Annotated in this window: 193 protein-coding genes, 1 tRNA gene and 3 pseudogenes (2 of these 197 running past the window's edge); 96 read left to right on the top strand and 101 right to left on the bottom strand. The window is 63.6% G+C overall.

The window, feature by feature from the left end:
* A protein-coding gene (locus tag IPL79_01950) for a hypothetical protein (GenBank protein ID MBK9069764.1) crosses the window boundary here: on the bottom strand, window positions 1–438 show its 5' portion. It extends 315 nt beyond the left edge of the window; only the first 438 of its 753 coding nucleotides appear in the window; the start codon lies at window positions 436–438; its stop codon lies beyond the left edge, outside the window.
* Window positions 439–706: 268 nt separating this feature from the next.
* On the opposite strand from IPL79_01950, the gene IPL79_01945 reads away from it, so the two are divergent.
* From IPL79_01945 to IPL79_01910, 8 genes are read left to right on the top strand one after another with little or no spacing between them, the layout of a single operon-like run.
* The gene (locus tag IPL79_01945) at window positions 707–1,423 is read left to right on the top strand and encodes a hypothetical protein (GenBank protein ID MBK9069763.1); all 717 of its coding nucleotides are present in this window, start codon (window positions 707–709) and stop codon (window positions 1,421–1,423) included.
* Window positions 1,420–2,472: a flippase-like domain-containing protein gene (locus IPL79_01940; GenBank protein ID MBK9069762.1), complete on the top strand. Its 1,053-nt coding sequence runs from the start codon at window positions 1,420–1,422 to the stop codon at window positions 2,470–2,472. Before IPL79_01945 ends, IPL79_01940 begins: the two co-directional genes overlap by 4 nt.
* A gap of 7 nt (window positions 2,473–2,479) precedes the next feature.
* Window positions 2,480–3,511 carry a DegT/DnrJ/EryC1/StrS family aminotransferase gene (locus IPL79_01935; protein ID MBK9069761.1) on the top strand — a complete coding sequence of 344 codons (1,032 nt, stop codon included), beginning with the start codon at window positions 2,480–2,482 and terminating at the stop codon, window positions 3,509–3,511.
* A complete protein-coding gene (locus IPL79_01930; GenBank protein ID MBK9069760.1) occupies window positions 3,501–4,592 on the top strand; it encodes a tetratricopeptide repeat protein in 1,092 nt (363 codons plus the stop codon). The genes IPL79_01935 and IPL79_01930 overlap by 11 nt, the downstream gene beginning before the upstream one ends.
* On the top strand, window positions 4,589–5,341 hold the full coding sequence (locus tag IPL79_01925) for an ATP-binding cassette domain-containing protein (protein MBK9069759.1): 753 nt from the start codon (window positions 4,589–4,591) through the stop codon (window positions 5,339–5,341). Before IPL79_01930 ends, IPL79_01925 begins: the two co-directional genes overlap by 4 nt.
* Window positions 5,338–6,108, top strand: a complete 771-nt coding sequence (locus IPL79_01920) for an ABC transporter permease (protein MBK9069758.1) — start codon at window positions 5,338–5,340, stop codon at window positions 6,106–6,108. Before IPL79_01925 ends, IPL79_01920 begins: the two co-directional genes overlap by 4 nt.
* Window positions 6,108–6,923: an ABC transporter permease gene (locus IPL79_01915; GenBank protein MBK9069757.1), complete on the top strand. Its 816-nt coding sequence runs from the start codon at window positions 6,108–6,110 to the stop codon at window positions 6,921–6,923. The genes IPL79_01920 and IPL79_01915 overlap by 1 nt, the downstream gene beginning before the upstream one ends.
* Window positions 6,920–7,711, top strand: a complete 792-nt coding sequence (locus tag IPL79_01910; protein MBK9069756.1) for an ATP-binding cassette domain-containing protein — start codon at window positions 6,920–6,922, stop codon at window positions 7,709–7,711. Before IPL79_01915 ends, IPL79_01910 begins: the two co-directional genes overlap by 4 nt.
* Before the next feature lie 12 nt (window positions 7,712–7,723).
* On the opposite strand, the gene IPL79_01905 is transcribed toward IPL79_01910, so the two are convergent.
* The 7 genes from IPL79_01905 to IPL79_01875 all read right to left on the bottom strand — a co-directional run bounded on the left by IPL79_01905 (window position 7,724) and on the right by IPL79_01875 (window position 16,257).
* Window positions 7,724–8,767, bottom strand: a complete 1,044-nt coding sequence (locus IPL79_01905; GenBank protein MBK9069755.1) for an MCE family protein — start codon at window positions 8,765–8,767, stop codon at window positions 7,724–7,726.
* 13 nt (window positions 8,768–8,780) lie between these two features.
* Window positions 8,781–9,779: an MCE family protein gene (locus tag IPL79_01900; protein ID MBK9069754.1), complete on the bottom strand. Its 999-nt coding sequence runs from the start codon at window positions 9,777–9,779 to the stop codon at window positions 8,781–8,783.
* A gap of 16 nt (window positions 9,780–9,795) precedes the next feature.
* On the bottom strand, window positions 9,796–11,151 hold the full coding sequence (locus IPL79_01895) for a putative metal-binding motif-containing protein (protein MBK9069753.1): 1,356 nt from the start codon (window positions 11,149–11,151) through the stop codon (window positions 9,796–9,798).
* A 135-nt stretch (window positions 11,152–11,286) separates the two neighbouring features.
* Window positions 11,287–12,897, bottom strand: a complete 1,611-nt coding sequence (locus IPL79_01890) for a zinc-ribbon domain-containing protein (GenBank protein ID MBK9069752.1) — start codon at window positions 12,895–12,897, stop codon at window positions 11,287–11,289.
* A gap of 200 nt (window positions 12,898–13,097) precedes the next feature.
* Window positions 13,098–14,390 (bottom strand): adenylosuccinate synthase, encoded by a 1,293-nt coding sequence (locus IPL79_01885; GenBank protein ID MBK9069751.1) that lies wholly within the window; start codon window positions 14,388–14,390, stop codon window positions 13,098–13,100.
* Window positions 14,391–14,392: 2 nt separating this feature from the next.
* Complete coding sequence (locus tag IPL79_01880) at window positions 14,393–15,448, bottom strand: ATP phosphoribosyltransferase regulatory subunit (GenBank protein ID MBK9069750.1); 1,056 nt, start codon at window positions 15,446–15,448, stop codon at window positions 14,393–14,395.
* A gap of 32 nt (window positions 15,449–15,480) precedes the next feature.
* Complete coding sequence (locus IPL79_01875) at window positions 15,481–16,257, bottom strand: Nif3-like dinuclear metal center hexameric protein (protein ID MBK9069749.1); 777 nt, start codon at window positions 16,255–16,257, stop codon at window positions 15,481–15,483.
* 35 nt (window positions 16,258–16,292) lie between these two features.
* On the opposite strand from IPL79_01875, the gene IPL79_01870 reads away from it, so the two are divergent.
* The 3 genes from IPL79_01870 (at window position 16,293) to IPL79_01860 (ending at window position 20,556) form a co-directional block, all read left to right on the top strand.
* A complete protein-coding gene (locus IPL79_01870) occupies window positions 16,293–17,924 on the top strand; it encodes a methylmalonyl-CoA mutase (GenBank protein ID MBK9069748.1) in 1,632 nt (543 codons plus the stop codon).
* A 485-nt stretch (window positions 17,925–18,409) separates the two neighbouring features.
* Window positions 18,410–19,444 (top strand): phosphate acyltransferase PlsX, encoded by a 1,035-nt coding sequence (plsX, locus tag IPL79_01865; GenBank protein ID MBK9069747.1) that lies wholly within the window; start codon window positions 18,410–18,412, stop codon window positions 19,442–19,444.
* Window positions 19,441–20,556 (top strand): hypothetical protein, encoded by a 1,116-nt coding sequence (locus tag IPL79_01860; protein MBK9069746.1) that lies wholly within the window; start codon window positions 19,441–19,443, stop codon window positions 20,554–20,556. The genes plsX and IPL79_01860 overlap by 4 nt, the downstream gene beginning before the upstream one ends.
* Window positions 20,557–20,938: 382 nt before the next feature.
* On the opposite strand, the gene IPL79_01855 is transcribed toward IPL79_01860, so the two are convergent.
* From IPL79_01855 to IPL79_01830, 6 genes are all read right to left on the bottom strand, one after another.
* Window positions 20,939–23,575, bottom strand: a complete 2,637-nt coding sequence (locus IPL79_01855) for a VacB/RNase II family 3'-5' exoribonuclease (GenBank protein MBK9069745.1) — start codon at window positions 23,573–23,575, stop codon at window positions 20,939–20,941.
* Between the two features lie 140 nt (window positions 23,576–23,715).
* A complete protein-coding gene (locus tag IPL79_01850; protein MBK9069744.1) occupies window positions 23,716–24,822 on the bottom strand; it encodes a PQQ-like beta-propeller repeat protein in 1,107 nt (368 codons plus the stop codon).
* A 184-nt stretch (window positions 24,823–25,006) separates the two neighbouring features.
* Window positions 25,007–25,282 carry a hypothetical protein gene (locus IPL79_01845; GenBank protein ID MBK9069743.1) on the bottom strand — a complete coding sequence of 92 codons (276 nt, stop codon included), beginning with the start codon at window positions 25,280–25,282 and terminating at the stop codon, window positions 25,007–25,009.
* Between the two features lie 121 nt (window positions 25,283–25,403).
* The gene (locus IPL79_01840; GenBank protein MBK9069742.1) at window positions 25,404–26,402 is read right to left on the bottom strand and encodes a hypothetical protein; all 999 of its coding nucleotides are present in this window, start codon (window positions 26,400–26,402) and stop codon (window positions 25,404–25,406) included.
* Window positions 26,403–26,566: 164 nt separating this feature from the next.
* Window positions 26,567–26,938 (bottom strand): hypothetical protein, encoded by a 372-nt coding sequence (locus tag IPL79_01835; GenBank protein MBK9069741.1) that lies wholly within the window; start codon window positions 26,936–26,938, stop codon window positions 26,567–26,569.
* 64 nt (window positions 26,939–27,002) lie between these two features.
* Entirely contained in the window at window positions 27,003–27,506 is a 504-nt protein-coding gene (locus IPL79_01830) for a GNAT family N-acetyltransferase (GenBank protein ID MBK9069740.1), read from the bottom strand.
* 131 nt (window positions 27,507–27,637) lie between these two features.
* Between IPL79_01830 and IPL79_01825 the strand changes: the two genes are divergently transcribed.
* Window positions 27,638–28,471 (top strand): hypothetical protein, encoded by an 834-nt coding sequence (locus IPL79_01825; protein MBK9069739.1) that lies wholly within the window; start codon window positions 27,638–27,640, stop codon window positions 28,469–28,471.
* Here IPL79_01825 and purD read toward each other — a convergent pair.
* The 7 genes from purD to IPL79_01790 all read right to left on the bottom strand — a co-directional run bounded on the left by purD (window position 28,433) and on the right by IPL79_01790 (window position 41,835).
* Window positions 28,433–29,728, bottom strand: coding sequence for a phosphoribosylamine--glycine ligase (gene purD / locus IPL79_01820; protein MBK9069738.1), 1,296 nt, complete (start codon window positions 29,726–29,728; stop codon window positions 28,433–28,435). The two genes, IPL79_01825 and purD, sit on opposite strands and share 39 nt — an antisense overlap.
* Before the next feature lie 50 nt (window positions 29,729–29,778).
* Window positions 29,779–31,623 (bottom strand): hypothetical protein, encoded by a 1,845-nt coding sequence (locus IPL79_01815; GenBank protein ID MBK9069737.1) that lies wholly within the window; start codon window positions 31,621–31,623, stop codon window positions 29,779–29,781.
* Window positions 31,624–31,884: 261 nt separating this feature from the next.
* The gene (locus tag IPL79_01810) at window positions 31,885–35,541 is read right to left on the bottom strand and encodes a hypothetical protein (GenBank protein ID MBK9069736.1); all 3,657 of its coding nucleotides are present in this window, start codon (window positions 35,539–35,541) and stop codon (window positions 31,885–31,887) included.
* Between the two features lie 66 nt (window positions 35,542–35,607).
* On the bottom strand, window positions 35,608–38,520 hold the full coding sequence (locus IPL79_01805; protein MBK9069735.1) for a hypothetical protein: 2,913 nt from the start codon (window positions 38,518–38,520) through the stop codon (window positions 35,608–35,610).
* A gap of 152 nt (window positions 38,521–38,672) precedes the next feature.
* Window positions 38,673–40,283 (bottom strand): bifunctional phosphoribosylaminoimidazolecarboxamide formyltransferase/IMP cyclohydrolase, encoded by a 1,611-nt coding sequence (purH, locus tag IPL79_01800; protein MBK9069734.1) that lies wholly within the window; start codon window positions 40,281–40,283, stop codon window positions 38,673–38,675.
* 59 nt (window positions 40,284–40,342) lie between these two features.
* The gene (locus IPL79_01795) at window positions 40,343–40,843 is read right to left on the bottom strand and encodes a DNA-binding protein (protein ID MBK9069733.1); all 501 of its coding nucleotides are present in this window, start codon (window positions 40,841–40,843) and stop codon (window positions 40,343–40,345) included.
* Window positions 40,844–41,205: 362 nt separating this feature from the next.
* Window positions 41,206–41,835, bottom strand: coding sequence for a MerR family transcriptional regulator (locus tag IPL79_01790; GenBank protein ID MBK9069732.1), 630 nt, complete (start codon window positions 41,833–41,835; stop codon window positions 41,206–41,208).
* A gap of 450 nt (window positions 41,836–42,285) precedes the next feature.
* On the opposite strand from IPL79_01790, the gene IPL79_01785 reads away from it, so the two are divergent.
* Window positions 42,286–42,960, top strand: a complete 675-nt coding sequence (locus tag IPL79_01785) for a hypothetical protein (protein ID MBK9069731.1) — start codon at window positions 42,286–42,288, stop codon at window positions 42,958–42,960.
* 71 nt (window positions 42,961–43,031) lie between these two features.
* Here the strand turns inward: IPL79_01785 and dnaK are convergent, their stop codons facing one another.
* The 3 genes from dnaK to IPL79_01770 form a co-directional block, all read right to left on the bottom strand.
* Complete coding sequence (gene dnaK, locus IPL79_01780) at window positions 43,032–44,936, bottom strand: molecular chaperone DnaK (GenBank protein MBK9069730.1); 1,905 nt, start codon at window positions 44,934–44,936, stop codon at window positions 43,032–43,034.
* Window positions 44,937–45,431: 495 nt separating this feature from the next.
* Window positions 45,432–47,837 carry an endopeptidase La gene (lon, locus tag IPL79_01775; protein ID MBK9069729.1) on the bottom strand — a complete coding sequence of 802 codons (2,406 nt, stop codon included), beginning with the start codon at window positions 47,835–47,837 and terminating at the stop codon, window positions 45,432–45,434.
* A 224-nt stretch (window positions 47,838–48,061) separates the two neighbouring features.
* Complete coding sequence (locus tag IPL79_01770; GenBank protein ID MBK9069728.1) at window positions 48,062–48,253, bottom strand: hypothetical protein; 192 nt, start codon at window positions 48,251–48,253, stop codon at window positions 48,062–48,064.
* 234 nt (window positions 48,254–48,487) lie between these two features.
* Between IPL79_01770 and IPL79_01765 the strand changes: the two genes are divergently transcribed.
* Complete coding sequence (locus IPL79_01765) at window positions 48,488–49,276, top strand: ParA family protein (protein MBK9069727.1); 789 nt, start codon at window positions 48,488–48,490, stop codon at window positions 49,274–49,276.
* Window positions 49,277–49,294: 18 nt separating this feature from the next.
* A complete protein-coding gene (locus IPL79_01760) occupies window positions 49,295–50,176 on the top strand; it encodes a ParB/RepB/Spo0J family partition protein (protein ID MBK9069726.1) in 882 nt (293 codons plus the stop codon).
* A 23-nt stretch (window positions 50,177–50,199) separates the two neighbouring features.
* On the opposite strand, the gene IPL79_01755 is transcribed toward IPL79_01760, so the two are convergent.
* Genes IPL79_01755 through IPL79_01745 form a run of 3 tightly spaced genes read right to left on the bottom strand, consistent with a single transcriptional unit; the run spans window position 50,200 to window position 52,521 of the window.
* Window positions 50,200–51,051 carry a bifunctional 5,10-methylenetetrahydrofolate dehydrogenase/5,10-methenyltetrahydrofolate cyclohydrolase gene (locus IPL79_01755; GenBank protein ID MBK9069725.1) on the bottom strand — a complete coding sequence of 284 codons (852 nt, stop codon included), beginning with the start codon at window positions 51,049–51,051 and terminating at the stop codon, window positions 50,200–50,202.
* The gene (locus IPL79_01750) at window positions 51,048–51,389 is read right to left on the bottom strand and encodes a zinc ribbon domain-containing protein (GenBank protein MBK9069724.1); all 342 of its coding nucleotides are present in this window, start codon (window positions 51,387–51,389) and stop codon (window positions 51,048–51,050) included. Before IPL79_01750 ends, IPL79_01755 begins: the two co-directional genes overlap by 4 nt.
* 43 nt (window positions 51,390–51,432) lie before the next feature.
* Window positions 51,433–52,521 carry a FliM/FliN family flagellar motor switch protein gene (locus IPL79_01745; protein MBK9069723.1) on the bottom strand — a complete coding sequence of 363 codons (1,089 nt, stop codon included), beginning with the start codon at window positions 52,519–52,521 and terminating at the stop codon, window positions 51,433–51,435.
* A gap of 226 nt (window positions 52,522–52,747) precedes the next feature.
* Between IPL79_01745 and IPL79_01740 the strand changes: the two genes are divergently transcribed.
* The 4 genes from IPL79_01740 to IPL79_01725 all read left to right on the top strand — a co-directional run bounded on the left by IPL79_01740 (window position 52,748) and on the right by IPL79_01725 (window position 59,065).
* Window positions 52,748–53,797 (top strand): hypothetical protein, encoded by a 1,050-nt coding sequence (locus tag IPL79_01740; protein MBK9069722.1) that lies wholly within the window; start codon window positions 52,748–52,750, stop codon window positions 53,795–53,797.
* Complete coding sequence (locus IPL79_01735) at window positions 53,689–56,724, top strand: tetratricopeptide repeat protein (GenBank protein ID MBK9069721.1); 3,036 nt, start codon at window positions 53,689–53,691, stop codon at window positions 56,722–56,724. Before IPL79_01740 ends, IPL79_01735 begins: the two co-directional genes overlap by 109 nt.
* Window positions 56,725–56,856: 132 nt before the next feature.
* The gene (locus tag IPL79_01730) at window positions 56,857–58,050 is read left to right on the top strand and encodes an FHA domain-containing protein (GenBank protein MBK9069720.1); all 1,194 of its coding nucleotides are present in this window, start codon (window positions 56,857–56,859) and stop codon (window positions 58,048–58,050) included.
* 10 nt (window positions 58,051–58,060) lie between these two features.
* Window positions 58,061–59,065, top strand: coding sequence for an FHA domain-containing protein (locus tag IPL79_01725; protein ID MBK9069719.1), 1,005 nt, complete (start codon window positions 58,061–58,063; stop codon window positions 59,063–59,065).
* A gap of 12 nt (window positions 59,066–59,077) precedes the next feature.
* Here IPL79_01725 and IPL79_01720 read toward each other — a convergent pair whose 3' ends face one another.
* The 5 genes from IPL79_01720 to IPL79_01700 all read right to left on the bottom strand — a co-directional run bounded on the left by IPL79_01720 (window position 59,078) and on the right by IPL79_01700 (window position 63,921).
* The gene (locus IPL79_01720) at window positions 59,078–60,166 is read right to left on the bottom strand and encodes a sigma-70 family RNA polymerase sigma factor (GenBank protein ID MBK9069718.1); all 1,089 of its coding nucleotides are present in this window, start codon (window positions 60,164–60,166) and stop codon (window positions 59,078–59,080) included.
* Window positions 60,167–60,310: 144 nt separating this feature from the next.
* Window positions 60,311–61,831 carry a methyltransferase domain-containing protein gene (locus IPL79_01715; protein MBK9069717.1) on the bottom strand — a complete coding sequence of 507 codons (1,521 nt, stop codon included), beginning with the start codon at window positions 61,829–61,831 and terminating at the stop codon, window positions 60,311–60,313.
* Window positions 61,818–62,696 (bottom strand): phosphatidylserine decarboxylase, encoded by an 879-nt coding sequence (psd, locus tag IPL79_01710; GenBank protein ID MBK9069716.1) that lies wholly within the window; start codon window positions 62,694–62,696, stop codon window positions 61,818–61,820. The genes IPL79_01715 and psd overlap by 14 nt, the downstream gene beginning before the upstream one ends.
* Before the next feature lie 145 nt (window positions 62,697–62,841).
* A complete protein-coding gene (locus IPL79_01705; protein ID MBK9069715.1) occupies window positions 62,842–63,321 on the bottom strand; it encodes a GNAT family N-acetyltransferase in 480 nt (159 codons plus the stop codon).
* A gap of 3 nt (window positions 63,322–63,324) precedes the next feature.
* Window positions 63,325–63,921, bottom strand: a complete 597-nt coding sequence (locus IPL79_01700) for a YihA family ribosome biogenesis GTP-binding protein (GenBank protein ID MBK9069714.1) — start codon at window positions 63,919–63,921, stop codon at window positions 63,325–63,327.
* Window positions 63,922–64,024: 103 nt separating this feature from the next.
* Between IPL79_01700 and IPL79_01695 the strand changes: the two genes are divergently transcribed.
* A complete protein-coding gene (locus IPL79_01695; GenBank protein ID MBK9069713.1) occupies window positions 64,025–65,743 on the top strand; it encodes a dephospho-CoA kinase in 1,719 nt (572 codons plus the stop codon).
* 17 nt (window positions 65,744–65,760) lie between these two features.
* On the opposite strand, the gene IPL79_01690 is transcribed toward IPL79_01695, so the two are convergent.
* From IPL79_01690 to IPL79_01680, 3 genes are read right to left on the bottom strand one after another with little or no spacing between them, the layout of a single operon-like run.
* Window positions 65,761–67,431, bottom strand: a complete 1,671-nt coding sequence (locus IPL79_01690) for a hypothetical protein (GenBank protein MBK9069712.1) — start codon at window positions 67,429–67,431, stop codon at window positions 65,761–65,763.
* A gap of 27 nt (window positions 67,432–67,458) precedes the next feature.
* On the bottom strand, window positions 67,459–68,649 hold the full coding sequence (locus IPL79_01685; GenBank protein MBK9069711.1) for a carbohydrate-binding family 9-like protein: 1,191 nt from the start codon (window positions 68,647–68,649) through the stop codon (window positions 67,459–67,461).
* A gap of 22 nt (window positions 68,650–68,671) precedes the next feature.
* A complete protein-coding gene (locus IPL79_01680) occupies window positions 68,672–70,606 on the bottom strand; it encodes a serine/threonine protein kinase (protein MBK9069710.1) in 1,935 nt (644 codons plus the stop codon).
* Between the two features lie 149 nt (window positions 70,607–70,755).
* Here IPL79_01680 and IPL79_01675 point away from each other — a divergent pair, with 149 nt between their 5' ends.
* Entirely contained in the window at window positions 70,756–71,400 is a 645-nt protein-coding gene (locus IPL79_01675) for a hypothetical protein (protein MBK9069709.1), read from the top strand.
* Here IPL79_01675 and IPL79_01670 read toward each other — a convergent pair.
* A complete protein-coding gene (locus IPL79_01670) occupies window positions 71,392–72,021 on the bottom strand; it encodes a LysE family transporter (GenBank protein MBK9069708.1) in 630 nt (209 codons plus the stop codon). The two genes, IPL79_01675 and IPL79_01670, sit on opposite strands and share 9 nt — an antisense overlap.
* A 26-nt stretch (window positions 72,022–72,047) precedes the next feature.
* Between IPL79_01670 and IPL79_01665 the strand changes: the two genes are divergently transcribed.
* Window positions 72,048–72,806 (top strand): MBL fold metallo-hydrolase, encoded by a 759-nt coding sequence (locus IPL79_01665; GenBank protein ID MBK9069707.1) that lies wholly within the window; start codon window positions 72,048–72,050, stop codon window positions 72,804–72,806.
* A 17-nt stretch (window positions 72,807–72,823) separates the two neighbouring features.
* On the opposite strand, the gene IPL79_01660 is transcribed toward IPL79_01665, so the two are convergent.
* From IPL79_01660 to IPL79_01635, 6 genes are all read right to left on the bottom strand, one after another.
* A complete protein-coding gene (locus IPL79_01660; protein MBK9069706.1) occupies window positions 72,824–73,033 on the bottom strand; it encodes a hypothetical protein in 210 nt (69 codons plus the stop codon).
* Entirely contained in the window at window positions 73,030–73,605 is a 576-nt protein-coding gene (locus IPL79_01655) for a CDP-alcohol phosphatidyltransferase family protein (protein ID MBK9069705.1), read from the bottom strand. Before IPL79_01655 ends, IPL79_01660 begins: the two co-directional genes overlap by 4 nt.
* A gap of 3 nt (window positions 73,606–73,608) precedes the next feature.
* Window positions 73,609–74,346: a CDP-alcohol phosphatidyltransferase family protein gene (locus IPL79_01650; GenBank protein ID MBK9069704.1), complete on the bottom strand. Its 738-nt coding sequence runs from the start codon at window positions 74,344–74,346 to the stop codon at window positions 73,609–73,611.
* Window positions 74,343–75,761, bottom strand: coding sequence for an aspartate aminotransferase family protein (locus IPL79_01645; GenBank protein MBK9069703.1), 1,419 nt, complete (start codon window positions 75,759–75,761; stop codon window positions 74,343–74,345). The genes IPL79_01650 and IPL79_01645 overlap by 4 nt, the downstream gene beginning before the upstream one ends.
* Before the next feature lie 177 nt (window positions 75,762–75,938).
* Window positions 75,939–76,871, bottom strand: coding sequence for a metallophosphoesterase (locus IPL79_01640; protein ID MBK9069702.1), 933 nt, complete (start codon window positions 76,869–76,871; stop codon window positions 75,939–75,941).
* 62 nt (window positions 76,872–76,933) lie between these two features.
* A complete protein-coding gene (locus IPL79_01635; GenBank protein MBK9069701.1) occupies window positions 76,934–77,389 on the bottom strand; it encodes a DUF3052 family protein in 456 nt (151 codons plus the stop codon).
* A 217-nt stretch (window positions 77,390–77,606) separates the two neighbouring features.
* Between IPL79_01635 and IPL79_01630 the strand changes: the two genes are divergently transcribed.
* The 18 genes and pseudogenes from IPL79_01630 (at window position 77,607) to IPL79_01545 (ending at window position 94,720) form a co-directional block, all read left to right on the top strand.
* Window positions 77,607–78,032: a hypothetical protein gene (locus tag IPL79_01630; GenBank protein ID MBK9069700.1), complete on the top strand. Its 426-nt coding sequence runs from the start codon at window positions 77,607–77,609 to the stop codon at window positions 78,030–78,032.
* Window positions 78,023–79,189 (top strand): hypothetical protein, encoded by a 1,167-nt coding sequence (locus IPL79_01625; GenBank protein MBK9069699.1) that lies wholly within the window; start codon window positions 78,023–78,025, stop codon window positions 79,187–79,189. Before IPL79_01630 ends, IPL79_01625 begins: the two co-directional genes overlap by 10 nt.
* 25 nt (window positions 79,190–79,214) lie before the next feature.
* Window positions 79,215–80,249 carry a ferrochelatase gene (hemH, locus tag IPL79_01620; GenBank protein MBK9069698.1) on the top strand — a complete coding sequence of 345 codons (1,035 nt, stop codon included), beginning with the start codon at window positions 79,215–79,217 and terminating at the stop codon, window positions 80,247–80,249.
* Complete coding sequence (locus IPL79_01615) at window positions 80,246–81,394, top strand: hypothetical protein (protein MBK9069697.1); 1,149 nt, start codon at window positions 80,246–80,248, stop codon at window positions 81,392–81,394. Before hemH ends, IPL79_01615 begins: the two co-directional genes overlap by 4 nt.
* A gap of 156 nt (window positions 81,395–81,550) precedes the next feature.
* Window positions 81,551–83,053 carry an OmpA family protein gene (locus IPL79_01610; GenBank protein MBK9069696.1) on the top strand — a complete coding sequence of 501 codons (1,503 nt, stop codon included), beginning with the start codon at window positions 81,551–81,553 and terminating at the stop codon, window positions 83,051–83,053.
* Between the two features lie 122 nt (window positions 83,054–83,175).
* A pseudogene (locus IPL79_01605) lies at window positions 83,176–84,124 on the top strand (ribose-phosphate pyrophosphokinase).
* A gap of 29 nt (window positions 84,125–84,153) precedes the next feature.
* Window positions 84,154–84,891, top strand: coding sequence for a 50S ribosomal protein L25 (locus tag IPL79_01600; protein MBK9069695.1), 738 nt, complete (start codon window positions 84,154–84,156; stop codon window positions 84,889–84,891).
* Between the two features lie 12 nt (window positions 84,892–84,903).
* The gene (locus IPL79_01595) at window positions 84,904–85,485 is read left to right on the top strand and encodes an aminoacyl-tRNA hydrolase (GenBank protein ID MBK9069694.1); all 582 of its coding nucleotides are present in this window, start codon (window positions 84,904–84,906) and stop codon (window positions 85,483–85,485) included.
* 115 nt (window positions 85,486–85,600) lie between these two features.
* Window positions 85,601–86,131 carry a 30S ribosomal protein S6 gene (rpsF, locus tag IPL79_01590; GenBank protein ID MBK9069693.1) on the top strand — a complete coding sequence of 177 codons (531 nt, stop codon included), beginning with the start codon at window positions 85,601–85,603 and terminating at the stop codon, window positions 86,129–86,131.
* 51 nt (window positions 86,132–86,182) lie between these two features.
* Entirely contained in the window at window positions 86,183–86,410 is a 228-nt protein-coding gene (locus IPL79_01585; protein ID MBK9069692.1) for a 30S ribosomal protein S18, read from the top strand.
* Window positions 86,411–86,425: 15 nt separating this feature from the next.
* On the top strand, window positions 86,426–86,881 hold the full coding sequence (locus IPL79_01580; GenBank protein MBK9069691.1) for a 50S ribosomal protein L9: 456 nt from the start codon (window positions 86,426–86,428) through the stop codon (window positions 86,879–86,881).
* 18 nt (window positions 86,882–86,899) lie between these two features.
* The gene (dnaB, locus tag IPL79_01575; GenBank protein MBK9069690.1) at window positions 86,900–88,258 is read left to right on the top strand and encodes a replicative DNA helicase; all 1,359 of its coding nucleotides are present in this window, start codon (window positions 86,900–86,902) and stop codon (window positions 88,256–88,258) included.
* Window positions 88,259–88,326: 68 nt separating this feature from the next.
* Window positions 88,327–89,811 carry a serine/threonine protein kinase gene (locus IPL79_01570; protein MBK9069689.1) on the top strand — a complete coding sequence of 495 codons (1,485 nt, stop codon included), beginning with the start codon at window positions 88,327–88,329 and terminating at the stop codon, window positions 89,809–89,811.
* A gap of 11 nt (window positions 89,812–89,822) precedes the next feature.
* A complete protein-coding gene (locus tag IPL79_01565; protein ID MBK9069688.1) occupies window positions 89,823–91,130 on the top strand; it encodes a thymidine phosphorylase in 1,308 nt (435 codons plus the stop codon).
* A complete protein-coding gene (locus IPL79_01560; GenBank protein ID MBK9069687.1) occupies window positions 91,127–91,984 on the top strand; it encodes a purine-nucleoside phosphorylase in 858 nt (285 codons plus the stop codon). The genes IPL79_01565 and IPL79_01560 overlap by 4 nt, the downstream gene beginning before the upstream one ends.
* Window positions 91,981–92,412, top strand: coding sequence for a cytidine deaminase (cdd, locus tag IPL79_01555; protein MBK9069686.1), 432 nt, complete (start codon window positions 91,981–91,983; stop codon window positions 92,410–92,412). Before IPL79_01560 ends, cdd begins: the two co-directional genes overlap by 4 nt.
* 2 nt (window positions 92,413–92,414) lie before the next feature.
* The gene (locus IPL79_01550) at window positions 92,415–93,761 is read left to right on the top strand and encodes a 5'-deoxyadenosine deaminase (GenBank protein MBK9069685.1); all 1,347 of its coding nucleotides are present in this window, start codon (window positions 92,415–92,417) and stop codon (window positions 93,759–93,761) included.
* 62 nt (window positions 93,762–93,823) lie between these two features.
* On the top strand, window positions 93,824–94,720 hold the full coding sequence (locus IPL79_01545) for a ferritin-like domain-containing protein (GenBank protein ID MBK9069684.1): 897 nt from the start codon (window positions 93,824–93,826) through the stop codon (window positions 94,718–94,720).
* A gap of 146 nt (window positions 94,721–94,866) precedes the next feature.
* On the opposite strand, the gene IPL79_01540 is transcribed toward IPL79_01545, so the two are convergent.
* Window positions 94,867–95,961, bottom strand: a complete 1,095-nt coding sequence (locus IPL79_01540; protein ID MBK9069683.1) for a hypothetical protein — start codon at window positions 95,959–95,961, stop codon at window positions 94,867–94,869.
* The gene (locus IPL79_01535) at window positions 95,958–96,164 is read right to left on the bottom strand and encodes a hypothetical protein (GenBank protein MBK9069682.1); all 207 of its coding nucleotides are present in this window, start codon (window positions 96,162–96,164) and stop codon (window positions 95,958–95,960) included. The genes IPL79_01540 and IPL79_01535 overlap by 4 nt, the downstream gene beginning before the upstream one ends.
* A gap of 249 nt (window positions 96,165–96,413) precedes the next feature.
* On the opposite strand from IPL79_01535, the gene IPL79_01530 reads away from it, so the two are divergent.
* Window positions 96,414–98,246 (top strand): hypothetical protein, encoded by a 1,833-nt coding sequence (locus IPL79_01530; GenBank protein MBK9069681.1) that lies wholly within the window; start codon window positions 96,414–96,416, stop codon window positions 98,244–98,246.
* Window positions 98,247–98,300: 54 nt separating this feature from the next.
* The gene (locus IPL79_01525) at window positions 98,301–100,445 is read left to right on the top strand and encodes a hypothetical protein (protein MBK9069680.1); all 2,145 of its coding nucleotides are present in this window, start codon (window positions 98,301–98,303) and stop codon (window positions 100,443–100,445) included.
* Between the two features lie 183 nt (window positions 100,446–100,628).
* Here IPL79_01525 and IPL79_01520 read toward each other — a convergent pair whose 3' ends face one another.
* The 4 genes from IPL79_01520 to IPL79_01505 are packed head-to-tail and all read right to left on the bottom strand — an operon-like array spanning window position 100,629 to window position 104,129.
* Complete coding sequence (locus tag IPL79_01520) at window positions 100,629–101,120, bottom strand: hypothetical protein (GenBank protein MBK9069679.1); 492 nt, start codon at window positions 101,118–101,120, stop codon at window positions 100,629–100,631.
* Between the two features lie 34 nt (window positions 101,121–101,154).
* Window positions 101,155–102,198, bottom strand: a complete 1,044-nt coding sequence (locus tag IPL79_01515; protein MBK9069678.1) for a hypothetical protein — start codon at window positions 102,196–102,198, stop codon at window positions 101,155–101,157.
* A 9-nt stretch (window positions 102,199–102,207) separates the two neighbouring features.
* Window positions 102,208–103,197: a hypothetical protein gene (locus IPL79_01510; GenBank protein MBK9069677.1), complete on the bottom strand. Its 990-nt coding sequence runs from the start codon at window positions 103,195–103,197 to the stop codon at window positions 102,208–102,210.
* A gap of 56 nt (window positions 103,198–103,253) precedes the next feature.
* Entirely contained in the window at window positions 103,254–104,129 is an 876-nt protein-coding gene (locus IPL79_01505) for a hypothetical protein (GenBank protein MBK9069676.1), read from the bottom strand.
* Window positions 104,130–104,185: 56 nt separating this feature from the next.
* Here IPL79_01505 and IPL79_01500 point away from each other — a divergent pair, with 56 nt between their 5' ends.
* Window positions 104,186–104,866, top strand: coding sequence for a ribonuclease HI (locus IPL79_01500; GenBank protein ID MBK9069675.1), 681 nt, complete (start codon window positions 104,186–104,188; stop codon window positions 104,864–104,866).
* On the opposite strand, the gene IPL79_01495 is transcribed toward IPL79_01500, so the two are convergent.
* From IPL79_01495 to IPL79_01485, 3 genes are all read right to left on the bottom strand, one after another.
* Window positions 104,814–105,821 (bottom strand): polysaccharide deacetylase family protein, encoded by a 1,008-nt coding sequence (locus IPL79_01495; GenBank protein MBK9069674.1) that lies wholly within the window; start codon window positions 105,819–105,821, stop codon window positions 104,814–104,816. The genes IPL79_01500 and IPL79_01495 overlap by 53 nt on opposite strands.
* Entirely contained in the window at window positions 105,818–106,567 is a 750-nt protein-coding gene (locus IPL79_01490) for a glycosyltransferase (GenBank protein ID MBK9069673.1), read from the bottom strand. The genes IPL79_01495 and IPL79_01490 overlap by 4 nt, the downstream gene beginning before the upstream one ends.
* Before the next feature lie 82 nt (window positions 106,568–106,649).
* On the bottom strand, window positions 106,650–107,648 hold the full coding sequence (locus IPL79_01485) for an MBL fold metallo-hydrolase (GenBank protein MBK9069672.1): 999 nt from the start codon (window positions 107,646–107,648) through the stop codon (window positions 106,650–106,652).
* Window positions 107,649–107,741: 93 nt separating this feature from the next.
* Between IPL79_01485 and IPL79_01480 the strand changes: the two genes are divergently transcribed.
* Together IPL79_01480 and IPL79_01475 are read left to right on the top strand one after the other, a co-directional pair.
* Complete coding sequence (locus IPL79_01480) at window positions 107,742–110,189, top strand: hypothetical protein (protein MBK9069671.1); 2,448 nt, start codon at window positions 107,742–107,744, stop codon at window positions 110,187–110,189.
* Window positions 110,190–110,265: 76 nt separating this feature from the next.
* On the top strand, window positions 110,266–110,670 hold the full coding sequence (locus IPL79_01475; GenBank protein MBK9069670.1) for a TIGR02266 family protein: 405 nt from the start codon (window positions 110,266–110,268) through the stop codon (window positions 110,668–110,670).
* 35 nt (window positions 110,671–110,705) lie between these two features.
* Here IPL79_01475 and yacG read toward each other — a convergent pair whose 3' ends face one another.
* Together yacG and IPL79_01465 are read right to left on the bottom strand one after the other, a co-directional pair.
* Entirely contained in the window at window positions 110,706–110,885 is a 180-nt protein-coding gene (gene yacG / locus IPL79_01470) for a DNA gyrase inhibitor YacG (GenBank protein ID MBK9069669.1), read from the bottom strand.
* Window positions 110,886–110,901: 16 nt separating this feature from the next.
* On the bottom strand, window positions 110,902–111,771 hold the full coding sequence (locus tag IPL79_01465) for an MBL fold metallo-hydrolase (protein MBK9069668.1): 870 nt from the start codon (window positions 111,769–111,771) through the stop codon (window positions 110,902–110,904).
* A gap of 110 nt (window positions 111,772–111,881) precedes the next feature.
* Between IPL79_01465 and IPL79_01460 the strand changes: the two genes are divergently transcribed.
* A complete protein-coding gene (locus tag IPL79_01460; GenBank protein MBK9069667.1) occupies window positions 111,882–112,295 on the top strand; it encodes a hypothetical protein in 414 nt (137 codons plus the stop codon).
* Between the two features lie 35 nt (window positions 112,296–112,330).
* Window positions 112,331–113,233 (top strand): ArsA family ATPase, encoded by a 903-nt coding sequence (locus tag IPL79_01455; GenBank protein MBK9069666.1) that lies wholly within the window; start codon window positions 112,331–112,333, stop codon window positions 113,231–113,233.
* A gap of 8 nt (window positions 113,234–113,241) precedes the next feature.
* Here IPL79_01455 and IPL79_01450 read toward each other — a convergent pair whose 3' ends face one another.
* The 3 genes from IPL79_01450 to IPL79_01440 form a co-directional block, all read right to left on the bottom strand.
* Entirely contained in the window at window positions 113,242–115,887 is a 2,646-nt protein-coding gene (locus tag IPL79_01450) for a protein kinase (GenBank protein ID MBK9069665.1), read from the bottom strand.
* A 153-nt stretch (window positions 115,888–116,040) separates the two neighbouring features.
* Window positions 116,041–117,447 (bottom strand): ABC transporter permease, encoded by a 1,407-nt coding sequence (locus tag IPL79_01445; GenBank protein MBK9069664.1) that lies wholly within the window; start codon window positions 117,445–117,447, stop codon window positions 116,041–116,043.
* Complete coding sequence (locus IPL79_01440; GenBank protein ID MBK9069663.1) at window positions 117,447–118,151, bottom strand: ABC transporter ATP-binding protein; 705 nt, start codon at window positions 118,149–118,151, stop codon at window positions 117,447–117,449. The genes IPL79_01445 and IPL79_01440 overlap by 1 nt, the downstream gene beginning before the upstream one ends.
* 192 nt (window positions 118,152–118,343) lie before the next feature.
* On the opposite strand from IPL79_01440, the gene IPL79_01435 reads away from it, so the two are divergent.
* Window positions 118,344–118,718, top strand: coding sequence for a hypothetical protein (locus tag IPL79_01435; GenBank protein ID MBK9069662.1), 375 nt, complete (start codon window positions 118,344–118,346; stop codon window positions 118,716–118,718).
* A 61-nt stretch (window positions 118,719–118,779) separates the two neighbouring features.
* Here the strand turns inward: IPL79_01435 and IPL79_01430 are convergent, their stop codons facing one another.
* The 8 genes from IPL79_01430 to eno form a co-directional block, all read right to left on the bottom strand.
* Window positions 118,780–119,475: a hypothetical protein gene (locus IPL79_01430; protein MBK9069661.1), complete on the bottom strand. Its 696-nt coding sequence runs from the start codon at window positions 119,473–119,475 to the stop codon at window positions 118,780–118,782.
* Complete coding sequence (locus IPL79_01425) at window positions 119,453–119,734, bottom strand: hypothetical protein (GenBank protein ID MBK9069660.1); 282 nt, start codon at window positions 119,732–119,734, stop codon at window positions 119,453–119,455. Before IPL79_01425 ends, IPL79_01430 begins: the two co-directional genes overlap by 23 nt.
* A gap of 83 nt (window positions 119,735–119,817) precedes the next feature.
* Window positions 119,818–121,386 (bottom strand): PAS domain S-box protein, encoded by a 1,569-nt coding sequence (locus IPL79_01420; protein MBK9069659.1) that lies wholly within the window; start codon window positions 121,384–121,386, stop codon window positions 119,818–119,820.
* Window positions 121,383–123,533, bottom strand: a complete 2,151-nt coding sequence (locus IPL79_01415; protein ID MBK9069658.1) for a PAS domain S-box protein — start codon at window positions 123,531–123,533, stop codon at window positions 121,383–121,385. The genes IPL79_01420 and IPL79_01415 overlap by 4 nt, the downstream gene beginning before the upstream one ends.
* Window positions 123,534–123,585: 52 nt before the next feature.
* Window positions 123,586–124,887: a nickel pincer cofactor biosynthesis protein LarC gene (larC, locus tag IPL79_01410; GenBank protein ID MBK9069657.1), complete on the bottom strand. Its 1,302-nt coding sequence runs from the start codon at window positions 124,885–124,887 to the stop codon at window positions 123,586–123,588.
* A complete protein-coding gene (gene larB, locus IPL79_01405) occupies window positions 124,884–125,630 on the bottom strand; it encodes a nickel pincer cofactor biosynthesis protein LarB (protein ID MBK9069656.1) in 747 nt (248 codons plus the stop codon). The genes larC and larB overlap by 4 nt, the downstream gene beginning before the upstream one ends.
* A gap of 121 nt (window positions 125,631–125,751) precedes the next feature.
* The gene (locus IPL79_01400) at window positions 125,752–126,972 is read right to left on the bottom strand and encodes a hypothetical protein (GenBank protein MBK9069655.1); all 1,221 of its coding nucleotides are present in this window, start codon (window positions 126,970–126,972) and stop codon (window positions 125,752–125,754) included.
* Between the two features lie 182 nt (window positions 126,973–127,154).
* Complete coding sequence (eno, locus tag IPL79_01395) at window positions 127,155–128,450, bottom strand: phosphopyruvate hydratase (protein MBK9069654.1); 1,296 nt, start codon at window positions 128,448–128,450, stop codon at window positions 127,155–127,157.
* A 71-nt stretch (window positions 128,451–128,521) separates the two neighbouring features.
* Here eno and IPL79_01390 point away from each other — a divergent pair, with 71 nt between their 5' ends.
* On the top strand, window positions 128,522–128,929 hold the full coding sequence (locus IPL79_01390; protein ID MBK9069653.1) for an acyl-CoA thioesterase: 408 nt from the start codon (window positions 128,522–128,524) through the stop codon (window positions 128,927–128,929).
* Between the two features lie 7 nt (window positions 128,930–128,936).
* A complete protein-coding gene (gene glpX / locus IPL79_01385) occupies window positions 128,937–129,941 on the top strand; it encodes a class II fructose-bisphosphatase (GenBank protein ID MBK9069652.1) in 1,005 nt (334 codons plus the stop codon).
* A gap of 120 nt (window positions 129,942–130,061) precedes the next feature.
* On the opposite strand, the gene IPL79_01380 is transcribed toward glpX, so the two are convergent.
* Together IPL79_01380 and IPL79_01375 are read right to left on the bottom strand one after the other, a co-directional pair.
* Window positions 130,062–132,029, bottom strand: coding sequence for a hypothetical protein (locus IPL79_01380; protein MBK9069651.1), 1,968 nt, complete (start codon window positions 132,027–132,029; stop codon window positions 130,062–130,064).
* A 592-nt stretch (window positions 132,030–132,621) separates the two neighbouring features.
* Window positions 132,622–133,761 (bottom strand): acyl-CoA dehydrogenase family protein, encoded by a 1,140-nt coding sequence (locus IPL79_01375; GenBank protein ID MBK9069650.1) that lies wholly within the window; start codon window positions 133,759–133,761, stop codon window positions 132,622–132,624.
* On the opposite strand from IPL79_01375, the gene IPL79_01370 reads away from it, so the two are divergent.
* Together IPL79_01370 and IPL79_01365 are read left to right on the top strand one after the other, a co-directional pair.
* A complete protein-coding gene (locus IPL79_01370; GenBank protein MBK9069649.1) occupies window positions 133,760–134,398 on the top strand; it encodes a serine/threonine protein kinase in 639 nt (212 codons plus the stop codon). The two genes, IPL79_01375 and IPL79_01370, sit on opposite strands and share 2 nt — an antisense overlap.
* Entirely contained in the window at window positions 134,395–134,607 is a 213-nt protein-coding gene (locus tag IPL79_01365) for a hypothetical protein (GenBank protein ID MBK9069648.1), read from the top strand. Before IPL79_01370 ends, IPL79_01365 begins: the two co-directional genes overlap by 4 nt.
* Window positions 134,608–134,609: 2 nt before the next feature.
* Here IPL79_01365 and IPL79_01360 read toward each other — a convergent pair whose 3' ends face one another.
* The 10 genes from IPL79_01360 to moaA form a co-directional block, all read right to left on the bottom strand.
* Window positions 134,610–134,780, bottom strand: a complete 171-nt coding sequence (locus IPL79_01360; protein ID MBK9069647.1) for a hypothetical protein — start codon at window positions 134,778–134,780, stop codon at window positions 134,610–134,612.
* Window positions 134,777–135,214, bottom strand: coding sequence for a hypothetical protein (locus IPL79_01355; protein MBK9069646.1), 438 nt, complete (start codon window positions 135,212–135,214; stop codon window positions 134,777–134,779). The genes IPL79_01360 and IPL79_01355 overlap by 4 nt, the downstream gene beginning before the upstream one ends.
* Window positions 135,215–135,883 (bottom strand): cytochrome c biogenesis protein CcsA, encoded by a 669-nt coding sequence (gene ccsA, locus IPL79_01350; protein ID MBK9069645.1) that lies wholly within the window; start codon window positions 135,881–135,883, stop codon window positions 135,215–135,217. It lies immediately after the preceding gene.
* On the bottom strand, window positions 135,880–136,551 hold the full coding sequence (locus tag IPL79_01345) for a heme exporter protein CcmB (protein ID MBK9069644.1): 672 nt from the start codon (window positions 136,549–136,551) through the stop codon (window positions 135,880–135,882). The genes ccsA (IPL79_01350) and IPL79_01345 overlap by 4 nt, the downstream gene beginning before the upstream one ends.
* Window positions 136,548–137,279: an ABC transporter ATP-binding protein gene (locus IPL79_01340; protein ID MBK9069643.1), complete on the bottom strand. Its 732-nt coding sequence runs from the start codon at window positions 137,277–137,279 to the stop codon at window positions 136,548–136,550. The genes IPL79_01345 and IPL79_01340 overlap by 4 nt, the downstream gene beginning before the upstream one ends.
* Window positions 137,276–139,144, bottom strand: a complete 1,869-nt coding sequence (locus IPL79_01335; protein MBK9069642.1) for a carboxypeptidase regulatory-like domain-containing protein — start codon at window positions 139,142–139,144, stop codon at window positions 137,276–137,278. Before IPL79_01335 ends, IPL79_01340 begins: the two co-directional genes overlap by 4 nt.
* Complete coding sequence (locus IPL79_01330; protein ID MBK9069641.1) at window positions 139,141–139,632, bottom strand: hypothetical protein; 492 nt, start codon at window positions 139,630–139,632, stop codon at window positions 139,141–139,143. Before IPL79_01330 ends, IPL79_01335 begins: the two co-directional genes overlap by 4 nt.
* Entirely contained in the window at window positions 139,625–142,387 is a 2,763-nt protein-coding gene (gene ccsA / locus IPL79_01325) for a cytochrome c biogenesis protein CcsA (GenBank protein ID MBK9069640.1), read from the bottom strand. Before ccsA (IPL79_01325) ends, IPL79_01330 begins: the two co-directional genes overlap by 8 nt.
* Before the next feature lie 20 nt (window positions 142,388–142,407).
* Complete coding sequence (locus tag IPL79_01320) at window positions 142,408–142,917, bottom strand: cytochrome c maturation protein CcmE (GenBank protein MBK9069639.1); 510 nt, start codon at window positions 142,915–142,917, stop codon at window positions 142,408–142,410.
* Between the two features lie 69 nt (window positions 142,918–142,986).
* Window positions 142,987–144,072: a GTP 3',8-cyclase MoaA gene (gene moaA / locus IPL79_01315; GenBank protein ID MBK9069638.1), complete on the bottom strand. Its 1,086-nt coding sequence runs from the start codon at window positions 144,070–144,072 to the stop codon at window positions 142,987–142,989.
* A 155-nt stretch (window positions 144,073–144,227) separates the two neighbouring features.
* Between moaA and IPL79_01310 the strand changes: the two genes are divergently transcribed.
* Window positions 144,228–144,614 (top strand): hypothetical protein, encoded by a 387-nt coding sequence (locus IPL79_01310; GenBank protein MBK9069637.1) that lies wholly within the window; start codon window positions 144,228–144,230, stop codon window positions 144,612–144,614.
* A gap of 2 nt (window positions 144,615–144,616) precedes the next feature.
* On the opposite strand, the gene IPL79_01305 is transcribed toward IPL79_01310, so the two are convergent.
* Window positions 144,617–145,450 (bottom strand): DNA adenine methylase, encoded by an 834-nt coding sequence (locus IPL79_01305; protein MBK9069636.1) that lies wholly within the window; start codon window positions 145,448–145,450, stop codon window positions 144,617–144,619.
* A gap of 184 nt (window positions 145,451–145,634) precedes the next feature.
* The gene (gene fusA / locus IPL79_01300; GenBank protein ID MBK9069635.1) at window positions 145,635–147,665 is read right to left on the bottom strand and encodes an elongation factor G; all 2,031 of its coding nucleotides are present in this window, start codon (window positions 147,663–147,665) and stop codon (window positions 145,635–145,637) included.
* Window positions 147,666–147,817: 152 nt separating this feature from the next.
* Here fusA and IPL79_01295 point away from each other — a divergent pair, with 152 nt between their 5' ends.
* Window positions 147,818–148,543: a hypothetical protein gene (locus tag IPL79_01295; protein MBK9069634.1), complete on the top strand. Its 726-nt coding sequence runs from the start codon at window positions 147,818–147,820 to the stop codon at window positions 148,541–148,543.
* Here the strand turns inward: IPL79_01295 and moaC are convergent.
* Together moaC and glmS are read right to left on the bottom strand one after the other, a co-directional pair.
* Window positions 148,509–148,991: a cyclic pyranopterin monophosphate synthase MoaC gene (gene moaC, locus IPL79_01290; protein MBK9069633.1), complete on the bottom strand. Its 483-nt coding sequence runs from the start codon at window positions 148,989–148,991 to the stop codon at window positions 148,509–148,511. The two genes, IPL79_01295 and moaC, sit on opposite strands and share 35 nt — an antisense overlap.
* A gap of 73 nt (window positions 148,992–149,064) precedes the next feature.
* On the bottom strand, window positions 149,065–150,888 hold the full coding sequence (gene glmS / locus IPL79_01285) for a glutamine--fructose-6-phosphate transaminase (isomerizing) (GenBank protein MBK9069632.1): 1,824 nt from the start codon (window positions 150,886–150,888) through the stop codon (window positions 149,065–149,067).
* A gap of 129 nt (window positions 150,889–151,017) precedes the next feature.
* On the opposite strand from glmS, the gene IPL79_01280 reads away from it, so the two are divergent.
* Together IPL79_01280 and IPL79_01275 are read left to right on the top strand one after the other, a co-directional pair.
* Window positions 151,018–151,089 (top strand) — tRNA-Gly (locus IPL79_01280).
* A 1,370-nt stretch (window positions 151,090–152,459) separates the two neighbouring features.
* On the top strand, window positions 152,460–153,527 hold the full coding sequence (locus tag IPL79_01275; protein ID MBK9069631.1) for a hypothetical protein: 1,068 nt from the start codon (window positions 152,460–152,462) through the stop codon (window positions 153,525–153,527).
* Between the two features lie 715 nt (window positions 153,528–154,242).
* Here the strand turns inward: IPL79_01275 and IPL79_01270 are convergent.
* A complete protein-coding gene (locus tag IPL79_01270) occupies window positions 154,243–155,109 on the bottom strand; it encodes a LysR family transcriptional regulator (GenBank protein MBK9069630.1) in 867 nt (288 codons plus the stop codon).
* A 109-nt stretch (window positions 155,110–155,218) separates the two neighbouring features.
* On the opposite strand from IPL79_01270, the gene IPL79_01265 reads away from it, so the two are divergent.
* Together IPL79_01265 and IPL79_01260 are read left to right on the top strand one after the other, a co-directional pair.
* Entirely contained in the window at window positions 155,219–156,427 is a 1,209-nt protein-coding gene (locus IPL79_01265; protein MBK9069629.1) for a metallophosphoesterase, read from the top strand.
* A gap of 12 nt (window positions 156,428–156,439) precedes the next feature.
* Entirely contained in the window at window positions 156,440–157,216 is a 777-nt protein-coding gene (locus tag IPL79_01260) for an alpha/beta hydrolase (protein MBK9069628.1), read from the top strand.
* A 3-nt stretch (window positions 157,217–157,219) separates the two neighbouring features.
* Here the strand turns inward: IPL79_01260 and IPL79_01255 are convergent, their stop codons facing one another.
* Together IPL79_01255 and IPL79_01250 are read right to left on the bottom strand one after the other, a co-directional pair.
* Window positions 157,220–157,519, bottom strand: coding sequence for a CBS domain-containing protein (locus tag IPL79_01255; GenBank protein MBK9069627.1), 300 nt, complete (start codon window positions 157,517–157,519; stop codon window positions 157,220–157,222).
* A gap of 105 nt (window positions 157,520–157,624) precedes the next feature.
* Window positions 157,625–158,588: pseudogene (locus tag IPL79_01250) on the bottom strand (cystathionine beta-synthase).
* Between the two features lie 139 nt (window positions 158,589–158,727).
* Here IPL79_01250 and IPL79_01245 point away from each other — a divergent pair.
* Genes IPL79_01245 through IPL79_01235 form a run of 3 tightly spaced genes read left to right on the top strand, consistent with a single transcriptional unit; the run spans window position 158,728 to window position 161,685 of the window.
* Window positions 158,728–160,062 (top strand): lanthionine synthetase C family protein, encoded by a 1,335-nt coding sequence (locus tag IPL79_01245; protein ID MBK9069626.1) that lies wholly within the window; start codon window positions 158,728–158,730, stop codon window positions 160,060–160,062.
* A 13-nt stretch (window positions 160,063–160,075) separates the two neighbouring features.
* The gene (locus tag IPL79_01240) at window positions 160,076–160,849 is read left to right on the top strand and encodes a class I SAM-dependent methyltransferase (GenBank protein ID MBK9069625.1); all 774 of its coding nucleotides are present in this window, start codon (window positions 160,076–160,078) and stop codon (window positions 160,847–160,849) included.
* Window positions 160,850–160,887: 38 nt separating this feature from the next.
* The gene (locus tag IPL79_01235; GenBank protein MBK9069624.1) at window positions 160,888–161,685 is read left to right on the top strand and encodes a DUF481 domain-containing protein; all 798 of its coding nucleotides are present in this window, start codon (window positions 160,888–160,890) and stop codon (window positions 161,683–161,685) included.
* A gap of 13 nt (window positions 161,686–161,698) precedes the next feature.
* Here the strand turns inward: IPL79_01235 and IPL79_01230 are convergent, their stop codons facing one another.
* Window positions 161,699–162,919 carry a hypothetical protein gene (locus IPL79_01230; GenBank protein ID MBK9069623.1) on the bottom strand — a complete coding sequence of 407 codons (1,221 nt, stop codon included), beginning with the start codon at window positions 162,917–162,919 and terminating at the stop codon, window positions 161,699–161,701.
* 202 nt (window positions 162,920–163,121) lie between these two features.
* On the opposite strand from IPL79_01230, the pseudogene metH reads away from it, so the two are divergent.
* The 4 genes and pseudogenes from metH to IPL79_01210 all read left to right on the top strand — a co-directional run bounded on the left by metH (window position 163,122) and on the right by IPL79_01210 (window position 169,876).
* Window positions 163,122–166,768: pseudogene (metH, locus tag IPL79_01225) on the top strand (methionine synthase).
* A 15-nt stretch (window positions 166,769–166,783) separates the two neighbouring features.
* The gene (ygiD, locus tag IPL79_01220; GenBank protein MBK9069622.1) at window positions 166,784–167,608 is read left to right on the top strand and encodes a 4,5-DOPA dioxygenase extradiol; all 825 of its coding nucleotides are present in this window, start codon (window positions 166,784–166,786) and stop codon (window positions 167,606–167,608) included.
* Window positions 167,609–167,698: 90 nt separating this feature from the next.
* Entirely contained in the window at window positions 167,699–168,982 is a 1,284-nt protein-coding gene (locus IPL79_01215) for a hypothetical protein (protein MBK9069621.1), read from the top strand.
* Window positions 168,983–169,279: 297 nt separating this feature from the next.
* Window positions 169,280–169,876, top strand: a complete 597-nt coding sequence (locus IPL79_01210; GenBank protein MBK9069620.1) for a hypothetical protein — start codon at window positions 169,280–169,282, stop codon at window positions 169,874–169,876.
* Between the two features lie 29 nt (window positions 169,877–169,905).
* Here IPL79_01210 and IPL79_01205 read toward each other — a convergent pair whose 3' ends face one another.
* From IPL79_01205 to IPL79_01195, 3 genes are read right to left on the bottom strand one after another with little or no spacing between them, the layout of a single operon-like run.
* Window positions 169,906–171,177, bottom strand: coding sequence for an Hsp70 family protein (locus IPL79_01205; GenBank protein ID MBK9069619.1), 1,272 nt, complete (start codon window positions 171,175–171,177; stop codon window positions 169,906–169,908).
* A 45-nt stretch (window positions 171,178–171,222) separates the two neighbouring features.
* The gene (gene clpA, locus IPL79_01200) at window positions 171,223–173,496 is read right to left on the bottom strand and encodes an ATP-dependent Clp protease ATP-binding subunit ClpA (GenBank protein ID MBK9069618.1); all 2,274 of its coding nucleotides are present in this window, start codon (window positions 173,494–173,496) and stop codon (window positions 171,223–171,225) included.
* 2 nt (window positions 173,497–173,498) lie between these two features.
* Window positions 173,499–173,834 carry an ATP-dependent Clp protease adaptor ClpS gene (locus tag IPL79_01195; GenBank protein MBK9069617.1) on the bottom strand — a complete coding sequence of 112 codons (336 nt, stop codon included), beginning with the start codon at window positions 173,832–173,834 and terminating at the stop codon, window positions 173,499–173,501.
* Window positions 173,835–173,923: 89 nt separating this feature from the next.
* On the opposite strand from IPL79_01195, the gene IPL79_01190 reads away from it, so the two are divergent.
* From IPL79_01190 to IPL79_01170, 5 genes are all read left to right on the top strand, one after another.
* Window positions 173,924–175,345 carry a M20 family metallopeptidase gene (locus IPL79_01190; protein ID MBK9069616.1) on the top strand — a complete coding sequence of 474 codons (1,422 nt, stop codon included), beginning with the start codon at window positions 173,924–173,926 and terminating at the stop codon, window positions 175,343–175,345.
* Between the two features lie 216 nt (window positions 175,346–175,561).
* The gene (locus IPL79_01185) at window positions 175,562–175,915 is read left to right on the top strand and encodes a hypothetical protein (GenBank protein ID MBK9069615.1); all 354 of its coding nucleotides are present in this window, start codon (window positions 175,562–175,564) and stop codon (window positions 175,913–175,915) included.
* Between the two features lie 93 nt (window positions 175,916–176,008).
* Window positions 176,009–177,151 carry a hypothetical protein gene (locus IPL79_01180; protein ID MBK9069614.1) on the top strand — a complete coding sequence of 381 codons (1,143 nt, stop codon included), beginning with the start codon at window positions 176,009–176,011 and terminating at the stop codon, window positions 177,149–177,151.
* A gap of 5 nt (window positions 177,152–177,156) precedes the next feature.
* Entirely contained in the window at window positions 177,157–184,254 is a 7,098-nt protein-coding gene (locus IPL79_01175; GenBank protein ID MBK9069613.1) for a hypothetical protein, read from the top strand.
* Between the two features lie 4 nt (window positions 184,255–184,258).
* Window positions 184,259–185,527 (top strand): hypothetical protein, encoded by a 1,269-nt coding sequence (locus IPL79_01170; protein ID MBK9069612.1) that lies wholly within the window; start codon window positions 184,259–184,261, stop codon window positions 185,525–185,527.
* On the opposite strand, the gene IPL79_01165 is transcribed toward IPL79_01170, so the two are convergent.
* Window positions 185,510–187,000 carry a M23 family metallopeptidase gene (locus IPL79_01165; protein MBK9069611.1) on the bottom strand — a complete coding sequence of 497 codons (1,491 nt, stop codon included), beginning with the start codon at window positions 186,998–187,000 and terminating at the stop codon, window positions 185,510–185,512. The two genes, IPL79_01170 and IPL79_01165, sit on opposite strands and share 18 nt — an antisense overlap.
* A 77-nt stretch (window positions 187,001–187,077) precedes the next feature.
* On the opposite strand from IPL79_01165, the gene IPL79_01160 reads away from it, so the two are divergent.
* Both IPL79_01160 and IPL79_01155 read left to right on the top strand, forming a co-directional pair.
* A complete protein-coding gene (locus IPL79_01160; protein MBK9069610.1) occupies window positions 187,078–189,525 on the top strand; it encodes a DNA topoisomerase IV subunit A in 2,448 nt (815 codons plus the stop codon).
* A 7-nt stretch (window positions 189,526–189,532) separates the two neighbouring features.
* On the top strand, window positions 189,533–191,473 hold the full coding sequence (locus IPL79_01155; GenBank protein MBK9069609.1) for a type IIA DNA topoisomerase subunit B: 1,941 nt from the start codon (window positions 189,533–189,535) through the stop codon (window positions 191,471–191,473).
* Between the two features lie 222 nt (window positions 191,474–191,695).
* On the opposite strand, the gene IPL79_01150 is transcribed toward IPL79_01155, so the two are convergent.
* Complete coding sequence (locus IPL79_01150) at window positions 191,696–192,484, bottom strand: hypothetical protein (protein MBK9069608.1); 789 nt, start codon at window positions 192,482–192,484, stop codon at window positions 191,696–191,698.
* A 402-nt stretch (window positions 192,485–192,886) separates the two neighbouring features.
* Between IPL79_01150 and IPL79_01145 the strand changes: the two genes are divergently transcribed.
* Complete coding sequence (locus IPL79_01145) at window positions 192,887–193,459, top strand: hypothetical protein (GenBank protein MBK9069607.1); 573 nt, start codon at window positions 192,887–192,889, stop codon at window positions 193,457–193,459.
* A gap of 439 nt (window positions 193,460–193,898) precedes the next feature.
* Window positions 193,899–195,488 carry an FAD-dependent oxidoreductase gene (locus IPL79_01140; GenBank protein MBK9069606.1) on the top strand — a complete coding sequence of 530 codons (1,590 nt, stop codon included), beginning with the start codon at window positions 193,899–193,901 and terminating at the stop codon, window positions 195,486–195,488.
* Here IPL79_01140 and IPL79_01135 read toward each other — a convergent pair.
* Entirely contained in the window at window positions 195,478–195,795 is a 318-nt protein-coding gene (locus IPL79_01135) for an AgmX/PglI C-terminal domain-containing protein (GenBank protein ID MBK9069605.1), read from the bottom strand. The genes IPL79_01140 and IPL79_01135 overlap by 11 nt on opposite strands.
* Before the next feature lie 316 nt (window positions 195,796–196,111).
* On the opposite strand from IPL79_01135, the gene IPL79_01130 reads away from it, so the two are divergent.
* From IPL79_01130 to IPL79_01110, 5 genes are all read left to right on the top strand, one after another.
* The gene (locus IPL79_01130; protein ID MBK9069604.1) at window positions 196,112–196,942 is read left to right on the top strand and encodes a hypothetical protein; all 831 of its coding nucleotides are present in this window, start codon (window positions 196,112–196,114) and stop codon (window positions 196,940–196,942) included.
* 45 nt (window positions 196,943–196,987) lie between these two features.
* Window positions 196,988–197,872 carry a hypothetical protein gene (locus IPL79_01125; GenBank protein ID MBK9069603.1) on the top strand — a complete coding sequence of 295 codons (885 nt, stop codon included), beginning with the start codon at window positions 196,988–196,990 and terminating at the stop codon, window positions 197,870–197,872.
* A gap of 77 nt (window positions 197,873–197,949) precedes the next feature.
* Complete coding sequence (locus tag IPL79_01120; GenBank protein ID MBK9069602.1) at window positions 197,950–198,282, top strand: hypothetical protein; 333 nt, start codon at window positions 197,950–197,952, stop codon at window positions 198,280–198,282.
* Window positions 198,283–198,291: 9 nt separating this feature from the next.
* Window positions 198,292–199,164 (top strand): 3-methyl-2-oxobutanoate hydroxymethyltransferase, encoded by an 873-nt coding sequence (gene panB, locus IPL79_01115; protein ID MBK9069601.1) that lies wholly within the window; start codon window positions 198,292–198,294, stop codon window positions 199,162–199,164.
* A 5-nt stretch (window positions 199,165–199,169) separates the two neighbouring features.
* Window positions 199,170–200,024: a pantoate--beta-alanine ligase gene (locus tag IPL79_01110; protein MBK9069600.1), complete on the top strand. Its 855-nt coding sequence runs from the start codon at window positions 199,170–199,172 to the stop codon at window positions 200,022–200,024.
* Between the two features lie 9 nt (window positions 200,025–200,033).
* On the opposite strand, the gene IPL79_01105 is transcribed toward IPL79_01110, so the two are convergent.
* Window positions 200,034–200,681, bottom strand: coding sequence for a hypothetical protein (locus IPL79_01105; GenBank protein ID MBK9069599.1), 648 nt, complete (start codon window positions 200,679–200,681; stop codon window positions 200,034–200,036).
* Window positions 200,678–201,253 (bottom strand): hypothetical protein, encoded by a 576-nt coding sequence (locus IPL79_01100; protein MBK9069598.1) that lies wholly within the window; start codon window positions 201,251–201,253, stop codon window positions 200,678–200,680. The genes IPL79_01105 and IPL79_01100 overlap by 4 nt, the downstream gene beginning before the upstream one ends.
* A 115-nt stretch (window positions 201,254–201,368) precedes the next feature.
* Here IPL79_01100 and IPL79_01095 point away from each other — a divergent pair, with 115 nt between their 5' ends.
* From IPL79_01095 to IPL79_01085, 3 genes are read left to right on the top strand one after another with little or no spacing between them, the layout of a single operon-like run.
* Entirely contained in the window at window positions 201,369–202,880 is a 1,512-nt protein-coding gene (locus tag IPL79_01095; GenBank protein ID MBK9069597.1) for a PD40 domain-containing protein, read from the top strand.
* Window positions 202,855–203,781, top strand: a complete 927-nt coding sequence (locus IPL79_01090) for a M20/M25/M40 family metallo-hydrolase (protein ID MBK9069596.1) — start codon at window positions 202,855–202,857, stop codon at window positions 203,779–203,781. Before IPL79_01095 ends, IPL79_01090 begins: the two co-directional genes overlap by 26 nt.
* 34 nt (window positions 203,782–203,815) lie before the next feature.
* Window positions 203,816–204,337, top strand: coding sequence for a PDZ domain-containing protein (locus IPL79_01085; protein ID MBK9069595.1), 522 nt, complete (start codon window positions 203,816–203,818; stop codon window positions 204,335–204,337).
* Between the two features lie 46 nt (window positions 204,338–204,383).
* Here the strand turns inward: IPL79_01085 and IPL79_01080 are convergent, their stop codons facing one another.
* Window positions 204,384–205,397: a hypothetical protein gene (locus IPL79_01080; protein ID MBK9069594.1), complete on the bottom strand. Its 1,014-nt coding sequence runs from the start codon at window positions 205,395–205,397 to the stop codon at window positions 204,384–204,386.
* 276 nt (window positions 205,398–205,673) lie between these two features.
* Here IPL79_01080 and IPL79_01075 point away from each other — a divergent pair, with 276 nt between their 5' ends.
* The 7 genes from IPL79_01075 to IPL79_01045 all read left to right on the top strand — a co-directional run bounded on the left by IPL79_01075 (window position 205,674) and on the right by IPL79_01045 (window position 215,074).
* Window positions 205,674–206,861 carry an efflux RND transporter periplasmic adaptor subunit gene (locus tag IPL79_01075; GenBank protein MBK9069593.1) on the top strand — a complete coding sequence of 396 codons (1,188 nt, stop codon included), beginning with the start codon at window positions 205,674–205,676 and terminating at the stop codon, window positions 206,859–206,861.
* Window positions 206,862–206,866: 5 nt separating this feature from the next.
* The gene (locus IPL79_01070; protein MBK9069592.1) at window positions 206,867–208,093 is read left to right on the top strand and encodes an ABC transporter permease; all 1,227 of its coding nucleotides are present in this window, start codon (window positions 206,867–206,869) and stop codon (window positions 208,091–208,093) included.
* Complete coding sequence (locus IPL79_01065) at window positions 208,086–208,835, top strand: ABC transporter ATP-binding protein (GenBank protein ID MBK9069591.1); 750 nt, start codon at window positions 208,086–208,088, stop codon at window positions 208,833–208,835. The genes IPL79_01070 and IPL79_01065 overlap by 8 nt, the downstream gene beginning before the upstream one ends.
* 140 nt (window positions 208,836–208,975) lie before the next feature.
* A complete protein-coding gene (locus tag IPL79_01060; protein MBK9069590.1) occupies window positions 208,976–209,731 on the top strand; it encodes a hypothetical protein in 756 nt (251 codons plus the stop codon).
* Between the two features lie 205 nt (window positions 209,732–209,936).
* Window positions 209,937–210,533 carry a recombinase A gene (locus tag IPL79_01055; protein ID MBK9069589.1) on the top strand — a complete coding sequence of 199 codons (597 nt, stop codon included), beginning with the start codon at window positions 209,937–209,939 and terminating at the stop codon, window positions 210,531–210,533.
* Between the two features lie 3 nt (window positions 210,534–210,536).
* Entirely contained in the window at window positions 210,537–211,877 is a 1,341-nt protein-coding gene (locus IPL79_01050) for a hypothetical protein (protein ID MBK9069588.1), read from the top strand.
* The gene (locus IPL79_01045) at window positions 211,820–215,074 is read left to right on the top strand and encodes an error-prone DNA polymerase (protein ID MBK9069587.1); all 3,255 of its coding nucleotides are present in this window, start codon (window positions 211,820–211,822) and stop codon (window positions 215,072–215,074) included. Before IPL79_01050 ends, IPL79_01045 begins: the two co-directional genes overlap by 58 nt.
* 28 nt (window positions 215,075–215,102) lie before the next feature.
* Here IPL79_01045 and nhaR read toward each other — a convergent pair whose 3' ends face one another.
* On the bottom strand, window positions 215,103–216,005 hold the full coding sequence (nhaR, locus tag IPL79_01040; protein ID MBK9069586.1) for a transcriptional activator NhaR: 903 nt from the start codon (window positions 216,003–216,005) through the stop codon (window positions 215,103–215,105).
* 87 nt (window positions 216,006–216,092) lie between these two features.
* On the opposite strand from nhaR, the gene IPL79_01035 reads away from it, so the two are divergent.
* Genes IPL79_01035 through IPL79_01015 form a run of 5 tightly spaced genes read left to right on the top strand, consistent with a single transcriptional unit; the run spans window position 216,093 to window position 219,875 of the window.
* A complete protein-coding gene (locus IPL79_01035; protein MBK9069585.1) occupies window positions 216,093–216,461 on the top strand; it encodes an HPF/RaiA family ribosome-associated protein in 369 nt (122 codons plus the stop codon).
* Complete coding sequence (locus IPL79_01030) at window positions 216,458–216,820, top strand: zf-TFIIB domain-containing protein (GenBank protein MBK9069584.1); 363 nt, start codon at window positions 216,458–216,460, stop codon at window positions 216,818–216,820. The genes IPL79_01035 and IPL79_01030 overlap by 4 nt, the downstream gene beginning before the upstream one ends.
* Window positions 216,821–216,852: 32 nt before the next feature.
* Complete coding sequence (locus IPL79_01025; GenBank protein ID MBK9069583.1) at window positions 216,853–217,782, top strand: TerC family protein; 930 nt, start codon at window positions 216,853–216,855, stop codon at window positions 217,780–217,782.
* A 52-nt stretch (window positions 217,783–217,834) separates the two neighbouring features.
* Window positions 217,835–219,625, top strand: coding sequence for an OPT/YSL family transporter (locus IPL79_01020; protein MBK9069582.1), 1,791 nt, complete (start codon window positions 217,835–217,837; stop codon window positions 219,623–219,625).
* Between the two features lie 43 nt (window positions 219,626–219,668).
* Window positions 219,669–219,875 carry a hypothetical protein gene (locus tag IPL79_01015; protein ID MBK9069581.1) on the top strand — a complete coding sequence of 69 codons (207 nt, stop codon included), beginning with the start codon at window positions 219,669–219,671 and terminating at the stop codon, window positions 219,873–219,875.
* A gap of 53 nt (window positions 219,876–219,928) precedes the next feature.
* Here IPL79_01015 and IPL79_01010 read toward each other — a convergent pair whose 3' ends face one another.
* The 3 genes from IPL79_01010 to IPL79_01000 form a co-directional block, all read right to left on the bottom strand.
* Window positions 219,929–221,581: a hypothetical protein gene (locus IPL79_01010; protein ID MBK9069580.1), complete on the bottom strand. Its 1,653-nt coding sequence runs from the start codon at window positions 221,579–221,581 to the stop codon at window positions 219,929–219,931.
* An 85-nt stretch (window positions 221,582–221,666) separates the two neighbouring features.
* Entirely contained in the window at window positions 221,667–223,640 is a 1,974-nt protein-coding gene (locus tag IPL79_01005; GenBank protein ID MBK9069579.1) for a hypothetical protein, read from the bottom strand.
* A gap of 219 nt (window positions 223,641–223,859) precedes the next feature.
* Window positions 223,860–225,374, bottom strand: a complete 1,515-nt coding sequence (locus tag IPL79_01000; GenBank protein MBK9069578.1) for a hypothetical protein — start codon at window positions 225,372–225,374, stop codon at window positions 223,860–223,862.
* 328 nt (window positions 225,375–225,702) lie between these two features.
* On the opposite strand from IPL79_01000, the gene IPL79_00995 reads away from it, so the two are divergent.
* Window positions 225,703–226,239, top strand: coding sequence for a hypothetical protein (locus IPL79_00995; GenBank protein ID MBK9069577.1), 537 nt, complete (start codon window positions 225,703–225,705; stop codon window positions 226,237–226,239).
* Window positions 226,240–226,535: 296 nt separating this feature from the next.
* Here the strand turns inward: IPL79_00995 and IPL79_00990 are convergent, their stop codons facing one another.
* The 3 genes from IPL79_00990 to IPL79_00980 form a co-directional block, all read right to left on the bottom strand.
* A complete protein-coding gene (locus IPL79_00990) occupies window positions 226,536–227,084 on the bottom strand; it encodes a hypothetical protein (GenBank protein ID MBK9069576.1) in 549 nt (182 codons plus the stop codon).
* A 220-nt stretch (window positions 227,085–227,304) separates the two neighbouring features.
* A complete protein-coding gene (locus tag IPL79_00985; protein ID MBK9069575.1) occupies window positions 227,305–227,751 on the bottom strand; it encodes a hypothetical protein in 447 nt (148 codons plus the stop codon).
* A 37-nt stretch (window positions 227,752–227,788) separates the two neighbouring features.
* Window positions 227,789–228,418, bottom strand: a complete 630-nt coding sequence (locus IPL79_00980) for a hypothetical protein (protein MBK9069574.1) — start codon at window positions 228,416–228,418, stop codon at window positions 227,789–227,791.
* 192 nt (window positions 228,419–228,610) lie between these two features.
* Between IPL79_00980 and IPL79_00975 the strand changes: the two genes are divergently transcribed.
* Window positions 228,611–229,393: a hypothetical protein gene (locus IPL79_00975; GenBank protein ID MBK9069573.1), complete on the top strand. Its 783-nt coding sequence runs from the start codon at window positions 228,611–228,613 to the stop codon at window positions 229,391–229,393.
* Between the two features lie 481 nt (window positions 229,394–229,874).
* Here IPL79_00975 and IPL79_00970 read toward each other — a convergent pair whose 3' ends face one another.
* A protein-coding gene (locus IPL79_00970) for a TIM44-like domain-containing protein (GenBank protein MBK9069572.1) crosses the window boundary here: on the bottom strand, window positions 229,875–230,686 show its 3' portion. Its footprint extends 757 nt past the window's final position; only the last 812 of its 1,569 coding nucleotides appear in the window; its start codon lies beyond the right edge, outside the window; its stop codon occupies window positions 229,875–229,877.

Raw genomic sequence — 230,686 nt, 5'->3', positions numbered from 1 at the left:
TTGGTGACGCTGGTAAAAAATATACCCGGTCGCGCCGCCGGCAATCACCAACACGGCGACGGTGGCGATCAGCCACGTCGGGCGCGAGTTGGCCGCTTGCTGCTTGCGGATTTCCATCTCTTGTTGCAGCCGCTGCGCGTCGAGCTTGGCCTGCGCTTCGATGCGCGCGCGTTGCTCAGATGCCTGCAGCTGCAGTTGCTCTTCGCGCTGCCTGCGCTCGGCATCGTCGCGCGTGCGGCGCTCGGCCTCGGCCGCGGCGCGCACGGCGGCCTCTTGCTCCTCTTTGGCACGCCGCTCTGCATTTTGTGCGGCCAAGAGACGCTCGGCTTCCGCGTTGCGGGCCGTGGTCTCTTCGTCGAGGACGCGCTTTTCCTCGATTTCTCGCAGCTCTCGCAGCGAGAATAGTACCGAGTTTTCGCGTTTTTCAGGTTGTGCCATGGAGTTGCCTTTCACCATTATCTCCTACGGTTGAGGTAGAAATCTACGTCTGTGTTTTGTATCACGCACATGTAGGCCCCGCAACGGAGACTTTTGACCTCATTTTGCGGATCATTCGCAAAAATGGCGCAGCCACAGGCCGGGCTGGCGCGCTCCCTGCCGCGGCCGCGTGGCGGACGCACCAAATCCACCCGTCTTGTGAGCGGGGGCCGCTGTTTAGTGCCGTAACGCCTCGCATTTTGCGGTAATGCTTAGCCGAGCGCTTGCCATGACCTGGGTCGACCTGCATAGCCATATTGTCTTTGACGTCGACGATGGGGTTACGGATCTAACCCAATCGTTGGCGGTGTTGGCACGGCTGCAATCCCTTGGCTTTGCCGAGGTCTGCGCGACCCCACACCAAAAGGCTGGGCAGTACTTGCCTGACTGGGACACGGTCACCACGCGGTTTGCCCTCGTCCAGTCGGAATCGGCGCCGGGCGGCGGCCCCATCCTGCACCTGGGCGCGGAAAACATGTGGGATGCCGTGTTTCACCAGCGCTATGAGACACAGACCATCCCCTCCTACAATGGTGGCGCCGCGTTTCTCTTTGAGCTCTCGCCGTCGATCTGGCCGCCGTCGCTGCTCGATACCGTCTTTGCCGCGCGCTTGCAGGGCATGCTGCCGGTGCTCGCCCACCCCGAGCGCTATCAATTCCTCGCTGGCAACGCCGCGCTCGCCAAGCAGGCGGCGGCGCAGTGCGCGATGGTGCTCGATGCGGCCGCCCTCGCCGGCCACCACGGCGCCGCCGCGATGGAGTCGTCGCGCTGGCTGCTCAAGATCGGCTGCGCGCACGCGCTGGCGTCGGACGCCCATCGCACCGTCGATGTCGATTACGCGCAAGACGGCATCGAATGGGTCATCAAGAAGTACGGCGCGGCCATGGCAAACCGCTTGCTCGACGACGCGCCGCGAGCCATCTTGGCCGGGGAACACCCGGCGTGAGAACGTGGGTCAACGTCGCGCTGTCGCTGCTCACGCTAGCAATCTGCACGTATTTTGTGTGGCCCGACGCGGCCTCGCGGGCCGAGCTGGGCAAGGTCTTTGGCGACTTGCGCCTGGCGGAGTTTGCGCCCTATCTCGCTGCCAGCTTTGGCCTTATGGCCGCGACGCACATCGCGCGCACCTACCGTTGGCATAGCCTGCTGGCGCCGCTTGGGGTGCGGATGAGCAATGCCGAGCTGTTTGCGATCTCCTCGGTGGGCTATATGGCCATCCTCGCGCTGCCGGCGCGGCTCGGCGAATTTGTCCGGCCCGCGCTCATGCGTCAGCGCGCGCATCTCTCGGGTTCTGCCGCGCTGGGCGCCGTCGCGGTCGAGCGCATCATCGATGGCCTCGGGATCTCGCTGATCGTATTCGCCGCGTTTTTCTCCCTGCGCGGGCCCAATGAGCCGGCGTGGATGATGAGCGTGGCGTACCTCGCGCTGGCGGTATTTTCGGCGGCGACGATTTTCTTGTTGATGGCGCTGCGACGACCGCAGCCCACGGTACGCCTGTGGCTCGCGCTGAGCCTGTTGCCGCGGCTCGCACCCAATTTTGCCAAACGCCTCGAGATGTGGCTCTTAGAGATGATCCGCGGCTTTTCGGTGGTGCGCAGCGGGCGCCACATGCTGGTTTTTCTCGCGTGGAGCGCGGTGTATTGGACCACCAATGCGCTTTCGGTGTGGGTCTTGGCGCGTGGGTTTGGCCTGCCGCTCTCGGTGGTCGGTGGCTTTGCGGAGATGGGGCTGGTCGCCGTTGGGATCACGCTGCCCAATGCGCCAGGGCTGGTGGGCCAATTTCAATGGTTCACCGTCCTTGGTCTAAGCCTCTACCTTGGGCCCGGCGTCACCACCTCCGGCACGCATCTCCACGGCCAGGCGCTCGCCTTTGCCATCGTCAATCACTTGGTGCAGGTGGTGTGGTACGTCGGCATGGGCGCGCTCGCGATTGCGACCCCGTACGTCGCGTTTGCCGACCTGCGCGCCCACCGTTCGATCGATGCTGCCGTATAGTCGCGGCATGCCCGCCGTGGTCGACCTTCGCAGCGACACCGTCACCAAGCCGACCGCCGCCATGCGTTTGGCCATGTCGGCCGCCGAGGTCGGCGACGACGTCTACGACGAAGACCCAACGGTCAACGCGTTGCAGGCGCGCGTCGCGGCCTTGCTTGGCAAAGAGGCCGCGCTGTTTATGCCGAGCGGCACCATGGCCAATCAAGTCGCCCTGCGCAGCCTGACGGTGCCCGGCGACGAGGTAATGATTGGGCAAAATGCGCACGTGTGGCTCTATGAATCAGGCGCGCTCGCGGCGCTCGCCGGCGTGCAGACGTGTCCCTTGCCCGGCGGTGGGCTGTTTGGCGCCAGCGAGGTCCGTGCGGCGCATAAGCCCGATACGTTTTACCTGTCGCCCACAACGGTGCTCGCGGTCGAGAATACGCACAATGCCGCAGGCGGCGCGGCGTGGTCGCTCGCGGCCCTGCGCGAGGTGACGGCGACGGCGCGCACGCTTGGCATGCGTACGCATCTCGACGGCGCTCGCCTATGGAACGCCGCCGTGGCGACGGGCCATAGCGAGGCCGAGCTGTGCGAAGGCTTTGACACCGTCACCGTCGCGCTGTCCAAGGGCCTCGGCGCGCCGATTGGCTCGGTGCTCGCCAGCACGCGCGAGCGCATCACGCGCTGTCGACGGCTGCGCAAGATGTACGGCGGCGGCATGCGGCAGGTTGGCATCCTCGCCGCCGCGGGACTCTATGCGCTCGAGCATCATCGCGCGCGGCTGGCCGACGACCATCGCCGTGCCTCCGCCATCGCCAGCGCGCTGGCGGAGGCCGCGGTTGGCAAGCAGATCCGCGTGAGCACCCCGCAAACCAATATCGTGCTGATTCGCGGCGCGCTCGATATCGTTGGCGTCGTCGCCGCGGCCAGAGCCCAGGGCGTACTTATTGGCGCGCCCACTGCCGACGCGCTACGGCTGATTACCCATCTCGATGTCGACGACGCGGGGTTGGCCCACGCCATCGCCGTGTTAAAACCGCTGCTGCATGCGTCGTAGGAGCCTCACCACCGCCAGCGCCGTGCTGTCCTCGGCGCTTGCGTGCGCGCTGGCCGCCTGCCGCGCACCGCAACTGCTGCCCGCGCTGCACTACGCCGAGACCGCAAGCCGCCTTGGCATGTACGACGAAGCGCTGGCAGAGTACGCGCTCGCACAAGCTCAATGCCAACAACTCGAGCCGCTGCGCGTACGCATTGAAACCTGTCGCCCGGCGTTTCTCGGCGAGGCCTACGTCTACGTCAAGCGCGGGCTCCCCGATGTCGGCGAAGCGGCCTTTGCCAAGCTCACAACCCTTGAACTTATCGGCGACCTGGGCATGAGCGAGGCGGCCTTTCGCGCCGGCTGGCTCGCCAAGGAACGTAAGGCGTTTGACACGGCGGCCGACTTTTTTTGGTACGCCATTCGCACCCACCCTTCGGCGCCGTTTTCCGGCGAGGCCTTGCGCGTCGTTGTCGCCGTCACGCGGCGGACCCAGCCACGCCAGCTCATCGACCAGCTCGTGACCGACCAACGCGGCACGCCCGGCTCATCGCTGGCCGATGACATGCTGTGGTGGGCGGGCGACGTTGCGCGCGAGCAAGGTGCCATTGCGGAGACGCTCATCTACTGGGATGCCTTGGCGGCGACATATGAGGACTCGCCTTGGAAAAACGATGCAATGTGGTTTGCCGCCAAGCTGGTCGCCGAACAGACCGAGCCTGCCGTACGGACGGCTGGCGACCACGACGACCTCGTCGCGCGGCTGCGCGCCATCGGCGAGACCCGCCGCGTGGCGCACCTTACCGGTTCTTTTTTTACGCAATACTTAGACGACGCCCAGCTCTTGCTCGGACGGGCGCTCCGCGACGCCTCGCGGGGTGCCGAGGCGATCGACGCGTTTGCCTCGCTGCCGAGGCTCTATCCCGATTCGCTGCTGCGCGACGACGCGCTCTACGAGCTGGCGATGACCTATGCGCAGGCCGCGCGCCTGACCGAGGCTTGCGCGGCCATGACCTCGCTGGCGACGGCATTTCCGCGTAGCAAATACCTAAGCGCGCCGCGGCGCCTCGCGGCCTGCCCAACGCGGAGCGAGCAGCCATGATGTCGCCGCCGCGCCTTACGCTTCGAAATGTTGCCAAGTCCTTCGCCGCACACGAGGTATTTTCCGACGTCTCGCTCGTGCTTGAGCCTGGCAGTCGCGTTGGCATCATCGGCCCGCCGGCCGCCGGCAAGACGCTGCTCATGAGGCTGCTATGTGGCCTCACCGAGCCCGATCGTGGCGAGGTCTTGGTAGGCGACACCGCGCTGGGAGGCCTGCACGAAGTGGCGCGCGCGACGCTCCGCCGCGATTTTGGCGTGTTGTTTCAAAACTACGCGCTGTTTGACACCTTGAGCGTGGCCGACAATGTCGCCTTTCCGTTGCATCGCCGGGGCATGCCGATCGCGGAGGTTGGCGCGCGCGTCGAAGCGTGCCTGCGCGCCGTTGGGCTCTGGGGCCACGGCGACAAGCTGCCGCACGAGCTTTCGGGCGGCATGAAAAAGCGCCTCGGCATCGCGCGCGCCATCGCCGCCTCGCCGGGCATCCTCATCCTCGACGAACCAACCGCGGGGCTCGATCCGGTCACCACCGCCAAGATGTTTGCCTTTCTGCGCGATAAGATTCCCGCCCACAGCACCGTGCTCGCCATCTCTAGCGACGTCGTCGGGCTGTGCGAGTTCGTCGATGAGATCGTCTATCTCGCGGAGGGGCGCGTGCAATGGCGTGGCCCATCGTCCGATATTCGGACATCTTCCCATGCCGCCATGAATGCGTTCGTGCGCGCCGCCTACCTCCCCGAGGCGTCCGCGTGAGGCGCGTGTCCTCGGCCGCCGGCGCCACCTTGCTGCGCATCTGCGACGAGCTAGGTGCGATCACGGTTTTTTTCGCGCGCATCGTGCGCAGCCTCATCCCGCCGCGCCTTGATGGCCGCGAGCTACTCACCCACCTTCACTTTATGGGCATCGGCTCGCTGCCGATCATGCTGGTCACGGCGCCCTTTACCGGGGCCTTGATGATGCTGCAATCGGCGCCGACGATCGAGCGCCTCGGCGCCACCGCGTTGGCCGGTTGGGGCGCGGGCTATGCCATCCTGCGCGAGGTGGGGCCGATCCTGATTGCCCTGCTCTTCTCGGGCCGCGTCGGCGCCAACAACACGGCCACGCTCGGCACCATGGCCGTCACCGAACAAATCGACGGCCTGCGCATCGTCGCGATCGACCCCATGCAATACCTCGTGCTACCGCGCGTCGTCGCCATGACGATCTCGCTGGTGGCGCTGACAATAATCGGCAATGCCATCGCGCTGCTGGGCGCGGCGCTGACCTCGAAGTTCGCGCTCGGCATTGAGATCTCCACCGTCGTCGGCAGCTTCCGCGAGTACCTCGACGTCGCTGATGCCACCCACGGCATGCTTAAGTCCTTGGTCTTTGGCCTCATCATCGCGGTCACGAGCTGCTTCTTTGGCATGACCGCCACCGGCGGCGCGCCCGGCGTGGGCCGCGCCGTCCATCGCGCCGTCGTCGTCTCGGCGTGTTTCATTCTGCTCTTTGATTTTATCGTGACCAGGCTGGTGAAATAATGCACGCCATCGCGCGCGCCATCGAAGCGCTCGGGGCCGCCGCGCTCGGCCTGTGGCGCATGGGCCTAGGCATATGGGGCATGCTGCTGGGCACCCTCGCCGGCACCTGGCGCCTTGCGCATAGAGATAGCCTCAGCCGTGCGCCCGGCGAGCTGCGGCGCCAGCTTTTTGGCATGGGCAATCGCTCGGTCGCCTTCATCGCGATGACGCTGGGACTCATCGGCATGGTCATGGTCTATCAGGGCTGCCAACAAATTGATCGCGTCACGGGCGACCTGTCCCAGGTCGGGCCGCAATTTTTGCGCCTCGCCATTGCCGACTTCGCGCCGACGCTGACGGCGCTCATGCTCGCCACCCGCATTGGCGCGTCGATGGCGGCCGAGCTTGGCACCATGACGGTCACCGATCAGGTCGATGCGATTCGCCTATGCGGCGTGCTCCCCATCGACTATTTGGTGGTGCCGCGTTTTTGGGCGTGCGCCATCGCGACCATCGCGCTGAGCGTGTACGGCGGCGTGGTCATGTTCGTGGCTGGCGGCGTCATCGCGTATTTTAGCTTCGACCTAAATCCCGCGCTCTATGTCGACTTTTCGCTGGTCACCGGCGCGCACCTGGGCATGTTTCTATGCAAGGCCGCAAGCTACGGCATGGCCCTGCCCATCGTCGCGGCCTATATGGGGCTTGACGCCCAGCCTGGCCAAGATGGCGTCGGCAAGGCCACGACCCGCGCGGTGCTCGGCGGCTCGCTAGCGGTCATTGGGCTCGACCTGGTGTGGACGGTGTTTGGCTTTTTTGTCTTGGGGGCCCGTTTATGAGCGCGCCGACGCCGCCCGCGGCGCCACCGCCTGGCTTTATCGAATGGCGCGGCGTCGCCAAGCGCTTTGGCGACAAGGACGTGTTGCGCGATTTTTCGCTGCGCGTCGCGCAAGGCGAAATTCTTTATCTCATGGGCACCTCCGGCGCCGGCAAGTCGGTGGCCATCCGCATGCTGGTCGGGCTGCTTCGCCCCGATGCCGGCGAGCTGTGGTTTGACGGCCAACCGCTTGTTGGGGCGACCGAGGCGACCTTTCTCGGCGTGCGCAAGAGGTTGGCCATGGTGCTGCAAGCCTCCGGCCTCTTGTTCTCGCTGACGCTGCGGCAGAATATCGCCCTGCCTTTGGCGCGCCATCACGCGATGACGATGGAGGCCGCCCTCGCCTTCGCCGGCGAAAGGCTTGCCGAGGTCGAGCTCGCGTCGTTTGCCGACCGCCTGCCCAGCGAGGTCTCTGACGGCATTCGCAAGCGCGCCGCCATCGTGCGTGCCTTCGCGCTGAGGCCCATCGCGGTCTTGCTTGACGAGCCCACCACGTCGCTCGATCCGCTCAGCGCGCGCGGCGTCGATGCGCTGCTACGCCACCTCGCCAAGAAGACGGGGCTGACCGCGGTCGTGGTGTCACACGATCTCGTCTCGGCCGCCACCGTCGCCGATCGCATTGCCCTGCTCTACGACAAGCGCGTCTACGCGACGTTTAACGCCGCCGAGCTGGCCACCCATGCAGATCCGCTGGTCCGTCAGTTTTTTGACGGCAACGTCGACGGCCCGATGGCAACGCCCGGCTTTTAGCGGCGCGCCGCGCTACTTGGCGATATCGAACTGCTTGCGCCACGCCTCGCGATCAAACGCTTGGTCGTCCGGATGACCAATTAGCCGCCACGGCGCGTTGGTGTTCTGCTCGGCAAAGAGCTTAAACAGGTCGTAGAGCTCCGGATCATTTAACAAGCGCAAGAGCGTCCCATGCTCGGCATCGGCCAAAAGCCCCCTCCCGTTGGCGATGAGCCACCGCGCATGGTCCACGGCATCACCGACGTTACCGAGCATCGCCGCGAGGCGCGCCCTCGCCAGCCGATCGCCATCGCGCAGCCGCGACGTGCCAAGCGCCAGCTCGGCGCGCAAGCCCGTCAGCTGCGGACTTCGCGCCGCCATGGCGCGTTCCCAGGCCGCCCGCGCCAAATGCCAGGAGGCCTGCGTGTCGGCCAAGGGCTCAGCCAGCGCGGCCGCATACGCGCGCGCCCGCCGCATCGTCGCCCATGCGAGCGCGGCATCTTCGCGCGCCGGCGGTGCGGTCTGCGCCACCTCATCTTCAATCGCCTCCAGCGCGACGCGCAGGCGCATGGCGTCGGGCCGCAGCTCGTCTCGCACCGCCAACATCAGGCCGCTGTGGTTGTACAAGCGTTCCAGCGTGCGATCGAGTGACGCCGGATCGACGCCTTGCAGGGTCGGCGGGCGCATCGCCGCCAAATTACTTACAGGCGCCTCACGCGGTGGCGCCAGCTCGAGCATGGGCTTGCCGAGCACGCCCTGCGGCGTGATGATCGCCAAGGAGTTTTGTGCAACCAGCGCAAGGACGTCGGCGTCGACCGACATCGTGACGCGCCACCTTCGCGTCGCGGGCGGCGGCGCGGCACCAATCTCGGTCACCGTGCCGATGTTTTTCCCTCCCAGGCGTACGTTCGCGCCCGGCAGCAGCGCGCCAATTTGATCGAAGCTCGCATAGACGTAAGCGCGGTCCTGCCACGGCGACCCATGCGGGCCCACCACCATCCATAGCACGAGCAAGCCGGATGCGACGAGCGCCACCGCGCCAACGCGTCGGTGGGTGCGAAGCTGCGCGTCCTCCATGCCTGCTAGCCGCCTATTCTTTCCAGAAAAACTTCCACGGGTTGCGCTTTAAGTCTTCGACCATCTCGCGCACGTCGGCATAGATCTCATCGTTCACCAGCAGCGCACCAACCGTGCCCTTGCCCTTACGCGCATCGGCCAGCAAGCTGCGAGCCTCACCGAGCAAGCCACTGGCCGCGTCCGCCGCCGTCGCGGCCTTGTCGGCAACCACGAGCGCGCGATCGACGCGCTCGGGGGTAATCGTCTGCAGCCCCGAAGTCGCCGCTTCGAGCGCACGCCCCACCTTGGGCGAATTCTCGTCGAGGGCGCGCTTGCCTGCCTGCAGCGTGGCGTCGGCGCTGCGTAGCAGCTGCGCCACCTCCGCCTCGGGTACGCGGTCTAAAAATCGCGCGCCCGAGCCCGCGAGCGCCCCGGCATTTTTCAAGAGCGCCGGAATCTGTTCGCGATTGGCCACGAGCAAGGCGTGCAGCTCCTCCACCGTGGCGGCGCCATTGCGCAAGAGCGAAGACACCTGCGAGCGCTCGGTCGCGAGCACCGACGCCAACCCATCGACGACGTCAAACAGGCGCGACACCACGAGGTCGACGCGCGGCGGATCCATGCCGCGCACGATGCTGCCCGGCGCTAGCAGCGCCACGTCGGCACCCGGCACGATCTCGATATACTGCTCGCCCAGCACCCCGGCGGTGTTGATGAAAAACGCCGCGTCCTTGCCGACCGCGGGCAGCGCCTTTTTTTCGACCCAGATGGTGGTGCGCACGTACACTCGACGGCCGACGGTGGCATCCAGCTCGCCCGCCATAAACGCGACGTCCGTCACCTTGCCGACGCGCACGCCCGCGAGCTTGACCGCGGCGCCTTCCTGCAGGCTGCCGATGTAGTCGTAGTCGACGCGAAATTTTTTACCGGGCCCCAGCGAAAAATTGCCCAGCGCGATGACGAGCGCGAGCCCTACCCCGACGGCGCCGAGCAGAAAGGCGCCGACGCGGAACTCCAGCGAGCGATTGGCCATGGGCCAAGTGTATCGCTTAATCGGCCGCGAACAACACCGGCACCGCGCCGAACTTCAGGGCTACCGAGATGCCGTCGACAAAGCGCGGCTTGCCGTCGCCATCCAGCGCCTCGGTGCAATGCTTGGTAACGACGCCGTCGCCATCCACCTCATCCATGATTTCCGTGCCGTCGCCGTCGATGCAGAGGTCGACCGTGTTCTCGAATTCTGAATCGGTCGAGCCGCAGAACGTCTCGAGGCCATCGCCGTCGATGTCGATGTCGGGCGTCTTGCAGCCGGGCTTGGCGGTGCTGTTGGGCAGCGCGAGCAGTTGGCCCAGCGAGTTGGCGTAGATCACATCGAGCAGCGAGTCCTCGGGCCGCAGGCCGATGGTTTCTTCCTCAAAGCCACGCACCGTATCCGCGGTCACCGAGTCGATGACGCCGCCAAGGCGCGCATTGGTGAGCACATAGCCGCCATCGACCTCGGCGATGTCGGCCGCGATGCGTGCGCCGCTGAGCGTTAGCTGCAGCGTGATGTCGTTGATAGGCAGCGACAACGAAAACACCGAGGGGCCAGCGGAGAGGCGAAAGCCATCACCGGCCGCGGTGATTTCCCCGGCCTCAAACGACAGCACCGGATCGCCATTGGCGTCAAAAGACAACGCATCAAGCGCGATGGTCTCCGGCGTCTCGTCAAACGGATTACACGTTTCATTCGGGCCGCCGTCGGCGACGCCATCGCAGTCGTTGTCGAGGCCGTCGCCGCAAATTTCAGCGGCGCCGTGCTTCACCGTTGCGTTGGTATCGTCGCAGTCGCCCTCGGCGACCGTTTGGCTGTCGGCGTCGGTATCGGTGGTGGAAAGCGTACCGCCTTCGTCGGCTTGACCATCGCAGTTATCGTCTTTGCCATTGTCCGCGATTTCTGCGGTGCCAGGGAAGATGAGGTTGTCGTTATCATTGCAATCACCGCCGCCGACACCCGCGACCTTGTCGTCGCCGTCATCGTCGCGTCGGAGGCGCGCCAGGGAGACGCCAAACTTGACGCAGGTATCTGCGGCGAGGCTCGGCATGTCAAAGTATTCAAACGCGATGCCGATTTCGCGGCGTTCAAAGGCCGTGATGATGGCTGGATTGGCCAGCCCTCCCAGCGGCGCCAACTTATTGTCGGGCGTGCCATCGTCGTTATAGTCAAAGCCGTCCCCGAGCGCCCCGATCGAAAGCTCCGAGAGCAGCACCGCCGCATCGCCTGTGCGCGGTTCGATCGTTTCGCCTTCACAGCTGGTCGGGGCGGGCAGATTGTCGGTCCCTCCACCGCCATCGCAACTTAGCGTCAGTGCGCCCACCAGCAATAGCGCGGCAAGACGTACGTAGTTATCAATAATAGCTCTCATAGCGTCAGACGCTTACACGCCAACCGAACATCGTCAATGTTCACTGTCACCAGTCACGGCGAACGCAACGCGTCAAAACGATCCTCTGTGCACAATCGCACGCACTCGACGCGGCGCGCGGTCGGCTCGTCTTGGCTAAAATGTCATCGGAAACGTAAAGGTGGCGCCGTTTTGCGTTTTCTTGAAGCTGGCCTTCTGCAGCGCCGCGGCAACGCATGAACCCAGCGCGTCGTCGGGGGACTCAAGCACGCTGGTGCTCGACACCGAGCCATCGCCGCCTACCCGCACGCGGACCTTAACCTTGCCTTTGGCGCTCGATTTCGTGCTGCAGGATTTGGCGCGCGCTTGCACCTTGGCAACCCCGCTCTGAATCGCCGCCTTGTCTAAGTCTTCGTCAAGCCCGCTGCTGCTGGACTCGGTTTTGACGGGCTTGCCGCCGTATTTGGCGCAGCACGCCGGCTTTTTTTCCGCCAAGAGGCAATCGACTTCAGAGCACCCTTTGGCGTCGGCTTTTGGCGTAGGCGCAACCTCGGGCGTTCGCGACGAAGCCGCTGTGGACGAAGAAGATGAGCTCGACGACGACCGATCGGGCTTGCGCGAGTCGCGCGAGGAACTCGATGGTTTGGGATCGCTTGCAGGCTTGGTACTCGGCTCGGGCTTAGTGTCGGTTGCCGCCGCAACCGGCGTTGGCGGCGTCCCCGTCGCGGGTGCGCCGGTGTCGGTGCCAGCAGGCGCGGCCGCGTCGTCGGCTGGGTCGGCTGGAATTGTGCCGGCGGCGCCGGTCGGTGGCACCTTGAGCGAAGGATCGAGCGGCGGCGCCACCGCAACGGTACTCGCCTTGTCTTTATTAAACACGAACAACACCAAAACGATGGCGGCAACGGCGAGCAGGCCGACCGCGCCGATCAGCCCGTAGAGGACCTTATTGTTGGATGACGAACGCGAGGTTGGCGGCAAAATCACCGCGGGCTCGGCAAACGCGGCGCCAGAGAACACCGGGATGTCGTCCATCGAGCCAACCCGCCCGGTGTTGCGCGCCGGGGCTCGCTCACCCATGTAGGCGCTTGCCATCGAGCGAATATCTATGAGCCCCGAGCCCTCGCTGCCACCGGCCTGAGCGCGGCCGGCCGATGAGCTCGACCCGGAAGCCGCAGACGAACGCGGCGCATCCGACGTCAACGAGGCGAGATTGCTCAGCGAAAACAACACTGAGTTTTCATTGCGCTCGCCGCGCATGCGACCGTCGCCCGCGGGTGCGGGCTGAGCCGCGGCCGGCGCGGCAGCGCGTGCGCCAAATAAATCTGATGCGACGTCATCCGCGGCACGCGAAACCGCGGGCAGTGCGCCGAGATCGCTGCGCATGGTTTGACCCGCCGAGGCAACGCCCGCAAATTCGGCGACGCCACTAACGGGTTGCCAATCGTCAAAGCCTTCGCGCCACACGTACGAGTCGGCGTCGACCTGGCCATCGGCAATCCGTTGCTTGAGGTCGCTGGCGGTGATTGGCCCGACCTGCTCGGAATCGATCACAACGTGCCAAACCGGCTCTTCGCCGGCGGGCGCATCATTGTATCCAAACACGCGCGTATCGTGGGCTTCTTCCGCACCTGCTGGCGCCGCAACCTCTTCGCCCTTGACGAAGATGACGTTGTTGCACTTCTTGCATTTAATCTTTACCGATTTGCCTCTGACCTTGTCGTCCGCAATGGAGTACTTGGCAGAACAGGCGTCGCATACAATCTTCATGGGTCTATCCTTCGCTCCACCATGAGACTCGCGAGCTGCGCCCGGCCTTGGTGAAAATATTGCATCGGCGATTAAATTGTAGCATTACCGCGCAAGCTGGCGAAAGTCTTAGGGTCTTTGAATGCCAAGGGGTGACTTATTTACACACCTCCATAAGCCTGAACCGCTATGGCGGGTCGGCCTACGCTCGGCCCCCACTGCTAGCTGGCGAAGGGGTCGGAAATCGCAATCGTCTCGGCCCGGTCAGGCCCCAGCGACACCATGGCCATTTTCACCCCAGCCACCCGCTCGATCGCTGCAACATAGGCGCCCACGGTGGGCGGCAAGGCCGCCACCGAGGCGGCGCGCTTAGGCAATTCGGGCCAGCCGGCGAAGGTTTCGTAGATTGGCGTGCAGCGCGCCAAATCGTCCAAATCTTGTGGAGGCTCGAGCAGGCGCGTGCCATCTAGATCGTAGGCGACGCACATTTTGACCTCTGGCAGGCCGGCGAGCACGTCGAGCTTGGTCAGCGCCACCCCCGTGATGCCTGACAACCGAACCGCAAGCCGCAAGGCGGCGGCGTCGAGCCAGCCGCAGCGCCGCGGCCGTCCCGTGGTGGAGCCAAATTCAAAACCTTTTTGGCGAATTGACTCGCCCAAGGCGTCGTTTAGCTCGGTCGGAAACGGTCCGCTGCCGACGCGCGTTGCGTAGGCCTTGCTGATGCCGACCACGGTATCAACCAGCGTGGGGCCAATGCCAACGCTTTGGCAGGCGCCCGCCGCCAGCGTCGACGACGACGTGACAAAGGGATACGTGCCGTGGTCGAGGTCGAGCAGCGTGCCCTGGGCGCCTTCGAACAGCACGTGCTCGCCCCGCGCAATGGCGGCGGCGACAAACGCGCCCGCATCGCCGACAAATGACCGCAAGGCCTCGCCCGCGGCCAGGGCCGCGGCGATCCATTGATTGATCATCGCGGCGTCGGGCACGGGCGCGCCAAAATGCGCGAGGATTGGACTCATCTCTTCGACGTTGCGTTCGACCAGTTCGCGCAGCCTTGCTGGCTTGTAGAGATCGCGCATGCGCACGCCTCGCCGCGCCGCCTTGGCCTCATACGCCGGGCCGATGCCTCGCCGCGTGGTACCTATCGCGCCGCGACGTTCTTCCCGCACCGCCTCCAGCAGCTTGTGATAGGGCAGAATCACGTGCGCGCCAAGGCCGACCAAGAGTTCGCCGTGGGCGAGCAGGCCCTTACCTTTGCACTCGGCAATTTCTTCGAGCAGCGTATGCGGATCGATGACCATGCCATCGCCGAGCACGCAGCGCTTATGCGGATGCAAAACCCCCGACGGGATGAGATGCGTCAGCAGCTTGGTATCGCCAATCACCAACGTGTGGCCGGCATTGGCGCCGCCGCCATAGCGAACGACGACGTTGGCTCGCTCGGTCCAGATGTCGACGACCTTGCCCTTGCCCTCATCACCCCATTGCGCACCAACCACTACGACGACTGCCATGCTTATGCTCCTTGCTCAAGACACTGATGAACGCCCTCGATATCGACCGCAAAGCCGACCGCAGGGACGTCGCGGCCATAGCGCGCGACGAGCCCATCGTATCTGCCGCCCGCCAAAATCGCGTCGCCAAAACCGCGCGCATAACCGGCGAACCGCAGGCCGGTGTAATAATCAAAGCCGCGAATTTCGCACAAATCGATCAACACCTTGAGGCCGCGGGCCTTAGGCAACACGAGCGCAACGGTGGCGGCTAGCCCATCAAGCGACGTCCGGACCTGGCTCGGCCACGGCAATGCCAAGGCCGCAGCGAGCATGTCGGTCGCGCCACCGCGGCTGCCATCCGTCAGCTCAAACAGCGCCGTCATGAGGCGCCTCGCCTGCGCCGGCAACCCCTGCGCGGCGTTGACGGCCTGCGGCCAATTCTTGGTGCGCAACGCCGCGACCAGCGGGCCATTTGACGCGGCGTCGGCCTGCGACAACAACCACTGCGTGGGCGCGACGTGGCCGATTTCGATGGTGGCATGTTGCAGCGTGCCTCGCGTCCGCAAGGCGGCGGGTGCCATCACCGCGCACGCCAAGCCAAGGACCTCAGCGTCGGCGGCCGCCTGACCGTGGCCAAAGCGTTCAACGCCGGCCTGGGCGATTTCGCGCGGGCCGTGCCCTGCTTGTACGCGATACACCGCGCCCTCGTAGCAGAGGCGCAAATCGTCGGCATGGTCGCGATAGCGCTGCGCCACTAAGCGAGCGAGTTGCGGCGTAAAGTCGGGCCGCACGGCGAGGAAGTCGCCCGAGCCGGGCTCGACAAAGCGCAGCGCAAGGTCGACGCCGGCGCCCAGGCCCTTGCCAAGCACGTCGGCGTATTCAAACATTGGGGTCGCGACATATGAAAAGCCCGCGCGCGAAAACACGCCAAGCAGCGCGTCGCCGAGGCCTTTGCGCGCCAGGGCCTCAGCGGGTAACAAATCGCGCACGCCGCGCGGCAAGTTCGACGGCCCGCTGGGCGCCGCGACGACGGGTGGCGCGCTGCCCTGTATGCGTTGCCCGTGTGGCCGTCCCATGCGCAAGCAGGTTACCCCAAGAAGCCGAGCGACTATAGCGCGCCGGGCACATTCACAAATTCTGATCGCACGGTGGGAAACGCGCGCGCCAGCTCTTTTGCGAGGCGCGCGGCGCCAAACGTTTCGGTCGCATGATGGCCCGCGGCGATCAGCGTGATGCCGAGCTCTGCCGCTACCTCTTGCGCGCGCTCCGCGAGCTCACCGGTGACAAAGGCATCACACCCCGCCGCGCTTGCGGCCTCGAGCAGGTCCGACGCCGCACCCGTGCAAAGGCCTACCTTGCGCACCTGTGCGGGGCCGTGGTTAAACACGAACGGCGGCGAGTCGGTGCCGCCACGCAGCCGCGCGGCACGCTGCACCAACTCATCGCGAGGCATGGGCGCAGCCAAGGTAACGGCGACGCCAAGCGGGTAGCCACGTACATCGCCGAAGGCCTCGTCGGCACCGACCAGCCCCATCGCCTCGACAAGGCCAGCATTGTTACCAAGCGTTGCATGAGCATCGAGCGGCAAATGATACGCCGCGAGCGAGATGCGCCCCGTCAAGAGGTGCCGCAGCCGCTCGGCGACCAGCCCCTCAACGCGCGCAATGCCGCCACCCCAAATGAGGCCGTGGTGGACGACGATGAGTTCGGCCCCCAGAGCCTCAGCGCGCGCAAACAACGCGGCATTTGCCGACACGCCGGTGACGATGCGCGTGACCTCGGGGGCCCCTTGCACCTGCAAGCCGTTTGGCGCGTAGTCGCGAAAGGCGGCGATTGCCAGGGTTTTATCGAGATGCGCCACGATGTCCCTCAGTTGCGCCGCCATGGTTTCATGGTGGACCAGCTGTGGTACAAAGCGCCATGGCCACGCATCAAAAAAGTCAGGGAGCCGCGGCGGACACCGAGGTGCGCACGCTGTCGGGCTTGCCGTTGCAAACCGTTTACGGACCTGACGACCTAACGGCCCGTGGCTTTACCCGCGAAACCCATCTCGGCGACGCTGGCGCGTATCCATATACCCGCGGCCCGCACGCCACCATGTATCGCGGCAAGCCGTGGACGATGCGCATGTTCGCCGGCTTTGGCACGCCGGAAGACACGAACCAACGCTTTAAGTTTTTGCTCAGCCAAGGGCAGACCGGCCTGTCGACCGCCTTCGACATGCCAACGTTGATGGGCTACGATCCGGACCACGCGCGCAGCCTGGGCGAGGTTGGCCGCGAAGGCGTCAGCGTCGCCACGCTGGACGACATGATGCGACTGTTTGGCGACATTCCGCTCGACAAGGTCTCGACGTCGATGACGATCAATGCGCCGGCGGCGATCTTGCTGGCGCTTTATGTCGCGGTCGCCGAAAAACAAGGCGTCTCGCCGGCGGCGCTGCGCGGCACGTTGCAAAACGACATGCTCAAGGAATTCATCGCGCAAAAGGAGTGGATCTCGCCGATCCGCGCCCACATGCGCATCACGCGCGACATGCTGGCGTGGTGCACCGAGCACATGCCGCAATGGAATACGATCTCGATCAGCGGCTATCACATTCGCGAGGCCGGCGCGACGGCGGTGCAGGAGCTGGCGTTTACGCTCGCCGACGGCATTGGCTATGTTGAGGCCGGCATTGCCGCGGGCATCGACGTCGACGAGTTTGCGCCGCGGCTGTCGTTCTTTTTTGACGTCCACAACGACTTCTTCGAAGAAATCGCCAAGTTTCGCGCCGCGCGCCGGATGTGGGCGAAGATCATGAAAGAGCGCTTCGGCGCCAAGAACCCGCGTTCATGGCTGCTGCGCACCCACGCGCAAACCGCCGGTGTGTCGCTGATGGCGCCGCAGCCGCTAAACAACGTCGTGCGCACCACCATGCAGGCGCTCGCGGCGGTGCTCGGCGGCACGCAGTCGCTGCATACCAACAGCTTCGATGAGACGTACGCCTTACCGACCGAGGATGCCGCTACGCTGGCGCTGCGCACCCAACAAATCATCGCCGAAGAAACCGGCGTCACCGCGGTGGTCGATCCGCTTGGCGGCAGCTACTTTATCGAGGCGTTGACGTGTGACATGGAAACCGCCGCGTTTGACTACATCCGCCGCATCGATGAGATGGGCGGCATCGTCAAGGCGATCGAGGAAGGCTATCCGCAACGCGAAATCGCCAAGAGCGCCTATGACTTCCAACGCGCCGTCGACGCCAAGGCGCGCACCGTGGTGGGCGTCAACAAATACGTCACCGAAGATCCGCATGGCGAAATTCCCACGCTCAAGATCGAAGCCGAAGTTGAACAGGCGCAGCGCGAGCGCATTGCCCGCGTGCGCACGTTGCGCGACGAGGCGGCATCCGCTAGCGCGCTCGCCGCCGTGCGCGCCGCCTGCCGCGACGAGGCGCAAAACCTCATGCCCGTCATCTTAGCCGCGGTCAAACAACACGTCACCCTCGGCGAAATCTGCGATGTCTTCCGCCAGGAGCTCGGCGAACACCGCGACCCGGCGTACTTGTAGCCACGGCGCCGGCGCGTCTGCCGCGACGTCGCGAGCCGTCCTTGGCCTTACGATCCGGCGTGCCAACAGCCAGCGCAAGTTGACTGCGCGACTTTACGGCTTTGCGAGGTCTAACGCCTCTCATTGATTCGGCGATAGTATTCCAGTCGCCCCGGCAAGGCAACAGGAAGCAATAAAATTTCAACCACCGCCACGCCCCCGGCCCGGGTAATTAAAAACCCAGGGCCGGGGGGTTGCGACACCAAGTTGGTTTGACCCAAGTCTGGGAAGTATTGTGGTTGCGATATTTTTTCGATGGCGCGCCGGGGCGCTGGCCCCAATTCAAAAATAGACAAGCCGCGCCCGGCGCCTAGCTGAAGTCGTCTAGTGGTGTACTCGTTCGGTGGGGTCGATACGCAGCGGCCTTTTCCGTTCGCAGCGACTCAGAGCAGTTAAGCGCGCACCCCGCCCTCCCCGTTACGCCGCGACTGTGGCAAGATAACCTCATGTTTCGAATCGTGGTCGATGCGATGGGGGGCGACCACGCGCCCGACGAAGTGGTCAAGGGCGCGGCCGAGGCGTCGATGACGCTCGATGCGGAAATTATCTTGGTGGGCGACGGCGCGCGCATCTCGGCCTTGTTGCCATCGCTGCGCTACGACGCCGCCAAGCTGCGCATCTACCACGCCGCTGATTCTATCACCATGGAGGAGCGCGCGAGCAACGCGTTTGCGCTCAAGCCCGACGCCTCGATTGCGGTTGCGGCCAAACTGGTGCGCAGTGGTCAAGGCGACGCGCTGGTGTCGGCGGGCAACACCGGTGCCTCCGTCCTGGCCTGCGCGCGCAATTGGCCACTCATCCCCGGCGTCCGCCGCGCCGCGCTGGCGGCGGTCTATCCAACGGAGCTTAAGCACGGCGATAAGAAGGACCCGTTTGCGCTGATCTTAGACGTCGGCGCGACCATCGAGGCGACCGCGGATGACCTCGTGGCGTTTGCGGTAATGGGCGCCGCTTACGCGCGCATTATTTCAAAAAATCGCGATCCGCGCGTCGCCCTGCTGTCCAATGGCAGTGAGGCCGGCAAGGGCCCGCGCAGCGTGGTGGAGGCGCATGCGCGGCTGTCGCGCGCCGAACTCAATTTCATTGGCAACCTCGAGGGCCTCGATATCCCGCGCGGCGTCGCGGACGTGGTGGTGTGCTCGGGCTTTGTCGGCAACGTCGTGCTTAAGATGCTCGAAGGCGTCTCTGAAACCGTCGTCCGGCTGGCGCGCTATGCCCACAAGGAGCGCCTCACCTGGCGCCTCGAACTCATGGCGCTGTCGAGCGCAATTGAGCAACTCAAAGAAGTCACCGATTGGCGGCAATACGGCGGCGCGCCGCTGCTCGGGTTTACCCACCCGTTCATCAAGGCACACGGCCGGTCAAACGCCCAAGCCATCCACAACGCGATTCGCGTCGCCCATAAATCACTGGCCGGCAACCTGACGCAGCTTATCGCGGCTGAGCTCGCGCAGACGAGCCTTTCGGATGCACGGCCATGAAGCTGCCACCGTGGGTTGGCCCGCTCGCAGACCGCATGCTTGGGCCGCGTTACATGGTGGGCGGCGCGCCCGCCACTGTCGCGCCCGACCATGTCTTTCGTTGGGACCTCGACAAGACCTACCTGCGCACCGAATTTGACAGCGCGCGCGATTTGTTCAAGAGCGCGTTTGAGACCGCCGCGGACAAACAGGCCTATCCGGGCGCCACGGCGGTGCTGCGGGCCTTGCATAGCGAACGCCACCGCATCTGCATCGTCTCGGGCAGCCCGCGGCAAATGAAGGCGGTGCTCGAGGCCAAGCTCGTGCTCGACGGCGTCACCTACGACGAGTTTGTGCTCAAGAACAATTTGCGCAATATCGTTGCGGGGCGGTTTCGCGCGCTGCGCTCGCAGATTCCGTACAAATTGCCGGCGCTGCTGGCGAGCCGCGTCTCCTCGCCACCCGCGCCACGTGAGACCTTATTTGGCGACGATGCCGAGGCCGACGCGATCATCTATTGCCTCTATGCCGATATCGTAAGCGGCCAGGTCTCGCCGGCGACGTTGGCCAAGGTGCTCGAAGCCTCGCGCGCCTACCCCGACGAAATCGAGCTCGTGCTCCGGCTGGCCGCGCAGGTCACCCACGGCGACGTCGTGCGCCGCGTCTTTATCCACCTCGATCGCCGGTCGCCGCCGCAAGGCTTTGACACCCTCGGTGGCCGCGTCGTACCGGTTTATAACTACTTTCAAACCGCGCTCGTGCTTTACGCCGATGGCGTGCTTTCGGCGCGGCAAGTGTTGTTTGTGGCGACCGAGATGTTAGCGACGACGATGTTTGCGCCAACCACGCTCGCCAATTCGCAGCAAGACCTCATGCGCCGCGGCCACTTGCCAGCGGCTACGCTGACCGCCCTCGTCGATGAATGGCTGCTCGTGAGCGACGGCGAGCCCAGCGCCGTGGAAGCCGCGGCGGCGCTGGCGCGGCTCTTTGTCGAGCGCCGGCGCACGTCGCGAGTGAGCGCATCGCTGGCGGCGGCCGAGCTTCCGCACAATGACGAGCCACTCGACTACGTCCGCCTCGTCGACCACGAACACGAGCGCCGCCGCGACCGCCGCAAGCATGGTTTTCGTTAGGCGCGGGCGCGCCAACGGCTCATCAGCTAGCCACCGCTGGAGGCAATCGGCCCCATCGCGATGCGGCCCAGCGGCGCGGCGAGGGCTGCCGGGCCCCGCGTGGGGCTGGCATGAGCATTGCTCAAGTACGATCCGATGAGGTTTAATCTGGCCCTGGCCATCGCCATGCTGATTATGGGGCCCGCGTTTGCGCCCGACGAGCCGATAGCATCGCCGCGAGGTGCATCGCACCTTGCAAACCCGCTAACCAGGGCAAAGGCCCAGCGTTCACCGTCGCGCCATCAAAAAACCAAGGCGATAAGGCAACGAGATTCCGACGCAACGGGCCGCAATCTACGCTGAAGTCGCGGGCGCAGGCGATGTGGAACGAGGCGACGGGCCGCTAGCGCTTTTTCTTCGCGCCGGCCATGCGCCCGCGATGCGAAACTTTTAGCGACAACTTAGCGCCAGGCTGCGCGGCGGCGCGGCTCGGCTTGCCTTTGCCCGGGACCGCGCGCTTGCCCTTATCCTTGGCGCTCGGGCCGGCGGCACTGCGACCCGGTGAGGCATCCCATAGCGACTTTAGCTTGCGGTGCGTCTCCATCTCCTTTTTCAAGGTGGGTCGTCGCGCGCGCGCGCCATCGGCGGCGCCGCCCTTGCGGCCACGCTCAACTCGGGCGGCATCGCTGGCGGCGTCGTCATCCGCTGGCGGATGCACGGTCAGCACCTCGAGCAAATCGAACTCGATGCGGCGTTTGGCTACCGAGACGTCGCTGATTTGGATCTTTACGCGATCGCCCAGGCGGAGCTCCTTGCCCGAGAAACGGCTTTTTAGGCGGAGGCGAATCGGATCAAAGCCGGTGCCGTCACCGAGTTTTTCCGAACGCACCAGGCCTTCGACGAACGGCGTCTCGATTTCGATAAACGCGCCAAAGCTGGTGACCGCCGACACTACGCCCTCGAACTGCTCGCCGAGGCGATCGCGCACCAAAAAGGCGCGATACATCGCGACGGTGTCGCGCTCGGCGTCCATGGCGCGGCGTTCGTGGCGGCTGCTGGCATGCGCCAGCTCTTGCACCACGTCGTTGGGCGGCGTCTTGCCCTCATAGCCGCCGCCGCTTGGCTTGCCTTCGGCGTGGAGTGCGTGCTTGAGCAGCCGATGCGCTAGCAGATCGGGATAACGGCGAATCGGCGACGTGAAATGCACATACTCCGCCGATGCCAAGCCAAAGTGGCCAATCGGCACGATGTCCCACTGCGCCTGCGTCAGCGACCGCAATAGCAATTGCGTCAGCGCGCGCGCCGCCGGCATGGTCGAGACCTGATCGAGCACCGCCTTCATGCCCTTAGGCGTCTGCGCGTTTTCGATGTCGACCTTGATGCCGTAGGTGCCGAGCAGGTCGGCAAACTCGCCGAGCTTTTCCTCGCCAGGTGGCGCGTGGATGCGCCACACCGAGGTCAGCTTGCGTTGATTAAAATAGCGCCCGACGGCCTCATTGGCGCACAGCATGAATTCCTCGACCAGCGAATAGGCGAGCTTGACCGCCGGCGACGCCTTGGCGCGGACAACATCGCGCACCAGCTTAGGGTTGTCGGCGTCGAGCACCACCTTGGGCTCGGGCAGCTCAAGATCGAGCGAGCCGCGCTCCATGCGGATTTCCCGCAGCTTGCGCGACAGCGCAAACAGCGCCTCAAGCTCGGGACGCCACGGCTCGTAGCCCTCGCGTACCGGGCCCGCGCTTGGCTCAAGCACGCACGACACGCCGCCATAATCAAAGCGCGCCTTGGATTGAATCAGCGCCGCCATCGGCTCGCTGCTGGTGATTTTGCCCTTGGCGTCAAACTCGAGCTTGACCACCATGGCACAGCGATCGAGGTGAGGGTTGAGCGAACAAATCCCCGCCGAGAGCTGGATCGGGATCATCGAGATGACGCGATCCGGTAGATACACCGACACCCCGCGCTCCTTGGCCGAGGTGTCAATTGGGTCGTTCCAGCGCACATAGTGCGCGACGTCGGCCACGGCAACCCATACGCGCGTCGCCCCTTTGGCCATTTGCTCGATGCAACGCGCATCGTCGAAATCGCGCGCGGTTTCCGGATCGATGGTGCAAAAACGCAAATGACGCAAATCGGTGCGATCGCGATGATCGGCCTCGATGACCGTGGTCGGCGTCGCCGCTGCCTGCGCCTTGGCGTCCTCGGGAAATTCGACGGGAAAGCCGCCGAGCGCCACGATCTTTTCGGTTTCAGTGATTGGGTCATCCGAGGTGCCGAGCAGCGCGATGACGCTGGCGTCGACGGCGAGCTCGGCGCGCCGCGAGCGCGTGGTGGCCTTGCCAATATCGACGATGCAGGTGCCCTCGCCACCCGGATTTTTTTTGAGAAAGATGCGCGGCAAGTCGATGGCAACCCGCGGGTCGTCCGGCTCGATCCACACCCGCGTGCCATCGCGCTTTAGGAGGCCCGCCACGCGGTGCTTGGTACGCGCCAAGACGCGCACGACCTCGCCTTCGAAGCCGCGGTCGCCGCGCCAAAAACGCAGCTCGACGTCGTCGCCGTCGATGCTTTCGCCGCGGCGCACCTGCGAGACATAGACATCCTTGCCATCGCTCACCCGCACAAAGCCAAAGCCGCCCGGGTTGACCACGATGATGCCGTGCGGCGCCTCGGCGGTGCGATCGCGATCGCCACGCAGCCCTTTGGCCATGCCGCGCTCCGGTGCGGACGTCGGTGCCTGCGTGGGCGTAGACGGTGGCGCTGCGGCCGTCGTCGCCGCGGAAGCCACACCGTGCGGCGGTGTGCCACCCGCGCCGCCGCGCCCCTGCCAAGGCAGCTTGCCTGAGGCAGCGGTTGGTGTGGCCGACGGCTGGCTGTGCGCCGGTTGAGCGTGCTTGTTCGGCGAGGCCGCGTGCTTATCACCGGGACGTCCTTGTGGTGGCAACGCAAACGCGCCCCCCGAAATAACGTCCAGGGCGCCGTCCGACACCATGTCCAGCAGCAGCGTGCGCAGCTGCGCGTGGTCTTGTTTTTGCGCCAAGCTCGTCGGCAAGTGCCAAAAAAGCGCATGCCGCGGCTGACAGAGCGCGTCAGTGCGTCGAGCACGTCATCGCGCGAATAAGTTGATTCCATAAGTTCCTTGTATTCTCGCCTATTCTAAGGCGTTTGGGGTACGTGCTGTTAGGGCTGCGGCGAGCCAAACGCCGAGACGATCCCGTCGTCGCCGGCGACGAAAAGCGTGCCATCGTCGGCCACCCAGGGCGTGCTGTCGACGTCCGCCGCAAACGGCAGGGCAAATACCTGCTCGCCGGTGAGACGCACGCCGTAGACGTGATTGTCCTGGCTGCCAATGACCACGACGTCGCCCGCAATGGTCGGCGAGGCGTGAATTTTGCCGGCGGTCGCGAAACGCCACCGCACCTCTCCGGTGGGCGCGATAGCGTGGAGATAGCCATCGTAGCTGCCGACGAAGATGGTGCCATCAGCGCCAAGCGCCGGCGTGCCGCGAATTTCACCGCCCGTCAGGGTCTTCCATTTTACCTCGCCGCTGCGCGAAATCGCGTACAACGCGCCATCATCGCTGCCGACATACAGCGTGCCGTCGTCCGCGATGGCCACGCCACCGTCGACGTCGCCCTTGGTCCGCACGGTCCAGCGTAGCGCGCCGTCTGGTCCAAGCGCGTACACGTTGTCGTCCTGACAACCGACATAGATCGCGCCGTCATCCGCAAGCGCGGGTGGCGAGGCGACATGCTGAGGCGTCGCAAATTTCCACCGCAATTCACCATTTGGCGCTACCGCGTGCACGCCGTCTCCACCCACATAAATCGTGCCGTCGGGGCCCAGCGTCGGCCCACCGTCGGCGTCGCATTTGGTGCCCGCGGGACCAAATCCCTTAGGGTCGCATTCACCGAGCCGCAGCGACCACCGCGTCTCACCGCTGGGCGCAAACGCGTAGAGATGGTCGTCATCGCTGCCTATATAAATGGTGCCATCGCCCGCAATCGCCGGCGTACTCCACGAGCGCTCGCCGGTCGCGGCGCGCATGGCAATGGCGCCGTCCCGCGACAGGGCATACAAGGCGCCATCGTGCGCCGCGACATAAATGCGCGCGTCGGGCCCCATCACGATGCCTCCGGTCACCGCTGCCCCGATAGACGTTTGCCACCGTGGCGTCAGCTTGGCGACCGGAGCTACGAGTCGTCGGCCCTGATGCCTGGCATCTACGCCAAACATCACAAAAGGGGGCGACCCGTGGGGAATCTCGAGATCCGTCAACGCTACCACCGCCCCAAGCCCTGACGGCGCGCCCTGCGTCTCGTCGCACGCACCTGCCTCGCAAACGCGCGGGGCGCCACACTCCTCACCGCCCTGGCAACGAGGCTGCGCATGGCGCGCTCGGCACCCAGGCAGCAACGCGACCAGCGCGAGCACTAAGCACCCAGGCACCGCCGCGGCGGCGTGCGCCTCGTTATGCCTTGGGGATTTCGTTAGAAAAGCGTTCTGCCAGTTTCTCAAAGTAGCGCCGTGTTTCTTCTAAAACCGATTCGTCTTGATCCGGATACATGCGGATGCCGTGCTCACCTACAGGATCGGTGGTGACCGGGCCAACCGGCAGGCCGCCGACGATCCCCGTTTGCTCGTGATACAAGAGCGCCAGCACTTCGGCGTGGCTTTCCGGAACCAGAAATGTTCGCCGACCGAGTTCGGGGCGCCCATCTTTGAAACCCTCTATGAGTTTCGCCATACTCGCCCAGTGTATCGGAGACGGTCGACGAAACAAACCGAAGTGTCCAGATAAGCCCGCGCCGGCGTTGGCATGCCGCAGTTTTGCGGCAGCGGCATGCGCCAATATCCCACCTCCCTGACTAAAGCGTAACCAGGCTCGCGAGATACGTGATGCCTAGCTGGCGCACGACTGGTCGCTCGGCGCTATCGAGCCCGCCGCCCTTGACCACGCGCAAGTAGACGCTTTGCGGCGTACCCGCCGCGCGGCACCACTCGCCACCAACAACGACGCCATCCTTGCTTTCCAAGATGTAGCTAAGCTGCAGCTCGACCTGCGTGCCCGTGTAGCGCGCCAATTTCAGCGTGGTGCGCGCCTTGAACAGGCTCGATGCGCCAAGTGCGGCGCCATAGCCCGGGATGCCTTCGACGCCGCCAATGCACTGGTTGGCATCCTCGCCGGTGATCGGTTCGAGAGAAGTCTCGTACCCCATGACGACTTGCCGCTCATAATCTCCGGCATACGCATAGTTGATCACAAACGGAGTTTTTTCGGCAGCCATGCCGAGGCCATTAACCAGCGCGATGTACATCGCGGCCGGATGGGTTTTGCCGTCGCGCCCGCCGTCAATATCAAGGGTCGGGTCCACCATGGACGTCATGGCAATCTGTTGTAGATCGCTAATGCCGAAGACGCGCCCTGTGGTCGCATCAAATACCTCGTGCTGTGGCTGGGGCCAAATCACGGCCGCAAGCGCCCAGTTGCTCTTGAGCAGCGAGGCCCACTCCTTTTTCGAACGGTCGCGACTTGGCGCATTAGGATTGGCAAGCCAGTAATAGCTGTCCTGAGTCGCGCCCGTGACGGCCGCCGCGACGTCGTCGGTATAGGACACCGCATAGCCACCATGCCACACCGGCTGCGATGGGTCTAACGCCACCTGGCTATAAGCCTGCAGCACCGTGAGGCGCCGCTCTGCCGTCGGAAAATACTTAGACATAAAGTCCTCGTTGAGCGCGCGCTTGTCGGCCTGGGCATCGGCGTCGTCGACCGGGGAACCTTCATCGAGGCAGCCAGATCCGGCGGTAACCGCGACCATGAGAGCAGCAACCGCTAATTTTTTGATGTTGAGTTGAATTTGCATGGCTAGCCTCAGTTGCAGGTGGCGTGCCACATCTACCAGGGCGTCGCGCACTGCAGGCTAAGTCTGATTTAAGCTACTTATGCCGTACTAGATGCGGATGAAGCGCCCAGTGGGGTCAGCTGCCATGGCCACTCGTTCTGCCGCCAACAGGTGGTGGCTGTATTCTAGGGGACGATAAACACCACGTTGCGCGGGGTATCTTGGCCACCGCCCACGACGACGTCAGGAATGTTGACGGTGTTAAGCTCGCTGTTGCTCGGGGTAATGAGCGCGGCGACCACATCAAATGTGGCGGCATCGAGGTCGATGGTGCCCGACTCAGCGCTGCAAGGCAGCGTCTCGACGATGCCTGCGCCCTGCCCCTGCGCCAACACCTCAATACGCACCCAGCCGCCATTCACATCGCCGCAGCTCACCGCCAGGCCGTCGCTTTCAATTGTCCACGCCACCGTCAATGTGCCGACGTCAGGCGGCGGTGGAGGCGCGTCTTCAAGCGTGCCGCCGCCGCCGCAGCTAGCGGCGCTGGCGAGGACCAAAGCCCAAGCCAGGCGGCAAGATGTCGCTAGAACGACGGTTCGACGTGACGAGGCCATTGGCCTACTATGACACAGTTGCGAGCGTCTTGGCCAATTGAGTTCCGTAGTCGACATAGCCAAGGCGCTGATACCAACGCCGCAGCTCCTGTGACGTGCCTCGCAAGTCAACTACCACCTGCGCGCACCCCAAGGCACTGGCAAATGACTCGGCGATATCGAGCAGCCGCCGGCCGATGCCGCGGCGATGCGAGGTAGGCGACACCGCCAGCATCTGGACCCGCATCTGTCCGTTTTCACAAATCATATGAAAGGCGCCCAAAAACTCGCTGCCACACGTGCTGTCGAGTACGACGAACTTGCCCTGTTTAGCCAGCGCGCTGACGTCCTCTATGTTGGCGGTGCGATCTTCACGCCAGCCGTCGCCGACTTCTGACAGCGTGCTGGAGAAAAACGAAGACAAGCGAACCACCTCATTGGCGTTCGCCGCACGCACGCTGGGTGCGGCGTCAACGAGCGCGTCGCCATTGGTGGTGGGCCGCCGGCCTATGTGGCCAACGGCGCCGTCCATCTCAGTGGTGTGTGCGGGTGTCTGTGGTGCCCTAGCTTCCGTGTAACTCATATGTGATGCCCCCACATCTGACTGTAGCCGAACTATCTGACACCCACGCGTGCGCGCCTGACCCGTGATATAGTTTTTCTATGGCGTCGGGTGTGGGGGATCTCTCCTTCGACATGCAGGAAATGATCGAGCTGCTCGAAAGCGTCGAGCAACTCGCGTCAGACGCCGTCGGCACACTCACGCTCACGCAGGCTGGCGGGAGCAGCGGTGTCATCTTAGTTGAGCACAATCAAATCGCATGGGTCGCCGCCAAAGGCATGGGGGCACGGCTATCAGCGCTGCTGTCGGCCCAGGCGGGGCGCAACTTGCCGCCTGAGGCGCTCGGCGAAATCATGGCGCACTGCAAGACCTCGGGCGAACAGCTCGGCGATGTCTTGGTAGCGCGAGGGTTTCTAAGCGAAGACGGCCTGGCGCGTGCGATGCGTCGCCACACCGCGGAGTCGCTGATCGCGCTTAGCCACGGCGCGCCGGATACGACCTGGACCGCGCGCCAACACAGCTTTGCCGCGCGTCACCTATTTGCCCCGGCGGCCTTGTTGACCGAAATCGGCGCCATTTCCCGCTGGGCCGGCCACGCCCCTAGCCTGGCGTGGCTGAAAGAATGCGGCGCGCGCGGCGCCGCTTACAGCCGCAACGCCACCACCGGCAACACCGGGACCAAGGTCCAGCCGGTCGCCGAGTTTGAGATGGCCAAGCTCGGCTGTCGGTCGCTCTATGAACTCGGATGCACCGCGGCCGCCTCGGTGGAAGCGGTGCGCGCCACGGATCCGCGCTTGCCGTGTGCGCTGTTTATCGATGAATCGGGCTACCGCTGCGTCGGCTGGGCGCGCGGCGTCTTCTTATTGGTGGCGGTGTGTGAAGATGACATTTCATTTTCACGCGTCGTCGGCCGCGTTTACGGCGCCGGCGAATAAGGCCGCGCTCGGGCGCAGGCCGATGTCGCGTCGCAGCTGCTTGCCGGCGAACTCGATTTGGTCGGCGGCGCCATACGCGGCCGCGCGCGCCGCATGCACGTCGGCGCCAAGCGCGGTCACCGCGAACACGCGGCCTCCGGATGTTACGAGCCGCGCGCCCTCGGCGCGGGTGCCGGCGTGAAAGATTTGCACGCGCGCGTCAGAGGCGAGCCTGCCCCCAATCGCCTCGCCCAAGCGCGGCGAAGCAGGATAGCCCGGCGCCGCCACGATGACGCATACGGCCGTCTCGGCCCGCCACGTCACCGCCCCGCTCGCGAGTGTTTTCGCGGCGGCGGCGGCGAGCAGCTCGCCCGCGTTGCCAACCCACCGCATCATAATGGGTTGCGTCTCGGGATCGCCAAAGCGACAGTTGTATTCGAGCAACCACGGCGTGCCATCGGGCGTCACCATGAGGCCCGCATACAGCACGCCGCGATAATCTATGCCTTCGGCAGCTAGCCCCGCGAGCGTGGGGCGCAAGACGTCCGCGATCGCACGCGCGACGAGCGCCTCGCTCACCCAGGCCGGCGAGACTGTGCCCATCCCACCCGTGTTAGGCCCGCGATCGCCATCGTAGATCGACTTATGATCTTCGGTGGCGGGTAGCACGCAGAGGTCCTTGCCATCGGTGATGGCGAGCAGCGATACCTCGCGGCCCTGCAGCCGCGCCTCAATGACCAGGCGCAACCCCGCGTCGCCAAATCGCCCGTCCAACATCTCGCGCGCGGCCTCGTGCGCCGAAGCGGCATCGTCACACACCACGACGCCCTTGCCAGCCGCGAGCCCATCGGCCTTCACCACGACGCGGCCGCCAAGCGACGCAATCGCCGCCGCCGCCTCGTCGAAGGTCGCGCAAACAAAAAACGGCGCGGTGGCGATGCCGTGGCGCGCGAAGAACTGTTTTGAAAAGGCCTTCGAGGCTTCTAGCTGGGCGCCGTCGGCACCTGGACCGAACACGGCAAAGCCTGCGGCGCGCAGCGCATCAGCGACGCCGGCGACGAGTGGAGCCTCGGGGCCAACCACCACTAACTCGGCGTGGCAGGTGCGCGCGCAGGCGATGACCGCCGTGGCGTCTACAATGTCGAGCGGCACGCACGCAGCGCCGCTTGCCGCGATGCCAGGATTCCCCGGCGCACAAGTCACCTCATGCCCCTCGCCGAGAAACTTCCATGCTAGCGCATGCTCACGCCCGCCGCCGCCAAGTAGCAAGATTCTCATTGGTAACTTATTACCTTTCTTTCTCACAAAAGTAGAGCGCGATACCGACGTCACGCCCAACGAATGGGCGGCTGGCCTGCCCGGGTGAACATCGGAAACAGCACGTCGCTGAGATTAGGCACCGAGAGCAGCGGTAGCTTGCCGCCGGCGGCGTGCAAGGGCAGCTCGGCAACGCGCGTGGCGCGGACCGCAAGCCCAAGCGCCCGCGAGAGCTTGGCCACGGGCAGCCGAGCGTTGGGGCCCCCGATGTATTGCAGTTCAAGCCCCGCCTCATCTCGCACCACGCGCAGGAACGCCACATCCGTCGTCGCCTGCAGCTGCCCGTCGAGCGCACGCATGGTGACATAGCGACCGCGGCCGTCCGCAAACACGTGGGCAAGGCGGCCCTCCAGGACCACGGTTCGCCCAGGCGTTCCACACGCGCATGGCACCTTGGCCCAAGCCACCACGTCCCCTAGCGGATAGCGAAATAGCGGTCTGACGTGCGTGTCGGTCGTTGAGATCAACAACAACCCTGGCTCGCCCGCCGCCGCCGGACGTCCTCGATTGAAGATTTCGTAGTAGACATTGGTTTCAATGAGGTGCCACGCCCCCCGTGCGCAGCTGATGGCGATCGCGCCCACCTCGCCGCAGTGGTAGAGCGCGCGGCCCCGCCGCCCGATGCGGCGCTGAAGCTCACGCCGCTGAAAGCTCCAAGACGCATTGGTCGCGTAAATCAGCTCGCGCAATGTCGACGGCACCGCAAAGCCCTCGCTGCAGGCCCAGCCCATCAGATATTGCGCATCGGCCGCGAGCGCGGTGGTGCCAAACGAGGCCAAGGCCTTGCTAACGCGCCGCCACGCCGGAGCAGACGCGGTGGTGGGGTTTTCGCCGGGGCTTATGATCCGCTTCCTGGGGCCTTCCATCGCGGTACGAAACCGGTTGGGATCAGGCAGCCAGCCAAACAAATTGGCGGGCCGATTGAGCGCGACGAAGCGGGGACGCTCCGGCCTGGCCCAATACGCCTCTTCGGAGGCGACGCGATGGGCCTTGACCGGCGCCTCATAGACCACCAACGAGGACTCGCCCGTGGTCCCGCTTGAGCCACCGACATAGTAGGCACGGTCGTGGAGCGCCGCCGCTAGTGGCACCGCCATCGACGCCTCAAGCCCGGCTTGCCAAGCCGCCTTGGGCAGAACAGGCAGCCGACCAAACGGACCGGCCTCGCGCCAAAAGGGAATAGTGTGCTTGGCGACCTCTAGGCTGCGGGCGACACGCCGCCGCAAATAGGTTGGCGCATCTCCGTGGATCAACCCACACTGCCGCGCGACGGCATGCAGGATTTCGTTGCCCGAAGCGCCGGTTGGCCAGGGGACCGCAAACTTCTTGTCATCGCAGTGATGCAGCAGCTCTAGCTGGCCCACATGGCGGCGCCAGACGAGATCGCGACAGATCCTTGCAGGTAAGGTCGCACCACACGCGCGCAATGTCGCCTCCAATAGGTGTGTCAGGGCTGCGCTTGGGCGAACGCGGTTGGGCTCATAGGCAATTAACACGGCTGCGTGTTTTTGCTGCCACAAGGCGCGTCGCAGCGCAGGCATCAGCTGCACCATGCGCGCAACCGAGCAGCGCACCTCAAACAAGACGGGCTCAGGCCGGCGGCCGACGCTGCGCGCAAGCGATCGCTGTCGCGCCGTTGGCGCCAACGTCGCGCGCGCGCCGTGCCGGCAAAACCACGCTGCCAGGTATTGAACGGCATAGTGACTGCCTGGCGCCACGGCAGGTTGCGAGATGGCCAGCCCGCCGCGCTCAACGCGCCACAGGATGCCGATGGTGTGCGGTTGGCGCAGCCGCGACACCCAAGCCGCATTGGCGGATGGAGGGCTCCAGCCTGCGACTTCAAGGACGTTACCCATCGTCCCCAACCTATCACGCGGGCGATCTGCGCCAACTCGCGACTGGGCGACTTGGCCTTAGTGAAACGAACTGTAGATCGGGCGAATTCGCTTCAATTCAGGCCCCCTCGACGGTGCCGGGACGCCCAGATCCAAAGCTCACTAGCTGTCCAGTTCTGGGGGAACGACGCCCGCAGTTGTCACTCCGTAAGTAGATGACACATCAGGCTTAGCCAGGCAGTGCGCTGGCGATGTCTAAGCGGCAGCGGGACGAGAGGGCTGCTAGTGGTCGCTAAGTGGCCTAACGAAGCCGACATTGAACACCGCCGCTGCGCCGTTGGACTTCTCGACCGACAAGAACACTTGCAACAAGCTGCTTTGAAGCTGCTCGTACAAAGAGTTTGACGCATTGCCCGTCGCGACGGCTAGCGGATTGAGGAGACTCACGGTTAGCGTCATCTTGTGAGACTCGCCATTGGTGCCGCCAGCCAAGGATAGGGCCGCAAAGGCGGAGAACTTGCGAGAAATCTCGGCCTCGATAAATCGTCGCAGGCCGTCGCTGTCGCGTTCAATGCTGGCGGTGAGTGCTAGCCCGAGGTCTTGCGCGATATTATTGCTTGACGTCGCACCGAAACGCCAACTGCTCGTCTTGGTCAGGTGGTCGCGGACAGCAACGCCCTCGAAGTGAAAATGTGGAAGGCCCTTGGGATTGTAGGCGATCGAAGCGTTGAAGGCCCGCGCTTGCTCAGAGAGATCGAGCCTGAAGCGTTGGGTTAGAGTTGGTAGCGCAAGTGATTGTTCTAGCTTCGCCGACCAGGTAGGCCCGCGCAGGCGCGCGTCGCCCGCCAAGCCTAACGCTCCGGTTCTAAACGCGCCGGTCATGCCCACTTCGCCTGGCGCACGAAACACGCCGAAGCGACCATAGGCTGTGGTGGTTGTCCATTGATGACGGTCTGGCGCAAGATTAATCCCGATGCCGTTGCCTGAACTACGACCACCGAGGTGCACCGTTAGGCCATTTTCGCCAATGGTCCACCCCCCGAGCCCATCGTCCACGAGCGTACAGGATGCAATTGGCGACCACGTGATCGGAACATCTGGTGGTGCCTCGAAGGACCCCAGGTCCTCATCATGGGCCGAGGAACCGTAATTAGGGTAGGCCTCGCGTCTGACGCGATCGGCTTCGATTGCATCTGCTTCCGCCAGTTCCGGCATCAGCGCGGCGTTTTCGGCCCTCGCCTCTTTGGCTTGCTGGGCGTCAAGTTGGGCCGCCAAGGCCATCAATTCGGCATCCGGATCGGGCGGCGGCGCAGAGATAGCCGCTGGCGATTCACCCACAGGCAACAACATTTCGGTTAGCTCGGCGGATGCGGCAAATAGCGTGGTATTGCCTTGCAGCTCAAGGTGCCACGATCGCGCCGCGGTGGCGCCGCCGCTCCGAGTCAACACCGCCCTGAATCGTCTCGACTCAAGCACCAACTCGTTCGCCATGGATTCGTCAAGTGCGCGCCGGCTAAAGCATACCCGCGCGCCATTTGGTAGCTGCAAAGAAACTTCGCCACGAAGGCTACCCGCCTCGTCGCGCGACATCGCCAGCGCCAGGCCGTCGCGCGTGGCCAGGATTTCCTTGGTTTGCAATTCCCCATTGGCATCGGGTGCCAAGACAAAGCGAAAATTTGCCTCAAGCCCATCAAGCTCTGCCGGACTTATTTGAACGATCGCTTCTTCGTCATTGCCTACGGAGACCGACAGCCCCAACATCGCGTCGGCTTCGGCTTGCGCCTCATCGATGGTCTTTGGGAGTTGGCGGCGCGGGCGTGAGGGCGCAACCCCCGCATGGAGATACACGTTAACGCTCCACGTCGGTCCCATTGGCGACGCTTCGATTGAAGGGGCGGAAGCTTCGCGCTGCAGGACAATGGCATGGCCTGCGGTGGCGAACGCGACGCGCACCTGCTTGCGATCTGGCAACTTCGCCACGTCGAGCCGCATGTGGGCGTTTCCACCAAGCGGCACGCGAATATATTTTTGGCGTGCTTCGCCGTCGCGGTCGAGTCCCAATTCGAGGTGGCCAACGGTCAAGCTCGCGTTGGTCACGCGCAGCACGCCTAAGGCATCGGGCGTAAGCACGCAGCGGGCGATTGGAGTTTGGTCCGCCTTGAGGGCAGCAAGCACGGCACTCGCGTCTACTTCATAGGCGCTGTCGTACGCTTCCTCGTCGCCGTCGCTCGCACCAGCCAGCGTTGTGCCAAGCTCATCCCAGCTATCAACCCCACCCGCAAAAACTTCAATCGACCACGATGGGATGCTGGCGGGCGCGCCCATTCCTTCGCCGTCAGCCAGAGCTAATGCCAGCTTACGCGACAGCCTGGTCATCACGATCGTATGCGTCGGGGAGGCAAACGCGAGGCGGTGTTCGCGGCGTTCGGCGAGGCGGCCGAGTTCGAGCCGAAGCATGGCACCTTGGCCGCCGATGGGAACTTCAACGTAGTTGAGGCGGGCATTATTTTTGCCTTGCTCGCCGCCTATATTCACCGCACCCTTGGTGATGTGCCAATTGACAACCTTCAAGGCGCCGGTTTTGGGGTCGCGCTTTAGGCGGCATCGCGCGAACGGTCGCTCTTCCGCGTGCAGCGCGGCCAGCACCGGCGCCGCGGGAATTTCCGAGGCTTCGCCCATGTCGTCGCTAGACTCGTCCTCGCCCGTCTGCTCTACGACGTCGATGCCTCCTACCGCCCAACGATCCGCGCCGCCTTCAAACACCTCGAGCTGCCAGCCCTTGCTGGCGACGTCGCCAACGTCTTCCTTGTTGCCAAATTCGGCGGTGAGCAAGATCGTATGGGTCAGGGAGGCAAATGCAAAGCGGTGTTCGCGACGCTCGGCGACGCGGCCGAGGTCCAGCCGGAGTTTGGCGCCGCCGCGGCCCACCGGCAATTCAACGTATCCGAGATACGCCTGTTCGCCCTGGCGGACCCCACTCGCGGTGATGCCACCTCGGTGCAAACTCATCGCAACAACGCGATAGGCTCCAGTCTCGTCGCGATGCAGCGTTACTTCGGAGACCAGGCTCAAGGCAGGAGAGACGGTCGCACTTTCATCGCTGGGCTCGAGCAACTCCGGCTCAGTGTCAGTTGATGCCTCTGCAAGCTCGGTTGCTTCTTCCGCGCCCGCCTGTGCGACTTCTGCATCGGCATCACTGGCTGCTACCTCTTCCGGAACCGACGAAGCGGCGGCGGCTTGCGGTGGTGGGGCAAATGTTTGGAGAACTAGTTCACTGGTGCTTGCTTGTCTTGATACCACCAGCAACATGTTTGCCGTCTTATACGTAAGACTCGTGATGCGCTTGTCGTCAAGCTGGGATAAGTTTAGGCGTAGCTCTTTGCCCGCACCCAAGCTAAGGGCTGCAAAATTAGTTTTTCCCAGTTCGTCGCTGTTGACCTGACCGAGGGTAAGCGGCCCCATTGAGGCGACTTGATGCAGCAGCTCGCCGTCTGGCGAAAACTCAAGTAGGTAGCCAACACGAAACGACGTGCTGGAGCTTGCCGCGGTATTGGTGGAGGCATCGTCCAGTAACCACGTAACCGCAGGCGACTCGCCTGCGCTCGATCCAGGGACAACGGCGGCTGGCCCCTTGAAAATAAATATGTCGGCGTGAATCTTAGCGCCGCCACCCGCTTTGTGGTCAACGACCAGTTCGAGCGAAATATTGCCACGCGAGAGCCTAAGGCGAGGTCGCTCGAAGGCGAGGATCTGTTTGACGTCGAGGACAACGGGTTTGGTGCCTTCTAGGGGCAACGAGGCGGTCCATTTAGGATCAAGCGCCAAGAACTGAAGTGTACTTGCGGCAATGTTTGAGCTACTGGAAATCTCCGTGCTGACCAAGGCGTTGGTCGACTCCTGGGCATGCGACTCAACGCCGGGGGCGAAATCGCTAGACACCGCGTATAGCGTTCGACATCCCCGAGGCACATTCAATTGCCAAGTTACGCCAATGGCCCCCTTAGGCTAATTGGGGCGCTCTGCCCGTATGGAACCTGGTCCTGCGACGCGACCCTCGCCGTCGAGTTGGATCTGGAATGTAAAGGGCCGCCGCGGTTGTGTCAGGTCACCGACCACAAGTTTTTGCAGGACCCAGCTGCTCCCAACCGCTAGTTCGAACAGCAGCTCCGGCGGGAGTTCGGATGACAGCGTAAACTCCCGACCGGATGGCTCGATCGTCACGCTAAACGCGCGATTGGCGCCGCCATCGAAGGCAAGGCTCTGCCACGAAGTTGCGATGTCGCGCGACAGCTGGGCCACCAACTCATCGTATTTCACCTGCGGGCCGATGCCGAACATGCCCAATCGCTGTGCCGAACGTGGTTGCTTAAAGGGTAGGCGGCGGGTCACATGCATCAGCCTCATAGAACCGTCCAATTTCAACTGCCCGTTCTTATCGACGTCAATTTCAATGCGCACCTTCCCGGGGAGAGGCGCTCGCTTCTGGACGTTGTCAAGAACTTCCCATTCGCCGCCCACGAGCGCGGAAATGTGGTCTGCCCAGGTATAGCTTATCCAGTATAGCGATCCAACCGGAAGGTCGCTCTCGACTCTCAATTGAGAGTCATTGCCCTCCCGCGTCTTGCTCACTTCGATCACAACGGGACCGGCCGCAGCATCGATACGAGTCTGGTACAAATTATTCTTAAGCAGGCGATGCAGGGTGGCAAGCCCCACTTCTTTAGAAACGGTTGTGTGGCCGCTGTAGCGCATCGTGCCGTGTGGCACGACCTTTTTTTCGCGCTTCACCTCGCGAGGTGGAAACGTTATTTCAATTCCATCCTCACCCACGAGCTTACCGTCGGCGCCAAATTTGATCGCAATATCGACATCCAGGGGTGAACTAACGTCTTCTCCGTCAGACATCGCTTCGATGTTGAACTGCAGGCTCCTGCCCTTGATCAGCCGCTCTAGGCTTGGGGGTAAGGCGACTTGCATTACATTATCGCGTCCGAATCCACTCCGAGCTGGCCGGAGTTTTATATGCCCGGTGATTGGCTTGCCGCCACCTACCACCACGTTTCCAAGGACCGATGCCAGACGCTCCTTGAACTCGGTGATCGCCTTCGCACGAGGCATGCGAGTGAATTGGCCGCGGTGATAGGTGATGGCTCGTGGCCTGCGAGGAAATTCCTTTGGCGATACTTCCACATCTTTGCGCGTAATGACGACGGCGTCTCGCGCTGAGACGCGACCATCCTTGTCGAGCGTTACTTCGATGTCCAACCCACTGGGCAGGCCATGCGCCGAGCCGCCCATTAAGGCTGCAAATGGCGCAAGCGCCTGCGGGACGTTCAGGGGAGCGATCCATATCGCAGGGACGTTGGCTGATACGGCAATCGCTTGCTGGCTGACTACTTGATTCTCCGGTGGCGTCATTGAAAGCCGCAGCTTGGCACCCGGCTCGGCGTTCCACGCAACAGGCGCCAGCACGGCGAGGATGGCATCTTGCGCCTCGGCCATGGTGCCAGGCTTTACGGAGTGGATGTCAAATCTAATTGGGACAGGGGCGCCGGAAGGGATCGTCCGCTTACGTAGTTTTGTATTTTCCATCCTCCGCGATATCACAATTGAATTGGCGTCTATGGCGGCGCCGCCGGCCTTTAGTTTGGCTCGAATATCAAGGTCCCACGCGGGCGCGCCTGGCTTGTCGTAGACTAGGTGCACTAAGTGGCGCGCAATCACGGGCTTAAGAGTTGCGAGATTTGACTCCACGATCGTGCGCCCACCCTCGGCGTCGTACCGCACGACAATCCGCAGTTCCTCGCCTGCGTGCTTAGGTTGCACACTCGCCGACGCTATTTCCGCAGCCAACGCCGTCTTGAATTTCGCAAAATCGACATCAGTGCTTGTGTCGTTATAGGCGCGTTTTTCGATGACGCCGATGCGGCTCAAAGAAGGGCTCAGCCTAGCAACGCGGCGATACCCGTCTTCGATGAAGCTATCGAGGACGTCGTCTCGCATCATGCGCTGCGCCAGCGCGCTGCGAAAATCGGCGTGCTTGGGGTTACGCTTGGCGGGCAATTGCTCCAAGGTGTTGCGGCCAATCTGGTGCTCGCCGATGTAGGGGGCAATATCGTCTTTCCCGGCGCTTAGAAAACCTGTGCTTTTAACGACGTGGGTGATGCCATCGGCGGTGCCACCGAGGCCGAGCAGTGAAATGGTCGCAGGCTTGCCATATTTTTTAAGGCTATAGGCGGCAAGGCGGTCGCGCATGGCGCGCAGCGAGCCGCCGCCGGAGACCGTGTCCATCAGGACAATTGTTTTTCCGCTGGTGAACGCTTCGGGCGGAATGAGCGCTTCGATGTGGCGGTCGAATTCGGCGATGTCCTGTGGCGCGATGCCACCTCGAAGCCCACTTGATGGAAACGATACCGCGTTATCGGGTGCCACCAGGCTGAGGAAGGTAACCAGCGCGGTCGGCGAGCGGCCGACGCCAATATAATAGTGTGTCTTAGGCGGCAGCTGGGTCATGACGGCTTCGGCATCGCCGCGCAATTGGGTGTAGACGTCTTTTGCCAAGTAGCTTTGGCCATTGACGAAGATGGGGCCATCTGGCAAGGGCTCGGCGTCGACGCGGTAGAGGCGCGCGGGGCGCTCTGCACCAGCCAAGCGGGCCGAGGCCGCTAGCCCGGCGCGCTTGGCGGGCGAGGTTGCAGCCTTGAGGCGCTTGGGGCCTTTTATGGCAGGCGCAGGATGCGCGGCATGCGCGGCGGCGGCAACCCGCTGGCGGATCGCGGTGTTCTTTGCACTCGGTGCCGCAAAGGCCAGCGAATCGCCGCGGTTGGCCCCCGGCGAAAACACGGCAACCCACGCTATGACGAGGGCTGCGGCAAGGCAGGCCATCCGGTGGGTAAGAGGCACTAAGACGCGAGACATCTACACCAGTTAGTGCAAACGATATGCCATGGCCAGGCCCTCGGCGCCGCGCCGACCGCCTCCCGCCCTCCCCCTTCCCCAGCCGGGTTCAGAAGACCTGGATGGGGCCGGGATACCCACAAGGCGGGTGCAATCACCCGTGTAATCAGAGGCTAGTGGCGAAAATGCCGCATGCCGGTGAACATCATGGCGAGGCCGTGTTCGTTGGCCGCGGCGATGACTTCTTCGTCGCGTACCGAGCCGCCGGGTTGCACGATGGAGGCCGCGCCCGCGCCGGCGAGCACGTCGACGCCGTCGCGAAACGGAAAAAAGGCGTCCGAGGCCACGGCGGCACCAGCCAGCTTGCCCGCGCCCTTGCGCTCGCAGATGCGCACCGCATCGACGCGGCTCATTTGCCCGGCGCCGATCGCCAACGTGACGCCGCCGGCGGCAAACACGATGGCATTGGATTTGACATGTTTGGCGACTTTCCACGCAAACTGCAAGTCGGCGCGTTGCGCCTCCGATGGCACAGCCTTGGTCACGACGCGCGCCTCGGCCAAGTTCACCATGGCGGCGTCGAGCTCTTGCAACAAGACGCCGCCGCGGATCGAACGCACCTGCCACTGCCTGCCGCCGGGATGGCTCGCCTGCGCCAGCCAGTCGCCGCCTGCCTCCAGCAACCGTAAATTCTTCTTGCTCGCGAGCAGCGCGCGCGCGCCCTCCGAGAAGCCTGGCGCGATGACGCATTCGAGAAACGTCTCGCCGAGCAGCGCCGCGGTTTCGTCATCGACGACGCGGTTAAGCGCCACGATGCCGCCAAAGGCCGACGTCGCGTCCGCCTCGCGTGCCGCAAGGTACGCCGCCGACAGCGTCGGCAAAGTCGCCGCGCCGCATGGATTGTTGTGCTTGACGACCACCGCCGCCGGCGCCGCGAATTCGAGTACCAGCCCCAGCGCGGCGTCGAGGTCGAGCACATTGTTGTATGAAATTTGCTTGCCACCGAGCACCTGCGCCCCGGTCACAGTTGGCAGCACCTCGCGCTCGGCGGGCACGGGGAACGAGGTCCACTTATAAAGCGCGGCCGCTTGATGCGCGTTTTCACCGTAACGCAGCGGATAGAGTTGATGTCCTTGCAGCGAAAGCACGCCGGGCGTTGCCGACCGCACCACGGGCTCGCTGGCCGGGGCCTCGCCGTCCGCGACCGACGTCAAAAATGACGCGATGGCGCCGTCGTAAGCCGCCGTGTGCGCGAATGCCTTGGCCGCCAGCTCGCGGCGTGTGGCGGGCGTCAACCACGGCGTCGCCGCCGAAACCTCCGCGATGAGGCGTGGATAATCCGCCGGATCCACCACGACGACGACGCGCTCGCAATTTTTCGCGGCGGCGCGAATCATCGCGGGGCCGCCAATATCGATCTGCTCGATGGCGTCGGCCAACAAAAGTTGCGGCGCCGCGACGGTTTCCACGAAGGGATACAAATTGACGATAACGACGTCAAAATAGGCAATGCCGTGTTCCTCGCACGTGGCCCGATGCGCCGTGGTATCGCGCGCCAAAATGCCGCCGTGGATCTTGGGATGTAGCGTCTTTACCCGGCCATCGAGGATCTCTGGGGCGCCGGTGACGCTCGCCACTGACGTGACCGGCAAGCCGGCGGCCTTTAGCGCCGCCGCGGTGCCACCCGTGGACACCAGCTCGATGCCGGCCGCGGCCAAGGCCTGACACAGCGGCACGAGGCCTTCTTTATTGGAGACACTTACCAAGGCGCGTCGGGTTTGCACGCCCTAATTGGTAGCAAAGGCGGTGGGGTGCCGTCGCGGCTTTGCGGTTGCGATCGCCCTTACGATTGCTCTTCGTCGGGCGACGGCGGTGGTGGATTGAGCAGCCACGCGCCCAGTTCATCCGGCGAGGGCGAGCCGTTCTTGAGCTTGAGCAGCCCGCGCACCTCGACCTGGCGGATGCGCTCGCGCGTGAGATTCATGATCTCGCCGACCTCTTCAAGGGTGATGCCGCCGCGCTCGGCGACATTGAGCGCGCACGTCTCTTTGAGGTCCCACGGCTCAAGGTCGGGAAAGTTGAGCTTGATCGACCCGGTTTCTGGGTTGATATCCAGATACAGGTGGTGCTTACACGACACCCACGGGCACGGGCCCTCTTCGGCTTGGCATTGCGCCCGCATCACGGGCCGCGGCTCTTCGACCGGCGGGAACATGAGCGCGCCGACCCGCAACTCCTCGCGCGTCAGCCGCTTGAGCGCGATGGTCTTGGAGCGCGGCCGCGAGCGACGCTGTCGGCGCCGAATCTTCTTGGACGTACTTGGGACCTCGCCGTCTAGCACCAGCGCGACGGGCGCATCGTCATCGCCATCGCTTTCGTCGTTCGCTAGGGTTTCGGCGCCATCCTCATCGAGAAAATCGTCATCGTCGGCGAGCACGGAGGCCCCTCCGGCGGCATACCCGGGCAGCAACGCATCAACCGCGGCAAAGACGCCGGTGCCGCTCGCGAGGACGCCAGGCGCTTCTTCCTCAAGCGCCATTGGCGGCGACGCGGTGCCGCTGGCGACGCGCGTGGGCCGTCCCACCTGCGCCTCCGAGGCCATCGCCTCTGCCTGTTGTTCTGCCAAGCTCCCCTTGCCTGTTAGATCTAGATTGCTGCTCATGGTTTCTCCTTGAAGTAGGCGTCCCGTGCCCATTTCGACGTCGCTCACAACAGTTCCTCGCTGCCAAACACACCCGTGCGCCGCAGCGTTGTCTTTTGCCCTTGCGCGCCCAAACGGGCGGTTAGGGCCTCGACGCCGCTGACTAGCTGCGTCGACAATTCTTGAACACTTAGAAGCTGGCGCTTCAGGTCGCGTCCCGCCCCGCCGCCGACCGCCGCAACTTGCGCGGTCAGCGATTCCACCACGCCATCGACGGCCTCTTGAAGGGCCTCGAGCGAGTCCGTCGATTGCGCGAACTTGGCGCCAATCTCTTCGATCGTTAGGCCATCGCTCATCAGTTGCTTGACGGCGTTGATGCGCCGCACCGTCTTAGCGGGATACACGCCCAGCGAGCCGCGATGTTTACCCTTGCGGCCAACGCGGCGGCTGCGCGGCAAGAGGCCCTGCTGGACGTATTTGCGAAAGGTCGCCTCCGAGAAGCGCAGGCCGCGCTCGGCAAACACGTCAATGATTTGCACGGCGGTCAGGCCCGCCGCAAAGCGCTGCTCGATATCGATGAGATCAGCCTCAGCGAGCGGGCCATCAACGGACCGCCCGGCATTTCGGCCTGGCTTGCTGGGCCTCGTCGAACTCGCGACCGGCGGCCTTGCGGCTGACGCCTTGGCCTCGCCAATGCCCGCCCCGCGCGCTGAGCGCTTTGGCAATTTCTGCGCTGGCAATAACCGAATCCGTGAATTCACTAATCCCCCCAAAAACAGCAACCACGCTGCAGCCTCGATCCACTGCCACCCACCGCATCACGCGCGCCCCCATAGCGCGCGTGCATGAACCGTCCCCGTTCATCCGAACCACTCGATGCGTCCCCAACCGACCACCTAATTTTGCAATCTCGTCTTGTCTACCGATGCGTGCAACGCAGCGTTTCGTTACCACTCTCTCTTCGTCACGTTATCTGCACCGTATTGTCACTGTATTCGCTTGAATATAATCAGTCAACGCGACACATATAAAAATAAACATCTATTTGCCTGCTAACGTGTTCAGGGAAAGTTCTCCCTTCGCCTGACGCACCCGCTCGCAAGCGGATTTGAGTCGCGCCCTAAAGCGCGGTACGTTTGCGGACCATGCGCGCGCGCTCCGCCCCGTTGACTCGGCTTGCCATCGCGGCGCTGTGCGGCCTTGCGGCGATCGGCGCGCCAAGCCTCCCGCTGGCCGCCGATGAGCTAGTAGACGGCACGCTGGTCTCGGCGACGCACAACATTCGCTTCACCCCGCCGCGGAAAGACTGGCGGCTCACCACCCGCGCGCCCTATCCCGGCATCTTGATGTGGATGCAGCATGTGCCATCCACCGCCATTATGCTTTTTACCGCGCAGACCGTCACCGAGGCCCAGACGTGTGCTTTTCCCGTGGCTTGTCAGCAGGGCACCCTCGCGCAGGCGTTCGCGTGCGCGCTGGCGGATGATCTCAAGCGCCGCGGCTACCAGCCCACCGGCATCAACGTGGCCGGGGTGGCGTGGTTTGACTTCAACACCAAGCAGCGTTTTGCGCGTCAGGCCGTGGTGGCCTACGACGATGCGGTCTTCACGCTCGTGCTGGCAGCCGAGTCGGCAGATCAACGGCTCATGCTATCGCGCGTCTTTGACCGCGCCATCAAAACCATTATTCCAAACGACAATCTGACGCATGCCGACCTTATCGTCGACCCGTTGCGCTGCAGCGCGCCCGTCCCGCCGGCGGCGCAGGCACAGCCCACCAAGCCCGCGACCTCCGAGCCGGCACCACCGCCCCCGCAATAGTTGACGGGTTTCATTAGGCGTCGCAGGCCGGGTTTGTTCAGGCAGCGCTAGCGTCGCGCTCGCCGCGCGAATTATTTCTCTTCGAACTCGGCGTCGATGACATCGCCCTTGTCACCACCGGCCGCTGCGCCCGCGGGCTCGCCGCCTTGCGCGGCGTCGCCGCCAGCCTTGTAAAGCGACTCCGCCAGCTTGTGCGCGACCGCTTGCAGCGCGTCGTGCGCCGCCTTGATCGGCGCTGGATCGCTGGTGTCCTTGTTGGCCTCGACCGCTTTCTTGGCGTCCTTGAGCGCTTCTTCAGCCTCGAGTTTCTCGGCGTCTGACAGCTTGCCTTCGTTGTCCTTCACCAGCTTTTCAGTGGCGTAGATGAGCTGATCAAGCCCGTTGCGCGCCTCGATGGCCTCGCGACGATTCTTGTCTTCCTCTTCATGGGCCTTGGCGTCTTCGACCGCGCGCTTGATATCGGACTCCGACAGGCCCGATGAGGCCTCGATACGAATGGCCTTCTCGACCCCGGTCGCTTTGTCTTTCGCCGTGACGTTGAGGATGCCGTTGGCATCGATGTCAAACGCGACCTCAATTTGTGGCACGCCGCGCGGTGCCGCCGGCAGACCTTGCAGCAAGAACTGGCCCAGCGACTTGTTGTCGCGCGCCATCGGCCGCTCGCCTTGGACTACGTGCACCTCGACCTGCGTTTGGTTATCGCTGGCCGTCGAGTAGGTCTCGGACTTCTTGGTTGGGATGGTGGTGTTGCGTGGAATCAGCACGCTCGCCACGCCACCCAAGGTTTCAATCGCGAGCGACAGCGGGGTCACGTCGAGCAGCAAAATGTCTTTGACATCGCCTGCAAGCACGCCGCCCTGCACCGCGGCGCCGAGCGCCACGACTTCGTCTGGGTTGACACTCTTGTTGGGCTCGCGGCCAAAAAACTCCTTGACCTTTTGCTGCACCATAGGAATCCGCGTCGAGCCACCGACGAGAATCACCTCGTGGATGTCGGCGGGCTTCTTCTGGGCATCGGCGAGCGCGCGCTTGCACGGCTCCATGGCCCGCGCGACGATGTCTTCGATCATCTGCTCGAACTTGGCGCGCGAGATTTTCTTGAGCAAGTGCTTGGGTCCGGTGGCATCGGCCGTCAGGTACGGCAGATTGATTTCGGTTTCTTGCACATTAGACAGCTCGATTTTGGCCTTTTCGGCGGCCTCCTTGAGGCGCTGCAGCACCATCTTGTCCTTGGAGACGTCGATGCCGGAGTCGGTCTTGAACTCGGCGATGAGCCAGTCCATCAGCCGGTTGTCGATGTCGTCGCCGCCCAGGTGCGTATCGCCGTTGGTGGCAACCACTTCAACGACCTTGTCGCCGACTTCCAAGATGGAAACGTCAAACGTACCGCCGCCCATGTCGAACACGGCAATGAGTTGCTCTTTGGTTTTGTCCAGGCCATACGCCAGCGCGGCCGCCGTCGGCTCATTAATGATGCGCTTGACGTCGAGGCCCGCGATGCGCCCGGCGTCCTTGGTCGCTTGGCGCTGCGAGTCGTTAAAATAAGCCGGGACGGTAATCACCGCCTCGGTCACTGGCTCACCGAGATACTCCTCGGCCGCTCGCTTAAGCTTCATGAGCACGCGCGCGGACACTTCGGGCGGCGAGTACTTCTTGCCGCGCGCTTCGATCACGCAATCGCCATTGCTGGCGGCCGATACTTTGTATGGCACGCGCTTAATTTCTTCTTGCGTCGCGGGGTCGGTGAACTTGCGACCCATCATCCGCTTGGCTGAAAACACGGTGTTTTCGGGGTTGGTGATGGCTTGGCGTCGCGCCACCTGACCGACTAGGACCTCGCCTTTTTCGTCAAAGCCCACCACGGACGGGGTGAGGCGATGCCCCTCCTCGTTGGTGATGATCTTGGGCTCCTTGCCCTCCATGATGGCCACCGCGGAGTTGGTGGTGCCTAAGTCGATGCCTATGATTTTTCCCATATTGTCCTCAGAGCAGAACCTAATCACCGAGCGCTCTGTGTCAACCCACAAACCCTACATGGACCCCCTTTGAGCCTCCCTCACGCCTCTTTCCAGCCGATCCGCCGTGGATCGGCATCCTGGTAGACCACTTAAGAGCGGGCTGCCTCGGGTTCGGTGCACGCCCTGGCGCTCGGGATTTTGCGTCCAGTTCGGCGCACGCCTGCGCCGCTGCCGTGCGTAGCCTGCGCTCAGCGAGGCGCACGCCCTGCGCGCTGCAACTCACACAACTTGAGCCCGTCTGCGGGACCTGGCTGCGAATCCCGGCGTTGCTCGTCAGTCGTTTGGAACCACCGAACTCCACTCCTCGCGCCCCCGGGCTTCACACTCAGTCCTCCGCATCCAGACTCAAAACGTATGAGTTACAGCACGCGCGATGCTGAGGAGCAGCCGTCTGGCTGTAACGAAGCTCGCGAGGACGTACGCGTCGATCAGCGCAGGCTACGCACGGCAGCCCTAGTCGGCGAGTTTGGCGGCGGCTTCCGACAGATTAAGAATACTCTGAGGCGGATCCTGCAGCGCCAGCGCCAAGACCTCATCCATGCGCTTGACCGCAAAGATCTCAATCTCCTTGCGGACTTCCTCAGGCACGTCGATCAGGTCTTTGAGGTTGCGCTCAGGAATGATCGCGCGCTTGATGCCGGCGCGATGGGCGGCCAAAAGCTTCTCTTTGACGCCACCAATTTGCAGCACGTTGCCGCGCAGGGTGATCTCACCCGTCATCGCGACGTCCGCGCGCACTGGCACGCCGGTTAGCAGCGACACCAACGCGGTGTACATCGTGATGCCTGCGCTCGGGCCGTCCTTAGGCGTCGCGCCGGCCGGCACGTGAATGTGCAGGTCGACGTTTTCAAGAAACTTGCCGTCTTCAAGGCCAAGCTCGGTTGCCCGGCTGCGCACAAATGACAACGCCGCCGCCACTGACTCTTTCATCACTTCGCCAAGCTGCCCCGTAAGGGTAAGCTTGCCCTTGCCGGGCATCTTGGTCGCTTCAATAAAGAGAATATCGCCACCGACCGAGGTCCACGCCAAGCCCGTCGCGACGCCAGGTTCGCTGGTTCGCTCCGCGACTTCGCTGACGTACTTGATCGGACCGAGGTATTCCTGCACCTCTTGCGACGCAATGACCTCCTTGGGCTTGGAGTTGCCTTCGGCAATCTTAACCGCGACGCCGCGCGCCACGGATCCGACTTCGCGCTCGAGGCTGCGAACGCCGGCCTCACGCGTATAGCCGTCGATGATCTGAAACAAACCCTCATCGGTGATGTCGCATTGCTCCGGTTTGATGCCGTGCTCGTCGAGCTGCTTGGGCACGAGGTAGGTGCGCGCGATGTTGCGCTTGTCTTGCCGCGTGTAACCCGACAATTCGATGATCTCGAGGCGATCGCGCAGGGCCCACGGAATGGGATCGAGCTGATTGGCGGTCGCGATGAACATCACCTTGGAAAGGTCGAAGGTAACTTCCAGGTAATGATCGGAGAACGTCGAGTTTTGCTCCGGATCGAGCACTTCAAGCAAGGCCGAGGCCGGATCGCCGCGAAAGTCGTGCCCGAGCTTGTCGATTTCATCGAGCACAAACACCGGATTATTGGTGCCGGCCTTTTTGATGCTCTGGATGATGCGCCCTGGCAACGATCCGACATAGGTGCGCCTGTGGCCGCGAATTTCCGCTTCATCGCGCACGCCGCCGAGCGAGATGCGACCGAACTTGCGGCCAATCGCGCGCGCAATCGAGCGACCGAGCGAGGTCTTACCAACGCCCGGTGGGCCCGCCAGACATAGGATTGGTCCCTTTTTGTCATCCTTGAGCTTCCGTACCGCCATGTATTCGACGATGCGTTTTTTGACCTTGTCGAGGTCGTAATGGTCTTCATCTAAGCAGCGCCGCACCTCGGCGAGATCGATCTTGTCCTCGGTCGAAACAGACCACGGCAATTCGACCAACCACTCGAGGTACGTTCGCGTCACGGTGTATTCGGCGCTGGAGGGCTGCATGCCTTTGAGGCGATCGAGCTGCTTGCGCGCCGCCTTTTCGGCCTCCTCGGTCATTTTGGCCTTGGTGATTTTCTCGGCAAATTCGTCGACATCGCCGCCGGCGTCGTCGAGCTCGCCAAGTTCTTCCTTGATGGCCTTGAGCTGCTGGCGCAGCACGTATTCGCGTTGGTTGCGGCCCATCTCTTCCTGAACCTGGGTATTGATGCGCTCGCGCACCTTGAGCACTTCGAGTTGCCGCGACAACAGGCCCAGCACCTTGCGAATGCGCGCCTTGAGATCGAAGGTTTCGAGGACGTCTTGTTTTTCGGTGACGTCGAGCTCGAGATGAGACGTAAACGTGTCGGCGATATAGCCGGCCTCACCCACCGAATCGACCAGCGCGCCGGCCTCTTTTGGCAGCTCGGTCTGCATGAGCTTGACCACGCGCTTGGCGACGTCGCGCAAATGCATGACCAGCGCGTCGAGCTCGACATCGGTGGTTTCAGGGTCAGGGATGGGGCGAATTTTCGCCGTCAGGAACGGGTCGTTGCCTTCGAACTCGGTGACCTCAAAGCGCGAGACGCCCTGCAAAATCACGGAGAAGTTATCTTTGGCGAGCTTGATGACTTTGAGGATGCGGGCCGCGCACCCGACCATGTAGAGGTCGCCGCTGCCCGGGTCTTCAGTGCGCGCGTCTTTTTGCGTAAGAATGCCGATGACGGGGCGTTCTTTATTGATGGCATCTTCGATGAGCTTGACCGACTTGCGCCGGCCGACATCGATGGGAATGATGGAGTGCGGAAACAGCACCGAATTGCGCAATGGCAATATTGGCAGCGTGTCCGGGATTTCGATCGCCGTCTCGCTGCTTGCCTTGGTTTTACTCATACCGGGTAAGCGTAAGGTTGCGCCCTATACCCGTCAAGCCGCGCTGACCTGTCTTAATTGCGCGCTACCTGTTTGTCTTGGCCCGATCTTTTTTTGGCGCGCCGCGCTTATCGAACCCGCGCGGCGCGAATCGACATGGCGCGCGTTATTTTTGCGACGATCGCTCGACTTGTGCCGCGCGTGGGCGTTTTTTTTCATCCAGCGCCGCACGTAAGTCGTGCGCGCTATGGCGTAACTGGGTGCTTGCGAGGCCGGCCCCGCTTGCGCGGCGCCTCGCCGCTGCCCATGTCGAGCTCCTCGGAAAACCGCTCCTCGACGAGGTCATCGACCGAGGTGTGGAGAGAGTCCAGCCGGCGGAGCTCTTCGCGTTCAAATTCAGCAAACGATCTGTAAATACGTGGAAATTCTATCGACATCGCAGTCCCCCTTGAGGCCAAACGGCCTACATGTCCTACATCTCTACACAAGGTAATGAAAAGGGAGATAGTGGGCGAATTTTTTGCTATGGATATACATAATGGCATGTAATTACTGCGCTTTTACAAGGAGCCGCCGAGCCGCACGCCAACGTAATTTCAAGGCACGATTGCCAGACAACGCAGCATTCCGATGCTTCGCATCGGTGTCAGATCCCCGTGTTACCAACGCCCATGGCCAGGATCATTGCAATCGCGAACCAAAAGGGTGGTGTCGGCAAGACCACGACGGCCATTAATGTAGCCGCGTCGGTCGCCAGCCGCGGCCATCGCGTGCTGTTGGTCGATTTCGATCCCCAGGGAAATGCCTCCTCTGGCGTCGGGTATCCCGCGTCCCGCGTCGAGCTGTCCATTTACGATGCCCTGCTTGGCGAGGTGGCCTTTAGCGACGTTATTCGGCCTACCGAAATTCCGACGCTCTCGATTGCGCCAGCCACAACCGATCTTGTGGGCGCTGAAATTGAATTAATCGGGGTGCAGCAGCGCGAGCGCTACCTTGCCAACGTGCTGGCACCTGTCGATGGAAATTACGACTACATTATTATCGATTGTCCGCCGTCGCTGGGCATGCTGACGCTCAACGCGCTGGTCGCCGCGCACGCGGTCATCGTCCCCATGCAGGCCGAATACTTCGCCCTAGAGGGCATTTCGGCCCTCGTCGCGACGATCGAAAAGGTTCGCGCCGCCTACAACCCCGAGTTAACCATCGACGGCGTGCTGTTCACGATGTACGACGGGCGCACCAACCTCGCGAGTCAGGTGCGCGCCGAGGTCGCGGCGCACTTCGGCGAAAAAGTCTTCAGCAACGTGGTGCCGCGCAACGTTCGGCTTTCTGAGGCGCCATCGCATGGCAAGCCTGCCCTGCTCTATGATGCCAAATGCGTTGGCTCTCAGAGCTATCTCGCGGTCGCCGATGAATTATTGGTGAGGCACCCACCCGCACCGAGCCGCCGCGCGGCCTAGGTGGCGCTCGGAGACGTTATGATGGCAGACGACAAAAAACGAGGACTCGGACGTGGCCTGGGCGCTTTACTTCCAAACGCGCCTAGCCCCGCAGGCAAGGCCGCGGCCCCTGCCGAGGCGGCGGGCAACAAGACCTTTTTTCACGTCGATGTCGCGGACATCTACCCAGGCCCGGAGCAGCCGCGCCGCCGCTTTGCCGAGCCTCAACTCGCCGAACTCGCGGCGTCGATCGCCGTGCACGGCATCATCATGCCGCTCATCGTGCGGCCAAGGCCCGCTGGCGGCTACTTTCTCATCGCGGGCGAGCGCCGGTGGCGGGCATCGCAGCGCGCGGGGCTGGCCAAGGTGCCGGTGGTCGTGCAATCGGTCGATTCGCAAGAGGCCTTTGAGCGCGCGCTGGTCGAAAACTTACAGCGCAGCGATCTCAACGCCATCGAGGAGGCGGCCGCTTATCAACGGCTCGCCGATGAATTTGGCCTGACGCAAGAACAAATTGCCGAGCGCGTCGGCAAGGATCGCAGCACCGTCGCCAATAGCCTGCGCCTGCTACGCCTGCCACAAGTGGTGCGCGAGATGGTGGAAGAAGAGTTGCTTTCAATGGGCCACGCGCGCGCGTTGCTCGGGCTGCCAGATGCGGCCGCCATCGAGCGCGCCGCGCGCATGGTCATCGCCAAGGGCCTGTCCGTGCGAGCCACTGAGGCGTTGACCAAGGCCAAGCCATCCGCCCGCGCCGACGTCGCCAAAAAAAGCGCGAGCATTCGAGATCTAGAGGAGCGCCTAGGCAAGGCCCTCGGCGGCCCCGTGGCCATTCACGAAGACAAGCCCGGTGGCGCTGGTCGGCTCGAGATTCGTTATATGGGCCTTGACCATCTCGACCAGTTGCTCGAGAAATTGCTGTAAGGCGCTTTGACGGTCCGCACGCGCTACGCCGCAAGCCACGTCGCGGCTTGCACGGTGTTTTCCATCAGGCACGCGATGGTCATGGGACCAACGCCGCCAGGCACGGGCGTGATAAAGGCCGCGCGGGCCGAGGCTGCGGCGAACGCTACGTCACCGACGAGGACCTTGCTGGGCAGGCGATTGACCCCGACGTCGATCACGATGGCGCCGGGCTTGATCCATTCGCCTTGCACGAATTCCGGACGACCGATGGCCGCCACTAAGATATCCGCGCGCGCGATTTCGCCAGGCAAGTCGACGGTCTTGGAGTGGCACAAGGTCACGGTGAGGTCGGCGGAAGTCAGCAGCATGCTCATCGGCTTGCCCACGAGCACGCTGCGGCCAAGCACCACAGCGCGCTTGCCAACCAAGGGCACGCCGGTCTCGGCGAGCAAGGCCATACAGCCCTTGGGTGTGCACGGCACGAAGCCACGCTGCCCCGACAGCAAGGCGCCCTGGCTCACGGGCCCAAGGCCATCGACGTCCTTACTTGGCGCGATCGCGGCGATAACCGCATGCGAATCGATCTGCGCCGGCAGCGGCAATTGCACCAAGATGCCGTGCACCGCCGGGTCGTTATTGAGGGTCGTGATGAGCGCCAGCAGCGCCGCCTGCGAGGTGTCTTGTGGCAAGCGGATGTCGTTGGCGCCCACGCCACACTCGGCGGCGGTGCGCGTTTTTTTGGCAACGTAAACGTGCGATGCCGGATCGTCACCGACCAAGACGACCGCGAGCGTCGGCGTGACGCCGCGCGCCCGCAAGGCCGCCGCGTCGCCTGCAACGCGCGCCAACACCTTGGCCGCGACGCCGGCGCCGGCAAGCCGCGTCGCCGTCACCGCTGGCTCGCTTGCGCGCCGTTGCCGCCAGTTGAACCACCGCCGCTTGGCGTGGTCGCCGGCGCGGTTGGCGCTGGACTCGTCGACGCGCCGCTTGGTGCCGTTTCGGTCTTCGCCGGCGCGGTGGTGTCAGCGCCACCCCCCGTGGCAGCTGGCTTGGTGCTGGCGTACAAATCCTTGTACCAACCACCACCCTTAAATTGAAAGGCCGAGCGCGAGATGAGCTTCTCGAGCGCACCGCCACATGCCTCGCAAATCGACTTGGGTTCGTCGGCTAGCCGCTGCTGATATTCGAAGATCTGGTTGCACTGCTTGCATTGAAATTCGTAGACCGGCATGCGCGGCAGTTACCATAATCAGCAGGTTCCGACAAGCAAGACCTCACCCGCCGGGGGATGGCGCGACGGGCTGTGGAGGCCCACTTCGCAGACAAAGCACGCGCGCAGCGAGCTGGCCATCTACCTCAACCAGCTCGACGTCCGCCAGATGGCTTGCGCCAAGGTACAGAGCCGCATGCGGCGAAGGCGCTCGGGCCAGCTCAATGAGGCTGCCTGGTTGCAACCGCGCGAGCTCCGCAAACGAGAGCTCGGCGTGCGCCATGACGACGCTGACGGGGCAGCGCCCGTGAGCGAGCAGCGCGGTGGTGGTAGACGGGTCTGGGTTCATGGTTGATACCTCCGAAATGATGCGCACGGATGACGTGGATGGCTGTGGTTGGCTGACCCGCCAGGCCACACCGCCTGCGACGATCATGGCGTGATGGCGCTGGGCGCCAACGAGATACGCGCCGGTTCGCAGCCGTGAAACATCTTCTGCGGCCAGCGACGTGCTACCGACGGAAATCGGCCACGAAAGTTTCGTGTGGGCCCATACCGCGGTGACTTTAGACGAGTCGAGGTCGCTCGCACGAGGTGCCGACGCCATCGTTACGCTCGACCCGGCATGAGGTCGCACCCATGTCGTAAACGTGTGGCTCGCCTGGCGCGTCGGTTCGCCGACATGCCACGTTAGGGCGATCCCACCGCCCGCCATACGCTCACAGGCATGTGCGGCTGGACGCACGTCAGCCTGCCAGGCCAAGGCGTCGCTCATCGCTGCCAGCCACCAAATCCCGCAGGCGATATCGGCTGCGGAGGCCGGATCTGCCAGCACCACGGGCGACGCCGCGCCAAACCAGGTTTGCGAAAGTCGCTGCGCCATTGGCCGCGGCATCAAGATGTCGGCGCGGCGACCGGCTTGTTCGGCGACGGCGATGACCCAACTACCCTCGCCTACATGCGGCGCCTCGGGCACAAATGCCACTGATGCGAGCGCGACGCTTACGCCGCCGCAGGCAAATGTCGCGCCCGGCGTGCAGCGTTGCGAAGCATCCCAATGTTGCCACCAGCTGCCTTCGATGGCTTGTTCACGACCTAGGCGGCGCCAAAGGGCGCCGGGCGGTAGCGGTGATGGCGCGGCTTTCAGCGTCACCTGACGACTCTACTACAATCCCTAACATTCCTGTTTCGCCACCTAGTGCCTTGGCACAGATGTTATGAGCCAGGCTGCGCCGGGATGGCGACCCGAGGCCAAGCCGCGAGGAGGGCGTTTGGTGGTTCCAAACAACCGACGAGCAACGCTGGCAGTCGGGCGTCAGACCAAGCAGTGTGGCTCATGTTATCTGTGCCAAGGCACTAGGGCGCGCTATACTTTCCTTATGGCAATCGGGCGACTTGTACGCGGCGTCCTAGTGGGCTTGGTGCTGACCGCAGGGCTGCCCGCCCGCCATGCATCTGCACAGGGGGACTGGGACGTGCAACGCGACCCCTTTGACAAGACCATTGTCGCGCGCCTTAAAGCCACCTTGGCCAAGCAACCTCACGACGCCACCGCGCTGGCGCGCCTTACGACGTTGTATCGCAAACACCGAACGCTTGCCCAGCTCGCCTCTGAGTACGAAAAGCTGGCGCAGGCCTCCAGTGATGGCGCCGCGTTGGTTGTCCTGGGCAAGCTCGCGCGGGCCGCGGGTGACGACGAGAAGGCGTTGATCCATTTTGAGGCCGCGCAGCCAAGGCGAGCCACCGATGTCGCGCTGCTGCTTGAAATCGCTGATGCCTTGCGACGGCAGGGCAAAAGCGCCGCATCGATGGCAGCATATCAACGGGTGCTGGCGCCGAGCCTTGAGCGCAAAAGTAGCGACGCCGTGCGCGCCTATGATGGCATCGCCGCCGTCGCGCTAGCAACGGGTGATGTCGTAGAGGCGGCCGCCGCCTTGAAAGAAAAACTCGCGCTGATGCCAAGCACCGACACCATGCTTGAGTACGCCGACTTGCTGGCGCGAGGCGGCAAGCATGGCGAAGCCGCCAAGGTCTTCGGCGACGCCGAGGCGCGGCTGAAGGCAGATCCGATGAAACGCCTGGAAGTCATCGGGCGCGCCGCCGGCGCCCTGGCAACTCGCGGCGACGATCTTGCCGCCATAGCCGAGTATCAGCGCGCCATCAAGCTAGCCCCCGCCGGCTACTACCTCGCAAATGAGTATTGGCTGGCGATCGTTGAGATCTATCGACGACGTCAAGAGCTGCCACAGTTGGCGACCGAGCTCGAGGCGCGCTGGCCAAGCGCCAAGCAAACGTTTTTCAAGCCGAAACGCTGGCGCGCTTGTATGAGCAACTTGGGCAACCCGAAAAAGCACTCGCTAGCTATCGCCGTGCCGTGGCCAAGGCACCGTGGGAGCTCGAGACGCAACGCCGCTATGTCGCGTTGTTAGAGGCTAGCGGACGATCGGTGGAGGCCTTGGCGCAGCTCGAGGCGATCGGCAAGATCGCCCCTGGCGAGCCGCAGGTCGCCTTAGATCTGGCCGAGCGGCACATGAAGCGTGGTGACCTAAAGCGGGCCCTGGCGCTGGTGCTAGCCGTCGAAAAACGCTTTGCGGGCGACGCGAGTATTTTGACGTCGGTGGCCGATGCGTATCAACGTTGGGGCGATGCCAAGCGGGCGACGGCGATCTACGAACGCATCGCCGCCATCGATCCTGACCCCATGCATCTCATCGCGCTGGGCGAGGTGTACCTCAACAACGGCGAGGCGAGCCGGGCCATGGCCACATGGGAAAAAATTGCGGCCTCTGGCAGCGTGACGGCGCTGCTCGCGGCGGCCGACGTGATGGCGCAAAACGGTGGCGCCAAGCGCGCGCTGGAGTTTGTCGCGCGGGCCGAAGCGCTCGAGGGACGAAACTACGTGGTGTTTCGCACCAAGGCGATGGTGCTTGATGCGCTTAAACTGGACGTTGAGGCGCTGGCCGCCTACAAAAAATCCCTCGACCTCATCGACCCCGCCCTCGTCATGGAGCGCCGGGATTTGCGACGACGCATGATAAGCCAGCTGACCCGCCGCACCCAATCGCGCGCGCTCGAGATGCAAGCGGTGACCAGCTGGCAGGCCGCCTTTGCCGCGACGTCGCCGTCCCTGGAGGCTGGCTACCTGCTCGCCATGTACTACGAGCGACGCCCCGCCGACGATGAGCCAATCAAGACGCTGACGCGCCTGTCGGGCTTGGCGCCAGCTGACCTTTACGTGCTGGACGACCTCGCGCATGCGCAGGTCAAGGCCCGGCGTCACGACGAAGCAGTCGCGTCGCTGCTCACGCTTGCCGAGCGCGACCCCACGCGCCAACAAGAAATGTACACGCGCATCGCCGAGATCAAGTCAATGGCGCGCGATGACGAGGCGGCGCTTACGTGGGCGCTCAAGGCCGTCGAGGGCAACCCACGCCACGTCGAGGGCCATAAGCGGTTAGCCGAGCGCTACGTTGAGATGCAGCGCATCGAAGAAGCGACCAAGAGCTACGAGGCCGCGATCGCGCTCGATCCAAACGCCGCCAGCGCCTTCGACGTCTACTTCGCGCTGGCGAGCCTTTACTTGCAGACCGGCAACACCGCGCGGGCGAGCGAGCTGTATCGCGAGGTGCTTAGGCGGGCGGTTGACGAGGAGCAGATCGCGCAGGCGGGACGCGCCGCCATCGAGATCGGCGAGCTCACCAATACCTTGGGCGAACTAGAGAAGACGTTGGCGCCGCTGGCCTTTGCGATGACCCACAAGCCGACCTATCGCCAGCTGTTAGTTGGGCTCTACTTGCGCTACATCCCGGTGCTTGCGACCCAAGCCACCGCCGCCATGCCCGCGGTGGCCGCGCGCGCGCGGGCCGAATTGGCACGACTGGCGGGCTCCGCGCTCACGCCACTGCTTGATGTCTTGCACGACGAATTACAGGCCTCGGCACACGGCTCGGCGATTGCCGCGCTGGAGCAACTCGGCAACCCGGCGGCGGCGCGCGCGCTGATCGAATTTGCCAAGCGGACGGTGCCTGACGCGTCGTCGCTCGCGGGTCGCACGGCGAGCGATCTACGCGTGGCGGCGTTGCTTGCCGCGGGTCGCCTGCGTACGCCCGACGCCGTGCGCCTCGTGGGTGAGTTGCTCCGCAGCTCAGATGGCGCCATGCGCGAGGCCGCCTGGTTTACCGTCGCGACGCAAGATCCGGCGGCGCCACTTGGCGCCCTCACCCCTGCGTTGGCCGATCGCCGGACGAGCATCGCCGTGCTCGGTTGCGTCGCGATCGCAGCGAGCCGCGATCGTCGTGCGCTCGAGGTAGCGCAGCGTGTGGCGCAGGATGAGGCTGCCCACGAACTCGTGCGCGCGGCGTGCATCTATGCGATGAGCGCGCAACCCGCCATCCCGCCGACCTCCCTCGCGCTCTTGGCGACGCTTTCAGGCCGCGTCGGCGAGGTCGGACGCCTCGCAACGTGGGCGCTTAGCCGCCACCGCGCACGTGGCGCCAATCGGCTCGACCTGATCGCGCAGTATTGGGGCGAACATCACGATACAGCCGCCGCAGCGCTGATGGACGCGTTGGCCGGTGAGTCGCCGCTAGCGGCGTGGCACTTGCCTCGCCACAGCGGCCGCCTTGATGCGGCCGCCATCGTCGCATCGCTGGGCGAGGCACGCGCCAACGTCGTAGCGACGACTGCCCCCATCGGGGACCTTGCCGACGAACTCATCGCCGCCGCGGTGCTGGAGCTGCGCGCCGGCGACCACTACGCCAAGCACCTCGCGCTGCAACTGCTTGACCAAGCCGATCAACGGCTTTCATTTGGTCGGCCCAGCGCCCTTGAAGGCGCGCTGGTAACCTCGGTTGAGCGTTTAGGCGCGGCCATCTGGCCCGAGGTGTCGCGGCTTGGCCCGCCGTTTTCCGTCTCAAGCGTGTGGGCCTCCGTCGCCACCAAGACGTGTCCCGACAAAGACCTCGGCCCCCTGCTCGAAACGCTCAGCAACGCGCCCGCGGCGAGCCAAGCCGTGGCACTCGAGGTGCTGAGGCAGCGCGCGCGCATCGAGCTTAGCGATCCACTTATCAAAACCTTAACGCGCCTCGGAGCCAGCGAAGACTGGCGGGTTCGCCAGCTCGCCGCCACCGTTGGCGGTCGCCTCGTCGCACCCTCGCCGGCCCTCGTGGCGGCCTGTATGCGCGATCAATCGGCCTACGTCCGCGCTAGCTGCGTGCCGCCCAACGGGCCCAACGACGCCGCCCTGCACGACGCCATTGCGTCCGCGGCCCGCGACTCAAATCCCGCGGTGAGAGCGGCCGCCTCGACCTGGCTTTGTACGCATGCCCCGACGTCGCCAGCGTGCTCACCGCCGTGATCCGATCTCGACCAACGAACTTTCCCGGCAACCACATTGTCCCCACTGTAGGCCGGCAATGTTACGTGAGGCGTGATTTAGAGCCCGCGGTTTTGACGCCAACCTTCCGAAACCGCTACACTTATCGCAGGCATGGATTTCGCTCTGGTCTGCGACTCGTGTAGCGCAGCAAATACCGTTACGCAAAACGCGTGCAGCGCATGCGGGGCGACGCTTGCTTGGGGGCGCGTCGTGATTCCGGCGCTCGCCGAACCGGTGACGCCGATCGGCGAGAACGCGCCGATCCGAACCTTCATTTCAAACGATCGCGCCAATACCGTCTTGGTGCCACCAACCGCCGAACCTACGCGCGAGCCCTCCGCACCCGCCGTTGCGGCGACCGCTGCGGCCGCGGCGTCGCCAAACTCCGATGAGGCGTTTGCAAAGTGCAGCAGCTGCGCCGCCAACGTCCCGGAGTCGCACGCCTTCTGCTTTGAATGCGGCGCGCCCATGGGGCAACCGCTTGGCAGCGACGGCACGCAGGCCCGCGCGCGCAATCCATTCATGCAGCCAAGCGCGGCAAATCCAGCCCCCGCGACGCGTGGCAGCAACTTGCCCATCGCGCCGACGAGCGGCCCCAGCCTCGATGCGCCCGCCGGCAAGGCCGCCAGCAAGACCATGTTCTTTGGCGCCATGCAAACCGCGCGCGCCAAGCTGACCGTCATCCGTGGCGATGGCCACGATGGCGTATCGTACAGCCTCGCCGGCCAAGAGCATACATTTGGCCGCGGCGCGGATTGCGCGTTGCTATTTGCCGAGGACGCCTATCTTTCACCCATCCATGCCAACTTCTTCTATGATAGCGCGCACGGTGGGGCCCTGGTCGTTCGCGACGAAGGCTCGCAAAATGGTGTCTTCGTGCGAATTCGCGGCACGGTGCCTATCGAGCAGGGTTCGCGTTTTTTGGCGGGCGAGCAATTATTTGAAATCGCACCCGGCCATACCGGCGACCTTGAGTTCATCGCCGATGGCACCTACTATTTTGCCAGCCCCGCCCCCGCAAGCACCTTGCGCGTCGTGCAACGCCTGCGCGGTGGCAGCACCGCGGCAGCCTACGCCGTCTCGGGCGGGAGCTTCACGATTGGACGCGAGGGCAACGACGCGAATTTTCCCAATGACCCGTTCATATCAGGTCGGCACGCGCAGATCGTCACCACGCGCGGCCTCGAGCTTACCGACCTAAACTCAAAGAACGGCACGTTCGTGCAAATCCGCGGGCAACACGTGCTCGGGCACGGCGACTACGTCTTTCTTGGCCAACAACTTTTGCGGATTGAAATCGTCTAACGGAGCAACCATGATCAGCTGTCATCGATGCGGGAAAACCGACAACCAAGATCACTACAAGTTCTGCCTTGGATGTGGCGCGAGCTTGCAGGCCGCGGCCCCTGGCCACGAGCGGCTTGGGACCAGTCCCGTCGCAGGCGCGGCAGCCGGGGTCGCGATGATGCCTCCCGCCGCCGTCGCCGGCGCGGTGCCAGCCATCGTCGCGCCACCAGCGGCGGCGGCCACGCCCGGCCCACGCCCATGTCCAACCTGCGCAACCGAGGTCCCGGCGACGTTTCGCTTTTGTGGCTCCTGTGGTCACAAAATGGACATCGCGCCCGCGGTGCCGACGCTGGAGCGCACGCCCGGCGTTGCCGCAAGCCCCTCGCCCGCGGTCGCGGCCGCACCCAAGCCGACCAGCCTGCTTACGCTTATCAGGCCTGATGGCAGCGAAGGTGGCACCCACCCCCTTAGCAGCGGCGACAACCAACTCGGTCGCAACCACGGCGCGATTTTTGCGAGCGATGGCTACCTCTCACCGACACATGCCGAGTTGGCAATCGGACCGCAAGGCGCGACCATTCGCGACCTCGGCAGCCTCAACGGCGTGTTCATCAAGATGCGCGACGAAGAAGAAATCGTCCCTGGCCAAGTGATTCGTATCGGCCAGGAGTTGTTGCGGTTTGACATCGTGCCCCCTGCCGAACCCGGCCCTGACGGCACCGAAGTGATGGGCAGCCCAAACCCCGGGTATTGGGGCAAGCTCTCGGCGATTATAGGCCGCGGCGTCGACGGCGCGGCGTATCCGCTGCTTGCGGAAACGACCAACATTGGCCGCGAACGCGGTGACATTAACTTTCCGCAGGATGGCTATGTTTCGGGCCTGCATGCCAAGCTCTCGCTGCGCGCAGGCCGCGTCTTCTTGCAAGATCTCGGCAGCTCCAACGGCACGTTTCTCCGCGTCCATGGCGAGCGCCGCCTGACCAACGAAACGTTTTTGTTGCTCGGCCAGCAGCTGTTTCGCTTGTCGCTATAAGCCGACCGCGGCCTAGCTAGCCGCCGCCTCGCCGAGCAGCTTGCGCAGCTTGCGCAAAGATTGCTCTTGCAGCTGCCTGATGCGTTCACGCGAGAGTTGGTGGCGAGCGCCGAGTTCCTGCAGCGTCTGTTCGTGGTCGTTGCCCAGGCCATAGCGCGCCCGCAGGATGGCCGCCTCCACCGGCGACAGCTCACGCATCGCGGCGGTGACCGCGCGAAAGCTCGACGCCACCTCGAGCTCGCGCTGCGGTGCCGCGTCAGACTCGGGGTCACATAGTGACTCGCCAAGCGTGTGCTCGCCGTCTTGCCGGGCGGGCGCGTCGATTGACACCGCGTGTTCAGAACGCCACGTCACTAGCTCGCGCGTGCGTTCGGGCGACATGCCAAGCTGCGCCGCAAGATAGTCGACATCGGGATTTTCGCCATAGGCACGCAGATACGCCCGCTCAAGGGCGCCTAGCTTGTGGATGGCCTCTAGCATGTGCACCGGAATGCGGATGCTCCGACCTCGATCAGAGACCGCCCGGCCGATGGCATGGCGGATCCACCACGTGGCATACGTCGAGAAGCGAAACCCTCGCTCGGGCAAAAAGCGCTCGACCGCGCGGACCAGCCCAAGGTTGCCCTCGGAGATTAGATCGATCATTGCCATGCCACCATGGCGATAGCGCTTGGCGACGCTGACCACCAGCCGCAGATTGTGCTCGACAAATTGATTGCGGATCCGCTCGGCCTCGTGGGCAAGCGCGCCAAGCTCGCGCCAATATGCGGCGACCGCCGCGTCCGCCGCCGCCGACTGCGCCGACGACATGGTGGGATGCGTGCCAGCACGGCGCGCACCACGCGCGGCGGCGACAAGCGCCTGATAGGCCGCTCGGTCTTCATCTGCATCACGCATCACCCTGGCGGCCTCATCGCGCGCGCGCCCGCTGCGCGGCCGTCCAACGCGAGTCCGCACCTCATCGAGCCACGCCTGTGGCACGGCGCCCCGATGTGCCAACACGGCAAACACCGTCTCGGGCCGCCGCAGCGCGTGCCGCCATACGGCGAGGCTCGCCTCGCGATACGCCTGCGCCAACCTCAATTCCTGCGACGGAGTCATTACCTTGGAGCGTCCAAGATGTTTTAGATAATCAGTGGTTACGTCATGCTGGGCGGTATTAGTCGCGGCGTTTTGCATGGGGCCCTCACCGGCGCTAGGTGCCAAACGGCGCGCCATGCATGGGTAACCGCTACCTAAGAGGAACTATTCCCGATCCGCTTTTTTTTCGCTAGGAGCTACCGCATCGGCGTCGACGCGCTTCTCGGCAACCACGATCAGGTGGCGCGACAGCGGGCCTAAAAAGCGCCCGGGCGTAGCCAAATTTCCCGAAACATCGACGACTTTGAACCCCGCGGCGTGCAGGAGCTTGCCGAGCTCGTGCAGCGAATACGATCGAATCGACAGCTCTTGTTCGAGCTGGCGCCCGTCATCGAAGACCACCGAACGCGACGATTGCAGGCGCGAGGTGAAGTAATTAAATTCCACTTCTTCCAGCACCACGCAGCCATCGCCCTCCCACCACACACGCGTTGGCAGATCGCTGACGATATAGTCGCGATTGAGCACCTCGATGACGACGCGTGCGCCAGGCTTGAGCGCCCGGCAAATATTGGCCGCCGTCTTGCGGTTGTTGTCGTCGTCGAAATAGCCAAAGGTCGAAAACCAACAATAGGCGCCGTCAAACTGCGCGTCAAAATCAAGGTCGCGCATGTCGCCGTGGACGAATTGCACGGCGAGGCCGCGCCGCTCCGCCTCGTCCGCGCCTCGCAAGAGCAGCGGCAGCGACAGATCGAAGGCCACGACCTGCATCCCTCGCGCCGCCAGCTCGAGCGCATGGCGACCATATCCGCTGCCGACATCTAGCACGGAGGCGCCGGGCTGCAGCCCCAGCGACTGCATGATAAACACCGCCTCGGCTTGGGTCGCCTTAGGCGTCAGAAACGGCAGCGTTCGCAGGTAATCCTCTTCGAACACCTCTTCGAACCACGGCTTGGCATGTGGTTTTTTCTTCGGCCGCGGTTCTGCCGTCGCGGCGGCTGCCAAGGCCGCCGAGCGAGCCTCGGGGCGTTTTGGTGCCGGTGGCGGCCTCACCGGCGGTGCCGGCGGTGAGGGCGGCGGCGTTGCAACCGCGGAGGCCGGCCTCACCAAATCTTTGCCCTCAAAGTCACGATTGGTGACGGCGCGTGGCAAGGCCGGCGGCACTGCCGGTGAAGGTGTGGCGGTGGCGACGTTCACGGCGTGCCCGGGCGCGTCCACGGCAATTTCCTTTGAGGTCGCGCCGTCCTCTAACTCCTCATACTCGTCTTCAGCCAACGAAAATGTCGACGTGCGGGGCGGGCTAATCACCGCCACCTGCGACATTTCGATCTCCATGGTGCGTTCGTTTGAATCGCCGAAACTGGTGGGCTGGGCAATCCCATCGGGGTTCGACTGATCATAGGGCGGGTCGGCCGCGATGGGCGCGTGGGCCACGGCGGGCGCGGTGACGGCGCCGTTCATCGCGGCGGCGCCATACGCCATTGAAACCACCAGGCCTGGATCGTCGATTGCCGCCACAATCATAGGGTGCGTCACCGTGCGCGGCTTGGTCAGCTCGCTGCTGCGCGCCAGCTTGCGCCGCCGCCGTTGCGACGTATTCATGTTCTCGAGATTGGTCCCGATATCTGAAACCAAGCCGCTTGGCGCATCTGGTTTGCCTTCGGCTTTGCCCTCAGAATCGGCCATCGCGTCCCCTTGCTGCTGGTGGTGACGACACCGCAAAGGTGCCGATTGATTCTCCGACGCGGACGCTATGGCCCGGCGTGAGCGCAAGGCGCGCGGTGCCGGCTCTAAACAACAGCACGACGGTGGAGCCCAGCAAGAAGGTCCCGAGCTCATCCCCGGCGGTAATCGCCACATCGACCGCTTGTTCCCATATTTTGCCGCGCAAATGCCCTGTCTCAAAACCATGCTCGGCCGCGTCGGGGTTCATATCGGCGGCGCTTGGCCAGTGCTTGACGCGCACATGCCCGACGCCCACGGCGGACACCATGATCAGCGCGACGTCAGGCGTAAGCTCGAACACAACCCGCTCGTTGCGCGCGAACAAGCCGCGCACGTGGCGCACAAAAAACGGCGAAACTGGCCACAACGCGCCCGGCACGTAGCGATAGCCGCGCAACTGACACGTCACGGGCGCATGGACGCGGTGATAGTCCTTCGGTGACAAATAGATCACCGCAAATTGGCCGCCTGCAAATTCGCTGGTCACGCCGTCGGGCAGCGCCAACAAGTCATTCACCGCGTAATCGACGCCCTTGGCGCCAATGATGGTGCCGTCGTCTTCAATGGTCCCAAGGCTCATCACCACGCCGTCGCAGGGCGCGGCGAGCACGCCGGGGGCGACGTCCAGCTGACGGGCGCCATCGCGCAACTTGCGGCCAAAAAAATCGCCCAGCGAGCGATACGCCGCCGCCGGCTTCTCCGCTTCGGCGACATTGGCGCCAACGACCCTCGCAAACCCCGAAATAACCGTCCCGCGCGCCGCCTTGGGCAACGGTAGGTTGGCAAGGGATTGCACCGTGCGCGAATAGAGACGAGTCGGCCACATACCGAGGAGTTCTCAAATCTTACATTGACGAAACACAAGGCCACAAGCGGGGTGTCCCGATAACGCGGGCCACGGCAAGATCGGCACCAACTGATCGTTAGTTTTTGCGAGTGACGGGTGTAGGCCGAGCCCCGACATGGCGGGTTTACAGCCGCACTGACATCAAGATTGCATCATCCGCGGGGCCACCGGCAGCCGCAGGATAATAACCGCGACGTAGCCCATCTTCGGTAAACCCAAGGCTTGCGTAAAGCGCCCGCGCCGCGGCGTTCTGCGCCGCGACTTCAAGTGTCACCGACGTTGCACGGGCCGCGCTTGCCGCTTCGATTGCAGCCCCCACCAGACGCGTCGCGCACCGCTGGCGGCGAGCGTGCGCGGCGGTCGCAACGGACAGAATGTCTAGCCGGTCTGGCAGCCACATCGCTTGTAAAAAACCTGCAAGCTGCGCCGCCTGGCCGTCGGCCTTCGCACCTTCTGCTAGCCGCGCGATCCAGTGCGCATAGCGAGCGTCAGCTACCACGGCCGGCGTCACGTGTGGCGAGGCTCGGGCGAACACCTCGATCTCTAAGGCCACCATCGCCGGCACATCGAACACATTGGCAGGCGCAACCACCAACGAGGTCATGAGCTAGCCCGCACGCCTCGGCTTAGCGGCGCGAAAGATCGCGCTCCACAATTCGTCGCGCCCAAATTGATCGAGCGTCGAGAAGGCCGTCACGCCCACACCGCCGCCTAGCTGGCGCTTTAGCTGCGCGGTCACCACGCCACGCTCGGACTTGCTCAGCTTATCGGCCTTGGTGAGCACGACGTGGCTTGCCAGCTTTCGCTCGGCGAGCCACTCGAGAAAATCCTGTTCCTCTTCGCCCAGGCCCCGGCGCATATCGATGAGCACCAGCACGAGCGCAATGGGGCGGGTCCCTTCCAGCAACGCTTCAATGAGCGGTTGCCACGACGCTCGCATATCGAGCGGCACCGCCGCATAGCCATACCCCGGCAGATCGACGAATTGCAGCGGCATGGTCGGCTTGGGCGTCACCGCAAACCAATTGATGAGCCGCGTCCGCCCCGGCGTTTTGGAGGCCCTCGCTAGCCCGCCATGCCCCGTAAGGTCGTTGATCAGCGACGACTTGCCAACGTTTGACCGCCCCGCAAACACGATTTCCGGTGCGCCGGCCGCCGGAAATTGGTCAGGGGCCGCCGCGGAAATGACAAACTGGGCGCGCATCGCCGTCCCGTATACCGCAGGCGAGCCGCAAAATCGATCAGTTCCTCTGCCATGCACGCCACCAGATTGCGAGGCGACAGGGCGCGCGATATACGGTAGGGGCATGATAACCCTTGGCCTTACGGGTGGCATCGCATCGGGCAAAAGCACGGTGGCCGCACGGCTACGCCAACTCGGCGCCGCGGTCATCGATGCCGACGGCCTGACCCGCGAGCTGGTACGCCCAGGCAGCGTCGCGCTACGCGAGATCACGGCTCGCTTTGGTGCCGCCGTGCTCGGCGCTGGAGGCGCGCTTGATCGCGCGGCGCTGGCGAGCATCGTTTTTGCCGATGATGAGGCGCGTCGCGAGCTCGAAGCCATATTGCATCCCCGCATTTGGAAGGCGGCCTGTGCCGAACGCGATCGCCTGGGTGAGCTTGGTTACCATGTCGTATTTTATGAGGCCGCGTTGCTGGTTGAGACCGGCACCTACAAGCAGCTCGACGGCTTGATCGTCGTCACCGCGCCCCCCGAGGTGCAACAACGACGCGTCGTCGCCCGCGACGGGCACGCGCCCAAACAAGCCGCGGCGCGCATTGCGGCGCAACTGCCGCTGGCGGACAAGGTACGGCTGGCCAACTGGGTCATCGACAATACCGGAGACGAGCCCGAGCTCATCAGGCAGGTCGATGCGCTCGTAAAAACGCTGGAGGCCGGTTTCGGTCCGCTCACGATCACCGAGGCGAGAGGGCGCAAGGCCCCCCGCCGGCCGGCCGCCACCTCGATCGCGCGGCATGCCCCGGTGCTGGCGGATCACTACACGACGCTAATCGTGGGCGCGCCCCACCCCATCGCCTTGGCGTGTGCGACGCACCTCGCGGCGCCCGAACACGTCCGCGTCTATCTGCTTTCGACCCAGGCCGCCGCGCCGGCCATGGAGCAATGGGCCGCGGCCTCGCCTTTTGGCGCAAGGCTCACCGTGCTGGTAGGCGACGCCGCGCACATGCATCTCGGGCTTTCGGCGGACGAGTATAGCGATCTGCGGCAGCAACTAACCTCCATCGTTGTCATTGATGAGACCGACGACGACGATGCCCTCGGCCACGCCGCTTGGCAAGGCGAGTTGGTGGCGCGCCAGGTGCTGGCCCTTGCGACGCAAGCCGCCGCCATCGATCACGTGACGTATCTTTCGAGCACGTTCGTCGCGGGCAATGATCCAGGGCCGTACCTTGAATCGATGGCGCCGACGCTGGGGCCGTGGCTCTTTCGCTACGACGAGCAAAAGGCTCGCGTCGAGGCGGTGTACGCCGCGATGCGAACCCAACTTCCGATCGTGATCGCGCGCGCGAGTGCGTGCATTGATCTTGCCGAGGACGCGGTGGCACAACTCGCCGGCAATCGCTTGCTGGCGTGGATGGCGCGGCACCCACACCTGCCCCTGCCCGTGCCGCCATGGGCGCAGGTGCACGTCGTGGAGGCATCCTACGTGGCCGAGGCGTTAGCCGTGCTTTCGCGCCACCGGGCCGCGGCGGGCAAGACCTTCCATTTGATCAGCGATGCGCTGCCCGTGCCGACGTTTTCCGCGCTCATGCACCATCAAGGGCGTGCGCGTTGGGGGCATGGCGTGATGCCGCTCTTGCAACGCCTCGCGCGCCAACCGCGGCTCGCGGCGCATGCGACGCGCCTCGCGCGGCACGCCGTGCCGGCGGCGTTGCGGCCCATGCGCGACACCATTTATCATCAACAATCGGCGGCCTCGTTGCTGGGCCCGCTGGGGATCAAGCCACGCCGCGCGCAGGACCTGGTCGCGGAAGCCGTCGCGCAATTGCCCCGCGCGAGCTAACTGACGCGCGGGTCGCGTTAGCGCGATACGCCGTAGAGCAGGACCACCCAGACGGTGTTTTCGCCCAATTCGGCATGCCGCCCCTGAGCGATGCCAACGCCGACCAAGGGTCCCGCGGCGCCTTTGGCGAGCGCCGCAAGATCCAGCGTCTCTGGCGATGCCGTCGCCGCGATCGCGCTACCGACGCTGCGGAAACGCGGCGCTAAACTTGGCATCAAGGTATCGAGCAAGGCGCTAGCAGCCTGCGTTGATTTGCCTGCCGCAAGCTCGGTCGCAAGCCGCTGCGCAACGCCGGCGAGCTCGCCGTCGCGCACCAGCCGCCGCCCAGCCAGGTCGCGCTCGATGCGTGCGATCAGCGCCGCGCGATCGGCCTTGGGCGGAATGAGGATAAACACCTGCGTGACATAGACCTCGCGCAGACCTCCGATGACCTCGCCAAACTCAATGCCGATGCCGACATGCGTCGCCGTAGTCGACATGAGGTTGGCACGGTGCCCTGGGCTATTCATGAGCGCCTCGTGCGCCTCAGCAATGCCAACCGCGCGCGCCACGTTTTCAAGGATGGTTGAGGTCAGCACGCCCGCGCGCTTGACGCGGTCGCTGGCATCGCCGGTTGCCGCGGACTTGTGCGCGACCACGCCGCTGGCCTTCATGTCGCGACTATGCGCGCGGCCAATTTCGACTAACCTCGGATCGGATAGCAGGGGCGCAAGCGACGCGGCTTTGCGATCCGCATTGACCAGCTCAAGCATCGCCGCCTCAGCCTCGGCGAGATCGCCATAGAGCGGTTCGCCGCGCACGGCCACAGGCGCCATCGTCGTCGGCGCGCTGACGCCGCACCAAACCGGAAAATTTGCCACCACGGTAGCACCTTGCCGACCATCGGCGGTGACCTCGAGCTGCTGCTGGCCGACCCGGGTCCCACAAGGCACCGTGGCGGCAAACGTTGGCCCACGCCCGGCAGGGTAGCGCACGATGCTGCCGTCATCGTGCGTCACCACCACCTGCGGCGTGTGCAGGTGCGAGGCAAGCGCGCCCTCGAGCACGAACGCGCCACCGCGCTCTAGCGCACGTGGCACCGGCGCCAACGCGACCTCGCGCGGCATGATGCCGATGATGATCGCCGCGACGTCGCCTTTGGCGGCCAGGCCGACGCCGGACGCCAGCGCGTCACCCGCCTTTACCATTTCCGCTAAGCTGCTTTCGAGCTGCTGACCTAGTCCCTCGACGTCGTGCGGCGGCCCCCACAAGATCAGCAAGGTCGGTGACGGCTCGACGATGCCGTGGCGCCGCATGGCAAATTCGACCACCGCATTGGGCAGCATCCCGCCTTCGGGCAACGCCGCGGCCAGCGACGTCAGCGCCCAATCTAGGCGGCCGTCTCGCTCGGGCGCCGTCAGCCGCTCGCGCGCGGCGAGCGCCGCCACACGCGCCGCGACCTCGCGGTGCACGGGCGAATCGAGCGGGGCTGGTCGCGTCGCGGCGTTGTAATGGGTTGCGGCCATCGGCGCTGCCACCAGCGCGGCGTAGTCAACGGCCGCGGTCCCCGTGGCGCGCGCGGGGGCCTGCCCTTCGCTTCGCCAACTCGGCACCGCACCCACCGATCGCGGCGCGGGCGGGCCCGATGGCGCCGTACAAGCTAGACAAACGCCGCCAAGCACGGCGGCCAATCGCACCCAAGAGGCCATAGCCGTTGAATGTACCATGGCGCTTCGCTACGGCGACATCAACACCACGGGCAACAGCCGATCGAGGCCGTGAAAGTCGCGATACGATATGCGGCGCCACGAGGCAGCGGCTGGCTTACCGGCCACGTGATCAACGCGCACCACGTTGAGCGCGAGCTGCGCGCCGGCCGTTGCGACAAAGGCAGGCGCGCTCGCCTTGACGTCGCGCCACGGGATGGCCACCTCGACGCGATAGCCGCGATCCTGATCGCCGCCTTGATTTAAGGTGCCATCGACCATCACCGCCGCCTGCATCGCCGAGTTCCACGCAGGCGTGCTCGTGTCGGTGCGGCCGCCGGGAAAATGGCTGTCAAACATCACGCCCGCGGGGCTAATCTGCAGCTCAACATAATCGCGTTGGTTTTGATCGGTATCGATAAAGACCTCGACGACGTCCGCTTGCCACAGCGACTCGTCTCGCTGGCGAAATGGCGTCGAGATGTCGACATCCTTGACGTCTACGAACACGTAAAGGTTGTCGTGGTCCCACAGCAACTTGGCGCTGGTCGGGCCGCTCGGCGCCGGGCTGTCTTCGGCGGTGGAAAAATTTACCGCTGGAGCGCTTGCCCACGCAGGCTCCTCGTCGCGGCCATCGATCATCGGCGCCTGCGCGACGAAGGCAAGCGGCGTCACGCCGCGCGGCACGCGGGCGGAGGCCTCGACCTGCCAGCGCGCGAGCACGAGCGAGCCACCGTGCGTTTCGCCGCCGGTCACCGACAACAGCCGCCCGCGCTCACCGGCCACGCGCGAGACTAAGCCCCACGTCAGCGTCGCCGTGCGCGAACTCCAATCGCTTGGGATCGCGATTAACAAATCATCGACGATGGCGTCTCCGGCTCGCCACTGGTGAGGCGGCACGTCGACGCGAAGTGTCGCGCTTGCAATCGGTACATAGTCCGCCGTGCCGGCGTCGCCGACAAGCGCCAGCTGCGGCACAACCTGCGGCGCCGCTACGTTTACGACAAAGCCGTAGCGCAACGCGACCACTTGCCCGGGCACGACGTCGGTGGTCGCCTCGCTGCGACCGCGCATCGCCACCACGTTGCCAACCTCGCCATGCAAGGCGGTGGGCAGCGAGGCGAGGCCATCGGCATCGTTGCGTGGCGCGCCGCTAAGGCTCGGCACCGCGCGGTCGACACAGCCGCCGGCGCAGCCGAGCAACGCGGCAACCCACGCCATCACCGCGGTTGGTGGCCGCGACCTATTCCAAATCACAACGCGAGTCGCTTGGGTTTTTTTCGCAAATCTGACGCCGTTTTTCTGCGGCGGTTAGCTCCGGCGGCGGCTTGACGCTGTTTTGCGAGTTCGGATCCACTCGCGGCGGCTTGATGACCGGACCGCCACCCGCGCGCTTTTGCTTGACGAGCTTGACAGATTTTTTCGCCATGCCTTCCCTGACAACGACGTCCGCGTCTTTATAGCCATCCGCGCGCAAGATCACCGAATAGGCCTCGGCACGCACGGGCGCGTCAAACGGCGTTTGGCCCAAGAGGGTTTCACCGTCGGCTGACATTACATCCGCGGTAACCCCAACTGGTTTTACGCTGATCAGCATCGGCGGTACGGTCGGCTTGATATCCTCGATGGGTGTCACATCTTCTACGGGCGGCGTCACCACAGGCACCGTGGGCGGTGTTACGGGCGGCGCAACGACGGGCGGCTTGTCCACGACCACCTTATCCACCGGCGCTGGCTCGATCGCGGCGACCGCGCTCGTCGATTCCGTTGCGCCTGGTCCAAACTGCGTGTACCAAACGCCCGTGCCCGCCGCGATGACGAGCAGGGCCACAACCACCCACGCGCTCGAGCGCCGGCGCGGCTTGGGCGAAAACACATCATCGTCGGCGGCGACATAATTTGCGCTGGCGGCGCTCGGCCCGGTTGGCGCTTGTTGCTGCGAGAGGGCTGGCGCGAAACCCGCGGCGCGCGGATCGCGCGCGGCCGGCGCGGCCACCGCGGCAACCGACATCGGCTGCAGACCAAGTGCGCCCGACATCGCAGCCGCCCCCGGTGCGCCTTGTAGGCTTGCGCCTGCCATGCCCTGCGCGCTCATGATGTGCGCGCTCATGCCAGGGCCGGAGACGTTGCGATAAACCGCCACCATCGCCGCGACCATGTCATTCATGGTCGCGAAGCGCTGCGCTGGCTCTTTGTGCATCGCCTTGGCAACGATATCGGCGATGCCGGGCAGCAGCATGCGGCCCGCCGAAGCCGCGCGTTGCGCAATCGGCTCGGGCATCGCCGTAATGTGTTGGGTCAGCACGCCCATGAATGACTCGCCACCAAAAGGCAACGACCCCGCAAACACCTCATACAAAATGACACCCATCGCATAGACGTCCGTGCGTCCGTCGACTTGCTGGCCGAGCGCTTGCTCGGGCGCCATGTAATATGGCGTGCCAAAGATGGTGCCGGTGCGGGTTAAATTGTTGCTGCCATCATTGCCCGACACCTTGGCGATGCCGAAATCCAGGAGCTTGGGCACGTCGCGGCCGTCGCTGAGACGGGTAACAAAGACGTTCTCCGGTTTCATGTCGCGATGGATGATGCCCTTGGCATGCGCCGCCGCGAGCCCATGCCCGGTTTGGATGAGAATTGCCAGCGCGCGCACCGGATCGGCGGCGAGGCTGGGCAACATGTCCGACAGCGGCTGACCGTCGAGCAGCTCCATCGCCAAATAAATGCGGCCGTCTGAAATCTGGCCGAAATCTTCGATCGCGATGATGTTTTCGTGGCCGATCGACGAGGCCGAGCGCGCCTCTTGGCGAAACCGATTGACCGCTTCTTGGTTTGAAACAATCTCGGGGCGCAGCAGCTTGATGGCTAGGCGCTTCTCAATGTGCACGTGTTCTGCGGCGTAGACCTCGCCCATGCCGCCTTCGCCCAGCTTGCGAATTAGGCGGTAGCGCCCATCGAGCACTTCGCCAACCAGGCTTGGCCCCTGTGGCGGCGCGGCGAGTGACTGCGACGCCCCGGGATTTGACGTCCCCGCTGAACCCACGGCGAACGGCCCAGCCGACGCGGCAACGGTTGGGCCGGTGCCGATTCGCTCGGCCGACGATGGCGGCGCGACCGCCGCCGGCGTACCCAAGCTACCGATGGCCGCCGTTTTGGAGCCGTTGTTTCGATCAGACATGGTCGTGCTCATAAGTATAACGTGGGGCGGCCCGAAAAGATTCAGGCCACTCGCCGGAATCGGCCCGGTCAACTTCCAACTGCCTGAAACCTATGGAATCCGCGCCGACCGGCGACGCCCCTGTCAGATCGGTTTAGTACCCAAGGCATGTGGGCGAGAAGATTCTGACTAAGACCGAACGTCAGCTTGCCGAACGCCAGCAGGCGGTTGCCGGCGATCCCGGCCGTGCTCGCGTCATCGCGACGGCCCGCGCCTTTAAGCAAACCTGGCTCGAACTCGCCCGCGAGCTTGCCCGGGTCCAGAGCCAGCAGCTTTGGCGCGGCTGGGGCTTTGACGATTTCGACGCGTATTGCCGCCGCGAGTTGCACCTGCGCACCGCCACCGTCGCCAAGCTCCTCGGCAGCTATCGTTTCTTAGAGACGGCGGCGCCGCGGGTGCTTTCGCGCAGTCAGCACGCCTCGCAAGCGCAGCTCGGTAACATTCCATCGCTGGCAACCGTGGCCTTCGTCGCCAAGGCCACCGAACACGGCGCGGCCGATCGCCAAACCTTGCAGCAAATGCACGTCGAGGCCTTTGATGAAGGCGTCGAGGCGCCGCTGCTTTCGCGCCGCTACAAAGAGGTCGCCTTTCCGGTAGAAGCCACGGACAAGGACGCCGCGGCGACCCGCGTGCTTGCCAACGCCGCACGCCGTTTGGCGTCGCTGCTCGCGGTCCACCCCGGCGTGCCTCACGACCTTGCGGCCCGCCTTGAGCGCTCGATCGGCGAGCTGCTCGGCGTCATCGAATCAAACTAGAAAATATTTTACGCAGCGCCACAGCGAGTACACGCCGTAGCCCATGAGCAGCCAGCCAACGACGCGCGGGATCCACGCCATTTTATCGCCGAGCACGTGGCGGCCGCGGTGAGTCAGATACGCGACCAATGTAAACCACGAAAAGCTCCCTATGAAGACGCCGAAGCTTGCCGCATACCCCTCTGCTGCGGTGATGTCCACGAGGTAGGAGCCTACGATAAAGACCCACGTCACCAAGGCCCCAGGGTTCATGAGGATGAGCGAGGCGCCCAAGATGATGCCCGACCATACTTCCTTGGCGGACGCGACGTCGCGCGCGGCGCCGGGCGGCGGATCTTGCGGCCGTGAGCGACTCGTGACAAAGCCATAGACGATCAAGACCGCGCCGGAAATGCCGAAGAGAATCGCCGGCAACACCGGGTGCTGCTTGAGCAACGGCCCAACCACCGCAATGCCCAGCAACGCGTAGGCTGCGTCGGCGAGCGCCCCACCGAAGGCCACGGCGAGGGCGAGCCGCAAGGTATGGCGATACGCGGCATCGATAACCGCGACATTGACCGGGCCAATCGGAATGCCGGTAACGGCCCCCAAGATGGCGCCTATGACAAATGCGGTCAGCAAGACAGTCGGTGTGATATAGCAGATGCATGGGCGCGCCGGCTAGCAACGATGTCGCGGTTACGTGGCTCGGACATGCTTCCGCGGCGATCAGCTCGCCTTCGACGCGGCTGCTCATCGACCCACTCGGGCGTCGCCGCGCATTGCAGGGCGGCGCGCCTAGCGCGGTCCTCATTACTCATGCGCACGTCGACCATCTCAATCGCTACACCCTTAAGGCGCTGCCTCGCGACGTGCCACTGGTCGTGCCGTATGGGGCACGCCACATTGTCACAGACCTCGGGTTTCGCGAGGTTGTCGAAGCCCAGGTCGGCGACGAGCTAGAATTTGGCGACTTTCACGTCACGGCCGTCGCGACGGCGCACGACCAAGGTCGCTGGCGCAAATCGCAGCTGCCGAGCTGTGTCGGCTACGTCGCCACCTCCGGCGACGTGCGCGTCCACCACGCCGGCGACGTCGATTTTTCCGATTTCTCCATTTTTGATGAGATTGGTAAACGGCACGCCTTGGCCGCCACGCTTCTGCCGATTGGCGGCCTGTTGCCGGTGGCCTACTATCGTTGGCGAAAGGCGTCGCTCGATCGAGGCATCCATATCGATCCAGATGCCGCCGTCGCGATTTACGAGCGGCTGGGCGCGCGCGCAATGATTCCGATCCATTGGGGCACCGTTAACTTGCGCCTCAGCCCAGCGCATATGCCCAAGGCGCGGCTTTTACAGGTCGCCGACCCCAGCCGTCACCGCGTCCACGTGTTGGCGCACCACGAATCGATCGCGCTATCAAAATAGTATGGCGCCGCTTACGGCTATGTGCGCAGGTACATGCCGAGCACGCCAACCACCGCGCATGCGATGCCGACGAGCGCGCCAAATACGCGATCAGAGACCTCTGGCGAATGCGGTGAACGCAGCGCCCTTACCAAGCGCACCGAATCGAGCACAAAAAAGAAGCCGCACGCCCCGAGCACCATGGTGACGCTGAAGGCGTGAAAGATTGATGGCGAGACCAGATTCATGGCGCCGCCTCCTGAGGCTGCGGCACCGGATCAAACAGCATACGCTTGGCATCGCGCACCACGACCACGACGTTGATGATGGCATAGGCCCAAAAGTAAAAGGCGACCGACCACTCCACCACCGCGAACGGCGTGAGAAAGGCGGCAAAGCCGACCAGCCGTTCCATCGCAAACGACCTGTAGTTGGCGGTGCGTCCGAGGCGCTTGGCGTACGCCACGCGCATTGCCAAGTTTAGCAGGCCAACCGCGATGATGATGGCGACGGCAGCCGGCGGCGCGAGGCCAAACCAGGCGACGGTCACCATGAAAAACGCATAACAAAAGCCATCGGCGAGGCCGTCAAACACCTCGCCAAACGGCGTTTGATAATGAAACACCCGCGCGACAATGCCGTCAAACACATCGAGCAGCGCGCAAACGGCGACGGTCAGAATGGCCAGCTGTTGCTCGCCGCGCCCCACGGCCCACCAAAATACGGGCAGGGTCAAAAAGCGCGAAGCGGTAATTGCGTTGGCGGGGTTGAGGTTCGAGACCACCCGCGTCGGTGCCTCAGAAGCTGCCGTTGCCGCCATGCGCTAGATTTGCTTGGCCGGCCCGCTAGATGCAAGCGAGCCGTCATCGTTTTGTGGCAAACCGGCGCGGGCAGCCTCGCGCGCGTTGTGCGCGGCCTGTGGATCGACAAATCGGTAGCGCCGCCAGGCAAAGGCGATGCGCTGAAACAGCGAGATGTGTGACATCAGGACCACCGCCCATATCCCTGCCACCATCGCGCGGGTGTCGTGCAGCAGCGCCGTAAACAACGCCCCGGCGCCGAAGAAGACGATAAACTCGGCCGAGCCAAAGACGCCCACGACGTCAATTGGATGCCCCATCTTGCCGGTAGCCCGCGACAGGTCGTGCCCTGCCTCCGCATAAATAGAGAGCTTGATGATTACATTGGTCAGCGCGCCCGTAATGCCGAAGCCGAGCAAAATCAGCACGTGGGGATAGTCGTAGCTCACGTTGAGACAGCCGCCGGCATACATCACGCCGAGCACCCAGCGGTCGCACACATCATCCATCACCGCGCCAAAGATCGAGCGCTGATTGTAATTTCGCGCCACATAGCCGTCGACGTGGTCGATAATACCGCGCACCAAGAGCAGCGCGAGGCCGGCCCACCAATAGCCGTAAAAGAACACGACGCCACCGGTAAGGCCAAGCACCGCCCCAAGCGCGGTCCACTGGTTGGCGCTCACGGGCAAGGCGCCGATCCTTGAGATAAACGGCCGCGAAATCTTATCGAACGACGAGCGCAGCGCAAACAGGTTCATGCCGACTCCAGCCGTTTGCGCGCCTCCCGTAGCGACTCCGCCAGCGCCGCGATAAAGCGGTCGAGATGCGCCGTGGTCACCGACAACGGCGGTTGCAGCCGCAAATAATTGCCGTGCATGCCAGAAACCGTGATCAACATACCGCGCTCCTGCAGCAGGTCCTTGACCATGGCAACCGCCGGCTTGCCGAGCACCGCCTTCGTGCTGCGATCCGCGACGAGCTCGATGCCGCCGAGCAGGCCGGTAAAGCGCACGTCGCCGATCCACGGATCATCGAGCCCGTAGGCCCTTTCGGTGAAATAGCGGCCCATCGCCGCCGCGTTCTCGATCATGCCGTCTTCAATGATGGTTTCGATCAGGGCCAAACCCGCGGCCGCCGAAATCGCGTTGCCGCCCGAGGTCGGCGTCGTGCCACCAAAAAATGTCGCTACCAACGCATCCGTCGCAAAGGTCGCGCCAAGCGATCCCACGCCACCCGAGATGCCCTTGCCCGCCGTTATGATGTCGGGTGTAAGGCCGTAATGCTCTAGCGCAAACATCTTACCCGTGCGTCCCATGCCGGTCTGAACCTCATCGAGAATGAGGAGCACCCCAAGCTCGCGGCGCAGACGCTCGATGCCATCCCACCAAGCCTTAGACGGCGCCATGCCGCCTACGGCCTGAATCGGCTCGGCGATAATCGCGGCGGTATCTGGCCGGCTGCGCAGCAACTGCTCGATGGCCGCCAGGCTCTCCTCCTCGGTCATGCCGCCATGTGCGCCGGCAAGCCCCGCTCGATACGGATACGGAATGGGCAAGCCGTAAGCGTGCTGGACGATGGGCTTGCCGGCGGTGGCGCGATATTTATCGTTCGCCGTCACCTCAAGCGCGCCGAGCGTCAGCCCGTGATAGCCATTTTCCAAGTAGGCGACGGTGGGCTTGCCGGTGGCCTGACGCGCAATCTTGAGCGCGAATTCGTTGGCCTCCGAGCCGCCGGTCGAGAAAAATACCTTGCCGAGGTTGCCTGGCACCAGCGACATCAAGCGCTCCGCAAGGCGCACGGCAGCCACCGAGCCGAACTTGCCGGAGGTTTGAAATACCTTGGTCATCTGCTCGGTCACAGCGGCCACAATGTTGGGGTGGCAGTGCCCGGCATTGTTGACGAAGTAGCCCGAGGTAAAATCGATATACGATTTGCCAAAGACGTCAGTGACGATGCAATCGAGCGCATGGTCGACGATAATCGTGTCGCCGGGCGCGCACGGCCACGGCCGCATGACGTGGGCGTCGTCCTTTGCGGTAACGTGGGCGCCATCGACGCTGCTGCGACGCGTACCTAGGACTTCTAAATTCGGTTCACCTACTCCGGGTTGCCGCGTAGTTGGCAAGGCAATCGGGTCGAGGGGTGGGTGTTTGGGCTTAGTTACAACACTCATATGGAGCACCTATGTCGTTGCGCTGTTGCAGCCCGGGGCCGCGCCAGCCTGGCACCGTCTAACGCAGTCGCTAAACCATTGTCAAGTTCAATAGTTAGACGCCTCGGTGGTGAAAAGCTGACACCTGACACATGGCTGTCACACAAGCTTTCGCGAAACTTCAACGAGTTACGAGGGTTACGCCGAGAAATGGTCATCGTACTCAAAACATCTGCGAGTTCGATGCCAAACACGAAGCCGATGGCGGATCTCCCCATCGGCACCAATCTCGATCAGCCGATACCTCGCGGTGCGCGTTGGGTCGGTGGCACCGTAGGTCCCCGAAGGTACGCCGAGGACTGGTACCGGGGCCCCGCTTCCTGGCAAAACCTCCCGCAGATCTCGATGCTCATGGCCGTGCAAAATAAGCGCAACCTCGTGGCGCGCAACGACCGCGGCAAAGGCGGCCGCATCGCGCAGGCCACGGATGCGATTTGCCGCTCGGCGGCCGGCCGGCGGATGATGTAACCCGACGACGACGCGTAGCCCCTGGCGCCGCAAGTTCGTCAGCACCTCATCGACGCGCAACAGTTGCGCCCGCCCGATCGTGCCATGCGCGGTGAACCAAGGCGTCGCCTGGCTCGTGCACAAGCCGACGATGGCGACATGGCCCGCGATTCTTACGAGCGGCCAGTTCGCCGCCGCCGCCTCAGCCGCAGGGCCCGCCGTTACGCCTGCAGGTGACGGGCTCGGTTGGTACCCATGAGTGCTGGTGATGAACGGCGCGAACACCTCCGCAAAGTGTGCGACCCCTTCGGGGACATAAGCATCGTGATTTCCGGGCAGCACGGTGATCGACGACGTCGGCAGCGTAAAGCCGTCAAAGCGTTGCCGCGCAAACTCAAACTCTTGACGAAAGGCAAGATTGGTCACGTCGCCCGTGCACAGCACATGATCGACGCCCTGCGCGTTGATGTCGGCGACCATGTCGACGAAGGCCTCGGTGTGATAATGGCGCGAGCGGTTGCTCAGTAGGTTCATCGCACCCAGCCAGCGCTTATTGGCAAACTGAAACCACTTCGCGCCTTGATGCGAAAGCAGATGCAGATCCGAGCAATGCGCGAGCTTCACGCGTAAGGCCTACCGTAGGTGCGGCGGCGTGTCCACGCTATTGCGTCCCCAGCGCCCGTAGCCTAGGGCGCGCGCTTGGTGCGCCGGACCGCCGGCTTGGGCTCACATCGATAGGCAATCGCGGCGCGATTTTCTTCGCGAACGACCAAGCGCATGCCATGCCACCCGCCATCGAGCACGCAATTTTTATTGTCTACTAGGCCACCGGCACGACCAATTCGACGAACCACGTCGCTCGAGATGCCCGTCGCCTTGGAACCATGTTTTTTCCACGCCACCCAAAAGGTCGTGTCAGGCGTCATCTTTGCCACCACGTCGACAAATCGGCGCTCGAGTTCGCTGAGTCGCTCGACAAATAAAACGACCACGTTGATCGATGGCGCGCGCAGAGACGTCGAGAGCAGGATGGTTTCGTTGCGCTCCAAGCGATGTTCGATGCGCAACGGCGCACGTAGCAGCGCAACGCGTTGACCATCTTTAAGTCCCAAGCGTTGGGGCAACGTGGCGGCGAGTGCCATTGCGAAAGCATGCACCCAATCGCCCACGCCGCCAATGCCGCAGATCGGCTTTCGCAAATCTGTTTTATACGTAATTTCAATAACTTACATAACACCGGTGGCAACTACGCGCCGCCACGCCAAAGCTCGAACAGGATCGCGCCTTCGCCGAATTTTCCACATAAACTGCACGCTCCCCGACCGGCCGAGCTGGCTCTCGTAGGGTAAGGTCCCCGCCATGGCCGTGTCTGCCGAGCGTTCGAACATCTCGCCATGGCGGCGCACCGCGAGCGCCATGATACCCGCCGCGGTGCTTTGGCTGATGGGGTGCGATTCTCAACTAGACCGCCCCGCCTCGTTTGGCTACGTCCACAGCGCCATCCTAGCGCCTGGATGCGCCACTGCCAGTTGCCATTCATCGAGCCAAGCGATCGAGGACATCGACCTAAGTGACCAGGCGGCCGCCTACCTGTCGCTGACCGGCGTTAGGTGCGGCGAGGAGGACCCGAGCCTTTACGTCAATCCAGGCGACCCCGAGCGCAGCGCCATCCTGAGCATCATGCGCAGCACCGGCGGCGACCGCATGCCCCCCGACATTGCGCTCCCAGACGAGGAGCTTGCCCTGGTTGAACGATGGATCACCGAAGGTGCGCTATGCAACTAACGGCGCGCGGCTGCAAGGCGCTCGGCGTTCTTGCGACGACGGCGTACCTGGCGCTTGCGTCGCCGGCGCTGGCCTATCCCCAGTTTCAATTTAGCACCGGCGCCGATACATGCGTCCAATGCCATTTTTCGCCAGGCGGCGGTGGCCTCATTAACATGTATGGCCGCGACGAGAGCGGCAGCACGATCAGCCCCGGCGGCAACGGCGCGTTTCTGCTCGGCGCCTGGACCCCACCAGCGGCCCTCTCGCTCGGCTTTGACGCGCGCTTTGCCACGGCCGTGCGCCAGCAAACGCCAAGCACCAGCGGCGGCGACGCCGACACCGAGCTGCTCATTTTTCCCATGCAAGGCGACCTCTACGTTCATGCGGCGATCGGCCGAGGCTTCGCGCTTTATGCGGCGGCGGGCCTACGAGCCAACGCGCGCGAACCCGACGATGGCGTGCTTGGCCGCCTCGGCTCGCGTGAGCACTACCTGCAGTACAGTTGGGACGAGTCCGGGCACTACGCGCGCGCTGGCCGTTTCTTTCCCGTCTTCGGGGTGCGCACGCAGGATCATACCGCGATGGTGCGCCGCTATCTCGACATGTCGCTGGCGCAGGAGCCGTACGCGATCGCGGTTGGACGCATCGCGGGCCAGCGCGAATGGCACGCGCAGCTCTTCGCGCCCTCGCCCACCAAATCTCTCGGGCTTGCATCCGCCTACGGCGCCACCGGCTACTATGAACGTCGCAACGCGGCCTCGACGTATGCATGGGCCGCGCAAGCAAGCGCTAGCGTTTATGATGACGACCGCCGGCGTGCCACGCTGGGCACGGTGCAAAAGTGGTGGCTGCCCGAGAGCCGGGTGCTTTTTCTGCATGAGCTCAATGTGGGCGTCGAGCAATTCGTCGCCGACGAGCAAACCAACGCCCAGCTCAGCATGTATCTCTCCGCGACCAAGCTGCTATTGCCGGGCTGGATGCTAAGCGCCGTGCTCCACGGCTGGGACCCCGACGTAATGTTGCGCGCCAACTCACGCGGCGCGGCCGAGTTCAATATCCAATGGTTCTTCAAGGCGCACTACGAGCTGCATTTCACCGGGCGCGCGCAGGTGGAGGGCCTGGGCGTGGACAACCCCGATTATCTTGCGCTGCTGCAGTTTCACTATTATTTGTAGACGGCGCGACAACGCAAGCAGCACCATGCGCGGCCTTCTTCTCCTTAATCTCGGTACGCCCGATGCCCCCACTACCGCTGCTGTGCGTCGCTACCTGCGCCAATTCCTCTCCGATCCACGCGTGCTCGACATCAACCCGGTGGCGCGCGCGCTGCTGCTAAACCTCATTATCCTGCCCTTCCGCTCGCCCAAGAGCGCGCACGCCTATCGCACGATCTGGGATCCGGCCCGAGGCTCGCCCCTGCTCTATCACACCCAAGATTTGGCGCGGCAGGTTCAGGCTAGGCTCGGCGAGACGTGGCGCATTGAGCTCGGCATGAGGTATGGCAAGCCATCGATTGCGCACGCGCTGGCACGCCTGGTTGACGCTGGCTGTCGCGACATTTCCGTGCTGCCGCTCTTTCCACAATATGCCTCATCATCTACGGGCACGGCCTATCAGGAGGTAATGGCGCAGGCGAGCACCATGTGGAATGTACCGCCGCTGACCCTCATCCCCGCGTTCTACGACCACCCAGATTTCCTGGCAGCCTTTGCCGACGTCGGCGCCGCGCCGCTGGCGTCGTTTCGCCCCGACCACGTGCTGTTTTCGTTTCATGGCCTGCCGGAGCGGCACATTATTAAGAGCGACCCAGGCCGAAACCATTGCCTCGCCATGGACTCGTGCTGCGACGCCATCGGCGAGGCCAATCGCGATTGTTATCGCGCGCAGAGCTTCGCGACGGCGCGTGGCATCGCCGAGCGGCTCGCGCTGACACCGGATCGCTACTCGATTTCGTTCCAATCTCGCCTTGGGCGCACGCCGTGGATTAAGCCGTACACCGATGCTAGGCTGGATGAATTAGCCGCCAGCGGCTGCAAGCGCTTGTTGGTGTTCTGCCCCGCGTTCGTCGCCGACTGCCTGGAAACTCTCGAGGAGATCGCGCTGCGCGCGCGCGAACAATTTATCGCGCGCGGCGGCGAAGAGCTGCAGCTGGTACCATCGCTCAATAGCGCCCCGGCCTGGGTCGACGCGGTCGTCAACATCGGCACCAACCGCGGCCCAGGAGCCTCGCGATGACGCGCAATCCGCTGCCCCATGTCTATGGCGAGCTGCTCGTGACGCGGCCGCCGGTGCCAGTTACTTGCAACAAGGCCGGGGCAAACTACAAGTCCGAAGTGCCGCACCTGCGGTATAGCCCGCGCGAGGCCTACCGCGAATGGCTCGCCATCTGCGACGGCATCGTTGCATGCGGCGGCGATGCGCTGTTTGCGTTTGAGCCCGCGGACGACCCCTTTCTCGATATCCCCGCGCTGCACGTAAATGGCGATGGCGAGATCTCACCGCAGGGCTCGAGCGAAATCCTCGGCAACCTGGCGGCCATCGAGACCGGCCGCGTGTTCACCGCCAACGGGCCGTGGGTGACCATCGCCGATCGGCAGCTACGCGCCGTGATGCCGCACATGCTCGCGCATCGCCGTAGCGAGCGCCCGTACTATGAGGCCATGCTCGGCGCCATCGCCGCCGCCGGCCGCTATGAGCTAACGCTGGTGCAGACGCCTTATCGCTGGGAGGGCATGGCCGACGTCGCGGTGGTCGGCGAGCACGTGGTCCTCACCTACGCCGTGCCTGGGCACTACGATGAAGGGCTGCAGGCTAAGAGTCCGCGATCGAGCCTCGAGGGCGTAACCTTTGCGGCCGACGCCGCTGGCGTGCCGACGTCCGCGCGCATTTACGCCGAGCTCGTCTATCCGCATTTTCACGGCGACACCGTGCACTTCGGCGTGCGCCCGCGCGCGGGCGCGCCGAAACTTGCGCATTACGGCGGCGGCCTCTATCGCGGCTATAGCGACATCGTCGCGCTCGCGCTGGGCAACGCCATCATCCCAATCTCCCAGCAAGATGCCCAAATTGCCTACGCCGCGAACTCGCGACAAGTGCGCAACGGCCTGCTCACGCCGCGCGGCGCCAGCGATGAGTTCATTGCGGCCATGCGCGATGAGGCAGGCCTTGCGCTTATCGAAGTAGCTTTGCACGAACTTTTTGGCAAGGCTGGCGGTGGCCCGGCCTGCGCGACGCTCTACCTCCCGGCAAATCTCGCGCTGCCCGAAGCGTTTGCAATGCGCTATCGCAAGCAACGGGGCACCGCGCATGCGCGGATCGATCGACTCGCCGAAACCCTGACGGTTGATCCGGATTATTTCGCTGGCAAGAAACGCGGCTGAATTAAACTCACTCAAACGGGATCCCGTCTCGTCGCTATTAAGTGGCCGGAAGCACTGGCCTCGGCAATTGAATGTGGCTATGACCTCAACAAATATGCCGGGGGCTCCGGCTGCTTTGGTTACCGAAGTATCTGTTTTTATGAAAGGACATCCATCGTGAAGAAACTCATCTGCCGTACCGCAACCATCGCCGCCGTTATAACGGCCATGGGCGCAGCTGGTACGACTTCGACCGCCTCGGCGAACGTCGAAGTTGGTATTACTGCTGGCCCGCACTTCTTTAGTGTCAACAACGAGCTAGGCGTCGCAGACGACGAGGATGCCACGTCGGTATCCAATTCGGCGTTTTTCGGGCTTCGCATCGGCTACTACTTCTCCGACATGCTCGGGGTTGAAGTCGAAGGCGGCGTGATTCCAACCGAATCGCTTGAGCAAGTATTTGATGTATGGGTTGCCAGCTATCGCCTCAATGTCGTCGCACAATTTGGCGCCGAAGACCCCAACAAGCGCTTTATTCCGTTCGTGCTCCTCGGTGGCGGTCTCAACCACATTGTGAAGTCGGACAACACGACCATCATTCAAGACATGGAAGGCGACAGCGCGGAAATTGACTCCACGGTTTATGCCGGCGCCGGCTTCAAGGTTCGCCTTGATCGCGGCTGGGGCCTCCGCCTTGACGCGCGCGCCATGGTGGTGCCGTCGAGCCGTCCAGCGTCCGACCCAGACAAAGACAAATGGGGCATGGACTACGAAGGCCTGGTCTCGATTTACAAAGAGTTCGGCCGCAAAGAAGGCAAATTTGCACCAGAGAAGAAAGTGCTCGACACCGACGGCGATGGCATCGCCGATGGCGACGACAAGTGCGTCGACGAAGCGGAAGACATGAATGGCTTCGAAGACGAAGATGGCTGCCCTGACGGCGCGAAAGACACGGACAGCGACGGCATTGCCGACGCCACCGACAAGTGCGTCACCGACGCGGAAGACGTCGATGGCTTCGAAGACACCGATGGCTGCCCGGATCCAGACAACGATGGCGATGGCATCCTCGACGGCGCCGACAAGTGCGCGACCGACGCGGAAGACAAGAACGGCTTTGAAGACGAAGACGGCTGTCCAGACGCAACGCGTGACACCGATGGCGATGGCGTTTACGACCTCTCCGACAAGTGCCCAGCCGAGTCGGAAACCGCCAACGGCTACCAAGACGCCGATGGCTGCCCTGACCAAATCCCAGCCGCGGTCCGCCGCTTTACGGGTGTCATCAAGGGCATTAACTTCAAGACCGGCGAGGCCGTTATCCTCAAGAGCTCGAACAAGACGCTCGACGCCGCGGCGAAGCTGCTGATTGCCAACCCCGAGCTCAAGCTGGAAGTCCAAGGCCACACCGACAACGTTGGCGATGCGGCTGCCAATCTCACGCTGTCACAAGCTCGCGCGGATGCCGTGCGGACCTACCTGATCAGCAAGGGCGTTGCGGAAACCGCGCTGGTTGCCCGCGGCTATGGCCAAGACAAGCCAATCGCCGACAACGCCAAGAAGGCTGGCAAGGCGCAAAATCGCCGCGTTGAGTTCAAGTTGCTTTCCGACCTAATCAAGGTCGAGGCAGCTCCTGAGCCAGCTCCGGCACCAGCGCCGGCTCCGACGCCAGCTCCGTAGGCACCTCGCCGCAATAGGCCTTTGGCCACGACTGCAAAAGCACACGCGCCGCGTGTGCTTTTTTTTGTGCCGTTGACGGCAGCAGGCCAAAGCGTGTACACCGCGACCAAAGCGAGGTTGCGGTGCTCAAATCTCTTTCCATTTTCACAGGCAATGCCAACAAGGCGCTGGCCGAAGAAGTGTCGCGCGCCGTGGAAATCCCCCTCGGAAGGGCCGACGTCACGCATTTTGCGGACGGCGAAATCTATGTCGAAATCGGCGAGAATGTCCGCGGCGTCAACTGCTTCGTAGTGCAGCCTACGTGCACCCCGGTGAATCAGTCGCTGATGGAACTGCTCATCATGATCGACGCCCTACGGCGCGCCTCGGCCGGCACAATCGTTGCGATCATCCCGTATTTTGGCTACGCGCGGCAAGACCGTAAGGCCAAACCGCGTACGCCCATCACCGCCAAGCTGGCAGCCAACCTTATCACCGCCGCCGGTGCCGACCGGGCACTCGCGATGGACCTGCACGCCAGGCCAAATCCAGGGCTTCTTTGACATCCCGTTTGACCACCTCTTCGCGATGCCCGTGCTCATCGAAGAACTCCGCACGTTGGGATACGGCGGTGAAAACACCGTCGTCGTGTCCCCGGATGCCGGCGGCGTCGAGCGCGCGCGCGCGTTTTCCAAGCGGCTGGGGGCTAGCCTCGCCATTATTGATAAACGCCGTTCAGCCGCCAATGTCTCCGAAGTTATGAATATTGTTGGCGACGTTAAGGGCAAAAAGACCATTATCGTCGACGACATCATCGATACGGCGGGCACCCTGACCAATGCGGCCTCGGCCATTATGGAGGCGGGGGCCTCCTCCGTCGCGGCCTGCGCCTCGCACGCCGTATTTTCCTCAAAGGCAATTGCGCGCATCACCGACTCCCCGCTGGCGCATGTCGTGGTAACCAATACAATTCCGCTCTCCGAGGCGGGCAGCCAGTGCAGCAAGGTGAAAGTCCGCTCAGTGGGGCGCTTGCTTGGCGAGGCCATTAAGCGTATCCACCACGGCGATTCCATCAGTTCGCTATTTATCTAACGTCGTATTTGCTAGTAGAAGAGGCCGTCATGGAAGTAGGAAAGCTAACAGTTCAACGTCGCCCGACCCTTGGAAAAGGATCGGCCCACAAGTTGCGTGCGCAGGGCCTGGTCCCGGGCGTGTGTTACGGCGCGACCTCAAATGGTCCGATGGAGCCGTTCCCGATCACGGTAGACGTCAAGGCGCTTAAGGCGTCGCTCGACCCTATCCGCAAGCAAAATACCGTCATCGACCTTACCGTCACGACGGAGGGTAAGCCATCGACGACGCTGTCGGCCCTGGTTAAAGATTATCAAATTCACGCCACCCGGCGCGAAATCACCCACGTCGACCTGCTTGCGATCGACCCAACCAAAGAAGTTTCGGCGGAAGTACCTATCGAGTACGTCGGCAAACCGAAAGGCGCCATCGAAGGCGGCCAGTTGCGGATCTTGATTCGCGCGCTCGACGTCAAAGCCAAGCCAGCGGACATTCCCGTCAAGTTTACCATCGACGTCACTGAGCTCGATCTGGGCGACGTGCTTCACGTTTCACACGTTCAAATGCCAAAGGGCGTGCACGCGCTGACGGGCCTTGAGCAGGCAATTGTTACCTGCGCCGCGCCAACCGCCGACAAGGCCGAAACCGTTGTCGCCGCGACCGAAGTTGCCGCCGTGGATCCGAAAGCCGCGGCTGCCGCAGCCAAACCAGGCGCTCCAGCCGCCGCCGGTGCCAAGACCGCCGCACCAGCTGCTGCGGCTCCGGCCAAAGCGCCCGCCAAGAAATAGTTGGCCCTTGCGATGTGGCTCGTCGTAGGCCTTGGCAACCCCGGGGCAAAGTACGAGCACACGCGCCACAACATTGGCTTCCGCGTTGCCGACGAGCTTGCCGCGGGCTTTGGGTTTGCGCCGTTTAAGCCCAGCAAGTTCGGTGGCGACGTTAGCCTCGGCCAAATACATGGCACCAAGGTGTGCCTGCTCAAGCCGATGGAGTTTATGAACCTCAGCGGCTTTGCGGTGCAGCGCGTCGCCAAATTCCATGGCGTGGCGCCGGACCACATCGTGATTATCCACGACGAGCTTGACCTCGAGCCCGGCACGACCCGCGTCAAGCTAGGCGGGGGGCACGGTGGCCACAACGGACTGCGCTCCCTGCTTGAGCAATTGGGCACGCCCGACTTCGCCCGCATTCGCGTTGGCATTGGCCGCCCCCCCGTCAGGGGCGGCGAGGTTGCGAGCTGGGTGCTAGGAGGCTTTGCGCCTGAGCTAACGCAGGCCGTCGGCCAGTCGGTGAAGGACGCCGCCGCCGCCGTGGCGATGACCGTCAAAAGTGGCCCCGCCGCGGCGATGAACCAATTCAATAGTGGCAAGGGTTCTAAGTAGTTAGGCAGCACCGCAATTCGCCGGAGCGCACCATTGATCAGGGCTAGGCCGTGTGATAGTCCCTCCCTTCCCTCGCTGAGTCCCCGTGGCTTGGCAATTTCCCGAGAGGTCAGACATGCCACAGCTTAAGAGTTTATTAGACGCACCCAATACATCCCGAGAATACGAAACCATTTACATCCTGCGAGGCAACGCCTCCAACGATGTCGTTGCCGACGTCAACACCCGCGTCAAGGGCGTCATCGAAGGCATGGGCGGCAAGATCCTCAAGGTCGACAACTGGGGCAAACGCCGCCTCGCCTATGAAATCAAGAAAGAGCGCAAAGGCATTTACCTGCACTGGGTCTACCTCGCGCAATCCGGCGTCGTCGAAGAAGCCGAGCGCAACCTGCGCATGCTCGACGTCGTGCTCCGCTACCAAACCATCAAGGTCGACGTCGACGTGGTGACCACCGCACGGCCAAGCGAAATTGACGACACCTCGTTCGATCGCGCCGCGCAGACCGCGGCCGATGAAGAAGACATGTTTCTGTCGCGCGGCGCTGACGCGGGCGCGGCCGATGCCGACGACGGCGACGACGAAGAAGAAGACGAAAACGAAGCAGCCGCTGGCGCGCCAAGCGACGCCTCGGAAAGCAAGGAGTAAGTCATGGCTAATCCAGAAGTTTCAGACGACCTCGACGGCGACGACAAGCGCATGGGCGGCAAAGGCGGCCGTGGCAACAAGACGCGCAAGCTGGCGAAAATCGAAGAGCCTATCGACTACAAGAACCCCGCGTTGCTCAAGCGCTACATCACCGATCGCGGCCGCATCGTGCCGCGCCGGCTTAGCGGCCTGTCGGCGAAGCAACAACGCTCCCTCGCAGTTGCCATCCGCCGCGCGCGGATGCTGGCGCTGCTTCCCTTCTCCGTCAGCGGCGAATAAGGCAAGGACTCCGTCATGGCACTACAACTAATTCTTACCCAAGACGTCTCCAAGCTCGGCAAGGCTGGCGATCTGGTCGCCGTCAAGACTGGTTTTGGCCGCAACTTTCTTATCCCGCAAGGCATGGCCGTCACGGCCACGCTGCGCAATAAGCACCAACTCGAACACAACAAGCGCGCCATCGAAAAGCGCATCGCCACCCAACGCGCCGGCGCCCAAGACTTGGCCACGCGCATCGGCGGCATGACGCTACAATTTGAGCGCGTCATCGGCGAAGGCGACAAGATGTTTGGTTCGGTCACCAGCCGCGACATTAGCGAGCAGCTCAAGAAGGCCGGCATCGACGTCGACCATCGCGCGGTGAAGCTCGACGACGCCGTGAAGGCGCTTGGCAAGTACGAGACCACCGTGCGGCTCAACGCCGGCGTCATCGCCAGCCTGAAGTTCTGGGTCGTTGGCAAAGAAAAATAAACCGCCGCTAAGCGTGGTATGGGAGACAATCGCCGCGTTCTGCCGCATAACCTCGACGCGGAAGCGTCGGTCTTGGGCGGCATCTTGCTGCGCAATGACGTCTTATTGCACCTTGAGAACCTAGCCTCCGAGGATTTTTACGACCCCCGGCATCGCGCCGTGTTCGAGGCGATGCGCGTGCTCGAGGCCACAGCCAAGCCCATCGACGTGGTCACGGTCGAGGCGGAGCTGCAAAAGGCAGGCAAGTTCGAGGCCATTGGTGGCATGGCGTTCTTGTCCGACCTGGCGATGCGCGTGCCGACGCCCGACAACGTCGCGCACTACGCCGAGATCGTTAGCGACAAGCATGCAGCGCGCCGGCTGATGCTGGCGTCGAGCGAAATCGCGGCCAAGGGCTACGATGACCTCGGTGACATTCGCGACTATCTCGATGAGGCCGAGGCCAAGATCTTTGAGGTGACGCAACGGCAAGAGAAGAGCGGCCCCGAGCCGATCAAGAGCCTGATCAAGAAGGTGTTTAGCTCGCTCGACGAGCGCTTCGCGCAGGCCGACGGCATCACCGGCGTGCCGACAGGCTTTACCGACCTCGATCAAAAAACGGCGGGCCTTCAGCCGACCGAGCTCATCATCCTCGCGGCGCGTCCGGCGATGGGTAAGACGTCGTTTGCGCTATCGATCGCGCAAAACTGCGCCGTCACGGGCGGCTGGCCGGTGTTGGTGTTTTCGCTCGAAATGTCGTCGTCGCAGCTCGCCGAACGGATGCTGTGTTCCGAGGCGCGGGTCGATTCGTCGGCGTTGCGGCGTGGCCAGTTACAGCGCCAAGACATGACAAATTTGACGTATGCGGCCAACACGCTGTCTAAGGCGCCCATTTTGATCGACGACACGCCAGCGCTGTCGCTGCGCGAGCTGCGCGCACGGGCGCGGCGTTTTCGCGCCAATCGCGAGCTCTTTGGCGACCGCAAGGCGGGCCTCATCGTCATCGACTACTTGCAGCTCATGCGCGGCTCGCCGCAAGCGGCCAAGGCCAGCCGCGAACAGGAGATTTCCGAAATCTCGCGCGGCCTCAAGCAGCTCGCCAAGGAGCTAGGGTGCCCAGTGCTGGCGCTGTCGCAGCTCAACCGCAGCCTCGAGAATCGCACCGATAAGCGGCCGCAGCTGTCTGACTTGCGCGAGTCGGGCGCGATCGAGCAGGATGCCGACGTCATCCTCTTTATCTATCGCGACGAGGTCTACAACAAGGATTCTGAGGCTCGCGGCGTCGCGGAAATCATCCTCGGCAAAAACCGTCACGGCGCCACCGGCACCGTCGAGACGCACTTCGAAGGTCGCTACACGCGCTTTGAAAATCTGTCGGCGCGCGCCGAGCATCAGTAGGCGCGACGGGCGAATTCAACGCCATCAGGGCCCACCGAGGCGTCATCCCCAGGTATGCTCCCGCCTCCATGTCGGCGCTAGAACCAGGGACCATGCTGGGTGCTTATCGCATCGAGCGATTTCTCGGATCGGGCTCCATGGGAGAAGTCTTCGAGGCCCTCGACACCGGCCTGGCGCGCGTAGTGGCGGTCAAGATGCTCAGCACGAGGCACCGCGACAACGCCGAGCTGCGCGCGCGTTTTTTGCGCGAAGGCCGCGCCGTCGCGGCGATCGCGCATCCGCACGTGGTGTCGGTGTTTGCGACCGGGATGCACGGCGATCTGCCGTACATCGCGATGGAGCTGCTAGCGGGCGTTGACCTCGGCACGCACGTAGAACGCCACGGGCCCCTATCTGCCAGCGCGGCGGCCGCGGCGACGCGCGATGCCGCGATGGGGCTGGCCGCGGCCTCGGCTGCCGGCATCATTCATCGCGACGTCAAGCCGAGCAATCTCGTGCGGCTGCACAATGGCTCGATCAAGGTGACCGACTTCGGGCTTGCCAAGCCAAAAGACCCGGGGCGCGAACCCGCGCTGACCGGCATGGGCGTCGTGGTTGGCACACCCGACTATATCGCGCCCGAGCAAGCGCGTGGCGAGCCACTTGATGAGCGTTGCGATATTTACGCGCTTGGCGGGACGCTATTTTTCTTGCTCACAGGACGACCGCCGTTTCGCACGGGCGTTGCGTCCGAGGATAAATATCTCAAGGTGGTCGCGCGCCACCTGCGCGACCCGGCGCCTGACCCTCGGCAATATCGCCCCGACGTGCCCGCCGACTTGGCAGCGCTATGCCGCCAGCTCATGGCGAAAGATCCCGCCGAACGGCCGCGCTACGATGAGTTAATCGCAACGCTAGACGCCATGGCGACGCGCTATGCTGCGGCGTCCCCGACTGCGACCCCGCCTGCGCCCGTCACCAAAGCGCCCGTGGCGATGGCGGCGTCTACGGAAAACCTTCGTCAGCCCGCGCCTGCCACCAGCGGCGACTGGTCGGAGGCGGCGGATTCGCTTTACGTCGCTGCGCCCCGTTGGCCGCGGTGGATTTGGCCGCTGACGGTATTTTCCGTCGCGGTCTTCGTATCGGGCCTATGGGCCTATGCCTCGCGGCCCGCCCACGCGCCCATCGATGAACTCGCTAGCAGCCGCACCATCATCACGGTCGGCGGCAAGCAAGTGGCCGTCGAGGTCGCACCGGTCACAACCGCGGCCTATCGCGCGGTCGTCGCGGATGCACCTGCGGCACCCGATGAGCAACCCGTGACGAACATTTCCTACACACAAGCGCGTGCGTTCGCCGAGGCCTCAGGCAAGCGCCTGGCGACACGCGACGAGCTAGCGGCCGCGGCCGACAAGATCGCGGCACCACCCGGGATGCTGTGGGAATGGGTCGCTTCCGAAGCGCCTCGTCGCACCATTATACGCGGGCTCACCAGCAAAGAAGTCCCCGACGATCCCCGCCCCGACGTAACCTTTCGCTTGGCACAAGATGTATCCGCCGCGGCGAAACCGTGAAGACGAGCCCTATGCATGTGCCCACGTTGATCAAGAAAAAGCGCGACGGCCAGCCGCTGTTGCCTGAAGAAATCAAGGCCTTTATCCACGGCGTCGCGACGGATGCCATCGCCGACTATCAAGTGGCCGCGATGCTAATGGCAATCTACTTTCAGGGCCTCGCTGACGAGGAGCTCGCGGTGTGGGCGCAGGCGATGACCCACTCCGGCGACGTGCTGACGTGGCCAACCCTTGATCGACCGGCCATCGACAAGCATTCCACCGGCGGCGTCGGCGATAAGATTTCGCTGCCACTCGCACCCGCGGTGGCCGCCTGTGGCGTTGCCGTACCCATGATCTCGGGCCGCGGCCTGGGCCATACGGGCGGCACGCTGGACAAGCTAGAGGCCATCCCCGGCTTTCGCGTCAACCTCGACATTCAGACGTTTCAGCGCCAGGTCGCGTCGCTTGGCGTCGCGCTCATCGGCCAGACCGATCGCTTGGCGCCTGCCGATCGACGCCTGTATGCGATCCGCGACGTCACGGCGACGGTCGAGTCGATCCCGCTCATCGCGTCATCGATCATGTCCAAAAAACTCGCCTCTGGCATCTCGGGCCTTGTGCTCGATTGCAAGGTGGGGCGCGGCGCCTTCATGGCTGATGTAGCGAGCGCGCGCGCGTTGGGGCTCACGATCAAGGCCATTGGCCACGCCGCGGGTTGCCGCGTCACGGTGATGTTGACCGACATGAATGAACCCATTGGCGCCACCATCGGCAACGCGCTTGAAGTTGCCGAAGCGCTCGAGGTGCTGCGCGGCAAGGGCCCCGCCGATACGCGAGAGCTGACCGTCGCGCTCGGCGCGGAGATGTTATGCCTTGCGGGCCGCGCCCGCGACACCGCGGATGGCGCGCAGCAACTCGAACGCGTGCTCGACAATGGCGCCGCGCTCGCGAGGTTCGCGCAAGTGATTGAGGCCCAAGGCGGCGATCCACGCGTCTGCGACGAGCCGGAGCGCTTGCCGCGCGCGGCGCACGTGGTCGAGGTAGTCGCGACCGCCGCTGGTTTTGTCGCCCCCATCGATTCACTGGCGCTGGCCCAACTCTCGCTGCGGCTCGGTGCAGGTCGCGTTCGCAAAGAAGACCACGTCGACCCAGCCGCCGGCCTTGAAGTGTTTGCCAAACGCGGTGAGCGCGTTAGCAAGGGCGATGTCCTGGCGCGCATCCATGCCTCACAGGCCGAGCGGGCTAGCGCGGCGCGCGGCGAGGTCGCCGCCGCGATCGCGATCGTCGACGAGCCCGTAACCGCGGCTGGCAGCCGCATCTTGGAGACCATACGATGACTATTGCAAGCAACCTCCGCGCCGCGCTTGACGAAAGCAAGGCCGCCATCGCCCGCCACACCCCAGCCAAGCCCGTGGTTGGCATTATCCTTGGCTCGGGCCTGGGCGATTTTGCCGACATTCTTGCGGGCCCGACGAAGATTCCCTTTAGTGACATCCCACATATGCCGAGCAGCACGGTGCCTGGGCACCACGGCAAGCTGGTGATCGGAGAACGCCACGGGATGACCGTGGCCGCGCTGCAAGGCCGCGTGCACATGTACGAGGGCCACTCGGCGGCGCAGGTCGCCTACCCTGCGCGCCTGCTGGTGCATCTCGGCGCGCGCGTGCTCGTGCTGACCAACGCGGCTGGGGGCATTCGCGCCGAGTGGCCACCGTGCACGCTTATGCTGATCAACGACCACATCGATATGCTGCGCGACCAGGCGCTGCGCGGGCCGAACGACGAGACCTTAGGCCCACGCTTCCCCGATATGACCTATGCGTATCATCCCACGCTGCGTGCCCTCGCCCATACCGCCGCGAGTCGCGCCGGGATAACGTTGCAAGACGGCGTCTACGCCGCCATGCCTGGGCCAGCCTACGAAACGCCGGCCGAAATCCGCATGTTGCGGGCAATCGGCGCCGATGCCGCGGGCATGTCGACGGTGCCGGAAACCGTCGTCGCAAATCATATGGGCGCCAAGGTCATTGGCATTTCGTGCATCACCAACCAAGCGGCCGGACTATCGCCCACGCCGCTCACGCACCACGAGGTGACCACCAACGCCCAGCAGGCCAAGCAGAGCTTTGGTCGGCTGTTGGACGAAATCTTGCGAGATTTGGCTAGCCCGGGGATACTGCAGGCCTTGTGAGCAAAACCGCCGCCACCTCGCCACTTATCGAGACGCTTATAGAAGCGGCTACATCGGCGCAGGAGGCCGCCTATGCGCCCTATTCCCGATTTCGCGTCGGCGCCGCGTTGGCGGCCGGCGGCGAGGTCTTTACCGGGGCGAATATAGAAAATGCGAGCTATGGCCTGGCCGTGTGCGCGGAGCGCAATGCCATTGCCGCGGCCGTGCTGCGCGGCCACCGCAACATCGATGCGATCGCGGTCATCACGGACAGCCACCCGCCCTCTTCACCGTGCGGCATGTGTCGGCAGGTCTTGGCCGAATTTTGCGCCGACCCGTCGGCAACGATTGTCGTCGCGTTCAATCCCGCGGGCGAGCGTCGCCAATGGACGGTTGCGGAATTGTTGCCAGCAGGCTTCTCCCCCGCTCAGCTCGCGTCGGGGCAGTAGCCATGGCTGAGCTTATTTTTCAGGGCGGCACCATCGTTACGCTCGATGAGCAATTTCACATCGTCCGCGGCGACCTCGCGATGGCAAATGGCATCATCGTGCACATCGCACGCGATGAGCACGATCGGTACCTGCCGCAAACCGGCGACTATGAGGTCGTCGATGCGCGCGGCATGCTGATCATGCCAGGCCTCGTCTCGGCGCATGTGCATACCTGCCAAACCTTGGCGCGTGGCCGCGCCGATACGCAAGAGCTCATGCCGTGGCTGCGCGAGGTGATCTGGCCCTATGAGGCCGCGCTCGATGCGCCCGCCATGCGCGCCGCCTCGGCGCTGGCCTGCGCCGAGATGCTGCTTTCGGGCACCACGGCGATGATGGACATGGCCTCCGTGCACCACACCGACGCCGTGTTCGAAACCGCGACCACCGCCGGCATGCGCGCCAGCATCGGCAAGGCGCTGATGGATCTACCCGACGCGCACACGCCGCAGGGGCTGCGCGAAACCACCGCCGCCTCGCTCGCCGAGGCGACCCGCCTCATCGGCGCCTGGCATGGCACGAGCGATGGGCGCATCAAGGCCGCGCTCGCCCCGCGTTTTGTCTTGTCATGCACCGACGACTTGCTGCGCGCGGTCGCCGCGCTAGCCCGTGAGCACGGCGTCGTGGTGCACACTCACGCCAGCGAAAATCCAGGCGAGGTCGAGCTCGTCCGCGCCCGCTTTGGCAGCAGCAATATTGACTGCCTCGGCGAGCTGGGCCTGCTGGGCACGCATGTCGTGCTGGCGCACTGCGTGCACGTTAGCCAAGAGGACATCGCGCGGCTCGCATCCACTGGCACCAACGTCGCGCACTGCCCCGCGTCGAACCTCAAGCTGGCGTCGGGCATCGCCAATGTGCCGGCCTTGCTTGCCGCGGGCGTCTCGGTTGGCATCGGTTGCGACGGCGCCCCCTGCAACAACACGCTCGATGGTTTTGGCGAAATGCGGCTGGCGGCGTTGCTGCACCGCGTGCACGCCGGCCATCGCGATCCGCGCGCGATTGCCCCTGAGACGGTGCTGCGCATGGCGACGCTCGGCGGCGCGCGCTGCCTGGGCATGGCCGATCAGCTCGGCACGATCGAGCTTGGCAAGCGCGGCGACGTCATCGCGGTCGCCACCGATTCGCTGACGGCCACGCCATTTGCCAATCCAACCTCGTTCTTGGCGTTTAGCGCGACCGGGCGCGACGTCACCCATGTCGCGGTCGACGGCAAGCTCGTCGTGCGCGATCGGCGCCTGCTCACCCTGGACGTGGCCCGCGTGCGCTCCGACGCCATCGCTGCCTCTCAGCGGCTTTTTGCCGCTGGCTAAGCCACCCGCCGCGGCCCTCAGATCCGCGTGCTTTTCCGCTCCGACGCAAGTACAGTTGGCCCATGCTGCTGTCTCGCCAAGAACTGACTTTTGATTTTTCCGGCGCCAAGCTAGACCCCGTGGCCGATCGCGAGGCCTTGCAGTGGATGATGAACCAGTTTCTCTACGGCGAAGTGACCGGCATCCAAATTGGCCATTGGCTGTATGACGCGCCCGACTACGACGCGGCGCGCTTTCTTGCCCGCCAGTCGCTGGAAGAGATGCAGCACGTGGAAAATTTCCTGCGCATCATGCAGATGCTGGGATGCAAGCCCGGTCCCGCCCACCCTGCGGTGCGGTTCTTGGCCACCGGCATGATGGGCGGTGGTTGGGCCGAGCACGTGGCGCTCGAAATGGCGCAAGGCGAAGGCTTTGTGCTCAACGCATTTTACGCGATCATCGATACCCTCGATCATGGCCCGTCCGTCGAGATCCTGCGCCGCGCCGTCAAACAAGAGGAGCGTCACGTCGAGTTTGGCGAACAGCAAACCATGCGCGCCATTGCCGGCAAGGCATGGCTGCGACGCCGCCTGCTCGGCCTATCCTTGGTTTCGATGTGGGGCGTCGCCCGCCTCGCGCGGTTTATGGAGGCGCGATTGCCGCAAGGTCACCCCGTGTTGTCGCAACTGCCGCGATTTTTGGCGCATGCCAATGCCTGCGCCGAAACCAGGCTTTTGCGCATGGGCGTTTTGACCGCGCCCCTGGCCGAGCTCGGCTCGTTTGCACGCACCGCGCTGGTGCTCGAAGCTTATGGCGGCAAACTGATCGGCGGCATCGCGCGTCTGGTGACGTTGCCGCTGCGGTGGATCTTCGTGAAAAAGCATCGCCTCACCGATACCTACCTCACCGATCCGCATATCGCCACGCTTGGGCAACGCGAGGCGACGGCGGGCGACGGGTCGCTAAACATAACCGCATAATCCAAAACAAAAATTGGCGAAGAACAGAACGCAGTGGGTGGAGGAAATTGTGGTGCACGCCTGCAGCGATGCCGAGGCGCAGCCGTCTGGCTGTAACGAGGCTCGCGAAGCCGTACACCGCAAGATCCCCACTCAATGCGTTCTGTTTAGTCACACACAAAATCAAGCGGCGTAAGGGAGGCAACCTGACTGCCGAACATGCGCCGAACCAGGCGTTCGTAGCCAATCGCCAACGAGACGTGCAGGTGCGCCGCGACCCACTGTTGTTTTTGCTGGGTCAGCACGACCGCGACGCGGAGGTCTAGCTCACCAACGAGCTCGGTCGGCGACGAAACCGGCGCCACCACCTGCCCCGCGAACAAACGTTGGGCGGCCGCGGCGTCGACGCGGATAACGCCCACCCAATATCCGACGGCGCCTTCATCCTTGGCGCCGCGCGCCGCCACCGCCCCCGCTTGCGCGGATCCGGCCAGCACCCGACCAGATTGGATGAGTTCGACCAGCCCCGTGGCAGCCTCGGCAGTTGGCCGCGCCGTGGCCGCTGCCATCGGGCCGATCACATCGAGCGACGCGCCGGCCTGCCCCGCCAGCGCCAACGCCATGGTGCCATCAAGCTCGGGTGGTGGGGCCTGCGCCGGAACTCGACCGCTCACCGCCGCGACGGCCGCCGCCTCATCGGTTGCGTCCGCGGCGGCGACGTCGCGCGTTGCGATGGAAACCTGCTGCATCAACGGATACCAGCGTTCGCCATCGCGACGCATGACCGCGGTGTAGCGCAGCGGGATCGACAGCACGCGCCCACACACCTCGACTCGCCAACTGACGTCATCGGTGACCCATCCCGATGAGCCGAGCGTCGAGATGTGGGCCGTAAACCGATTTGAGTAGCCGCGGCCATAGATGGCCAGAGGCATCGAGAAATCCTCCGGCGCGGACCAAAGCTCGCGCGGCCCCACCCCTATCCCTACATAATCGCCGAGCTCAGGCGCGAACGGGTCATTACCGCGCTCATAGCCTTCAAGCACCTCAGCCGTCAGCGCTTGCATGAGATCATCCGTTGGCTCTTCAGCTGCCACACGATCGTCGGCGTTGCTAATCTGCGAGTTTATCGCCGCTGGGCGGCGGCACCCGCCAAGCGCGGTGAGCGCGACGGCTGCCAGGAGCCATGGCTTAGGCCACGGCCCTGCCCCCGGCTCCTCCTCATGGCACGACGGCAGCGATACGCGCGGCGACCCTTTCACGCGGCCATAATAGCCGGGGTTTCGCAGGCGCTGGCCCGCTTCTGCTCGCCAATCCATCGCTGAAAGTCGCTTTCATCGAGACGCACGATGCCGCCCACCTTATAGACCGGCAGCGGGCGCGCGGCTTGCTTGGCCATATAGCGACACCACCGCTCCGAGCGCTGCACCATGACGGAGATCGATTTCCAAGTTTCGGCGTACATGCCACGATGCCACTGCACAACCCGTGCCGTCCCGGCGCACCCTCGCGGCGCGGCCTTCGCAAGTGGCGGTGTCAAAGCCTAAACAAGCGCTGACAAAAAAATGTCAAAAAACCCACATGTAACCGCACGCTTTGCCCATCGCACCGCGCCGCTACTGAACAGGCGCCGCCCGCTTGCGGCGCGCAAATGTGAACGGAATCACGGCGTGGCGATGGTCGCGCCTACCGGGCGGCGCTATGATTTTTCGCAATGAAGCAGCTAGTGTTTGGTTGGGCGATCGTCTGCCTGCTCGCCGCGCAATCCGTCGAGGTTGCGGCCGCGCCGCCGCCGCTGTTTCCGCTGGCACAGGTCAAGCGAGGGCAACAAGGGTATGGGCTCACCACGTTTGCGGGATCGACACCAGAGAAGTTTTCGATCGAGGTGGTTAGCGTCATGCACAACTTCTTGCCGAAAATGGACATCATCCTCCTGAAGTCGAGCGACCCCAAGTTGGCGGTGAGCGGATTTTGGCGCGGCATGTCTGGCAGCCCGATTTTCGTCGACAACAAGTTGATGTGTGCGTTCTCCTATGGATTTCAATTTAACAAGGTAGCCTTTGGCGGCTGCACCCCGATCGCCTATATGCTGGAAGAGGGCTTCGTGACGCCGCGTGGGACCGGCGTTGGCGCCGTTGATGGCCCCGGCATCAGCAGATCGCCAACGGCTGCCATGGGCCGGCTCGAATTTGGTCAGCAGATGCTCGCGACCGCGACCTCGGCGCCCATAGCCGCCGCGTCTCCGGCCGCACCAAGCCCGGCTCGCCCAACCGTTGAGGGCTACTACGCGTCGGTGCCGCTTTCGATTTCTGGGGCCAGCGACGGCGCCTTTGCGTACTTACAGGACGCGTTGGCGCCATACAACGTGACGCCCATGCGCGCCGGCGGGGGTGGGGGCACGGGCAGCGAAACAGGCCCGACCGCCTTCACCATGGGCGGCCCCATTTCGGTCATCATGATTCGCGGTGATATGTCCGCCGCGGGCACGGGCACCGTCTCGTATATCGACGGCGATCGGGTGCTCGCCTTCGGGCATCCGATGTTTCAAAGTGGTGAGGCGTATGCCCCGGTGGCGACCGCCGAAGTCCATGCGGTCGTCGCGGCAGCGAGTTTTCCGTTCGTGCTCGCCTCGCCACAACGAGAAATCGGCGCGCTCTTGCAAGATCGTCAATCGATGATCATGGCCGATACGCGCTTTCGCAGCGCGATGCTGCCGGTGGGCATCGAGATCTCGTTGCCTGCCTCGGGCGGCAAACGCCTCACCAAGACCTTCAACGTCGAGGTGATGCAAGACCCATCGATGACCGCCTCGCTTGCGGCGGCGGCCACCGTCAGCGCGCTGGAGCTCTATGTGCCCGACATCGGTGACGTCGTGCTGAAAATCGAGTCGACGCTGCAACTGCGCGGGTTGCCGCCGCTTACCTTTGTCGACTGGACCTATTCGGCTACCGGCGCCGCCGACGCGCTGATCGCATTTCGCGCGCTGCGGCTGATTTCGCCGCTTATGCGTAATCCCTTTATCAAGGTGCCCATCGCGGGGCTCAGCATCAAGGCGAGCGTCGAATTCTCCAGCGAAGCGAGCGAAATCTACGACATGCGCGTCAGCGGGGGCATGCTCATCGCCGGAGAGAAGAACTGGGTCGAGGTCCTCTCACGCGGCAAATACGACAAGCTCTACACCGACCGCGTCGCGGTCGAAATTCCCGCCCACCTCGCTGGCTCACAGATCGCGCTCGAGGTCCTGCCCGGCGGACGCGTCGCCCCAGATGTCCCCGCGCCCGCCGATGCCGCCTCGCTCTATGCCTTCTTGCGAGGCTTCGTGCCGGGTACGCAGCTCGTCGTAAATATTTCGTCGCCGACCGAGGGCGCCACGCTCGATGGCATCGTCGTGCGAGATTTACCAGCGTCGGTTGCGGACAAGCTCGCCCCCCTCACCTCAACCCGGGCGCTCGCACCCTTTCGCAGCGTCTATCGCAGCACCGCCCCATCGCCACGCCCCATGATGGGCAGCGCGGCGTTGCTCTTGCGCGTCGCGCCTCGCCGCTAACCTTCCCTACCTCGCCTCCTGACCGCTACCCAGTTTAGGCACCTCAGGCCCACCATGAAATCCAAACCTGCCCTCGCGCATCTCGTCACCACCAGCCTCGCCCTGACCTCGTTTGCGACCATGTTGCTGCCGCCGCGCGCGGTCACCGCGGCGCCAACGCAAACCTGGACGCTCGAGTCCTTTGCGCACTTTGATGCCGGCGACACCCAAGACGGCTATGTCGCCTCAACCGGTGAGGTGCGCCCCGGATGGCTCACCAAGCGGGTGACCGTGCCAGGCAACGGCATTTGGGCTGCCGTGCGCCTTGCCAGCGGCACGGTGCTCGCAGGCACCGACGACAAGGGCGCCATCTATAAGATCGATGGCGACAAGGCCACGCCGTTTGCGACCATTCCCGGCGCCATCGCGATTACCGCGCTCACCACCTGGGGTGATGCCGTGTATGCCGCGACGCTGCCGGGCAATGTCGTATGGAAGCTCGACCCGCGCACTGGCAAGGCGGCCAGCTTTTGCACCATCAAGGACGTCGAGACCGTTTGGGCCTTGGCGGCCTCAGCGGGGACGCTCTATGCCGGAACGGGGCCTACGGGCCAGCTGTGGGCTATCTCCACCAGCGGCGCGGCCAAGCTCGCGTTTGCCAGCGGCGACAAGCGCATTACCGCGATTACCTTAGCGAGCGACAAGAGCATCTGGTTTGGCACCAGCGAGCGCGCCATCGTCTATCGCCTCGAAGGCAGCGGCACGCCGCGCGCGATGGCCGACTTTGCCGGCAATGAAATCTCTGCCATCGTCGAGTCGCCGCGCGGCATCATCGTGGCGGCCAACGAGGTCGCCGAGCCTACGAGTGGCGTCACCAAGACCGCTGCGCAGATCGAGGCGCAAGAAAAACCTGGCGCCCCACGCGGTCAGGTGGCGAAAACGCCAGAGCTCGGCAGCAAACCCGGCGCCGAGAAAGACAGCAGCGGTAGCGAAACGCCGCGAAAAAACGCCCGCAAGGGCAAAGGGGCGGTGTTCGTGATTAGCGCCACCGGGGCGCTGGAGCAGCTGCACGCACTGACGCAAACCTATGTCACGTCGCTAGCGGTCGATCGCGATGGCGCGGTGTTTGTCGGCAGCGCCGACAAGGGACGCGTCTACATCGTCGAGCCCGATGGCAGCGTCGGCAGCGCCTTTGACACCGATGATCGCGCGATCTCGCATATGGGCTTTGATGGCAAGGGCCTGTGGTTTACCAGCGACGACGCCGCCGCGTTATATCGCGTGACCACGCGGGCCGGCAGCGCTCGCTTTGTGTCAGAGGTTTTTGACGCCAAAACCTCGGCGCAATTTGGCCGGCTCTATTGGCAGGCCGCGGGCGCCATCAAGGTTGAAACGCGCACGGGTAACACCGCCCAACCCGACGACGGCTGGAGCGCCTGGGCGGCGCCTGGTAAGCCTGCCGAAGCTGGCGCCGGCGTGCGCTCGGGCAAGGTAAGCAGCCCAAGCGGGCGCTACGTGCAGGTCAGAGCGACGCTGGGCGATGCCGGGACCGCGCTGCGCCGCCTTGCGCTGTACTACGCCCCGCAAAATCAACCGACACGCATCGAGTCGGTCAGCGTCGAGCCGACGAGCAAAGAAACCTTTGTCACCCTCAAAGATCACGGGGGCCGCGCGCGCAACCCGTTGCTTCGCATCAAGTGGACCATCGACAACGCCGACAGCGATGACACTCGCTACACGCTGGCCGTCCAGCGAGAAAAAGATAGCAGCTGGCGCAAGCTACACACCGGCACCGCGCCGCTGACGGCGACGCAGTGGGAATGGAACACGGAGACGTTCGCCGATGGGTGGTACCGCGTGAAGGTGACGGCATCTGACCTGGCGCATAATCCCCCGGGCGCCGCCAAGACCGCGCTTGGCGTCTCACCGTGGTTTCTCGTCGACAATACCAAGCCCGCGCTCGAGGGCATGGTCGTCAAGGGCGCCGAGGCCAGCGCGACCGCCAGCGACGGCCAGAGCGCGATCGCGGAGATGGCCTATAGCATCGACGACGGCGACTGGCAGTTTGGCGCCGCCGCCGACGGCATCTATGACGACCTGCGCGAGTCGGTCACCGCGACGCTACCGGCGGACCTGCCCCGCGGTGCCCACACGCTCACCATGCGGGTCGCTGACGCCGCAGGCAACGTCGTGACGTCGACGACGTCGTTCACGAAATAGCGTGCGCGTACCGGCAGGTGGGCGCACGTTTCTTCCGCGAGCATAGATTGCAGGGCGATGTGGCTAGCACCAAGGGCTGTGGATACCACAGCCGTCTCGCTGCGCCCCGCAGGGTCGCTATCTGCGGGCAGGAAGACACGTGCGCCCACCTGCCGGTACGCAAGCGAGCCGAAGCGGTCCGCTCTACTTGCTTGCCGCGGCGCGCCGCGTGCTGCTCTTGAGCATATCCATGAGCTGTGGCAGCGGCAGCGCTTCGAGCTTCTTGAGGTAATCCTTGTCCTTAACGCGCCCGAGCGCGCTGGCGATGGACGATGCCATCTTCGAACGGCCGCCCGCCTTCTTGGCTTCGGCGGCGATGCGCTCAAGTCGCAGCAGCTGCGCATTGGAGGCCTTGACCAAGCGCGACTTGAGCGCGCCCGCGTCTTCGCCCGTGCGCGCGATTTGATCGACGATGGTCGCGACGACTTTTTCCTTGCGCGCGTGCACCTCGGCGATGCGCGCCTTGTAGGCTGGCTTCTCTTTGCCCTTAGCCACGGTCTTGGCGGCTTCCTTGACGAGGGCCTTCATGCTGGCCAAAGGTCCCGTCGCCTTCTTGGCGGCCTTCACTTTTTTGGCCTTGGGGGCCGCGGCTACCGTGGTTTTTTTTTTGATCGTTTTCTTGATTGCCTTCGCCATAATTTCCTCGTGTGCGTGTCCAAGCGAATGACCGCTAGGTGCCGCCAGGGGGCAGCCCCGGCGTTGGGGGTGCATCCTGCTGATTTGGCCAGGAGTTGTCAATTGCTGCCAGCAGCTGTTCGATCTCGCGTTCAGAGTAGGTGCCATTGGCGACCACCGTTGTGCCAACCGCCTCAACCTCAATGGCGGCGACCAGACGACCCAGACGCCATGCTTGGGCTGCCATTGAAAGCGCGCCCACTTCATCATTTATGAGCAGTTTCAATGAATTAGCGTCAGCAGCCGACGCCATTTGGGCGATCACGGTGACGCGGAGTCCGCCGCGAACGCCAACGCGCAGGATGAGTGCGCTCGGCCCGTTGGCGAGCCGATCTTGCGACCGAACCCGCAGGCTCTCCGCGAAACCCGGGGGAACAAGTCCGACTGCCCACAGCGGGGCGTTGCCCTGCCCTGCGACGACCAGCTGAGGTGCCAAGCGGCTGTTTGAAAGCACGCTCGGGCCGCCCCTGGCAGCCACCACCGCCTGTCGCAACATATCCTGGCGATTTGCCAACAGCCACTGCGAGCCGCGCGCGGTCTGGCCGGTTTGCATCATCCAGACCCCGCCACCTGCGTTGGAAAAGAACAGCACCGGAAGGTCGTCGAGGACGGCGGCTTCGCCTGGTACGCCCGTGAGGGCCCGCATGCAGCTCACCACGCTTTCACTGGGCAACAAGGTATGGGCGGCAATAACGGTTGGGTACGCGCCCATCTCCCGACTGGCGGCCACGCCAACTACGACCTCGCCGAGCTGGGCTATTGAGCCACCGCATCCGGTCGCAAGGCGCGTCGCCAACGCGGCCACACCCGGATGCCGGGCGCGTAGTGCTTGCCCCACCGTGGCCGCCAACGGCGTCGAGGCGATCGCTTGCAGGTCTAGCCGGAGCACGACCACCGCCGTCTGCGGCATGGCCGCGATGCCGGCGCCCAGCTGCCGCAATTGGTCGGCCGTTAGTTGGCGGTCATCTGGCTGACGACACGCACTAAACGCGACCACCGCGAGCGCGGCGAAAAATGTCAGGCGTACGAGCGACGCCACGGGCAATAACTATTGTCCAAAGCTGCCGGCGAGGGCCTGCAGTTGCTTGAGCTGTTCACCGGTCACCTTGACGGCGACGGTGGTGTCATTGCCCTTGTTGCCGATCGTGATCGTCGCGAACTGCGCGATCATGGCGCCCGCGCTCTTGAGTTGCTCGTCGATGAACGCCTTGGCCTTGGCCGAGGTATCGGCATCGGCGAAGCGAATAATCGCGTTGAGGTCGAGGCCATCGCCAAAGCTCAGCGAGCCTGCGAGGTGCTGTGGCTGGCTGCCGCCGAGCGCGCCGCCCATTTCTTCGAGCGGCTTGCCGGTGACGGTAAACCAAATTGGCTTTTTGACGTCGATCGAGCCCGCGAGGCCCTTGAAGCCAGCTGAACCGGCGAGGCTATTGGCTTCAGGCTGCTTGGCGAGCGCGCGCAGCTCGTCGGCCTTGAGGGGCTTTTCGTCTTTGACCGCAAACAGCAGGGTGTTGTCGTCGAGGAACAAAAACTCACCGCTGTCTTCAGGGGTCTTGCCGGTCACGGTGAGCAAATCACCGTTGATGGCCGCCGAAACGCCTTCTTTTTCCATCTCAGGCTTGGCGGCGTCGAGGCAGCCTTGCAGACCGCTCTTGTTAACGCCGGTCGCGACGATCGAGGCCGACTTCTTCTCGGACTCGGCGCCAATGTAGAGCGAGGCGCCAGAGAGGCCGGTCATACAAGCCTTGAGGATGGCAAACTGTGCCGGGGTAATGTCGCCTTGGCCGGCGGCGACTTGGGTTTCGACTTGTTTCCAGCCCATTTCCCACAGCGGATTGCTGGTGATTTCTTTGACGTTGAGCGCAAACACGACGTCTGATTGTGCGGGCAAGAGGCCCAGCGGGCTGACCTTGCCACCGGTGGCGGCGGCAATTGCGCCGGCCGGATTGCCTGCGGCGCCGCCGCTGCTAGCTGTTTCTTTTTTGCAGGCGCCGATGCTAAGCACGCCGACCGCTGCCACTACCAAAATTAGTTTTTTCATTGTGTTGATTCCTTCGTCGTAAGTAAGAGCAAACATAAAGCTGAGTTGATAACTGGTTAGTTGTCGCCAGCCATGCCGGCGAGCGCCATCAAGCCGTCGATTTGAGCCTTGGTCATCGACACCGAGACGTTGAGCTCCTTGGCCGATTGTTGGCTTGAAACCGTGGCAAATGCGCCAATCATGCCCTTGGCGCCATCGAGCTCGCTGCCGGCCTTTTTCGCGGCTTCCTCGGTGGTGAAGTTACCTGACATGGCCATTTCGATTTTGTCCGTGACATTGGCAAAGCCAATGAACGAGACGACCTCGGGCGATTTAGTCAGCGCACCGTCGGCGATAAGCCACGCCGATGCGTCAAATTTGGCTTGGCCAAGAAGTTGCCCCACGATGCCTGCGGGCCCTTGGTGCGCGGCGACCAAGGCGGCCAGCCCGGCCTTGTCCATGCTGGCATCGCCCTTGCGGACGGTAACCATCGTGGTGGGCGTTACGTAGTAAGCGATCTGCACGTCGTCGCCTTGGCCGATGGTTACGTAGTTGCCGTCAATAACGACTTTGCCTTGTGCCTCGGGCGAGGCGGCGCAGGCCGAGATGGTCTCAAGTGACAGGCCGGTAATGACCAGGCTGACATCGGGATCAGAGGCCTCGACGCCGCTGACGCCGACGAGCACTTCTGAAATAGCGGTGGTTGGATCGATGCCGCACGGGATTGGCATCTCCGCGAGGGCCTTTTTGACCATCGGGTTTTCCTTCACGAGCGGCGAGGCCATGAGGGTAGCGGCGCGAACGCCAACGGCGATTTGGGCCTCGGGATGAAGTAAGGTGGCTCGCCCAGCCGTCGTGTCAAACGACGTCGTCGCGGCTGGCGCGCCACTCTTTTTACACGCACCCGCAACAAGCAACAGACCAACTAAGGCAACGTTAAATAATCGGCTCATTAGGCCGCCAGGTGTACCACAACCTCTGCAGACGCCAGTATAACGGCGCCCCGATTATGCCCTGGCAGCGATATTTGTTACGCGATCAAGAAGTCTTCGCCCAGGTCAGCGCGGATGGCGTCTTGGTGACAGATGGTTCCGGCCGCGTTGAAATTGTCTACAAATTGGCCCCCGGCGCGAAATCATATCGCGCAAGCGCGGGCAACCTGGCGCCCGTCGTCGGCGCGCCGGTGCAAGCCGTCGATCTGGGCACCTCCGGCGCCAGCGCGGGCGGTGCATCGGCGCGAGGTGCGGCCGCGAAATCAGCGCCCGCCAAGCTGCCCGCCAACGCCATTGCGGTGTGGACCGATGGCGCCTGCACCGGCAACCCAGGCCCCGCGGGCATCGGCGTCGTCGTCATCGATGGCGACAAGACCATCGAGGCCTCCGAATACCTCGGCGATGGCACCAACAACATAGCGGAATTGACCGCGATCGCCCGTGGCCTTCAAATCGTGCGTGATCAGCTTGGCGACGTCGCGCGGCCGATCGCGGTATATTCCGACTCGGCGTATGCGATCGGCTTGTTAAGCAAGCAGTGGAAGGCCAAGGCCAACGTCGAATTGGTCGCCGCGATCCGCGAGCTGCTCGCGGCGTTTGCCGATGTCCATTTCGTCAAGGTGGCAGGCCATGCAGGCGTGCCGCTTAACGAGCGCTGCGATGCGCTGGCGCGTCAAGCGGTGTCGCGGCGACGCTAGCAAGCGACATTGAGGCGCGGTCCGGCGTAAGGCGCGCTAGCAACTCGGAAAAGGCATGGCGCTTGTCGCTTGCGAGCCGGCGGGTGTCGGGCTGCACGCGACGCAAAAAGGCAACCTCTTCGTCGCCCTGCCCGGCCCAATCGATGCCGTGAAATTCGAGATGAATGAGGGGATCGCCTGCCACCGCCGAGAGCACGCGATCGGCAAGCCACGCGGGCGCCAACGCCAGCGATGTTCCAATGACGGGCAGCCGCGTGAAAGGCGTGACGAGCATCGGGATTTCGAGATAGCCCGCGGCCTCCTCCAAGCCACGTGCGGCGCGCCACGGCGCCGCAAGCGCCGGCAAAAACGGCATGCGCGGCGCTCGCAGGGCTCTGGGCTCGGTGATCACGGCGGCCGACGCGCGCCCGCGCGCCTTCATCGCCGCCAACACGCCAGCCTTGGCCAGCCAATACGCCGGCGCCGGCAATAAGGAGGAATCATAGGCGTAGCGACGCGCCTGCAGACAAGCCGCGAGCATTGGCGACATATCATAGCCGGGGCTGCGAAAGCCCACGACGGCGACGCCGGTGGCGTCGGCAAGATGGGCATCTGCCAAGGCCAGGTCCGCCGCGACCTCGTCGGCGGGCAAGCGCGCCAGATCATAGTGGTGCGCGAAGGAGTGACTGGCGACCTCATGCCCCGCGGCGATAATCTCGCGTAGGCGTGCGCGCGCGAGCTGGCCGGTGGCGTCAGCAAGTTCGCGGCCAACCGCAAAAAATGTGGCCTGCACCCCCGCGTCGGCTAGTTGTTGCAGCGCTCGTGGGACGCAAACGTCGAGCACAAACCGCCGTTGCGAGGCGTCGCAGGCGTGGACACCGAGGCCGTGAATGGCGGCATAGCAATCGAGTGGATCGAGATCAATCGTGACGGCCAGCGCCGGCCGTGGCGAGGCCGATGCGGACGCCGCGTTCACGGCGCGCCGCGATCTCGCTTGGCGACGCGAATCACCCACGTCAGCTTGGCCAGGCCGCGCAGCACGTGCGGCACGCGCTTGATGAGATTGACCGCGGGCGGTCGCTTTTCCGCGAGCGTTACCGGAATCTCCACCACCGCGAGGCCGCGGCGCGCGGCGCGAATCACCAGCTCGCTGGCAAACAAATCGCGATCGACGACGCAGGCGTCGACGACCGGCAGCACGGCCTGACGCGCGAACGCCTTGAGCCCGTGTGTATCGGTGCCGCGAAACTGCAGCGCGACGCGGAGCAGCCCGCTCATCACGCGCGTCGCCAGCCGGCGCATGATGGGGCGTTCATCATTGGCGCCGGCCATGGCCTTGGAGCCGATCACCACGTCGGCGCCGCCGGCGAGCAACAGCCGCAGCGCGCGCAGATGAAAATCATCGTCGCAGAGGTCGATTTCTTCGCAAATGACCCACGTGCCCGCGGCGGCGGCGATGCCCGCACGCAGCGCCTTGCCGTAGTTCGGTTCACCCGTGGAAAACGTGCGCACATCGCCATGCGCGGCGGCGAGCTCGCGCGCGATCGCAACCGTGGCGTCGGTCGAGCCATTTTCCGCAAGCACCACCTCCCACGACCAAGGCGTAAGTTGCAACCTTGCGCCAAGGGTGGCCAGATCCGCGCGCAACATCTCCACGGCGGCGCGCAAGATGCCTTCCTCGTTATAAACGGGAATCACGACCGAGAGCACCGGGGCAGCCACGTTCGATGACTAACATAGACTTCACCGCGGTGTCACTAACATGCGATTGCAGCGGCTTTGGTAGGTGCGTGCTGTGGTCAAGCTACGGGGCCAAGTGACGATCGGTGGCCTCCCACGGGCCACGCACGACCGCACCGCTCGCTGGATCTGCGGCGAGATCGGGCACCGCATCCTCGGCGCGGCCGGTATCGCCAAGGATGGTCGGCGCCGCAAACAGCTCTGCTTCGCCCGGCACGAGGACGCGCACATGGGCCAGCAGTTCGTCCTCGTCGGTTAGATCGCGCAGCCACCGCACGGGCTCGTCGAGGCGCTCATACGACAACGTAAAGGCGCCCCACCTCACCGGAATAAACAAGCGCGCCCTTAGATCGTGAAACGCCTCGAGCGCGTCGAGCGGGCTCATATGGTTGCCGCGCAACGCCAGGGGCACAAAGCCGCTGATTGGCAGCAACGCAATGTCAGGCTCAAATCGCGCGCCGATTTCGCCAAACACCTCGCCATAGGCGCCGTCGCCGCAAAACAACACGGTGGGACCATGGCCGCGCACGATATAGGCGTTGGTCGCCGGCAGCTCCGCACGCGGAATGCGCGCGGCGTGGATCAAGACGCGCCCCTCCGCGAAATCCGCGCCGTCACCAAGCTCGATCACCCGCGCAAACCCAAGCGACGTTAAAAATCGCGCGCCACCTGGCGGCACGATGACGGTGGCCGTGCGCGGCAGCAGGCGCAGCGTCGGCGGATGGAGATGAAAGGGATCGAGGCTCGAAATCAACACCACCGCGGCCGCCGCAAGCTGCTCGGCATCTAGGCCTGCCGCGCGCTGCCTTCGCACGCCGCCTTGCCACGACGCCAGCATGGGATCGCACACGATGTCGACATTATGATAACGGAGCAACACCGAGCTGTGGCCGCCAAAGGCCAGCGCCAACTGCCCGGGCAGCGGCGGCGGCACGGCGGTCCTCGCGGTCGGCGTGGGGGCGCGCCACCAACGCACAAACCAATGCCACAAGAGGCTGTGGTGCACGCGCACCGCCGAGGCGCGGTGCCGCGCGAGCAGCGCGCGCTGTTGCCCATCGGTCATGCGCCATGCTTGCGCAAATCGCCGGCGACCGCAAGAATTCGGATTTTCGCGGCGGTTATTGAACGGCCGATCGGCACCGCGTAAGGTGGGCCCGTGCAGACACCTGGTGGCAAGCAAGCGGTCGTGGCCGCCGTCTTGCCGGCGCTGTGGGTGGCGCTGCTGGCACTGGCGCTGGCTGGCCCCGCGTTGTCGGCCGGCTTCTGGGAGCCACTCGAACTGCGCGCGATGGACGACCTCGTCGACCAAGCCTCCGGCACGCCGATCGGAAATTCGCTGCGTCGTATTAACGTCGCGATCGCTAGCGCCAAACGCGGCGTGGCCGCGCCGCTGGTCGCGCGCGGACGTGCAACCACGGCGAACACGACCGCTTGGCCGGAACATGCGGGCCCGGGCCGCACGCTAACTCGTGAGCTGATCAAACCGTCACGCGAGCTTGCCGCCGCTGCCGATGTGCCACTGAGCGCCAGCACGACGCAAACCGCGACGCCAGGCCACGTCGGCAACATCGCGCGGCAAACTCGCCTGCCACTGGTTTGGCTTGGCGTCATCGCGGCGCTGCTGACCTACACGCTAGGACGCCTGATTGCCAGCCGCGGCGCCGCCGTGCTGGCGAGCCTCATCTTGCTGGCAACGCCTTTGTGGGCGCTGCAGACGCGGCAACTTACCAGCGAGCTTGGCGCCGTCATTGGTGGGCTGCTTTTGCTTAGTGGCGTCGTCGCCGGCTTGCGCGCCCGCGCGACGCCGCTTGGCTTGCTCGCGAGCATGGCCTGCGCCGCGCTTGGCACATGGTGCTGCCTGCGCGCTGGTGGCGCCCTAGTTGGCGTGGCGCCACCCCTGATCGCCGGCCTGGCGTATGCGTTCGTCGTCGCCCGTTCGCCTGATGCCGCTCGTCAGCGCGCGCGCGTCGCTGCGGCCTTGCTCGGCGTGACCTTGCTTACGACCCTTGCCATTACGGCGATGCAAACCCACGATGCGAGGCCGCCAACGCCAGGCACAAGGCAATGGCTGGGGACCAGCTTTGTCCCTAGTGGCGAGTTGTCGTCATGGCTAGGCGCGGTGTGGTCAACACAGCCGCAGCCACAAGCCCACGCCGCGTCCGCATTCGAGCACGTGGCGTTTGGCATGTGGCCGTGGAGCGGCATCGCCTTGATCGCCGTGCTATCGCTGGCTGCCTCGGCGTGGCGGCGCGAGGACCGCGCCAGCACCCAACCAAATGCGCTTGCCGCCGACGCAACCAAGATCCGCTTTGCCGCCGCGGCCGCCATGCTCGTGGCGTGGACCGGTGCCGCTTGGATCGCGATGGCGCTTTGGCAACTCAATGTCGGTGGCGTCGTCATTTTCGGTGGCAGCGCGGCGATGGCGCTGGCCTGCGCATTGTGGTGGCATCAACACGCTCGCGCCGCTGGGGGGCAGGCCGCGATGGCAGCCGTTTTTATTGCCACGGCGATCGCCGCGTTGGCAAAAGACGCTGCGGTATCGCATGATGCCTTCGCTAATTTCGCCTCGGCGACGCAGCTCACCGGTAAGGCCGCACAGGCGGGATACCAACTGCCGGTGCACGGGCCGCTGGGGCTCACCTATGCAACGTGGCTCATCGGCCTTGGCGTGCTCGTGGCGATCGCGACGCTGCCGCGCTTGCTAGCTTCGGGCGGGCGCCTCCGCAAGCTCGCGCCAACCGCTTGGCTGAGCGTCGCCGCCTTGGTCGTCGCGCTTGGGTACAACTGGCTCATCTACCCGACCATGGATGGCCAGCTTTCGAGTGAGGCGTTGTTTGCCGCGGCGCGCGACGAGCGCGTAGACGAAGAGGCCGCCGGGCTTTACGTGCTTAGCGAGCTGGGTCGCGCACCGCGCTATTATGACGACCGCGCGTGGACCAAGCTGACGTCGGTCACCGAGCTGTTGCCGCGCCTGCAAGCGCCAGCTCACGCGCTGGCCATTGCCGGACGCAAGCGCGATCTATGCGCGATCCACCGCGGCATGCGGTCGGCGGCGTACTACGTCCTTGACAATGGCAATGCGCAGCACGTGCTGCTTTCAAACCGGCCCGCGCGCGACGGCGTGGATCACAATCCGTTGGCGGCGGTCATGCGCCGCAGCGAACCCACCGGCATCGCGGTGCGGCCGACCTCGCCGATTGTCTTTGACCACAAGCTCGAGCTCATCGGCTGGACCTTGCCGGCATCGATCGCGCGCGGCCAGCCGTTTGAGGTGACCTTGTATTTTCGCGTCCTCGCCGCGGTGGGTGGCACGTGGAAACTTTTTGGCCACTACGACGGTCCAAGCAAGACAAGGTTTGGCAGCGACCACGCGCCCATCGGCGAACTCTGCGCCTCTAGCACCTGGGATGCGGGCGACTATATAATTGATACCTACCGCGTCACGTCGAATCACGGCAGCCTGCCAACCGGGCCCTACCAGCTGTGGGTCGGATTTTTCACCGGCACCAATCCTAATTTTCGCAACATGCCGGTTTCATCGGCGCCGCCGGGCTGGGCCGACGCGCAGCAGCGGGTGCGCATCGCAACCTTGCCGCTGCGCTGACTAGTGCCGCGGCGCGTTGCGCCTGTCGGCACGATCGTTGATTGACCCGCCCGCTGATTCTCGTTATGAAGCGTAGATGGACGACGGAGGGGAGCTGACCGATCAAGAGGCCAGCGAGGCGGCCGCCGAGCTCGCCGGTGCCGAACGCCGCCGCGCGCTGCGCGTGCTCGTCAACATCGAGGTTGACTACGCCAGCGAAGATACCTACCTGCTCGCCAACATCACGGACATCAGCGCCACCGGCATTTTTGTGCGCACCACCACGCCCGCGGCGATTGGCACACGGCTCAATGTGCGTTTCACGCCGCCCGATGCGTCGGTGCCCCTAGAGCTCGAGGGCGAGGTCATGTGGGTCAATCCCCATCGCCCCGCGGCGCCCAACAATATTCATCCCGGCATGGGTATTCGCTTTGTCGCGCTCTCGGCCACAGAGCAACAAGATCTCGAATTCTTCGTGCGCCGCATTGCCTATTTAGGCTAGTGGCCGCCTTGGTGACCGGCAGGTGGGTTTGCGTGCTAGGAGTTGGCGTCGACGGTGCGCGGGAGGAGTTCCTCGGGCACCGGCTCGTAGCTGGTGACGCGATATTCCTCGCCCAGCCATTTGCCAAGGTCAATGAGCTGACAGCGGTCGCTGCAAAACGGCGCCACCTTGTCGGTTGCGCTGGGAGCCTGACAGGTTGGACATTGTCGCGCCATGACTGTGGTTACCGCACTACGCCGCCAACATCCAGCGTGAATTGGGCAGCGCGATCGCGCGCCCTTCGGCGACAAGTTTTTTAAGATGTGACGCAAGCGATCGCTCCGCGAGCGGCCAAATCATCGTCGGCGTGTCGGCGTATACAAGAGGCATCAACGCCGCAAGATCGGCCCCGCCCGGCCCAGCCACGACGCGCAGGGCGTCCAACGCCAGCGCCTCGCGGGCGAGCCGGTGTTCGATATACGCGGTGAGCTTGGCAGGGCCGTCGTCGATCACGGGGCCGTGCGCGGGCAGCAGGCGCCGGGCACCAAGCGCATGCAGGGTGCGCAGCGAAGCGAGGTAGGCCGTCAGATCACCATCGCTTGGATCGATTAAGATCGACCCGATGCCCGCCACCATGTCGCCAACGATGGTGACCTGCTGCGCGGGCGCATCGAGGCAGACATGCCCGTCGGCGTGGCCGGGCGTATGCATAACCTGCCACGCGTCATCGACCAGCGGCAGCGGCCCCTCACCGAGCTCAAGCGCGCGCGGGCAATTGACCAGCCGCGCCAGCGTCGCGGGATGCGCGAGCACAGGCACTTGCCAGTGGGCGGCGGCCTGCCGCATGCCGCCCACATGATCGCCGTGATGATGCGTCGCGAGCACGCCGACGATGCGCGCGCCCGCGCCGCGCGCGCGCAATAATTCGGCGACCGCCCGCTCCACGTGAGACGACCACGCGCCGACATCGACTAACACCAGCTCGCGCTCGCCAATTGCATAGAGCCCGGTGTGTGCTGCCGGTGGCAAGGTAGGCGTCGGTACGCTTAGCTGCGTAAGCGTCAATCCAAGCCGCGCAACGCCCACTATTTCGTCGCGCTGCTGCGCAAAAAGATCCCGCATTTTCGCGTAGATACGTGCGACCTCGTCGTCTTCATCGCGCATGGGCATCCCAGGGCAGCTCGCGGCAAAAATGGATGACGCCGCCGAAGCGGGAGCGTACTATCAAATGAGTGAGCATGCTCAGCGTGACCGCGCGAAAGATAAGAGAGCACGGCTCTGAAAAAACCCAGGGCAGCGGCCCTCCGTCTTCGACGAGCAGCCGCGTCTACACCGGATATCTGGTAAATCTGCCCCAGGTTGGACGAGGCATGGTGATCTTTCGCGATCCGCATGGCCATCGCATGATCACAACGCCCGTCAAGCGCGTGTTGCGCGAGGCCGGCGGCACCATGCTCTACGTCGAGACCGACAACAGCGTCTATCGCCTCGAGCTCCACGGCGAGGTGGTGCCCATCGCGATCGAAATCGGTGCCGCCAGCGGCGAGGACGATCAGGCGATCGACATCACCTCAGGCGTCGATGCCCCGGTGCCTAAGCGAAGCACGAGCACGGCCGGGCAGTCGACGAAGCCCGCTGGCGAATAAGCAATCCGCGCGAAGTCTGCTATACACGTCTCGTTGTGCCGCTGCTCGACCGTCGTCTCATACTTGTGCTTGGCAAGGGCGGCGTCGGCAGAACCACCGTTGCCGCGAGCCTAGGCTTGGCCTGCGCCCGCGCCGGTCGCAAGACGCTCTTGTACCAGGCTCATGCCACCGACCGCATGGGCGCCTACTTCGATCGGCCGCCGATAGGTCCCCAGATCGCGCCGCTGCGCGACCGCCTGTTTGGCGTCAACCCAAGCCCCGCCACGGCGATTCGCGAATACGCGCTGATGACGCTGCGCTTTCAAAAAGTCTACGAACTCGTGTTTGAAAACCGCCTGTCGCAAGGTTTCTTGCGCGCCATCCCGGGCCTGGACGAATACGCCTTGCTCGGCAAGGCGTGGTTTCACACCACCGAGCAAAAAGGCGGGCGGCCGGTGTGGGACACCGTGGTGATGGATCTGCCGGCCTCGGGTCACAGCCTGTCACTTCTGGGCGTGCCCAAGGTCATCTCCACCACCGTGCCCGAAGGCCCGCTTAGGCGCGACGCACGCACCATCATGGCGCTGTTGGCCGACCCGGCCCGTTGCGCCGCGGTGATTGTCACCCTCGCCGAAGAGATGCCGTTTCGCGAGGCGACGGAACTTGCCGCGAGGCTGCGGGGTGAGCTCGGCATCGAGGTCGCGCAAATCGTTGCCAACCAAATCTACCCTAGCGTAGACGCCGGGGCCGAGGCCTTGTTGCCGGCCTTAGCAAACGTCCCCGCCACCGCGCCGCTTGCGCGCCAGGCCGAGCTGCTCACCGCGCGCCGCCACATCAACGATGAATATCTCGCCGCGATCGCCGCGGCGTTCAAGGTGCCCATCATGGAGCTACCCAAGCTTTTTCGTGGGTCGCTCGCCAGCGCGGACATCGAGCAGCTCGCCGCCTGTTTCACCTAGGCGCGGCCTTACGGCGTCAGCTTGGCTGAATAATCCTTCACCACGCGATCGGTCTTGCCGCTAACGATGGTGACGCTAAAGACATCCTTGATTTCAAACTCGTTGCTGATGAGCGTGATGCGATGGGTGCCCGGCGGCAACTTGAGCTCGGGTTGCGGCGTACGCAAGCCGGTGTTCTTGCCATTGATGTAGATATCGCACGGCGGTTTGGAGCTCAGCTTGAGAATGCCATCAGCAGCCGGCGTCGGCGGCGTGACCACAGGCGGCCTGGTGGTCGGCGGCGTCACCGCCGGCCGCGTTACGGGCGGGGTCACCGCCGGTGGCGTCACGGCAGGCGGCGGGCGCGTGGGCACCACGGGTTGGGGCACGGGGCGCACCACCTCGGGCCGGATCGCGACGACCGGCGGCGCGGCGATCGTTTTTTGCAACTGCGCTCGCGCCGTCTGAGTGGGCTCGCTGCCAAAGGCAAGCGGCATGGTTGCCGACGCATAGCCCTCTAGCGAATAGACCACCTCAACCTGTTTTTGCGGATCCAGGGCCTTTTTCACCGGCGTCTGGCCCAGCGTCGTCTTCACGCCGTCGACGATCAGTTCGACGGTTGCACCCGGCGGGGTGCTCTCAAACGCGACCTCGACCGCCACCGGTCGCAGCACGACATCGACGCGCGCGATGGCGCCTGCGGCAATCTGCACCTCCTGGCTGTGGTGCATGTAGCCAGCCGGCGCTTCGATCGAAAGTTGGTGCGTCCCGACGCTGAGCTTGCGCACTTGCGCGCCCTGCTCGACTGGACTTTGCTCGACGCCATCGAGCTTCCATTTCACGCCCGTCGCCGGGGTGACGTAGAGGTCAAACCCCGAGGTCTCCGCGGCAAGCTGAGGCCGCGCGCGATTGAACCACAGCAGCAACACCACAACGGACAAGGAAACCGCAACCGCTAGGGCATACCACTGCCAGCGCTCGCTGCCCGACTTGCTTGCCTGCGCGGCGGGCGCCACGGCGGTGCCAATTGGGATCGCCGCTGAAATGCGTCCGGAGGTGCGCGCGGCATGGCTGCTCGCCGACAAGTCGACGTGCGCGCCGACGCCTGGCAGCGGCAACGAGCTCGCGCTGGGGCGCGGCGGCCTGGTCTCGCGGGCGCGCGCGGTCGGCAATTCGCTCGGCGTTGGGCTCGCATCTGCGAGCGCCATCAGCGTTGGCTGAGCATCTGGCGAGGCCGACGAAAGAATTGGCAAATCGCTGGTCGCGTGCGATCCGCTCGTTCGCGACGCTCGGGGCGGTGGCGAGCTCGCCGTTCCCGCACGCGTGCTCGGGCGTTCCGACGCCCTGCCGCTGCGCCTGGCAGGCATTTGCGCGTCGGGGGTATCGTAGATCTGCGTTTCGAGCTCTTCATCGTCCCACGCGAGACCTGCGCCGCGTGGCTTGCGTGCTGGCTCGGCGGCCGCCAGGGCTCCCTGTGCCAGCAATTCGGCGTCGCGATTGGTGTCATCGAGGCGGTCCGGCATGCCCGGGTTCGGGCGATCGATCGACGTCTTGCCGCCATCGTAGAGCACCGATGGCGTGGTCATGCGCCGACTCGCCGGGGGTGGTGGCGGCTTGGTGCTCGACGTTTGCGCGCGCGGCGGCAACGGCGGCGGCGACGAGGATTGCCGCGGCGCCCGCGCGCTCGGCACGTCGTCGGGGGAACGGATCTGCCGGTACTCTTCGAGGCGTGCGCTTTCTTCCGCGATCTCCTTGGAGAACGTGCGCTTCATCCACGACGCCAAATCTTTGCGCGAGTAGAACTCCCCCGACGTATAGACAAAGGCCTGCAGCTCGTCGTGCAGATCGATCGCGTTTTGATAACGGTCTTCGGGCCGCAGCGTCAGCGCCTTGAGGATGATGCGCTCGAGCTGCTCGGGTATTTTTGGATTGTAGGTCGTCGGCGGCAGAATCTCGACGTTGCGCACTTTTTCCAGCGTCGCGAAATCGGTCTCCCCGACAAACAGGCGTTCATTAGTGAGCAGCTCGTAGAGCACGATGCCGCACGAAAATACGTCCGAGCGCCGATCGACGCTCAGGCCGCGCACCTGCTCCGGCGACATGTAGCCGAATTTGCCTTTGAGGATGCCGGCCTGGGTCTTGCTGCTCTGCTGCCCGACCGCCTTGGCGATGCCAAACTCGACCAGCTTGATCTCGCCCTCAAACGACACCAGCACGTTTTGCGGGCTGACGTCGCGGTGCACCAACCCCAGCTCGCGGCCAGATTGGTCGCGCTTGTTGTGCGCGTAGTCGAGGCCCTCGCACACCTTCATCAAAATAAAGCACGCCTCGGCCACCGACATCTGCTCGCGGTCGGCGCGGTTGCGATCAAAAATCGCGCGCAGATCGCGGCCGTGCACGTGCTCGAGCGCGATGTAGTGGCTGTTATCGACCACCCCAAGATCAAAAATCTGCGCAATATTGGCGTGATTGAGCTGCACCGCGAGCTTGGCCTCGTCGATGAACATGCGGATGAACTCTTTGTCCTCGGCAATCGCCGGCAGGATGCGCTTGACCGCGACCAGCCGCTCAAAGCCCTCGACGCCAAACGCCTTGGCGCGAAAGACCTCAGCCATACCGCCAACGTTGATGCGTTCTAACAACGTGTATTTCCCGAACGGTATCGGCTTTTTCACAGAGGCCCTTTCTCACTCCCGTCCAACGTATCTACGCGATAGTGTTGGGTATAGTGACCGTACACTAGACCTTTGGCGGGCGCTACTTCTTATACGCACCACTCTGGCAGGCGGTTTAACCCAAACTTTCGTCTCCCGGGGCCTGGCGGGCGGCTACGGCTGCGACAATGCGACTGCGGGGGCGAGCTTGCTCGCCGCGCGGGCCGGCAAGAAGCCACCGACGACGCAAAAGACGACCGCGATGCCAAGGCCGAGGGCGAAGATCCACGGCTCAAATGCGAAGAACGAATCCGGCTTGTGCGGAAAATTCGGCAAAAACGAGCGGGCGGCCCAATCGCCAAGCCAGCCCAGACCACGCGCCGCCGCGACGCCGACGCCACCGCCGACGAAGCCGAGCAGCCCTGCCTCACCCAAGATCATCAGCCTAACGTCGAGGCGTTTGGCACCGAGCGCGCGATATAAGCCAAGCTCGCGCCGCCGTTCGCTGACCTGCAAGAACAAGCTGTGCGAGATGTTGATCGCCGCGATGCTGAGGATGATCACGGAAATCGCCACGAAGAGCGCGCCGATGAGAAACACCGCCGTCGCGAAATCCTTGCCCAGCGAATCGACCAGGCGCAGCCCCAGGCCATCATCGACCCATTGCGCAAAGGGCGCGACCTGCTCGCGCGATTTGAGGCTGACCATGACCGATGAATACGTGGAGCCCGCCTGTTCGTTGAGAAACTCACGATTCCACCGCTGGACGTATTGAATGGGCACCGTGGCGCCTAGCTGCATCGCCTTGGGGCTGATGCCGATCACCATGCCCTCGACATAGCGCTGCCGCGAGCCGACCTGCACGTTGTTGCCGCCGACGACCGACGTCCCCAGCCACACCACGAAGCGCGCCCGTCCAAGTTGCGAACGCAGCGCGAGGCGCTCGGCCGAGCCGATGACCGGCAGGCCGTTGGAATTGGCGATGGTGTTGTAGAGCTCGAGCACCGTCTGTGACAGCACGCCCGGCACCCGGTAGTGACACATCTGGTCGGTCGGATCGCAATATTGCCGCTCGGGATTGGGACACGGATTGCGCGACGCCGGCGCATCTGGGCCTGGCGGGACGCAGGCGGGCCCAATGTGCTCGGGGGTCTCCCAGTCGCGAAACAAATCGGCAAGATCTTTGTCATCGGCCAGAAAGCTTGGATCGATGCCATCGGCGATCATTGGAAAGCCCGGGAGCTGCGCGCTGCCAAACGAGCCGGTGACGCCTGCGGGAAACCCTACCGCCATGCGCGGCAACGCCCACGCCACCTCTGGCCTGGCGCGAATACTCGCGACCACCTCGTCGCCGATCTGCTTGCTCGTGTTCTTGCCCACAAACGTCGTCAGCGGCGCGGCGACCTCGACCTGCTCGAGCGGAAAGACCTTGACAATGACCTTGCGCACGCCGAGCGCCAGCGCGACGAACAAGACGAATGCCGCGATGCCGACGACGATGCCAAGCGACGACAGCGCAAACTCTTTGGGCGAGCGAAAGGCGCCCGCGAGGACGACGCGCGCGAGGGTACCGGCGCGCATTAGGCGGCGCCTCCGTCGAGGCCATCGTCAGATTGGTTTTCGACCAACGCACCCTTGTGCAGGGTGAGCAGCCGGGTGGCTACGCTGGAGACGCGTTTTTCGTGAGTTACGATCATAAGGGTCACGCCGTCATTGCGATTGATGTCGCGAAACAACTCGATGATTTCGCTGCCGGTTTTGGAATCGAGATTGCCGGTGGGCTCGTCGCACAAGAGCAGCTGCGGCCGGCCATAGAGGGCGCGGGCAATCGCGACGCGTTGTTTCTGTCCGCCCGAGAGCTCGCTTGGCCGCCGCTTCGCATAGTCCGTCAGGCCGACCCGCCGCAGCACTTCCATGCCGCGCTCGGTGACCTCGGCGGTGCGTTTCGCCGCGCCAAACAGCGCCCCCACCGTGACGTTTTCGAGGCAGCTTAGATGGTCGAGCAGATTAAAGGATTGAAAGACAAAGCCGATGGGGCCGTTGCGCAGCTTGGCGCACGCGGCGTCGCCACCGCGAACGAGATCGACGCCGAGCACCGTGACCTGCCCGCTATCGGGTGTATCGAGGCCACCGATAATGTTGAGCAGGGTCGATTTACCTGAGCCGGATTGCCCGACCATGGCGAGAAATTCGCCTTTGCGCACCTGCAGCGACACCGCATGCAGCACGGGCGTTTTGCCGGCGCCCGAGCCGTAACTTTTGCTAACATCCACGGCCAGGACGATGTCGTCAGCGCTACTCACCGCCGCGACCCTAACACAAGAACGGCAATTTCAAGGTCTTAGGGCCGGCGCATGGCTACGCCAATTCGCCGCGGCAGCAGATCCAACCCGGGGCGTGCGTAGAAGAAGCCCAATGCGCATCAGGACAGGTTTGCAAGGTTGCGGTATGGTCGCGCCCATGAAGGGCGGACAGCCATGACCATTGGTGGCGGCGACGGCCCGATTTCCCCGGTGGGTGGCGCCGGCGGTTCCGCCGCCGTTGAGGCCACCGCGGGCGTCGATGGTGTGGACCACGTCGCCGAGGCGACCGAGGTGTCGCCCACGGCTCAGGCCGCGGCGCTTGCGCCCGCATCGGCGACGCACGGCACCGACGTTATCGATCAAATCACGGCGGATTTTGATAATGGTCGCATCGATCGCGGCAGCGCCATCGACGCGCTGGTTGAGGCCGTGATGCCTGCGCACGTCCAGGGCGCTAGCCGCGCCGAAATGAAGGCCCTAATGCTCGAGCTCACCGAGTCCGATGCTTATTTGCAGCAGCTAGTCGCGCGCCTAGGCGACAAGCCTTAGAGAGTGCTCGACGGCGTAGTCGGCGGCGTGGGCAACGTCGGGGCCTTACGCTGGCGCTTTATCAGTAGAGAATTTCGCCGAGGTAGAGCATGCCACTGGTGGAACCGACCGGGCCGACCATGCGCACCGGCAGCGTCGCCTGCGCGCCAATCGTCATCACCAAAAACGGCCGCGTCAGCGGCGAGGCGTCGCGATCGAGATAGGCCGCAATGACGACCACGTGGGCGGGCTTGGCGATGTGGTTGACCAGGTTGGCGGCGAGCACGACGCGATCGTTATCGACGTAGGCATGCGCCTCGGTGAGGCTCATGGGCGGCGGCTCCTCGTCGACGAAGGCGCGGCGCACCGTCGCGCGCGCCGTCGTCGCGGATGGGCGTGCGGCCAGCGCATCGTCGACCAAGGCAAACACGCGCTGCCCGCGGGCGGGCACGCGCAATTCATCGGGCCTCAAGTTACCCACGACGGCGCCTCCTGCGTCGAGCAATTGGCCGTCAAGCACGACCACGAGCGGCACATCGCCCTGATTGCTAGCGGTCACCAAGGCGAACGTGGCGGCGGCGCCTTCACCGGTGACCCCGAGCGGCGCGGTGCGCACCGCGAGCTTGGTGCCCAAGACGACGGCCTCGCGCTTTTCAACCCGTAGGTCGGACGCCCTTTTGCAACCGCCACCGCCGCCCGCAAGCGAGCCGAAGGCCAACGCGAGCCCGAGGCAAGCGATGCCCAGCGGCCGGCCGCTACGACGCTTGCCGGCTGGCACGCGCACCAACGCTTCCGATGACGTCGCGCACCTCGGCGGGCAACGCCAGCTGCTCCGTACCCATTCGTGAAAGCGCCTTGGCCAAGGTGGTGACGCGTTCAGAGGTCGTCGCACGCTTATCGATGATCACGCGGTACTCGCCGCGCACGCGACAAAGGCCGCCAAACCCCGTCGCCGATTGCAGTGGCTCGTAGGTGACGGCCACCGCGAGCGAGGCTGCTGCGCGTTCTAAATGTTCCAGGACTTGATCGATCTTCATGCGTGGCGCCAAGGAGGCAATTTCTTTGTAGCAGCATCGATCTGGGAAATCTACGCCAATCTGCGGGCGGCGGGCGCCGAGATCTACGCGGGCTCGGGCTGCGGCAAGACGGCCGGCAGCCACACCACAAACGCCGCGCCCCCCAAGTCCGAATCACGGACATCAATACGACCGCGATGCGAATCGACGATATTTTTCACGATCGAAAGCCCCAGGCCCGTGCCCTGCCCGGCGCGCTTGGTCGTAAAGAAGGGTTCAAAGAGCCGCAGCACGTCGCCACCTGCAATGCCCGGCCCCGCATCCGCCACCAAGATGCCCACCTCGTCTTGCCGCTGCAACACGCGCACGTGCAGCACGCGATGCCTTGCCTCAAGCCCTGCCATGGCCGCAATTGCGTTGGACACCAGGTTGATCACCACCTGTTCGAGCTGTGGCGCGACGACCTCGGCATACGCGGGCTGGCCGCCATCATCAAAGCGCAGGCTCGTCTGCTGCTGCTCGAGCTCATGCTCGCAATATGACAAGGCCTTGCCGACGCACGCGCGCAGATCTGTAACCTCGAAATTTTTTGGTAGCGGCCGCGAAAACTCAACCAGGTCGCGGCATAGCCGCAAGATGCGCTGCGCGCTCTCCTCGACGCGCCGCAGCTTGTCGACGTCGGCCTCGCCAAGCGCCAAAAAGCGCTCCGCCTGCTTGCGCACATGCTCGGCGTACACGGTGATCGAGGTCAAAGGATTATTTAGTTCATGGACCACGCCGGCGGTGAGTTGGCCGATGGTTGCCAAGCGCTCCTGCCGCACCAGGCGCTCCTTGATGCTGGCGAGCTGCGAAATATCCTGGCCAATCGCGACCACCGAGCGGACGTCGTCGCCGATCGCGGAGATCGGCGCGTAGTTCCAAACGGTTTCGAGCTTGGCGCCATGCCGCGGCAAAAGCGTGACCGCGACGCCCGTGCTGGCGTGACCGGCAAAGGCCCCCCTCAGCAGCTCGACGAGCCGCGGCCGGTCGGCGACCGGCAAAAAGTCGCGCACGTCGCGGCCAATGAGCTCACCGCGTGACAGGCCCAGCGCGCTGAGCAAGGCCGTATTGGCGACATGCACCTGCCAGCCGCGCTCGATGCCTAGGATAAAGGCATTGGCGCTATCAATTAATTGCGCCTGGTAGTCCCGCGCGCCGGCGAGATCACGCCGCAAGCGCTCGGCGCGCAGGCCGATGGCCAACGCCGCCGCGAGCGGCGCAAGCTGCGCGCGCCTGGCGGCGAGCGTCGCCTCACCCGGATGCTGCGCAAACCCGACATCGAGCGCGCCGCACAGCTCGCCCGCGGCGCCCAGGACCACGGTTAGGCCGCTGGTGGCGCTGGCAAAGGGCGATTCCCAATGCGGCACCTCGATCACGCTTGAGGTAACGCGCCACACATCGCTGATATCCGCGTGCGCAAACGCATCCCGCTCGATCGCCATGCGGCGCGTCGGCACGTCGGCGCGCAGGGCCCCCAGCACCGCAAGCCAACGCACCTGGCGATCGTCTCGCACATCAAACAACCGTAAGGCGATCGCGTCCGCGCCGCAAAGGCTCACGCAAAGGCGCCGAATTTCGGGCGCTACGTCGGCCACCTGTTGCGCCGCGGCGAGAGCGGTGAGCAGCTCCTTCATGACGTGGGTGGCTCATCCTTTGGCGGCGAGGCCGGCGGGGGCAATTCGTCGGAGGAAAACGCCGCCCCCCGCGCCGCGAAAAATTCTTGCGTGTGCAGCTCTTCATCGAAGACGTCGGTCACCGCGCCATCATCCTGTGTCAGCCCCGCCGAAGACACCCCTACCAGCGGCGGCGGCGTTTCGGCACGGCTCGAGGCGTCGAGATCGACGATCGTCGTGTTGCCAACATAGGCCTTGGTCTCGAATTTGGTGAGACGCCCGATCTTGCGCACGATATCGGCCATGCGCTCGGCCTCGCTGATGATGGTACCAAGGGACTTCTCGCCTTGCGGCGACAGCGTCACCTGGCGGCGCAGCAGCTCGGCATAACCAAGCACGGCGGTCAGCGGTTGATTGAGCTCGTGCGCGGCGGTGCCGGCCAGCTGCGCCACCAGGGCATGCTTCTCGCTTTGCGCGAGCTGCTGCTGCGCGGCGAGCAGCTTGTGCTCGATGCGAATGCGCTCGCTCAGATCGGTCAGGATAAAAACCGTGGCGACCTCCTCGCCCTGTTCATACACCATGGCCGCGGTCATGCTGATAGGCCGCAGCTCGCCTTGCTTCGTCTTGACCTCGCGCCTGGTCGGCTCGAGCCGCCCGAGGCCGCCATGCGACGTCGAGCGCAGCATGCGCACAAGATGGGCCAGCACGTCGTCGCGATAAAACTGCGCCAGGTGCGCGTGGCCGACCACCTCGTCGGCCGCATAACCAAGCAGGCGCTCGGCGCCGCGGTTAAACAGAAACACCTTGCCCTCTACGTCGGCCACGATGATGGCGTCGACCGTGGAATTTATCAGGCGCTCGAGGAAATCCTTGGTCGATTTCAGTTCGCGCTCGAGGGCGCGCTTGACCGTGACGTCGCGAAACGTCAGGACGGCGGCACCGCTTTGCGCCAGCGCGGTCGAAGTTGTCACCGAGACCGTCACGGGATGCGCCCCGGTGGTAACGACGTCCAGATCAAAGGGCTGGACGTTTTGTTGCCGCATCACCTGTGACACGGCGCCGGCAACGCGATCGCGGTGCGCGGGCACCACCAAATCGACGAGGTGGCCGCCGAGCAAGCCGTCGCGGGCAAAGCCGGTGAGCGACTCCGCCGCGCGATTGACATAAAGGATGCGCGCCTCTTCATCGAGAATGAGCACGCCATCGGAGCCGGCCTCGAAGTGGCGTCGCAAGGAGTCGATGCCGTGCAACCGCCGCTCGGCCTCATAGTGCGCGCGCGACAGGCGATGGGTCTCGTCGCGCAGCGCGTGCACGACGGGGCCAAATTGCAAATACGTCGCGACCACGCCGGCGAGCCATTCGAGATCGGCGCGCTTTTGCGGCAAGCGCCCAAGGCCTGGCGTGCGCCCACGCAGCGCCAGCACGCCAAGCATGCGCCCGCCAAAGATGGCCGGCATCACCGCCACGCTGCGCACGCGGCCCTCGGGCAATTGCGTGAGCACGCGCTGCATCAGCGGCTCGGTGCGCACGTCGTCGATCCAAACCGGCTGCCGCTGCGCAAAGGCGCGCTCAAACTCGGGATAGTCGCGCATCGAAAGCGCAAATTTCTGCGTGCCCTCGTCGGAGGCCGCGACCACATAGGCAAACTCCGAGCCTTCGACATGAGCGACGATGGACGCGCGATCAAAGCCGGTCGCCTCGCACACGACCCGGAGCGCGTCTCGCCACGGATCGGGACCCGCGGCCTGCAGCGCGAGCAGCATGGCATCAGGTGCCGAGTTGCCCGCGAGCTCGCCTGCCGACAACGCCCGCTGCGCCGCTTGCTGCCCCAGCGCAAGAAGGTTGCGCAGGCGCGCGCCTGCCACCGCCGCGGACGCGGGCAAGAGCAGGACGTCCGTCGCGCCCCCAGCCAGCGCCTCGTCGCCGGTGCTGCTGGGAAACATCGGCACGCAGGCGAGAATCGGCACGTTGACGAGGTGGACGGTTTGCCGCGCCTCCGCCAGCACATCGAGCGCTTCGACGCCGGTGATCACGAGCACGTCGGGGACCACGCGGTCGAGGTTGAGCACAGGCGCCGGCCTGGTCTCGATGCCGGCGAGGGCAAATAGTTCGCGTAGCGCCGTTTGCTCGGGCGCCTTGCCACCGACGATTGCGATATTGCTGTTCACGACGACTAGGGTCCCGCAAGCAAGCTAACGCAATCGGCTGGGGGGCACAACCCTAGGGTCCTAGCCGTAGATACGCCGCAAGCGCGGCCTCGTAGACCTGCTTGGTTGCGACGCCCGCGGCCGCGGCAAGGCGCGCGCAATCCTCGTGCTCGGGCATCGCCTTGAGCGCGACGCCACCTTGGTAGGCAACCTTGACCCCCACCGGACCCCAGGCCGTTTGCACCTCGATCATGCGGCGATCCAAGATGGTGCGCGCGATCGGCCAGTGGCGCACGCCGAGCGTGGTTGTTTCGCGCAGCCACATGGAGGTGACCGCCGCGCGCGCGTCGTCGGGCACCAGCGCGCTGAGGACAAACGCCGGCCGCCCCTTTTTCATGGTGACCGCGCTGCTCCATGCATCGAGCGCGCCCAGCGCCAGGCTCCCCGCCACGACGTCTGGCAACCACTGGGGGTTCATGTCGTCGAGGTTGCACTCGATCTGCCAAAGTTGTGGTTCGCCGGAAGATGCTGCGGTGGTCGCGGCGGCGGCGAGCTCGGCGCGGGCGCCAACGACCACGCGCACCACGTTGGCGCGGTCCGCCAAATCGGCGTGGCCCGCGCCCCACCCCATCGCGAGTGGCCGCACGGGTGGACATGGCGTCCCCTGCGTCACGGCGTGCGCCAAGATCGCGGCCCCCGTCGGCGTGCAAAGCTCGCGCGCCACGCCGCCGTCGCTCATGATGCCGCCGCACTCGCGCAAGATTTCGAGCGCCGCCGGCGAGGGCACGGGTAGCACGCCATGCGCGCAGGTGACCTGGCCAAAGCCCATCGCGACAACCGCACACGACACCGAGGCGGGTGCAAGATAGGCGAGCGCCGTCGCGGCGCCGACGACATCCGCAATGGAATCGATCGCGCCGACCTCGTGAAACGCCACGTGGTCGATCGCCACGCCGTGCAACTTCGCCTCGGCGCGCGCGATGCGGTCAAACATGTCGAGCGCCCGCGTTTTTACCTCGGCTGTCAGCGTCGAGCCGCGTAGGCGGGCCGCAATCGCGGCATAGGCGTGATGCTCGTGGTCCGCGTTTGGCTGCTGCGCCGGGCCGCCGTGGCCGTGGCCTGCGGATGTTGGCGCGCCGACCAACGCCCAGCCCTTGCCGAGCGGCACCTCGACATCGATATCGACCTGCATCGCCGCCATGGCATGCTTGGTGATCTTCGTCGCGCGTAGCCGCTTTGAGCCGAGGCCAACGGCGGCAAACGCGGCGTCGATGAGCTCACGCGGCACGCCGAGATCGAGCATCGCCGCGAGCGTCATGTCGCCGGCGATACCGCTGGCGCAATCAAAATGCAGATGCTGCCCGACGAGTGTCATTTTCCGGCCCTCGCCGCCGCCAGCATGCGCGCCATCCGCCCGGCGGCGAGCGCCGCGCCAAACCCGTTGTCGATGTTGACCACGGTTAGCCCCGGTGCGCACGAGCTAAGCATGCCCGTCAGCGCCGCAAGCCCCTCGGCGCCAACGCCATAGCCGACGCTGGTGGGCAGCGCGATCATCGGCGCCGCGACCAACCCCGCGAGCACCGAGGGCAACGCGCCTTCCATGCCGGCGACCGCGATGATGATGTCGGCCTGCGCAAGCTGCGGCAGCGCCGCGAATAAGCGCGAAATGCCGGCGACCCCGACGTCGAAACAGCGGATCACCGAAAGCCCCATCGCGGCGGCGACGACGGCGGCCTCTTCGGCGACCGGCAGATCGCTGGTGCCGGCCGCGACCACCGCAACAACGACGCCGTCGATGGTCGGGGCAGCAAAAGATGACGGCGCCACGACGACGCGTGCGACCTCATGATACGTGCATGCCGGCCACGCCTGCGCGATGTGCGCGGCTTGCTCGGCGTTAACCCGAGTCGCCACGGCTGGGCCGCGCGTCGCCATTTCGCGCAGGATCGCGACGATGTCTTCGGGGCGCTTCCATTGCCCGAGCACCACCTCGGGAAAGCCGGTGCGCGCCGTGCGCTCGTGGTCGACGAGCGCGACCTGCAGGCCCCCCTGCGCCACATGGCCATGCGGCGCAGTCGGCCCAGTTGGCCCAGGTGGCTTGGCTGTGGGCTTGCTCACACGACCGTCTTAGCATCATCACTGCGCCCGCACGGTGGCGGCCAAACAAAAAAGCCACCCGCGAAGGTGGCTTGTGCTGTCCCGCGGTTAGTAGCGGGGCGCCGTCGAACGGACGGCGCTGCTAGCGAACCGAGGTGGCGGCAACATCCGCTTGAACAGCAGGCGCACGCGAGCCAACCCGCATGATCTTGCTGGCATCGACTTTTTCGGCAGCTGGAAACGCCATGCAACCGTAGCGCATTGCCTCTGGGTTGCTGCCTTCGACGGGCGTGTCCGTAAGGGTTTCGCAGGTCGGTACGGGCGTAACTTCGTCAGAGAGCAAGTACTTGCTCGCATCAAAGCAACCGCCGACGGTGTTTGACAGGTCGCTGAGCCCCTGATTCTCACCGCGCTCGAACAGCCACCACCCGTAACGGCACCCGGCCAGCGAATCGTTGGCGGCGCGACCGATTTCGGCTACCGCCCAAGGCAGCGGGTCGTCACATGAATTAGGCGCGATGCCGCGCGCTTGCGCCACATTACCGACAAAGGTGTCAGCCGGCGTGCACAGCGCGATACAGGTCGCGTCTTCGGTCGCTTCGCCGCGGCCAAAAATGTGCGTGCCGGGAGGGCAGCTATTGAGGAAGCGGTCTTCGGCTGGCAGAGCCGCTGGTTCGCGGTGACCATACAACGGATTGATGTTGCTCGCGCATGACGCCTGCGATGCCGGGCCGCCTTCGCGCGCCCAGCTGGTCACGCACGATTCATATGGGAGTCCGGCTTCGGGCACCGGGTCGCCTGCATTTTCATGCTCCGGCGGATAGACGTCTGGGTAAACGTCGCCACCGCAGTTTGCGATATCAAATTCGCCGGTTTCGGCATTGTAGGACTTGTTGGTCATCGGATCGCACGACGGGTTGCACTGGCCGTGCGCGGCAGGCTCGGTGCCGTTGGCGAAGTAGCCATGGTAGCGCGAGCACGCAAAGCCGGTTGGGCATGCCAGCGAGACGCCGTCGAGCGAACAAATTTCGGTGCACGTGCCTTCGGCTTGGTCGACGGCCGACGACGATGAGCAGATAAGGCCCGCGGCACAATTGTCAAACCCCGTGGTTGAACCCGCGACGCCCCAAACGCAGGCGTCGCCGGTGGCCGCGGTGCCTTCGGCAACGCAACCCTTGAGGCCCACCGGCTCTTCGCCAACGGTTTGGCGAATCCAGGTGCACTTTTCGCCTTCCGCGCAGCCGGATTGCGTGTCGAGATTGCACTCGCCCGTTGGCGGAGGCGGCGGGGGAACGACTGGGTCTTCAGACCCGCTGCAACCCATGGCGGTTGCGAGCATAAAGGCTAAGGCGATTCGTTTCATGAGTAGGCTCCTAATTAGATTTAGCAAAGGACGGTTGGCAATTGGCGGACCCTATAAGCGGTGCACACCGAGGTCAAGGTCAATTCACCGCAAGTCGCGCGCGGTGAATATGACTCGGATCACGTTTGTGGAATTTGTGCTAACAGGCTTGGCTCGCCCCACCCGCCAGTGAGGCGCGAGGTCTACAGCCGTCTGGCGGCGCCAAGGCGAAAGGCCGCGAGGCCGGCGAAACGGCCCTGCCCGCCGAGTTGGTCCGCAATGCGCAAGAGTTGGTTGTACTTGGCGATGCGGTCCGAACGCGATGCCGAGCCGGTCTTGATCTGGCCGGCATTGGTCGCCACCGCTAGATCCGCGATAAAGGCATCTTCGCTCTCGCCAGAGCGGTGCGAGATAATGGCGCGATAACCGGCGTGTTGCGCCGTGCGGACGGCATCCAGGGTTTCGCTCAGCGTGCCGACCTGGTTCACCTTAACCAAGATGGCGTTGGCAATGCCCTTGGTAATGCCTTGGCGCAGACGCTCGGTTTGAGTGACGAAGAGATCGTCGCCGACTAGTTGCACGCTGCCGCCCAGCTTGTCGGTGAGGGCCTGCCACCCTGCCCAGTCGTCTTCGGCGAGGCCGTCTTCGATGGACACCAAGGGGTATTTTTTTACCCAAGCCGCGTACATCGCAATGAGGTCGGCGGCACGGCGCGCCTTGCCCTCATACTTGTAGATTTTTTTCTTGGCGTCGTAGAATTCAGTCGCCGCGACGTCGAGCGCAAGGAAGATCTCTTTGCCGGCTTTGTAACCGGCCTTAGCGATGGCCTCCATGATGGTGGCGAGCGCCTCGTCACCGCTCTTCATGGAGGGCGCAAAGCCACCCTCGTCGCCGACGCTGGTCGACTTGCCCGCGGCGTGCAGCAGCTTTTTGAGGTGATGAAAGATTTCAGTTCCAGCGCGCAGCGCGTCTTCAAAGCGGTCAAAGCCCGCGGGCACGACCATGAACTCTTGAATGTCGAGGTTGTTGTTGGCGTGCGCGCCGCCGTTGATGATGTTCATCAGCGGCACCGGCAGCGTCACCGCGCCAACGCCTCCGAGGTAGCGATATAGCGGCAGGCCATGCAGGCTGGCGGCCGCGCGCGCCGCGGCCATCGACACGGCAAGGATGGCGTTGGCCCCGAGCTTGCTCTTGAGCTTGGTCCCGTCGAGTTCAATGAGGCGAGCGTCGAGGGCGGCCTGATCGGCGCCGTCCATGCCGATGATGGCGGGCGCGAGCTTGTCGGTGATATGGGCAACCGCCTTGGTCGTGCCCTTGCCGAGATAGCGTTTGGCATCGCCGTCGCGCAGCTCGAGCGCCTCATGTTTGCCGGTCGAGGCGCCCGACGGCACGATGGCGCGGCCGACATCGCCGCTGGCCAGCGCTACCTCGGCCTCAACCGTTGGATTGCCACGAGAATCAAGCACCTCACGCGCGTGCACCCAAGAAATTTCGCTCATGGCCTCTGGTAGCACACCGCGCGGGCTGGCTGCCACATGACCGCGCGGCACATTTGGGCTACGGTGCTGCCATGCGCTACCTGCATCGCGTAATTTTTGGCGACACCGATCAGATGGGCATCGTTTATTACGCCAATTACTACCGTTTTTTTGAGGCGGCGCGGGCCGAGTATTTGCGCGCGCTGGGCAAGAGCTATCGCGACTTGGTGGCGATGGACGTCGCGCTGCCGGTGGTGGAATCGCATTGCAATTACAAGCGGCCGGCGCACTTCGAGGACGTGCTGGCGATCGACACCCACATTTCAAAGTTGCGCGGTGCCTCGCTGACGTTCTCGTACGAAGTTCGGCGCGACGAGGTGCTGCTGGCCACGGGCCACACGACGCATGCGTGCATCGGCAGCAACGGGCGCCCCAAGGCGTTGCCGCCGGTGTTTGCCGAGCTGCTGCGGGCTTGCGTCGCCGACGTGCAAGTGATGTAGTGCCGCCATGGACGACCGCAACCTCGCCTTGGAATTTGTACGCATCACCGAGGCCGCGGCGATGGCCTGCGCGCGGGTAATGGGCCGCGGCGATCGCGATGGCGCGGACCATTTGGCGGTCGAGGCCATGCGGCGCGCGTTTGACCATATTGATATCCGCGGCACGGTAGTGATTGGCGAAGGCGAGCGCGACGAGGCGCCAATGCTTTATATCGGCGAGCAAGTTGGCAAAGGTTGGGCCGGCGGCGGCAGCGGCGACGCGCAATCGCCCCGGGTCGACATCGCCGTCGATCCCCTGGAAGGCACCAACCTATGCGCCACGGGCTCGCCGGATGCCTTGGCGGTGATTGCGATTGCCGACGACGGGCAGTTTCTTAATGCGCCGGATACCTACATGGAAAAGATTGCGGTCGGCCCCGAGGCGCGCGGCGTCATCGACTTGCGCGAATCGGCGACGTGGAATTTAACGCGGCTGGCGGCGGCGAAAAACAAAAAGATCGAAGACGTCACCGCGGTAATCTTAGATCGCGACCGCCATCGCGACCTCATCGCCGAGGTGCGGCAGGCCGGCGCGCGCATTCGCCTGATTTCTGACGGCGACGTCTCGGCGTCGTTGCTTACGTGCAAGGACGACTCGGGCGTTGATATTTTATTTGGCACCGGCGGCGCACCTGAAGGTGTTATTTCCGCGGCGGCGCTGCGCTGCCTGGGCGGCGAACTGCAAGGCCGCCTGAAATTTCGCAGCGAGGCCGAGCGCCAGCGCGCCTACGCGATGGGTGTGAAGCCAGAAGACCACATCTACACGATCGACGAGCTGGCGCAGGGCCACGTGATGTTTGCCGCCACCGGCGTCACCCAAGGCTTTTTGCTCGAAGGCGTGACGTTCTTTGGAGGCGGCGCGCGCACCGAATCGGTGGTCATGCGCTCCAAATCCGGCACCGTGCGCAACATCCGCTCGACGCACCATTTTGAAACCAAGCCCAAGTACTCGTGGATGAGCGGGCTGGAATAGGCCGCTGCCAAACGGGCCCGCTTCATTGAATCGGGCTGCCGTATTAAGGTGTGCTTTGATTCCGGCTAGCCATGTCGCGCCGTACCGCTGGCCTATTAGTGAGCCGCGGATCCGAACCGGCTACGGCGCCAGCAGCGCGGGATTGTCGAGCAATTCGAAGTACTCGATCTTGAGGGCCTCGGGTGTTTTTTTCGTGCCCGCGGCGAGCAGCTCGAGCAACACGGCTATGGCATCCTCGCGCTTGGACGCCGCGTACGTGCGCAGCACGCGCTTAAGGTCTAGCCTCGGGAAGTCTTGCTGCAGGCGCGCTAGCATCAGGGCCCCCTTGGTATAGGCGATGGGTGCGCCGGAAGGTCCCGCGTCGTCGTTTAAGAGCGAGACGTCGCCCTTGGCCGCAACGATGCCGCCGTAGCCCGCGCGCAAATGCGCGAGCATGGCGCGATAGGCCTCATCGCCACGCAACTCCCTCACCGCAAGCAGCGCCGAATAATTCGCCAACGCCTCTGCCTGAAAAAGCGCGCCAGGCAACGAGAACGGCCGCGCATTGCCCCACCAGGAGTGCGACATTTCGTGCAGCATCAAGCCGGTGGTGGTGGTATTCGAAGGATCGATTTCGCGCGCGGCGTCGAGGGCATGCGCAAACACTCCCGCTTTCTTTCCAGCGAAAATAAGATAAGGAAAGCCGCGAATGGCGGGGAAGTGCGATGACACCAAGCGAACCGGAAACGCATCTTTAGCGCCACGGGGCCGCAAGTCGCCAAACCACTTCTCAAATAGCGTATAGCCTTCGCCAAAAAGGCGCGCCAGCGCCTCGGCGTGATCGGGCGCATCATCCGGCAGCAAGTAGACGTGCACGGGCCGCTTAGAGAACGTGAAATCGAGGCGCCGGTAATTGCCAAAGGCAACCAAAGGCGCAATGGCAGCTGGGGCACCAAGTTCAATCAAAGCGCCCCGTATGACGCCTGGCGCTACGGCCTGCCAACCCGCCGGCGCGACAAGTTCTAGCGTAAGCCCAGGCGCGGAAGGATGGGCGCCGTAGACGGCATGCTTGCCAAGCTTAGGAAACCAGTCGTAGTTTAGAAAGGCCTCATCAAGCGCCGCTGCGGCAAAAAAAGACGGCTCGGGCATCCCTGCCAACTCGAGCACATAGTTAATCGTCAGGTCCGCGCGCGCCCCAACCGCCATGGGCGTGGATAGTGGCACCGTCAGCGTGCTATCGACCCATGCGGCGTCTGCCACCGCCGCGCCATCGAGTGTCACCCCGACCAGCCGCACCGGGCCAGGCAGCGCGAGCTGCAGCGAGGCCAAACTCTCCGTTGTCACATCATGGCGAAAGCTCATGCGCGCTTGTACCGTCACCTGTTTCGCGGCAGCGTCATAGGTTAGCTTGGCCGACGCCGCGGTGACCGTAACCTCGGTCGGCGGCTTGAGACTCTCATCCAGAAGAAACGTCGGCGCCTTGGCCGGCGTACGCAATTCCATCGCGCCGAGTAAGGTTCGCTCAAGCGTGCCGAGCGAAGCATGGTCGGCTGGTGCGGTAAACGTCATCACAATGAGGTTATCGCCATGGACAAAGACCTGACTGCGCCAACGTTGGCTTGCTCCATCCGCTGTGCCAGACACTTCCATATAAGTGGAGTCGATACTGCCAACAGAGCGCGTTCCTTCTTCATGCAGGATAAAGGTGCTGCCGTAGCGTTTGGTCAGGTTTGCCTTGCCGAGCACCATAAGCAAGTTGGGCGTTACGCCCAAGGAGCCAGAAATGATGCCGATATCCACCGAAACCCCAAGCTGGACCGCGTGTTTCAAAGATGTTCCTGGGGCAGGCGCCCCTGGAACCGGCGTCCACTCCGAGCTTGCGTAGCGCACGACGACGCCCGCCTCGGCCATCACGTGTTCGCGATCCGTCGGTACGTGGGCGCTCGCTTGCTCGGTCGCAGGGGACTCCGCGGGCGCGCTGGTGGTGCTAACGCGTCCCGGCGGTGTGGAGGCGCGACAGGCAAACAACCCTATCGCGACCGTTGCCGCCGTGGCTGCCCAAAGGCAGCGCAGCCGTGTCCCACGCGCGTTCATCTGTAGATCCGACATTTGCAAATGATATCAGCCCAATTGGCCTGCTAAATGGCGCGGTTCAATGTTTCTATGGGTTTGCAGATTCTCGTGTCGCGCCGGACCGCCGGCCGCCAATGGGCCGCGGCCGGCGCATGGTTAGTCGTGAGGAACGGGCGAAGAGATGGACCACCAAGCGGTGCGCGGCACATGTTCGTTTCAGAGCGTTTCGCGAAGGCACGTTGGCTTCGTTCATTTGGCCCATCAGGCCGTCCTGAGCGCAAGGCGTCGTGAGCAGCGCGAGCAGCTCGTGCGCCGCCCCAAACGTTTCGCGGTTGGATGCGAAGGGCTGGGTGCGCAGACCAAGGCGCGAGGAGGGAGGTTGGTGGTTCCAACTGACCGACGAGCAACGCCGGGATGCGCGCCCAGTACCAGCAGCCAGCCGCGAGTTGTTTGGGACGGGGCACGAAAGCGATGAAATGAAGCATGTGGTCGCGCGCCGCGTACTACCGCACCGATGAAACGAAGCTTGTGGTCGTGCGTCGGGTCTGGTGGGCGTGCAAACGGTAATTACGCAGCACGGGTACCAACTGGCTGGAATCGAATGACTTTTCGGGTAGTGGAGTGACCCCTAGCGGCCGAGAATGTTGCGGGCGATGACGATGCGTTGGATTTGCGAGGTGCCCTCGTAGATTTGCAGGAGCTTGGCGTCGCGCATGAGTTTTTCGACGGGGTATTCTTTGGTGTAGCCGTAGCCGCCGAAGATTTGCACGGCGTCGGTGGTGACGCGCATGGCGGCGTCGGCGCCGTAGGCCTTGGCGTAGGCCGAGGTGATGGCGGTGAGGTCGCCCTTGTCGACGAGCCAGGCGGCCTTGTGGGTGAGCAGGCGCGTGGTCTCATACGCAATCGCCATCTCGGCGATCATGAATTGGATGGCCTGGTGCTGCGCGATGGGCACGCCGAAGGTCTTGCGCTCCTTGGCGTACGCGGCGCTTTCGTCGAGCGCGCGGCGAATGACGCCGGCGGCGCTTGCGGCGATCCACGGCCGCGAGCGGTCAAAGGTCTTCATCGCGATCTTAAAGCCGGCCTCTTCGGCGCCAAGGAGCTGGCTCTTGTGAATCTTGACGTCTTCAAAGATCACGTCGCAGGTGTTCGACGCTCGCTGCCCCATCTTGTTTTCTTTGCGGCCGGCTTTGACGCCTGGCGCATCGGCATCGACGATGAACGCCGCGATGCCCTTGTGCTTTTGGCTCTTATCGAAGGTGGCGAGCACGGTATAAAAATTGGCGACGCCGCCATTGGTGATCCAGCGCTTCTGGCCGTTGATCACATAGTCGTCGCCATGGCGCGTCACCTTGGTCGACAGGCCCGCGACGTCGCTGCCGGCGTCGGGCTCGGAACAGCAGTACGCGGCAAAGGCGGCGTCGCTGGTCAGCCGGGATAGGTATTTTTTCTTTTGCTCATCGTTGCCGGCAATAATGACCGGCATGGCGCCAAGCATGTTGGCAGGGAGCGAGGTGTTAAGCGCGAGGCAGCCGTACGAAACCTCTTCGAGCACCAGGCAGTGATCGAGGCATGAGCCGCCAAGGCCTCCGTAGGCCTCGGGCACCTCGATATTCATCAGCCCCGTCTCCCACGCCTTCTTCAAGATCCCGCGCGGAAACTCGCCGGATTCGTCAAAGTGCCCGGCGTCGGGTGTGATATTGCGCCGGGTAAACTCGCGCGCGGTTTCGATAAGAGCGTCTTGGTCGGAGCTGAGGGCTAAATCCATGGCGGCATGGTACTATGCCAACGCCGTTATGGAAGCAAGCCGGGAGACGTTTGGCAATTGGCGCATCGGGCGCCATCTCGGCGGCGGCACGTGGACCGAGGTCGTGCTCGCGGAGTCGGCCACCGCCGCGCCGGGCGCCAGCCCACCGGTGGCGCTCAAGCGGCTGACCCGCAACGGCAAGCGCACCGCGGACTTGGTCGAGCTCTTTGCCAGCGAATGCGCGCTGCTGCAAGGCACGCCGCCCCACCCTCACCTGGTGAAATTTCTCGACACCGGCAAGGTCGGCAGCATGCCGTGGCTGACCACCGAATTTATCCCGGCACCAACGCTCGCCGTACGACTCGCCGGCGACGAGCCGCTCTCCCCGGTCGAGCTGAGCGCCATCGTGGTTGATATTGGCGCCGCCCTGGCACATCTGCACGCGCATGGCATGGTGCACTGCGACGTTAGCCCAACCAATATTATCGTTGGCCAGCAAGGCGCCGTCTTGTGCGACCTGGGCGTGGCGACGCCAATTGGTCAGCGCGCCAACGACCGCGGCACGCCGGGCTACTTGGCGCCAGAGCAAATCATAGGCGACGTCGTGTCGCCGGCGACGGATATATTTGCGCTCGGCATCGTGTGGTGGAGGCGGTGAACCGGGCGCGCTTGTTTGGCGGCCGCCCGCGCGAGCTGATTAGCCACGCGACCATGGAATTGCCGATCGAGGCGCCCAACGACCCGTTTTACGGCGACATCATCATGCAGGCGCTGGCGCGCGACGTCGCGGCTCGGCCCGCGTCGATTGCGCAATGGATGACCGCCATGTCGACGACGTCCGGTACCAACCCGGGCGTTAGCACCTAAACCTACGACGGCGATGATTCGTCGCGGCGAGCCGCGGCCCGCGCGGCGCGCTCTTGCTGGCGCTTCTCGGCGAGCGCCTGGGCGTTGCGGGCGGCCCTGGCGCCAAGGACAAAGCCGACGAACAGCCCGACCATCAGGACCATCGGGATATAAATGATGTGCGCCGCGGTCATTTGTGGCTCAGGCGCGCTTCGAGTTCACCCAGGCGCGCAACCAGCCCGCGTTGGCGATGCCAGAGAAACGCCAAGAAGCCGACGGCGAGCAGCCACATCGCGGCGTACGCCATGACCACATGCCGCTTGTTGATGGCGATGAGCGTCGCGTCGTCGTTGTGGCGTTTTTTTGTCGCGGCCTCTTGGTCGCGCCAAAACTGGTCATCAATATGGGCGCGCAGCTTAGCGGTCAGCTCGGCGCTCAGCGCAGGGTCGGCGTCGATAAAGGCGAGGCAGGCCTCTTTGCTCACGGTCGGCGGTGCCGCGGCAGCAGGCGGTGGCGCCTCGGTTGGGACGGCCGCGGGCACCTCGGCAGCGGGCTGCGCGAGGGCGTCGCGGTGGCCCATGGTTGCGACGGCGACAACGACGACGCAGGCGATAAAGAGTTGCTTCATTTAGGTAATCCCTCGGTCTTCAAGTTCTTCGGCGAGCGCGACCAGGCGCGCCTGCGCCGCCAACATCGACACGCGTTGCCACAGCATCACGCCCAAGAGCAGCAAAAAGGTCGCGACGCTGAGCCAAAACGTGGCCTTCATCGATGAATCGAGCGTCTGCACGACCTTGGCCTGAGGATGATTATCGCCCTCTTTGACGCCAAAATATATGAGTGGCACCGCGGCCACCGCAAACACGAGCACCCCAGCCGCGAGGCGTTCGGCGCCGGCGCCGGCAAACGCGCGCACCATCACCGCACCGAGCACGACCAGCCAAAGCAGCAGCGACATGGTCAGCCGCGGCTCCCACTTCCACCACGTCGACCACGCCGCCTTGGCCCAAATAGAACCGGTCAGCAGCACCACCGCGCCAAACAGCACCGCGAGCTCGGCGGCCGCCAGCGCGATGCGATCGGCGCGCGGGCTGCGGGTTGCCAAAAAGGCGATGCTGCCGCCACCTGCCACCATCACCGCGAGAAACAACATGAAGGCGTTGGCGACGTGATAGTAAAAAATCTTTTGGCTGTAGAACAGGCTCTGCTCCATGGGCGTGGTGACAAAGACGCCCCAGATGGTGCTGGCAAGGCCCAGGGCGGCCAGGACGAGCAAGAGCCACATCGTTGATTTCATTCGATCACCAATTCCTCAAACATCCACAGGGCCGCGACCAAGAATAGCGCATCATAGGCGGCGAGAAACCCGCACCAATAGCGAATCGCCGTGAGATTCTCGGCGTCGAGCACCGAGAGCGAGGTGACCTTGGACGCCGCGAGCAAGAGCGGAATGGCCAAGGGGTAAAGCACCACCGGCAGCAGCACGTCGCGCGCGGCGCTGCGCAGCAGCATGCCGGCCACCACCACGCCCACCGTTGCCAGGCCCAGCGTGCCCAGCGTCAGCGCCAGCAGCAGCGGCCACGACCACGGCAGCTGCATAAATAGCGCGCCGGCGGCGCAGACGACCACGGCCATGCCGAGCAGAAACAACCACATCGCGAGCAATTTGCCGACGAAGATGGCGGTGCGCGACACCGGCGCCAAGAGCAACGCGCGAAGCGTGTCGTTTTGCCGCTCGCGATCAAAGGCCCGCGACAGCGCGATGGTCGCCGCAAACGTCACCGCGGCCCACACCATGCCCGCCACCGCATGCGTCAGCACGCGCGGGTTTTGCGGAAAGGAGAACGAAAAAACGACCATCAGCGTGATCGCGAGAAACACCACGGTGGCGAGCAATTCCTTGCTGCGCCATTCCACGGCGAGATCTTTGCGCAGCACGAGCAGCACGACGCGGGCGGCGGTCACGAGGCCAGCTCCTGTGGCGCGCGCGTGAGATACAGCTCGTCGATTTGTGCCTGCGTGCACGGCGTCGGCCGCGACGCGACCAGGCGGCCGCGATGCAGCGCGATCAGCCGCGTCGCGACGGCGGCCAGCGGCGCGGTGTCGTGGCTGACCACGACGACGATGGCGCCCTGCGCGCGCAGCTCGCCGACGACGTCGATAAGGCGCGACGTCCCCGCCTTATCGAGGCCAGCAAATGGCTCGTCGAGCACGACGAGCGAGGGCGCGTGGGCCAAGGCACGGGCGAGCGAGGCGCGCTGGGTCATGCCGCGCGAATAGGTCGCCACCGGCCGATGCCACGCCTCGGCGTGTAGCCCCACGCGCGTTAGCAGCGCTGCGCAGGCGGCGTCGGAGGCTTGCTGGCCGTAAAGGCGCAGAAAGAAACGTACGTTTTCCATCGCCGATAGCTCGGCATATAGCAGCGACGCGTGGGCCACCAGCCCAACCGCGCCTCGCGTCTCGCGCGATGAGAGACGCGCGGTGCCCGCCCAGCAGGCTATCTCGCCGGCGTCGCTGCGCACGAGGCCCGCGAGCAGGCCGAGCAACGTCGACTTGCCGGCGCCGTTTTCGCCGACCACGCCAACCACGTCGCCAGCGTCAAACTGCGCCGTCAGTGGCATCAGCGCGCGCACGTTGCCATAGCGCTTGCACACGCCTGACAGTTCTACGCGGGTGATGGCGACGGCGCTCATGCATCACGGTGGGCAAGCAGATCCGCGAGCTCGGCGACCAGCTGCTCGCGCTGCTCAGCGGATGCGTCGTCTTCTGGCAGGGCAGCGAGCCTCGCGTACAGCGCGTCGATTTCCGCGTCCCGCGCCTGAGGCGGCGCTATCGTTGGCCCTGCCTTGACGCCGCGATAGCCCAAAAATGCCGTACCGATGAAAATAAGCAGCACCATCAGCCCCGCCATCGTCGGCAACCACGTTCGCCACACCGGCGCGATCGGCAAGCCGCGCATCTTGAGCACCATGCTTTGCCCAGGCATGATTTGAATATCGCTGACCACGCTGAGCTTCGTGCCGTCCTGCGCGGTGCGCTGATCGACGCGCGTGCCCGCGGGCACCTCGAGCGTCGCGTCACCGAGCTGCACCATCAAAAACGAGCTATCGACCGCGCCGTGCGGCAGCGGCCAGGCAAACGCCATGACGCCGTGCTCGTGCGGCAGCGAAAAGCCGCCTTGAAACGAGGTCAGCATCGGCGGCAGCGGGCGCCGCAACGCAAAGCCGTTGCCCACCGGCGTGGCGATGCCGGACATCTCTTCGCCCTCCATCAGCAAATTGCCACGCGAGCCGACCGGTGTCTGCAAGACAAAGCCATCAACGCCCATTGCCAGCGGCGCCCAGGACAAGTTGTAAAACGTAAATTCACCCTGCAGGCCGACCTGCTTGTCCTCAATGCCAGCGGCGACAATGTGAAAGCGAAAGCGCAGCGGCGGCGTCGCGAGGACTTCGATGCCGACCCCGCGGCCCGCAACGGCCAAAAACGGCGCCGAGCGATAGGGGGTGCCGTCGTTGGTGGTGGTCTGGGCGTAATAGACGACGCCATCTGCAACGCCGGCGAATTGGGCCGTCATGAGTTCGGTGCCCGACGCCTGCGTCGCCTGGGTTGCGACGACTTGCGCGGTCGCCGCGTCGATCAACGCTACCTCGCGCACCGCCTCCCCGCGCACGGTCACCGCAACTTGCCCTGGTGTTGGCGCAACGGCCGGCTTGGCAGCCAGCCACAACGTGTCGTCGATCGGCGGTTCGGTGCTTTTTCGAAATGCGCCAGACAAGATCATGCGCGCGCCAAACTCGGGTGCGAGCAGCACGGGGCCACCCGCAACGCGATCGACGATGATGTCGCCAACGCTGTCGCGCGGGAGCGCCACCATCGCGTAGTAGGCGACGCGACCGTCACGGCTAAGCCCATCAAAGCGAGCTTGTCCCTGTGCATCTGCGATTTGCCGTTTAAACGTAACTGAGCCGTCCGCGTGATATCCGACCAAGGAGACCGTGCCGCCCGCGACAGGATCGGTCAGGCTGTCGTGCAGGAGTCGTACGGTGAGCGAACCGCCAGGTTCGCCTTCCATCGTCCGCGCCTGCCCGCTCATCTCGCGCGGGTAGGGCATGGCGCCGCTAGTCGGTTGCACGGGCGCGTCCATGGAAGACCCGGGCGCTGGTGCAGCCGCCGACGCGCCGCCCATCGGCACTGGTGATAGCAAGATGCGCGTGCCGCCTTGCGCGGCGATGGCAAAGGGCTGCGACGCAACGTCGCCGCCGGCTGCGCCCGTGATGATCGCTAGCGCGCTGGTGCCGGCGCGCAGGCCGGTAAAGACGGCGCGCCCTTCCGAGTCGGTTTTGGTTTCTCGCAGTTGGCCATCATTTTGCAGCCGCACCGAAACGCCAGCGACCGCGCCCATGGCCGGGCCGTTGACCACGCGCACGGTAACCGACGACGCCGGCAGCGTGCTGTCTGGCAACGGGATGCCAACGGCGCCTGCCATTTGCGCCGTTGCTGGCGAGGCGGTGGCAAAGAGCAGCAAACACGCGCATGCGCGCAGCACCGCGCGCATCATGTTGACGCCGCCTTCTTGCCGCTCGTGCCCTTGCCCGCCGCTGCCCTCCGGCGCGCGAGCTCGGCCTTAATCTCGCCATGCACCGAGGCATCGGCCGAGGCATCCAAGGCGTCGAGCTGCCGCATGACTTCGATGGCATCTTGGCGATACGTGGCGGCCAACGATTCGGCATCCTGCGCCGAGAGCTTGCCGGTATCGCGATCAAATTCGATCTCTTTGAGGGCACGCAGCAGCGACGCCTTTTGCAGTTTAAGCTCTTGCTTGGGGGTCTTGTGCCGCCACCAACTTGCGCGATCGGTTGGCGACGCCGCGGCGTCCGCCATGGCCCAGACGGTTTGGATCGACCATACCAGGCAAAGCCAAGCCAGTCCGAGCATGACCGCCGAGGGCGTGAAGCGGAAATTATGCTGCGCCAGCACGAACACCCAACCCAACGCCAGGGCGCCTAACGTAGCGTAGCGCCGGTAGGACCAGGCCCCTTTAGCCATCGAGATCCTCTAGCTCGTCATTGAGGCGTTGCTTCATCGCCTCGTCTTTGGCTCGCTTGGCGGCTGCGGCGTCGCCGTCAGCGGCATCGGCCTGCGCGACGACTGGTGTCGACGAACGCGGCGGCGTGCGCCACTTGCGCCCCACCATGAACAGCAGGCCCAAGCCGACGACAATGGCGACATATGGGACCATCCACGGCAAGGCGCTGGTCGGCGTGACAAACACTTGCTCGCTGCCGTACTCGCGCTTAAACGCCGCGCGCACGTTGGTGATCGCCTGGCTGCGTCCCGCGGGCGTCGAGACGTCTTGCGTCGCCAAGATCGCGAGCACCTTCTTGCGCTCATCGGCGGCAAAGCTGCACTTGCAATCGTGAATATTTTCGCGCTTGCAGCCGCCGCACATGCACACCAGCTGCTTCATAACGTCGGCCGCCACGGGCCGCATGGCAGGCGGCACCTCGGGCGCATCGGGGCGGAATTTATCCGAGGCGCCTTCCATGTGCGCCGGCGCATTGGTGAGCTGCGAATCGTGCTCGCGGACCGCCGCCGGCTGGGCCAGGCCGACCTGCAGGCACGTCAGCGTCACCCCGAGAAACGTCAGCACGACCGCGACGGCATCGACGACCTTGTTGGTTCGCGTTACCGGCCGCGCCGTCGCCAAATCGACGATGCGCTGCGGAATCATGCAAACGAAGCAGCCAAACGCAAACAGTACAAAGCCGATCCACACCCAGTTGACCAGCGGATTAATGTAAACCTTGAAGCTGGCGAGCTGGCCCTTAAAGCCGGTGAGGACGAGGTAGACGTCTTCCGACATTTGCTCGTGAATCGCGACCTCGGTGGTCATTTGGCCGCCCTTAAAGAAATTCCATTGCGCGGGCTCGAGCGTTTCGAGCTTTTTGCCATCACGCCACACCGAAACCCGCGCAGTGGTCGACTTCTTGCGCGCGTCAAACTCTTCGCGCAGCGCTTCGTAGTGAAAGCGATACCCCTTCATTTCGAACCAGGCCTCGCCTTGGGCGCGGCCATCGACGGCTGGCTTGGCATCCGGCGCATTGATGCTGAAATTCTTATCGGTGTCGTAGTTCTTGCCGATAAAGCCCACGAACAGCACGACGATGCCGAGGTGCACGATGTAGCCGCCGTATTTGCGGCGCTTGCCGAGGATGAGTCCAAGCAGCGACGAGAACGGGTCTTGCCCGGTCTTCGCCGAGCGCGCCCGTGTACCGCGCCAGAACTCTTGGAAAATGCTCGCCGTCGTAAACACGATTGCCGCGATAGTTAAAAGCACTAGCGGCAGGCCGAGCACCCATTGCTGCGGCAAAAACGAGAGGCCCCGTCGATGCGCCGCGGACAAGTCAAAGGTGTACTCGGTGAGGTGGCGCGCATAGGGCACGAAGATAGCCATGGCCAACGTCGCCACGATGGTCGCTCCAACTGGCGTCGCAAACAGCGAAAACACCCGCGAGCGCGAGGTCTTGCGCCAGGCGAGCAGCGGCGCGACCCCTGCCAGTACCAGCAGCGCGATGCCGAGCGGCGCCATGCCCTTGTTGAAAAACGGAATGCCCACCGTTGTGCGCTCGCCGAAATACGCCTCGGTCAGCGTCGGCCACATGGTGGCAAAAATGACAAACGCGGCGCAGGCCAAGAGCACCCAGTTGTTGAGCAAAAAGGCGAACTCGCGCGAGGCGTAGGATTCGAGCCGATGCTTGGCGGCCAGCCGCGGGTTGCGGTAAATCACCAGGCCAAGTGACACCACCAAAATAAGCGCCATGAACAGCACAAACTGCAGCGCCATGGTGTTGTCTTCGCCAAACGCGTGCACCGATTGCACGACGCCGCTGCGGGTCCAAAACGTCCCCATAATCGTCAGGAAAAACGTCGCGATCACGAGGATGAGATTCCACCCCTTGAGCATGCCGCGCTGCTCTTGAATGATCGCGCTATGAAGAAATGCGGTCGCCGTGAACCACGGGATGAAGCCGGCATTTTCCACCGGGTCCCACGCCCAATAGCCGCCCCACCCTAGCTCCTCATAGGCCCACCGCCCGCCGAGCACCAGGCCGAGCGAGAGGAAGAAGAAGCAAACCAGCATCCACGACCGAACCGAGCGAATCCACGCGTCATCGAGCCGGCCCGAGGCCAGGGCCGCGATGGCAAAGGCAAAGGGAATGGTCGCCGCGACGTAGCCGATGTAGAGCGTCGGCGGATGGATGACCATCCAGTAGTTTTGCAGCAGCGGATTGAGCCCCTCGCCATCGATGGGCACCTGCGTCAGATAGGTGGCGAAAGGGTTTTTCGAGAACACCAGTAGCGCCATGAAAAACAGCTGCACCACCATGATGGTCGCGACGACATACCCGATCATGTCGCGGTGTTGCTGATAGTTCATGCGCACGGCGATGGCGGAAAACAGGCCCAGCACGAGCACCCAAAACAGCAGCGAGCCGTCGAGCCCGCCCCAAAACGCGGTGATCTTGTACCAAAGCGGCATCGAGGTATCGCTGGTGAGCGCGACGTAGCGAATGCTGTAGTCGTGGGTGACAAACGCATAAATGATGAGCGCGGAGGCCAACGCGGCCAGCGCGGTAAAGCCGTACAGGCCGTAGACCGAACTGATGACGAGGCGGCGATCCTTGCGGATGTTGCCGACAATGCCAGCGCCCGCGCTCCAGGCCGCGACGACAAAGGCGAGCAGCAAGACGATCGTGCCGACGACGGCGACCGGCGATGAGGCCGTTTGCGAGGGTTCCATGACGGTGGCTTTCGTGCGGGTTAGTAACCAGGAGCCGGGGGCGTCGCCGCCGCGCTAGCTGCGGGGGCAGGTGCAGCCGCCGCGGTTGGCACGGTGGCCGGCGTCGACCATTGCATTAAGGGTGATTTTTGTTTGTTGGTCGCGGCGCCCTCGTACTTGGAGGGGCATTTGGCGCTGAGTTCGACCGCGTCGAGGACAAACTTGTCGCCACGCTTAGTTAGCTTACCGAGCGCGACGACCTCGGAGCCGTCGCGAAACGTATCGGGCGCCGGCCCCACATGCGAGATGGCAATGGTCTTGCCGCCGGCGTGCAACTCGAAGGTGCGCGTCCAGTCTTGCCCGCGCACCTCTTCCTTGATGCTGCCTTCGGTGACATGACCGTGCACCCGCAGCGTCTTGCCGACAAATGGTGAAGGGTCATCCATTAGCTGGTTGACCATCTTGTAGTGCGACGCGCTGCTGCTTGACGACAGAAACAAAAACCCCACAGCGCCGATGACCGCGACAATGGAAAGGATAATTTTTGTCATAAGTACGCCTGGTTAGAATGTAGCACAATCGAGCGCCATTCCTAGGCCAGTCGCGCTGGGCGGGCGGCCTCAGCCACCCATGGCGATCATGTGTTTTTGGGGCCCGCCGGTGCCGTCGTCGCCAAATATGTGCCCAACGCGCTTCTGGGCCACTGCGGCATGAATGGCCCGCCGCACCAAGGCGGGATCACCTCCACGCAAGAGCGCGCGCAAATCGACGGCGTCGTCGTAGCCAAGACAGGTGTGCAGCGCCCCCGTTGCGGTGACGCGAACGCGATTGCACGTCGCGCAGAAATGGTCGCTAATGGCCGAAATCACGCCAAACGCGTGCGTCGGCGAGCTCGCCATCTGCCAATAACGCGCGGGGCCATCGTCGCCGAGGCGTGGGGTCTGCGGCTCTAATTTGCCAAAGGCGGCGGTAAGCTGCTGACGCAGCCCAGCCGCCGAGACAAACGGCGCCGAGGTTACGAAGGCGCCAGCCGACAGCGGCATTTTTTCGATAAACCGCGGCGAAATGCCGCGCTCCCACGCGAATTCGCAGAGGTCAGCGGCCTCCGCCAGGCGCGCCGGGCTATCGAGCACGGCGTTGAGTTTTACGGTGAGGCCCGCGGCAAGCGCGGCATCGATGCCAGCGATGACGGCCGCGACATCGCCGCCGCCGGTGACCTCGGCAAATGCTACCGGGTCGAGCGTGTCGAGCGAAACATTAACGCCACGCAAGCCCGCCGCCGCCAGCGCCGAGGCTTTTTGCGCTAGCAAGTGACCGTTGGTCGTCATGACCACGCGCGGCACCAATGGTGCCAGCATGGCGACGAGTTGCTCGATGTCAGCCCTTACCAAGGGCTCGCCGCCAGTCAGGCGAATCTTGGTGACGCCCATGGCGGCAAAGGTTGTAACCAGCGTCGCAATCTCTTCGAATTGCAGAAGGTCCGCGCGCGCCGCAAAGGCTGAAGGCGTAGCGGCATCTTTTGGCATGCAGTAACCGCATCGATAGTTGCAGCGATCGGTCACCGAGATCCGCACATAGGTGATCGAGCGCGCCTCGGCGTCGCGCAGCGCGCCCGTCGCTTCGTTGGGATCGATCGCGTCTGCATATGCCTGCCGCGCCGCCATTTGTGGCGCGGCCGTGACAACCGGCAACGAGACCCTACGCATCGTCTGCACCATGCTGCGAGCAGGGCCGCGCGTCAACCGCAATCCCGCCGTGGTTCAGCCGGATACCCGCTGCGGTTTTCGAGAAATTTGCAGCCGGAGCGAAGCTTTGTTCTTGACACCGCGCTTAAAAACGACGACTAAGCGGGCAATCCAATATGTATCCAAGTTCCCGATTTGCATCAGATCGTCGTCCCACGCAGCCTCCGCCAGCGAGCAACACGCCCGCCACGGTGGCCTTCGAAGGGCTTTGGGTTTTGCTCGCCGACAACAATGGTGAGCTGCCCGACCAAGACGCCGACGGCCGCGTGCCGCTGTTTGCCAAGACCGGCGAAAATATGACGCTCTTGCTCGGTTTCAAAAACGTCGCCAAGGCGCGCCAGTTTATGGCGGCCTCGGGCGTCGAAAACGTCGAAGCGCGCATGGTCGTGGCTGGCAACAAGCATGATCTGATTCGCATTGCGCGCGCCGCCGATGCCGCGGGCGTCTTGGTCGATTTCGACGCGACCACCAAGCACTACCTGACGACCACGTCGCTGGCGTAGCGTTACGAAATAATCACTTCAAAAATGGCCCCGCGCTTGGCGGCATTGCTGTTGACCGCGCGATTGCAAAGCACGCGCTCGATAGAAAAATCTCGGTACAGTTCGTGCACCAGCGGCGCATCGCTGTTGGAGAGAATCACCGTCGCGCCGCGGCGCTTTAGATCGCGCGCGACGTCGGCGAGCCGGGCTTGCGCCTCATAGCCAAACTCGTCCTTGGTGTAGGACGTAAAGTTGGCGCTCGGCGTCAGCGGCACGTACGGCGGATCAAAATAGACGACGTCGCCACGACCGGCTCCCTCAACGGTGGTCGCGAAATCGGCCACCAGCAGCTTGGTACCCGCGAGGCGGCGGGCGGCGCGGCGCAGCGGCTCGGCGGCGCAAATAGTTGGGTTGGCATAGCGGCCCATTGGCACGTTGTAGTGCCCGGCGCGGTTAACCCGCCATAGCCCGTTGTAGCAAGTCTTGTTGAGATAGATAAAGCCCGCCGCACGGCGAGCCAGCTCCCAGGTGTGGCGCGCCTTATTCCACGCGGCGCGAAATTCGTAGTAGTGCGCCTCGTCGTGGGCGCGGTGAAATTTGCCGAGCCACCAGATCACGCGCTCGACATCGTCGGCGACGCCTTGATACATCGCGATGAGATCGGGGTTTTGATCAGCGAGCGTCGCGCGCGCCGGAGCGAGCGAGAAAAACACCGCCGCGCCGCCGGAAAAGGGTTCGAAGTAGTGGCCAATGGTCTTAGGCAGCTTGCGCGCAATGACGTCGAGCAGTCGCGCCTTGCCGCCGACCCACTTGATGATCGGTGAGGCCGGCTCGAACGTGGCAGGTGCTGGCGCGATCGCATCGGCCTTGGCGTCAGCAGCCGCGCGCCGGGTGCGCTTGGGCGCAGCGGGCGTTGCCGCGGGGATAGATTTGGAAACGATAGCGGCGCGCGTCACCCACACATCGTCGCGGCACCTACATGCGCGCGCGAGTTTTTTGAGCCCCTCGACCGCAGTTCGCTAGGTAGTTATAGAAGGTGGACTACAGCGCATCCAGCGTGTCGTAGCCGAGGAACTTCATGACAAATTCGCCGCGACCTTCGGACATGCTGCGCAGCTTGGTCGAGTAGCCAAACATGTTGCGCAGCGCGACCTTGGCCTTGAGCTCCTGCTTGTTGCCGCGCGTGTTGACCTCTTGCACCTGGCCGCGGCGTTGCTGCAGGTCGCCGATCACGGCGCCAACGTAGGCATCGTCGCACGTGACCTCGACCGCCATGATGGGCTCAAGGCGCGTTGGCGACGCGGCCTTGACCGCCTTGCGGCAGGCCTCGCTCGCGGCAGCGCGCGCGCCAATTTCGCCATTGGCGCCTTCGCGCACGCCGACGTGGGTTAACGTCACCTCGACGTCTTCTAGCGGAAAGCCATCGGGGCCGCTGCTAGCCGCATCGCGCAAGCCTTGCATGGCGGCGTTCACCACGGCATCCGCAATCACCGGCGTCGGCGGCAGCGCCCCACGCACGCTGATGCCCGCGCCACGCGGCCGCGCCGCCACTTTGCAGCGCACCTCGCCGTAGATGGCGTCTTTGAGATCGCGCTCGAAGATGGCGTCGCCTTCGCCCTGCCCGAGCACGGTTTCGCGAAACACTACCTGCGGCTTGCCGGCGCGCGCCTGCACGCCGTACTCGCGCTTCATGCGATCGCAGATAATCTCAAGGTGTAGCTCGCCCATGCCCGAGATGAGGGTTTGGCCGGTGTCCGCGTCTTCCTTGACGCGAAAGGTTGGATCTTCGTCGACCATCTTGGCGAGCGCAAAATCGAGGCGCTCCTTGGCCGAGGCGTTTTCCGCCTCGATGGCCTGCGAAATCACCGGCTCGTAGGTATCGATGCGCTCGAGCAAGACTGGATTAGCCGGATCGCACATGGTGTCGCCGGTGGTGGCGTCTTTAAAGCCCGCGACCGCGACAATTTCACCGGCAAATGCCTTCTCCACCCGTTCGCGCTTATCCGCGTGCAGGCGAAATAGCCGCGCGACCTTTTCTTTCTTCCCGGTGCGAACATTGAGCAAGTCATCGCCTGCTTCGATGGTGCCGGAAAATAGCCGCAAGAATACGACCTTGCGCCCTTCGTCCATGGCGATCTTAAATGCTAGCGCCGCCACCGGCTCGTTGTTCTTGGGCGCGCGGACGACCTCTTTGCTGGTGTCGCGCGGATCGACGCCGTGCACCGGTGGCACGTCGGCGGGCGATGGTAGATAGGCGATGACCGCGTCGAGCAGCGGGTGGATGCCCTTGTTGCGCAGCGCCGTGCCGGTGAGCACCGGTACCGCCTTGACCGCGATGGTGGCTTTGCGCAGCGCCGCCTTTAGCTCGTCGGTCGGGATGTCGCGGCCTTCGAGATAGGCCTCGGCAATCGCGTCGTCGACGTCGGCGATGCCCGCGACCATTTGGTCACGCGCGGCGGCGGCCTCGGCGGCCATCCCCTCGGGAATCGCCCGCTCTTCTGGCGGGTCATCCAGGCTGCCGGTAAAATAGAGCGCCTTCATCGTCATGAGATCGATGATGCCTTCGAACTCATCTTCGAGGCCAATGGGTAGTTGAATTGGCACGGCGTGCGCACCCAGTCGCTCGCGCAACTGCGCCACCACGTCGACAAACGACGCGCCGATGCGATCGATCTTATTGATAAAGGCGAGGCGCGGGACGCGAAATTTGTTGGCCTGCCTCCACACCGTCTCGGTTTGCGTCTGCACGCCGGCGACCGCACAAAAGACGATGACCGCGCCGTCGAGCACGCGCAACGAGCGCTCGACTTCGATCGTGAAGTCGACGTGACCCGGCGTGTCGATGAGATGGATCTCGTGCTTCTTCCACTCGAACGTGGTCGCGGCCGCGGTGATCGTGATGCCGCGCTCGCGCTCCTGCTCCATCCAGTCCATCTGGGTGGCGCCATCGTGCACCTCGCCGGCCTTGTGGATGCGGCCCGAGAAATACAAGAACCGTTCCGACACCGTGGTCTTGCCGGCATCAATATGGGCCGCGACGCCGATGTTGCGGACCTGGTCGATCTTCGCCATGACCGGTGTTTATCACAGCGCCGCATCCGGCACGCAGCCCCGCTCGGCAAAAGGCGCCGGGCTGCCGGCGGCCCGCCGATCGGGCTGGGATCGCCGAGTTTGGCCGCTTCCAGCCACTTCTCACCGGCCCGGCGGGGGTGTAAGACAACGCCATGGTATTTGGCTTGTTCTCCAAAGAGAAATCGCTTGATCGCACGATCGAAAAAGCGATCAATAAGTTCGCGCAGCACCTCGACCGCTTTGACGCGCTTAACAAGCTCGCCACCGACGGCTCGCCCGCGGCGCTCGTCGGGCTCTGCAAGCGCCTCGGCGTCACAACTCACATGACGGCAGATGACGAAATTGAGAAGCCGTGGGTCATCGACACGCTGGTGGAAAAAGGCGAGCCCGGTCTGGATGCCATTCGCACCTATATGAAAACGTCGCTCGGGCTATCTCTGCCGCTGCGCGTGGTGCAGCGCGCGGCCACCGGCCCGCGGGTGATGGAAATTATCGATGAGGTGCTTGCCAGCGAAAAGCCTGGCTACACGCGCGATCCCCAGCGTCGGCTTGACCTGCTCGGGTGGCTCGCCGAATGGAAGGCCGACGGCGCCACGGCAGCCTGCCAACGCGTTGTGCCTTACCTACGCGATTTTGACGAAAACGTGCGCGTCGCGGCGGCGGATGCCCTCGCCGAACACGGCCTGGCACTCGGTCAAGCTCAACTCATTGATGCGCTGGTACGTCCCGAAGAAGAATCGATGCGCTTCAAGCGCCGCGTCTGCGGCCTGCTGGCCGAACACAAGGTGGCACTCGCGGAGCGGGCCGACGAAGTTGCCAAGGTGGCTGGCACAATCTCAGGTGTCACCGTGCAGGCCGGCGTGCTGGTGGTCGCTTAGTCGTTTGCGCCGCACTCGCGCTGGCGCGACGGTAGGTGCCCGAGCGCCCGCCAGCCTTATGGTCGACGGCGATGCTCGCAATCGTCATGTCCTTATCGACGCTCTTGCACATGTCGTAGATGGTTAGCGCGGCGGCGCTGACCGCGGCCAAGGCCTCCATCTCGACGCCGGTTCGATCAAAGGCGCGGACGGTCGCCGAGATCGCCACCGCGCGTGGGCGCAAGGCGAGCGCTACCTCGATGCCGGTGAGGCGGAGCGGATGGCACAACGGAATTAAATCAGCCGCGCGCTTGGCGCCGTTAATCCCCGCGATGCGTGCGACCGCCAGCGCGTCGCCTTTTTTGAGCGTGCCGGCGCGCAGCGCGGCCACGGTGGTGGCGCGCATGGTCACCACGCCGCTGGCGGTGGCGGTGCGTAGGGTTTCGGCCTTGGCATCAACCGCCACCATGTGCACCTCGGCTGCCGCATTTAGATGCGTCAGCTTGCGTGTGGTGGTAGTAGCAGCGGCGGTTGCGCGGCGCTTACTCAACGGTGACACTCTTGGCGAGGTTGCGCGGCTGGTCGACGTCGGTGCCTTTGAAATCGGCGACGTAATACGAAAGCAGCTGCAACGGCACCACCGACAAGATGGGCACCAATTCCGGATCCGTCGCCGGAATGAAGATAACGGCGTCGGTCTGCGCGGCGATTTCCGTGTCGCCCCGCGTGGCGATGGCAATCACCTTGCCTTGCCGCGCCCGCACCTCGGTGAGGTTTGACACCACCTTGTCGTAGAGCGCGTTCTTGGGCACCAGCACGACAACTGGCAGGTGCTCGTCGATGAGCGCAATCGGGCCATGCTTCATCTCGCCAGCCGCATAGCCTTCGGCGTGAATGTAGCTGATCTCCTTGAGCTTGAGCGCGCCCTCGAGCGCGATCGGATACTGCGCGCCGCGGCCAAGAAACAGGCAGCCCTTAGCATTGCCGTACTGGCGAGCCAAGGCTTGAATGCCCGAGGTGTCGGCGACGATCTCCGACATTTTGCCGGGGATTTCGATCAAGTGTTTTAGTAATTCACCAGCGCGAGCCACCGAAAGGGCCCCCGTGCGCCTGCCGAGATGCACGGCCAACAAGAACATCGCGATTAATTGGGTGGTAAAGGCCTTGGTTGAGGCGACGCCAATTTCTGGCCCGGCGTGGGTGTAAAACGCGTAGTCGGCCAAGCGTGGGATCGACGATTCGAGCACGTTGGAGACCGCGAGCACCTTGGCGCCTTTAGCCTTGGCCTCGCGCACGGCGCCCATGGTGTCGGCGGTCTCGCCGGACTGGCTGACCGCGATGACGAGGTCGCCGGGGCCAACGATTGGGTCGCGATAGCGAAACTCGGAGGCCAGCTCGACCTCGACCGGCAGGCGCGCCAAGGATTCAATCATGAACTCGCCCACCATGGAGGCGTGATACGAGGTGCCGCAGGCTACAAAGATAATGCGCTTGATGCCGGCAACGTCGAGTTCGACGCCATCGAGCGAGACGTCGGCGCGCTCAAGATCGACGCGACCAACCAGCGTGTCGGAAACGGAGTTTGGCTGCTCGTGGATCTCTTTGAGCATGAAATGCTTGTAGCCAGATTTCTCGGCCTGCATCGCGCTCCAGGTAATGGTCTTGGGTTCGCGCGTTTTAGCATTGCCGGCCAGATCGGTGATGCGCACGCTGTCGGCGCGCACCACGACGATCTCGTCCTCTTCGATGAACAAAATGCGGCGGGTTTCGCTGAGTATGGCCGTGACGTCCGAGGCGATAAAATTCTCGCCCTCGCCTAGGCCCACCACCATCGGCGAGGCGTTCTTGGCCGCGACGAGCGTGGAGGGATCTTTTTCGTTCATGACAACTAAGGCGTAGGCGCCGCGAACTTGCGCCAGCGCCCGGCGCACCGCGACCTCAAGATCGGGCGCGCCTCCCGCCAGCGCGCGATCGACTAAGTGCGCGACAATTTCCGTGTCGGTTTCCGAGGTAAAGACTGCACCAGCCGCCATGAGCTCGGCGCGCAGCGCGGTGTGGTTCTCGATGATGCCGTTGTGCACCACGCTGATCGAACCAACCCGATGCGGGTGCGCGTTCTCATCAGACGGACGGCCATGGGTGGCCCACCGGGTGTGGCCGATGCCGGTGCATCCTGGCGCGGGTTCCGTGGCGAGCCGCGCTTCGAGATTTGCCAGCTTGCCGCGGCAGCGCACCACATGGGTCTTACCGTCATGCCAGACCGCTACCCCCGCGGAGTCGTAGCCTCGGTATTCGAGCTTGCGCAAGCCATTGACTAGTAACGGCGTTGCCTGCCGTGTCCCAACGTATCCAACGATGCCACACATATATGGCTCTCACCGTAGCAAACTTCGGGCGGCGGCGATGCCCTTTCGCCAGCTCCGCGGCGCTGAAATTCGCAGGGTGCGGCTTGACACCAGGCCGTGCCGAGCGCTACAAGCCTATGCCTACAAACTGCGGGAATAACTCAGTGGTAGAGTGCAACCTTGCCAAGGTTGACGTCGAGGGTTCGAATCCCTTTTCCCGCTCTAAGTCGCTTCGCTCCTTAGGAGCGGGAACGCTGCGCTTTAGCGCAGCGGTTTGGTGCTAGCTAGCACCAAACAAAGGGATTCGAGGCCTTCGGCAACGAATCCGTCACGGTCGTCCATCACGGGGCCAATGACTAGAAGGCCGTGCGTCGACCACGGGCGGGCTGCGCTGAGGCGCAGCCGTTTTGTGCAAGCACAAAACAAAGGGATTCGAGGCCTTCGGCAACTAAGCTGGCACGACGTTCCGTGATCGGGGCGCGTCTGACTCGCTTCGCTCCTTAGGAGACGGGGCTCTGGGTTGCAAAACGAGTCGGCGACGAGGGGTCTAAAATTGGCGCCGGCGTGTCGAAAATCGTTGATGGCGCGAGGCGAAGCTGACGTATGTCAGATTTAATTTGCGGCTCTTTCGCCAATTACGCGCCAAGAGCGACTTAAGGTTTATAGAAAATCGAACTTAGTAATTAAGTATTGGAGCAAATACTCCGATTCAACTCACCAGTAATCAAACAGTTAGGTGACAATTGAATCACTATTCTTAACTGGATATCAAAAAATGGTTGAACACCTTAATTTCATGAGACAGGGTGCGACCCGAAATGAAGAAAACAAATATTCGAAAACTTAAATTCAAATCCGTCACCATCGAGATGCTTGCACCGGTCGCTGGCGCTGGCTACACCGCCGGGGGTGGTCAGTCGACTTGTTCGCCGTGTGGCCCTACCAGATGGATTTGCCCCCCCGATACCCACCGGGAATACGCTGGCTGCGATAGCCACAGCCCTTGTGGGCCGACCCACCAGCTGTGCCCGGTGTAGTTAAGCTGCTTGGCAAGGCCAATAAATGAACCGACCGCTACCGCCGCGCGGCGGCGGCGAAGTCAGCGCACAAAGCTGCGAACCCGATTGCCGCGCCCAGGTTGATCGCTTTTGTAAACTTGAACCAAGAAACCTAAATGCACGCGCGTAGAAACGTTTGCGTGACGCAACCGAGTCTAGTCGCATCAAGACAACCAGAGTGACCACTTGTTGGTTGCGACCATGCTCGGCGCACGTCGAACGCGCGCGGAGTTCATCAAGCAACGCGGTAAGGACAGTGGTTTTACTGCGTGAAGTTGTTTCTCACCCACACCGATTTCAACAATACAAAAATGCCGTCTCAGAAATCTGATGGCGCTACCACTTTTTCGAGAGATCAAAACGGCAATTGAGGCGTTCACCGAGGAAAACCACACAGCGCAGGATGGCACGCCCATTGCTTTGGAGGCCACTATGACAAATCAAAACACCAGAGCACCTTCATCCTCAATCGCACTCGCCACACGCCACCGCGTGCACTGGTGGCAAGTTTCCACCCTGCTTATCGTAACCGCCATGCTGACCACGGCATGCGGCGATCAAACACTACCTGACGATATGGACGCGGACCCTTACCCAGCCGTGCCTGATGTGCTTACGGTCGATCGAGATGCAATCATCGACCGCGCGCGCGCAGAAATCGCCGCCGCGGTCCCACAGGCCGATACGACAGGCGAGCCGACCTGGCTTATGTTTGACCAGTTTTCCGTCGCAGGCTTTTTGGGGCACGTAGATTGGAGCCAACTCTACGTCGTGTGGGAGCTGCCAGATGAAGATCATATCGCTTACACAGTCGAAGGTGCTGGTGCGCTAGCGTCAACGGCGGTTGGCGCTCGCCTGCTGCTCAACGGCGCGACCGATGTGGGAGCAAGCGTCATGAGGATGGTCGAGTTTACATACCTCGACAAATCCATCCCACCTTTGCAAACCTACGCCTTTGTTGACTCAGGCTTAGTTACATTTGCGGATGACCTCCCCACTAAATCGATGCAGGCTGTGCTGGATGGTGCCGTAGCACAGTACCCCGCGATGACGTATGAACTTCTGGAGCTCGTCGGTATCGCCTCCCTCGAGATTCCACAGGCGCAACTGTCATCCGCCCTCGCCTACTTGCGCGAACAGCCTGGCGTTATCGGCTCTGAAGTAACCTATGAGCAGTATGCTGGCGTCTTTTATGGTTCGCCAGCGAAGACGGTCGCATCGAGCCAAGCCGCCATCGATTTGCGGCCATACCTAGTATTTACCGGTGACCGACGCGAGCAATTTGTTTTTTATGAAGCGCCAACGCTTGCCGCACCGTTTGGACCAGGGCCTGTAGTAGGGATAGGCGAAGGCTTGGTCGTCGGCTACGGCGAAGGTGCCGATGCAGCCAACGGGTACGTTGCAATGGTCGCCGACGGTTATGAGCAAGCGCGCTGTTTGGCGACGATAGCGGCCCAATTCCCCGAACTAACACTGTCTACGTTTGCCGCGAGTGACCTGCGCGTCACGGGCGATTCGCAGCGCGTGGTCTATGAGTCGATCGCCACGATCACAACGTATCCATTCGTTGCGACCGTTCGGCCCGCCGGCAAGGATGAGTGAGAATTAGAATTAACAAGCCACGCCGTCACACGACGGCAGCGGCATCCGCTCGGTACCCACTGAAGCGAAACTGGCCGCCTCCGCGCGTCGTGAACCGAGGCCCGCGATGGCCGAATCTAGACTTATGTCAGATTTAAATCGCTCGTTTGTAGGTGAAGGACGAAATTAAGGAGAGAGATTAATCAGACTTAATAATTAAGTATTGGAACAATTTTATGATTACACTCACCAGCAATTAAATAGTTACGTGACAACTGAATCACAATTCTTAACTGGACATCAAAAAATGATTGAACACCTTAAATTTAAGAGACAGAGTGCGGCCCGAAATGAAGAAAAAAATTAATCGCAAACTCCAATTCAAATCCATCGCAACCGAGAGGCTTGCCCCGGCCGCCGGCGCGTATGCAGGGGGGTCGACGGCTGCACCTTGTGGCCAAACAAAGTGGCAGTGTCCGTCTGTTGGTTGTTCTGGTGGTTTTTATAATACCTGTTGGAATTGCCCCACTAGGGAAACAAACACCTGTCAACCGTAGGGACGTCAACGCACCCCTGCTCGCATACATCCAAGCAGAATTACCCAGGTTGGGATGCGAAAAGCTCCGCGCATCTGGCAGATGCACCGTGCTAACTAAGCAACGGCGTTGCATCGGTTCGGCGCGGTAGCAAGGATGCGAAAAGGCGACTTGCAAAAAAAGCGCCGAACTACTTCAAGCTAACGCCGCGCGGCGGCCGCGACGTCGCTGCATAGGGCAGCAAATACGCTGGCGCTGACGCGTTCGTCGTCGCAGACGGCGATGACATTGGTATCAAAGCTAGGGTGGCCCGCATCGGCGAGCGGCTCAAAGCGGCCAATTAGTTCTTCGCGCTGCAAATAATGTGGCAGGCACACGATGCACGAGGTGTCGCGCAGCAGGCCCTTTAGAGTCTCAAACTGCTGCACTTCAATTTGCGGCCCGGCGCCAGGTTGAAACTGCATCGGCAAGAGGCGCCGCCGCACCAGGCCTTGCCGCGACAGCAAGCTCCAAAATACGTAGCGAGGGGGCTCCTGGCTTTCAGCGTTGGTGCGGACAAACGAAAACGTCACCTGCCCCACCGACTCGCTGTGCCAGTTGGCGGGCGGCGTGACCGGCCCCAAGAAGAAACCAACATCGTAGGTGCATTGATCGGCAAACTCGCGCGCGTATTCGCTCGATATTGTAAGGACGCGCAGCCGATCGACGCCGAGCGCCCCTGGGAGCGCCGCCATGCCATGGACGATCAGCGGATCAAAGGCTACCGCGAGCTGGTGATCGGTCCGCCGATCGGCGAGCGAGAGCCCACCGGCACTTTGCACCGCGCGCTCGAGCTGGCGCTTAAACGTAACCGCGGCGGGGGTGATTTCGAGCGCCGCGCCCTTGCGCAAAAACAACTGGCCGCCGAGCGCGTCCTCGACCGCGCGCACCAGCTTACTTAACTTGGACGTGCTCACGCCGTGCTGTTCGGCGACGACGCTGAGCGAGCCGCTTTCGAGGACGGCGAGCAAAAGGCTGAGCTCCTCTAACGTAAACGCTCCGAGCTGCATCTGCCCACCGAGTTCCATTGCGCCAACCACCCTAGCCTATCGCGCGCCGAGCGGAAAGCGGTAATGGATTGGCCGGGGCGACGAACCCACCCACGGGCTCCTTGGTTATTACGTCGTTGGTGTTAGGGTGCCCGGGCAGCTCATGTTGTCGCGCGTGCTCTTTACGGTGGTCAGCCTGACAATTCAGGGCGCCTTCTACTACTTCGTTTGGCGTCGCCTGATCCGCAACACGGCGATGCCAACCGGGCAGCGCCGCCTCGCCGCGACGGTGCTGTGGAGCGGCTATGTCTTATTTCCGCTCACCATGTGGAGCAATGCCCTGGGCCTAGGCGACGTCGCCACCTGGCTAGGTTGGTTTGTCTTTCCCATGACGGCTTTTGTGGGGCTAACCGCGGCCTTTTTGCTGATAACGGATTCGGCGCGTTTGTCGCTATGGGTGGGTCGCCGACTCGCGCGCAAGCACGCTGCCCCGTCGCCTGCTGGTCCCGTCGATCCAGCGCGCCGAGAGTTTCTCGCCCGCGCAACCGGGGCCTCGGCGGTTGCGGTCGTAACCGGCGGCATGGCGTATGGGTCTGCGCATGCGCTAGGCGAGCCGGTGATCGAACGCGTAACGATAGCGCTGGATCGTTGGCCCGCGGCGCTCGCGGGGCTGACGATCGCGCACATTACCGATTTGCACGCCGGTTTTACGATCAGCCGCGACTACGTCCAGCGCGTCGTCGATCGCACCAACGCCCTGTCACCAGACTTGATTTTTGTAACCGGCGATATGGTCGACGGCCAGGTGGCCGTTATTGGCGACCGCACCGCGCCGCTGGCCGGCCTCCGCGCCCGGCTCGGCATCTTTGGCGTTACTGGCAACCACGAGTACTACTCGGGCGCTGACGAGTGGATTGCCGAATTTGAACGCCTTGGCATTCGCATGCTGCGCAACGAGCACGTCATCATGGAAGAACGAGGCGCGCGGTTCTTAGTGGTCGGCATCGACGACCACATGGCCCGCGCCTTTCCCGGCCACGGGGCCGATATCAAAAAGGCTATGCGAGGTGCGCCGCGCGATATTGCCGGGCTCCTCTTGGCGCACCAGCCCAAGCAAGTCAAGTCGGCCATTTTTCGCAACCTCGACCTACAACTGTCCGGGCATACCCATGGCGGCCAGGTGTGGCCTTGGCATTTCCTTGCGGCGGCGCAACAAGACGGCTTGCTCTCCGGCCTCTACAAGCGCGAGGGCACAACGGTGTATGTCGGCCGAGGCGCGGGGTATTGGGGACCGCCCATTCGCGTCGGCTCGACGCCTGAGATTGGCCTCTTGTCCTTGGTGCCAAGCAATTCGTAGTACGCTTGGCGCATGACGTCGGTGTTTGACACGGTGCAGTTTAATGAACGGCTGTTTTTCCCGCGCCCAGATGGCAGCTCCACGCCAGCCAACGCCACCGATTTGATGTTGCCCGTCGCCGAAGGCGTGGCGCTTCACGCCAGGTGGCATCATCCGCTCGCGCAGCCTGCGGCGACCTTCATCGTGTTTCACGGCAACGGCGAAATCGTCGCCGACTACGATCGCGTGGCCTTGCAGTATCAGGGCGCGCTAGCCTGCAACGTCGTCATCGTCGATTTTCGCGGCTATGGCCGCAGCCAGGGCAGTTCGACCTATCGCAATTGCATCACCGATGCGCCGCTCGCCGTGCGCGCGATCGCGGCGAAGCTGCAAGCCACGTCGGCGGGACGCCTCATCGCCTTGGGTCGCAGCTTGGGCGGCGCCTGCGTCGCGGAAATCGCCCGCACCACGCCGCCGCTGGTCGACGCGATCGTCATGGAAAGCGCGGGCGCTGAGCCGCTGGCGCTGATTGCGCGCCGTGGGCTGCGCGTCCCGCCAGCGCTGTCGCCTGCGGAGACGGCCGCCTTCGATGCGCGGCCTAAGCTCGCTGCCTGGCAACTGCCTGCACTCGTTTTGCATGGCGCCCAAGACGAAGTCATTTCGCCCGATGAAGCCCGCGCGAATTTTGCGGCGCTGACAACCAAGCACAAGCAGCTCACGCTCGTACCAGGCGGTGGCCACAACGACTTGTTCGGTGACGCTGCCTATTGGGAAGCCCTGCGCGCGTTTGTCGCCACGCTTTCGACGTGACGTCTACGCCATTGGCTTGGCGAGCAGCTCGATGAGATCCATCTTGGTGACAAGGCCGAGCAAATTGCGCTGCTGGTCGACCACGAGCGCGACCTCGCCGCGTTCAAACATGCGAGGCAGCTCGCTTGAGCTAGCCGTAGTCGCAACCGTTGAAACCTGACGCACCATCACCTCGCCGACAATGGTGGTGGCAGTGATGCGATTATTCACCAGGCTGTGCAGCATATCGGATTCGGTGAGAATACCGACCAGCTTGCCCTGATCGAGCACCGGCAGCTGGGAGATGCCGTACTTCTTGAACATTTCCGTCGCTGCCTTAACCTTGGTGTCGACGTCGACCGTATGCAACGTGGTGCGCCCGAGCGACGCCAGGACATCGCCGACGGTGCCGACCTCCCAATCGCTGCGCAGAAAGCCTTGCTGACGCATCCAGCGATCGTCGACGTGCTTGCTGAGATAATTGCGCACGTTGTCGGGCAGGATGACGACGAGGCGCTGGCCCGGCTTCATGTCTTTGGCGACCTGCATCGCCGCCCACACCGCCGACCCGCTGGAGCCGCCGCACAGCATGCCCTCTTGGCGAATGAGCTGGCGCGCGACGCGAAAGGAATCGCGGTCGTTGGTCTTGATCCACCGGTCGACGAGCGAGCGATCGAGCACGTCGGGAATAAAATCGTAGCCGATGCCCTCCACCTTATAGCTCTTGATTTCGCCCGGACCGGCCAAGATCGAGCCTTCGGGATCGACGCCTATGATCTGACAGCCTGGGATTTCTTTTTTTGATAACGCGCGCGACGCCGCTGATCGTGCCGCCGGTGCCCGCCGTCATCACGATGGCATCAAGCTTGCCACCGGTCTGCGCAATAATCTCGCGCGCCGTGCCCTCGGCGTGCGCGCCCGGATTGGACGGATTGCTGTATTGATCCAAGATATACGCGTTGGGAATGGCGTCGCGCAGGCGCTTGGCGACGCTAATGTGGCTTTCTGGCGCGTCCCACGCCGCTTCGGTCGGCGTGCGAATGATTTCAGCGCCCAAGGCCTCGAGCACCACTTGTTTTTCTTGGCTCATCTTCTCGGGCATGGTGATGATGACGCGATAGCCGCGCACCGCGGCCGCCATCGCAAGCCCGATGCCGGTATTTCCCGATGTCGGTTCGATAAGTGTGTCGCCAGGCTTAATCCGACCGGATGCCTCGGCGTCGAGCAACATCTTGACGCCGATGCGGTCCTTGATGGAGCCGCCGGGGCTGACGAACTCGCACTTGGCGAGCATTTCACCGGGCAGCCCCTTGCCGACCCGTGCCAAGCGCACCAGCGGCGTCTGGCCGACGGCTTCAAGAATTGAGTCAAGCACGGCGGTTTGGCGATCCATGGCGCTGCTATACCAAAGCCGCCATGGTTTTCCTAGCGCGCAGACGTGCGCGCAGCCCATACATCCGCCCCCACGGCGAATTCCGATTGCGGCCTTGGGTGTCTCGGCAAGGCCGCTATTGTTCTGTTACCATTTTCGTATGAAAGCCGCGTCGCCTTGGCGTCCACTACTGACCGGGGCGAGCGCCGAGAGGGCGCGCGCCATTATCGACGATATTGCCCTCGGGGTGCGGCAAAGCGCCGACGCGATCGACGAAGCGTCGGCAGCGACCAAGGGGACGGACCACCCGTGGCATATCTTGTTGCCTGCCTATCGCTGGGCCGAGGACAATCAGCGAGAAGACGATGCCGCATATGTCGCGGATGGCTTGGAACGTTTTGCGGCGAACATCGTGGATCGCGGTTTTTCGACGTCCTTGTTCAGCGGTGTTGGGGCGCTAACGTGGCTGCATGCACATCTTACCAACGAACTTTTTGAACCGGCCGACGAAGAGGCGGAGGCGCACACCGACGACGACGCCGCGGTCGGCGAAGATGCGGCGGCCTTGATTTTGGCGCGTCTGCGCGCGATGCCCAACGCCGACTACGATCTCATCAGCGGCCTGGTTGGGGTCGGCATCATCGGCCTTGAAATGGCAAACGCGCCCGAGCACGAGCAAATTGTCACCGAGGTGCTCGGAGCGCTGCATAAACGCAGCCTCACCGATGACCTCGGTGGACGCTACTGGCTGACCTCGCCCGAGTTGTTGCCGCAGTGGCAACGAAAAATCGCACCCGAAGGTTACTACAACCTCGGCTTGGCGCATGGCATGCCGGGCGTTGCGGCCCTCGCGGCGGAATGTCATGCGCGCGGCCTCGCAACCGATCTGAGCGCGTCGCTAGCAACCAGCGTGGTGGATTGGCTATTGCGGGCGCGCAAAAAAGACAGCACGCCGGGATTCTCGGGTTGGATCGAGGTCGGCTCGCAGAATGCCGGAGGCAGCCAGCTGGCCTGGTGCTATGGCGGCCTCGGCGTCTCGGCGACGATCCTGCGCGCGGCACAGGTGTTTAACCGCAGCGATTGGCGACAGCAAGCGATCGAAATCGCCCGGGCGTGCGCAAGCGCGGCGCAAGTCGCTCCCCCCCTGCGCGACCATGCCCTATGTCACGGCAGCGCGGGCAACGCCCACGTATTTAATCGCCTCTATCAAGCCACGGGCGACGAACCCTTGCGCGAGGCCGCCCTCGCGTATTTTGAGGCCACGCTGGCGGCGCACCGTCCAGGCGAAGGCATTGGTGGCTACCAAGCGTGGGGCACGATCGGCCAGACAGACTTTGAGTCATTAGGGCATCAGCAAGGCTTTGTCGATGATATCTCGTTGCTGACTGGCAGCAGCGGCATCGGGCTAGCCTTGCAAGCCGCTGTTTCTCAAACCGAACCCAATTGGGATCGCGCGCTTATGGTCAACACGACGCCGATGGCCCCAACCCGCTAGGCAAAGGATCCTCATGCAGCGCGCGCATTTTGACGTACAAACCTGGGGCGAAGACGAAACGTCGGATGCTTACGCCAAGCTCACCGAGGTGCACACGCATCATCGTTGGGTGAACATGTACGGCAGCCTCAAGCACCTCGGCGACGTCAACGGCAAGCGCGTGCTCGATCTCCCCAGTGGCGAGGGAAAGTACTCGTTGCATCTGCTTAGTCGCGGCGCCGCCCACGTGACGTCGGTTGACTTGGCCGCCAAGATGATCGAGCTAACTGCCAGCCGGCTCACCGGCGCTCAACGCTTGCGCTGGCACGGCGTCGTCGCGGATGCCGGCGTGAGGCAAGCCTATGCGGCCCAGCCGTTTGACGCCTCGCTGTCAAATTTCATTTTTGAATACTGCGCCGACGTCGAGGCCTTGCGGCGCGTCGCGAGCAACCTCTTTTTGAACCTCGCGGACGGTGGCCGTTGCGTGATTACCCACGCGCCTGGCGCCGAATTGCCCGAGGACCGCGCCCATGTGATCGCCACGGTGAATATCCACGCCACGGAGCTGACGCCAGCCATCGCGCCTGGCGACCTCATCAAGATTCGCTATCCAAACTGCAACCTCGAATACGAGTGGTATTATTGGCCGACCGACGCGATCGCAGAGGCGTTAGCCAGCGTCGGGTTCGCCGACATCAGCATTCACCGGGTCGAACTCGATCCCAGCTACCACGGCGACGTTGACCTTAGGCGCTTCGCCGCGCATACCGGCAATCGCCACATAACCGCTAGCAAACCCGCGCCGTAGCCAGCGCGGCCCCAACTTTGTCACCTAGGAGCCTCACCATGTCTAAGCCTTTCCGCCCGCATCTCGACCTGGTCGTGCTGGTCGCCGCGTGCGCGCTCGCCGCGTCGACAGCCCACGCGCAAATCGTCAACGTCCAATCGCAGATGAAGAATATTTCCGACGGCGTGTCCGGTACCGCCGAGGGCGGCCTGGAGCTCAAGACCGGAAGCGCCGGCATGTTTGTCATCAACGGCTCGGTGCGCGTGGCCTATAAATTTGGCGACAACTTGCTGTTTGCCATCGTGCGCGGCGACTACGGCAAGATCTATCGGACCGATCCCGATATAACGATCGAGGCCAAACACTTCGAGCACCTGCGCTATCGGCGCGCCCTCGCCAAACGCTTGACCGCAGAGGCGTTTGTTCAACACGAGGCTGACCGCTATCGGCGCCTGACCACGCGCGCGCTCGCGGGCGCGGGGCCACGCCTCAATCTCGTGGCCCACAAGCACGTCGAGGCATTCTATGGCCTGGCCTACATGTTTGAATTTGAGCGGCTGGCTGACGACGAGGAGATCGATGCCGGCGACACCCAACGCAACCATCGCTTGTCGACGTATCTCGTTGCCAGCGTGAGCGATGGCGACGCACTAAGGCTATCGGAAGCGATCTACGTGCAACCCAAGCTTGCCGACCCGGCGGACATTAGGGTGCTCTCGGAGCTTAGCCTCAAGACCAAGATCACCAAGGACGTCGCGTTTAAGACCTCCTTCGTAGTCGCGTACGACAGCGCACCACCCGCTGCGATTAATGGTCTCGATACGACGCTGGAAACTTCGATTGAGGTCGCGTTTTAGGCACCGCGGCTGATTACAAGACGAAGTTAAACAGCATAAACGCGGGCACGACGATGGCAACGAGGCCCGCCCATAGCCATTTGTTGCTGTCCCACACCTTTTTTCCGGTCATGGGTTCCACCGGCAATATGTCCGATAGGGCCATGCCCGTGCAGGCGAGGGTCGCGATCTGAAAAAACACGGTTGGATAGACCTGATTGAGCAGAAAAAATACGGTGGCTAGGCCCAGCGCAATGAAGATCATGAGCACGCTCATCTTGATCATGCGCGACTTTTCCTCGGCGGTTTTGGCGGTATTGAGCTCAAAGCCAACCGTGCTCAGCGGATTGCCCAGCACCGCGCTGCCGACGCACAAGAGGCCGCCTGAGAACCAAAAGCGGTATTCGCTTGCGATCTGATACTTGCGCTCATAGCCGTAGCGAACCCCGGCGCGCAGCAAGTAGAACATCGAGACCAGCACCTCTTGCCGGGCCAGGGCGCTGGCCTTCAAGGTAAGGCCAAACGCGGTGAAATAGACGGCGCCACCATAAACGAGCGCGCCAAGCGCAATGTGGCCGAGCTCGGCCGGTCTCACGTTGAGGCCAAAAAAGTTTACAACCTTGCGCGCGGTGTTGACCTTTTGGCCGTCCTTGGCTTTTTTCTTAAAATAGTCGGCGACGATCCCCTTAAACAGGGATTGGATGAGCGCGATCAACGTCTTCATCAAAAACGGCCAAAACCCCATGGCCGTCGCCGTGGCCGCCGCGGCAACCACGGGCACGGCGGCCGGCGGCACACCAAGATCAGCGAGCGGCGACTCCGCGGGGCCTTTGAGCTCCACGTTGGCGCCGCTGGCAAAACGCTCTTTGCGCGACTGGCGCTTGGGCAAGCGGGTTCGTGGCGTCGCGGCCTGCGGCGCCGCCGCGGCCACGTCGGGCGCCGGCGCGCCCGCGGCGTCGACCACCGCGGTTGCAGGCGCGGCATCTATAAGCGCGTCGGGCAAGGCATCGATCATGGCATCGGTCGGTGCGGCATCTGGCAGCGCCGCATCGGGCAACGCCCCAGCCGAAGTTGGCGCAAACCCACCACCTTCATCGGCGAGCAGGCTTTCGGCCTGGTCGATTAGATCTTGCGTATTCTTGCCCTTGGGGCGCTTCTTCGTGGTCGGTTGTGCCGCGGCCGTTAAATACCAAAACAGCCACGCGCCCATCAGCGCCGCCAAAAACACTTGGGTGACGAGTATGGCGCGTTTCATCGGGTGCGACGCTTCCCCACAACCACTAGGCAAATCATCGCGATATCGTAGCGAGACGCGCCAGGCTTGGGAAGCGAGCCGCGCGGCGATTCGATGGCTGCTGCTCGGCGGCCCACGACGCTGCGGTAGGGCGGCGGTGGCGCCGACCTACGGACCCTGGACCCGATGCCAAGCGCACCAAACAATGGTAAGTCCTTGGGCTATGGCAGTTTCGTACCCACCATCCGGCGAGGCGCTGGCTGAGCTCTTTGAACGCCGCATCGTGCTGCTCGATGGCGCCATGGGTTCGATGATTCAAAAGCTGGGGCTGGCCGACGAGGACTACGCCGGGGCGCGCTTTGCCAGCCACCCGATTGCCCTCAAGGGCTGCTCGGACATCTTGTGCCTGACGCAGCCTGGGGCCATCGAGGACATTCACTATCAATACTTTCGCGCCGGCGCCGACATCGTCGAGACCAACTCGTTTACCGCGACCTCGATTGCGCTCGCAGATTACGAATTAACCCACCTCGTGCGCGAGCTCAATCTCGCCGCCGCCCATGTTGCGGTTGCGGCGCGCGATCGCGCCATGGCCGAGGATGGCAAGCAGCGCTGGGTCGCCGGCGCCATTGGGCCAACTAACCGCACCGCGTCGCTGTCGCCCGACGTCAACGATCCGGGCTTTCGCGCCGTCAACTTTGCCCAACTTGTCGAGGCCTACACGGCGCAAGCCGAGGCGCTGCTCGACGGCGGCGTTGACTTGCTATTGCCCGAAACCGCCTTTGACACGCTGAACCTTAAAGCCGCGCTGTTTGCGATCGATGGGGTGTTTACCGCGCGCGGCAGGCGCGTGCCGGTGATTGCATCGACCACCATCACCGATCGCTCGGGGCGCACGCTCTCGGGGCAAACCATCGAGGCGTTTTTTCAATCGGTGTCGCACATGCCGCTGCTGAGCGTCAGCATCAACTGCGCGCTCGGCGCCGAAGAGATGCGGCCTTACGTTGCCGCGCTCGCGACCATCGCGCCGACCAACGTCGCCTGTTATCCCAACGCCGGGCTGCCCAACGAGTTTGGCGAATACGACGATACGCCGGCCTCGATGGCAAAAACGCTGGGCTCGTTTGCCGAGGCGGGCATGGTGAACTTAGTCGGTGGCTGCTGCGGCAGCACGCCAGCGCACATTGCAGCCATCGCGGCCGCCATGGCCGACGTCGCACCTCGGCGGCGCGCCACCCCGCCGCACTACCTTCGCCTCTCGGGCCTTGAGCCGCTCACCGTCACGCCGCAGACCAATTTTGTCATGATCGGCGAGCGTACGAACATTACCGGCTCCGCTGCATTTCGCCGTCTAATCCGCGAAGACAAGTACGACGACGCGGTCGCCGTCGCGCGCTCGCAAGTGGAAAACGGCGCCAACGTCTTAGACGTCTGCATGGACGAAGGCATGATCGACGGCGTTGCCGCGATGCGCCGCTTTCTCAACCTGATTGCCGCCGAGCCAGACATCGCCAAAATTCCGTGATGATCGACAGCTCCAAGTTCGAGGTCATCGAGGCCGGCTTGCAGTGCCTTCAGGGCAAAGGCATCGTCAACTCCATTTCGCTTAAGGAAGGCGAAGCCAGCTTTCTCGCCCAGGCGCGCACCATCTTGCGCTATGGCGCCGCCGTCGTGGTGATGGCGTTCGATGAAACCGGCCAAGCCACCGATGTCGAGGGCCGCCTGCGCATCGCGCGCCGCGCCTACAAGCTGCTCACCGAAACCGTCGGCTTCCCGGCCGAAGACATTATCTTCGACCCCAACGTGCTGACCATTGGCACCGGCATGGACGAGCACAACGACTATGCCAAGAGCTTTATCGACGCGGCGCGCGCGATCAAGGCCGAATTGCCGTTGATGAAGCTCTCGGGCGGCATCTCGAATCTCTCGTTCTCGTTTCGTACCAGCCCGGTGGTGCGCGAGGCGCTGCACTCGGTGTTTCTCTATCACGCCATCGCCGCCGGGCTCGACATGGGCATAGTCAACGCGGGCCAGCTCGCGCTCTACGACGAGCTGCCCCGCGACCTCAAAGAACTCGCCGAAGACCTCGTGCTAAATCGCCGCGCCGATGCCACCGAGCGCATGCTCGCCTACGCCTCGAATGCCACGGGCGCCACCGCCGAGAAAGAAAAGACCGATGCCGCGTGGCGCAGTGAGCCGCTCCCCAAGCGCCTGGCCCACGCGCTCATCAACGGCAACACCGATTTCATCGACGTCGACGTCGCAGAGGCGCTGACGGTTTATGCCAAGCCGCTCGATATTATTGAAGGCCCGCTCATGGACGGCATGAACGTCGTCGGCGAGCTCTTTGGCAGCGGCAAGATGTTCTTGCCACAAGTGGTCAAGAGCGCGCGTGTCATGAAAAAGGCCGTCGCCATCCTAGAGCCGCTGATGGAGGCCGAGCGCGCCGCAGGCCTAGGCCAGGCCAAGGGCAAGATGGTCATCGCCACCGTAAAGGGCGACGTCCACGACATCGGCAAGAACATCGTCGGCGTGGTGCTGCGCTGTAATGGCTACGAGGTGATCGACCTAGGTGTCATGGTGCCGACCCATACCATCTTGGATCGCGCGGTCGCCGAGGGCGCCACCGTCATCGGCCTCTCAGGCCTCATCACACCCTCACTCGACGAGATGATCGGCGTCGCCAAGGAAATGGAACGCCGCGGCATGAAGGCCTCGCTGCTCATCGGCGGCGCGACCACGTCGGGCAAGCATACCGCCGTGAAAATTGCGCCTGCCTATAGTGGCCCCATCATCTATGTGCCCGATGCCTCGCTCGCCGTCGGCGTCATGACCAAGGTGCTCAGCAGCGAGCGCGAGCCTTACTTTCAAGAAGTGCGCGCCAAGCAAGATGAAATGCGGGCGCAACATCACAATGCCACCAGGCGCCCGCTGCTGCCGATCGACGAAGCGCGCCGCCGTGCGCCGTCGCTGGTGTTTGACAACACGACCATCCCAACGCCAAGCGCGACCGGCATCAAGAATTTGGACTTGCCGCTGGCCGAACTCGCCGAATGGATCGATTGGACGCCGTTTTTTCACACCTGGGAGCTCAAGGGCCGCTATCCGCAAATTCTTGAGCATGCCAAGTATGGCGAGGAAGCGCGCAAATTGCTCGCCGATGGCCGCGCGCTGCTGAAGCAAATTATCGCCGAGGGCAGCCTGACCGCCAAGGCGACGTATGGGCTCCTGCCGGCGCATCGCGACGGCGATGCGGTGGTCGTCACTCACGAAGGCAAACAAACCACGCTGCCCTTCCCGCGCCAGCAGGAAGAAAAAGACCAATGCTTTTGCTTGGCCGACTTCATCGCGCCGTCCGCTGCCGCCGGCGATCACCTCGGCATCTTTGTCGTCACCGCCGGTCACGGCAGCGAGGCCCTAGCGAAGCGATATCTCGCCGACCACGACGACTATCACGCCATCATGAGCCAGGCGCTCGCCGACCGCCTCGCCGAGGCCGCCGCCGAATGGCTGCACGCGCGCGTCCGCCGCGAGTGGGGGTACGACACCGGCGCGATGCTGACTCCACAACAAATTCACGACGAGGCCTATCGCGGCATCCGCCCCGCCTTTGGCTATCCCGCCTGCCCTGATCACGCGCCTAAGGAATTGCTGTTTGCCTTGCTCGGCAACGCCGCGCACCACGGCGTGTCGCTCACCGAGAGCTTTGCGATGTCGCCCGCCGCTTCGGTTTCGGGCGTGTATTTTGCGCACCCCGCGGCAAAGTATTTTGGCGTCGGCCGCATCGGCGACGATCAGCTTGCCGCGTACAAGGCTCGCCTGCCCGAAGCCTTGCGCGGCCGCAGCACCCTCGACGGCGCATTTGCCTGAGCGCTTGGCCCAACCATGCCGCCATCCTTGAGCCCGACCCCTATCATCTTCGTCGGGCACGGCAGCCCAATGAATGCGATCACCGCCAACCCATGGCGCGCCGCGTGGGGCGAAATTGGCGCGCAATTTGGAAACTCAGCCACCGCGAGATGGCCGCGCCCCAAAGCAATTGTGGTCATTTCGGCTCATTGGCATGTGAAGGGCACACGCGTAACCCGTAACGCCGCACCGCCAACGATCCACGACTTCAGCGGCTTTCCGCCCGCGCTCTACGAGATCCAATATCCCGCCCCGGGTGCGCCCGAGCTTGCGGCGCAGATCGCCACGTTGCTTGGGCCCACGGCGCCGACGGCCGCCCTTGACGAGGCGTGGGGCCTCGATCACGGCGCGTGGTCGGTGCTCATGCACATGTTTCCACATGCGGACCTTCCGGTGGTGCAGCTGAGCATGGATACCAACCTCTCGCCGACCGAGCACGTTGGCATAGGCCGGGCGTTGCGCGCGTTACGACGTGAGCAGGTGCTCATCCTGGCGAGTGGCAACCTGACGCATAATCTTCGGCACGCAATTGGCCAAATGAATCGCGCCGACCCTGAAACGCCGGCATGGGCCGAGGCGTTTGATCGCGACGTCGCCGCCGCCATGGCGCGGCACGATCTCGACTTCCTTAGGCAGGCGATCGGCACTGAACATGGCCGCCTCGCGCACCCAAGCCCCGAACACTATCTGCCGCTCCTCTATGCCGCTGGTGCCTCCGAAGAGGCTGATACTATTGAGTTTCCTTGCCAAGGATTTGATCTTGGTTCCCTTTCCATGCGCTGCGCGCTGTGGCGACCGTGAAACACCGCACACTCGCCAGGCCGCCGCTCCACTGAAAAATCGACGCGTTGACTTCTTATAGTCAGCAGATTTGCTGATAGCTTTCCCGCCATGAATCGCAATCGCTCGTTTGTGCTGCCTTGGCTGCTTGCGCTGGCATTTGTTGCATCATGCAGCAACAAGAAGGCCGCCACTGATCCGACGCTGGCGACGCCAGAGGAATGTGAAGGCACCACCGAGAGCCCCGAGGTCGGGAAGGCCTGTGAAACCGCGGACGATTGTCCTGAGCCGCTGTTTTGTCATCTCACCGGTGGCGCCGGCAAATGCGCCGCGCCCGACGACCCCGCGCTGCTCTGCAACAGCGACGGCAGCTGCGAAGATGCCGACCAGATTTGCTCACCAACTGGCTACTGCGTGTCGGCCAACGATGCCTGCGAGACTCACGATGATTGCTCGACGGGCTTTGAGTGCTCCGGTAACGGCAACACCACGTGCACCCCAAGCGCGGCGGCCTGCCCCGACCGCGATGAGCCGCTGAATCTCCGCGGCGCGTGGAAGGTGGAGTCGCTGCTGCACCTGCGCGAGGCAATTGGCAACACTGGCGACGCCATCGGCGATGTCGCCGAAATCCTGCGCGACATTAAAGACGGCACCGTCGAGGGGTCGCAACTCGAAGGCATTGGCCTCGGGTCCGTCGAGGCCGCCACGCTCGCGGCGCTGATCAACGGCCTCGCGCCCGGCGTCATCGACCAATACGTCAGCGATGACATCCTGCTCGTCGCCGACGTGCTGGCCACGATCAACGACGTCCTCAACGACATGAACGTCACGATGACCGTCGCCATCGGCGGCAAGCACTGCGCGTATACCTACCGCGGCACGGCGACCTGGGATTCGATCAATTTTATGCTCAACGGCCAGCCCTATACGTTCTTGCCGTCCAGCACGCCGGCGGTGGGCGTGATCGAATCCGAAGAGTTCGGCGTGCTGCATGCCTGCGGCAAGACGTATTTTGACCGGCACCGCTACTACAACCTGATCGCCAAGATTCCATCGGCCTTGGTCGATTTCGCCATCGCCGCGCTGACCGACTACGACACCGCGGAAGACGCGCTCTCCGGCGTCATCAACTGCGAAGGCCTGGCAAGTAACGCGGGCGATCCGGTGCTCGAGGCGCTCGCGCTGGCCGCGTGCGAGCAGATGGTCACGAGCCTGGTCGACTACGTCAAAGACAAGCTCGACTCCATCGCCGACGACCTCTCGGTGGTCGCGCTCCGCGGCTACTCGACGCCCGAGGGCTCGACCAAGCTGGAGGACGGCCACTGGCTCGGTTCGCTGATCGTCAAGAAGGCGATCTTCCCCGGCGAATTCACCGGCGAGAAGCTGGAACAGTAGGCCTCTCCGGCCGCCCACGGCACCAGGCTGGTGCGACCTTCCATGCTCGCAATCGCGCTGTGCTGCCGGTTCGGTGGCTAGGCTAGCCAATCAGCGAGGTCACGTGACCCCAGCTCGGCCCGGCGAGCCGGCGCGCCAAGGCGTAAGTACCGAGGTGATGTGGCGCGCCGTGTCACTTTGACAACATATAGTAAATACACCAGACATATATAGATCGAGTGGAGGCGCCAAGTATCCAACCGCGGCCACGGCTAGTTGGCGAGGCGCGTTGGCATGCCAGTTGCTATCTAAGCTGACATGAACAAACTGACCGCCATTATCATGTGCTGCCTATGTCTCGCCACAACTGCGCCTTCGGCGGCTGTTGCGGCCCGGATGCTTCCGGGCAAGAGTAGTCGGCTCACCGTCAAACAGGTCCATTCAACGGCGCGCGTACCGGCGCGCGGACGTGGCGCGACGCTTCAGCTCACGTCGAAGCGATCGACGCCACCAGCGATCGAGGCTACCAAGCGCGTTGGCGTCGAACCGTCGGCGCGGCCGCGCAAGGCCGGCGTGCGCGCCGCCATGGCGTTGATAGTGAAGCGCACCCTGGTGGGCAAAGGGCTCAAGGCCATCGCCAGCGTCGCCACGTTCGCGGCCTATTGGGGCGTCGGCACGCTCGCGGGGATCGTCGCGCTCCTGCCGGCCTTCGAGATGCTGCTCGTTAAGCCACCGCTTGCCATCGGCTTATCGCTGGCCACCCAAATGGGCCAAGAACAAATCGATAGCACCAGCTCGATGATCGCGCACACCGCGGCCATTGGCATCGCGGCGGTCGGCTCGCTGGTGGCGAATTCGTATATCGCGTACAAGCACCTCACCCGCACCTCCTCCACGCCAGCCACGTTGCCCTAGCCTACGCGCTCCGCGCGCGCCTACCGAGGCTAGCGGTGAAACATGGCCTCGGCACGCCGCGCCAGGCCAAGCGCGACGGTGACGAGCTCGTTGCCGCCGATTAACTTCTCGGCGCCAAAGCGTCGCTCGAGTTCGCGCCGAACCGCGGGCACCATCGATGTCCCGCCGGTGGTGAAGACGCGGTCGATCTTATTGGGCGTAAGGCCGGCTTGCAGCACGACCTCATCGAGCACGGTGCCAATGGCCGATAGGTCGGGCGCGATCCATTGATCAAAGGCGCGGGCGTCAAGCCGCTCGTCTAGATCGATGCCAGCGCCAACCGTCAGTTGGCCGTCGCCGTGCTTTGACATCGAAATCTTTGCGCGCTCCACCGCCTGATGCAGCCACAGCCCTAGGTCGTCGCGCACCAGGCGCAAGAAGCGTTCGAATTTCTCGGGCTGTTGCGCGCCGTGTTCGATTTGCGCGATTAGCCGCAAGGTGGCTGGCTCGTTGAGCAGCGGGATGTGGTGCCACCGCCGCAGCTTGTGAAACAGCCACGCCGGAATCAGCGTATCGCTGCCAAAGCCCACGTCGTAGCTGGTGCCCTTGCCCATCAAGGGGGCAACCACCTCGTCGATCACGCGCGCGTCAAAGGCATCGCCCGAAACGCCTAATCCGCCAGTCGCCAGGACGGCCTCGGCTTTTTCCCGCTCGCTGGCGTAGTTGCCTCCGGGCGCGACGCGTACGACTGAGAAGTCTGCGGTGCCGCCACCGAAGTCGGCGACGATGATGACTTCTTCTCGCGCGACCGTCGTGGCGTAGCGCGCCGCCGCGCCGAGCGGTTCTAGTTCAAAGTGCGCGTCGGTAAAGCCCGCCAAGGCCAGGGCTCGCCCCATGCGCTCGACGGCCCGGGTATCATCTTCAGCCGACTCTGCGCCCCAATAGCGCACCGGCCGCCCCACCACGCAGCGCGTGCCAAGATCGATAGGGCTGTGCTCGCGCAGTTGACGCAGATACGCGGCGATCAGGTCTTCCAGCGCCCACCGCCGCCCATTGACATGAGTCTTGTTGAACGTCGCGCTCGCGAGATGCGACTTAAAGGATTGCAGCAGCCGGCCCTGCCCATTGGCCTCGGCATAGCGCGCAATGGCGGGCGCGCCCGCGACCACCTCGCCATCTTCGTCAAAAAACAACACCGTACGCCAGGTCTCGACGGGACCGGCGGGACTGGGCAGCGGCAAGAGCCGCTCGCCCTGCTCGTCGATCACGCCGATCGCCGAGTTGGTGGTGCCGAAGTCGATGCCGATATATCGCTGCGTCATGACGATCGCCCGGCGCCAAATATACGCGAAGCTGGCCGCGTGTTGTTAGTCCTCTGCCGGGGCCGCGGTGCACTCCACGACGATTTCGTCGTCTTTGACGTCGATGGCGGCGGTGCCACCGCCGACCAACTTGCCAAAGAGAATCTCGTTGGCGAGCGGCGCCTTGAGCGTGCTCTGGATGAGCCGCGCCATGGGCCGCGCGCCCATGGTTTTGTCGTAGCCGCGGAGGGCGAACCACGCCTTGGCGGCATCGCTGACTTCGAGCGTGACGTTTTTCTCGGCGAGCTGGCCCTCGAGTTGGTCGATGAACTTGGTGACGACCTTGGTGATCACCTCGGGCGACAGCGCGTCAAACATGACGGTGGCGTCGAGGCGATTGCGAAACTCGGGCGTAAAGACCTTTTCAAGCGCCTTCTTGCCGTCGCTGCTGACCACGCCGCTATCGCCAAAGCCAATCTTCATCGCCGCCATCTCGCGGCTGCCGGCGTTGCTGGTCATAATGAGAATGACATTGCGAAAATCTGCCTTGCGGCCGTTGTTGTCGGTCAGCGTCGCGTGGTCCATGACTTGCAGCAGCACGTTGTAGAGGTCGGGGTGAGCTTTTTCGATCTCGTCGAGCAAGATCACCGAATAGGGATGCTTGTTGACAGCATCGGTGAGCTGCCCACCTTGGTCAAATCCGACATAGCCCGGCGGCGCGCCGATGAGCCGCGACACCGTGTGCTTTTCCATGTATTCGGACATATCAAAACGAATAAACTCGACGCCCATGGAGAGCGCGAGTTGCTTGGCGAGCTCGGTCTTGCCGACGCCGGTAGGACCTGTAAACAAAAAGCAGCCGGTCGGCTTGGTGGGATTGCCCAGGCCCGCGCGCGACAGCTTGATGGCGGTGGCTAATTCGCCAACCGCGGCATCCTGGCCGTAAATAACGCGCTTGAGGTCGGCCTCGAGATTAGTCAACTTGGCCTTGTCGTCGGTCGACACCGACTTGGTCGGGATGCGCGCGATTTGCGCCACCACTTCTTCAATGAGCGCGGGCGAGACCTCGGTTGGACGCGTTTCCTTGGGCATCAGCGCGACGCGCGCGCCGGCCTCGTCGATGACGTCAATCGCCTTGTCCGGCAATTGCGACCCCGAGATATGCTTGGCCGCGAGCTCTGCCGCCGTCGCAATCGCCTGGTCGGAGTACGTGACGCCGTGATGCTTCTCGTAGTGCGGCCGCAGGCCCTTGAGGATTTCGATGGCATCTTGCACCGTCGGCTCGTTGATGTCGATGCGCTGAAAGCGCCGCGCCAGCGCGCGGTCGCGCTCGAACGACTGGCGAAATTCCTTAAACGTCGTTGAGCCAATGCAACGCAGCTCCCCCGACGAGAGATAGGGCTTGAGGATATTCGCGGCATCCATGGTGCCGCCCTGGGTCGCGCCGGCGCCAATGAGGTTGTGGATCTCGTCGATGAACAAAATGGCGTGCGGGTCGGCCGCGAGCTTCTTGGTGATGGCTTCGAGGCGCTCTTCAAAATCGCCGCGAAACCGCGTGCCCGCGAGCACCGCGGTCATGTCGAGCGAATAGACGACGCATTGCAGCAGCGGCTCGGGCACCTTGCCCTCGACGATGCGAATTGCGAGGCCTTCCGCCATCGCGGTCTTGCCAACCCCTGGCTCGCCGATGAGCAGCGGGTTGTTTTTTCGCCGTCGCGCCAGCACCTGAACCATGCGCTCAATTTCTTTGTCGCGGCCGATCAACGGATCGAGCTTGCCAGCCTTGGCCTTCTCAGAAAGGTTGATGCAGAAGTTGGCGATTGGATCGGCCTTCTTCTCCGCCTCGCGCTCTTCGCCCTCGCCCTCGGCGCCGCGGCTGCGTGGCACCACGCTGGTGCCGCCGGTCTTGGAAACGCCATGGCTAATGTAGTTAATAACGTCGAGCCGCGAGATGCCGCTCTTCTCGAGCGCAAACACCGCCGGGCAGTCGCGCTCGCGAAACAGCGACGCCAGCACGTTGCCGGTGGAGAGTTCCTGCCGCCCCGCCCCCTGCACATGCATCGCCGCGCGCTGCAGCACGCGCTGAAATGCCAGCGTCTGGTCCGGGCCGTCTTCATCCTCGGCCCCCTTAGGCAAGGGCTCGACGTTATCCTCGAGGAAGTCTTCGAGCTCGGCGCGAATCTCTTCGACGTCGCCGCCGCATTTGACAATGATGTCGCGCCCGCTGGGGTCGTCCAGAATTGACAAGAGCAAGTGTTCGAGCGTGAGATATTCGTGCCGGCGGCGGCGGACATCATCCACGCATCGCTGCAACGTCGCTTGGAGTTCAGGGCTCAGCATAGTTAGGGCTCCGTGGGTTCGATGGATAGTTGCAACGGGTACTCGCTGTGGCGGGCCAGCTGCAGCGTCTTGGCGACCTTGGTCTCCGCCACCTCAAGGGTGTAGACCCCGGCCACGCCGACGCCTTGGTTGTGCACGTGATTCATGATGGCGTTGGCCTCCGCATCGCTGCGATGAAAAATCGTCTGCAGCACCCATACGACAAACTCCTTGGTCGTGTAGTCGTCGTTGTGCAAGAGGACCTTGTAGAGCGGTGGTTTCTGGGTTTTGGTGCGTTCTTTAAGCGCGACGCCGGTCTGCTCTTTGCGCGCCGGCTTGGAAGGCGATTTCTCGGACATGCCGTGACACTATAGCGCGGGCAGCGCGCAAAACGTAAATTGCGGCCATCCCCCATGTGGATAGGATTTGGCTGCGGTACATTGCGCCCATGACGGCCACCATTAGCGACGACACGCGCGGCTGGATCGAATCGACGTTTACCTCGTCGATTGTCCCCACCCTCACCGAGTATATAAAGATCCCCAACAAATCGCCGAGCTTTGACCCGGATTGGCAGGCCGCCGGGCACATGGACCGCGCCGTCGCGCTCTTTGTCGAATGGGCGACGGCCAACCTGCCGCAAGGCGCCAAGCTGCAGGTCGTGCAGTTGCCCGAACGCACGCCGGTCATTGCGATCGATATCCCCGCCACGGGCGGCGCCAGCGGCGACACCATCTTGTTATACGGCCATCTCGACAAGCAGCCCGAAATGGTTGGCTGGCGCGACGACCTCGGGCCGTGGAAACCGGTGCTGGAAGGCGACAAGCTCTACGGCCGCGGCGGCGCCGACGATGGCTATGCGCTCTTCGCGTCGCTCACGGCGATCAATGCCTTGCGCCGCGACAAGCTCGCGCACGCGCGCTGCGTCGTGCTGATTGAGGCCAGCGAAGAGTCTGGTAGCCCCGACCTGCCGGCGTATATTGAGCATCTTCGCGACCTCATCGGCACCCCAAGCTTGGTGGTTTGCCTCGATTCGGGGTGCGGGAACTATGACCAGCTTTGGTCCACCACCTCGCTGCGCGGCAACATCGTCGGCGTCCTCGAGGTGGAATTGCTCAAGGAAGGCGTCCACTCCGGTGGTTCGGGCATTGTCGCGTCAACGTTTCGCGTCATGCGCAAGCTCCTCGATCGCCTCGAAGACGTCGATACCGGGATGCTAAAGCCCCCCGAGCTTACCGTTGCGATCCCGCGCGCGCGCATAACCCAAGCCGCGCAGGCCGCCGAGGTCCTCGGCAATTCGATCTGGAAGTCGGCGCCGCTGGTCGAAGGTGCACAGCCGATGCATACCGATCCCGCAGAGCTCATTCTAAACAAGACGTGGCGCGCCACGCTCTCGGTGACGGGCGCCGATGGCTTGCCAACCTTGGTCGCGGGCGGCAACGTACTGCGGCCGCGGACGGCGCTCAAGTTATCGCTGCGCCTGCCGCCGACACTTGACGCTGCCAAGGCGGAGGCGTTGGTCAAGTCGCTGCTCGAGCGCGATCCGCCCTATGGCGCTAAAGTTACCTTTCATTCGCGCGGCGCCGACGGCGGCTGGAACGCGCCCGAGGTCGCACCGTGGCTTGAAGGCGCGCTTAGCCGTGCCAGCGTCCGCCACTTCGGCAAGCCGAGCATGTACATCGGCGAAGGTGGCTCCATCCCGTTTATGGGCATGCTGGGCGAAAAATTTCCCGCCGCACAGTTCGTCATTACGGGCGTACTTGGTCCAAATTCAAACGCCCATGGCCCGAACGAATTTCTCCATGTGCCCACCGCGCGGCGCCTGACCATGTGCGTCGCCGATGTCATCGCGGCGCACGCGAGCCGCTGAGGTTTCGAGGACGTAAGTCTTTCACGTACTGCGCGCCCGTGCAAGTGGGACTTTCTGGGGTGACGGCGGATAGAAGTCCCGCCAGGACGCCTCGGTCTGACACGGAGAAACGTGGCCAAACGACCGCGAAGGCAGGAGGCGGCAAGCGTTTTCAATCTCTTAGAAGGGCTAGCGCACCGCGCCCAGGTTGGTACAGCGCATGCATAAGCCTAAGGCATGCAAACCCTAACCATCTCCGTCCCAAACCCAGTGCAGTTGCTGCAACGGTTGGCGTACGCGGCGGCGGCGGCCCTCATCATCATGAACCTGCTCGATGCGGTCTTCACGCTGGTGTACATCTCTTCGGGCCTGGCCACGGAATCCAATCCCATCATGAACCACTTCCTCCAGATGGGCCCGGTGGTGTTTGTGATGACCAAGATGGCGCTGGTTTCGCTCGCGGTATTTTTGCTGATTCGCCTGCTCAAAAGGCGCCAGGCGGCCTCGCTCGCCCTCATCGGCACCTCGGCTGCCTATGCCTTGCTTATCTGCTACCACATATCAGCCGTACACCTACTCGGCGTGCACTAGGCGCGCTGTCGAGCGCGGAAGTTGGGGCCCACCTCACCCATGCGGTAATTGCCCCATGGTATTTTATAGGTGTCGCGTCGTTCGCGATGACGCATGCAACCACAAGACGATACGCGACAAGATCCGTCGGCCTTTGACGCCTTAGCGGCGCAGTTCGAAAGTTGCCTTGGCAACCCGGGTGATGCGGAGTTGTTCGATGAGCTCAAGGCAAAGTTGCGCGAGCGCGGCGATGCGGTGCGGCTTGCGGCCATTTGCCAACGTCGGGCCGAGCACGTCGGTGGCGACGTGGGGGCCGCCTTGCTCGTCGAAGCCGCCAGCGCGAGCCGCATCGCGGGCCAGCTGGAGCGCGCCGAGGAGCAGCTACGTGCGGCCGTTGCGCTAGTTCCCAGCCACCGCGGCGCGGCCAACTCGCTCGTCGAGTTGTTGCTTGCGCAGGGCCGCATCGGGCATGCCGCGACGTGCCTCGAGATGACGCTGGTGGCCCTCGCCGAACAAGCCCTCGCAGGGGAACGTATCGACGCTCCCTATCAGAGCAGCCGCCATGGCATGCTCGCACGGCTCTATCTCGAATCGCTCGGGCGCCTAGACCGCGGGCTGGTTCATCTGCGCGAAGCGTGGCGGCTCGACGTTGAAAATGCCGATGCGACCCAATTGGCGCGTGCCTGGTACCCGCAGCTTGGCGAGCACCGCGCGCTAATCGAATTCATCGAGGCCGCGCTCGCCGCGCTGCACGAAAAGGAGCAGGCCAGCGCGCGAATTGCCCTGCTGGTTGAGCTCGCCCACACCTACGACCTCGCAGGTGAGCCGGTGCGCGCCGTCACCCACTTCGAACAGGCGCTTGCGCTCGGCGGTGGCATCGACGTGCGTGAGCCGCTTGCGCATCTGTACGCGTCGGCGCGCTTTGCGGCGGCCAGTGGCCAAACGCTTGAGCTCACCAATAAGCGTGCCTCGGACCTGTTCGTCGATTTAGGCAAGCGCGCCCACGTCGCGGGGCAGCTCGATCGCGCGCTGCGCTTGTTTCGCAAGGCGCTGGGCCTGTTGCCCTTTGATGGGCTGACGGCGCAGTTGCTCGCCGATGCGTTGGCCGCCAAGGGCGAGCTCGACGAACTTGATCGGTTTCTCGCGCAGCGGGTCGAAATGGCGGAGCGGCCGGCTGATCGCGCCGCCCTCATCGCACGGCGGATCACCGTCGCCGATATGGACCCGAACAAAAGGGCGCCATCATCGAGCTGCTGAGTTCCTTGATTGCCGCCGACCCCTCCGCGCACGCGCCGCGCCGGCGCCTCGCCGAGCTGCTGCGCGCCGAGAAGCGCTTTCGCGAGCTCGCCGCCCTGCTGGAGCAAGAGTGCGGGGCGCAGCCACCCGACGCCCAAGTCGCCTCGTTGCTCGCGCTAGCTGAGCTTTACAAGACCGACCTTGGCGATATCGAGCGCGCGGCCGAATGCATTCATCGCGTGCTGTCCATCGAGCCCGCGCATCCCCAGGCGCTGCAACGCTATGCCGATCATTTCCGCGAGCGACGCGATTGGCGTGGGCTGGTCGACCTCTGCGAGTTCATGCTCGAGAACGCTCGCGATCTAGGCGCGCCGCGCGACGAAATCCTGGGTCGACTCGAGGAGATTGCGCAACTCGCCGAGGTGCGCCTTGGCGATATCAATCGCGCCTTGGAGACGTGGCGCAAGTATGGCGAGCTCGCCCCCGACGCAGGCAAGGCCAAGGAGGCGCAGCGTCGCCTGACCTCGCGCGTGCAGATGTGGCAGTCCGTCGTCACCGTGCTCGAAGACGAGGCCCGCGCGGTCACGACGCCGGCGCAGCGCATCGACGTCCTGCGTCGCATCGCCCAGACGTATCGAGAGCGCCAGATTGAGCCTCGCCGCACCATCTCGATCTATGAAGAAATCGTTGGGTTGCGCCACGACGACGAGCTTGCCCTGCGCGCGCTGGCCGAGCTCTACGAGCGCGACGGCGACGACCTTGGCCTTGGCCAAACCTTGCGGCGACAGCTGGAGGCCGATCTGGCCCGCACCACCGCTGAGCTTGCCCAGGCGGGTGCCTCGGTCCTCCCCAAGCAGTGGCCAGTGGCCAAGCGCACCGAGCGAGTCGCGATGCTGCGCCGGCTCGCCGCGCTTTGTGATGCGAGGCTGCATGACACCGATGGGGTGGTCTATGCATGCACGCACTTGCTTGACCTTTTACCCGGCGATCGCGACGCGATGGAGCGCATGGAGCGCATCCTCGAAGCCGCGGGCGACGAGGACCGCCTAGAAAAAGCGCTTGAGTATCACGCCACCACGACCACCGCCGCCGCAGAAAAAACCAAGGTGCTGCGCCGGCTAGCGCATCTCGCCGCCAAGCGCCAACGCCACGACGTTGCGCTCGAACGTTGGACGCAACTACTAAAAATTAATCCGACCGACCTCGAGGCGCTTGAGGCGAGCGTCGCGCTCTACGAACGCGCGGAACGCTGGGCAGATCTGGCCACCTCGCTTGAACGCGTGGACACGCTGCGCCCCGGCGGGCAAAGCGGTGGCGGCGAACCCTTTGGTGGCGGCGCGGCTGAGGGACCGGCCGCATCGCTGCGACAACGCGATCTCGAGCGCTACGCCCGCATCGTCGACGAAAAACTCGGCGACAAGGCCCGCGCCTATCGCGCATGGCAACGCGTGCGCGAGCTTGCGCCGACGCACTTGGTCGCCCTTGAGCGACAGGCGGCGCTCGAACGCGAGCTTGGCCGTCATCGCGAGCTTGCCGCCACGCTGCAAGCTCTGGCGTCGGCCTTTGGCCGCGAGGCTCCCGTGCGCGCCGTAGAGGCGCTGCTCGAGCGCGCCACCTTGCTCAGCGAAAAATTGGCCAATGCCGCAGAGGCCGAGGCGGCGCTTGGCGATTTGCTGCGGCTGCATGACCCACGCCATCTGCCAGCCATTGCGGCCTTGCAAGCCCTGCTCGCGACGCGTGGCGATATCGATGCGACCGTCCGCCTTGGTCACCGCAGGGTGTGGCTGCTCACCGACGCCGCCGAGAAGGCGCAAGCTGCGCGCGACGTGGCGGCGCTCTGCGCCGACCCACTCGGCGATTTCGAGCGGGCCATGGCAGGGTATTTGTGGTCGCTTGAGCTCGAGCCCAGCAACGCGCTCGCGCTCGCCGCGGCGACCGAGGTCGCGCGCCGCAAGGGTGACTTCGCGGCGGCGTGCCAGTTGGTTGAGCGACGCATCGAGCATCAGCAGCACCCGCGTCGACGGCGCGAGCTCGCCATCGAGCTCGCCGCGATCCACTTTGACAAGCGCGGCGACACGACGCAGGGTTTTGCCTGGTTGCGCCGAGCCCACCAGGAAGATCCAGATCTGGGCTCACTCGAGCTGCTCCGCCATGCCGCCGATCGCTTCACGTTGTGGCGAGATTACGTCTCGGTGCTGGACGAAGAATTGCAGCGCGTACGCGAGCTGGGCGATCTCGCCTCGCAGACCCAGCGATTTACCGAGTTAGCCAACGTCTACGAACACAAGCTCGCGACGCCGCTCGCCGCGCTCGACACGTGGGCCCAGTGCCTGCAAGCGATGCCACAACACACGCAGGCCTTGCGCGAGGCCGAGCGCGTCGCCGAGGCAATCAACGACGCGGTGGCGTGGCGCAAGCTGCTCGAGCTCTACGCCGCCCACGAACCGCAATTGGGTTCGACCCAGCGCGCCGCCCTGCACGGTCGCGCCGCGGCGGTGTTCGAGACGCGCCTAGGTAGCGTGTCGCGCGCCATGGATGAATGGCTTGAGGCCTTTGCATGGAATGCCGAACAACCAGGCGTCGTCGAAGAGGTGTATCGCCTGGCGCCGCTGGCTGACCGCTGGCATGACGTCGCGATGCTCGAGCGCACGCGGGCCGACTTGGCGGCGCCCGGCCATGCGCGAGGCGAGGCGCTTGATCGCCAGGCCGACATCATCGAGACACGCCTGGCGGCGCCCGTGCGCGCCTTTCGCATCTATCTCGCCTCCGCCGAAGAAGATCCCAATTTTGCCCCGCGGCATGCCACGCTGTGGCGACTCGCGAGCCAGTTAGGCGACTTTGTCGCCGCCGATCAATTGGCAGCCGCCGAGCCGCCGGGGCTGGTCTTGCACGCCGCATCTAATGCAAGCAAGCGGCCTTCGTTGCCGCCGCTGCCGCGCGGCAGCACATCGAGCTCGCCTCCAACTGGCGCGACCAGACAATTTGCGCGCGCGGAATCCGTCGAGATGTTGTCCTCGGATGACCTTCAGGCCTTACGCGCCGATCTGCCGAGCGTGCCGCGAAGGCGTGGCCAGACCATGGAGCTCTCGCTCGACGACATGATGGACGCGACGGCGAAGGCCAAGGCGCCGCCGCCGCCAAACCCGGCCATGCGCAAGCCACCGCTACCGCGCGCGGTGGCCGCCGCGCGTCCGCAGCAACGCCAACCCTCGGTGCTGCAGAGCGACGCCCCCGCGCGCCGCTACGCCACGGCGTGGGAAGAGCTCGCCTCGACGTATGAGGCAATTGGCCGCCGCTCGGGCCAGCTCGTTGCTTGGCTAACCCGCGCCGCCGACGTTTGGGAGCGCGGCGCGCAGCATCCCGCGAGCGCGTTTGCCACGCTGGCCGCGGCGGTGACACACTTGGTGTCGCAAGGCGAACGCCAAAGCGAGACCCGCGCCAAGCTGCACGAGCTCGGCCTTAAGCACGACCTGCTCGGCGAGCTGGCGGCATTCTACGACAAAATGGCCGCCGCCGCCCAAAGCACCGAGGCCGTGATCGACTGGACGCTCGAGCTCGCGGGCATCCACGAGCGCCACCAAAAGCGAATTGACGCGGAGCGCTGCTACCGCAAGATCCTCGGCATTGATCCGACAAACACCATAGCTCGTGACGCGCTGGAGGCCATGTATCGCGGCCAGGTGCGCTGGGTAGAACTGGCGGCGTCGTTGGAAGAGCGCACCGATCCGCGGTTCGGCGTCGCGGTGCCCAGCGCCGAGCGACGGCAGGCGTTGCGCGAACTGGCGACGATCTATCTCGAAAAGCTCGCGCGTCCCCACGACGCGATTGATTCGTTTGAACGGCTGCGCGAGCTGGAACCCGCCGACACGGCCATCGTCGGCACGCTGGCCGACCTCTACACCAAGCTCGGACGATGGAGCAAGGTGGTCGAGATGCATCAACGCCTCGCCGATTTGGGCGAGGGGACGTCGGCCAGGCGGTCGCAACTCATTGTCGCCGGCGTCTTCGAGCGCGAGCTCGAGCTAAACGACCGCGCCATCGAGACGTACGAAGATATTCTCGCGTCGTGGCCCGACGATGAAACCGCCAACAACGAATTGATCCGCCTCTATGAAGACAAGGGGCTGTGGCGACGGCTGGTCGATTTATTGGCGCGCGCGTTCGCCCGCACCCCGGCCGTCGAGCGCGCCAAGCGCCGCAATCTGCTGTTGCGACGTGCCACCGTCGAGCAGGGTGAGCTGCGCGATTTTGCCGCCGCGGCGCACACGTGGCAACAACTGATCGATGAGGGCCACGACGAGATCCGGCATTTTGTAGCGCTGGCCCGCGCGCTCGAGGCGGCCGGCCGCCACGCCGAAGCCGTCGACGTGTTTGAACGGCTCATCGCGCTCCCCACCGTCGCCAGCGAGGCGGCTGAAGAACAGGTATCGCTGCTGCTCGAATTGGCGCGCTTGCACAAACAAAGCCCGACGGCAAATACGACGCGCATCGCCGAGCTGGTACACCGGGCCCGCGAGCTGGCCCCCGCCGATCCGCGTCCCGTCGCGGCGCTGGCGAGCATCACCTCTGAGGCGGACGCGCCCGAACTTTTCGCCGAGGCCAAGCTGCGCGAGGCCGAGCTGGCGCTCGGCGCCGACCGCGTGCTCGCGTTCATCGCCGCCGCCCGCACGTTTGCGCGGCTCGGTGAGCTCGAAAAGGTGCGTCGGATTTTTGCCCGCCTGTTGCCTGAATTGACGGGCGCGCAAGATCTCGCGTTGGCGCGTGGCGCGTACGCCGAACTACTATTTGGCGCCGGCGACGTCGAAGCGGCCATGCTAGCGCTGGGGCCTCTCACCGGCGACACGCGGCGCGCCGACGTCGAGCGCGCCGAGACGCATTGCCAGCTCGCCGCTATGATCGGGCCGCACGATGTCGTCCGCGCCATTGAAGAATTGCGCGCGGCGTTGGCCCTGTGCCCGACGCACGGGCCGGCGATCATGGGGCTGGCCGACGCGCTGTCGACCTCGCTCGCCTACGCGGAACCGCTCGTTGAATTTCTCGAACAGACCCTGCCGCGCGAGGCTGAGATCGATCCGGACGTCGTCGGCGAAATGTATCGCTATCTCGCCAAGGCCTATGAGGCCCTTGCACGCGACGAGGATGCCTACCAGACCTTGCTCGAGGCCGAGCGGCGCTATCGTGGGGATATCTTGGTCAAGCTGGCGCTCGGCGAAAATCGGTTTCGCGCCAAGCGTTGGCGTGAGGCCGCCATCTTTCTCTCGGCGCTGGGCGAGCATGCGGACGCGCCACTCTACGCCACCGACGTTGCGCGCGGCCTCTGCCACGCGGCCATGGCCGAAATCAAGTCGTTGCGACCCGACCGCGCCGAGCCGTTGTATTTGCGCGCCTTGCAGCTCGACCCGGCGAGCGAACTGGCCTTGGTGGCCATGGCCGAGCGGACCATGGAGCGCGGCGACGCGCCGACGTCGGTGCAGTATCTCGAGGCGCTGACGAGATCGGCGCAAACCTCCGAGGATCGCGCCGCGGCGTGCGAGAAGCTCGGCGACCTGTTGGCCGAGACCATCGGCGATGCGCACGGCGCCGCCGCGGCGTACCGCAGCGCGATTGCCGCGATTGGCGCGCTCAGCGTGCAGCACGAGCCCCTGGTGCGCAAGCTGGTTAGCATCGCGGGCGCCGCGCAAAATCATGAGTTATTGGCGGTCGGCTACGCCGAGCTCGCGCAGCTGGCGGCGTCACCCGACGAGCGGTGGTCGGCCACCGCTGATGCGGCCAAGGCCTTACTCGCCGCCGGTCAGCTTGCGCGCGCGTCGCAGCTGGCGCGTGCCGCCGCTGAAGGCGCCCCCACCACGCCCGAAATCGTCGCGATCGCCGCCGACATCGCCTTTGCCGAGGGCGACGTCGAATTCGTTGCCACGGTGCTTGGGAAGTTGTTATCGCAACGGCAGATCGCCACGGATAATAGTCCGACCTTGGCACCGCTATGGCAACGCCTCGGCGCGGCGCGCGCCGCACGAGGAGACCATCGCCAAGCGGCCGCCGCGTTTGAACGATCGCTTGAGATCAACGCGCAAGGCGCCGAGGCGACGATGGCCCGACGCGGGCTCGCGGGCATTCTCGGCGCCATCGATCGCACCCCGGCCGAAGACGCGCGCCTACGCGAGCAGTTGCGCCTGCTCGCGAGCGGCGGCGATCCGGGCGATCTCATTGCGTTTGCGAGCCACCTCGCGCGCGCCGCTTCACCAGCCGACGTGGCGCTCGTCGCGGACGTCGTCGCGGCCGCGAGCGAGCGCGGCGCAAGCCTCGAGGCCTTGGCGGCCTTTGGCAAACCCAGCGTGCCCGCCATGGCCGACGACGCCGCCTATCGCGGCACCGTAGCCAATTCCTATGGCGCCCTCATCGCCGACCCCGACGATGAACCGTTGCGTGAAATCTTGACCGCCTTAGCCGAGGTGGCGCCGCTGCTCTGGCCCGATTTTATGCAGGCGCTCGAACGCCAGCACATCACCGCGTTTCGCCTCAATGCCAACTACCGCGCACCCGCGGTGACGATGCTGCCTCATATCGTGTCCGCGCTGGGCGTGCGCCCCCTGCTCGCCTACGGCACCGACGATGCGAATATCATCATCCAGGTTTCCTGCGCCGGCACCCCGCTGGTGATCTTTGGCCCGTTGTTGCTCGAAGGCCGCGTCGATCCCGGACAGGCGCGCTTTTGGACGGCACGCGCCGTCGAATGCACGCGCAGCCACCGGATCGTCGCGCGCGGGCTGCCCAAGGCCGACGTGGTCGATCTGCTGCATTCCGCCCATCGCCTGTTTTCAAAGCATGCCCCCAAGGCGGCCACCGAGCACGAAGTGGCGCTCGATACCCTGCTCCATGGCACCTTGCCGTTGCGCCTGCGGCAGCGGCTTGAGGTGCTCCTGCGCGATCTCGCCGAGGTTGGCCCGCACCTCGAACGGCACTGGGCGGCGACCAATCGCGCCAGCGATCGGGCGGCGCTGCTGCTGTGCCCGGACGTGCGCAGCGCCTTGCGCGTCGCCTCGGCCTTGTCAGACGATACGCGCCATCTCGCGGCGCTAATCGCCCACCCGCAATGGCGATCAACACGCCGAGACTTGCTACCCTAGCGCCATGGCGTCGCGTTGGCCCAGGTGCACTCTCGTCGGCCTTGCAACCGGGAGCCTGCTCGTCGCGGCTCGCGCCACCGCCGAATCGCCACGAACGTTAGGCCGCGCCGAGGCGGCGCTGGTCGCCAGCGATGGCAGCGCCGCCGTTGCCGACAATCCCGCAGCGATTATGCGGCGCGATGCAACGCGCCTCGACCTCGCCTGGTCGCAAGCCACCGCCCGCGAGACGCAGAGCACGGGCGACGCGCGCACCGCCTCGGTTGCCGCGGCTGACACAAACATACTGCTCGGCGTCGTTTGGGGCACCACCTCGACGGCCATTGGCTTCTCGGCCGCCATGGCCACGGACCACCGCGCGCTGCCGGCACCAGATACGTCGCAGCCTACGCCTCAGATCGCGGCCCGCTACTTTTATCGCTATCAACCGTTTGTAACGCGTCACAGCCAAACCCGCATGACGGTCGGCGTGGCGCATCGCGTGGGTGACTATCTCGCGCTTGGGCTCTCGGCCGGCATGACGGCCGCCACCATGCGCCGCGAGCAATTTGCGTGGGCCGGCCGCCCCGAGCGCGATGCGCCGTTGGCGTCCGAATACGACGTGGCCTTGGCCTGGGAAGGCAAATCAGCGCTGGGCGGCCAGGTTGCGCTCGGCGTGATGGCGGCCACCGATGGGCCGTGGGAATTTGCCGCCAGCATGCGTTTGGCCACCGGGGCACGCGCGCGCGCGCCACTTAGCGCAACGCCAATTTCGCCGCTCGTGAGCGTTGCGGCCAGCGGGGCACGCGTCGACCTCCGCACCACCGCGAGCTTGCAGGCCGCGGCGGGCGCACGATGGCTTGGGTCGGCGGTCAGCATCGAGGCCAACGCGAGGTGGCATAGCGCGCAGACCACCACCCACGCGCTCAGCGGCGTCACCCTTGTCGACGAACTCGGCAGCGGCGCCATCGCCACCACCATGCGCGATCGGACGCCGATGGCTACGAGCCTTGGCCTCAGCGGCGATTGGATGGCGGTTGATGGCATGCTGTGGCTCACCGCGGGCGTTGGCGTGACGCTGGCCGACGCCCAGCCGGCGATCCCACGCGCAGGCGTTGGCCTGGAGTTTGTCTCGGCGCCCTATACCGTGACCACGGGCGCGATGATAACCGCCGCAAGCCGCGACATTCGCGACGACGTGATTGCGCCATTTGTCAGCAGCGCGGTGCCGGGGCCGGTTGCCACCGCCCACACGCTGCACGTTGCGACGGGCTTGTCGTTAGAGCGCGCTTGGTGACGCGCCCGCGACCACCTTCGAGGCGTCGTCGCCGGCCTGCAGCGGAATCTGTGCCAAGCGCGACACCAGCGCGCTGGTATCGGACGTAAACGCCGCGAGATCGGCAGCCTTGATCGCTGGGCCGCGCGTTGGCGCGAGCCGTTGCGGATCGACATACCTGCCGTTTTGTTTGACACCAAAATGTAAATGCGGGCCGCTCGATAAGCCCGTGGTGCCGACGTAGCCGATCACCGTCTTGGCCTCGACGCGTTGGCCAATACGCTGACCGTTGGCGAATTTAGAGAGATGCATGTACTGCGTGACGAGGCCCCCGGCGTGCTCGATCATCACCATGTTGCCCGCGCCGCCGCTGTAGCCGCGCGTGATGATCTTGCCGCCCGCCGCGGCCCACACCGGCGTGCCCACCGGCGCCGCATAGTCGGTGCCAAAATGCCCGCGCGTGGTGTGCAGCACGGGGTGCATGCGCTTCATGTTGAATTTAGACGACACGCGCGCAAACTTGAGCGGCGTCTTGAGAAAGCCCTTTTCGATGGACTGCCCATTGGCGGCAAAGTAGCGCCCCTTGGCCGCGCCGGGCTCTTGCCAATAAAAGGCCCGAAAGGTCCCGACCTTGCCGCTATATTCGGCGGCGAGGATGCGGCGATAGCGCAAGAATTCCTCGCCTTTCATTTCTTTCTCGACCACGACGCGGAAGACGTCACCTTCCTTGGTGTCGTTGTAGAAATCGACGTCATAGGCAAAGACGTCGACGAAAAATGCCACCAGCGCCTCGTTCTCGCCGGCGTCCAGGATGGTGGCATAGAGCGACGAACTGATCGGCGCCGCAACTTCGACCAGTTCGACGTGAGTCTCAGCTTTTTCCGCTTCGCCAACCATGCTGCCATCGGCCTTGCGCCATGACCGTACCGTCAGCTCACGCGACACTACCAACTCAAAGGCATGCGGCGTGCCGTCGGCTCGCAGCCGTAACTTATAAGGCTGGCCCTGCCGCAGCTGCGTAAAATCGAGTTGATTCGACAGCGAGCGAATCAGCGCGTCGGCGGCCTGTGGCGCGATGTTGTGGCGCTTGAGGAGACGCCCCAGGCTGTCGCCTTCGAGCAGCGTGCCCTCGATCAATTGCAGCTTGGCTAACTCGTTGGCGTGCGCTTGCGCGGCCGCCTCGGTCGCCTGCACGCCCGCCGACAGCGGATTTGCCGCCATCACCGACGCCTTGTGCATCACCTCAGGCAAGGACGTCTCGTTGCGGCAGACAAATACGTAAACATTCAAAAGCGTTAGCGTCGCCAGGATGCCTGCCAAGGATAGCGAACCCCGGCGTGCTGGGCCGCCCTTAAACAGCGATTTCGCCGCTCGGCGCGCCGCCCGGCCCTTGCTGGAGGGCGGCAATTTTAAGCGATCGCGGCGCTTGCCAGCTAGCCTGGAAAGCCCAGATAGGGATGCCGATTTCTTGCGCGCGGGCGTTGCCTTGCTCATGCTGACGTCCAAAAGCGAGCCCTAGCAGTAACACAGCCCGGGGCACGTGGCAAAACTCTTCGCTTCCAGGACCGACCATGGCTAAAAAACCCGCATCTATAAGCCCTCCCAAGAAAGCCGCGGCCCCTGCACCAAAGCGTGGGCGCGGTGGCAACAGCGGTGGCCATGGTGGTGCGGATGGCGGCGATGGCGGCGGCAGCGAACGCGATGCGTCGCTCTTAGATGAAGCGCAGCGGCGCTACCTCAACTATGCGCTCTCCGTGATCACCTCGCGCGCGCTCCCAGACGTCCGCGATGGGCTCAAGCCGGTGCAGCGTCGCATCTTGTTTGCCATGCTCAACGACGAACACCTGCGCCCGGATGCCAAGCATCGCAAGAGCGCCAAGGTGGTGGGCGTGGTGCTTGGCCGCTACCATCCACACGGCGACAGCTCGGTGTACGACGCCATGGTCCGCATGGCGCAAGACTTTTCGCTGCGCCTGCCGCTGGTCGATGGCTCGGGCAACTTTGGCTCGCTCGATGGCGACGCTCCGGCCGCGTATCGCTACACCGAATGCCGCCTCGCCCCGCCCGCGATGGAACTCTTGCGTGAATTGCAAAGCGACACCGTCGATATGCGCGCCAACTACGACGGCACCACCGACGAACCGACCGTGCTCCCAGCGCGTTATTGCAATTTGCTCGTTAACGGCTGCACCGGCATCGCGGTTGGCATGGCGACCAACATTCCGCCGCATAACCTTAAAGAAATCACCAATGCCTGCATTGCGCTGGCGGATGATCCCACGCTCAATACCACCAGCCTGCTCAAGCACATTCAAGGCCCCGATTTTCCCACCGGGGGCCAGATGCTCAACTCCAAGGTCGAGCTGCGACAAATCTACGAAACCGGCCAAGGCGCCATCCGCGTGCGAGGCGAATACAAGCTCGAGCAGAAGGGCAAGGGCAACGCCGACATCGTGATTACGTCGATTCCTTACGGGCTGACCAAGAGCACCGTGGTCGAGAAGATCGCGGAGATCATCATTGCGCGCAAGCTGCCCTACCTGCTCGACGTGCGCGACGAGTCCACCACCGACGTCCGCATTGTAATGGAGCTTAAAAAAGACGCCGACCCCGCGCTGGTCATGGCGTATCTCTACAAGCACACACCGCTGCAGGTCAATTTCAACATGAACATGACCTGCCTGGTGCCGCCTCACTACTTAGAGAGCAAGGCGAGCAAGAAGGGGCGCGACGTCGTCGCCTCGACCGTCTGCCAACCGTTGCGGGTAGGCATCAAGGAGGTGCTGCGCTACTTCCTCGAGTTTCGCTATGAGGTGACGTGCCGCCGCTTTGAGTACGACCTGGGGCAATTGCGCCGCCGCATTCACATTCTTGAGGGCTTCGTCACCATCTTCGACGCGCTGGATGAAACCATCAAGATCATTCGCGCCAGCGAAGGCAAGGAAGACGCCGCCAAAAAGATCATCAAGCGTTTTGGCATCGACGAGATCCAGACCGACGCCATCTTAGAGCTCAAGCTCTATCGCCTCGCCAAGCTCGAGATCAACGTCATCCGCGAGGAGCTCGAGCAAAAGAGCACCGAGGCGCGCCGCATCGAGGGCATTCTCAAGAGCGAAAAGAAGTTGTGGGCCGTGATCAAGGAAGAGCTTGCCGCGGTTGCCGAGGCGCTCGGAAACCCACGTCGCACCAAGACCGGCGGCGTCGCCGACGAGCCCGAGCTGGCGGCCGATGCCTTTATCGTCGACGAAGACGCCCACGTCGTGGTCACCCGTGATGGCTGGATCAAGCGCGTCCGCGAAATCAAGGACCCCAGCCAAACTCGCGTGCGCGAGGGTGACGAGGTCATGGCGGTGCTGCCCGGCTCCACCAAGGAAAAAGTGGTGTTCTTTACCTCCAAGGGCTCGGCCTACGTCATCCGCATTAATGATATCGCGGCGACGACGGGCTATGGCGACCCCGCGCAAAAGTACTTTAAGTTCGATGACGGCGAGCGCGTGGTGTATGCGATCACGCTCGATCCGCGCGCCATCGTGCCGCAGACCATGGTCGCGGTGTCGCGCCGTGGCTTTGGCATGCGCTTCTCGCTGGCCGCGCATAGTGAGGTCTCGACGCGCACCGGCCGCCGCTATGCGAAGCCGCAACCGGGCGACGAAATCATTGGCGTCGCGCCGTGCGGCGAACGCGATGTCGTGGTCACCGCGACCAAGCACGCGCACGTGCTGCTTTGCAAGGCCTCTGAAATCAACCTGCTCGAGGGCGCCGGCCGTGGCGTCACCGTCATCAAGATCGCCGATGACGACCACGCCATTGGCTTTGTCTGCAGCGGCTCCAAGGAGTCACTGGTCGTCGAAAGCAGCAAGAGCACCAAGCCGATCGCGATCGTCGCCGATCCGAAGCAAACCTCGAGCCGCGGCGGCAAGGGCCATCAAATCGCCAAGAAGGCCGAGCTCAAGCTCGTCGCGCTACCGGTCACCATCCCCGTGCTTGCGAACGGCGACGGCGGCAAAGGCATGAACTAAGGAATTTATGGCACAAGCGAAAGCAACCTATACCGGCGCCGATATCACCGTCCTCGAGGGGCTCGATCCTGTCCGCAAGCGCCCGGCGATGTATATCGGCGGCACCAGCAAGGCCGGCTATCACCACCTGCTGTGGGAAATCGTCGACAACTCGATCGACGAGGTGATCAACAAGCACGCCACGCGCGTTGCGGTAACCTTGCACAGCGACGGCAAGACGGTCACCGTCGAAGACAATGGCCGCGGCATTCCGGTGGACGTGCATCCCAAACTCAAAAAGTCGGCGCTTGAGATCGTATTTACGGTGCTGCACGCCGGCGGCAAGTTCGAGGCGGGCAAGAACTACACGGTATCCGGAGGCCTGCACGGCGTCGGCGCCAGCGTGGTCAACGCGCTCTCCAGCAAGCTCGAGGTCGAGGTGCGGCGCGGCGGCAAGCGCTACACGCATGCCTTTAGCCGCGGCATCCCGCAGGGCAAGCTCAAGGATGCCGGCGGGGCGCGCGGCACCGGCACGTGGGTGACGTTTCGCCCCGACGAAGACATCTTTGGCGCCAAGCTGGTGTTTGATCCCGAGCTGATCGCCGATCGCCTCGAGGCCAAGAGCTATCTCCACCGCGGCCTAGAAATCGTTTTTGACGACAAGACCGGCAAGGCGGGGCCGCAGACCTATCTGCACGCCAACGGCATCGCCGACTATTTGCCCAAGGTCGTCGCCGAGCGCAAGAAGGCCGCGGTGCCGCCTGGCACCAACGTCTTTTATTTTGAAAAACGCACCGACGAGGTGGGCGTCGAGGTCGCGCTGCAATGGACCGAGTCGCCCGAGGAACTGGTCAAGAGCTATGTCAACAGCGTGCCGACGCCGATGGGCGGCACGCATGACCAGGGGCTGAAGTCCGCCATCGTCAAGGCGCTGCGCAATTACATCGCGACGCACAACCTAGATCCCAAGGGCGTCACGATTACGGCGGATGACATTCGCGAAGGCATCGTCGCGATCTTGTCGACCTATGTGCAGGAGCCGCAGTTCCAAGGCCAAACCAAGGATCGGCTCAACAACCCAGATACCACCGCGCAGATCGACGCGCTGGTGCGCCCTGCCCTGGAGAACTTCTTAAACCAAAATCCCAACTGGGCCAACGCCGTGGTTGGACGCGTTATTATTTCCGCACGCGCCCGCGAGGCCTCGCGCGCCGCGGTGCAAGCCGTCACCCGCAAGACCGCGGTGTCGCACCGGCTCAACCTGCCCGGCAAGCTTGCCGACTGCGCCTCGACTGACCCAAACGAGAGCGAGCTGTTTATCGTCGAAGGCGACTCTGCCGGTGGCTCCGCCAAGCAAGGCCGCGATCGGCGCACGCAGGCCATCTTGCCGCTGCGCGGCAAGGTGCTCAACGCCGAGCAGGCCAACAACTCCAAGCTGCTGGCCAATCGCGAGCTGCAAGACATTGTCTCGGCGCTCGGCTGCGGCATGGGCGACAACATGGACCTCTCCCGCCTGCGCTACGGCAAGGTCTTCTTGCTCATGGACGCCGACGCCGACGGCCACCACATTGCCACCCTGCTGCTAACGTTTTTCTTTCGCCACATGCGGCCGCTCATTACCGCCGGCAACGTCTATCTGGCGCAGCCGCCGCTTTATCGCATCGACATTGGCCGCGCGACGCATTGGGCGCTAGACGATGCGCACCGCGATGCGATTCTAAAGACCGAGGTCAAGGGCAATGCCAAGCCGAGCATCACCCGCTTTAAGGGCCTAGGCGAAATGAATCCCGAGACGCTGAAGATGACCACGCTCGATCGCAAGACGCGTACCACCCTGCGTGTGCGCGTTGCCGATGCAGATTTTTTAAGCACCGACCGCGTGATCTCCGAGCTCATGGGCAAAGAGGTGGCGCCGCGCTTCAAGATGATTTCCGAGCATGCGCACGAAATCGAAGAGCTCGACGTTTAGGCAAACAGAAGCGCATTGCGTGGGCCGGAGACAATAATCGATGCGGTGTACGGCTTCGCGAGCCTCGTTGCTGCGTGCTTGGGTTAGCGCGGCCTTCCTCTGACGAAATACAAGCGTACGATTCCAGCATTCGGACACTAGCGTGTCGGCGTTCTGTTCTCCGCCCTTAGAGATCTTAGATTGTCCGTTTCTGGTTAGAGCCTTCGCGGCCACCACTTCGCGTTACATCGCGTTCAGCGACGCCATGATTTGCTTGCGGTCCTTGGCGGTCAGACCCTTCATCTTGGCCAACATCGGCGGCAGCTCGGCCTTGATGGTCTTGGCGCTCTCGCTGCCAGCACCAACCAATTGGTCGCCAATCGTGAGCTTGCCGGCTTGGTCGCGGACAATCGTCATGACAGGGTCGGCGCTGCGTACATAGATGTCAAAGCGCCAGTCGGCTTTGCCGCCATGCTGGTCTTCGGATTTTATATACGCGATTCGGCCGCCTGGAATTTCTTTGGTTAATTGTGATTTGATGCGCAGCACGCCATTTACGCGCAGCACGGTGCGGGAAACAGCTTGGACTTGCGGCCGAATTTCGCTGTTGCGACGTATCCCGGTCGATACCTCCGCGAGGGTGCCATCGGCCGCGTAGTCTTCTTGGATGTATCCATTAATTCTAGGTGTGCGCACTAACGAGTCGCGCAGCGAAATGTGACCGGCGACCATCACTCCCTCGGTTTTCACGCCGCGCCCGTAAGCGCTTCTGAAGTACTTGGAGTACCGGAAACCGACTTTGTCGTTGGCCGACGGCTTAAAGACACTGAGAAATAGGCGCGCCACCATTGGCCTCTGATCAAACAAACTCAAGCTCTCACCGTTTTCGAGTCCCGCAGGGGCGTCGCTTCGTTTCGTAAAGGGTTTAGCGTTCCATTTGCCTGGTTTTACGCCGGCGGGCAGGCGCGGTGCCCCTGCACCCTGTTCGATTTTCAGGTAGCGCAGCGCGGCCGGTCGCGGCTTGGGCGGCACGACCTTTTTGGGGCCACCGGCCAAGGCCACGTCGGGGGTGGCCAGGGCGGCAAGGGCCACGACGAGTGAGGTCGCAAGACCCAAGCGGCAAGCAGTTTGAAGGCGTAGTTGCAACATGCCGACACGTAGTGCAATTGGCGTGCCCGACTAAAACTGACATAAATCATTGAAGGCTGGTTTATCACCCTTCGCGCTGCTGAGGCCAAGGCACCTCATCAAGGCCTGTGGTGGCCGCTGGCGTTGTGCGTCCCTCTTCCAGTCGCGGCAGGGCCAGCGCGCTGACAAATTTCCGCGGCACCGCGCACGCCTGTCTCAGATTTTCGCGGCCACGGCGAAGCCAACGCCGCGAAACTGCATGTGCCGTGGCGCGGTGCAGGTGGCATGCGGCGTGCACTACGGCGCGTGATGCATAACCAAAAATGGCTCGGTCTTATCGCTTGCGGCATGGTGGCGACGTTGACCGCTTGTGATGACCCGAGGGCCCCGGCGCCGCTAGCTTGCCCCGACGGGATGGTGTGCGAATGCGCGGGCGACCTAGACATGACGATCGAGTTGGCACATGTGCCTGACAAGATGCGGGCGACCTTTCACGGCGAGATGGTCATAGACGACTGTTTTGGGCAGGCGTTTACCATCGTCTCGAACGACCGTACACCCCACGCGCTGATCCTCAACAACGGCGGCTTTGGCTTTACGCCGCCCAATACGATCAGCCTCGAGGTTTTTGACCAAGGCGATTGCAGCGCCACGGAGGTGCTCATCTTCGCGGTCACCGATGAGCCCGTGCCCGGCGCGCCATTCACTGAAACGTGCATGAGCGCCACCATATTCTTCCCCGCCAGCGAGGGCTGCTACAGCGACGACGCGTGCGACGATGGCCTAACCTGCTCGGCACAAACCGAATGCCTGCCGCCACCCAATTGCGGCGACGACCCCTGCCCCGAGGTTTGCTACGGCTATTGCGTCGCGCCGTAAGGCATGTCGCTACCACGGCGCGCACACTTTCCGGCAGGTGGCGCACGTTTCTTCCGCGAGCATAGATTGCACGGCCGTGGTGTTGGCACCGAGCGCGGTGGATACCACAAGCATCTCGCACGACTCCGGAGGGTCGCTATCTGCGAGCAGGAAGACACGTGCGCCCACCTGCCGGTCCTCCATCTATCTGCGAGCAGGAAGACAAGTGCGCCCACCTGCCGGGAAGCGCCACCTGCCGGTCAGCGCGAACGCAGCTTGCATATGTGCTCATGTAGGCGCGTGTGCGGCGCGCAAATGCTCGCGTCACGCTGCAATCGCGCAGCGCCAACCTAGTGCACAGACAACGCAGCGGTTAGCATGCGCGCCACCCTATGGCAAATCCATCGCATGTTCGCAGAACCCCTGTCATCAATCGCTGCGCAAGGCGCTTGGCCTCGCGATGGCCGCCGGCGAATCAAAGCTGCCGTTAAATGAGTTTCTCGACCAAGAACTCGCGGCCGCCGCGCGTGCAAATTCGCGGCGAAATTTTCTCAAGTCATCAGCGGCCATGGTCGCCGCAACCATGATCTTGCCCTCGCTAGGCTGTGGACCCAAGGCCGGGTTGCGCACCGCTGGGCGCGCGCAAACCAAACGCATTGCAATTATCGGCGGCGGCATTGCGGGCCTTAATGCCTTACATCACCTCAGCAAGGCCGGCGTGCAGGCGACGGTTTACGAGGCGTCAAAGCGCACCGGCGGCCGCATGTATACGGCGCAGGAAATCATGGGGCCTGGCACGTGGACCGAGCTGGGCGGCGAATTCATCGACACCACCCATGCGGACATGTGGGCACTCGCCAAGGAATTTAAACTTGAGCTCATGGATTACTTGCAAGCCTCCGAAGAGGCGCTAACCGGCGAAGCGTTCTTCTTCGATGGCAAACACAAAACGATCCGCGATGTCGTCGCCGAATTCATAAAGTTCGCGCCAAAGCTCAAGGCCGACATCGAAAGCCTGCCCGACGGCATCGACTGGAAGACCACCGACGCCAACGCGATCCGCCTCGACAAGACCAGCCTCGCCGACTACCTGACCTCGATCGGCGCCACGGGTTGGGCGGGGACGCTGATCGGCAACTGCTACGAATCCGAGTACGGCCTATCGCCAGGCGACCAGTCGGCGCTCAACTTGCTCCTCCTCATCTCGCCCGATGTTCACGGCGGCCACATTTCGTGGTTTGGCGAAAGCGACGAGCGTTACAAGACGCGCGGCGGCAACCAAGCCTTTCCCGACGCGCTCGCCAAACAATATGCGGCGAATATTCGTCTTGAGCATGCGCTCGCGACGATTGCGCCAACCGAGGCCGGCGGCTATCGCCTTGGCTTTGCCGGCCAGCCCGAGACCGTCGACGCAGATTTTGTCGTCATGGCGATTCCCTTCACTAAGCTGCGGCAGCTCGATCTGACGGCGCTGGCGTTGCCGGCGCAGAAACTTCAATGCATCACCGAGCTCGGCTACGGCACCAACGCGAAGCTCATGCTCGGCCAAACCAAGCACCATTGGCGCGGCAAAGGCTATCGCGGCCTGGTGTACGCGGATAACGGCGTACCCAACGGTTGGGACAATGCGCAGCTGCAGACGCCCGACGATGGCGCCGCGGGCCTGTCGATCTTGTTTGGTGGCAAGCCCGGCATGGACGTTGGCGAGGGAACGTCTGCAGAGCAGCGCGACGTATTCTTGGCGAAGTGGGAGCAAATATATCCCGGCGCCAAGGCGCACCACAACGACAAGCACGCGCGCATGCACTGGCCAACCTACCCGCATGCGCTTGGCAGCTACGTGTGCCCGCGCCCCGGCCAATACACGACGCTCTCGGGCTGGGAGCAAACGCCGGTGGGCAATTTACTTTTCGCGGGCGAACACTGCGGCGGTGAATTTGCCGGCTTTATGAATGGCGCCGCCAAGAGCGGTCGAGAGGCCGCCGAGGAGCTTATTGCCCGCCTCGACGCGGGCGCGACGACGGCCGCAGCGGTTGACGCTAAGGCTTAAATTCGATCGGATAGGCCTTGATGTGCACCGCGCCATCGGTGGCGATGGCAAATTTGATTTGCTTGATGGCCGATGCGACGCACGTCTCAAGCTCTCGCGAAACGCCTTTGGCCGCCGCCTGGGTGACCACGCCATCCGGCGCGATGTCAAAACTCGCGACCACGGTTCCGGCAAGGGTTGGCTGCCCGACGAGTAATCCCTCGTAGCATGTGCGCATGTCTGGCAGGTGCGCGCGGACGCCAGCGCGCACGATGTCAGCGGTGCCGGCATGGCGCGTGTCGCTGGCCACCAGGTCAGCACTAGTCATGGTCGAAATCTCCGCTACCGCACCTGTGGGAGGCTCGCTAGGCGGAGCCTGTGCAGGCGCCGGCGCGGGGGTCGTGCCCGATTTGGCGCACGCCGTCGTAGCAAGGAGTATTATTGATGCTAGGTGGGTTAGGCGCATTTGGCCATCAGACAACCAGCCAGGGTGCCCGGTTCCGGATTATTTGGGGGCGCGTAACTCGGGGGTGGCAGCGGTGGTACAATGGGGCGTGCGGCTGCAGTATTTTTGTGCGGTTGGATTGCTAGTGGCGGCCCTGGCCTCCCCAGTGGCCGCCGAACGGGCATCGTTTTGGCAACGCATGTTGGACCCAAAGGCGGCGGCCTTGGCAGATGCCACGCGCCTGGGCGACCAGCTGCTGGGTAGGTTGTCAGAAATTCCCCGCGCCAGCGTCGTGGCGCGCGTCTACGAACACTATCGACAAATGGCTGCCATTTGGCCGGACGAACCGATCGCGCATCTCCGCCTCGCGGGCATCATCACGCATATCATGGCAGTGTGCACGCCGACGTGCGCCACGGCGGAGGATCGAGCGTTGGCGCTCGAAGCCCTCACGCATTGGCAAGCTTATTTCGACCTCGCGCCCGGCGACGAACGCACCTTCGCGGCGACGTTTCAGCGCGCGATCCTGCGCACCAAGGTCGGTGGCGATCAGCTTGCGCTGGCGGCGCAGGACTACCGCAAGCTCATCGCCTTGGGCGATCTAGGCGCATATCTTGGCTCGCCCTCGGTATTACATCTCAACCTCGCCGAGGTGCTCATGATGGACTCGTCGCTCGACGCTTCGATCGACGAGTATCGCGTGGCGGTCAGCCTTTCGCGCGAACCAAGCAGCGCCTACGGCCTCGCGGTCGCGCTCGATCGCGCGGGCTATGTCGACGAGGCGCGCGATGTTATACGCGGCCTCGGCAAGTCGGCACTAGAAGAGTACAAGGTTAGCATCGATCGCGGCGATACCTTTTATGTGCCCGAAGGCGAGGTGTTCTATTACTATGGGGTTGCGCTCGATGCGCTAGGCCACGGTGATTTGGCGCGCATCGCCTTCACCACCTTTGTCGAATCTGGCGCCAACCCGCAGTTCGCGCCGCAAGCGCGCGCCCACATCACGCGCCTCACCCGCGCCGCCCGGTAAGGGCTCACGCTTGCGCGCATGCGCGCAACATGCCACGATGGCTAAATGCGAGCTGCGATCGTACGGTGTCTCGCCCTGCTAGGCGTCGCGCTTGGCCTTTTGGCTGCACCTTGGGAGGGATGGGGCGACGTGCCGATGTGGCAACGCAGGGACGTGACTCCAGCCTTTGTCGCCATGCAGCGCGCGCCATTTTGGGAGCCGCGCGATGGCGCCGGCGAGCAACTCGCATATACGCTGCGGGTCGCCCTAAGCAGCCAACGCCTTGTCGACGTGAGAGGCGCCGCGAAACAACTCGCGGCGATCTCCGCGCCATCACCATCGGTGCGCCTGAAATTGGGAGAAGCCTATTTTCGTACCGCTCAGTTTGCGGCCTGTCATACGATCTTGGCCACGCTGCCAAGCGCCGAAGGCGGGCGCCTCGTCGCGCGCGAGGCCGAAGGTGCCTTGATGATGCATGCCCAATGTTTGGCACGCGATGGGCAACCCGAGGCCGCGCTCGCGTTGTTGCAGCGCGCGATGCGTCGGGGGGATGAGACGGCAAATGGCTGGTTTCTTATAGGCGAGAGCCTGGCGCTGCTGGGGCGATGGCGGCAGGCGCACGAGGCCTTTGCGCGTTCGCATCAGCTGCAACGCTCAGGCAGCGCCGCGTGGGCGGTCGCCGTGTTTGCGGAGTTGGCGGCGGGTCAGATCGAGGGCGAAAAGGCCGCGCTTGCCGCGCTCAGCGTTGACTCACGGCTGACGGGATGGAGACGAGCCTATCTTGGCACCGCCCAAACCGAGGTGCCAACCATCGCGGTGCCCTACGAACACCTGGTTCAGGCCATCATGTATCGCACGATCGAAAGCTACGCTGAGTCGTTATCCATGACCCGCGTGGCGCTTCATGCGCTGGAGGCCACACCACCAGCGGCGCCGATCGCGCGGACCTAAGGCAGCGCCTAGCCGCGATTGCCGCCTTTGTTACACCGCTGGCCGCGCGGGGCGACATCCGCGCGACGGGGCTAACCGTGGCGCAAGCCGAGGCCATCGTGACGCCACATTTGTCCGCCCTTCGCAAATGCACGCTCGCCACGCCGATGGTCGTCTATGAGGTCAAGATCGCCAGCGGTGGCACCACCGCGCGAGCCGCTATTAGTTTCAATGCAAAAACGGAGCAACTTGGCGCCGGCACGGACTGTCTTGCAGCGGCGGCCAAGACGATAAGGCTACCAACCATCACGCCACCCGGGCCAACCGGCGCGACCACCACGCCCACGAGGCTCCCCGTGCACCGTTCGGGCGTGATTCTCCCGGGGGGGATTCGCCCGGTGGAGATTGTGTTCAAGGTCATCTCGCTGTAAGCCCATGGCATGAGCCGCGTCACCATCGCCTCGCTGCGCGCCCAAAAGCAGGCGGGCGAAAAAATCTCGGTCCTCACCGCCTACGACGCCACCTTTGCCAAATTGCTCGATGCCGCGGGCGTCGACGTGCTCTTAGTCGGCGACTCGCTAGGCATGGTGGTCGCCGGCGCCGAGAACACGCTCGCGGTTACCATGGATGAGATGATCTATCATTGCCGCGCGGTCGCGCGCGTTGCCAAGCGCGCCCACGTGGTTGGCGACATGCCGTTTATGTCGTATCAGGTGTCGGTGGAGCAAGGCCTGACCAATGCCGGGCGCTTGATGAAGGAAGGTGGCTGCCACGCGGTCAAGCTCGAGGGCGGCGCGGTGCATGCCGAGCTCGTCGCGCGCTTGGTTACCGCAGGCATTCCAGTGATGGGCCACATCGGCCTCACACCCCAGTCATTCCACCAAATGGGCGGCTTCAAAGTGCAAGGCCGCGAGCCGGGGGGTGCGGCGCGCTTGCTTGCGGACGCCCAAGCGCTCGAGCGCGCGGGCGCCTATAGCGTTGTGCTGGAAGGCATCCCGAGCGAAATCGCCGCGGACATTACCACCAGCCTCTCCATTCCGACGATCGGCATTGGTGCGGGCGCGGGCTGCGATGGGCAAGTCTTGGTCGTCTACGACATGCTCGGCATGGACGCCTCGTTCAAGCCAAAGTTTGTTCGCCGCTACGCCGATGTCGGCAGCACCATTACCGACGCGACCGCGCGATACATCGCCGACGTGCGGGCGGGTGCGTTTCCCGCCGAAACGGAAAGCTTCGCGGCGCGGCCGACGGGCGGCACCGACGCCGCGCCATACTCGTCGCCGGCGTCACCCGCGGGCGCCAGCAAGGCCTAGGCAGCATGGCCAGCTATCAAATCATTCGCGAGCCGGCCGCCATGCAAGCCTTTGCCGAGGCGGCGCGCGCCCGCGGCCAGCGCCTCGCCGTCGTACCCACGATGGGCTACCTCCATGAAGGCCACCTGTCGCTGTTGCGCGAGGCCAGGCGACGCGCCGACGTCGTCATCTTGACGATTTTTGTCAATCCGACGCAGTTTGGCGCCAATGAAGACCTGTCGCGCTATCCTCGCGATGAGGCGGGCGACCTGGCCAAGGCGGCGAGCTGCGGCCTCGACATTGCTTTTTGTCCCGACGCCACCGCCATGTATCCCGCAGGCAGCCAGACCTTTGTCACCGTGCGCGAGCTGCAAGTGCCGATGTGCGGTGTCACAAGGCCGGAACACTTTACCGGCGTCGCGACCGTGGTGGCGAAGCTGTTTAATCTGACGCGGCCACACGTCGCGCTGTTTGGCGAAAAAGATTTCCAGCAGCTCGCGGTGATTCGGCGCATGGCAGCCGACCTGAATTTCAACGTCGAGGTCGCCGGCATGCCAATTGTCCGAGAACCGGACGGATTAGCGATGTCATCGCGCAACGTCTATCTCACGCCGGCGCAGCGGATCGTGGCGATTTCGCTGTCGCAGGGACTGCGCGCGGCCCAGGCGCGCTATGCCGCCGGCGAGCGCGACGCCGCCGCCCTGCGCGCCGCGGCGCTTGCGCCCATGGCCGCCCATGGCGCCGCCCTCACCCTCGACTATCTCGACGTGCGCGACGCGGCAACGCTTGCCGCGGTTGACGTCGTGGCCGGCCCCACCGTGATCGCCGTCGCCGCCTTTGTCGGCGCCACGCGCCTCATCGACAACATCGTGCTGGCTTAGACGTTTCTGTTACGCGGCGCGCGCGATGTGGTCGAGTTTTTGTGGAAGGCTTGCGCGATAGAACCGTCGCAGCTCGGCGATCATCGGCTCTACCGCCCCGCGCGCGACAAAGCGGCGCTCGAGTCGCTCGCTATAGCGCGCCGCATTGTCGTTGGCGGCGAGGTACCGCGACACCTCATCGGGCGACAATGATGCCTCCAGATCGAATTGACGATAGAGGCGGTCGCGCAGCTGCGCCGAGCCACCGTGCGCCGCCACCGGCGCCGCCAAAAAACACGCGGCGTACTTGTCGACTTCGGCTTGCAGCTCAAGCTCAAGCTGCGAGGTCGCGCGGCCCTGCCTTGCACAATGCGCGGCATAGACAAAATGGCTGACGCCCTCGAGCGCGAGGAGAAACGCGGAAAAGTCGCGTGCGGGTTCGTGGCGCGAGGCCTCCAACCGGACCAACAGATCCGCATCGAGATAGAGCGCCAACGCGAGCTCATCGCCTTGCCCGTCATCGAGCACCAAAAGTTGCTCCTGCACCTCGCTTGGGCCAGTCAAATGGTCGCGCGTGTCGCGGTCAATCAGGAACGACCGCACGTCGACGCCCGCCTCGACGCGGTAAATGTCTTCAAGGCTCTGTTGCAAATCGATAAGGACGCCAAGCCCTCTCACTCAAAATCTCCACCGGTGCCGCCGCGCTTGTTACTGGTCACCAGCACGACGCCCATGTCGCGCAGCGCCTGCTCGGCACGCTCGTCGCGTTGCGCGATCCAGCGCTCATAGATCTTCACCACGTCGCCCGAGGCGATATCAACCCGGCGTCGCACCTCGGCGAGCACTTCGACAAAGCCGGGAAACTTTGATGACAGCTCGTCGTAGACCTCGGTCAGCGTGCCATCCATGCGGCCCGAAAGCTCGCGGTACGCGGTGGCCCCGATGCCGCAGTAATAGTCTTTCCCGACCAGGCTCTTGTTTAGCGAATCGCCAAAAAAACCCGCGACATACAGCGAGGTGTCGCCGACTTCCTTGAGCGCCTTGACCCGCTCCACCGGCGGCGCGTAGATCGTGCCGGCCAGGCGCAAGGCCAACGGCTCGTCGGTGATGCGCTGGGTGGCGAAGTCGCCAAGCAGCGAGACGAGATACCATTCGGCCGGGCTGGAGGTCGTGACGTCTACCGCTTGCAGCGCGTCGCACACGACCTCGTGGAAGTAACCATCCACTGATTCATGTACAGAAAGTCCCATGTTTCTATTATCAGCAACTTGGCGCCAGGTGCAAATAAATGCGTGCGGGTCGCGAGCCAAGTCGCTAGAATCACGTGTGCGCGTGTGTCGGCGGTCGTGGTATAGACGCGCCGTTATGAACGCAACTGTAACGTCTGCCACATGTCTGCTCGCCGCGATGGGCCTTGCCTGTGCTGGCAAGGCGCCCGGGCCGAAACCACGCCCCGCGCCCGCCGCATCCCCCACGGCGGCGCCGACGGATGACGACGCCCCGGGCCTCGCCGCCGCCGACGTCGACATGCTGCGCGATCCCAAAGAGGTCCATCTCGCTAATTTGAGGCAGCTAACCTTTGGCGGCGAAAATGCGGAGGCGTATTGGTCGTTTGGCGGCGAAGCCCTGAGCTTTCAGACGACGCGCGCCGGCATGGGGTGCGACCAAATCATGACGATGAACGTAACCGGCGATGTCACGCCGCAGCTAGCTTCGACCGGCACAGGGCGCACCACCTGCGCACATTATGCGGCGGGCGACGGCGAGATCATCTATGCCTCGACGCATCACCTTGCGCCCGAATGCCCTAAGCCGCCCGACATGTCCAAGGGCTATGTGTGGGCGCTTTATGACTATGAGATCTTCAAGGCCAAGCCCGGCAGCGCCACGCCGATCGCGCTGACCAACTCGCCTGGCTACGACGCCGAGGCGACCGTGTGTGGCAAAGACGGCAGCATTATTTTTACGTCGACCCGCGATGGCGACCTCGAGCTGTATCGCATGGACGGCGATGGCAAGAACGTCGCGCGGCTAACGCATGATGCCGGTTACGACGGCGGCGCCTTTTTTTCGCCAGACTGCAGCCAGATCGTGTGGCGCGCCTCGCGGCCCCAAGGCGCCGCGCTCGCCGACTACCAGGCCTTGCTGCGCGAGAACCTCGTGCGCCCGACCCAACTTGAGCTGTGGGTGGCCAACGCCGACGGCAGCGACGCGCGGCAAATTACGTATCTCGGGGTCGCGTCGTTTGCGCCATTTTTTCATCCAAACGGCCGCCGTATCTTGTTCTCGTCAAACTATCCCGATCCCAAGGGGCGCGAATTTAACTTGTTCGCGATCAACCGCAATGGCACGGGGCTCGAACAAATCACCTTTGCCGCCGGCTTTGACGGCTTTCCCATGTTCTCGCCCGACGGCAAGACGTTGGCGTTTTCGTACAATCGGCGCGACGTGCAAACCCTGGCCGATGGCAGCACGGTCTACCGCGCCACCGGCGCGCCAGCCGGCCCGAACGATACCAACGTGTTCCTCGCCGATTGGGTCGATGAAGTCGGCCCCGATAGCGGCGCGGGTGGCGTTGACGGCGCGACCGACGGCTTAGCGAAAAAAGAAATCGTCGTGCCGCATGTTGCGCACAAGATTGCCGACGCGGCGGACGCGATCGCGAGCACCGTCCGCGCCCTCGCACATCCCGCCATGGAAGGGCGTGGCGTTGGCACCGCAGGCCTCGAAAAGAGCATCGGCCTCGTCGAGCTTCACTTTTCGACGCTTAAGTTGACGCCGGCGGGGGCGCAAGGGTTTCGCCAACCCTTTGAGGTTACCGTTGCGATGGAGCGAGCGCCGACGAGCACCTTTGCTGATCGATGGCGTCGCCGTTGATAATACGCAATGGACGCCACTGCTGGCGTCGGCAAATGGCGTCGCCGCAGGCAAGCCGACGCGCGCGGGATGGGGACGCGGCCTGCCAGGCAAGGGCGTCGCCAGCGACTATGACAAGCTTAGCGTCAAGGATGGCGTCGTGCTCGTGCATCGATTTGCCCCCGCGCAGGCTGCCGGAGACGGCGCGGCCGCGAGCACGAGCGCTAGCACCTCGCATGCCGCGCCAGCGAGCGGCGACTTCGCGAGCAAGCTGCGCACGGCGCGCACGCAAGGCGCCAAGGCGATCATTATTGTCGACGATGGCGACCCGGGCGCCAAAGAAGCCGCGCTGCCCGAGCTGGTTGGTACGCGCAGCGGCGCCGACGCGGGCATCATCGCGATCGCCGCGACCCGCGCGCTCGCTCGTCAGCTCGATGCGGCTAAGACGATCGAATTGCGCGTCGAGCTCGTCGCCAAGAAGGTCACCACGCACAACCTGATTGGCAAGTTACGCGCCACGTCCGCGAGCGGTGGGCGAGGACCCGCCATCGTCATTGGTGCCCACCTCGATCACCTCGGCTATGGCGGCGCCGCATCGCTTGCCCCGGGCCGCGCGATTCACCCTGGCGCGGACGACAACGCGTCGGGCGTCGCGGTAATGCTTGAGGTCGCGAGGCGCCTTGCCGCCTCTACCGCACCTCGCGAGCGCGACATCTACTTCGTCGCGTTTTCCGCCGAGGAAATGGGCGTCCTGGGCTCGACATATTTTGTAAAGCACGCAGGGATCAAGTTCGCCGCGATGATCAATATGGACATGGTCGGGCGCATGCGCGCTAACGCGCTTACCGTGCTGGGCGCCGATTCGGCCAAAGAATGGCAGCGCCTGGTGACCACGGTGCGCGGCGGCAAACGTTACCTGTGACGTCGGCGGCACCGGCTACGGGCCGTCGGACCACATGCCTTTCTACATCGCGGGTGTGCCGGTCTTGCACTTCTTCACCGGCTCACACCTCGACTATCACCGCCCTTCCGATGTGTTTGGCACCATCAATTTCGCCGGCGCCGCGGTAGTCGCGCATGTGGTGGCGGACCTCGCGCAGCAGCTCGTCGGTGGCGCGCGTGGCAAGCTGACCTTGGTCAAATCCAAGGCGCCCCCGCCACAGGGTGGCGTGCGCGGCATTTCCGCCTCGCTGGGGACCATTCCCTCGTACAATGATGACCCCTCGGCGCCGGTGGGCATGTTGGTCTCGGATGTTATTCCCGGTGGCGCCGCCGCGAATGCCGGCGTGCGTGCGGGCGACCGCATCATCAAGCTCGATGAGGTGGCCATCCGCAACGTCGAGGACCTCATGGCCGTGCTAAGTGCCGCCAAGCCAGGGACGCAGGTGCGCATTACGGTGCGGCGCGGCGAGGCTTCGATGGTTTTGAGCGGCACGTACGGCGCGCCTCGTAACCCTGCCCCGTCGGCGTCGCGTTAGCGCAGCGTGGGCGGCAAAGACGACGGGAGGTCTTGTGCCCTAACGCTTAGAAGCAGTTGAGGTCGATGACGTCGGCGATCGCGCTCATGCCCTCGAGGCTCGCCGGCACGGCATGCCCCGCGTCGACGGTGGCCGCTTCTTTCTTGCTCGCAATCACATCGTAGTACAGGTAGCCCTGCGGCACGGCGCTCGAGCAGTCTTGGGTGCCAAATAAGAAATATACCAAGGTGGACGGATAGTCGTAGCGCCCGCTGGTTGCAACCACGCTCTCGCCGGCTAGAAGTCCCTCGCTTTGCGCGTCGTAGGATGCACATGGCGAACCCGCAAACGCCGCGTCGATGCGCGACATCGCGCTGTCATCATAGCCGCACTCGCGCGGGCCCGCAGCGCATATATCCGGGGAAAAAAGTTCATCGCAGCTCGGCTGCCATGAAGCGGGATTGCCGCAGCTAAGGTGCATCTGGCCCATCGGCGGACCTGCCGTCGGCACGGCCAAGTCGATGATCTCGTCGCGCCCAAAATGCGCCAACGCATAGGCAATTTCGCTGGCGCCGCCCGAGTTACCGGTGACGCAAAACGGCGCATCGCCTGCTGGCTCCTCCAACCAGGTGATGAGCGTTGCATAGCGGCAGGCCGCGCTGAGCATGCCATGCTCGCTGTCCAGCCAGCTCGTAACCCACCGCCGCTCGACCGTGCTAAAGCCTAGATCAGCGAGGCGATTGATGATTTCAAAACCGTACGAGCCAACGCCGCCCCCGCCGCTTCCTAACACAACTAGACCGCGATGCGTATTGGTCCGCCCTGGAACGCGCGTCAGGCGTGCGTTGAGATCGGGCACGTTTGGACATTGGACGGTCACCTCGACACAGGTCGCATCAAGCGGCGCTTCGACCTCGGGCGTGCAGGCGCCCACCAAGGTTACCGAGCCGAGTGGCCGGACGACCTCTTCGTTTGGCGCATCGGGCGCATCGGCATCGGTGGCCACCGCCGGGCTGCGATAACAGGCGATTACCGCGCACAGGCCAGTTCCACTAACCAAGCGCAAGAGCCAGCCACGCACGTACCTAGTCTATCAGAGTTTCTCGTGCCGCGTTCGAACTTTGGGCCCCGGTGAGAACGGCGCTAGAGCGCATCTCATAACCCCGGACCGAGCGAGCGAGAGGCAGGTTGGTTAGCTGGCAAGGCGCGAAAGAGGCTCATACTGGTTGTATGGGCCGACCACGCAACGCCGCCAGCTACCAAGCTGGCCCCGCTCGTGATGGGAGGGGTTTTGAGATGCGCTCTAGATGAGCCCCACGGCGTTGCCACCTTCGTCGGCAAATGCTAGCACGAAGGCTTGGGCACCTTTCATTCGCATCGACGCGCCTGGCTTGCGGGAGCAGCCTCCCTCATCCTAATCACCGGCGCGCTGGCGTACCGGCGATGCACTGCAAAGGCACCGGCCTACGTCGAGGTCGCGGTGCGCGAGCTCAAGCAAACCATTGTCAGCAGCGGTCAGGTGATGCCGCCGGCCGAGGTGCGGCTTGAGAGCCTGCTCACCACCAAGGTGCGCGCCATCCATAAGCGCGAGGGCGACGTCGTCACCGCGGGCGAGGTGATCCTCGAACTCGACGATAGCGATCTGGTGGCCGCGATCGCGACGGCCGAGGCCGCGGTCGCGCAGGCGCGCGCGGGCAAGCTAGGCGTGCGCACCAGCACCTTGTCGCAGGCAAGCGAAGGCCTAAGCCAAATCCGCGCCAATCTGCGCGAGGCGCGCTCAGATTTGGAGCGGCAGCGCGCCATGTTTGCCGGCGACGTCGTCACCGCCAGCGTGCTGGAAAAGGCGCAGCGCGCGGTGAGCATTTTTGAGAGCCAAGAAAAGGCGGCGCTTGCGCAGGTTAGGGCCTCGTCGCAAGGCGGCGCGACGCAGCTCTCCGCGTCGGCTGCGCTCGCGGTGGCCGAGGCGCAACTCGCGGCGGTGAAGGTAAGCCTCGAGCGCGCCACCATCGCGGCGCCGATGGATGGGATTATCAGCGAACGGTTTGTCGAAATTGGTGAGGTGGTGCGCCCGGGTTCGGCGTTGCTCGTGCTCACCGCGCAAGGCCGCACGCGCATCGTGCTCGAGCCCGACGAGCGCAACCTAGCGTTGCTTCGACTTGGCCAGCGCGCCGTGGTATCGGCGGAGGCCTACCCCGCCGAGACCTTTGACGCGACGCTCGCGTACATCGCGCCCGCGGTGAACGGCGCCCGCGGCACGATCGAGGTGAGGCTTAACGTCGCCAACCCGCCCGCGTATTTGCGCCCCAACATGACGGTATCGGTCGAGCTTCAGGTCGCAACGCACAGCCAGGCCTTGGCGCTGCCCAAGACCGCGATCGCCGAGCTCGGCAGCGCGCGCGCGTGGGTGGGCGTGCTCGGCCCGCGTGGCAAGGTAGCGCGGCGCGAGGTGGCGCTCGGGTTGATTGGCGACGACCTGGTCGAAATTGTCAGCGGCCTAAATGCCGGCGAACGCGTGGTGCTAGACCCACGCGCGGCAGGCAACTAACGCGTATGCAGGTTCATGCGTTCATCGCGCTGCGCTTCATGTGGGAACAGCGCACGCAAAATGCGCTGATCATCACCGGCGTCGGGGTTGGCCTCGCGGTACTGGTATTTTTATCTGCGCTCATGAGCGGTTTGCAGGCCTCGCTGATCGAAAAGACCACGGGATCGCAACCACATATCGTCGTGACGCCGCTTGAGCAGGAAGGCCGCCCACTATTGCCGGCGACGCCCGAGAGCCCCATAGCGTATCTGCGCCGCATCGAGCGCCCGGTGCAACGCATCCAGACCATTCCCGAATGGACGAAGATCGATCGCCAGGCCGCGAGCCTAAGCGGCGTCGTCGCGAGCGTGCCGCTGGCGGCGGGGCCGGCGCTGGCCATCCGCGGCGCGGCCGAGCGCGCGGTGGCCGTGCTTGGCGCCGATGCGCGGCGCCTCGACGCCGTGGTGCCCATCGCCAAACATATCGTGGCGGGCACCTATGGCGTCGACGGCAGCGATGTCGTGCTCGGCGTCGAGCTGGCAAGCGACCTCGGGCTGGGCGTCGGCGACCGCCTGCGCATCAAGACCGCCAGCGGCGAAGGCCAACTATTTTTGGTGCGCGGCCTGGTCGACATGGGCAATCAAGCGCTCAATCGCACGTGGGCGCTGATGAGCCTGCGCAACGCGCAATCGCTGCTGCAACTCGGCGGCGAGGCGACCGCGCTCTACGTGCGCGTGGCGGAGCTCTATAACGCCGAGCCGGTGGCGCAGCGACTCGCGGGCCTCACCGGGCTGACCGCCATGAGCTGGATGGCGAGCAATGCGCAGCTGCTCACGGCGCTCAAGTCGCAGAGCGCCTCGACGACCATGATTCATGTCTTTGTCATCATCACGGTCGCGATCGGCATCGCCAGCGTGCTGGTTGTCTCCATCTTGCAGCGCTCGCGCGAGATTGGCATTTTGCGCGCGATGGGCGTCACGCGGCGAGGCATCAGCGCGGTGTTTCTCATGCAAGGCGCGCTGATTGGCCTCATTGGCAGCGCGGTCGGCAGCGCGCTCGGCGCGGCCTTGGCATGGGCATTCATGACGCTGCTGCGCAATCCCGACGGCACGCCGCTGTTTGATATCGCGCTGACGCCCGGGCTGTTTGGCCTGGCAACCGTGCTCGCGCTCGTCGCCGGCATTGGCGCCGCGGTGCTGCCGGCGCGGCGCGCGGCGCGCCTTGACCCCGCGGAGGCGATCAGCCATGGCTAGCGAGGTGACGCCAGGGCCATCGCCAGCGGCAGCGTCTGCGACGGTGCCAGCGCCAGCAACCGCCCCGGTGCTGCAGCTGTCGCAAATCTGCAAGGATTTTGGCGAGGGCGACCTGGTAACGCATGTGCTCAAGCAGGTCGACGTCACCGTGTATCCCGGCGAGTTGGTAGCGATCATCGGGCCATCAGGCAGCGGCAAGAGCACGCTGCTCAATATCATCGGGCTCCTGATGTCACCCACTAGCGGCACCCTGCGCCTGGGCGGCGATGACGTGTCGCAGCTGGACGACGGCGCGCTCACCAAGCTGCGCGGCGAACGCATTGGCTTTATCTTTCAATCGCATCACCTGCTTGGCGGCCTCACCGCAGCGCAAAATCTCATGCTGCCCTTGATGATCGAGCGCGGCCGCGAAACCCCGGAGATGCGCGCGCTGGCGCTAGCCACCCTCGCCGACGTCGGGCTCGCTCACAAAGCCGATGCCCTGCCCTCGCGCATGTCGGGCGGCGAGCAACAACGCGTCGCGGTCGCGCGCGCGCTGGTCAAACATCCTCCGCTCGTGCTGGCCGACGAACCCACCGGCAACCTCGACACCGACAACGCCGAGCGCGTCTTCGCCCTCATGGAGCAATACAACCAGCAGCGCGGCACCGCCTTCGTCATCGTCACCCACGACCCCCGCATCGCCGCCCGCTGCCAGCGCACCATCGAAGTCATCGACGGCCGGGCTCGCAGCCTTCGCTAAACGTCTCGGAGCTGGGGCCAATTGGCCGCAGCGCCGGCGATTCCACGCATGGTCTACGGGCACCACGGCGGCGCGCAGCGCCCCCAAGCATCCCTTGCCGCCAACTGCGGCCTGGCACATCCATTGCACATCACCGCCGTATGATGCGGTGTTCCCATTTCATGCTCTTGCTCACCCTAATCCTGGGTACCGGCAGCTCTTTGCTGACGCCTCGTGCCGAGGCAAACCGCATGCGCAAGGCAGGTGCCCCGCGCCCCGATAAGAATGCGGTGCGATTTGGCAAGGCCGCGCGCGACAGCAAGCGGCCGACAGCGTCTGGCACCTTACATGGCCCTGGGCCAGGTGACAGGCAGTGGAACCACGTAGATCCAGCAAACTCTACCCTGTCGCATACCACCCTCGTCGGCAAAATCGTTACGCGGCAAGACAAAAAGACGTGGAGCTTGTCAGGCAACTTGCACAGCGTTGACAAAAGCTATTCCAAGAGCGCGGGCATCCCCGGGTACTTCGAGAGGAAAACAACCTTTTCGCGAACCATCAGCCGTATCGCCAAGCCGGGTCGCAGCATCAGCGATCCTGTCGATGGGGTGCTGTCGACCAAGCGCGAATATATGAAGCCTCTGACGGCACATGTCAGCCTGACCGTTCGCGATGGCAAGGACCCAGGGACCACGTTCTATATATTTACAGATAGTAGTACGTTTCCAACCGCGCAAGCCGGCGCCGTCGTTGCAGCCGACGGGCAAATTCTCGAAGTTAGGTCGAACCTTCAAGACAGTCCGAGCGCCGACATAAAATCTCAGCTCGCATTGCTCAGCGGGCGCGCCAATCAATCGCCTTCATCCGCCAAGCTCGCCGGCATCGCCAAGGCTTTGCTAGCAGCCTCCGACGAATAGGGGGTCACTCCCTGGGTGAAATTCACTTTTAATTACAGCCAGTTGCCACCCCTAGTGCGTAGTCAGCTGCTGCGTAGAGTAATTACGCAGTTGGGGTCATATCTATCTGAAATAACTGCGTAATTTAGGCAGTGGAGTGACCCTATTGTCAGGGGGATGCCTGAACATGTAATCAGTGTTGGTGGGGCCGTCATTGCTAGCATTGTTGGAGCCGGACGTACGCCGCACGGAGGCGCGTAGCGAGGCTGCGTTTGCGTGGGATGTTGCGGCGCTCGCGGGGCGAGTGGTGGAGCTATCGGGGCATGGCGCGGCAGCGCCGTTGTCGGCGGCGATGTCGCTCGTGCGGCGGGCGCAAGAGGCCAGCGACGTCGCGGCGTGGGTGGCGGCGCGCACGTCAGTTTTTTTTCCGCCCGATGCCGTGGCGTGCGGGATCGACGTCGCGGCGTTGCCCGTCGTGCGTTGCCCGCACGTGCCGAGCATGTTGCGCGCCGCCGAGATGTTGGTGCGCTCGGGCGCCTTTGCGTTGGTGGTGGTCGATATCGGGGCGCGCGCCGAGGTGCCGCTGGCGTTGCAAGGGCGGCTCGCGGGCCTCGCGCAAAAACACGATGCGGTGATCTTATTTATCACCGACAAGCACGACGACGATGCCTCGCTCGGCTCGATGGTTTCATTGCGCCTCGCCTGCCCGCGCGAGGCTGCGGGCGATGGTGGCGTTGGCTGCGCGCTGCGCGTGCTCAAAGATAAGCGCCATGGACCAGGCGCCACGCACCGCCTGAATTTTGCGCGTGGGCTGGGGATGTAAGCGATGCCGCAGTTTCCCAGCGTTGCCTATGTGTTGTTGCGCGGCGCTGGTGCGCGCAAAAGCGCAGGCGCGAGCAACGGTGCCGGTGCCGGCGCATCACGCCAAGCGGTGCTCGCCGCATTGCAAACCATCTCGCCTGCCGTTGACATGGACACGCGCGATGAACATGGCCGCTTTTGGGTGGATTGCCGCGGCCTTGCGCGCATATATATAGACGACACAACGGCACATCCGGGCACGGCGCTCGCGCGCGCCTTGCAACATGTCTTGCGGCCGTTTGGCGAGCACGTGGTGTTGGTGCTGGGCTTTTCGCGCTTTAACACCTATTGCCTTGCCAGCGCGGCGCCGCCAACCAACCAAATACGCCGCGCTATCATGCTCGAATCGCCACAAGCCGAGGCAACGCGCGCAGCGCAAACTCCACTCGCCGCGCTTGGCGTCGTGTTATCGCCAACCTTGCGGCGCGAGCTCTTGCGGCTCGGCGTCGACACCGTGGGCCAACTGGCGCGCCTGCCCGCGGGCGGCCTGCTCGAGCGATATGGCCGCGACCTGCATCGCATCCATCAGCTGGCGCGTCAAGACATCTACGATCCGTTGGTGGCCGCGCCACCCGTAGAGGTGCGACGCGAGGGTGAAGACTTTGAGCATGTCGTGACCGGCAGCGATCGCCTACTCTTTGCCGCCAAAACGCTGCTTGGGCGTTTGCTGCCGCGGCTTGGCGCGAGGCACCTCGCGGTGGCGCAACTGCATCTTGAGCTTTTGCTCGACGTCGGCGTACAGCAACGCCGCAGCGTCGTGCTCACCATGGTCCCCGCCGCCGCTAGTCTCGACGCCTTGCTCCTCATGCGCCTCGTCGCGCACAAGCTTGCCGCAACGCCGCTGGCACACCCCGTCGCCGGCATGGCCATGAGGGCAACTGAAACCGCGGCGACCACCGAGCAGCTACAACTCTTTGCTACGAAACCAAGGCGCGATCTAACGGCCGGCAATGACGCGCTCGCCAAATTGCGCGCCGAATTAGGCGAAGACGCGGTGGTGCATGCGGTAGCCGCGCATGGCCATCTGCCCGAGTCGCGATTTCGTTGGGCGTCGTATCGCACGCTCATGGCGCCGTCGCCGCAACCCGCGCAGGCCGTGGTGGTGCGGCGCATGCTTGCGGCGCCGGTGGCCGTGGCGGTGCCGACGCAGCCGCCGATGGCGCGGCCGTTTCGCATCGCGGGTGGCTGGTGGGCCAAAGAGGTTATGCGCGAGTATTGCTATATCGCGGCGGCCGATGGCGCGTGGCAATGGCTGTATTACGACCATCAGCGCGGCACGTGGTTTTGCCAAGGCAGCGTGCAGTAGCCATGCAGGCCGCCACCTACGTGCCGCTGTGGTGCAAGAGCAATTTTTCGTTTTTGCACGGCGCCAGCCATCCAGAAGAGTTGGTTGAGCGCGCGTTTGCGCTTGGCTTGCCTGCGGTGGCCATTACGGATCGCGATGGTGTTTATGGCGTGGTGAGAGCATTTGCCCGCGCGCGTGAGCTGGGCATGAAGCTCATCGTCGGCGCCGAGATCGCGGTGTCATTGGATGAAGATGACGGCAAGCGCAATGCCGCACGCGATGGCGACGGCGAAAACCAAACCATCTGCCGCTGCGTGCTCTTGGCGCGCGATCGCGAGGGCTGGCGACAGTTATGCCAGCTGCTAACGCTGGGCCATCGGCGCACCACCAAGCAAGGCGCGCGCCTCACCATGCGCGACCTTGCGGCCGTGGCCAAGGCCCACGGCGAGCCCCCTGGCTGGATAACCATCATCGCCGAACCGGGCGAGGCAAGCGTACCCCAGCTGACAAAGCTCGCCACCGCGCTGCGCGAGGGTTTAGGCGAGCACGTCTACATGGGTATTTCGCGGCATTGGCGCGAGCGCGACGTCGCGCAGGAAACTCGCCAACGCGCGGCGGCCACCGCGGCGGGGCTTGCCTGCGTGGCGTTGCCCGAGGTGCTCTATCACGATCAGGCGCGTCGGCCGTTGCAAGACGTGCTCACCTGCATTGCGCGCGGCGTAACGCTAGCGCAGGCCACACCGCATCTGCGCGCCAACGCCGAGCATCACCTGGCCGTGCCCGCCGCGATCGCCGCGCAATGGCAAGACGATGTGCCGACGCTTGCGCGCACGCTCGCCCTTGCCGAGCTCTGCACGTTTTCGCTCGGCGAGCTGCGCTATCGCTACCCCTCGGAAACGCTGCCTAGTGGCCTAACCTCCATGCAATGGCTGCGCGAGCTCACCGAGCGCGGTGCGCGGTGGCGATATGGCGACGCGGTGCCGCCCGCCGTCTTCACCCAGTTAGCGCGCGAGCTGGCCATTGTCGAGCAGCTCGATTACGCCGGCTATTTTCTCACCATGTACGAGATCGTGCAGTTCTGTGGCGCCCGCGGCATCCTGTGCCAAGGCCGCGGCTCGGCAGCTAACTCGGTGGTGTGCTACACGCTGGGCGTCACCGCGATCGATCCGATCAAGATGGATCTCTTATTCGAGCGCTTCTTGTCGGTTGAACGCGCCGAGCCGCCGGATATCGACCTCGACATCGAGCATGCGCGCCGCGAAGAGGTCATCGCGCATATGTACGAGCACTATGGGCGCGATCGCGCGGCCATGGTGTGCAACGTCGTGCGCTATCGCGGGCGCTCGGCGTGGCGAGAGGTTGGCAAGGTGTTTGGGCTAAGCCCACAGGCCTTGGGGCGCGCCGCCAAGTTCGTGTCCGCATACGGCGGCATCGAACTCACGGATGAACTCGCCCGCGAGCTGCAAACGCTATCGCCCACCGCTCAGCAGCAATTGATTGCGCTCTGCCAGCAACTAGAAGGCATGCCGCGCCACCTCTCCATCCACCCCGGCGGTTTTCTTTTGGGGCACGAGCCGGTGTGCGACCTAGTGCCGATCGAAAACGCCACCATGCCGGGGCGCACCGTCATTCAATGGGACAAGGACGACATTGAGACGCTCGGCTTATTCAAGGTCGACCTCCTCGCGCTGGGGGCGTTGACGCAGCTACAGGCATGTTTTGCGCTGCTGCGGCAAACCCGCGACGTGGCGCTCACCATGGCCACGCTGCCGCCCGATGACATGGACACCTTTGACATGCTGTGCACCGCCGATACCGTCGGCGTCTTTCAGATCGAGAGCCGCGCCCAGATGTCGATGCTGCCGCGGCTGCGGCCACGCAATTTCTATGACCTAGTGGTGCAGATTTCGCTAGTCCGGCCCGGCCCCATCGCCGGCGGCATGGTGCATCCTTATTTGCGCCGGCGTCGCGGCCAAGAGGCCATCACGTATCCACACCCAAGCCTGCAGCCAGTGCTCGCGAAGACCTTGGGCGTGCCGCTATTTCAAGAGCAGGTCATGCGCCTGGCCATGGTCGCCGCGGATTATACGCCGGGCGAGGCCGACCAGTTGCGCCGCGACATGGCAGCGTGGAAGCAACACGGCCATATGGACGCGCATCGCGATCGCCTAATTACGCGCATGGTGGCTAAGGGCATCGCACCCGAATTTGCCGAGCGCGTGTTTATGCAGATCCGCGGCTTTGGCGAGTATGGCTTCCCCGAGAGCCACGCCGCGAGCTTTGCCCTCATTGCCTATGCCACCTCGTATATGCGCCGGCACTACCTACCGGAATTTGTCTGCACCCTGCTCAACGCGCAACCGATGGGTTTCTACTCGCCGGCCACCATCGTGCAAGACACCAAGCGCCACGGCGTTGACGTGCGGCCCATCGATGTCAACCACAGCGCGGTGGGCTGCACCATGGAGCGTAGCGAGGACGGCAAAATCGGCGAATATGCCGTCCGCCTCGGCCTACGCTACGTCAAAGGCCTCACCTCCGCCGCCGCCGCGCGCATCGTGGCGCAGCGCGCCGCGGGCGCCTACCCCACCGTGGCCACGCTGATGCAGCGCGCGCAGCTAACACTTGGCGATGGCAAAGCGCTCGCCGAGGCCGGCGCCTTTGCCAGCATGGATGGCATCGCGCGGCGCGATGCGATGTGGCAGGTGCGCGGCTGGGCGCGGCAGCAGGGCGACGCGATGGACGTCTCCGCCGAGCAAGCGCCACGCTTTGACACGCCATCGCAGCTCGATGATCTGTTGTGGGATTATGAAGTCATGGGCCTCTCTAGCAAGCGACATCCGTTGGCGGCCTGTCGCGAGGCGCTGCGCCATCAGGGCCTGCTCGCGGCAACCGACGTCGCGAGCAGGCCTCACGGCACGCGCGTGCGCTACCTCGGGCAGGTGATTTGCAGGCAACGCCCCGGCACGGCCAGCGGCGTTACCTTCATGACCCTCGAAGATGAAACCGGCTTTGTAAACCTCGTGGTGTGGAAGCAGGTCGGCGAGCGCTATCGCGCCGCGGTCGAGGCCGCCTCGCTGCTCTACGTGGTTGGCACGCTGCAAGCGCAAGAGGGCGTGGTCCACCTCATCGCCGACGAGCTCGCCTGCGCCACTCTACCGGCAAGCACCAACGCCAGCACCAACGCTGACGTCTTTGTCAGCCGAAACTTCTATTGATGACGGCATAGACGCCAAACGCCGCCAGCTAGCGCGCAAACACCTCGCTGCGCGCCACCGCGGTGAGCGCCACCACGGCCGGGTGTTTGAGCTTGCGCTCGCCGGTGATCGCGTAGAAGCGTTCGCGCACTTCGTCGATGCGGCCCACGAGCTGCAGGCGATACTGCGCCGCGATCTCGCGCTCCACCGCGCTGGGTGCCACCACCAGCCCAACGCCCTCGCTGCCAAAGACCTTGAGCAACGCGCTGTCTTCGAATTCGCCGACGATGCGCGGCACCAGCCCGTGTTTGGCAAACCACTGATCAAGGCTACGCCGCAGCGGCACATGCTCCAGCGGCAAGAGCATGGGCGCGCCATGCAGCGAACGCGGGAAGCCGCGCTTATACGCCTTGGCCAAGGGCGGCGCGCCAAACACGCTCATGCCGGTTTCACCGAGCAAATGAGAATACGCGCGCACGCTACTGCCGGTTGGCAGCGGGGCATCCGCGATCAAGACGTCGAGCGCATGCAGCGACAGGTCCGCCAGCAACTTGTCGTACGCATCTTCATGGCATATCAGACGAACCGGCTCGGGCAGGCTGAGCGCGGGCCTAAGCAACAAGCTGACGACGAGCTTGGGCACCGCGTCGACGGCGCCAACGTTAAGGCGCATCGGCTGTCCGACTGGGCGGCCACCGACTGCATCGACGAGCTCGTGACCCAGCTTGAAGATCTCGTCGGCGTAGCGAAACACGACGCGCCCGGTTTCTGAGAGCACGAGCCGCCGCCCCACCTTGTTAAACAAGGGCTCGCCGAGCTGCGCTTCTAAGGTATGAATTTGCGCGCTGAGCGTGGGATGCGAAAGGCGCAGCACCTTGCCTGCGGGCACCAAGCCGCCCTCGCGCGCGACGACCCAGAAATAGCGCAGGTGATGGTAGTTGAGCGATTCCATGGCAATTCTAAATATGTCGTAAAAACCTACATAATGCGTAAATATTTTGACATTTTCTTTGTATTTGCCGGTGGCTAACCTCGTTGCATGTCAACCCAAACCCAGGAGCTACCCATGGAAATTCACATTCGCACCAAGGGCTTTACCGCCACCCAAACCCAACGCGACCACGCCAAGCGGCGCATTCATGCCCATCTCAGCCGCTTTGGCCGCGAGGTTCGCGAGGTCACCTTGCGGCTGACCGACATCAACGGCCCCAAGGGCGGCCTCGACAAGGTGTGCCAGGTCGTCGTCAAGGGCCCTCGGCTCGGCGTTGCGACGCTGGCCGAGCAAACCAACGAAGTACTCGCCGCCATCGACCTCGCCGTCGAACGCGTCGCCGCCACCATCGGGCGCACGCTCGAGCGCCAGCGCCAAGCGGCGACGACCCGCGTCAGCGTGCGGAGGGCGTCATGAATTGCCCGCGCTGTGACCAAGGCGAGCTCGTCGAAAAGGCGCGCGATGGCGTCATGATCGATGTCTGCCGCACGTGCCGAGGGGTGTGGCTTGACCGCGGCGAGCTGGAAAAGATCATCGCGCTCGCGAGCAATGAATTCGACGAAGACACGCCCACGCGTGATCACGACCTTCGCCTCCGAGACCGCGACGGCGACGGCAGCGTGCCGCCCGACGCCGACCGCGCTCGCCGCTACCGCCGCCACGACAGCGATGACGGCCATGGTGGCTACATCGGCGATGACGACCGCCCCCATGCGGGCCCGCGGCCGCGCCGCAAGAAGCGGTGGTTTGACATGTTCGGCGACATTTTTGACTAACCCAGCCCCTGCCCATTCTCGGAGCTTGCACCATGCCTTTTGAAACCATCGGCTCTCCCCTCATGTGGGCGGGCTTTATTGCCTTTGTCATTGCCATGTTGGCCATCGACCTCGGGGTCTTTCACCGCAAGGCGCACGAGGTCACCATGAAGGAGGCCGCGGCGTGGAGCGTGGTGTGGGTGGGCCTGGCGATCCTGTTCAATCTCGGCCTCTATCAATTTGTCGGCCCTCAGCTCGCGCTCGAATTTACCGCGGGCTATCTCATCGAGAAGGCGCTGGCCGTCGACAACATCTTTGTCTTTGTCATCATCTTCAGCGCGTTTGCCATCCCGCCGCAGTATCAGCATCGCGTCCTCTTCTGGGGCGTGCTGGGCGCGCTGGTCATGCGCGCGATCTTCATCTTGCTCGGTGGGGCCTTGCTCGCAAAATTCCACTGGATGATCTACGTCTTTGGCGGCGTGTTGTTCATCACCGGCATCAAGCTGCTGCGGCAAAACCATGAAACCTTCGACCCCAAGGCCAACATCTTGGTGCGGGCCTTTCGCAAGCTGATGCCCGTCACCGACGAGCTTCATGGCGACAAATTCTTGGTGAGGCAAGCCGGCAAGTGGGTCGCGACTCCGCTGATGATGGCCTTGGTGGCGGTCGAGTTCACCGACCTCATCTTCGCGGTCGACTCGATCCCTGCCATTTACGCCGTCACCGACGACCCCTTCATTGTCTTCACGTCAAACATCTTTGCCATTCTCGGGCTGCGTTCGCTCTATTTCTTATTGGCCGGCATGATTCACAAATTCGCCTACCTTAAAACCGGGCTGGCATTTGTCCTGCTCTTCGTTGGCGCCAAGATGTTGCTCATGGGCATCTACAAGATCCCCATCATCGCGTCGCTCGGCGTCATCGTGCTGATCCTGGGGGCATCCATCGTCGTCTCCATCCTCCGCCCGCCAGCCCCCAAATAATTTTGCGCATCACCTCGATGCGGGCGCAGGCATGTCATGCCATAACGCGGCGATGAGCGACTCCGCCTCCCCGGCCACCACCGTGGCCCCCCCGATCGACCCCGCCTTGGTCCAAATCACCGTGCGAGCGGTGATCACCGGCATGCTTATTGGTGGCCTGCTCTCGCTGTGCAACATCTACAGCGGCCTCAAAATCGGCTGGTCTAACAATATGTCGGTCACGGCGGCGTTATTGGCGTTTGCCGCCTGGCGCGGCTTTGCGGTGGTTGGCGCGCGCCCCTTTACGCTACTCGAGAACAACATTAACCAGACCGCGGCTTCCTCGGCTGCGGCCGTATCATCCGCCGGGCTGGTGGCTGGCGTGCCTGCGCTGACGATGCTTACCGGCTATCAGTTTACGTGGCCGGTCCTGGCGACGTGGGTGCTCTCGGTCTGCCTCGTCGGCATTGTTGTCGGCATTGGCCTGCGACGGCAGATGATCGAGATTCAGAAATTGCCGTTTCCCAATGGCGTCGCCGCGGCCGAGACGCTGCGCGAGATTCACGGCCAAGGCGGTAAGGGTGCGGCAGCGCGCGTCTATGTCTTGCTTTCTGCCGGTGCCATCGCGGCATTGGTCAAGCTGACCGAAAAAGTCGCGGGCCTCAAGCAAGTCTTTTTCCCGGGCACGTTTCAGCTCGGCGCCGCCGGCAAGGTAACCAGCGGCAATCTCACCTTTGGCTTTGAGCCCAGCCTGATCATGGGCGGCGTCGGTGCGCTGCTTGGGCTGCGCGGCGGCATCTCGCTCTTATTTGGCGGCCTGCTCGCCTATGGGGTGCTGTCGCCGATCGCGCTCGCCGAAGGCTGGGCCGCACCTGGCAAGGTCGGCGAGCCGTGGTTTGGTGCACTCAACAAGTGGCTGCTTTGGCCTGGCGTGGCAATGATGGTTACCGCCTCGCTCACCTCGTTCGCTTTTTCGTGGCGATCGATCGCCGCCACCTTTCGCCGCAAGCCTGTCGGCGAGGCAGGCATCCTGGTTGACCGCGGCGACGTGCCCGTCAAATGGTTTTTGGTGGGGCTCGCGGCAGCGGCGATATTTTCGGTCATCATGCAGAACGCCGTCTTCGGCATCGGCGTCGCGGTCGCCTTCTTGGGCGTGATGATGTCATTCGTGCTCGCCATGGTCGGCGCACGGGTCTCGGGCGAGACCAACGTCACGCCCGTGGGCGCGATGGGCAAGGTGACGCAACTGCTATTTGGCGCGCTAACCCCCGGTCAGGTGGCGCCAAATCTCATGGCGGCGAACGTCACCGGCGGTGCCGCGAGCCAGTGTGCCGACCTTATGCACGACCTCAAGGCCGGCTATCTGGTGGGGGCACTCGCGCGCTATCAAGTCATCGCACAAATTTTCGGTGCGCTCGCGGGAGCGCTCATTGGCAGCGCGGCCTACCTCATCTTGGTGCCAGATCCGGCGACGATGCTCATCACGCCCGAGTGGCCGGCTCCCGCGGTCGCGACGTGGAAGGCCGTCGCTGAAATCTTCGCCAAGGGTTTTAGCGCGCTGCCGCCGTTTACGCCGCACGCCGCAATCATCGGCGCGCTGGCCGGCATCGCGCTCGCCATCGCCGAGAAAGTGATACCGCGCGGCGATAAATATCTGCCCAGCGCCTCGGCCATCGGGCTCGCCTTCGTGCTGCCGTTCTACAACTCGCTGCAAATGTTCGCTGGCGCCCTGCTCGCCGCCATCCTCACCAAATACGCCAAGTCGTGGAGCGACCGCTTCCTCGTCGTCGCCGCCGCCGGCATCATCGCCGGCGAGAGCCTGATGGGCGTCGCCATCGCGATCCACATGTTGCTGTTTGGCTAGTGCGCCCCATGGCACGAAACGCCGCCCCAAAAGCATTGGCGCGGTGGAAACCAAGCGACCCGTCGGCGACCCGCTTCGCTATCGCGTGACGCTCGCCAACGGCACCACGGTCTACGCAAAATGGGCCAGGCACACCGACAACCGCGGCAGCGTCCGAGAGCTGCCGGCGACCATCTCAGGCAAGCGCCCCGCCACCGTTCCGTATAAATGGCAAACGTGGCCGCCCATCTATAGCGACACCGCCGAGTAGCCCGCGCGGCGGTATTGGCGGAGTTGGCGCCGCAACTGCTAGCGACGAGCTAGTCACTTCAAAACAGGCGTGCCGCCGGGCACTGCTTCCCACACGAAAACAAAGTCCCACAAATTAAGCGGCGCATTGTTACTACTATAGAAGTACGACAGGTGGTTTTTTGGCGTCGCGAAGTCCGTATTGCAATTATTGTTTGCGCAGCTAACCCCACTCCAGTAGTAAGCATTGTTGAAAGTGCCTCCCTGAGTGCCCCCAACGACGGCACCGACGTACGTTAGGCCTTCAATGGTCTGTGCGAGGCTAAAAACGCTCGAGACCGTCGCGCCAATGCCACCGCCCGCAAACCCACCAACAAAGTCCTGCGCCGCGACATTTCCCGTCGAGTAACCATTGGCAATACTCGTGTAAGCGGCAGCGCCTACGAAGCCACCCACCCATGTCTCGCCCGACACGCTTCCCGTCGAATACACATTAGTCAGGGTTGAGTCAAACAGGCCACCGCTAAACCCACCGACAGATTCGGTAGCAGCCACCTCTCCCGTCGCATGACATCTCGAAACGACGCCCACGTGCATGGTACCGCTAAACCCTCCAACACTTATGTCGCCCGCGACATGTCCCGTCGCAAACGAGTCCTGAATCAGACCATTAGAGTATACATCTCCGACAAACCCACCGAGTTCGTCCGCCGAGTCGCCCGCGACGTTTCCACTTGCGCTTGACTTGGCGACGGTCGAAGCGACCAGCGCGCCGACGAGCCCGCCCGCGCGATACTCGTGAATCGCCACGTTGGTGGCGGCGCTCGACTCAACGATGAGCGAGTTGGCGCTGGCGTGGCCAACCAGTCCCCCCACGGTTTCGTTGCCCTCAACTGCGCCAGAGCCCTGACTCTGAGACACCTCGCTGGCTCGCATAAAGCCCACCAGCGTCCCAATATTCTCACCCTGGGGCGAGCGAACTGATGCATCGTAAAACTTTACGTTGTGCAGCGTTGCGCCGTCCATGCTGCCAAAAAGTCCCAGCTCGTCGACGTGAGTTCCACCAAAAAATGGCCCACCCACATCGTAGACGAAAGCCTCGATCTTGTAGTCATTGCCATCAAAAGCCCCAAAAAACGGCTTCGGCTCAGTCCCAATAGTAAAATACTTATTTTCATCGCTATAAAACTCGGTGAAATCGACATCCGCACATTGCAAATAGTGCATGGCTAGCGCGGCGTCGTCTAGTGAAATCGAGCGCAGCTGCGCTGGGTTATAGACGCGATAACGATTCGACGGTGTGCCGTCGCCATGGGCGTTGTAGCTGGTCAACGTGGGATCGTCCGCAGGATCGCACTTGCTTGCCTCGCATCTGCAGCCGCAGCGCGTGCGCCCGTGCTGCGTAACCACGGTCCATTCAAGGTCTATGCCGAGCATGTCTCCCAACACCTCGCACCGATTGGGGTCTACAATGACGCTTTCGCAGACGTCCCCCTCCCAGAACACGAGCAGGCCATCGGGCGTAACTTCGTAGCCATAACCAAAATCCGCATTCATGAGGGTATCGACACAACTGCTGCCGCTAGCAGACGCGCCCTGGCCCTCCTGCTGATTTTCATCGTCGGGCGCATTTTCCGAGCGCTGAGCCAGCGGCTGCGGATCCGTCCGCGTCGCCAATTCGTCAGATAGGCATCCCACCAGCAAGATACTTGCCGTGGCTAAGGCCATTGAAGAGATACTCAAAACGCTGCGTTGGATGTTAGTCATGGTGGTTCATCAATCTTTGGTATCGGCTGCCGATTTCGTGGCGCTCTTACTTTAAAACCGGCGTACTACCGGGCACTTCCTCCCAGACGTTGACAAAGTCCCACATGTCTAGCGGTGCGTTGCTTTTGCTATAGAAGTGCGCCTGCTGGCTCTGCGGCGTCGCGAAGTTTGTGTTGCAATTGTTGTTTACGCAGGTCACGCCACTCCAGTAGTGAGAGTTGGCGACGGCGCTCCCGCTGCTATTGAGGCCAATGAGTACGCCCACAGAGGTTTGGCCCTTTATAGTTTGTGAGAGCGCAAACACATTGGACATTGCGCTGCCGCCTGACATATGGCCTGCGAAACCGCCGACCTGGTATACGCCAATCACTTCTCCCGCTGCGTAGCCAACTGAAATGTTCGTATTGCCGAATTCTCCGGCGAATCCGCCAACTGAAGCCTCGCCCCAGACGTCTCCAGTAGCGTATGCATTGGCCACAAACGAGCTGGTGATAGCGCCGCCGAATCCTCCAACATTATAGGTGCCGCTTACGTCTCCCGTAGCCCTTGAATGCGTGAAGTAAGACGAAACTGCGGTACCGCTAAACCCTCCCACAATGTAGAAACCCGCAACATCCCCGCTAGAAAAACAGTTGGCTACAAAGCTTACCTGATCAACTGACCCCGCCAGTCCTCCAACTGCTGCGTGGCCATTGACGTCTCCCGAAGAGGAGCAATTGGACAAGCTAACTTGCGTCATTACACCCACAAACCCTCCCACTTTGCTGTACCCACTAACGTCACCCGAAGCCGCGGAATTCAAAACATTGGTCTCCCTCCAGAAGGAACCGGCAAACCCACCTACTGACTCGTTTCCAAAAACATCTCCCGTGGCGAGGCAATCGCGAATCGAAGAATTTTCATACGTATCGCCCACAAAACCACCAACCTCATTCGCCCCCTGGCCAAATACATTCCCACTTGCGCTAGATTCTTCGACAGTCGAAGCAAATAGCGCACCCACAAATCCTCCGGCGCGATACGAGGTCTCTCTTACATGCACGTGCGTGGCGGCGCTGGATTTGCTAATGAGCGAGTTTGCATTGGCTCGGCCAACAAGCCCCCCTACGGTCAGCCACCCATCGATCTTGCCTGAGGCTTGGCAGTTGGAAACGGTGCTGGAATCCATGCGGCCCACAAGTGTGCCGACGTCGCTACCGATTCCGGACGCTATTGCCGCATTTTCGAGCTTGATATTTCCTAGGTGCGCATTGGCTATGACGCCAAACAGACCAACCTGATCCTCCGAACTGCCGGCAAGCAAGGGACTATTTGCGTCATAGTGAAAGTTCTCAATCGTAAAATTATTGCCATTATAGCTTCCCGTAAACGGGGTGTCAGCCGAACCAATGGTGAAGCGTCGGGGCGGCGCGCCAAACATCTTTAGAATATTCATATCGATGTCGGCGCATTGTTCGTAGTGTTTGCCTAGGGCCTGGTTCTCCTTTGCAATTGAAACCAGCTGAAAGGCATTGTAGATGCGATAGGGCACGGCCTCGGTGCCGTCGCCCACGTCGTTGTATGAGATGCCGACGTTGCCGTGATCGTCAGCTGGGTTGCACCCAGGCCCCGCACACTCACAGCCGCAAACTAGTAGCCCGTCGCTTTCGTAGACGAACGCCCAGCGGTCAAAATTCCACACGCCCGCGCCATAGTTCTTCATGGCATCACAAATGCCTTGGCCTTCGTCCTCCCAATTTGCACAGTCTTCGCCGTTGGCCAGGATAAGTTCATTGGGGGTGTTGCCGAGGGCATATCCGTCGTGGTTATTGACAATCCACGCGTTGGATTCTGCGCAATCGAGTGCTAGTGAGCCCGAGGCGTTCTGTGGGTCGCCAGCACGAAACTCAGATTCTTCTGATCGCGGAGGTGCCTCCTGCGAGTCGTCGAGCGGCTCGGTGATGCACCCCACCAGCATGATGCTGGCGACAGCCAAGCCGATGGAGATGCGCCGAAAGATGTTTGATTTTGAAGTAGTCATAGGGTTTTTACTTTGTTGTCGCTATCAAATTTGATGGCCGCTGGTGGCTAGAGGCTGCCGAGGGCTAATGTCCAAGCAAGTGGAGGCGCCCAAGGCTTGCCGGCAGATCACGAGGGAACCTACTCGGTTCGTTTCGCTTCCTACAAGGAGACCCCTAGCGCCATTGCCGCTGAACCTTCCGATTGTAAAATCGTTACCAATTCAACCAAAACGCTCGGTTTATTGCTTCAGAACCGGCGTGGTGCCGGGGATTTCTTCCCAGATGTTAACAAAGTCCCACATGTCTAGCGGCGCGTTGTTTTTACTAAAAAAGCGCGACTTCTTGCTTTCAGGGGTGGCGAAAGCTGTATTGCAATTGTTGTTCACGCAGGCCACCTTGCTCCAGTAGTAAGCGTTGGTTACCGTGCTCCCGCCCTTATCAAGCGCAGCAAATACACCTACGTCGGCTTGCCCCTGTATGGATTGAGAGAGCGTAAACACATTGGAGATGGTGCCTCCTTGCATGAGGCCTGCAAATCCTCCCACCTGTGTCTGGTATATGCCAGTCACATCGCCTGTGGCATAGCCATTAGCAATGGTCGAATTTTGGACTGCACCCACAAACCCCCCAACGTAATCCCACTCGCCCACAACATTTCCAGTCGCATACACATTTGCCAAAAATGACGCGTCCAAAAACGAAGCGAACCCTCCAACACTCAAGTAGCCGCGCACATCGCCAGTGGCATAGGAATTCAAGATGTGCGTCTTTTGCATGCTACTGCCAAAACCTCCCACACCTGCAAATCCACTAACATCTCCGGTTGCAAAACAATTAGCAATCGAGGAATGGTCAAATGTATCGCCCACAAACCCACCGGCACCGCCATTGTCGCCGTCGTCAACGCCGAAAACATCTCCACTTGCGCTTGATTTCATAACAGTGGATGCATTCAGTACACCGACAAGTCCACCCGCGCGGTAATCGTAAAACTTCACATGGGTAGCGGCGCTTGATTCAACTATGAGAGATTTTGCAATGGCGTGGCCTACCAATCCCCCTACATCGCCAATCCCCTCAACTGAGCCTGAGCTATGACAGTTATGAACTGTGCTGGCTTCCATGTGCCCTACCAGCGTACCAATCGACCATCCCTCGGGGGCACTAACGGTCGCATCGACCAGACTGATGTTGCTCAATTCAGCATGAGCAATATACCCAAATAGGCCAACCTGACTTTCGTCGCTCCCCGCAAAGAGAGGGCTGGTAATATTGTTTGTGAAATTTTTAATCGCAAAACCATTACCATCATAGCTACCAGTAAACGGATTGGCATTCCAACCAATGGTAAACCTTCGCTCCGGAGCCCCGAACATCGTCAGATCGTTCATATCGATGTCGGCACATTGCTCGTAGTGTTTGCTCATGTCTTGGCCGGCCTTTGACATAGAGATAAGCTGAAAGGCATTGTAGATGCGATAAGGGACGGTCTCGCTGCCGTTGCCGACGTCCTTGTAGGAAATGCCGATCTTGTCGTGATCAGCTGGGTTACAGCCGGGGCCCGCGTTATTGGGTTGGCCGTCTTGTCGGTCGCCGGCGCGAAGCTCGGAGTCTCCCGGCGGAGGTGCCTCCTGCGAGTCGTCGAGCGGCTCGGTGATGCACCCCACCAGCATGATGCTGGCGGTGGCCAAGCCAATAGAAGCGCGTCGTAGAATGTTGCGTGGAGAAGTAGTCATAGATTTTTCCATTTTCATGCAGACTGCAAACAGGGAATTGCATGGCTTGTGCCAAGCGGGCGCGGCCGCTCCAGCCTTCGACGCCGCGTCATGTAGCCCTCGCCAGCCCCTTGCGACGCCGGAAACAAGCCAGATAACGCGTTGCTGCAAATTCGCATGTGCGCCCTGGTGCGATGTTTTCATACGAGTGGCTTGTCGCCACATGCGGGGGAATCCCCCCCAGCTCGGCAAGCTCATCATCGGGGCTTTGCGGATTGCCGCAGGATAACTCCTCGAATCGCTTGGCGTTCAGAACTGTGAGCTAGCGACCACGGTTGGCATATTTATTGAACTTGTCTCTATCATCATGAAATTCTCCAACACGTTAGCACTAGCGCTCCTGACCTCTGCCGCCGCCTGTACCACCGGTGATGAAAGCGATGTCGGTGAAGCGAACCACGATGAATCCGCTCGGACGACGCTCGAGCGCGATGCAGAGTCACAACAAGGTTCTCAATCGCTCGAGCAGCGGCTACTTGCTGCGTCTGGCGACGCCGGAATTTCATTGGCAACGCTCGACATTGTTCAGAGCATGGGGCTGAAGCTCTACAAGTGCCCCACCAAGGTCAGGCTCACTACAATGACCGATCCTGGCGATCCAGTCCCGGGCCTCCAACCCGAGGTAGCGTTTGGCGGCCAAAACAATTATTGGGATATTAAGTCATCGTCGACGTGGGCCTTCTCGCACGACCCCGGACGCGATCAGTGGTGGATGCTTACATGTAGCGCCGAGGAATCGCTTTCCTGGTTTGGAATTGAAACCAATGGCCAAGCCCGAGCCAAGGCCTGCGTCGCGTTGAATCTGCCCGGCTGGATTGGGTTTGTTTGCGAACCACAGGTCTAAACGGGCCGGCACGGCCAACAATACGGGGTGCCGCACGTCGTGGACGATCGCCGCCATCCCGCCGACCGGACGCCCCTTTTGCCCGCATTTATAGGTCATGCAAAATACCAGCGCACCTAGTACTCTGTCACAGCGAACATGAGCCCCTCTGCTTGCCCTGGCCGCCGATCCCATCGTTGCGCTTCCCTCATTTGGAACCACCAAACTCGGTCAGCGCGCCTCGGCCTCAGCGACCAGGTCGGCGCATACCGGCTCATGTTCGCTGTGACAGAGCACTCGTGCTGGCCCAAGGCGGGTTACGCTACGCGAATACCTTCGCGCCTGTTGAAATGTATCCCTGCGAGGCGATGCTTACCAATCAGTCGCTTGAACTCCTCGCCGAAAAACGTGTACCTGAAATTTGCTTGCGGCAACCTGAATATGCCATGCCCCTTCAGCTTGCTCCCGCTCAAGACAAACCGATTGATTCCCGCGATCCAGCCCTGCGCCTTATCGAGCCAAACGATTTCAGATTCGTCGTCGACAAGAGCATCGACAACATTGGTACAGTGAAAAAAATAAAATCCCTTCGGGCTTCCTAGCTCAAGAATTTCGCCATACTTGGCGAGCTTCTCTCCGATCGCATGTAAGGCCCTCTCACCAATTACAAACAGCGGCTCACAATACGACGACATATCAAAATCTTTGCGTCTTTTGCTTCTCGCGCCGTACACATACTCCAAGGTTTCGGGAACCCAGATTTTGGACAACCCGGCGGGCATCCCCATGTACTTCTGCCAGGTGTTCACGTCCGGAAAACCAAGCTCGTTGAAGCCTTCGTCGGATCCAACCAAATAGTATTCCATCGCCTCACTATAGCTGGTCACCCCCGCCAATTGAAGTTGGCCATCAAGTCGATGCGGCATCCTGCCCAAGAGTCGGCCCAACCCATGGATTCACAGTGCATCACGGTGCAGCTGGATCACCAGCCTTCAGCACCGCACAAATCCATGACCAGGCATTTCGCATCTCCCTGGCGCGTGCGTGCAAGGACACTGAATACACGTTGCGACATCCCTGCCGTCGTTATTTGAAGGCTAGCCGCATGAAGTTGTCAATTGCCTCGTATCCCGCGATGAGCATTTTTGGTATGGCTTTGATTTCATCCACACTCAGCGGCCTTATCTCTTCATCTCCCTTGCACAACTTACCTCCGACATTATGATACTGCAGCGCTTCACTCTCATCTTGTGATAGCGGGGAATTCCCAACTATGCGCCATGCGCCGGTCTTCAGCTTGGCCAGGTCCGTGTAGAACACCTTTGCTTTCCCAGCAAAAGTCTCAACAACCGCATGGCCTTCGTCACCTGCCATCCGAAGTGATGCCTCCGGCGTGTCGGCCAGCTGGGGCTTCGCAACGAATGAGAAAACGTTCTTTGTTCTTATCGAAAGCCAAATAATCTTGCAAACCGCGTATTTGCCCTCAACAGGAATCAGAAACACGTCACCAATCGCAGGTACAATAGATTTCATGCTTGCAACTCCAGGCATATTACTTTGGACGCCCGTATTATTCCAGCGCGCGTTCAACGGCGTCGTACATTTCTTGCCCCAGCGGTTGTACGGCGCGAAGGATGGCGGCCCGGTTGTTCTTGGTTGCGGTCGGAATTTCGGTGTTGCGCAACCGGATCACGCCGTCGGGCGCGGTGCGAAACTCGAGATCGCGAAAACGCAGCTCACGCGCGGGCGGTCGAATAATCAGGGTGGATACATTGGTGCGCTTGCCGTCGGCGCGTTCGATCGCCCTCTCTGAGAAATCTAGTTTGTAGCCTGCGGCGTCGATATTGCTGCGGACGGTCTCGCGCACGATTGACAGATCACCCATTTTCGAAAACACGGTGGAACCATCCTTTTGTTCAAAACTGACCTCTCCTCCGCCAATATGGATAAAGACTCTTTTGGCACCGTCTTCGGGCAGCGGCGAACCATTTCTCGCCAGCTTGACCGCGGCCAAATGACTACCGATCGTCTCCTTTAGGGCGTATTTGGGAGATTTCCAGGCTTTGGCGGCTCTGGCTTTCGCAAGCGCAAAGCCGGTTTTTAGAGACCCCTTATTTTTCTGTGGCGAGCCTTCCGCGTTGGCCGTGAGGCAGGTCAAGGCGAAGGCAAACATAACCGCGTAGAATCGATTTCCGCTCATAGGGACGGCTACTGCAAGCGCTGCGCCAAGCGCGCCAACGTGCGGCGTTGGCGGCAAAACAATGTAAAAGAATTAACTTTTGGCGAGGCGTACTGACCTTGATTTGCTACGGGCACAACTGCCGCCATTGCTCACTGCTCCTGGCACGCGGCTTGCTTTCCAAACAGCATGCACTCGCGAATCGCTCGTTTGATGGGGCCAATTGTCCTCGGAGGCACGCTATGTGCCCTGGCCGGCGCGTCGGGTTGCATGCACCCGCCAGCTGACGAAGCCGAAGCTGGTGAGCAGATTGACGATCAGGCGAAGGCCGCCTTGCTCGCCGAGGCGGCTAGCCTCTCGACGCCCGGCGGCGTGATCGACGACGATGTCGCGGTCGTAACCTCAGTTGCCGACGCCACCGCACTGCAAGCCAGCATCGATCGCGTGGTCGCCGAGGAATTCCCTTCCCTCGAAGACATGCACATCGAAGCACGCACGGGCACCAGCAGCGATTCGCTGTTGCGCACCTCGTTTCGCTCGCTCGACGTCGCCCGCCGCGCCAGCAAGCGACATTATTTTGTGGTGCTGAGCACGGCATTTGCCACCCAGCCCGATGCCGCGGCGATCGAAGCTCTCGTCATCCACGAAATCCAACACATTTATGATTACACCCAGCTCAGCGGCGCGGCGCTCCTCGGCCTTGTTGCCGAGTATGTGCTGTCGCCCAATTCGTTTGTGCCGCGCTACGAGCGCGCCACCGACATCCGTGCGCTCGAGCGAGCCTTTGAGGCGCAGCGCGCCACGCAGGCCGCCGACATGATTCGCTATCGGAAATTTCTCTACGAGGTCGTGCCAGCGGCCGACGTCGCCGAAAAACACCGCAACTACCTGCGGCCCGACGAAATCATCGACTGCGATGCGCAGGTTAGCGGCGGCGGCCCGCGCGTCGCACCTTGCGTTATCATGACGGACCTATCGTTTCCTCTGCAGCACTAGTGGTGCGCGGGACCTGAGCGCTGACCGGCAGGAGGGCGCACGTGTCTTCCTGCTCGCAGATAGATGGAGGACCGGCAGGTGCGCGCACGTGTCTTCCTGCTCGCAGATAGATGGGTGACCGGCAGGTGCGCGCACGTGTCTTCCTGCTCGCAGATAGCGACCCTCCGGGGCGCCGCGAAAACACTGTGGTATCCACATCCCTCGGTGCCAACTCCCCCGCCCTGCAATCTATGCTCGCGGAAGAAACGTGCGCTACCTGCCGGTAGGGTAGCGCGCAGAAGCGGCGTGCGACACATGTTCGGATCAGAGCGTTTCGCGAAGGCACGTTGGCGCCAGGCGTAGACACGGGGTTCCTCCTGAGCGCAAGGCGTTACGAGCAGCGCGAGTAGCCGTAGCTCTGAGGCGAAGCATGTCGTCGCGCGGCGCTGACTATAGCGCCGCTGACCGCCGTGGCGAGACGAAGCGTGGACACCCGCTAACGCTACCCACGATAGCTATCGTCTTGCTCAATCTTTGACAGCACCCAGTCAAATTCGCCGGCGGTAACGTGGGCGTTGCAATGCGCGCAGGCGCCGGCCATGGTCACCTTGAGCGGGGCGCCGCAGTTGCCACATTGCAGCGCGCGCTGCGGCTCGCCGCGCCGGCCCGCGGCGCGTATGAGCGTCCAGTATTCGCTGTATGCACGCGGCGTGCGCTTGCTGCCGCCAACCACCTTGCCAGTCGCGCGCTCGATCGTAAAGTCTCGCCCGCTGCCCCAAATGCGGATGGTCAGCGCGTCGTAGTGTTTGTCGCGAATCAGCTTGCACGGCTGCCGGTTGGTGATGGCCATGTCGACCAGCGTATTGCGCAGGCCCTGCGCTTCATACGCCACCATCCAGTATTGAAACGAGTCGTACAGACCATCCGACATCACGCCGCGAGCTGGCGCAAGGTCGCCGGCGGACCACGCATGGTTGAGCTCGCGATAGATTAGATCGAGCCGCGCATTGATATTGGCAAACGAGACCTGTGGGTCGTCGGCAACGAGGCGGGCGAAGCGGTCCTCAAAACCCGCCTGTACATACGTCGGCAAATCGGTGCCGCGCTCAGGCGTCGTGCCTCGCAGCGTCGGCGGCCGCGCGTCTGAACTAACGAGTGAGGCCTCCTCTACCAGCCAGTCAAACCGCCCGTTGTCGACTACCTCGCCGCAAAAGGCGCAGGTTTGTCCACCGCTCGCCGCGGCCTGCCAAGGCGCGCCGCAATTGGGACATGGAAAAATCTTGTCCGCACGCGGCGGCTTGGTTTGCGCCGTCG

The organism is Myxococcales bacterium (genome assembly GCA_016716835.1).
Lineage (GTDB): Bacteria > Myxococcota_A > Polyangia > Haliangiales > Haliangiaceae > JADJUW01.
The sequence above is the reverse complement of the archived record's forward strand: the minus strand, read 5'-3'. Positions and strand labels throughout refer to the sequence as shown.

What these genes read in the sequence shown, in the direction of transcription:
- IPL79_01690 (MBK9069712.1), bottom strand. Translation starts at nt 67,431, where the DNA reads ATGGCCTCTTGGGTGCGATTGGCCGCCGTGCTTGGCGGCGTTTGTCTA.
- IPL79_01730 (MBK9069720.1), top strand. Translation starts at nt 56,857, where the DNA reads ATGGATTTCGCTCTGGTCTGCGACTCGTGTAGCGCAGCAAATACCGTT.
- glmS (MBK9069632.1), bottom strand. Translation starts at nt 150,888, where the DNA reads ATGTGTGGCATCGTTGGATACGTTGGGACACGGCAGGCAACGCCGTTA.
- IPL79_01520 (MBK9069679.1), bottom strand. Translation starts at nt 101,120, where the DNA reads ATGGCGAAGGCAATCAAGAAAACGATCAAAAAAAAAACCACGGTAGCC.
- IPL79_01085 (MBK9069595.1), top strand. Translation starts at nt 203,816, where the DNA reads ATGCCTTTCTACATCGCGGGTGTGCCGGTCTTGCACTTCTTCACCGGC.
- IPL79_01685 (MBK9069711.1), bottom strand. Translation starts at nt 68,649, where the DNA reads ATGGCGTGGGTTGCCGCGTTGCTCGGCTGCGCCGGCGGCTGTGTCGAC.
- IPL79_01185 (MBK9069615.1), top strand. Translation starts at nt 175,562, where the DNA reads ATGCAAACCCTAACCATCTCCGTCCCAAACCCAGTGCAGTTGCTGCAA.
- IPL79_01425 (MBK9069660.1), bottom strand. Translation starts at nt 119,734, where the DNA reads ATGAAGATCGATCAAGTCCTGGAACATTTAGAACGCGCAGCAGCCTCG.
- IPL79_01210 (MBK9069620.1), top strand. Translation starts at nt 169,280, where the DNA reads ATGAACAAACTGACCGCCATTATCATGTGCTGCCTATGTCTCGCCACA.
- IPL79_01035 (MBK9069585.1), top strand. Translation starts at nt 216,093, where the DNA reads ATGTCAACCCAAACCCAGGAGCTACCCATGGAAATTCACATTCGCACC.
- IPL79_01900 (MBK9069754.1), bottom strand. Translation starts at nt 9,779, where the DNA reads ATGGCCAATCGCTCGCTGGAGTTCCGCGTCGGCGCCTTTCTGCTCGGC.
- IPL79_01100 (MBK9069598.1), bottom strand. Translation starts at nt 201,253, where the DNA reads ATGGGACTTTCTGTACATGAATCAGTGGATGGTTACTTCCACGAGGTC.
- IPL79_01245 (MBK9069626.1), top strand. Translation starts at nt 158,728, where the DNA reads ATGAAAGCCGCGTCGCCTTGGCGTCCACTACTGACCGGGGCGAGCGCC.
- IPL79_01295 (MBK9069634.1), top strand. Translation starts at nt 147,818, where the DNA reads ATGGTATTTGGCTTGTTCTCCAAAGAGAAATCGCTTGATCGCACGATC.
- IPL79_01400 (MBK9069655.1), bottom strand. Translation starts at nt 126,972, where the DNA reads ATGAAACGAATCGCCTTAGCCTTTATGCTCGCAACCGCCATGGGTTGC.
- IPL79_01095 (MBK9069597.1), top strand. Translation starts at nt 201,369, where the DNA reads ATGAACGCAACTGTAACGTCTGCCACATGTCTGCTCGCCGCGATGGGC.
- IPL79_01705 (MBK9069715.1), bottom strand. Translation starts at nt 63,321, where the DNA reads ATGACCTCGTTGGTGGTTGCGCCTGCCAATGTGTTCGATGTGCCGGCG.
- IPL79_01580 (MBK9069691.1), top strand. Translation starts at nt 86,426, where the DNA reads ATGGCACTACAACTAATTCTTACCCAAGACGTCTCCAAGCTCGGCAAG.
- larC (MBK9069657.1), bottom strand. Translation starts at nt 124,887, where the DNA reads ATGACACTCGTCGGGCAGCATCTGCATTTTGATTGCGCCAGCGGTATC.
- IPL79_01550 (MBK9069685.1), top strand. Translation starts at nt 92,415, where the DNA reads ATGGCTGAGCTTATTTTTCAGGGCGGCACCATCGTTACGCTCGATGAG.
- IPL79_01570 (MBK9069689.1), top strand. Translation starts at nt 88,327, where the DNA reads ATGTCGGCGCTAGAACCAGGGACCATGCTGGGTGCTTATCGCATCGAG.
- IPL79_01725 (MBK9069719.1), top strand. Translation starts at nt 58,061, where the DNA reads ATGATCAGCTGTCATCGATGCGGGAAAACCGACAACCAAGATCACTAC.
- moaC (MBK9069633.1), bottom strand. Translation starts at nt 148,991, where the DNA reads ATGGTGGCGGTTGATGCCAAGGCCGAAACCCTACGCACCGCCACCGCC.
- IPL79_00990 (MBK9069576.1), bottom strand. Translation starts at nt 227,084, where the DNA reads ATGGAATACTATTTGGTTGGATCCGACGAAGGCTTCAACGAGCTTGGT.
- rpsF (MBK9069693.1), top strand. Translation starts at nt 85,601, where the DNA reads ATGCCACAGCTTAAGAGTTTATTAGACGCACCCAATACATCCCGAGAA.
- IPL79_01505 (MBK9069676.1), bottom strand. Translation starts at nt 104,129, where the DNA reads ATGAGCCGATTATTTAACGTTGCCTTAGTTGGTCTGTTGCTTGTTGCG.
- nhaR (MBK9069586.1), bottom strand. Translation starts at nt 216,005, where the DNA reads ATGGAATCGCTCAACTACCATCACCTGCGCTATTTCTGGGTCGTCGCG.
- IPL79_01005 (MBK9069579.1), bottom strand. Translation starts at nt 223,640, where the DNA reads ATGACTACTTCAAAATCAAACATCTTTCGGCGCATCTCCATCGGCTTG.
- IPL79_01805 (MBK9069735.1), bottom strand. Translation starts at nt 38,520, where the DNA reads ATGTCTCGCGTCTTAGTGCCTCTTACCCACCGGATGGCCTGCCTTGCC.
- yacG (MBK9069669.1), bottom strand. Translation starts at nt 110,885, where the DNA reads ATGGCGCGACAATGTCCAACCTGTCAGGCTCCCAGCGCAACCGACAAG.
- ygiD (MBK9069622.1), top strand. Translation starts at nt 166,784, where the DNA reads ATGCCGCCATCCTTGAGCCCGACCCCTATCATCTTCGTCGGGCACGGC.
- IPL79_01320 (MBK9069639.1), bottom strand. Translation starts at nt 142,917, where the DNA reads ATGACAAAAATTATCCTTTCCATTGTCGCGGTCATCGGCGCTGTGGGG.
- IPL79_01615 (MBK9069697.1), top strand. Translation starts at nt 80,246, where the DNA reads ATGACGCGCAATCCGCTGCCCCATGTCTATGGCGAGCTGCTCGTGACG.
- dnaB (MBK9069690.1), top strand. Translation starts at nt 86,900, where the DNA reads ATGGGAGACAATCGCCGCGTTCTGCCGCATAACCTCGACGCGGAAGCG.
- hemH (MBK9069698.1), top strand. Translation starts at nt 79,215, where the DNA reads ATGCGCGGCCTTCTTCTCCTTAATCTCGGTACGCCCGATGCCCCCACT.
- IPL79_01205 (MBK9069619.1), bottom strand. Translation starts at nt 171,177, where the DNA reads ATGACGCAGCGATATATCGGCATCGACTTCGGCACCACCAACTCGGCG.
- IPL79_00980 (MBK9069574.1), bottom strand. Translation starts at nt 228,418, where the DNA reads ATGAGCGGAAATCGATTCTACGCGGTTATGTTTGCCTTCGCCTTGACC.
- IPL79_01545 (MBK9069684.1), top strand. Translation starts at nt 93,824, where the DNA reads ATGCTGCTGTCTCGCCAAGAACTGACTTTTGATTTTTCCGGCGCCAAG.
- IPL79_01925 (MBK9069759.1), top strand. Translation starts at nt 4,589, where the DNA reads ATGATGTCGCCGCCGCGCCTTACGCTTCGAAATGTTGCCAAGTCCTTC.
- IPL79_01510 (MBK9069677.1), bottom strand. Translation starts at nt 103,197, where the DNA reads ATGAAAAAACTAATTTTGGTAGTGGCAGCGGTCGGCGTGCTTAGCATC.
- IPL79_01140 (MBK9069606.1), top strand. Translation starts at nt 193,899, where the DNA reads ATGGCCGCCGGCGAATCAAAGCTGCCGTTAAATGAGTTTCTCGACCAA.
- IPL79_01390 (MBK9069653.1), top strand. Translation starts at nt 128,522, where the DNA reads ATGCGCTACCTGCATCGCGTAATTTTTGGCGACACCGATCAGATGGGC.
- IPL79_01870 (MBK9069748.1), top strand. Translation starts at nt 16,293, where the DNA reads ATGGCCACGCATCAAAAAAGTCAGGGAGCCGCGGCGGACACCGAGGTG.
- IPL79_01565 (MBK9069688.1), top strand. Translation starts at nt 89,823, where the DNA reads ATGCATGTGCCCACGTTGATCAAGAAAAAGCGCGACGGCCAGCCGCTG.
- IPL79_01230 (MBK9069623.1), bottom strand. Translation starts at nt 162,919, where the DNA reads ATGAAACGCGCCATACTCGTCACCCAAGTGTTTTTGGCGGCGCTGATG.
- IPL79_01170 (MBK9069612.1), top strand. Translation starts at nt 184,259, where the DNA reads ATGGCGTCGCGTTGGCCCAGGTGCACTCTCGTCGGCCTTGCAACCGGG.
- IPL79_01355 (MBK9069646.1), bottom strand. Translation starts at nt 135,214, where the DNA reads ATGAAGCAACTCTTTATCGCCTGCGTCGTCGTTGTCGCCGTCGCAACC.
- IPL79_01310 (MBK9069637.1), top strand. Translation starts at nt 144,228, where the DNA reads ATGTATCCAAGTTCCCGATTTGCATCAGATCGTCGTCCCACGCAGCCT.
- IPL79_01260 (MBK9069628.1), top strand. Translation starts at nt 156,440, where the DNA reads ATGACGTCGGTGTTTGACACGGTGCAGTTTAATGAACGGCTGTTTTTC.
- IPL79_01235 (MBK9069624.1), top strand. Translation starts at nt 160,888, where the DNA reads ATGTCTAAGCCTTTCCGCCCGCATCTCGACCTGGTCGTGCTGGTCGCC.
- IPL79_01420 (MBK9069659.1), bottom strand. Translation starts at nt 121,386, where the DNA reads ATGAAGGAGCTGCTCACCGCTCTCGCCGCGGCGCAACAGGTGGCCGAC.
- IPL79_01760 (MBK9069726.1), top strand. Translation starts at nt 49,295, where the DNA reads ATGATGGCAGACGACAAAAAACGAGGACTCGGACGTGGCCTGGGCGCT.
- IPL79_01070 (MBK9069592.1), top strand. Translation starts at nt 206,867, where the DNA reads ATGCAGGTTCATGCGTTCATCGCGCTGCGCTTCATGTGGGAACAGCGC.
- IPL79_01195 (MBK9069617.1), bottom strand. Translation starts at nt 173,834, where the DNA reads ATGTCCGAGAAATCGCCTTCCAAGCCGGCGCGCAAAGAGCAGACCGGC.
- IPL79_01500 (MBK9069675.1), top strand. Translation starts at nt 104,186, where the DNA reads ATGCCCTGGCAGCGATATTTGTTACGCGATCAAGAAGTCTTCGCCCAG.
- IPL79_01785 (MBK9069731.1), top strand. Translation starts at nt 42,286, where the DNA reads ATGCGCGCGCGCTCCGCCCCGTTGACTCGGCTTGCCATCGCGGCGCTG.
- plsX (MBK9069747.1), top strand. Translation starts at nt 18,410, where the DNA reads ATGTTTCGAATCGTGGTCGATGCGATGGGGGGCGACCACGCGCCCGAC.
- IPL79_01340 (MBK9069643.1), bottom strand. Translation starts at nt 137,279, where the DNA reads ATGAGCGCCGTCGCCATCACCCGCGTAGAACTGTCAGGCGTGTGCAAG.
- IPL79_01885 (MBK9069751.1), bottom strand. Translation starts at nt 14,390, where the DNA reads ATGGCAGTCGTCGTAGTGGTTGGTGCGCAATGGGGTGATGAGGGCAAG.
- dnaK (MBK9069730.1), bottom strand. Translation starts at nt 44,936, where the DNA reads ATGGGAAAAATCATAGGCATCGACTTAGGCACCACCAACTCCGCGGTG.
- IPL79_01560 (MBK9069687.1), top strand. Translation starts at nt 91,127, where the DNA reads ATGACTATTGCAAGCAACCTCCGCGCCGCGCTTGACGAAAGCAAGGCC.
- IPL79_01600 (MBK9069695.1), top strand. Translation starts at nt 84,154, where the DNA reads ATGGAAGTAGGAAAGCTAACAGTTCAACGTCGCCCGACCCTTGGAAAA.
- IPL79_01665 (MBK9069707.1), top strand. Translation starts at nt 72,048, where the DNA reads ATGGGCGCGCCGGCTAGCAACGATGTCGCGGTTACGTGGCTCGGACAT.
- IPL79_01720 (MBK9069718.1), bottom strand. Translation starts at nt 60,166, where the DNA reads ATGACTCCGTCGCAGGAATTGAGGTTGGCGCAGGCGTATCGCGAGGCG.
- IPL79_01375 (MBK9069650.1), bottom strand. Translation starts at nt 133,761, where the DNA reads ATGGATTTAGCCCTCAGCTCCGACCAAGACGCTCTTATCGAAACCGCG.
- IPL79_01700 (MBK9069714.1), bottom strand. Translation starts at nt 63,921, where the DNA reads ATGCGCGCCCAGTTTGTCATTTCCGCGGCGGCCCCTGACCAATTTCCG.
- IPL79_01935 (MBK9069761.1), top strand. Translation starts at nt 2,480, where the DNA reads ATGCCCGCCGTGGTCGACCTTCGCAGCGACACCGTCACCAAGCCGACC.
- IPL79_01655 (MBK9069705.1), bottom strand. Translation starts at nt 73,605, where the DNA reads ATGGCGGCAACGGCAGCTTCTGAGGCACCGACGCGGGTGGTCTCGAAC.
- IPL79_01160 (MBK9069610.1), top strand. Translation starts at nt 187,078, where the DNA reads ATGGCTAAAAAACCCGCATCTATAAGCCCTCCCAAGAAAGCCGCGGCC.
- IPL79_01910 (MBK9069756.1), top strand. Translation starts at nt 6,920, where the DNA reads ATGAGCGCGCCGACGCCGCCCGCGGCGCCACCGCCTGGCTTTATCGAA.
- IPL79_01840 (MBK9069742.1), bottom strand. Translation starts at nt 26,402, where the DNA reads ATGCAAATTCAACTCAACATCAAAAAATTAGCGGTTGCTGCTCTCATG.
- purD (MBK9069738.1), bottom strand. Translation starts at nt 29,728, where the DNA reads ATGAGAATCTTGCTACTTGGCGGCGGCGGGCGTGAGCATGCGCTAGCA.
- clpA (MBK9069618.1), bottom strand. Translation starts at nt 173,496, where the DNA reads ATGCTGAGCCCTGAACTCCAAGCGACGTTGCAGCGATGCGTGGATGAT.
- IPL79_01645 (MBK9069703.1), bottom strand. Translation starts at nt 75,761, where the DNA reads ATGAGTGTTGTAACTAAGCCCAAACACCCACCCCTCGACCCGATTGCC.
- IPL79_01740 (MBK9069722.1), top strand. Translation starts at nt 52,748, where the DNA reads ATGGCAATCGGGCGACTTGTACGCGGCGTCCTAGTGGGCTTGGTGCTG.
- IPL79_01215 (MBK9069621.1), top strand. Translation starts at nt 167,699, where the DNA reads ATGAATCGCAATCGCTCGTTTGTGCTGCCTTGGCTGCTTGCGCTGGCA.
- ccsA (MBK9069640.1), bottom strand. Translation starts at nt 142,387, where the DNA reads ATGGAACCCTCGCAAACGGCCTCATCGCCGGTCGCCGTCGTCGGCACG.
- IPL79_01155 (MBK9069609.1), top strand. Translation starts at nt 189,533, where the DNA reads ATGGCACAAGCGAAAGCAACCTATACCGGCGCCGATATCACCGTCCTC.
- IPL79_01485 (MBK9069672.1), bottom strand. Translation starts at nt 107,648, where the DNA reads ATGACCGATGGGCAACAGCGCGCGCTGCTCGCGCGGCACCGCGCCTCG.
- IPL79_01930 (MBK9069760.1), top strand. Translation starts at nt 3,501, where the DNA reads ATGCGTCGTAGGAGCCTCACCACCGCCAGCGCCGTGCTGTCCTCGGCG.
- IPL79_01255 (MBK9069627.1), bottom strand. Translation starts at nt 157,519, where the DNA reads ATGTTCAAGAAGTACGGCATCTCCCAGCTGCCGGTGCTCGATCAGGGC.
- IPL79_01585 (MBK9069692.1), top strand. Translation starts at nt 86,183, where the DNA reads ATGGGCGGCAAAGGCGGCCGTGGCAACAAGACGCGCAAGCTGGCGAAA.
- IPL79_01650 (MBK9069704.1), bottom strand. Translation starts at nt 74,346, where the DNA reads ATGAACCTGTTTGCGCTGCGCTCGTCGTTCGATAAGATTTCGCGGCCG.
- IPL79_01660 (MBK9069706.1), bottom strand. Translation starts at nt 73,033, where the DNA reads ATGAATCTGGTCTCGCCATCAATCTTTCACGCCTTCAGCGTCACCATG.
- IPL79_01875 (MBK9069749.1), bottom strand. Translation starts at nt 16,257, where the DNA reads ATGGCGGCGCAACTGAGGGACATCGTGGCGCATCTCGATAAAACCCTG.
- ccsA (MBK9069645.1), bottom strand. Translation starts at nt 135,883, where the DNA reads ATGAAATCAACGATGTGGCTCTTGCTCGTCCTGGCCGCCCTGGGCCTT.
- IPL79_01030 (MBK9069584.1), top strand. Translation starts at nt 216,458, where the DNA reads ATGAATTGCCCGCGCTGTGACCAAGGCGAGCTCGTCGAAAAGGCGCGC.
- glpX (MBK9069652.1), top strand. Translation starts at nt 128,937, where the DNA reads ATGGACGACCGCAACCTCGCCTTGGAATTTGTACGCATCACCGAGGCC.
- IPL79_01275 (MBK9069631.1), top strand. Translation starts at nt 152,460, where the DNA reads ATGCTGACCACGGCATGCGGCGATCAAACACTACCTGACGATATGGAC.
- IPL79_01065 (MBK9069591.1), top strand. Translation starts at nt 208,086, where the DNA reads ATGGCTAGCGAGGTGACGCCAGGGCCATCGCCAGCGGCAGCGTCTGCG.
- IPL79_01165 (MBK9069611.1), bottom strand. Translation starts at nt 187,000, where the DNA reads ATGAGCAAGGCAACGCCCGCGCGCAAGAAATCGGCATCCCTATCTGGG.
- IPL79_01360 (MBK9069647.1), bottom strand. Translation starts at nt 134,780, where the DNA reads ATGACCGCGGCGCACATCATTTATATCCCGATGGTCCTGATGGTCGGG.
- IPL79_01860 (MBK9069746.1), top strand. Translation starts at nt 19,441, where the DNA reads ATGAAGCTGCCACCGTGGGTTGGCCCGCTCGCAGACCGCATGCTTGGG.
- IPL79_01815 (MBK9069737.1), bottom strand. Translation starts at nt 31,623, where the DNA reads ATGGGTAACGTCCTTGAAGTCGCAGGCTGGAGCCCTCCATCCGCCAAT.
- IPL79_01180 (MBK9069614.1), top strand. Translation starts at nt 176,009, where the DNA reads ATGCAACCACAAGACGATACGCGACAAGATCCGTCGGCCTTTGACGCC.
- IPL79_00985 (MBK9069575.1), bottom strand. Translation starts at nt 227,751, where the DNA reads ATGAAATCTATTGTACCTGCGATTGGTGACGTGTTTCTGATTCCTGTT.
- IPL79_01435 (MBK9069662.1), top strand. Translation starts at nt 118,344, where the DNA reads ATGACCATTGGTGGCGGCGACGGCCCGATTTCCCCGGTGGGTGGCGCC.
- IPL79_01770 (MBK9069728.1), bottom strand. Translation starts at nt 48,253, where the DNA reads ATGTCGATAGAATTTCCACGTATTTACAGATCGTTTGCTGAATTTGAA.
- lon (MBK9069729.1), bottom strand. Translation starts at nt 47,837, where the DNA reads ATGAGTAAAACCAAGGCAAGCAGCGAGACGGCGATCGAAATCCCGGAC.
- IPL79_01695 (MBK9069713.1), top strand. Translation starts at nt 64,025, where the DNA reads ATGATAACCCTTGGCCTTACGGGTGGCATCGCATCGGGCAAAAGCACG.
- IPL79_01475 (MBK9069670.1), top strand. Translation starts at nt 110,266, where the DNA reads ATGGACGACGGAGGGGAGCTGACCGATCAAGAGGCCAGCGAGGCGGCC.
- IPL79_01595 (MBK9069694.1), top strand. Translation starts at nt 84,904, where the DNA reads ATGTGGCTCGTCGTAGGCCTTGGCAACCCCGGGGCAAAGTACGAGCAC.
- IPL79_01890 (MBK9069752.1), bottom strand. Translation starts at nt 12,897, where the DNA reads ATGAAGATTGTATGCGACGCCTGTTCTGCCAAGTACTCCATTGCGGAC.
- IPL79_00995 (MBK9069577.1), top strand. Translation starts at nt 225,703, where the DNA reads ATGAAATTCTCCAACACGTTAGCACTAGCGCTCCTGACCTCTGCCGCC.
- IPL79_01525 (MBK9069680.1), top strand. Translation starts at nt 98,301, where the DNA reads ATGAAATCCAAACCTGCCCTCGCGCATCTCGTCACCACCAGCCTCGCC.
- IPL79_01000 (MBK9069578.1), bottom strand. Translation starts at nt 225,374, where the DNA reads ATGAAAATGGAAAAATCTATGACTACTTCTCCACGCAACATTCTACGA.
- IPL79_01130 (MBK9069604.1), top strand. Translation starts at nt 196,112, where the DNA reads ATGTTGGACCCAAAGGCGGCGGCCTTGGCAGATGCCACGCGCCTGGGC.
- IPL79_01370 (MBK9069649.1), top strand. Translation starts at nt 133,760, where the DNA reads ATGGCGGCATGGTACTATGCCAACGCCGTTATGGAAGCAAGCCGGGAG.
- IPL79_01060 (MBK9069590.1), top strand. Translation starts at nt 208,976, where the DNA reads ATGATGCGGTGTTCCCATTTCATGCTCTTGCTCACCCTAATCCTGGGT.
- IPL79_01530 (MBK9069681.1), top strand. Translation starts at nt 96,414, where the DNA reads ATGAAGCAGCTAGTGTTTGGTTGGGCGATCGTCTGCCTGCTCGCCGCG.
- moaA (MBK9069638.1), bottom strand. Translation starts at nt 144,072, where the DNA reads ATGCGTAGGGTCTCGTTGCCGGTTGTCACGGCCGCGCCACAAATGGCG.
- IPL79_01830 (MBK9069740.1), bottom strand. Translation starts at nt 27,506, where the DNA reads ATGGACGGCGCCGTTGGCCACATAGGCCGGCGGCCCACCACCAATGGC.
- IPL79_01335 (MBK9069642.1), bottom strand. Translation starts at nt 139,144, where the DNA reads ATGATGCGCGCGGTGCTGCGCGCATGCGCGTGTTTGCTGCTCTTTGCC.
- IPL79_01050 (MBK9069588.1), top strand. Translation starts at nt 210,537, where the DNA reads ATGCCGCAGTTTCCCAGCGTTGCCTATGTGTTGTTGCGCGGCGCTGGT.
- IPL79_01915 (MBK9069757.1), top strand. Translation starts at nt 6,108, where the DNA reads ATGCACGCCATCGCGCGCGCCATCGAAGCGCTCGGGGCCGCCGCGCTC.
- IPL79_00975 (MBK9069573.1), top strand. Translation starts at nt 228,611, where the DNA reads ATGGGGCCAATTGTCCTCGGAGGCACGCTATGTGCCCTGGCCGGCGCG.
- IPL79_01110 (MBK9069600.1), top strand. Translation starts at nt 199,170, where the DNA reads ATGGCCAGCTATCAAATCATTCGCGAGCCGGCCGCCATGCAAGCCTTT.
- IPL79_01845 (MBK9069743.1), bottom strand. Translation starts at nt 25,282, where the DNA reads ATGGCGAAACTCATAGAGGGTTTCAAAGATGGGCGCCCCGAACTCGGT.
- IPL79_01895 (MBK9069753.1), bottom strand. Translation starts at nt 11,151, where the DNA reads ATGAGAGCTATTATTGATAACTACGTACGTCTTGCCGCGCTATTGCTG.
- eno (MBK9069654.1), bottom strand. Translation starts at nt 128,450, where the DNA reads ATGAGCGAAATTTCTTGGGTGCACGCGCGTGAGGTGCTTGATTCTCGT.
- IPL79_01190 (MBK9069616.1), top strand. Translation starts at nt 173,924, where the DNA reads ATGACGGCCACCATTAGCGACGACACGCGCGGCTGGATCGAATCGACG.
- IPL79_01715 (MBK9069717.1), bottom strand. Translation starts at nt 61,831, where the DNA reads ATGGCCGATTCTGAGGGCAAAGCCGAAGGCAAACCAGATGCGCCAAGC.
- IPL79_01020 (MBK9069582.1), top strand. Translation starts at nt 217,835, where the DNA reads ATGAGCGACTCCGCCTCCCCGGCCACCACCGTGGCCCCCCCGATCGAC.
- IPL79_01625 (MBK9069699.1), top strand. Translation starts at nt 78,023, where the DNA reads ATGCAACTAACGGCGCGCGGCTGCAAGGCGCTCGGCGTTCTTGCGACG.
- IPL79_01535 (MBK9069682.1), bottom strand. Translation starts at nt 96,164, where the DNA reads ATGTACGCCGAAACTTGGAAATCGATCTCCGTCATGGTGCAGCGCTCG.
- IPL79_01680 (MBK9069710.1), bottom strand. Translation starts at nt 70,606, where the DNA reads ATGTCTGATCGAAACAACGGCTCCAAAACGGCGGCCATCGGTAGCTTG.
- IPL79_01025 (MBK9069583.1), top strand. Translation starts at nt 216,853, where the DNA reads ATGCCTTTTGAAACCATCGGCTCTCCCCTCATGTGGGCGGGCTTTATT.
- IPL79_01045 (MBK9069587.1), top strand. Translation starts at nt 211,820, where the DNA reads ATGGCTGTATTACGACCATCAGCGCGGCACGTGGTTTTGCCAAGGCAG.
- IPL79_01635 (MBK9069701.1), bottom strand. Translation starts at nt 77,389, where the DNA reads ATGGCACTCGCCGCCACGTTGCCCCAACGCTTGGGACTTAAAGATGGT.
- IPL79_01880 (MBK9069750.1), bottom strand. Translation starts at nt 15,448, where the DNA reads ATGGGACGGCCACACGGGCAACGCATACAGGGCAGCGCGCCACCCGTC.
- fusA (MBK9069635.1), bottom strand. Translation starts at nt 147,665, where the DNA reads ATGGCGAAGATCGACCAGGTCCGCAACATCGGCGTCGCGGCCCATATT.
- IPL79_01765 (MBK9069727.1), top strand. Translation starts at nt 48,488, where the DNA reads ATGGCCAGGATCATTGCAATCGCGAACCAAAAGGGTGGTGTCGGCAAG.
- IPL79_01125 (MBK9069603.1), top strand. Translation starts at nt 196,988, where the DNA reads ATGCGAGCTGCGATCGTACGGTGTCTCGCCCTGCTAGGCGTCGCGCTT.
- IPL79_01945 (MBK9069763.1), top strand. Translation starts at nt 707, where the DNA reads ATGACCTGGGTCGACCTGCATAGCCATATTGTCTTTGACGTCGACGAT.
- IPL79_01465 (MBK9069668.1), bottom strand. Translation starts at nt 111,771, where the DNA reads ATGCGGGATCTTTTTGCGCAGCAGCGCGACGAAATAGTGGGCGTTGCG.
- IPL79_01750 (MBK9069724.1), bottom strand. Translation starts at nt 51,389, where the DNA reads ATGCCGGTCTACGAATTTCAATGCAAGCAGTGCAACCAGATCTTCGAA.
- IPL79_01135 (MBK9069605.1), bottom strand. Translation starts at nt 195,795, where the DNA reads ATGACTAGTGCTGACCTGGTGGCCAGCGACACGCGCCATGCCGGCACC.
- panB (MBK9069601.1), top strand. Translation starts at nt 198,292, where the DNA reads ATGAGCCGCGTCACCATCGCCTCGCTGCGCGCCCAAAAGCAGGCGGGC.
- psd (MBK9069716.1), bottom strand. Translation starts at nt 62,696, where the DNA reads ATGTGGCCGACTCGTCTCTATTCGCGCACGGTGCAATCCCTTGCCAAC.
- IPL79_01010 (MBK9069580.1), bottom strand. Translation starts at nt 221,581, where the DNA reads ATGGCCTTAGCCACGGCAAGTATCTTGCTGGTGGGATGCCTATCTGAC.
- IPL79_01905 (MBK9069755.1), bottom strand. Translation starts at nt 8,767, where the DNA reads ATGGAGGACGCGCAGCTTCGCACCCACCGACGCGTTGGCGCGGTGGCG.
- IPL79_01330 (MBK9069641.1), bottom strand. Translation starts at nt 139,632, where the DNA reads ATGGCTAAAGGGGCCTGGTCCTACCGGCGCTACGCTACGTTAGGCGCC.
- IPL79_01445 (MBK9069664.1), bottom strand. Translation starts at nt 117,447, where the DNA reads ATGCGCGCCGGTACCCTCGCGCGCGTCGTCCTCGCGGGCGCCTTTCGC.
- IPL79_01270 (MBK9069630.1), bottom strand. Translation starts at nt 155,109, where the DNA reads ATGGAACTCGGTGGGCAGATGCAGCTCGGAGCGTTTACGTTAGAGGAG.
- IPL79_01380 (MBK9069651.1), bottom strand. Translation starts at nt 132,029, where the DNA reads ATGTCGGATCTACAGATGAACGCGCGTGGGACACGGCTGCGCTGCCTT.
- IPL79_01825 (MBK9069739.1), top strand. Translation starts at nt 27,638, where the DNA reads ATGGCGTCGGGTGTGGGGGATCTCTCCTTCGACATGCAGGAAATGATC.
- IPL79_01240 (MBK9069625.1), top strand. Translation starts at nt 160,076, where the DNA reads ATGCAGCGCGCGCATTTTGACGTACAAACCTGGGGCGAAGACGAAACG.
- IPL79_01630 (MBK9069700.1), top strand. Translation starts at nt 77,607, where the DNA reads ATGGCCGTGTCTGCCGAGCGTTCGAACATCTCGCCATGGCGGCGCACC.